This window comes from Candidatus Enterococcus leclercqii, from assembly GCF_009933135.1.
GTDB lineage: Bacteria > Bacillota > Bacilli > Lactobacillales > Enterococcaceae > Enterococcus_C > Enterococcus_C leclercqii.
This window is the reverse complement of record NZ_MAEH01000017.1, coordinates 1-230,686: the sequence shown is the minus strand read 5'-3', so window position 1 is coordinate 230,686 and position 230,686 is coordinate 1. Positions and strand designations below refer to the sequence as shown.

The window sequence follows — 230,686 nt, the reverse complement described above, 5'->3', positions numbered from 1 at the left end:
CGCCAACTGTGTCAGAGCCGCTTCATCCTCCAATTCCGACAAAACTTGCCGGCTATCTTCCTCCGGCACTGTAACCTCTTCAAGCTCCAGTTCAACGACTGGTGTCACTTGGTCTTCGGCAGTAACGTCAGCCACAACCTCTTCTACCGCTTCGCTGATTTCTTCTGCGACGCTGGGCTCAACTGAAACGCGGGCGTTTTTTTTGCCCATCCCCAGAAAACCCTTTTTGGCTTCTTCTACCACTTCAATTACAGCTTCATCTTTGGCAATACTCAGCGCTGACAGCCCTTTTTGGATTGCTTCTTGCACTGTTGCCCCTTCATAAATCGGCATACTTACAACCTCCTATATCTCTTCATGATTTTTCAATGAAAAATCAGATTACTCGATACTCCATGATACCATTTCCCATCGTTTTTGGCTTATTTTCCCTAAGTAAAAATCAGACTTTGCCGGCCATTGCTGCCAAAAAAGGATCAATAAGCGGGAAAATCCGCCATCCTCGCAGATAGCGGATTTTCTGAATCATTGTATTTAGCGTTTTTTGTTGCGTTTTTTCTTCGGGTTCAATGCTTTTTGCAGCGCCCGTTCTTTTTCTCGTTGCTGTCTGGCAACTTCTTCTCTTTCGCGACGAATCTTGAAAGGATTGTTGATCAGCAGAGTTTGTACAACTTGGAAAGCATTGGAGACTACCCAGTACAGTGACAGACCACTGGCTAAGTTGATACCCATCAGCAAAATCATAATCGGCATCGCGAAGTTCATAATCTTCATGCTGGCATTGGATTCCAATTGACTCATACTCGACAGATAGGTGCTGGCAAAGGTGAACAGTGCCGCCAAAACCGGCAAGATGAAAAATGGATCCGGATGTCCCAGTTCCAACCACAGGAATTTTCCGTTGGTCAAGCTTGGAGTCCGTTGAATGGATTGCCACAGTGCCATCAAGATTGGCATCTGAACAAGCATCGGCAGACAGCCGGCGTAAGGATTCACACCATGTTCTGCATATAGTCGTTGTTGTTCGTCCCGCAGACGTTGTTGTGTCTCTGCATCTCGGGAAGCATATTTTTGTTGCAGCTCTTTTAGTTGTGGTTGAAGTTCTTGGGTCTTGCGCATGCTCTTGTTTTGAAAGTGCATCAGCGGCAATAAGATGACCCGGATAATCAACGTAAAGAGGATGATACCGATTCCGGCATTGCCAAACGACAGGGCTTTGATCGCTTGGGCAAAGTTATAAACGATGTACCGATCCCAAAATCCGGTACTGTTTGCATTGACCTCTCCGGTTCCGCAGGCGGACAAAACGAAGACCATAGCCAACATTCCCGCCAGCAAAAGAATGCGTTTTTTGTTTTTCACTGGACAAAAATCCCTTCTACTTATGAATTATCAATAATTTTTGCGAGTTTCAAGACGTGGATCAGATTGCTCATGACTGCTTTTGAGTCGCAATCTTTCACAGACGGTCGCGCAATCACGATAAAGTCGATTTCCGGATCGATCTGATCTTTCAATGCAAACAGGCTGGCCCGCAGCATCCGCTTGACCCGGTTGCGCTCCACAGCGTTTCCTACCTTTTTACCGACAGACAGTCCCACACGAAAATGAGCTTGTCCCGGTTTTGCCAAACGGTAAACCACAAACTTCCGATTGGCGCAGGATTCGCCTTTTTTAAATACTTTTTGAAAATCCCGCTCTGATTTGACGCGATAAGCCTTTCTCATGGTGATCCTTCATTTCTTCTAAAATCGTTTACTCACTTTCCAATAATACCATAGAAGCCCCTCAAACTTCACCTTAAAAATTAAAAATTCCCCGTCCCATCAGTTCCCACCAAAATTAAGTTGCCATTCCTCCAGCTGCCTGCATATTTTTCGATTCAATCACACCCTGCTGGCAAAGAGAGTTGCCAAAAAAGAACTAAAAAATCAGCCGCCACCAAAAACAAGACTTTTAGCAGCAGCTGATTTTTGGGCAAAAAAAAACCACTGGACCCCAGTGGCTTAGGCAGATAAGACTTTACGTCCTTTAAGACGACGTGAAGCTAACACGCGACGTCCGTTTTTAGTGCTCATACGTTTACGGAAACCGTGAACTTTTTGGCGTTTGCGTTTGTTTGGTTGATAAGTTCTTTTCATTATTGTCCACCTCCAAGAGAGTCATTGTTCTATCACTACAGACATACTTTGATAGTATACCGAGTCCACCAGACATTTGTCAATAAATTTTTGGTGGAATGGCCTCGATCATTTTCACTGTCTTTTAGTTTTCCACAGAAATTTCCTGACTGAGGGCTTCTGCCTTCAGTTCCATTTTCAAAAAACTTATCCACATTTCAGAATTTTTTAGTTGTGCATATCTGTGGATAATGATTTTTGTGCGTTTTTAGCTCCCACAGAGTTTTTCCGAGGTTTTCCACAAATCCCCCTCCTGTATAAAAGTTTTCAACAAGGATACATTTTTCCGTGGATAACTCCTATAAACTCCTAGATATCAAGTAGAATTTCTCCCAGCTATCTGTGGATTTCTTTTTTTAGCAGTCGAAATGTCCACAGATTTTTTTATCTTGTTGATAACTTTTTTCCTTGCTGTGTATCTCTTTATCCACAGCTTATTTAACTTGTGGACAATTTACTTCTCACTTTTTCTTCGCCGGTTTTTTAGCTGAATCTGTGGAAAACTTTCGATGAACGTGCTAAATTAGGGGTACACTTAAAAAAGACTTAAGGGACTCGATCCGACGTCTGCAGCCAACCCTGCTTGTCTGTACCTGTCGTATCGTGAGCTTTGGTGTCGCCAAAACTCGCAGTTCCTGTTTTTCTTTTGTAAAAAATGCACTGATCAACCACTAATTCGTTTCGTCTTTGCAGCCGAAGCCATCATTTTTATTTCAATAAAGGAGGACAGCCATGTCGACTCTCGAGACGGTTTGGCCGAAGATACTGGAGGGGTTGCAACATGACCTCAGCGAAACCAGTTATAATACTTGGGTCCATCCGGTGATCCCTCTTTCGTTAAACAACGATCAGCTTCTCATCCAGGTTCCCAGCCCGATTCATAAAAATTACTGGGAACGCAATATCATGACTAAATTTTTGGAAAACAGTTACCGCCTGTTTGAGCGGGAGATTATTCCCAAATTGGTCGTTGAAGGCGATGAGTCGCTGACAGCAGCCCCACAGACACCACCGACTGCTGAAGTGATCGAAGAGGATGCCACAAACTCTGTTTTGAATCCCAAATACACCTTTGACACCTTTGTCATTGGGAAAGGCAACCAGATGGCCCATGCGGCGGCGCTGGTTGTTGCTGAAGAACCCGGATCCATCTACAACCCACTGTTCTTTTACGGGGGTGTTGGTCTAGGGAAAACCCACTTGATGCACGCCATCGGCCATCAACTGCTGACCAACAATCCCAAAGCCAAAATCAAATATGTCAGCAGCGAAAACTTCACCAATGATTTCATTACTTCTATTAAGAACAATGAAATGGACAAGTTTCGCCAAGAATACCGCAGCGTCGATTTACTTTTAGTCGATGATATTCAGTTTTTGGAAAACAAAGTCGAAACACAAAACGAGTTCTTCTATACCTTTGAAGAACTGTACAAAAACAACAAGCAGATCGTGCTCACTAGTGATCGCCTGCCTTCTGAGATCCCAACATTGCCGGAGCGACTGGTTTCGCGCTTTGCCTGGGGGTTATCTGTCGACATCACACCACCGGATCTGGAGACTCGTATCGCTATCTTGCGCAAAAAAGCGGAAGCAGAACGCTTAGAGATCCCAGATGATACCCTCAGCTACATCGCTGGCCAGATTGATTCCAATATTCGGGAACTGGAAGGGGCCTTGGTGCGAGTACAAGCCTTTGCCACCATGAACAATGCCGATATCACTACCAGTTTGGCCGCCGAATCCTTGAAAGCACTAAAGAGCAGCAATGGTTCTGCCCAATTGACAATCTTGCAGATTCAAGAAGAAGTCGCCAAGTATTACCACATTTCTCTGAAAGATCTCAAAGGCAAAAAACGTGTGAAAAGCATCGTTGTTCCTCGACAGATTGCCATGTATCTCTCACGGGAACTAACTGACAATTCATTACCGAAAATCGGCGCTGATTTTGGCGGCAAAGACCATACGACTGTGATCCATGCCCATGAAAAGATCCAACAACTGTTGCAGTCAGATGCTACGACTCAAAATGAAGTCGCAGAGATCAAAAATCTCCTCTTCAACTAAGCAGTCAGCAGCCAAAAACTTGATCAAATCCATTGAAGACAAATTATCACTGATAGTTGCCGTGTGGATAACCTTTTAAAAACCATAAAATTTATCCACAACTTATCCACAGTGGAAAACGGTGAACTAGCACGGCTTAAGCTGAGTTATCCACTGTTTAAACAGAGCCTACTGCTTCTATTACTTTTTCCCTTAAATCAACTAAAATCAGTAAGCAGCTACCCTTCGTTGAATACGAGCAAGTAATAGCCGCTGCGCTCTTCAAAAAGCAATTTGCTAATGATTGAACACCTGTGTATTTCAAACAAACGCAGCTAAAAAAATCCGTTGACCATTACAATTAAAAGGAGTGTTCCCCAACATGAAAGTTACCCTCAACCGATCCGTCTTTATTCAAGAATTGGCAACCGTGCAACGGGCCATTTCAAGCAAAACGACTATTCCCATCTTGACTGGGGTTAAAATCGAACTGAAAGACAGCGGACTGACCATGACCGGCAGCAACGCTGATATCTCCATCGAAACTTTTTTAGAAAGCAGCAATGAAAAAGCCCAGATGCAGATCGAATCAACGGGCGCCATCGTTTTACAAGCCCGTTTCTTCTCAGAAATCGTCCGCAAACTGCCAGAAGATACCTTCACCATGGAAGTCATGGAAAATAACCAAGTGGCTATCACTTCCGGTAAAGCCAACTTCATTGTCAACGGCTTGGATCCTGACAATTATCCTCATCTGCCTATTGTGGAACGACGCAATCAAATGAAATTGTCTGTTCAGATGCTGAACCAGTTGGTTAGTGAAACTGTTTTTGCTGTTTCAGCGCATGAAAGCCGCCCAATTTTGACAGGTGTTCACTTTATTTTAGAAAATCAAAAGCTGTTGGCTGTGGCTACCGACTCCCACCGACTCAGTCAGCGACTCATTCCTATTGAAGCAGAAGCCAGCGAGTTCAATATCGTCATTCCCGGCAAGAGTCTAATCGAGTTGTCTCGTTCTTTTGCCGATGAGGAAGAAGAAGTGGAAATCAGCATTATGGAAAACCAGGTTCTTTTCAAAACTAAGAACATGCTGTTTTACTCTCGCTTGTTAGAAGGCAATTACCCCGATACCAATCGTTTGATCCCGACCAGCTTCAACACCGAAATCGAATTTGGTGTGCGGGACTTTTTGGCAGCCATTGAACGGGCATCTTTGCTATCTCATGAAGGTCGCAACAATATCGTCCGCCTGTCGATTTCCGACGACAGCGTGATGTTGTACGGAAACTCTCCGGAAGTCGGTAAAGTAGAAGAAGCCCTGAATTACGAAAAAGTAACCGGCGAACCGTTGACGATCTCCTTTAATCCGGACTACATGAAAGCGGCACTGCGGGCTTTTGGTGATATGAGTATTACCATCAAGTTCATTTCGCCGATTCGGCCATTTACCTTGGAACCAACAGAAGGCCAAGGTGAATTTATCCAATTGATCACACCTGTGCGAACCAACTAAACAGCCTCAGTTCAGTAAAAAATTGGTTAAATGTCCCACAAACTTAAGAAAGCGGCAGTTCTCTTTTGAGGCTGCCGTTTTTATTTGGCTATAGTGATTTAAGCAGCGAAAAGTTCTTGTAACCTTGGCAAATTGACTTCACATTAACAGTCACAGAAGTATGCCGGCTTCTGCGGGCTATATCACGTTTCTGATCTGTGCCAAGCTGCCTTTGACAGCTGGGAAAAAGCTGAAAATTGCAACAGCCGGAAAAACTGTTGTTCTTTCTGCTGTCCTGACAAGTTTCATGAAAATAAAAATAAGTTGCTGAAAGAGAGAAAAAATTGGAATCTCGCCGAAAAGGTCCTTAAAATCGATTTTCAGCGATTTTTTTGCTGGAGGATATTTTTTATCGAAAATATACAAGTCTTCTGAGAGTGAAAAATATCCGGAGAAATTTGTTTTTCCCCTTAAAAAAAGGTATAATATGGGTATCTGTTTTATGGTGTTTAGAGTGAAACGAGGGCTGAAAATGAAAGAAAAGATCTATCTGGACGAAACCAGCGAATATATGACGCTGGGACAAGTCCTGAAAGAGGTTAATGTCATCTCCAGTGGCGGACAAGCCAAATGGTATTTGGCAGAGACAACTGTGATGGTAGACGGTGAGCCGGAAAATCGCCGTGGCCGCAAGCTGTACCCGGGGATGATGATCGAGATACCTGATGAAGGTACTTTTTTTATGGCGAAAAAGGATCCCGACGATGCGGCTGAATGACCTCTACCTGCGGAATTTCCGCAATTACGAGGAGCTGTCTTTGACCTTCGACAAAAATATCACGATTTTTCTTGGAGAAAATGCGCAGGGAAAGACCAATGTTCTGGAAAGCATCTATGTGTTGGCCATGACCCGCAGCCACCGCACCACCAACGAGCAAGAGCTGATTCGTTTTGATCAAGATCATGCCTATCTCAAAGGGGACCTGACCAAGCGGGGAGCCACTGTGCCGTTGGAGATTACCCTTACTAAAAAAGGCCGCAAGACGAAGGTGAACCACATCGAGCAAAAAAAGCTTTCCAGCTATGTGGGTCAGATGAACGTAATCTTGTTTGCGCCGGAGGATCTTTCTCTGGTGAAGGGTACTCCTCAAATCCGGCGAAAGTTCTTAGACATGGAGATTGGCCAGATTGATCCCATCTATCTGTATGATCTGGTGCAGTACCAAGGGGTTTTAAAGCAGCGCAATCAATACCTCAAGCAGACTGCCGGTGATAAAAAGCCGGATCCTGTTTATCTGGAAATCCTTGATGAGCAGTTGGTGTCCTTTGGAGCCAAGGTTTTGTTTGCCCGTCAGCGTTTTGTAAAACGGCTGGAATACTGGGCCAATGCTCTTCACCAAAAGATTAGCCGGGAAAAGGAACATTTGACGCTGAAATATGTGTCTTCCATTGCCTTTGACGAGGCAGCTGATCTGACGGCCATCAGTGACGCATTCACAGCCGCACTGCTGAAAAGTCGTGAGAAGGAACGTTTTCGGATGAGTACACAGGTGGGGCCGCACCGAGATGACCTCAGTTTTGCTATCAATGGCAAGGATGTTCAGACCTATGGTTCCCAAGGGCAGCAGCGAACCACCGCATTGAGTGTCAAACTGGCAGAGATTGATCTGATGAAAGAAGAGACAGGGGAATTTCCCATTTTGCTTTTAGATGACGTGATGAGCGAATTGGATGATTCTCGTCAGCTTCATCTTTTGGAAACCATCGAAGGTAAAGTTCAGACCTTTTTAACCACTACCACCTTGGAGCATGTCAAAAATAAGATGACGGTAGAACCCGCCATCTATTATGTAACACAAGGACATATCACCAAAGAAGCAGCTTCAACGGATCAGCTATAGATCCCTTTTTATTTAGATAAATCGACTTTAGTGGCAGGCAACAGCCGTTAAAGTTTTCCCTGATCTTGCAGCAAGCTGGCAGTTTTGTAAAAAATGAACGGGATTGCCCGCCGCTGGACCATTTTTGTGTCTCGCCGCTGCGTTTCAGACAGAAAGGAGCTTTTCGTTAATGACAGAAGAAGAAAAGAACAAACAGGAACTTGCCAAGGCTTATGATGCCAGCCAGATCCAGGTCTTAGAAGGCTTGGAAGCGGTGCGTAAACGTCCTGGTATGTATATTGGTTCCACTAGCGGCGAAGGTCTCCATCACTTGGTTTGGGAAATTGTCGACAACTCGATTGATGAAGCGTTGGCCGGCTTTGCTACCAAGATTGAAGTTATTGTGGAGCCAGACAATAGTATCACCGTCGTGGATGACGGCCGAGGAATTCCCGTGGACATCCAAGCCAAAACGGGGCGGCCAGCTGTTGAAACAGTGTTTACCGTTTTACATGCCGGCGGTAAATTTGGCGGTGGCGGATACAAAGTTTCCGGGGGTCTGCATGGGGTGGGTTCATCCGTTGTTAACGCCCTTTCCACTAGTTTGGACGTCAAAGTTTATAAAGATGGCAAAATCTATTACCAAGAATACCGTCGTGGGGCAGTTGTAGATGATTTGAAAGTCGTCGGTGAGACAGAACTTCACGGAACCACCGTTCACTTTATTCCCGATCCGGAAATCTTTACTGAAACCGTGGAATTTAACTTCGATAAATTGTCAACTCGGGTGCGGGAGCTGGCCTTTTTGAATCGCGGGTTGCGCATTTCGATTGAAGATCGGCGCAGCGAAGAACCAGTCCTGAGAGAATATCATTACGAAGGCGGAATCAAGAGCTACGTTGAGCATTTGAATAAAGGCAAAGACGTACTCTTTCCTGAACCAATCTATCTGGAAGATGAGCAGCAAGATATCGCTGTGGAAGTATCCATGCAATACACCAACAGCTACCACACCAATATTTTAAGCTTTGCTAACAATATTCATACCTATGAAGGCGGAACCCATGAATCCGGCTTTAAAACAGCTCTGACCCGGGTAATCAACGACTACGCCCGACGCCAAAAGCTGATGAAAGAAAATGACGAAAACCTCTCCGGTGAAGATGTGCGGGAAGGCCTGACAGCAGTTATTTCAATCAAACACCCAGATCCGCAGTTTGAGGGACAAACGAAGACTAAACTGGGAAATTCGGAAGTCCGGACAGTCGTCGATCGTCTGTTTTCAGAACACTTTATGAAATTCTTGATGGAAAATCCAACAGTCGGTCGTCAAATTATCGACAAAGGAATCATCGCTTCAAAAGCTCGGATGGCCGCAAAACGTGCCCGTGAGATGACTCGGCGTAAGGGAACACTGGAGATCAGCAATCTGCCAGGGAAATTAGCGGACTGTTCTTCAAACGATCCAGAAAAATGCGAATTGTTTATCGTCGAAGGAGATTCAGCCGGTGGTTCTGCTAAGCAAGGACGTAACCGCGAATTTCAAGCAATCCTGCCAATCCGCGGGAAGATTTTGAACGTAGAAAAAGCGAGCATGGACAAGATTTTGGCCAACGAAGAAATCCGTTCCTTGTTTACTGCGATGGGAACGGGCTTCGGTGCTGATTTTGATGTTTCGAAAGCTCGTTATCATAAACTGGTTATCATGACCGATGCCGATGTCGATGGTGCCCATATTCGAACCCTGCTTTTGACCCTGTTTTATCGGTATATGCGTCCTATCGTAGAAGCCGGTTACGTTTACATCGCTCAGCCGCCTTTGTATGGGGTGAAACAAGGGAAAAATATCACTTATGTCCAACCCGGCAAAGATGCAGAAGAACGCCTGCAAGCAACTATTGATGCACTGCCAGCCACACCGAAGCCAAGCATTCAGCGTTATAAAGGGCTGGGGGAAATGGACGATCATCAACTGTGGGAAACAACGATGGATCCAGAAAATCGCCTGATGCTGCGGGTATCTGTTGAAGATGCAATCGAAGCCGACCAGGTTTTTGAAATGTTGATGGGCGACCGAGTGGAACCACGTCGAAACTTTATCGAAGAAAATGCACATTACGTCAAGAATTTAGACATTTAAGGAGGGAGAATGAACTGTGGAAGATCATAAAGAAAATATCCAAAACGTCAACCTGACCAGTGAAATGAAGACCTCCTTCATCGATTATGCGATGAGTGTCATCGTGGCGCGGGCCTTGCCAGATGTGCGTGATGGATTGAAGCCGGTTCACCGCCGGATTTTATACGGAATGAACGAATTGGGTGTAACGCCGGACAAGCCTCATAAAAAATCAGCCCGGATTGTCGGGGATGTCATGGGTAAGTATCACCCCCACGGCGACAGTGCCATCTATGAGTCAATGGTGCGGATGGCGCAACCCTTCAGCTACCGCTATATGCTGGTAGACGGCCATGGGAACTTTGGTTCAGTGGATGGTGACGGAGCTGCTGCGATGCGGTATACCGAAGCCCGTATGAGTAAACTGGCAATGGAAATGTTGCGGGACATCAATAAAAATACGGTTGATTTCATCAGTAACTATGATGATTCCGAAAAAGAACCGGAAGTTTTGCCGGCTCGTTTCCCGAACCTGTTGGTGAACGGAACTACCGGGATCGCCGTCGGTATGGCTACCAATATTCCACCCCATAACTTAAGAGAAGTTACAGCAGCTATTGAATTGCTGATGGATGATCCTGAGGTAACCACCAATGAGTTGATGGAAGTCTTGCCTGGGCCGGACTTTCCTACTGGCGGTTTAGTCATGGGTAAATCTGGTATCCGCCGGGCGTATGAAACTGGTAAGGGATCGATTACTGTTCGGGCAAAAGTGGAAATCACGGAGATGCCTAACGGAAAAGAGCGAATTTTAGTCACCGAACTGCCTTATATGGTGAATAAAGCCAAGTTGATCGAACGCATTTCTGAGCTGCACCGGGACAAGCGGATCGAAGGAATCACTGATTTGCGGGATGAATCATCTCGGGAAGGCATGCGGATTGTTATCGATGTCCGAAGAGACGTTAGTGCTTCTGTTATTTTAAATAACTTGTATAAAATGACTGCACTGCAGACTTCTTTTGGCTTCAACATGTTGGCCATCGAAAAAGGTGTACCGAAGATTCTCAGCTTGAAAGAAATCCTCGTAAACTACGTCGAGCACCAAGAAGAAGTCATCACTCGCCGGACGCAATTTGACAAAGACAAGGCCGAAGCACGGGCCCACATTTTGGAAGGTCTGCGGATTGCTTTGGATCACATTGATGAAATTATCGCCATCATTCGCGGATCCAAAACCGATGACGAAGCTAAAAATACTATGATGGAACGCTTCAAACTCTCCGATCGTCAGGCACAAGCCATTTTGGATATGCGTTTGCGCCGTCTGACCGGTTTGGAACGAGACAAGATTGAAGCGGAATATCAGGAATTACTGAAACTCATTGAAGACTTGAAAGATATTTTGGCTCGTCCAGAACGGGTACGAGAAATCATCATTACTGAACTGAAAGACGTCGCTAATCGCTTTGGTGACAATCGTCGGACAGAACTTCTGGTAGGCGAAGTATTGAGTTTGGAAGATGAAGATTTGATTGAAGAAGACGAAGTAGTTATCACATTGACCAACAACGGCTATATCAAACGCGTAGCCAACAGCGAGTTTCGTGCGCAACGCCGCGGTGGCCGAGGCGTTCAGGGGATGGGGGTCCACGATGAAGACTTCGTGAAGACACTGGTATCTTGCTCGACCCACGATACACTCCTCTTCTTTACCAATATGGGAAAAGTCTACAAAGCAAAAGGTTACGAGATTCCTGAATATGGCCGTGCTGCCAAAGGAATTCCAGTCATTAATTTGCTGGGGATTGATTCCAACGAGAAGATCCAAACGATTATCGCTGTCAATGGCGGCCCAGAATCCGGTCGTTACCTCTTCTTCACCACTCGATTAGGAATTGTCAAACGGACGTCAGTCGATGCCTTTTCTAACATTCGCAGCAACGGTTTGATCGCAATCGGACTTAAAGAGGGCGACGAACTGGTCAGCGTTCTGGAAACAGCTGGTGATTCTACAATCATCATCGGGACCCACAGCGGCTATTCTGTGACCTTTAAAGAAGAAGTTGTTCGAGATATGGGTCGAACAGCAGCCGGTGTGCGAGGAATCCGCCTTCGTGACGAAGATTATGTAGTCGGTGTTGCCACTTTGAGTGACGACAAAGAAGTGTTAGTAATTACCGAAAATGGCTACGGTAAACGTACTTCCGGAGCGGAATATCCGATCAAGGGCCGTGGTGGTAAAGGGATCAAAACTGCCAATATCACTGCTAAAAACGGTCCATTGGCGGGCTTAACGACGGTGGACGGCACGGAAGACATCATGGTCATCACTGACAAAGGTGTCATTATCCGCTTCAACGTGGAAGGTGTCTCACAAACTGGTCGAGCAACGCTGGGTGTTCGCTTAATGCGGATGGAAGACGATGCAAAAGTCGTTACCATGGCAGTTATCGAACCAGAAGAAGCCGAAGATCAAGAAACTGAAGCAATTGAAACACCCGAACAAGACGCATAAGAATCATTACGGGAGCTATGACAAAAGTCTAGTCACCATCTTGTAAAGGAAAAAATAGCAAACGTGAGCTACAAGCAAAAGAGAAGGCATTTCCACTAAAAACGGTGGAAGTGCCTTCTTTTTTCGCTGTTGAAAATTTCAAACACAGACTAACAGGGATGAAATCAAGGGCAGTCTGTGCTTCTCCTATACGCAGGACAATGTTGCCTCTAAAGACTATGGCAACTATTTACTAACATAGATTCTCTTACTTAGTTGTTGAAACCTGCGGCGTTTATCATCTAGAAATGATGGAGGTCACAAGCTCCTTTTTGGGAAGCTGAACAGACCAGCTTGCAGCTAAGCCTAGACAAGATTTGATAGTTTTAGCTGTGGAAAACTTAACGGTAAAGAAACTGGCTGAAGGCGACGATTGACGATTGTTGAAAAGTAAAGAAGGCTGTTCTAAAAGTTTTCCACAGTGGATAAGTTTTAGCAGCGGAAGTCTTTTTCGCCAGCTTGTTCAAATTGGCCCCAGTTGTGTGCTTAGAAGCTGGCGATTTGTTGTTTTACGAGCAGGTATGGAGAGGATTCTTCTGGGGAATGATGGTTGTTTGATTGACAGCTCCGTGTTTTCCGTTGTAGAATAGCTTTAATTTAAGAGGTAGAAGCGATGAGGGAAACGAGTACCTTTGCAGATGTTCTTCAGAGAGTAGCCGGGTGGTGAGAGGCGCGGACACAGCAGATGGGAATACAGTCCTGAGCTGCCGGTGGAATCAAGTAGACCGGATCGGAGTTGCATCCGTTAACAATGCACAAGTATGTTGGTACTTGGTTGAGGAGTCTTTTGCGTAAGCAGGACTCGAAAAAAGGTGGTAACGCGTGTAAACGTCCTTTGGCTATATAGCCAAAGGGCGTTTTTTTTGACGATAACAACAAGAAGAAAGGATGAAGTGAGTTTATGAAGTACACAATTGACCAGCAGCTAGCAATCATTAAAAAAGGTGCCGCTGAAATCGTCTCAGAAGATGAGTTACGAAAAAAATTGTTAAAATCTGCCGCTGAAAATAAGCCGTTGGTGATCAAATTAGGGCTGGATCCCACGGCGCCGGATATTCACTTAGGCCACGCCGTAGTCTTACGCAAAATTAAGCAGATGCAGGATCTCGGACATCAGGCAGTGATCATTATCGGGGATTTTACCGGTAAAATCGGGGATCCCTCTGGTCGCAGCAAAGGGCGGAATCAGCTTTCAGAAGAGCAAGTCAAACAAAATGCCAAGACCTATGTAGCACAGCTAACGCAGATTCTAGATCCTGAAAAAACTGCGGTACGATTCAATAGTGAGTGGCTATCGCAACTGGATTTTAGTGACACGTTGGCCTTGGCACAGACGATTTCCGTAGCTCGAATGCTAGAGCGGGATGATTTTGCCCGCCGCTACCAAAATCAAATCCCCATCGGTCTACATGAATTCTTTTACCCCTTGATGCAAGCGTATGATTCACTAGCTATTGAAGCAGATATCGAGATTGGCGGAACTGATCAGACATTCAATCTCTTAATGGGACGGCACCTACAAAAACATTTTAATAAAGAAAAGCAGGTAACCATTTTTATGCCTTTACTAGAAGGGCTGGATGGTGTTGAAAAGATGAGTAAATCATTGGGAAATTACATCGGGGTAGCTGAGGCGCCGTTTGTCATGTTCAAAAAGGTGATGGAAGTTCCGGATTCATTGCTGCTTAAATACTTTTTGTTAGCTACAGATCTGCTGCCTTCAGAAATAACAGCATTACAAAAACGGCTGGAGACAGGGGAAAATCCACGGGATATCAAGTTGATCTTAGCTACTGAAATCACCGGGCTGTACCACGGAAAAGACGTCGCACTACAAGCAAAGCAGGAGTTCATTACCGTTTTCCAAAGAGACGGGATTCCTGAAACTATGCCGGAAGTAAGTCTTGGGGAAATTAGCAGCCTGACTGGGCTGGCTTCGTTGCTGGTAGAAGCAGGAGAGCTCACCAGCCGGAGTGCGTTTCGTCGACTAGTGGAGCAAGGCGGCGTGCAGTTGAATGGCGCCAAGCTTTCTATAGCACTTTTTGAAGAAACACAAGTTACTCGCGGTGATATCATACGTCTAGGTAAAAAGCGGTTTATTCGTCTGATCTGAGCGCTCTCTTTTTATGTATTGCCTCTGATTAAAGCCAATGACAATTGAAAGCTTTCTCAGCAGAAATTTTACTTTGTTTGCGTAATTGTTGTTGGAGGAGTCGGGATGGTTGACCGCCCTCCTGTCAAATATTTGGAAGCTTTTATTCTAGAAGTAAGCAATAAAAAGCTTGATTTATGGGATGATTTCCTGTATACTTTTACTTTGTGAGTAGTCTGAAAAGACAGCTCTCTCTGCTCTCAGACAAGCTGAGGGCCAAAGTCCATAGGGAGGTGAAAATCAATGGAAAACACGAAATATGAAGTTATGTACATCATTCGTCCAAACATTGATGAGGAAGCAAAAGCTGCTTTGATCGAACGTTTCGATGCAATCTTGAAAGACAACGGTGCTGAAGTCGTTGAATCAAAAGATTGGGAAAAGCGCCGCTTAGCGTATGAAATGAACGGATTCCGTGAAGGTATCTACCACATCGTCAAAGTTACTTCTCCATCAACTGCTGCTGCGATCAATGAATTTGACCGTTTGGCAAAAATCAACGACGATATTCTTCGTCACATGATTATCAAGGAAGAAGCATAATTCATCCGAAATGTTTCACGTGAAACATTTTTGACGATGAGGAGAGGAGCGTGAACCTTTTGATTAACAATGTCGTCTTAGTCGGTCGTCTGACCAAAGATCCTGATTTGCGATTTACTGGTAATGGAGCTGCAGTAGCAACCTTCACATTAGCCGTCAATCGTAATTTCACCAACCAAAACGGTGATCGGGAAGCTGATTTCATCAACTGTGTGATTTGGCGTAAACCCGCAGAAACACTGGCAAATTATGCTAAAAAAGGTACCTTGCTAGGCGTGACTGGGCGGATCCAAACGCGTAATTATGAAAATCAACAAGGTCAACGTGTGTATGTCACTGAAGTAGTAGCCGATAACTTCCAATTGTTGGAGTCTCGTCAACAATCCGAGCAGCGTCAACAACCTGGTAGCGGTTATAATAACAACAGCAGTGCTGGTAACTTTGGTTCTTCCAACAGTTACAATAGCGGACAAAACACTGGCAACTCATTCGAACAAAATCAAAACCAATCTTCTCAACCATTCAACGGGATGCCGAATTTCGATCGGGATACTGCTGATCCATTCAGCAATTCTGGAACGTCTATCGACATTTCCGACGATGATCTACCATTTTAACAGGTAAATTGACAGGAGGGAATTTAAATGGCACAACAACGTAGAGGCGGACGTAAACGTCGTAAAGTTGACTATATCGCAGCTAACCATATCGAATATATCGATTACAAAGATATTGAATTGCTTAAACGCTTTATCAGTGAACGTGGGAAAATTTTACCACGTCGTGTAACTGGTACCGGTGCGAAAAATCAACGTAAATTGACTATCGCTATCAAACGGGCTCGTATCATGGGTCTGTTGCCGTTCGTAGGCGAAGAATAAGATGTAATCAAGCTTTCGATGTTCTGTACTTGCAGTTCATCGAAAGCTTTTTTGTTGTATACTAATTAATAAATGTTTCACGTGAAACACTCACTGGCAGCTAATTTGGAATGTAAGGTAGTCGAAACAGCGCTGTATCGCTAAAATTCAGCTGTTATGATAAAATAAAGTGTCGGACGTATAGCCTGACTGGATGATAATAAAGTGAAGTGAGTATCCGAAAATTTCCGGAGACTTTTTGTTGGGAAAGGAGTATGGGATGAATCAGAAACGTTTTGTTCAAATACTGGTCCTGATGACATTGATCCAGGTCCTGTGTATCCTGTTGATCCCGTGGCGTTGGTTGTTGGTTTTATTAGCAGTGATTGCTGCTTTTTGTATTTATGGTTTATATCGGGAGGTACGACGTTTTTTACAGATGAGCGAGAAAGAGCGAATCAATCAGGCGGCTGATCTGGCAGAGACGAATTCAGAGTATCTTTCAAAACTGGCACCCTATCCACTGTATATGTATGACGAGCAAAATCATATCCGCTGGCTGAATGATAAAGCGATTGCATTACAGGAAAAGTATGGTGATCAGTTGTGGGCTGAGCAGCTACAGCCAGCTATAAAGGCGCAGCGGGAAACCGGCAGTATTACGATGAAGGATTCAAACCTTCGTTATCGTATCGACTTTGATAAACGAATCATCTTTGTGGAGAATATTTCTCAAGAGGTAGCTGCCATCCAAAGGCAACGGGAACAACAGGCGGCGATTGGCTTCATTTCTATTGATAATTATGATGATGTCATTGATCAGATGGATGATAAAGAAGTTTCCTATTTGAATTCCTTTGTGACGACTTTCATCTCTGACTGGGGAGACGAGTACCGCATCTATTATAAACGATTGAATGCTGAACGTTATTTTTTCACGTCTAGGCTGGAAGATATCATCCGAATGGAGCAAGATAACTTTTCTATCGTCGAACGGTTGCGAAAAGCGGCTGAAGATCAGAACTTTGCCTTGACGATTAGCATGGGAATTGCGTACGGCGATGACACGCTTGAGCGTATCGGGGATACTGCGCAGAACAACTTGGATATTGCATTGGTTCGTGGTGGTGATCAGGTAGTCTTGAAGGATGTTGATGAAGCTGCTAAACCAAAATTCTACGGAGGAACCACGACCAGTACCGCGAAGAGAACGCGTGTTCGCTCCAGGGCTATGAGTACAGCGTTGAAAAAAATTTTTCAAGAAGCCGATCAGATCTTTGTCATGGGGCATCGTTTTCCTGATATGGACGCTATTGGCTCGGCTTTCGGTGTTTCCTGTCTGGCCGACTTTCAGGGCAAAGAAAGCTATGTAGTGATCAACGAGCGGGAATTAATACCGGATGTGGAGCGTTGTTTGACAGAAATCCATCAGCATCCTGAAATGGAGAAAAAGCTGATTACTGTTGAGAACGCGATGGCTTTGGTGAAACCCGGCAGTCTGTTGGTAATGGTGGACTACCATAAACCCTCCATGTCTATTTCGCAGGATCTTTATGATAAATTCGAGCAGGTGGCAATCATCGATCATCATCGCCGTGGGGAAGAGTTCCCATCGAAACCACTGCTGACTTATATTGAATCTTCTGCCTCATCAGCGTCAGAGCTTGTGGCGGAATTGATACAATATGAAAGTCATGCCAATAAACAGTTGGATAAGTTTACAGCTACCCTGTTGTTGGCAGGAATTTTTGTCGATACAAAAAATTTCGTGGTTCGCACTAGTCCGCGGACGTTTGATATATCCAGCTATTTGAAATCAAATGGGGCCAATACGGATCTGATTCAGTATCTGCTTAGCTCTGATTTGACCTCTTTTCTGGAAATCAGTGAGCTCGTTGCTAAAAGTGAGTTTATTACTCCTAATATCGTGATTGCTTGCGGGGATCCTGGCAAGGTCTATGACAATGTGACAGCGGCTAAAACGGCGGACACGCTGCTCTCCATGAACGGTGTGGAGGCATCCTTTGTCCTGACGACTCGTGAGGATCAGTTAGTCGCAATCAGTGCTCGCAGCTCTGGAAAAATCAACGTCCAACTGGTAATGGAGGCTCTGGGTGGTGGTGGTCATTTCACGAATGCTGCTACTCAGATCAAGGATAAAACACTACACGAAGTCAAAGAGATGCTTTATAATGAGGTACAGAACGTGTTAAAACAAGAGGGGGCACAATCATGAAAGTCATATTCTTACAAGATGTTAAAGGTAAAGGTAAAAAAGGGGAAGTCAAAGAAGTCCCAACTGGTTATGCACAGAATTTTTTACTAAAAAATAACTTAGCAAAAGAAGCAAATAAAGAAAATGTTGCTGTTTTGAAGGGGCAGAAAAAAGCTCAGGAGAAACACGATGCTGAGATCTTGAAAGAGGCTCAGGAACTAAAAGCAGTCTTGGAAAAAGAAGATACCGTCGTGGAATTAAAAGCCAAAGCCGGTGAAGATGGTCGTTTGTTCGGCTCAATTCCTTCTAAGCAAATTGCTGATGCACTACAAAAACAATACAAGGTGAAGATCGATAAGCGAAAACTAGACTTGCCAAATCCGATTCGCACATTGGGGTATACAAAAGTACCTGCAAAGCTTCATACGGATGTGACAGCAACCTTAAATGTTCATGTAGTAGCGGAATAATACCAGTGACAGTAGTTTACTCGATTTGAGGCGGCGACAATCCTCTTGTCACCCTCCTTTAAAGCGAAGATTTCCAAACGTGAGTCACGAGCAAAAGACAAGTAACTTCCATGAGAACCCGTGGAAGCTGCTTGTCTTTTCGTTGTTAAACCGCTCAAATGGGAATTAAGCTGGAAGGTAAGACGCGTTTTACTGCTATGAAAATCAGCATTGTGCTCTCTGGAATTATTCAGCCTGCTGCTTTGTTTTGGCAGCTTGCTGAAGCTTCTGTGAGACAATGCGGAACTAGCAAGAAAACGACGAATCTACTTTACATAATCTTACACTTTGCCTCTGGGTCCTGCGTTGTATTCAAAGGTGAATTCTTGTAGAATAAAGAGACGAATCAGGAGGAAAAAGACCATGGATGAAGTTTGGCAAGATCGCATGCCCCCTCAAGATATACAAGCAGAACAGGCTGTATTAGGGGCAATCTTTCTCGATCCCGAGGAGATTAACAATGCGATGGAAGTCCTTGAGGCACCGGATTTTTATCAGCGGCGGCATCAGCTGATTTTTTCAGCGATGGTGGCGTTATTTGATCGAGGCGAGGCTATTGATGTGGTCACCCTCAAGGCAGAATTAGAAAAGGCAAATGGCCTGGAAGACGTCGGTGGCATCAGTTATTTGGTAGAGCTTAGCCAGATCACTCCTTATGCGGGCAGTCTGTCTTTTTATGCGAAGATTGTAAAAGATAAATCGGTCTTGCGGGCACTGATTCATGCTGCGAATCAAATCGCGACTAGCGGTTTCCAACAGGATGAAGATGTTTCTTCAATTGTGGAAAATGCCGAGCGGACGATCCTGGAAGTAGCTGAAAATCGTAATAGTGGCGGCTTCCAAGCAATTGAAGATGTGTTGCAGCAGACGTTTAAAAATATTGATTTATTGGCTCAGTCTGATGAAAGCATCACTGGGATCCCTACCGGCTACCCAGCGCTGGACAAGATGACTGCAGGACTGCAAGCCGGTGAGCTGATTATCTTAGCTGCTCGTCCAGCTGTCGGGAAGACGGCGTTTGCACTGAATATCGCTCAAAATATCGGCACGAAGACTGACTCTTCTGTAGCTATTTTCAGTCTGGAAATGGATTCGGAATCACTGGTAAAACGGATGCTGTGTGCAGAAGGCTTGATTGACGCCAGCCATTTGAAGACTGGTCAGCTGACAGACGAGGAGTGGAGTAATCTGGTGATTGCCATGGGCAGTCTTTCCAAAGCCAGCGTCTATATCAATGATACGCCGGGGATCAAAGTTTCTGAGATTCGGGCCCAATGCCGCCGTTTGGCACAGGAAAAACGAAACTTGGGATTAATTTTGATCGATTATCTGCAGCTGATTGAAGGAACTGGTCGGGAAAATCGGCAACAAGAAGTCTCTGAAATCTCCCGTCAGTTGAAAAAACTGGCTAAAGAGCTGAAGGTACCGGTTATCGCATTGTCCCAGCTTTCTCGAGGTGTGGAACAGCGTCAGGACAAACGACCGGTGATGAGTGATATCCGGGAATCTGGATCTATCGAGCAGGATGCCGATATTGTGGCCTTCTTGTATCGTGATGACTATTACCAACGAGAAACCGACGATCCTGATGAAAACCCGGTAGATGCTTCACGAGAAAATATCATAGAAGTTATCATCGAAAAAAACCGAAGTGGTGCCCGAGGAACGGTTGAACTGATGTTTATTAAAGAATACAACAAGTTTACTTCTATTTCGTTACGAGACGATGAGGTACCTCAATTTGGTTAGCAGACAGGTTCTTTCCCTGCTTTTCATAAGTAAAAACAGTGTAAGAGCCATGCTGACTTTCCGCAAAAAGACCACTTTAGCTGTGGTCTTTTTGTATTTATCTCCAATGAAGCAAAAAGGAGGCAAAGATGAAAAGAGACAAGTATGGACAGATAACCGCCAGTCACAAGTCGTATTCAGGGAATAGAGGGCAGCAACGATTGTTAGTGGGCACCTTGCTACTGGCAGTCAGTGGCGGATTGTTGGTGATTTCTCGACAAATAGCCGGCAGTGGGGAATGGTATGCCCAACAACTCTATCCTTATTTTCGCAAAATCATAGGCGGACTAAGCGGCGTAGTCCCTTTTTCAGTCGCGGAAATCGGGCTTTATGTGGGACTTTTTATCTTGATTTGGACGCTTATCAGATGTTTATGGCGGCGTTTCAAAAATAAGGAGAGCAGTGCGATTCTCAACTGGTTGTCAGGCGTGTATCTAGTGGCAGCGCTGCTTTTATTCTTGTATACGTTCGGTTGTGGCATCAATTACCAGCGGGCGTCTTTTCTTACCTTGTCCAAGATGCCACAAAGTCGTTACCAGAAAGAAGATTTGGTTGCCACCGCTCATTGGCTGACAGGTGAGGTCAATCGAACAGCTGCACAGGTGACAAGAGCTGATGGCGGACGGCTGCAACTTTCCAGTGATTACCGCAAAATGGCGTCAAAAACTATGACAGCTGCTGGAAAACGTTATGAAGCTTTGGCGGGTAACTATCCGCCTGCTAAAGGACTACTATTGCCACAATTGTTGTCCTATCAACAGTTATCAGGAATTTATGTTCCTTTCACTGCTGAGGCCAATATCAACAGCGGTATGCCCACGTATGACCAGCCGTTTACAGCTTGTCATGAGCTGGCTCATTTTCAGGGATTTATGTCAGAAGATGAAGCCAATTTTATTGCTTTTCTGGCTTGTCGTGCGTCACCGTATGAGGAATTTGCTTACAGCGGAAATCTGACTGCGTGGCAATACGTCACAAATCGCCTGCGACGAGCAGATCCTGCGGCGTATCAAGCAGAGCAGGCCCGATTGAACAGACAGGCGAAGGTGGATATCAAAGCCGGGGTTGCATTTTGGCAACAGTATGAAGGCGTCATTTCCGATTGGAACCAAAAGGTCAATGATAGCTATCTAAAAGCTCAAGGACAAACTGCCGGAGTGGCTACTTATGGCGGGATAGTGGATCTGGTAGTGAACCATTATCTGCAGACAATCAAAGGCAAGTGAGGGGGCTAATTAGTAGCTGACTGACAGCAGTATTTGAGTCGAAAACAAATTAATGTTCGTGTTTTACTGGTTTAAGCTTTCTTCAAATTTGAATTATTCGATAATTCGTTGAATAAATGGGGCTTGGCTGTTACAATAGTTCTGGATTTAATAAAATTAAATGAGGTGCTGATATGTCATCGGTAGTAGTTGTTGGAACACAATGGGGCGATGAAGGAAAAGGTAAAATCACGGATTTCTTGAGTGAAAATGCTGAAGTAATTGCCCGTTACCAAGGCGGAGACAATGCCGGCCACACCATCAAATTCGACGGCGTGACCTACAAACTGCATTTGATTCCATCCGGTATCTTTTATAAAGAAAAAATTAGCGTGATCGGAAACGGCGTGGTAGTCAATCCGAAATCACTGGTACAAGAATTGGCTTATTTGAAAGAGCACAACGTCAATACTGACAATTTACGGATTTCAGATCGGGCGCACGTCATTTTGCCGTATCATATCAAGTTGGACCAACTGCAAGAAGATGCAAAAGGCGACAACAAAATTGGGACGACTATCAAAGGTATCGGCCCTGCCTATATGGATAAAGCTGCTCGTGTGGGTATCCGGATTGCTGATTTATTGGATAAAGAGATCTTTGAAGAACGCTTGAAGATCAATTTGGAAGAAAAGAACCGTCAATTCGTGAAGATGTTCGATTCTGAAGCTATCGATTTTGATGATATTTTTGAAGAATACTACGCATACGGCCAACAGATTAAACAATATGTAACGGATACTTCTGTTATCTTGAATGACGCATTGGATGCCGGCAAACGGGTCTTATTTGAAGGGGCGCAAGGGGTCATGTTGGATATCGATCAAGGAACTTATCCATTTGTAACCTCTTCGAACCCTGTAGCTGGTGGTGTGACCATCGGATCTGGTGTCGGACCTTCCAAGATTAATAAAGTTGTGGGTGTCTGCAAAGCCTATACTTCTCGTGTAGGGGATGGTCCTTTTCCGACAGAATTGTTTGATGAAGTGGGCAATCAGATTCGTGAAATCGGTCGGGAATACGGTACAACTACGGGACGGCCTCGTCGTGTCGGCTGGTTTGATACGGTAGTAATGCGTCATTCCAAACGCGTTTCCGGGATCACCAATCTGTGTCTGAACTCCATCGACGTTTTGAGCGGATTGGAAACAGTCAAAATCTGTACCGCTTACGAATTGGACGGCGAATTGATTTATCATTACCCGGCTAGCTTGAAGGAATTAAACCGCTGCAAACCGGTGTATGAAGAGCTTCCAGGCTGGTCAGAAGATATCACCCAGTGCAAAACTTTGGCAGAATTGCCGGAAAATGCCCGTAACTATGTCCGTCGTGTCTCTGAATTGGTTGGCGTGCGCATTTCGACGTTTTCAGTAGGACCTGACCGTAACCAAACCAATATTTTGGAAAGTGTTTGGGCACAAATCTAAGAACCAATCACTAGGCAAATGAACGAACCGCTGGCAAGCTGCCAGCGGTTTTTTTTGACAATCGAAGAGCAAGCTATCGTTACATCAAGATTGAATTTAAGAAGTAAGCACGATTTAGACTTATTTTTTACTCTAAATAAAATAGGGAAAACAAGAGATTAGTGATTAATCAACATGTTAATCTAGTAGTTTTTTACTCAAAAGCTACTTTTTTTCGTTGTTCTTCATTTTAGCAACCTTTTTCTTTTTTCTTGTCAAAAAAAGCTATGATAAGAACGTAAACAAAAAGAGAGGATGATAAAAATGGAAAATGCGGTGAACAAAACCAGCCGAAAAGATAAATTCATTCGTGCCTTTGAAATGTTCGGTCGGTCTTTTTTGTTACCGGTTTCAGTGTTGCCGGCTGCCGGTATCTTAAAAGGAATCGGGTCAGCCTTTACTAACGCTAGCACGGTGGAGATGCATCCCTGGATGGGCAATGCAACATTGCAAATCGTGATGGGATTTTTGGAGATGCTGGGAAACGTTGCGTTTAACAACTTACCAGTAATCTTTGCTGTCGGAGTAGCCGTTGGTTTAGCCAAGCAAGAAAAAGGTTCTGCGGCGTTATCTGGTTTGTTGGGTTTTCTGGTGTTGCACAATACATTGAACTTTTTATTGAAAGTCAGTGGAACATTGGTTGATACCAGTGCTGAAAATGCCAGTGAAATGATGGCTCGTCATATGCAGACAACTGTATTAGGGATCCAAACGATGGACTTGAATGTCTTTGGGGGAATTATCACCGGTGTTATTGTCTATCTGGTGCATAAAAAAGCTATCAAGATTCAAGTACCGCAAGTTTTTGGCTTCTTTAGTGGGCCACGATTGGTACCTATTTTGATTATTCCTGTTATGGCGGTAGTTGGGATGGGCTTCTTTTTTATCTGGCCATTTGTCCAAGCTGCTATCACAGCATTATCTGTGGTCATTTTGAAATCTGGTTATGTAGGAACATTTGGTTATGGTGTTATTGAACGCCTGCTGTTACCTTTCGGATTGCATCACGGACTGAACTGGCCCGTTCGAACGACTGAGTTGGGCGGAATTTTCATGATCGACGGAAAAGAATATGCTGGAACAATTAATGCTTATATGGCAGCACTGTCTAGTAAGAGCCCAATTGATCCGATGATTACTCGTTTTTCATCAGGAAAATTTATCTACAATATGTTTGGACTGCCAGGAGCAGCGTTGGCAATGTATGTCACTGCTAAACCAAAAAACAAAAAAACAGTTGGGTCTTTGTTGCTAGCTGCGGCACTGACTTCATTTTTGACAGGGATTACTGAGCCTTTGGAATTTACCTTCCTATTTGTTGCACCCGCATTGTATGGGATTCATGCTGTTTTGGCAGGAACAACGATGTTGATTGCAAACGTCGCTGGGGCAGCTTTTCTGACTCCTACCGGTCATGGCTTGATCAATTTCTTGATTTACGGAGTCTTGCAAGGGGCTCGTACAAAATGGTGGTTGTTGCCGATTATTGGTGTCTTCTGTTTTGCAATGTATTTCCTAGTCTTCACGTATGTTATTAAGAAATTTGACTTCAAGACTCCTGGACGAGAAGATGATCCTTCTACTATCGCTCTGCACGGCAAGGATGAGACTCGTAAAAAAATGGGTGTTAAAACCCTCAAAGACCGAGACAAAGAAGGTCAAGGTGCGGCGGCTCCAGCTCCAAGTGGTGCGGCTATGACATTGCATGATCAAGCAGAAGCATTGATCAGTGCTCACGGTGGTCCGGAAAATATTGAAAATGTTGATGCATGTATTACGCGCCTACGAATTAACGTTAAAGATGATTCAATTGTTGACAGCAGTCATATTACCAGAGACTTGAATGCAATGGGCTTCAACAAGTCAGGTATGCAGATGCAATCTATTTATGGTGGTCGTGCAAATCAGCTAAAGGTAGAGATCAGAGAGATCTTGGGATTGGCGGATTGATGGATATGGAAAAGAATACGATATTCGTAACGGATTTGGATGGAACTTTTGTCAAAGATTCACGGAAAGTGACCCCGCAAGATCGCAAATCATTGTTAAAGTTGAAAGCAGAAATGCCGATTGCCATTGCTACTGGCCGCTCAGTTAAAGAAATTCGCTTTATTGAAAATCAGATTCAGCTGGCTTGTGACATCCGAATCGGCTTCAATGGTGGAATTATCGAAGTAAAAGGCGAAAGAATTTTTGAACAACCCATCGATAGTCAGACATTGCGTGCTGTGTTAGAGTGGATTCAACAACACCAGATTGTGTTCGATGCTTTGGATGGTGAACAGCGAATTGGTACCCATAAGAGCGATGATGCTGCCAAACTATGGAACATGGAGCTAGTTGAACCTCTACATTTATTTGATCTGTTGACAGAAAAAAAGATATTCAAGATTAATATTCGTCCAGACAGTGGCCAAGCAGATGAGCTACTGACTGAGTTACAAGGGCGCTTTCCACAGTTAGCTATTTGTAAGAGTGGCGAAAAGCGGATTGAGATTACGCCTTTAAACATCACGAAAGGACACGCTTTGGAATTGTTGAAAAAAAAGTATGACCTTGAGTTTATTTCGGCTGGTGATTCAGAAAATGATGTCAGTATGTTTAAAGAGTCCAGCCAATCTTTTTGTATGGCTCACGCTGCCCAACCGGTAAAAGAAGAAGCTACGACGATCATCGAAAATTTTTACGAGGTTGCTGATTTGATTGCATGAGGAGCTGATTAAGATGTTTTTTGGAAAGAAAAAAGGAATTTTTGCACCTGTTACGGGAGAATTTGTACCGCTGGAGGAAGTTAGTGATCCGGTTTTTGCTCAAAAGATGATGGGGGACGGGGTAGCGATAATTCCCGAAGCAGATGAGATCTCAAGCCCTGTGACTGGTATTGTAACGACAGTCATCGAACAAAAACATGCGCTAGGGCTGAAGATGGCAGGCGGGCAGGAGATTCTAGTGCACATGGGGATTGATACCGTGGAACTGCAGGGAGAACCTTTTGAGATACTGGTGAACCAAGGAGACAGCGTAGAGGTCGGGACACCCTTAGCTCGGATGAACCGCCAAGAGATTGCAGCGAAAGGAAAAGACACTGTAGTTCTGGTAATTGTTACCGGTCAAGAGTTGGCTTCTCACAAGTTCACTGTTCGAACCCATGTCCAAAAAGGAACCGAATTGGGTAAAGTCTAATTTTTGGAAATACTAAAAAGGTTGTGTATGTCGAAATTTCGAAAGCCTACACAACCTTTTTTGCTTTTCTATTTTACCAACTAGGTTCATTCGATGCTTTTTTATTCAGCAGTAAGATGGTCTCAAAGATCACTTCAGAAGCAACAGTCAGCATTAGCCGCGATCGGAGTTTTTTACGGTTTTGAACGGATTGGTGCGTCATCAGTGAAATATCACTCAGAGAAACGATAGGGTTACTCGAAAAGCCGGTGACAGAGATAATCTGACACCCTTTCACTTTACATTCTGAAATGACTTGGACAATTTGGGATTCAGCACCACTCAGAGAAAAGACGATGACGCTGTCTTGGGATCTGGCAATATCTGGAATATCACGGATTGGAAAAACTTCGGTGTAATCATTGGACCAGAGACCGAGATTCTTTAATTTATGGTTGAAAGCATTAGCGACAGTTGCAGAAGAGCCAATGCCGACACAGAAAATCCTTCTGGCAGAAAGAATGGCAGCAGCAATCTCTTTGACCGTCGCTTCATTCATCATGGCAATGGTTTTATCAAAGTCTTCTCGCATCACAGTCAGGATGGATTGATAGTCGGCTTCTGCAGTCAATTGGGCCTGGCGCTGATTTTCATTCAATAGTGCATATTTGAACTCTGTAAATGACTTAAAATCTAGCTTTTTGACGGCTCGAATAATCGTGGGAGCAGAAATGTGCAACGCTTCTTGGATAACTTTCAATTTCAAGTCGTCTAGCTGTTTATATTTTAAAATAAAGTCGATCGCCAATTGCTCCGTACTAGAAAGTTGGTCATAGTTATTTTGAATATGTGCATAAACGGATTCCATAGGCGCCTCCTTATTTAGTCAATCATCTAATTATAACACAGATGTATTTTGATAACTCACTTAGAAAGCGGTTCACTACGAGTGTGAAAATAAGCTGACATATCATCTAGGCAACCGTCAGTTGATATTCAATTTTATCAATAGGAAAAATGAGCATTAAGGTATAATCGAAGATGAGAAAGAAAAAGAACTGGTTCTGTTATTAATTAACTGATAAAATGAGGCAGAAAAATCACCATTGCCAGATTTAGTGCAATGGATGGCAGGGGATAAAACGCGGAGGATCTGGAAATGCCAAAGAAGTCATTAAAACAAAAAATCATTGCTGAGAGCCGTCGTTTAGGCATCGATAAGATCGGTTTTGCCTCAGCTGAACCCTTTTATGAGTTGGAAAAACCTTTGCAAAAACAGCGGGAAAAGGGGTACAATTCCGGATTTGAACATCAGAACATTCCAGAACGAATCTATCCGGAGCTGACTTTCGAGGGACCAAAGTCGATTATTGCCATTGCTTTGGCTTACCCTACCAAGATTCATGAAGGAGTTCCGAAAGATGAGAAGCGGGGGATGTTTGCCCGAGCATCCTGGGGAACAGATTATCACTTTATTTTGGAAGATCGAATGAATAAACTGATTGAATTTATCAAGAGTGAAGCAGCTCAGCTGGAAGAGGCTTCTGGTTGGCGTTTTGCACCGCAAGTAGATACCGGGGAACTGGTGGACGTAGCGGTTGCACAGCGAGCCGGACTGGGATTCATCGGGCGCAATGGTCTGTTGATTACCGAGGAATATGGTTCTTTTGTTTATTTAGGAGAAATTGTCACCAACATTGATTTTGAGGCGGATCAATCAGTTCCTTTTGGCTGTGGTGAGTGCACTCGTTGTATCAAGGCTTGTCCAACGACGGCACTTTTGGGAGACGGCAGCATGAATGCCAAGCGCTGTCTCTCCTATCAGACGCAGACAAAAGGAATGATGCCGGAAGAATACCGCAAAAAAATTCGGAATGTGATCTATGGCTGTGATATCTGTCAGATGGTGTGTCCATACAATAAAGATAAGGATTTTCACTTTCATCCAGAAATGGAGCCGACAGTTGACGAGGTCTATCCAAAACTACAACCGCTGTTGACGATTACCAATAAAGAGTTTAAGGAAAGTTTCGGCCATTTAGCGGGATCTTGGCGTGGTAAAAAACCACTTCAACGTAATGGAATCATTGCGTTGGCTAATGGTGGTGCTAGAGAGGCCTTGCCCTTGTTGTGGCAGTTGGTGCAACAAGATCCTCGGCCAGAGATTCGAGGAACTGCTGTCTGGAGTATCAGCCGTCTAGGGAGCAAGCAACCGGATCTTTGGGTGACGCGCCTCAGAGAACACCAATCCCATGAAAGTGCGCCAGAAGTTTTGGAAGAACTGACGAAAGCCATTATAAAATTACAAGAAAAGGTAGATAAAAATCAGTTTTAATCGTTTGTCCGGGTGCTTTATGGTACACTTGAACCAGAAAAAGGAGGTTATGGGATGTTTCAGATCGTGACCGATTCGTGTTGTGATATACCTTATCAGCTTTTGGAGGCACACAAGATTGCTTTTATTCCCATGATCGTGGAGATTGACGGTCAGGAATACTATGATGATTTGGGTAAAACCTTCGACTATGAAAAGTTTTTGCAAAACCTCAGAGACAAGCAGCAGCCCAGTACGTCTCAGATCAACGTAGGGCGCTATATCGAATTTTTCAAACCATATTGTGAAAAAAAAGAACCAATCCTGTACTTGTGCTTCACTTCAGGGATGAGCGGCTCTTATAACAGTGCGTTACAGGCAGTCAGCATCTTGAAAGAAGATTATCCTGAAGTTGAAATAACAGTAGTGGATACCTTGAACGCTAGTATTGGCGAAGGTGTTTTAGTATTGGGAGCTGCTAAACAACAGGCGGCAGGCAGTGACTTAGCGCAGGTTCAGCAATGGGTGGAGGACCATAAGTTAAAGGTCCAATCTTGGGTAACTGTGGATGATCTCAGTCATTTGTATCGAGGGGGGCGCCTGTCCCGTTCTCAGGCAGCAATGGGGGGGCTTTTAAATATCAAACCCATCATCCATGTGGATCATAAAGGCACGTTGCAAAATGTTGGTAAAGTTCGTGGGCGTAACAAAGCGCTGCAAAAAATCGTTGACGAGTCATTAGCTAATTTGACGTCTACGCAAGAACAACTGGTCTATGTGGCTTACTCAGAAGACCGGGAAGCTGCTGAAAAAGTTCTGGCGATGATGAAAGAAAAGATTGATGTGACAGAAAGTGCCATCTATCCATTAGGCCCTACAATCGCCAGCCATACAGGCTTGGGTTGTGTAGCTATCTTTACTTTTGGCAAAGAGCGCACCGACTGATTATTGCTTGGAAAAATTGAAACAGTCCCATCAGAGCGCCGAAAAAAGGCATTCTGACAGGACTGTTTTTTGCTTGTTATTTTTACTAGATTCCTAATCTGTCTAATGAGGGGTGATACAGCTAAAACCGGCATCAATAAAAAGGATCAATTGGCGGCTTCGTGGTAAGAGGCATCTCGTTTTGTCGGTTGACCGCTCCAGATTTTTTTGGCACTCCAATCTGCGTCCGGATCAGACCAGAAGGCAGTGGTTTCAGACAAGCCCAGCGGCAGCATCACTTCCAGGCATAAATAACAGCTGCCGACATTGATATAAGGCTCCCCCATCTCAGGCTGAGAACCGTAGACGCCAACTGTCAAAAAGCCATGTTGGTCAAAGGTATTTTCAGCACGCAGCACTCGTTTCATGACTGCCGTCAGCCCACAGCGAACCTGTGCAGGTGTGATATTTTGTGGTAAAAAGCCCTGCAAAGCAGCCTGTGCCAGATGTTGAAAACAACCGAAACGATAGCACATGGAACGGCCATAAACCGGATAAGTCCCGTCTGTATTAATCAATAGCTCTTGAAATTGAGCGAAGCGTTCTGCTCGAGCCATCACTAGATCCAAAAAGGCCAGGTCCTTTGGCTTGGCATTGGTAGCAATCACCGGATAACGTTTCGCCAGATCTACCAGCATCGGTTGAATCACAAAACTGTTGTAGTAGTCGTTGGCAAATTCTCTGCCGTCGCCGTACATCCCATCCCCCACATACCAACTGTTCATCAGCGTGTAGGCATAATCAATGCGCATCAAATCAAAGCTGGGATCACCCAATTGGTGCAAAGCAGCTTCTATCATAGCAGAAAATAAAATCCAATTGTTGTCATGGTGAATGATATCTCGAGACTGAGAAAAGGCGGTGATCAGATTATTTTTGACTGACTCATCCAGTGGACGAAGCAGCTGCTTGGGCGCGCGAAGCAGAGCATGGGCGAGAAAAGCTGCGTCTACCAAGGGCTGATCACCAACGCCATTGATATTGCTGAAATAGAATCTTTGTGGATTTTGCGGATCTACGGCGTGCCGCAAGCCAGCCAAAGCCAATTCGCGAAATTCTTTTTGCAGGCGGCGTTCCTCGTCATTAAAAACTGCCTCCAATTCCAACCAGGGAGCAATTCCCGCCAGACTGCGACCAAAGGCTTCCAAAGCAGCGGCCGGTTTCGGCGAGTAGCGAAGCATTTCATCACGCAGGCGATTGTCGGCCGCGGCTTCTAAGATCGGTCGGGCGATTTTTTCCATATTTTGCAGCCAATAAGTACGGGTATTCATTCAGATAATCTCCTTTGTTTAGTAAGCAACAATTCATAAGGACGTGAAAAGGCTTTCTTTCTTTGCTCTTTTTATAACATAGTTTTAGGAAAAATTCTATCTTATTTTTAGTAAAAAAACATCGCCGGTTTCTCAATAGAAACACGACGATGTTGTCGATCGCTTAAGCAAAAATTTCATTGACTCGTTTTTGGATGTCTTTGTTCTCCAAAAATTCGTCATAGGTGGTTTCAGCCCGATCCACGACGCCTTTGTCGGAAACGGCGATGATCCGGTTAGCCAGTGTTTGGATAAACTGATGGTCATGGCTGGCAAACAACAATGACCCGGTAAATGACATCAAACCATCGTTTAATGCGGTGATGGATTCCAAATCCAAGTGATTGGTAGGATCGTCGAGAACCAGAACATTGGCTTTTGACAGCATCATTTTTGAGAGCATGCAGCGAACTTTTTCGCCACCAGACAAGACGCGGACTGGCTTGAGAACTTCGTCACCAGAAAACAGCATCCGTCCTAAGAAGCTGCGCAAGAAGGTGTTGTCGTCTTCTTCTTTAGAAGCAAATTGCCGCAGCCAATCCAAAATTGTTAAGTCACTGTCGAAATCTTTGGTGGTATCTTTTGGCATGTACGATTGGCTGGTAGTGACACCCCAGCGAACAGTTCCGCTATCAGGCGTGATTTCACCCATGATGACTTTGAACAAAGTCGTGGTCACGATATCGTTGTTGGCGATAAAAGCGACTTTGTCATCTTTATTCAATGTGAAGCTGATCTTATCCAAGATTTTTTTGCCGTCGATAGTCACGCTAACATCCTCAACTTGCAGAAGGTCGTTACCGATTTCTCGTTCTGGTTTGAAGCCGACAAAAGGATAGCGGCGGGAAGAAGGTTGGATATCATCCAATGTGATTTTGTCCAACATTTTTTTACGAGAAGTTGCTTGTTTGGACTTGGAAGCATTGGCTGAAAAGCGAGCGATAAAGTCTTGGAGTTCCTTGATCTGTTCTTCTTTTTTGGCATTTTGTTGAGATTGAAGTTTTTGGGCCAGTTGGGAAGATTCCAACCAGAAATCGTAGTTGCCGACATAGAGCTTGATTTTGCCGAAGTCCAAGTCGGCCATGTGCGTGCAGACTTTGTTTAGGAAATGTCGGTCATGGGATACGACGATAACTGTATTTTCAAACTCAATCAAAAATTCTTCCAACCAGTTAATCGACTGAATATCCAGTCCATTGGTTGGTTCATCCAAAAGAAGTACATCTGGTTTGCCAAACAAGGCTTGCGCCAAGAGTACTTTGACTTTTTGACCAGCTGTTAATTCTTTCATAGGCAAAAAGTGAAGGTCTTCGGAAATATTTAGGCCTTGCAACATGACTGCGGCTTCTGGTTCAGCTTCCCAGCCATTCAGTTCGGCAAATTCCCCTTCCAATTCGGCGGCTTTGATCCCGTCTTCATCGGAGAAATCTTCTTTCATATAGATGGCGTCTTTTTCTTTCATGACATCATAAAGACGCTTGTGACCCATGATAACTGTTTCAATCACAGGGACCTCTTCGTAATCGAAGTGGTTCTGTTTCAAGACAGCCATCCGTTCGTCTGGCCCCAATGAAATGACGCCGGTGGAAGGTTGAATCTCTCCGGAAAGGACTTTAAGAAAAGTTGATTTGCCGGCACCGTTTGCCCCAATCAAGCCGTAACAGTTCCCTGGTGTGAATTTGATATTGACATCGTCAAAAAGCTTACGGTCGGAAAAATGCAAGCTGACATCGCTGACTGTGATCAATTGTTTTCCCTCGTTTCTGTGTATTTTCTAGGTGGGCAGCCAAGTTTTATCGAATGGTCTGGCGAAAAGCGCCGGAAAAAGCGATAAGACTGTCGCTGATAATGAGCTTTGCAACTAGGCCAAGACATGTTTGTTGTCCGCAACTAGTGAGAAGCCTAAAATCGTGGCAAGCAGCTGCCGCAGGTAAGATGCATTTTCTAAAAAAGGCCCCTCCGGTTTCCCGCCGGAAGAACCAATATTTGCAGTTTGCTCAACTCTTTGCATTATAGCCAGTTTGGCGGGGACTTGCAAGACAGTCCGGCGCTTTTAGTGAAATCTAAAAACTTTCACTTACTGTTTTCCGACTAATTCCGGTCAGAAATAGTGAACAATTTGTGAATCTGTGACTTATCTTTTGACGCTTTTTAGAGGGAGGCGTAAGGTTGATATATAAGGCATATAGTTTGTAACAAGTATCAAGCAGCTGTCAAAGGACGATGAATACAGCCGTTTTAGACAGAAATCTTCGTTCATTTGCAGTAGCGGATGCCAAAAGAAAGGAGCATTTTTATGGAAACAAGAAGAGGTTTTGATTGGGGATCGTTGATTTTAGGTATTTTATTTGTGATCACAGCACTTTTTTCATTCAACGATCCAGTAGGTAATTTAGTCGCAATCGTTGTCGTTTTTGCGGTGTTCTCTATTTTAAAGGGGATTTACGAGCTGTTTTTACGGAATCGCCTGAAAGATCTTACCGGCTACAAAGCAACGATGCCAATTATTTTAGGGATCATCGATATTTTAATCGGGGTATTCCTGTTCTTCAATATGAATGCCGGCGTTTTGGCCTTGCCATACATCTTTGCCATTTGGTTCATCATTGACTCGATTTTTGGCTTGTTTGCTTTGGACCTGGCTCGGGCTCACAGTACCGGCTATTACTGGTTCTCATTGATCATTGATCTTCTGGGAATCATCGTAGGGATCGTTCTTTTGTTCAATCCAGTGTCTTCAGCATTGACACTGAGCTTTTTGGTAGGGTTCTACTTTATGATGTTTGGAATTAGCGCCATCGTCTACGCTTTTCGTAACTAAGGTGTGTCTGAAAACTCTGGGGGAATTTAGAGTTTTGCGGACTGTTTGCTGAAATTAAGGAGTAAAGCGCAGCTTATGTGGTGCATAAGTGAGCGTTTAAGAGGAAGCTTGTGGTGAAAAGAACCAATATATCTGCCGCTGAGGTTCTCAGATACGCCTTAATCAAACAAAACTGGCAGCTGGTTAAAATTAGTCTTTTCTTCATCAATGAGATGATGGAAGAGACTTTTTATTTTGGCAAGATTACTGTCTGAAATGGGGTTGGTAGGAGATTCTCTGGTGCCCCGAATTTTTTGATATGGTATAATCAAAACGATTACATGCCTTTAATAATGAGAGCTAAAATGAGTTAAAATAAGTAATGCAGAAGGAGAATGTGTGATGGGTTGGTTCACGGCATTAGCACCTTGGCAGCAGGCTTTGGTAGGGTGTGCATTTACGTATGGAATGACAGCGTTGGGGGCAGGGCTGGTCTTTTTCTTCAAAGAAATCAAAAAAGAAGTTCTGAATCTGATGTTAGGCTTTGCTTCGGGGGTCATGATTGCTGCGAGTTTCTGGTCACTTTTGGATCCGGCTATCGCTTGGGCGGAGCAAAACGGCGATATTCCTTGGCTAGTGGTAAGTATTGGTTTTGGTGCTGGCGGTTTGTTCTTATATATTGCGGATAAGACGATTCCTCATATGCACTTTGGACCGAACCACGAGCAAGAAGGAATGCCCAGCCACTTGAAGCGGACGATTTTGTTGGTTTTTTCGATTACACTGCACAATATTCCCGAGGGTTTGGCAGTTGGTGTGGCTTTTGGTGCTGCAGCTGAAGCCAGCGATCCCGTCACAGCCTCAATTGCTGCGATTTCCGTAGCGCTGGGTATCGGCATCCAAAACTTTCCTGAAGGGGCCGCGGTTTCAATTCCGTTGCGCCAAGAAGGCTTGAGCCGAAGCAAAGCATTCTTATATGGCCAAGCTTCTGGAATTGTGGAGCCTATCGCGGGTGTCTTGGGAGCGCTGCTAGTCACAAAGGTTACCTCCTTGTTGCCCTATGCATTGGCTTTTGCCGCAGGTGCGATGATCTATGTGGTGGTGGAAGAACTGATTCCCGAAGCACAGCAGACAACCTCCAGCAAACGTCATTTTGCAGTATTCGGTACGATGCTGGGTTTCATGATTATGATGATTTTAGATGTAGCGTTGGGTTAAAAAAATACCGCCGGCTGCTGTCGTATCAAAACGGCGAGCAACCGGCGGTATTTTTCCTGTTTATTGAAAAATTAATAACGACGTCGAGGCTGGGAACGATTGGTCAACCAACGGACCAAAAATACGGCAATGAGGATCGGGATTCCAAAACGGAAGATTAGTCCGATCAAACCACCGACCATATTCAAAATAAACCCTGCTACGACTAAAAATCCTACAAAGGCCAGCACTTTGACCAAAGTCGATTGTTTTTCCATAAGCTTTTCCTCCTCGAATAACTGTCAGCTTCATTACAAATCCTACCGGCAGCTGCTGTGTCGGTTATTTGTTTTCTACGTAATCATCATATCAAGGACCCTTCGTGGAAACATCGGTCTTTGGGCGGATTTCCGGATAGGACTTGTTGAATGCGTAGAAAAAATAAGGGAAAAACCTTGTTTTTCTCACGATGATGGGGCAATTCTTAATAAAGAGCGAAAAAGGCGACTTCTGCGTGTCAAGCGTGGGTATATTTGCTAAAATTAAAACAGAAAAATGGAAAGAAAAAGGAAACCTTAGTGAATAAAGTGAACAATAATTACCAAGCGACGATTTATGCGTGCTTTGCTGGTTATATCGTCCAAGCGGTCATCGTCAACTTTGCACCGTTGCTGTTTTTGACTTTTCAAGAGCAATATCAGATTCCGTTGAGCCAGATTACGCTTTTGGTCACCTTCAATTTTTTACTGCAGCTGTTAGTAGATTTTGCCGCAATCTTTTTTGTAGATAAAATTGGCTATCGAGTCAGTATTATCGCCGCTCACTTATTTTCCGCAGTGGGATTAGCAGGTTTAGCCTTGTTTCCGGGATTGTTTGGGGATCCTTTTTACGGGCTGTTGCTGGCAGTATTGATCTATGCCATTGGCGGTGGGCTGTTGGAGGTTTTGGTAAGTCCAATCGTGGAAGCCTGCCCTACAGATAACAAAGAAAAAGCCATGAGTCTGCTCCACTCCTTTTATTGCTGGGGATATGTGGGGGTTGTTTTGGTTTCGACTCTGTTTTTTGCAGTCTTTGGGATTGGAAATTGGCCGATTTTGGCGTTGTTGTGGGCGGTGATTCCATTAGTGAATGCCTTCGTCTTTACCAAAGTTCCCATCAATTCATTGATTGCTGACGGAGAAGAGGGCCTGCCGATTCGCAAGCTTTTGTCATTGAAAAGTTTTTGGCTGTTTTTGGCTATGATGGTCTGTGCCGGCGCCAGTGAACAAAGCGTGGGGCAATGGGCATCAACCTTTGCTGAAGAAGGTCTCGGCGTCGCCAAAGCGGTGGGGGATTTGACTGGTCCGATGTTTTTTGCTTTGATGATGGGCTTGGCTCGAGTCTTTTATGGAAAATATGGCGATCGCATCGATCTTCGACGCTTTATGATGGTGTCAGCCATACTGGCAGTGGGTTCTTATCTGTTGATTGGCTTAACGGGTGTGCCGGTATTGGGTTTACTCGGTTGTGGCTTGAGTGGTTTGGCGGTAGGTATCATGTGGCCCGGCACTTTCAGTTTGGCTACTGGTGTTATCAAAAATGGCGGTACGGCGATGTTTGCCTATATGGCTTTGGCAGGAGACTTAGGCTGTTCTTTAGGGCCGACGGTGGTAGGCTTTATGTCCGCTCGCTTTGACGACCAGCTGCGTCTGGGAATTTTGGGAGCAATCGGCTTTCCGCTGGGATTGGTACTGGGCATCAGATTGTTGAAGACGATGTTTTTACGTCGGCAGCAGGCACCTATTGTTAAGACTTCTGAAGAGCTTTGAAACTGACAGTCAGGTAAAATTGGAAGAGAGCCTGTCAAACAGGAAAAGAAATCGCTGATGACAGCGTGAAACGAGGAATTTCTATGAAAAAAGATAAACACACCCAAGAGAAATCTGCTTGGTTCACTTGGAAAGATTTGATTTGGATTGCCGCCTTGATCTTGTTGGTTGTCGGCTTGCGCCAGTTTATTTTCACCCCTGTGGAAGTCCATGGTGCTTCAATGGATCCCAATTTGCAGGATTCTGAGCGCTTGATTGGCTTGAAGGTGGGAGAAACCAAACGCTTTGATGTGGTAAGTTTCCATGCACCCGATGCAGACAAAGAATACATCAAGCGAGTGATTGCATTCGGTGGTGAAACCGTAGAATACAAGAGCGACAAACTGTATATCGATGGCAAAGAATACCAAGAAGCTTACCTCGACCAGTACAAAAAGCAACTGACAGAAGGAGAACTCTTCACTGCAGATTTCAGCTTCACTGTCCCTAAAGATCGGCTCTTTGTTCTGGGAGACAATCGCCCTGTTTCAAAAGATAGCCGAGTGTTTGGTGCAATCGAAAAAAGCAGCATCACCTCCAACGCTAAATTTATTTTCTGGCCGTTGAACAAATTCGGTACCGTCAATTGATAAAATTACAAGATTAGGAGATTACTAAAGGCGATCTTCTTTTTGTTTGGTTGGGGAGTTTATAATGCGATGAAAAAGACGGTGGTCATTTTGGTGGTTGGGTGGGTAAGTCCTATTTTGTGAAGTGAACTTCATAGTTGATAAAAAAATGGCGAAATGTGAAGTGAACTTCACATTCCGTAAAATGCTAACAAAAACACAAAACAAACTTCATATTTCTTGTAATACACAAAAGCGCCCCTCAATTATTTGAGGAGGCGCTTTTTAGTTAGTGTAGTTATTCTCGAATCTGTCCATCGCCGTAAATGATGTATTTCGAGGAGGTCAATTCTTCTAAGCCCATTGGTCCGCGGGCATGTAATTTTTGGGTAGAAATACCAATCTCTGCGCCAAAGCCAAAGACGAAGCCGTCGGTAAAACGGGTGGAGGCATTGACATAGACGGCAGCTGCATCGACTTCTGCCAAGAATTTCTGGGAGGCAAAGTAATTGTCGGTGATGATGGCTTCTGAGTGTTTGGTGTTGTAGCGGTTAATGTGGGCGATGGCTTCATCGATATCTGCGACCACTTTGACAGCCATGATGTAATCTAGAAACTCGGTAGACCAGTCTTCTTCGACAGCTGGAAGCGCCCCTTCTAAATAAGGCAGTGATTTTTCGTCTGCCCGTAATTGAACGTTGTGTTCAGCTAATTTTGCGGCAATTTTTGGTAAGAAGTCCGCGGCCACATCTTGGTGAATTAGCAGTGTTTCCGCCGCATTGCAGACGGAAGGACGCTGGGTTTTGGCATTGTCTACGATATTGACTGCCATCTCTAGTTGCGCCGCTTGATCGACATAAATATGATTATTGCCGGTTCCAGTTTCAATGACCGGGACAGTGGCAGTTTCTTTGACTCTGCGAATCAGGCCGGCGCCACCCCGGGGAATTAAGACATCCAGATACTCAGTGAGACGCATCATTTGATTGGCAACTTCGTGACTGGTATCTTCTACAAATTGGACGGCATGGGGTGTGAAGTCATTATCGGTCAATGCTTTTTGAAGGACCTCTACCAAAATTTTATTGGAATGGAAGGCTTCTTTTCCTCCTCGTAAAATCACAGCATTGCCGGTCTTGAAACAAAGACTAGCCGCATCGGTGGTGACATTGGGGCGAGATTCATAAATGATACCGATGACGCCCAGGGGCACTTTTTGGCGGCCAATCATCAGTCCATCTGTGTTTTTCCACATTTTTTCAACTTCACCGATAGGATCTGGCAGCTGGACGACTTCCCGGATGCCATTTGCCATTTCGCTAATTCGCGGGCCAGTCAGCCGCAAACGGTCTTGCATGGTTTCAGAAATACCGTTGTCTTGCGCTTTAGCCAAGTCTTTCTGATTGGCAGCCAAGATTGTTGCGGTAGCAGCTTCTAGTGCAGCCGCCATCTGTAGCAGCAGGTGGTTTTTTTTCTGAGTATCCGCCAATGCCAGTTGACGGGCGGCGGTTTGGGCTTGTTGCCCCAGTATGTTCAAATCCATTTATTTCACGCCTTTCTTAGAGATGTCAGTTACAAAACAGAGTACCAATTTCAGCACCAGCGAGGATGTCAAAAATTACTTGTGGCTTTTGCCCATTAGCTAAAACCATCGCGCTGTCGGCCTCCAGGATTCGCTGAGCAGCTTTCAATTTGCTGACCATGCCGCCAGTACCAAAGCGACTGCCTTTATCGCCAGCGCGCTCCATGGTTTCTTCAGAAATTTCGTGGATTGTTGAGTAGAGGATTGCTTCTTGATCGACAGCGGGATTGGCGGAATAAAATCCGTCGATATCCGAAAGCATAATCAACAAGTCAGCTTCTGTGATTTGGGCAACGATAGCCGACAACTGATCATTGTCGCCGAACTTGGTTTGATGGTCCAGTTCTTCCACTGCCACGGCATCATTTTCATTGATAATCGGAATAATCTTCATCGCCAGCAGCTGATTCAAAGTATTGATTACGTTTTTTCGACTTTCTGGAAATTCTACGATGTCCCGGGTTAAGAGTACTTGAGCTGTCTGTTGGCTGTAGGTGAGAAATCGTTGGTTGTAGATATTCATCAATTCTGCTTGACCGACAGCGGCCACGGCCTGTTGCTGCGGGATTGCGGTCGGTCGGGCGGCCAGCCCCAGTTTATTCATTCCCACTCCGATGGCACCGGATGAAACTAGGATGATTTCTTTGCCTTGATTGGCCAGATCAGTCAGTACGAAAGCCAGCTGATCGATTCCCGACAAGTTGATATTGCCGTTGGGATAGATGAGTGAGCTGGTTCCGATTTTGATAACGATCCGTTTGGCATTTTGCAATGATTCCCGCACAACGATCTCCTCCATTTGTTTATTTCCTACCATTGTACAAGGTTTCGACAGGGATTTCATCCGTAAAATAATAATTGTCAGATAATTTTAAGCAGATTTTCCTGAAAATGACGGATGTTTCATGTGAAACATTGGGAAACATTCATTGTGCAGTGCAAGATTTCCTGAAGCAAAAAGGAAATCCGCCAGTTCAAGAGGTGGAAAAAGGTGTGCGGTGCTATAATCACAAAAAATGAATTTTTTTAATGACTGCAACCTTTTAAACAGCTACTGACTCTAATAGATGTCTGATACTAGTGAGGACGAAAAACTAAGAGTGAAGATGGTGAACTTTTCAGAGAGAGTCATTTTACATATCAAAAAGCACTGTTCAAAAACAAGGGGAGTGAAGGAACAGCGGAACAGACCAAGTTGTGAATTTTTCCTGATTTCTTCATGAAATGCGCCGTTTGTCCTGTGACAATATGCTAAAATAGGCTGATAATGTACGAAAGAAGGGAACAAATTCATGAAAAAGCGCGGATTTGAAGTCGTTTCGGCTTATCAAGGAAGCAATATCAACTTACCGGTACGGGCAACACAGCAAGCAGCAGGCTACGATTTCGAGGCGGCGGTGGATGTAGTCGTACCGAGTATTTGGAAATCGGGCATTTTAGATGCGGTTAAAGCATTGATGAGTGAAGATGCTGTAGCGGAGGTCCAAAAGAAGGTGAAACCGGTCTTGGTTCCGACTGGCGTCAAAGCCTACATGGGCGAGGATGAATTTTTGCAGCTGGCCAATCGTTCCAGCAATTCTCATAAGCGCTTTCTGATTTTGGCAAATGGCGTGGGGGTCATCGACAGCGATTATTACGGTAATCCTGACAATGAAGGCCATATCATGTTTCAATTCATCAATTTCGGCCCTTTTGACGTATCTATCAAAAAAGGGGAACGAATCGGGCAAGGTATCTTCCTGCCGTTTTTGAAGGCAGACCAAGATGTCGCATCAGGGGAACGGACTGGCGGCTTCGGATCTACCGGGCAGCAGTGAGGTTATTAAAAAAGGCCCCTTCTATGGTAAAATGAAGCATAACGGAGGTGCCTGAAGAATCATGGCAAAAAAAGCCAAAGTACAATTTGAATGTCAGCATTGCGGTTATATCGCACCGAAATATTTTGGGAAATGTCCGAACTGTGGCAGCTGGAATTCGATGGTGGAAGTGACGATCCAAGATACAAATGATCGCCGCGTTCGTGCATCGCTGACCGGAGAAAAGACCCGGCCAACGAAGATTGCTGAAGTTGTGCCCAAAAAAGAACCTCGTGTGGCAACAAAACTTGCCGAGCTGAATCGAGTTTTGGGAGGCGGAGTTGTTCCGGGCTCATTAGTGCTAATTGGTGGGGACCCTGGTATCGGGAAGTCCACGCTGCTTTTGCAGGTGTCGCAACAACTGGCAGACGTCGGCGGCAAGGTGCTTTATGTCTCCGGAGAAGAAAGCGCCGAGCAAATCAAGATGCGGGCGGAACGTCTAGGCAGCATCGAGACGGAATTTTACCTCTACGCTGAGACGGACATGCATGAAGTGGCACGAGCAATCGAGGACCTGGAACCTGATTATGTCATCATTGATTCCATCCAAACCATGACTCAGCCGGATATAACCAGTGTGGCAGGCTCTGTCAGCCAAGTGCGGGAAACGACAGCTGAACTGCTGAAAATCGCTAAAACCAACGGCATTGCTATTTTTATTGTTGGTCATGTGACGAAAGAAGGGGCAATCGCCGGTCCCCGAATGTTGGAGCATATGGTAGACACGGTGTTGTATTTCGAAGGGGAAAAGCATCACAGCTTCCGCATTCTGCGAGCTGTAAAAAATCGCTTTGGTTCCACTAATGAAATTGGAATCTTCGAAATGCAGGCAGATGGTCTTCATGAAGTGGCGAATCCTTCGCAAGTTTTCTTGGAGGAACGCTTAGCTGGTGCTACCGGTTCAGCAATCGTGGTGGCGATGGAGGGCAGTCGGCCGATTCTCGTGGAGATTCAAGCGTTGGTAACACCCACGATGTTCGGCAATGCCAAGCGGACCACCACCGGTTTAGACTTCAATCGCGTGTCATTGATTATGGCGGTTTTGGAAAAACGGGCGGGCCTGCTGTTGCAAAATCAAGATGCCTACTTGAAGGCTGCCGGCGGGGTCAAGCTGAACGAGCCGGCCATCGACTTAGCAGTGGCGGTGGCGATTGCTTCCAGTTATAAGGAAAAAGGCACGGAACCCACCGAATGCTTCATTGGTGAAATCGGTCTAACGGGCGAGATTCGCCGGGTCAGCAGCATCGAGCAACGCGTCAAAGAGGTCCAAAAATTAGGCTTTACCAAGGTGTACCTGCCGAAAAATAATCTCGGCGGTTGGGAGCCACCTGAAGAAATTGCCATCGTACCTGTCTCTACTATTGCTGAGACGCTGAAAAAAGTTTTCGGCTAATTAACAAAGGCGGGCTACTTTTTAATACGAAGGGCTCGCCGCCAAATAAACGATACACAAATGGGAGGAAAACACATGCAAAAACGCGTCATCACCATCTTACTTGTGGTGGCGGGGGCAAGCCTGGGGGTATCCTTTATGCCGGTCGCTTGGGATGCGATCCAACAAGGGAACAACCAATGGCTCAATAATATGTTCACCAACTTAATTATCGGAGCACTTATTTTCTATTTATTGTCATTATTCCTGGTGAAATATATTTCTGCCGCCCTCAACTACATTGAGAAAAAACTCAGTGAGCTCAGCCTCACCTACTTGCTATTTGGAGCAATCGGCACCATCATCGGTCTTTTGATCGGTGTCATCATTTCACTACCTTTTTACAATTGGGATATTCCTTTTGCAAAAGGCGTCGCACCTTTTTTGATCATGATCTTGCTGGGGTATCTGGGTTTTCAGATTTCTACTACACGGATTGATGAATGGAAGAAGATCTTTACCTCCAATAAGAAAAAAGCAGAAGAAGCAGCGGAATCTCAACAGGAAATGTTGGATCGCAAAGCAGACGATCATTTCCGCAAATACAAGATTCTAGATACTAGCGTCATCATTGATGGCCGCATTTACGACATTGCTAAGACTGGCTTTATCGAAGGTACAATCCTGATTCCTAACTTTGTTCTTTATGAGTTGCAGTATATCGCTGATTCCGGTGACAGTTTGAAACGAGTGCGGGGACGGCGAGGACTGGATATTCTGAATGCTTTGCAAAAAGAGGATGGGATTTCAGTTGAGATGTATGACGGTGATTTCGAGGACATCCAAGAAGTTGACAGCAAACTGCTGAAACTGGCAAAACTGTTGGACGGCACGGTAGTCACCAATGATTACAATCTGAATAAAGTAGCCGAATTTCAAAATGTTCCCGTGCTGAACATCAATCAGTTGGCCAACGCGGTCAAACCGGTAGTGATTCCTGGAGAAGACATGGATGTGCTGGTGGTGAAAGCCGGTACCGAGCGTCAACAAGGGGTAGCTTACTTGGATGATGGCACGATGGTAGTCGTAGAAGACGGGCAGCACTACATGAACGAGCGCATCACTGTTGTCGTCACCAGCGCACTGCAAACCGCTGCTGGACGGATGATTTTTGCCAAGCCAGCTCATTCTGGGCGTGGCATCGACAATAAATCCGACAGCACTTCCGGCAATCACAACAAAGGTGGCAATAAGACCAATCGTAACAGTCGTTGAGGCGATTGCTATTAAAAAATACCGCAATACCTGTTGGTTTCAGGTGTTGCGGTATTTTTACGGCTGTTTTTTTGTGAGTTAAAAATTAGGCCTCACAAAGCTTATCCACGGGTGTCAGTTTTGCTGCAAGAAAAATTTTCTCATAAATTAAAAATGAACCTTCACGGAATTCAGAATACTGCCAGCAGGGATTAATTGGCTGTCACACTTTACTAATGAGGACTTTGATTGTAGAATTACAAGGAATAGGCTTACCAAAATTCCAACCAAAAGGGAAGAGATAAAATGAGTAAAATCCGTGTACGTTACGCACCGAGCCCTACCGGCCATTTGCACATCGGCAATGCCCGGACGGCGTTGTTCAACTATTTATTTGCCCGCCACAATGATGGCGAGTTTATCATCCGCATCGAAGACACCGACCAAAAGCGCAACATCGCTGACGGTGAAAAATCACAATTGGAAAATCTGGCTTGGCTGGGAATTGATTGGGACGAATCCCCGGAAAAACCTGGTGCATACGGTCCTTATCGTCAATCAGAACGCGGCGAAATCTACCAACCTTTGATTGACCAACTGCTGGTTTCCAATCGGGCGTACAAGTGTTACTGTACCGAAGAAGAATTGGAAGCTGAGCGAGAAGCCCAACGTGCCCGTGGGGAAATGCCTCATTACGGCGGCAAATGTGCCCATCTGACACCAAAAGAGCAAGCTGAAAAAGAAGCACAGGGCTTGGAACCGGTGATTCGTTTCCGGGTACCAAAAAATACCGAGTATGCGTTTAAAGATATGGTCAAAGGGGACATTCACTTTGAATCAGACAATGTCGGCGGCGACTTTGTTATCCAAAAACGTGACGGCATGCCGACTTATAACTTTGCAGTAGTTGTGGATGACCACATGATGAAAATCACCCACGTACTGCGGGGGGACGATCATATTGCCAATACACCGAAACAAATGATGATCTATGAAGCATTTGGTTGGACCCCACCACAATTTGGTCACATGACGTTGATCATCAACACTGAAACCGGCAAAAAATTGTCTAAACGGGATGAATCCATTCTGCAGTTTATCGAGCAGTACCGTGAATTGGGTTATCTGCCAGAAGCGATGTTCAACTTTATCGCGCTGTTGGGCTGGTCACCAGTGGGAGAAGACGAGCTCTTCTCACAAGCTGAATTGGTAGAAATGTTCGATCCAAAACGTTTGAGCAAGTCTCCGGCAGCCTTTGATGCTAAGAAATTGGCGTGGGTCAACAACCACTACATCAAAGAAATGAATCTGGATGAATTGACCGACATGTGTCTGCCTTTTCTAGTGAAAGCCGGTCGTGTTGAAGAAAATCCAGCTGCTGACAAGAAAGCCTGGGTAAAAAAAGTTGTGGCTCTTTATCAACCACAAATGAGTTTTGCAGCTGAAATCGTGGAACTTTCTGGTCTGTTTTTCGGTGAACATCCGGAATTAGAAGAAGAAGGCAAAACAATTATGGCACAAGAAACGACACCAGTAGTCTTGCAAGCTTTCAAAGGACAATTGGAAAGTTTGACTGATTTCACACCGGAAAACATCTTGGCTTCTATCAAAGCAGTCCAAAAAGAAACCGGCATTAAAGGCAAAAATTTGTTTATGCCAATCCGAATCGCTACTTCTGGTCAAATGCACGGCCCAGATTTGCCGAATACTATCGAAATCATGGGTCAAGAAGCAACTATTGCTAACTTAGATAAAGCATTAGCATAAACGTAGCTGACAAAGTTGCAATCGCTAGTTTTTGCTGCGGGAAATCATCATTTATCAACAAACACGAAGAACAGACGAAGTACCGTCAGCGCCTTTTTACAGAGAGACTGCTATGTTGCTGAAAGGCAGTCAAAAAGCCGGCGGGAAATGCATCTGGGAGTGGAGCTGGCCAAGACCGGCTACGTAGGATGGACGTTACCCATTTTGAGGCAGAAAGGTGCAAGGCAGCTTCTCTAATCAGTGAGCCGAGAAGAGGATTGTTGCAATCGTTTCTGTAAACAAAAGTGGGACCACGCGGGGGCGTCTTTTGACGTAAGGAAACTTACGGCAAATACGCCTCCGTGTGTTTTTTTCAGCTTACAATGAGAGAAAAGCCAGACTTCAATTCTGACAGGGACACATGACAGATGCTGGCTAAGCAGGTGCTCTCAGGACAGCTTTTGATGACTATTTGTTAAGGGGAAGTCGCAGGTTTTGCGGCTAAAGGAAGTTGCAGTAAAGGGGGAAATAGTATGGGGTGGTTCAAACGAGCAATCGCAACCACAAAAGCCAATGATCCAGCGGCCCGCAGTACGCTGGAAGTCGTTTTGACTTATCCGGGATTTCACGCGCTGTTTTGGCATCGCTGGTCGCATTTTTTATACCGGCATCGCTTGTTTTTATTGGCAAAAATAAATGCCCAATTTTGGCGCTTTTTAACGGGAATCGAGATTCATCCAGGTGCGCAGATTGCAGCTGGCGTCTTCATTGATCACGGCATGGGGGTCGTGATCGGCGAGACGGCAGTGGTGGAGGAAAATGTGGTGTTGTTCCACGGCGTAACGCTGGGTGGCACCGGCAAAGACAAAGGCAAACGCCATCCGACGGTTTTAACCGGTGCAATGATCGCAGCCCATTCCCAGATTTTAGGGCCCATTACTATCGGAAAAAACGCCAAAATCGGTGCTGGCTCTGTTGTTTTACATGATATACCCGATAATGCGACGGCGGTGGGAGCTCCTGCCCGTGTCGTTAGACTGAATGGAGTGAGAGTTAAAAATGATTAAAATTCATAACACGTTGACCCGTGAAAAAGAAGAATTCAAACCATTGGAAGCAGGCCGTGTCAAAATGTACGTCTGCGGACCAACTGTTTATAATTACATCCATATCGGTAATGCCAGAAGCGCGATCGCCTTTGATACGATTCGCCGCTATTTTGAATACCGCGGCTATCAGGTGGACTATGTTTCCAATTTTACCGATGTAGACGATAAAATCATTCGGGCGGCCCAAGAACTTCAAGTAACTGCACCGGAAGTCGCTGATCGCTTTATTGCTGCTTTCAAAGAAGATGCCGGCGCACTGAATATCGAAGCGGCAACGTTGAATCCCCGCGTGATGGATCATATCCCAGATATCATTGAATTTATCCAAGTGCTGATTGACAAAGGCTATGCCTATGCTGTCAATGGCGATGTCTATTACCGGACGCGTAAATTCGCTGATTACGGCAAACTTTCGGATCAATCCATTGATGAACTGGAAGTAGGGGCAAGTCAGCGGACTGGCGGTGAACAAGACATCAAGGAAGACCCATTGGATTTTGCTTTGTGGAAGTCTGCCAAGCCGGGGGAGATTTTTTGGAGTGCTCCTTGGGGTCAAGGACGCCCAGGCTGGCACATCGAATGCTCGGTGATGGCTACCAAACATTTAGGAGAAACCATCGATATTCATGGCGGTGGCCAAGACTTGGAATTTCCTCATCACGAAAATGAAATTGCCCAAAGTGAAGCCAAAACTGGGAAGAAGTTTGCTAATTACTGGATGCACAACGGCTATGTCACCATCGGGGATGACGATGAGAAGATGAGCAAGTCCTTGGGAAATTTTGTGACCGTCCATGACATTGTAAAAGTCGTGGACCCGCAAGTGCTGCGCTTTTTCATGGCAACAACACAATACCGCCGGCCGATTCGTTACAGCGAGAAAACACTGCAAGACGCAGCGAACAACTTGCAGCGACTAAAAACCGCCAAAGAAAATGCCGAATTCCGGTTGGCTCAAGCGGCAGCCGGTTTATCTGATGATGAAAAGCGGCAGGAACAGCTGCAAGAATTAGAAGCGCGATTTGTAGCTGAGATGGATGACGATTTTAACGCAGCTAACGGCATCACAGTGGTTTATGAATTAGCCAAATGGCTGAATAATTACAGCGAACAGCCGGCAGTTTCGGCGGCTGTTTTGGAGTCAGCACTGGTGCAATTTGCCAGTTGGCTCCAAGTCTTCGGGATAAAATTTGCTCAAGAAGATCTGTTGGATGAACAGATTGACGGCTTGATTGCTGAACGCAACCAGGCCCGCAAAGACAAAAATTTTGCCCGCAGTGACGAAATCCGAGACACATTGAAGGCGCAAGGGATCATCTTGGAGGACACACCTCAAGGAACCCGGTGGAGAAGAGACGCATGAGAGATCACAAACAATTGAACGGCTTGGCATTGGCTTATGTCGGAGACGCCGTCTATGAAGTGTATATCCGAGATTTTCTGGTGGAAAGTGGCCAGACCCGACCAAACACACTGCATAAAATGGCGACGCATTATGTTTCAGCCAAAGCCCAAGCCATGCTGATGGAAAAAATGCTGGCAGAAGGCATTCTAAATGAAGAAGAGGAATTGTTTTATCGGCGCGGGCGTAATTCTAAGAGCCACACCAGCGCTAAAAATGCCGATATCACCACGTATCGGGTAGCTACAGGCTTTGAATCACTGATGGGCTATCTCCACCTCACGGACCAAAAAGAACGTCTAGATGAGCTGGTAGCTTGGTGTATCGAGAAGGTAGGTGAAGAAAATGAAGGAAAATAAGCGACGTCCAGTAAAAGCCGGGGAACGCTCCCTCCAAAATGAGCGGAGCAACGGCAACGGCGGCAATAAGAGAAATAATCAGAAGGGTCGCCGTTTTGATGACAAGCGAAAAGTTGACGGCAATAAAGGACCAAAACGAGAGCAGCGACCGGCAGCGACAGAGGGCAATGGAAGTTTTGATCAGACTTCTCCGGAAAATGAGAATTTCGTGTTTGGTCATCACGCGGTGGCTGAAGCTTTGAAACAAGGGCGAGGCAACAAGCTTTTCATGCTGGAAGATGCCCGCGGGGGAAAAGTTGAGGAATTGAAGCAGCTGGCCCAAGAACACAGTGTTCCAGTCAAGTGGGTACCGAAACAAAAACTAGATACCATGAGTGACGATGGTGTCCATCAGGGCATGGTCTTGGCAATCACCCCTTATGAATACTTGTCATTGCCAGAACTATTGGAGAAAACGGAAAAGCCCGAGCCGTTCTTTTTGATCTTGGATAATTTGGAAGATCCCCACAATTTTGGCTCAATTCTGCGGACAGCAGATGCTGCCGGCGTGGACGGGATTATTATTCCAAAACATCGGGCGGTGGGAATCACACCAGTCGTGGTTAAAACCTCTACCGGCGCTGTTGAACACGTACCAGTGGCGCGGGTTACCAATTTGAGTCAGGGCATCAAGCAACTGAAAGAAGCCGGCTTTTGGGTATTTGGCACGGCGATGTCCGGCACCGCTTATACCGACTGGAATGCTTCTGGTAAGATTGCCTTAATCATCGGCAATGAAGGTCGGGGAATGAGTGCCGGTTTAGCGAAAGAAGTCGATGAGCTGTTGACGATTCCGATGGTGGGTCACGTCCAAAGTCTAAATGCCAGTGTGGCGGCAGGTCTGCTGATCTATGAAGCATTTCGGAAGCGTAGTGGTGGCGGCTCATGAAAAAGCAGCTTTTGATCGTGGATGGCTACAACATGATCGGGGCTTGGCCGGAGTTGGTGTTACTGAAAAAGCAAGACAAGATGGAAGATGCCCGTGATGCACTTTTGAACCGCTTGTCCAATTACGCCAAATTTGAAGGAATCGAGATTATCGTCGTTTTTGATGCCCAATTTGTACCTGGGATCACGACTCGTTTCACAAAATATCTGTTAGAAGTCGTTTTTACCGAAGAGGGGGAGACCGCCGACAGCTATATCGAGCGGGTTGCTGGTGAATTGAATAATCGCCTGACCCAGGTGACAGTGGCAACCAGCGATTTGGCAGAGCAATGGGTAATCTTCTCTCAAGGCGCCCTGAGAACTTCTGCCAGAGAGTTATACAAGACGATTGAGAAGACGGAAAAACAGATTGCCGGCCATCAGGAAGACTTGAAGTTTACGGATTTCCGACGCAACTCACCCTGGAGCCCCCAGCAGTTGACGGAGTTGTCGGAAAAACTACAGGAACTTTCTGATAAGAAAAAAAGGTAGCTTAAATGAGAAGTTTCTAAAAAGTGTCATGATACCCTTTCCTCAGAAAGCAGTTTTTGGGGGAGGGGTTTTGTATGTCTTTGATTCGTCAAGCACAAGCAGGGTGCGAAGATTCTTTTGTAGAGTTGTTTGAACGATATCGACCAATCATCTATCGCTTGCAGGGAATTTACTATTTGCGGGATTTTGATGCCGATGACTGGCTACAAGAAGGACGCATCGTTTTTTACGAAACCCTGCAACGCTATGATCCGGCTATGGGGGTGACGATTGGTGCTTTTTTCAAGAAGAATTTTGAAAACGCCATCAAATCCCATCTTCGCAAACAAGCCGCTTACAAACGCCGCTGTCTGGTGGGGGCCGTTTCGTTGGAAGCGAAGATTGCCGAAGAGGGGCCAGATTTTCAAAGCAATGTGGGACAGTGGGCACCACCGGCTGATCAACAGTTGTTGGTGGAGGAGGCACTAAGCACGTTTCGGGGGGATTTGTCGAAGCTTGAACAAGAGGTTTTCGGCGAGTATTTGAAAGGGGCGGAGTTAGAGGCCATCGCAGCCAAACGCTCCCAACCCACCCGGCAGATTCGCTATGCGTATGAACGTTCTCGACGTAAATTGTATCAAAATTTACGATTTATTCAGAAGTGATCGAAAACAAAAGTAAGGGGTTGCTTGCAGAATGTCACGTCAGCAAATTGCTGAGAAAGTCATATTTTGTTATGCAACCTCTTACATTTTGGAGAAGTTTGATTTTTTAGTGAGTGGTAAAAGCCAGAGATGGTCAGTTTTACGCAAAAAAATGTCGCTTCTTCAAAAATATTGAAATTATGGATTGTCAGGAGCTTTTTGTTATGATAAACTTGTAATTTTCCTTAAGATGTGGTAAAATGGCATTCGAGGTGAACGCGATGCCAACAACTTTAGCGTCAATCAAAAAAGATTTGGAATGTCGTATCGGTAGCGAGATCATGTTAGTTGCACAAACAGGCCGCAAGCGTCAGACAGAACGCAAAGGCGTGTTGACAGAGACCTACCCATCTGTTTTTGTGGTAGATCTGGATCCCGAAGAAAATTCTTTCGAACGGGTTTCTTACAGTTATTCTGACGTGTTGACCCGTACTGTCGAGATCGAATTTCTGGGGCAATGAGTACGAAGAAGCGAGAGTTTGGCCGAGTGTGCCGAGCTCTTTTTCTTTTGGCAAAAAACGTAGATAAAGGAGTAGCCGATGGAAGTAAAGAATAAACATTTCAATCAGTTGACGACAACAGAGTTTCTGGAAATTGCCAAGCTGCGGGTGGCCGTTTTCGTTGTGGAACAAAATTGCCCGTATCAAGAAATTGATGAGATTGACCAACAGGCATGGCATGTTTGGCTGACAGATGAAGCAGGCCAGATTGCCGCATACGGTCGGGTCTACGGAAATGAGGAAGTCAGTCATTTGGGCCGGGTTTTGGTACGGCAGGAGCAACGAGCACATCATCTGGGAGAGCGACTGCTTCAAGAATTGTTGCAGGTGGCAATGGCCAAATTTCCTCAGCGGCCGATAGAGATTGGTGCTCAAGCGCACTTGCAGAAATTTTACGGGAAAGCTGGCTTTCACACTGTTTCTGAGGTATATCTGGAAGATGATATTCCTCATGTGAAGATGCTGCGAGAAGCCGTCCCACTTTAAAAACCCAAAAACCCCTGCACAGTCTTGGAACGACCGGTAGATGTCGGTCTTTCCAAGCTAGGCAGGGGTTTTATTATTTCCAGGCAATTATTGTCAGAAAGAATCAAAGGGCGGATTCTCAGTAAGTGCTGTTGTTGTCCAAGTCATCTTTGGCTGAATTGGTGTTGGCTGGTTTTGTAGCAGCTGCTTGTGTTTCCAGCAAATCGCGGATGTCTTTTAAGAGGCTTTCAGTAGTATCTGCAGGTGCTTCTTCTTCCGGCTCGTCTTCTTTGCGGGCAGTCAAATTTTTGGCATGGTTTGCTGCTTTAACCACCAGGAAAAGCACAAAAGCAGTGATTAGAAAAGTAATGATCGCACTGATTACATCACCGAATTTGAATGTTACACCTGGTTCAGGTTTCCAATCCAACACTCCGAGTGCTTCATCAAGTTTTTTACCTTTTGTAAACAGTGAAACAATTAGTCCAACTAACGGTGTAATCAATCCTTCCACCACTTTTGTGACAATAGCGGTAAAGGCAGACCCGATTACGACACCGACGGCTAGATCAAGGACGCTGCCTCGCATAATAAACTCTTTAAATTCTTTAATCATGAAATGATTCCTCCTTTTTGAATAGTAAGTTTTAGCTGCAAACCAGTTCTTCAAAGAAAAGGGGTTTACAAGCAGTTATAATTTCTCTTACAAGTATAGCGGAGAGAAAGCAAAAACTGAAATAATATGACAGCTGCTAAAGGTCTTGGAAAATCAAGAAAAGTTCGGAATATGCTATAATTTAGTGAAAATGCTTTGAAAATTTGGCCTCGTTTTTTTTTCAGTGACAAGTGATTTTTACTTGTTTGTGGTAGAAAAGCGACTGCTGCAAAATAAAAGCAGGAAATCGGTGCTTTTTGAAGAGACAGGCGGCTTTTTGCCAGTGTTTCAAAACGACCTTTTTCAAGAGAGGGGACACAACATGACTAAACAGATCCAACCGGGGATCTTTCTACATACGATCCCGACGGAAAAATTCAAAACGGTGCGGCTATTTATCCGTTTTTCTGCCCGTCATCAAAAACAGACGGCAGCAGCCCGCACATTGTTAACTTCTTTATTGGAGACAAACAGCAAGCGTTATGCTACTCAAACAGCATTGAGCAGCCGTTTGGCAGAATTGTATGGTGCAAGCTTCGGTGTCAGTATGGCTAAAAAGGGTGCCTTGCATCAAATTAATGTGGCTATGACACTAGTCAATGGCAAATACGTGGCAGACGATGAATTGTTGGCACAAGGGCTGGATTTTCTAAAGGAAATTCTCTTTGCACCAAATATCAAGGAAGGGGTCTTTGATCTAGAGACCTTTGCTGTAGAAAAGGAAAATCTGCGGGCTTACATCAAAAGCATCGACGAGGACAAGCAGTCCTATGCTTCGTTGCAGCTGCAGCAGCTTTTCTTCAAGGAAGATGCCGATCAGCAGGTGCCAAGCTTTGGTACTTTGGCGACTTTGGCCGATCTCGAGGCAGCAGACTTGGTGACTACCTATACAGAAATGTTGGCAAACGATCAAGTGGACATTTTTCTCGTAGGCGACTTGAGTGAGAAAGAGGCTGAGGAGCTGGTTTCCGTGTTGCCTTTCCCACAAACTGAGCGAGTTCATCCAGAAATCTATTTTGAAGCGGCTGCTGATAATATAATCACGGAAAAACAAGAACAAGAGCCATTGACCCAATCCAAACTGAATATCGGCTACTGGACCGACATTGCTTATGAAGATTTGCGTCGATTCCCATTGATGGTTTTCAATGGATTGTTTGGCGGGTTCCCACATTCTCGTTTGTTTATGAATGTCCGGGAAAAGGAAAGTATGGCTTACTATGCTTCCTCCAGCTACGATAGCTTCCGGGGCTTTGTCAATGTTCAGACAGGGATTGATGCAGCTAACCGGGACAAGGTACTGCATTTGGTAGCACAACAGTTGGAAAATCTGCAGCAAGGAGCAATTACTGATGAAGAATTGGCTCAGACAAAAGCGATGTTAAAAAATTCCTACCTGCTGTCGTTGGATAATCCACAGGCACTGATTGAAGGGGCGTATTTGGACAATTGGCTGCCCCAAGCGGCTTTGACAGATGACGCTTTTCTGCGGATGATCGACGAAGTCACAGTGGCGCAAGTCCAAGCAGTCGCCCGCTCAATCAAATTAAAAGCTGTCTATTTCCTGGAAGGAGTCGGAGCCAATGCGTAAGATTCAATATGAACAAATCAATGAAACTCTTTATACCGAAGTTCTCCCCAATGGCTTGACGGTCTTTTTGCTACCTAAAGCGGGGTTCCATAAAACATACGGCCTGTTTTCCACCAATTATGGCAGTATCGACAATACCTTTGTGCCACTGGGGGAAACCGAAGCTGTCCAAGTCCCCGATGGTATCGCCCACTTTTTGGAGCACAAAATGTTCGAAAAAGAGGCCGGTGACATCTTTCAAACGTTTGGTAAGCAAGGCGCTAGTGCCAATGCCTTTACCAGCTTTACGAAGACGAGTTATCTCTTTTCTGCGACGGATAATATCCGCTTGAATCTGGAAACACTGCTGGATTTCGTTCAGGAACCATATTTTACAGAAGACAGCGTCAATAAAGAAAAAGGAATCATCGGACAAGAGATTGGTATGTACCAAGACGATCCGTATTTCGTCCAATTTTCCGGTCTCTTGGAAAGTTTGTACCCGGAGCATCCTTTGGCAGTGGATATTTTGGGAACGGTAGCGACAATTGATCAGATTACCGCTGACGATTTGTATTTGTGTTACAACACCTTCTATCATCCTAGCAACATGAAGCTCTTGGTGGTAGGTAATATCGATCCAAAAGAGACCATGGCTTGGATCAAAGAAAACCAATCCGGCAAAGAGTTCCCAGCCGTTGAAGCCGGCGAGATTCAACGGGTATTTCCTGCTGAGTCCTTGGAGCAGATTCGCAAGACTGCTAGCCGGCAATTGCCTTTGACTCGTGGAAAAGGAGCGTTGGGGATTCGGGGGCTAATGGCAGAATTGCCGGAAGATCCTGCCGAGCTGTTGCGTTTTCGCTATGCTATGAATCTGTTATTGGCACTCTTATTGGGAAATACCAGCAGCAATTACTTGCGGCTATACAACGAAGGAATCATCGACGATTCTTTTGGCTTTGAATACAATCTGGATCGCGGCTTCCACTTTGCCGGTCTGTATGGTGACAGTGACCAGCCAGAGGTGATGATTGATGCGGTGCAACAGATTCTTTTGGGCTACGCAGAGGACCCGGAAGTCAACGAAGCCAATCTGGAGCTGTTGAAGAAAAAGCTGTTGGGCAAGTATTTCCAATCCTTAAATTCGTTGGAATATATCGCCAATCAGTTCACACAAAGCCAATTCGGTGAGTTGACGATCTTTGATGTGCCGGAGCTGATCCGCACGATTCGTTTGAAAGATGTGTTGGCAGCTGCCGAAATATTGATCAAAGAAGAAGCCTTTTGTCGGTACTTTTTGTATCCGGAAGAAGGAACAGAGGCATGAAAACGGCACTGGTGATGGGAGCCTCCGGGGATATTGGGGAGGCTGTCTGCCGGCGTCTAGCACAAGCTGGCTGGTCCTTGTATTGTCATTGTTACAGTAATGAAAGAAAAGTCTTAAAATTTGTTAGTGAACTGTCTGAAAGCTATCCTCACCAAGATTTTTTTATGGTATGCTTAGATATGTTGAACTATCGTGAAATACCGGCGTTTCTGGCAGATTTATTCCAAGTAGACGGCGTAGTTTTTGCCGCCGGATTTACCAAGTATGGCTTATTGTCTGAACACAGCCGCACCGATATGGAAAACTTGTGGAAGATTCACATGGAAACTCCGTTATTGTTATTGTCTGAATTACAGCCTAAACTGCGACAAAGCGGACAAGGGCGCGTGGTGTTTATCGGCTCGGTTTACGGCTTGTCCGGTAGTGCCATGGAGACGGTTTACAGCGGTGTCAAAGGGGCACAGCAGAGTTTTGCCAAAGCCTATGCCAAAGAAGTTGCTTCATTGGGAATCACCGTTAATTGTGTGGCTCCGGGGGCAGTGGATACCAAGATGAACCATACGTTCACAGATAGCGAACTTGAAACCTTGACTGATGAGATTCCGCTGGGAAGACTGGCGGCTACTAACGAAATAGCAGCAGCTGTCGCTTACCTTTTCTCAGAGGAGGCCCAGTATACGACAGGTGTCACGATACCGGTGACCGGCGGCTGGCTGTCATGATAAGACTGGAGAAGATGACTACGTGGAAAACGTTGCAACGACTGTCGGCCAGCGACTGCGGCAGGCCCGTTTGAATAAAAACATGTCTCTAGATGAGCTGCAACAGATCACTAAGATCCAACGCCGCTACCTAGAAGCAATTGAAAATGATGATTTTGACTCATTGCCCGGTACATTTTATGTGCGGGCATTTGTGCGCCAATATGCCCAGGCTGTCGGCGAAGATGGCGATCGGCTGGTTGATGTTTTGGACGGCAAAGAAAGTTTGACACCGCCGCCACCAAAACGTCCGCAGCCGGAAACGGTGCAAGGCTCGCGCAAAGCCCTCCATGTCGAGGAGAAAACCGGAAGTCCGGTGGTGCGTCTGTTACCGGTGATTTTTTTCAGCTTGGTGGCAATTACGATCATTGGGGTCGTGGCCTGGCAGACGATTCAAGACCGCAATTCTGATCCAATCTTGACGGATCCGGGGTCTTCGGTAGTGGTGGATAAACCAAAAGAATCCTCCACAACAGAATCAAAAGCTGCGGAAGCGAGTTCTTCTAAGCCTGCTCCACAGGAAAGTACCACTGAATCTTCTAGCGCACCGGCTGAAAAAGTCATGAGCATGGAGATGATCAGCAATACCCAAGAAGTGGCGAATGTCCAGATCAACGATGCAAAAGCACCTTTAAAATTGGATTTTCAAGGTCAGGCAACGGGCCCTTGCTGGGTAGGGGTGATTGTCAATGGCGGGTACGTTTATCAGTACACCTTGCAAGCCAACGAGGCACAATCCACCACCTTACCAGAAGGGACCACCGAAGCCAGCATTATTTTGGGGGCTAGCGCCAATATTGCAATCAAAGTCAACGACCATGACCTGCTCTTTACGGAAGCAGGCATGCAAGCCTTGCGAAAAACCATCAATTTGACGGTGGCGTACCAAGAAGCTGCTGGAAGCAACACCCAACAGTAGGTCTTTTTGAAAAATCAGTAAGTCATTTTTTCTGCACCATAGATACAATAAAAAAGAGAAGAGGTATTTCCCATTGAATCTTCCAAATAAACTGACTGTGATCCGCATCTGTATGATTCCAGTCTTTATCCTAATCCTGGCGCTGCCGCTGGATTGGGGCACATTAACTGTCGGCGACACGAGTCTGGCAGTCACACATCTGGTGGCAGCTGTCATCTTTGCTGTGGCTAGTATCACTGATTGGCTAGACGGAAAAATTGCCCGTTCCCGCGGCCTGGTGACCAATTTCGGTAAGTTTGCCGATCCTTTGGCAGACAAAATGTTGGTGATGACGGCGTTTATCATGCTAGTTGAACTTGGCAAAGCACCGGCTTGGGTCGTAGCAATTATCGTCTGCCGTGAGTTGGCAGTAACCGGCCTGCGCTTGTTACTTGTCGAACACGGGGAAGTGATGGCAGCTGCTTGGCCGGGAAAAGTCAAAACAGCAACTCAGATGGTAGCAATCATCTTATTGTTCATCAACAATATTCCTTTTGGTTTGATGGGCCTGCCACTGGATCAGATTATGCTGTACGCTTGCTTGATCTTTACGATTTACTCAGGGGTCGATTATTTCGCCAAAAATACCGCCGTTTTCAAAGGCTCTATGTAAGAGAAGCGGTAGTCACTTTATCAAATCAAGCGCTGCTCAATTATTATGAGCAGCGCTTTTTGCTGTTTTTAGAGCTGTGAATTTTTTGAAAGAAAAGCGTCTGCAGCGAAGGACCTTCTGCGGGAAAAAAGCGCAGCTATGCTATACTTTAGCTGCGATGTTCTGCTGAGTGTGACAGGCAGAACAGATAAAAAAAGGAGCTGTAGACAAGTGAAAGCAGAAATCATTGCGGTAGGAACCGAGATCTTATTGGGGCAGATTACCAATACCAATGCGACATTTTTATCTGAGGAATTGGCTGGAATGGGTTTTGAAGTGTACCATCACAGTGTGGTGGGGGACAATCGGGAACGGTTAATGCAGCTTTTACAAACTGCCGAGTCGCGCAGTGATCTGGTTGTGTTGTGTGGCGGGTTAGGCCCAACGACGGATGATTTGACCAAAGATGTCACCGCGGAATTTGTCGGCGAAGACTTGGTACAAGATGCGGCGGGTTTGGCCAATTTGGAAGCCTTTTTTGCAAAAGCGCTGCGACCGATGACGCCTAATAATTTGCGGCAGGTACTGGTTTTTGAACACGGCGAAGCATTGCCGAATGAAACCGGCTTAGCTGTGGGAATTTTTTATCAAAAGCCGCAACAAACGGCGTATCTTCTTTTACCGGGACCTCCCAGTGAATTGAAGCCGATGTTTTTACACCATGCCAAGCCGCTTTTAGCCCGTCAATTGCCACAGCATGAACACTTGTTGTCGCGCGTGTTGCGCTTTTACGGTATTGGAGAATCCAAGTTAGTGACCGAGCTGGCTGAATTGATTGACAACCAGTCAAACCCCACTATTGCTCCTTATGCCAAGCCAAATGAAGTGACGGTACGGTTGACAGTCAAAACCAACGATGAGGCAGCAGGCGAACGTCTGCTGGCAGAAACCGAAGCACAAATTATGAACAAAGTCGGGGCTTATTTTTACGGTTACGGGGAGGAAAACAGTCTGGAGAAGGTGGTGGTGGCGTTACTGAAAGAGAAGCACAAAACAGTGACCGCAGCCGAAAGCCTGACTTGTGGGCTGTTTCAGGCAACGTTGGGCAATGTTCCGGGGGTGTCTGAAGTCTTTGCCGGTGGCTTTGTGACCTATGGCGCGGACACGAAGGAACGCTTTTTAGGAATCTCGCCGGAGCTCGTGACAAAATATGGTACTGTCAGCCGCGAATGTGCGGAGGCGATGGCTTTGGCAGCCTGTGAAAAAGCTGGCGCTGATTTTGGCGTGAGTTTTACCGGAGTTGCCGGACCGGAGGAATTAGAGGGACAATCAGCGGGAACCGTGTGGCTGGCATTGGCGCAAGCCGGCGAGGTGGAAAGTCGGTTGTATCACTTCACCCGGGATCGGGCCTATGTCCGTCACAGTGCAGTCATGGCGGGATTGGATCTGTTACGCCGGGCAATGTTGTCTGAAGGCTGAGAATTATCAGCCAAAAAAGTAATTTAAAGAAATGCGAAAATATGTTCGCTTTTTCTTGCAATTTTAGATGGGAAAAGCTATCATAAGAGTACATTAAACGTAATGGTAGATAGAAAACGAAGGCGGCCTGGCGCAGTTTGAGACCGACTTTCGCTTTGAGGATAGACACTTTAAGGAGGATCATCATTTGGCAGACGATCGTAAAGCAGCCTTAGATGCTGCATTGAAAAAAATCGAAAAGAGTTACGGTAAAGGTGCCGTCATGAAACTGGGAGAAAAGGTTGATCAGCGAGTTTCAACCATTCCAAGTGGTTCATTGGCTTTGGACGTAGCTTTAGGTGTTGGCGGCTATCCCCGTGGCCGGATTGTTGAAGTTTACGGCCCGGAAAGCTCTGGTAAAACGACAGTCGCGCTGCACGCGATTGCTTCGGTCCAACAAGAAGGCGGAACGGCAGCTTTTATCGATGCCGAGCATGCGTTGGATCCTTTGTACGCCCAAAAATTGGGTGTGAATATTGACGAATTGCTGTTGTCACAGCCAGACACCGGTGAACAAGGCTTGGAAATCGCTGATGCCTTGGTATCCAGTGGTGCAGTGGACATCGTCGTCATCGACTCAGTAGCCGCCTTGGTTCCACGGGCGGAAATTGATGGTGAGATGGGGGATGCTCACGTAGGGTTGCAGGCACGTCTGATGTCTCAGGCACTGCGCAAGTTGTCCGGTTCCATCAATAAAACCAAAACAATTGCTGTTTTCATCAACCAGATTCGTGAAAAAGTCGGGATCATGTTTGGTAATCCGGAAACGACTCCCGGGGGGCGTGCGTTGAAATTCTACGCAACGATTCGTTTGGAAGTGCGCCGTGCGGAACAACTGAAATCTGGTACCGATATTATCGGGAACCGAACCAAGATCAAAGTTGTAAAAAATAAGGTTGCACCGCCTTTCAAAATTGCTGAAGTCGACATCATGTACGGCTTGGGAATTTCTCAAGAAGGTGAGCTCTTGGATATGGCAGTGGAAAAGGATATCGTGGACAAGAGTGGTGCTTGGTATGCCTACAAAGGCGATCGGATTGGCCAAGGCCGCGACAACGCGAAGAACTACATCAAAGACCATCCTGAGCTCAAAGAAGAACTCAACCAATTGGTTCGAGCAGCCTACGGAATCGGAGAAGCCGCAATCGTTGCCGAAGATCCTGAAGGACAAGAAGAACTGCTATTGGACGAAGAATAATCATAATTTAGTCTCTGTTGACACCGGCCAGCTTATTGTTGGTGGGTGTTTTTTTAATCTCGTGATTGGAGAGTAAAAGGACTGTCAGAAATCATACAATCTGTCAGTAATAGCAAAAATGACAAGGGCTATCTTTTTATAGAATTAAAAAAACGAACTTTTTTAGTTGGATGAAGCGAGGGATTGCACCTTTAAATTTGTCTCTTTAATTCTTTTTTTAAGAAGGAAATCGTGCTGCAATAAGGGTTGTAAACAGGGGTGTTTCTTTTCAGTAAAATATCTGAAATAACAAGGTTTTCCGTGGGTTCAGCCGGCGCCTTTTCCCCTTTAAAAAGTTGACAGTCCCCTTTACAAACATTAGAATAAAGTTGTGCACTTTGCACGCATGCGAATGTAGGCATGTTGATAATGTCATTTAAAAAAGTTTATCAAAAAACTACAAGAATAACTAAATACGATAGTACGGAGGTGGATTTAATGGGACTTTATATTCTCCTCGCTATCATCGGTTTAATTGTTGGTCTTTTAGCAGGATTCGTCGTTGCCAAGAACAAGCATGAAAAAGAACATGCTGAAGAACTGGCCGGCGCGCAAAACTCAGCGCAAGGTATTCTCCAGACTGCGCAAAGAGATGCGGAAACTCTGAAAAAAGAAGCATTGTTGGAAGCTAAGGAAGAAAACCAGAAGTATCGTGCAGAAATCGAAAGTGAGTTGAAGGAAAGCAAGCTCGAAATCAAATCACAAGAGAATCGCTTACTGCAGCGGGAGCAGATGTTGGATCGTAAAGACGATTCCATCGAAAAGCGCGAGCACTCCTTGGAAGATCGTGAGCGAACACTTAGTTCTAAACAGCAATTAATTGACGAGCGAGAAAAAGAAGTCGAAAAACTGATCGGGGATCAACAGCAAGAGTTGGAACGTGTCGCTGGATTATCCCGCGATGATGCAAAAGAGATTATCATGAAATCGACGGAAGAGGAGCTGAACCATGAGCTGACGCTGATGGTGAAAGAATCCGAGCAACGGGCGAAGGAAGAAGCTGACCGCAAGGCGAAAAACCTGCTGTCACTGGCAATCCAGCGCTGTGCTGCTGATTCGGTCTCTGAAAATACGGTATCCGTAGTCTCCTTGCCAAATGATGAAATGAAAGGTCGGATTATCGGTCGTGAAGGCCGCAACATCCGTACTTTGGAAACTTTGACCGGTATCGATTTGATCATCGATGATACCCCGGAAGCAGTCGTCTTGTCAGGCTTTGACCCGATTCGTCGGGAAATTGCTCGTATGACTTTGGAGAAATTGATTCAAGACGGTCGGATTCATCCGGCCCGTATTGAAGAGATGGTGGAAAAATCTCGCAAGGAAATGGATGAACGCATTCGGGAGTATGGCGAACAAGCGGCCTTTGAAGTGGGTGCCCACACGCTGCATCCGGATTTGATCAAGATTTTGGGACGCTTGCGTTTCAGAACCAGTTACGGTCAAAATGTATTGAACCACTCCATCGAAGTTGCAAAATTGACTGGTGTCTTGGCTGCTGAACTGGGTGAAGATATCCAGTTGGCTAAACGAGCAGGTCTTTTGCACGACATCGGGAAAGCATTGGATCATGAGATCGAAGGCTCCCACGTGGAAATCGGCGCCGAATTGGCTGCCAAGTACAAAGAAAATCCGGTGGTAATCAATGCCATCGCTTCTCACCATGGTGACGTAGAAGCAACTTCTGTCATCAGCGTATTGGTGGCAGCTGCAGATGCACTGTCGGCAGCTCGTCCGGGCGCCCGCAGTGAATCCTTGGAAAACTATATCCGTCGTCTGGAAAACTTGGAAAATATTTCCAACAGTTTTGCTGGCGTCGAATCCAGTTTCGCCGTCCAAGCCGGCCGCGAAGTTCGGGTCATGGTCAAACCGGAAGAAATTTCCGATTTGGACGCTGCCCGTCTGGTTCGGGATATCCGCAAAAAGATCGAAGACGATTTGGATTATCCAGGCCACATCAAGGTCACTGTTATCCGGGAAACCCGCGCAGTCGACTACGCCAAATAAAGCAAAGAAAACCACTGACAGCTCCGGTTGTCAGTGGTTTTTTGTTGTAGAAGAGAAACTGGTGACAGCTGCTGTAAAAAGGGCTTTGGTTTATGAGGATTTTTGCTGGCAGTGCATAGTATAATGGCCAGTAAGAGCGACTGATGAGAATGTATCGCAAAAATTCAGATAATCTGAAGACAGCACTGTTTTGATGAAGGAGAGCGTGGCAGGATTTTCTAATCGCAGGGGAATAAGCAGGCGTCCATTCATGGAGGAGAGAGGCAAGATGGGGAGTACCGGAACACAGGATTTTCCGAAGATTCGTAAGCTAGGCGGATTCAGTAATGAAGCGAGAATCCAACAGTTCTCTGATAATATTTTAGACAAAACCTATCAGGTATTTTTGATTGATGAAGCGGGTCACCGGCAAATTTTTAAGCGAGCTGAAGCAAATGAAATTGCCGCTTATCAACAGTTGCAAAAGATGACGCACTTCACAGATCAACAACATTTGGCAGTCCCTGTATTGCAAAGGGTGGTGGCAGATGCGACTGATGAGAAGTGGCTGCTGCTCAGCTTTTTTGAAGGCGAGGACATGCGCAGTGCCTCGGGGCGGATATTTGAAGTCTTTGGTGAAGCTTTGGCCACTATAGTGAATGCGGGAGTTGCAATGAACGAACCTCCTGCAGATCCGATTTCATCAGTTTTTGAACGTTTAGAGCAGAAGCTGCTACCACATTCAATCGCTGCCCGTGGATTGGCTGCATACAAAAAGCGTCGGTGCCAAATGCCACTGACATTCACCAATGATGACTTGTTGCCAATCAATGTTCTGTGGCGAAAAGATGAGGTCTGTTTGATTGATTGGGGCTATGGTCGAAGGGGGACTTATGTAGCTGATCTTGCCCGATTTTTGGCATTTACAGGCTTTTCAAAAGAGGTGACAGGCGGATATCCGATTTCTGAGATAGACGGCAGGCGGGCAATAGCGGCATTTTATCAAGGCTTATCTTCAACGATTAAGTCCCAGCGTCGTTCTGGTGAGTTTTGGATGGATCTGAAAGCGGAATGGCTATTTCAGTATTTGCTGGCATTGTGGCATTTGCCTCAAATCATTGATGATGAGTTGCAGACCCCATTAGAGCAGCAGTGCTACAGAAGACTTTGTAAGTTGGTAGCGGAGTTGGAAGCCTAAGAACTGCAGCAGTCCTTTCTTATCCTATTGGGTGAATGACGCTACTAGCTTTGATGAAATCAAGAGTAGTCAGCATTTGAAATTTTAACGATGAAAAAACAGGTCACTTCCACGGATTTTTAATGGAAGTGACTTGTCTTTTGCTTTGGCGGACAGATCTTGCCGAACAAAGCGGCAGGATTGTTTTCCTTAGTTTATCATAAATGACCCCGGGTAATCCGCTGTGAATTCAAAAACCAATAGTCACGATAGTCTCCGATTAAGGCAGTAAATGGTTGATGCGGGATGTTTGCGGTGTGTAGCTGGTCCAATAAATAGTTGCGCAAGATCCAGGGGTCCTCGATGTGGCGAGCGTTTAGCTGAGCGACAGCTGCGATTGTTTCCGGGGTGGTATGAAGTGCTACAGCAATAGTGGTCAATGGTTGCCCCAAGCGGCGTATGTTTTCGTTAAATTCAGCGATGGTGTCTGTTTGTTGCTGTTTGGTCAATGACATAACGGCTTCCTCCAATCAGATAGTTGTGGCAATGTTCGTTCGAAAAAGCGTTCAAAAAAATTTCTTAATCTTCGGTTGCGCAAGTGCACGTACGCCTTACTTCTAAATTACACTGAGTTTGGACTTGAAGATAAACTCAGCGGCAAGGTGGCTACCTTTGCGACAAAAAGATACTGACGAGGCCAAGTTTTTGCCAACAATCAGCAGCCAAAAACCAGTTGAATTGCTCACAGTTTCAATTGCTACATGGTACACCTTGCCTGCCAAAAAGGCAAAATTTCCGTTTCTTTCCGGTTCAGGGGATTTTAGTTTGGCAAATGCTATAATATCAAGTAACATTTAAATCATAGATACGTACATAATAGTTTCGGAGGGGTCTCCATGAAAACAATGCTTCATACATTCTCAGATTGGATAAAAAAACATAGCCTGCTGTTGAGGTTGTTGTTTTTCGGTTCAATCTTGATCTTTGTCGCTAACCAAGTGATCAATATCGCTCACGGCATGAGTTGGCAGGAAGTCAAGGAAACAATGGATCAACAAGCAAAACCTACCTTGCTGCTAATGGCGATTTTGGGGCTTGTTGGGGTACTGCCAATGCTGGGCTACGACTGGGTAACCGTAAGAACATTGGAGAAAAAGGGCAAGCCTAAAATGCGCTGGAGTGATTTTTTTGTTTCGGCTTGGACCACCAATACCATCAACAATCTAGCCGGGTTTGGTGGAATCGTAGGAGCTAGTTTACGGGCGAATTTTTACGGCAAAGATATCGATCGTAAGCAAGTTTTGGCGACAGTCTCAAAAGTGGCGCTGTTTATGGTGAGCGGCCTCTCAGTTTGGTCATTGATTTTAGCGGTGCAAGTCTATGGTCTCGGGTGGCATCCGGAGTTTCGCAGTTACTGGCTCTGGCTGACGATTGGAAGTGTTTTGGCGCCAGGTCTGTTGGTATTGGCTTATCTACGGCGCAGGCGGTTGTTTGCCGACTTGTTTCCTAAAGGCGTCTTGCAGCTGGTGGCAACTTCTTTTTGTCAATGGAGTGGTGCGCTGGCAGTCTTTTTGGCAATCGGTCGTCTGATGGATCTGCAGTTTGCTGTAACGGATGTTTATCCGATGTTCTTGATTGCGACTTTGATTGGGATGCTGACGATGGTACCTGGTGGGATGGGTACCTTTGATGTCATGATGATTTTAGGAATGAGCAATCTGGGCTTTTCCCAAAACCAGACAGTGGTTTGGCTATTGTATTACCGTCTGTTTTATTATCTGGTACCTTTCGTTTCTGGGCTGGTACTCTTTTTGACCCGCAGCAGTGTGAGGTTGAACCGCTTTTTTGACAATCTGCCTCGTATCATGCTGCAAAAGGCGGCTCATTTTATTGTCATTTTGGCGGTTTACTTTGGTGGAATTATGATGGTGCTGTTGTCGACGGTGCGTAATTTGTCGGCAGTCAGTCAGATTTTCAAGGTGCTATTGCCATTTTCTTTTGATTTTCTGGATCAGACATTGAACTTACTGGTGGGCTTTTTACTGCTGGGTTTGGCACGGGCCCTCTACGCGAAGGTCAAAAGAGCGTATCTGCCCACTATCGCTGTACTGGTATTTGGAATCATGAATACCATCACCAGAACCCGGTCGGCGCGACTATTTGTCGTGTACTGCCTGATTTTATTGGCAGTCTGGTTGGCTCGTAAAGAGTTCTATCGCGAGAAGTTTGTCTACTCTTGGGGAGCCTTGATTTTTGATGGCTGCTTGTTTGGCACCTTGTTGATCGTGTATGCCGTGGCGGGATTTCATCGCGGACAATGGTGGAACAATGAAATGCTGGGCAATTTCATCTTGTTTCCGTCTGAGGATGTCTGGTTCGCCGGCTTGATTGGCTTGGCCCTCTCATTACTGGTGCTTTTCGGGCTGCAACAATATCTTTCACAAACAGATCTGCGGGTGGGTGAAGAGTTTGAGACGCAGCGTTTCAATGAGCTTCTCAACCGCTATGGTGGCACCCGCTCTAGCCACAAGCTGCGGCTGGCAGGCTATCAGATGTATTATTATCAGGAAGATGGCGAGGACAAAGTAGCATTTGGCTTCCAATTCAAAGGCAATCGCTGTTTTGTACTGGGAGATCCCATTGGTGACACAGCCTATTTTCGGCAGGCGACACGAGCCTTTTTGAAGGAAGCGGATTTGTTGGGGTACCAGCTGGCCTTTTATCGGATCAGTGAAGCCTACGTGGTATTGCTTCATGATTTGGGCTTTGAATTTACCAAAATCGGGGAGTCGGGAACTGTCGATTTCACGGGGCCGTTGCCAGATTTCTTGCGGGCAGATAGCTACCGCAAAGCATCGACGCAAGGCTATCACTTCACCTATTATCGGCAGCTGCCAGTCGAGCTGTTGCAGGAATTGGAGCGAGTGAGTGACGAATGGCTGGCAGGGCAACGTGAGAAATTCTTTGCCAGTGGTCGCTTTGACGTGGATTATATTTTGGCTACACCAGTCGGGATCGTACGCAACCAGCAGAACAAAATCGTGGCCTTTGCTACCCAACAGCCGATTTGTAACGAATGGGTTTCCTATGACTTATTGCGTTTGGGAGAAGACATGGATCAGGATGTGGCCAATTATCTGGTACTAAATATGATGCTTCAATGGGAAAAGGACGGCTATCACTATTGCGATATTGGGATGGCGCCATTGGCTCATGTGGGGGACGCGCCGTCATCTTTCTTCCAAGAACGGGTGATGAATGTCATCTACAATTACGGCAACGCGTTTTATGAGTTTCAGGAAAATTTTCGTGGCAAAAAGCCCTTTGCCAGCTATTGGGAAGGATGCTACTTTGCATACGGAAAGGGGTCCAATTTCTACTTAGCTGCCGGACAGCTGTTAGCATTAATAGGACGTGGTCGCAGCAAAGGGCCAACTCTGGTGGAAGAGGCCTTGGAAGAACGTAGCAGCTTGTGAACACGTCATTCATTCGATCCTGAATCTGCTGATTTTTTAGCAAATGAAAAACAAAAACGTCAGGCATCACTGCAGCAAAACTGCGGCAGATCCTGACGTTTTTTTCAAATTAGAGGTAGGTATTTATTTTGTCTTTAACTGGTGATTAATAGGCAGTTCCTTCCAAAAGGTCGCCGGCATTAGGACCAGCATCCAATTTGTAGATGCGTTCTAAGTCAATCACGACAGCAGCCACGGGTTTTGGTACATGATGGCCGGCTGCAAAGGTCACAGCTTCCTCATAAATGGCATCTGCTTGATGGACTTCAGCAAGACCTTCGAAGCGATAGCCTTTGAAAGCAGCGTGATCAACGGTGGCGACAACGACTTTATGGTTGGCTTCAACATTGTGCCAAGCTTGTTTGCCTGTGTGTTCGTTATAAATCAGATGAGTATCATCTAAGACCCGCAGCGTTCCTTTGGGGCCAATCTGAGGATGCCCAGCTTCGTCCACTGTTGCGATAAAGCTCAGTTGGGCAGCAATCATATTTTTCATATCTTCGGTGAGTGTGACAGTCATTGTTACCATTTCCTTTCCATATCCGGCGATTGGCGCTGTACTCCAGTGGAATCGCAAACTAACTTTTCGTAAGTATTATAATCCTATTGCAGAAAAAAGGGTAATGGTTTGTTTCCTTGTGGGAAGATTCGCTTCCCTGTGTTCAAGGAAGGTCGGCATTTGAAATGTTTAGTCAATAAAAGCCGGTCCGCTTCCAATCTTTTTTAATGGAGGCCGGCCAGCTTTTGCTTGATCTTATTTGGTTTGTTTCCTTTGTAGACAGTCTGAAAACAGGCCTGTTACTAGGGAGCTTCCTATCAATCTGCCAGCTGCCGGTCTTCCAAAAAGGCGGCCAATTGCAGCTCTTCATCAGCAGTCAGGTAATTTGCATCCAGCTCCTGTTGTAAGGTCTTTAATAGGTCGCGATCGATTTCCCAGAAGCCGTCCAACTGAGTAAAATGTTCAACCGGATACCGTTGAAATACAGGATACACTGCTAAAAATTCAGCAAAGGTCATCTGAGGCACCTCGGTAAAGTCAGCCACGTAACCGGCGGATAATGCAGCAGCGGTGGGATCACCATTTTCTTTCAAAATCCCTTTAGCCACCAACTCCAAAAAGACTTCCTGTTTGGTGGTCACAATTCCTTGTTGTCGACAGTAGCGATAGCCTTCTTCTACTAGCGGGGGAAAGATAATCTGCATGGGGTGGACCTCCTCTTCTTTTCGGGAGTGGTGACTGGCCAGGGGGGATGAGCTATTATTCAGAGCAATGGCCAAGACCCTGCTTATTTGTCAATGACTTGCCGGCCTTTGTAGTAGCCTTTCAGTGATACCCGATGACTGCGATGGTAATCACCGGTGGTTTCGTCAAAAGTGATGGCTGCTGCCGAAAGAGCGTGGTGTCCTCGGCGCAGGCGTTTTTTAGCTTTAGATGTTTTTCGTGCGGGTACTGCCATGAAGCCGACCTCCTCTCTTATGTTTGATCCTAGTAACGAGACAACTGATTGCGGGTTTTAAGCTGATGAAACAAGGAAGTAGCTGAAAAAATGTTGCTCTTTTCTTTCGCCGCCGCTTAGTTGCCGATAGTTAATTGGGTATAATAAGTTTTTTTACGAGCCCGTTTGTAGTCATGGATGATCTTCAATGCACGTTTGCGTGTTTTGATATTTGGGCTTTTGAGTCGGCGGTAAGCGCTACTCAAGTCTTGCTTTTCCATAGGGATAGGGGCACTCCTTTCTTTGTTTACCGGAGAGCTCCGGTGTCAGTTGGTTACCAACTGGCTTTTTTTACGCCGGGGATTTGCCCTTTGTGGGCCAATTGCCGGAAGTTGATCCGGGACATGCCGAATTTACGCATGTAGCCACGGGGGCGTCCATCAATCAGGTCCCGCTTTTTCAAACGGTTGGGGTTGCTGTCGACGGGCAGTTTTGCCAGACCTTCATAGTCTTTGGCAGCTTTTAATTCGTGCCGCAGCTCCGCATAGTGAGCAATCAGTGCTTCTTGTTTGCGGGCTTTGGCGATTTTAGATTTTTTAGCCATTTATTTCGTCTCCTTAAAAATTACATGTTTGCGAAGCTTGGGCGAATATTTTTTCAGCTCAAGCCGTTCAGGGGTATTGCGTTTATTTTTAGTGGTAAGGTACAGGCGCTCACCAGTAGGGGCGTGTTCCAATGTGATCGTTTGTCTCATAACTGTTCGCTCCTTTTTTGCAGATAGCAACAATCGTCAGGGTGTCAAAAGTCGCAAGTAGTCGAAATGATTTCGATTTACAAGGTGTAAAACGAAATCTTTACGATTTGAACTGAGAAAGTATAACAGGCGCTTGCAGAGACGTCAAGGATTTTTGCTCAAAAAAAATACCAGCCTCAAACTAGCTGATATATCTAGCTAGTTCAAAGCTGGTTAAAATCAGGCTCAGACCCGTCGTCGCCGAGCGAAATCTACAAAGCGGAATTTGTCCAGGCGATGGATGGATTCGCTGTATTGGAAACAACGAGTATCTTCCAAATAGACCAAGCTGCGGACAATCACCACATGCTGGTCTTCCGGCGTCAAGGTCATCAAATCACGGATTTCTTTATTGACTGGTTCGACGGTGATCTCCTTTTGAGCATAGGAAATCTCTAAGCCCAACTCATTTTCAAAATACTGAAAAAGGGAGTCCTGGGCTTTTTTTTCGGGCAATAAGGGAATGATACCGGCATTCAAATAATCTCGATCTAAGATGACTACTTCCCCATCAATCTTTCTTTGGCGGATCAGCTTCCAAGCCTCAGAAGCTACTGGCCAATCGGTGATTTGATGCAGCTTGGGGGAGACGGCAATCTTTTTCAGCTCAGCGACGTGGGTCTCATTGGGAATATGCTGAGCGTTTTGGAGCTCTTTGAAACTCGTCAATCCGCTGATAGGGAAATCAAAACGATTCATATCCAACACGATGGAACCTTTTCCCTGTTTTTTCTGAATATAGCCGGCATTTTTCAATAGATTCAATGCTTTACGAATTGTTTCACGGGAAACACCGTACATCTGAATCAGCTGATTTTCGCTAGGCAGCAGGCTTTGCGGCGGATATTCTTTATTGATGATCTTTTGTTCCAAATCTAAAAAGATCTCACGAAATTTATTCATGAACACAACTCCTTAGGTAATCATGCATCATCAAGCTGCAAAGGACGGGCAGAGGCAAATATGGCGCTGCGAGCTTGGACCAACAGCCAAAAGACAATTTGACTACTGGGCATGTATAAATAGCGGGGACAACTTGTCTAGTCAACTTCCCCCAGTTGTCTTCATTATAGGGATTTTTACTTATAAAAACAATCACGATCCGGCATTTCCAGGGTTTCTTATAAAAAAATGTAAAGGCTTTCTGCTTTTGAAGGAAGTGGAAGGCTGAGAAGTGGGGCGCTGATACGCATCTGGTCATTGTTCTATAAAAGAATAGTAATAAAAGTAGCTGTAGGAAAAAGTGACAAAACGAATAGGAAAAAGGAAATGACGCCAATGCAGCTGGCTAAAAGCAAAATTTCTCAGTGTTTGAAAGGTTTAACGATGAAAAGACAAGCAACCGCCACTAATTTTTAATGGAAGTTACTTGTCTTTTGTGTGTCTGAGATTTGGTTAGGTTCATTTCAGCGGAGGGTGATAGCGCAGTTGTCACCAGCCTCGTTTGTTTTTCTGACTTAAAGACAGCTGCTCTTATTCCACCGTGGCGTGTTAGATCATTTTTGGAGTAGTTGATCCAGATCCAATTCCGTCAATTCGTGGACGGTCTGATCGGCTCCATGCAGTGGTTCCCCGGAGAGGACTCCGACTGCGTACATTCCGCTGGCTTTGATGCCATCCAGTCCAGCTTGTGCATCTTCGAACCCGACGCATTCCTCTGGTGTAAAGCCTAACATTTCCGCAGCTTTGATGAAAATTTCAGGATCCGGTTTGCCTTTGTGGAGTGTCGCCGGGTCCACGATAGCAGCAAACATCGTGATAACGCCCAGTTTTTCCAAAATGAAAGGTGCATTTTTGGAGGCGGAAGCGATGGCACAAGGAACTTTTTTTGCTTGGGCCTCCTCTAAGAAGGTTTTGACTCCAGGCAGCAAGTCTGCCGGTGTCAGATCCTGCAGCAATTCAACATAGTGGGTATTTTTTTTAGCGGCTAAAGCTTCTTTTTCAGCTTGGGTGAAATCGTTTTGGCGCCCACCATGAACTAAGATGCGCTCCAACGAATCCATGCGACTGATTCCTTTCAATTGCTCGTTGAACTTAAGATCAACATCGATGCCAATCTCTTTGCCTAAATCCCGCCAAGCGAGAAAGTGGAATTTTGCAGTATCGGTGATTACACCGTCCAGATCGAATACTAACCCTTTTTTCATGAAATGATTGCTCCTTTTTATAGTTTGGCTTACAGGTTTTGCTTTACTGCCCAGTTACGAGTAGGCAATGGCTGTCTGTTCGTTGGCTTTTAAGGTGATGGTTTCTCCATTGATGATAACACGAGTCGGCTGACTAGCAGTCAAGATAACCTCGTCAGTCGTGACTTTCACGGAATAGTCGATAGTTTTCACGGTAATGTGATAGGCCACTGACTTCCAAGCTTGTGGCAGATGCGGCTCAAAGTGCAGGAGGTCTTCGCGGACATCCATCCCGGCAAAAGTGGTGAGGGGGATGTACAAGGTTGCTGCCATGACACCGGCGTGGATTCCTTCGGCAGTGGTCCCGCCTTGAATATCCCGATAATCAGAATACAGGGCTTCCTGATACAGCTGCCAAGCCAGATCGTTCTCACCCACCATTGCCGCCAGCTGGGCATGGACGACGCGAGACAAAGTAGATCCGTGGGACGTACGAGCCAGGTAATAATGAAGATTGGCGGAGACATAGTCTTGCGGCAGTTGCTCTTTATAGCCCAGGTCTTGCAAAATCTCGTCTACTTGGCCTTTAGAAAAGTTGTAATAAATCATCAGGCTGTCTGCTTGCTTGGCCACTTTATAGTCGTCAGCAGACTGGCCCTCGGCATTTAAGATACGGTCCAATCGGTAAATGTTGCCATACTTTTTCCGATACGCCTCCCAGTCTAGATCTTTAAGTTGGAAGTAGCCGTCAAATTGGGCGATGATACCAGCCTCGTCAATCACTAACCGCAGCTGGTGGCGAATAGTTTCCATAGTTGCAACCACCGCGTCTGTGACTCCGGTCTTTTCTTGGACGGCTGCAAAAGTTTCACTGCCTAATTCAGCTTTTAAAGCGGCAACTTCTTCAAAGAGCCAGACCACCATCATATTGGTGTAGGCATTGTCTTTTAAGCCACCTTCTGCTGCTCCCGGATAGGCTTCGTGGAATTCATCCGGGCCCATAACACCGGCGATGGAGTAGCGTTTCTTTGCTTCATCAAACTGGGCGATGCTCTGCCAAAAATGAGCAATCTCCAAGATCAGTTCGAGACCGTAATTTTCCATGAATTCTCGATCACCGGTGTTGTGCCAATATTGCCAAACATTGTAGGCGATAGCTAAGGAAACGTGGCGCTGACGTCGGCTGTGGTCTTCTTTCCATTCGCCGCTAATCGGATTCAGGTGGAGCTCTTGGGATTGCTCGGTACCTTCAAGCCCTGATTGCCAAGGGAACATCGCCCCTTGATAACCGGCATTGGCGGCATCAATTTTAGCAGCCGGTAAGCGCAAGTAGCGATACAGCAAGAGCTGACGTGCAGTTTCAGGAAAACGCAGGATGTAAAAAGGCAAGATGAAAAGCTCATCCCAGAAGATATGCCCACGATAAGCCTCCCCATGAAGTCCACGGGCAGTGACAGACGCATCCAGCTCTTGATTTCCGTTGGGAGAAGCTGAAGCTAGCAAGTGAAAGGTATGGATATTTAAAAGTTTCTGACTCATGAGATCGCCTTCGACAGTTACCGCCGCTTTTTGCCATAGCTGCTGCCAAGCCGCCGCCGAAGCTTGGGCTAGTTCGGAAAACTTAGGAAATGCTGTTGCAGCTAACTCTAATGGCAGCTGGGGTTCTTCTTTACGAGCTTGAGCTACTCGAACAGTCTTTTCAATTTCATACCAGTGATTCGCCTGGGCTGCAAAGGTTACCGTTTGGAAAACTTTTTCCGCGGTAGCCTCAGTAGTGAGAGTGGCATTTTGCAAAAGCGATCCGGCTAGATAAGACTGTTGCAAAAGAGTAATTTTCGAGTTTTTGGTGCGGACTGCCAGCATTGCCCGCGGGCCATCGACGGCAGTTTTCAAGAGTTCCAGATGGCGGTTTTCCAAGCTGCGGTAACGAGCCACGTTATAATTGTAGACTGTGCCGTCTGCTTCTGTGACTAATTGGATTTCACCGGAAAAACCGATGGGTGACACCCGATAACGCAGACTGTAAAACTCTCGCTGAGCCATGCTGACGATCTTTTCGGTTTCTATTGCCAGTTTACGGCCGTCTGCCAATTGGAGGATTCCTCTAGACGTCATGACTCCTGTGCGCAGATCCAGCGAACGATGCAACGAGGAAACATTTTCTGCTGTGACTGTGATTTTTTCACCATCAATCACGGGATAAATTTTCTGCAAATTAGGGGCATTAACGAAATCCTCATTGGCAATGGTCCGGTCTGCTACTTGGGAATAGGCGGTGTTGTAAAGACTAGCTAGATAGGTCGCGGGATAGGTCGCTTCGCTGATTTCCATCTCCGGAGTCGTTCCCCGCAAGCCCATAAAACCATTACCAACGGTTAAAAGGGATTCAACTGAGTATTCGTCTTTGCCCGGACGCAACCCGTAATAATCCAAGCGCCAGGAAAGCTGTTGGGCAGCGGTGGCAAAGTCTGCTTCTGTGGTATTAGCAACGTAGGGTTGGTTTAGATTTTCTGTCAGCCACTGGGACAATTCCAAGAGTCCTTCAGGAAAATCAATTAAAACCGGTTGGGGGCTGTTTAGGATACCACCGTCAGCGGGATGTCGTTGCAGCCAATTTTTTAGTTCGATTGCGGCTTCTGAAGGGAGTCCAGTGAAGCTGCGCTGTTGACCATCTGGTGTTTCGGCCTGCCAATTGTGGTCATGGATGGTTATCTTGTTTAGTTTCATATTCGGTAGCGGAAGATGATCGCCATCTTCCTGCGCTCCTTTCTATTTGAGAGCCTGCTTCTGCCAACTTGTCTATACATGCAATTTTATTATAGCGAACTTTGTCAGCGATTTCAAATGTTATCCGTTAGATATTAATAATTTCGCAATTAATGGTATGCAATAATTATGCAACAAACAGAAACATTAATAGTAGGGCTTTTTTGTTGACATGGTAGCAGAAAGTCCAACAAGGAAAATATTCAACAAAACTAAGTAAAACGCTTGCATTATTTTGCTGTTCCCGTTATGATTGTTTTGTAGTTGAACTTATATATACAAGTGTTGTTTTTGCTGTCTGATTGGCTAAGGTCAAAGGAGACAGTCGTGTGAAAGAAAGGAGCCTAATCTTATGGGCAAGTATCAAGAAGATGCTGAAAAGCTGTTGCAGGAGATCGGCGGCAAAGAAAATATCTCCGCTGTGACTCACTGTGCCACGCGCATGCGCTTTGTTCTGAATGATCAAAGCAAGGCCAATGAAAAAGCGATTGAGGATATTCCCAGCGTAAAAGGAATGTTCACCAATGCCGGGCAGTTCCAAGTGATTATCGGCAATGACGTCCCCACTTTTTACAATGATTTCAGTGCTGTATCGGGAATTGAAGGCGTATCCAAAGAGCAGAGCAAAGCTGCTGCTAAACAAAATCAGAACCTGATTCAACGAGCAATCGGAACGCTGGCAGAAATCTTTACGCCATTGTTGCCGGCAATCATCATCGGGGGGTTAATTCTCGGGTTCCGCAATTTTTTGGAAGGGGTACCACTAGGGATTTTAAATGACCAGACTATCACAGAAGCCTCGACCTTCTGGAACGGCGTCAACGGGTTCTTATGGCTGCCAGCCGAAGCAATCTTCCACTTCTTACCAGTAGGGATCACTTGGTCCATTACCCGTAAGATGGGGACGACTCAAATTCTGGGGATTGTCTTGGGGATCACGTTGGTGTCACCACAACTCTTGAATGCTTATGCCGTCAATGGAACAAGCGCCGCTGACATTGCAGCCAACTGGACTTGGGATTTCGGTTACTTCACTATCGAAAAAATCGGTTATCAAGCGCAAGTTATTCCGGCGATGCTGGCAGGCTTTTTGTTAGTCTATCTGGAACGCTTCTTCCGTAAACGGATTCCTGAAGCCGTGTCTATGATTTTTGTTCCACTGTTTTCACTGTTGCCAACAATCATCGCGGCTCATGTTATTTTAGGCCCAATCGGTTGGCAGATTGGTTCCGGTATTTCCTTTGTTGTTAATGCGGGTCTGTCTTCTTCATTGAACTGGTTGTTCAGCTTGGTATTTGGCGGGCTATATGCACCGTTAGTAATTACCGGGCTGCACCATACGACATTGGCAATCGACCAACAGTTAGTATCAGATTTTGGTACCACCAACTTATGGCCGATGATTATGCTGTCAAATATTGCACAAGGGACTGCCGTTTTAGCTATTTATTTCCAACACAAAGGCAATAAAAAAGAAGAACAAGTCTCAGTACCATCGACAATTTCTGCTTACTTGGGAGTTACGGAACCGGCGATGTTTGGGATCAACTTGAAATATGTTTATCCTTTTGTAGCTGCTATGATCGGTTCTGCTGTAGGGGCAGTTTTGATTACGGTGACGGGTTCACGAGCGTTGGGAATTGGTGTCGGCGGTCTGCCTGGGTTCTTATCTTTCCCAATCAAGAGTTATCCATGGGTATTTGCTTCGATGCTGTTGACGATGGCAGTTACCTTTGTTATGACCTATGTGCTGCGTAATGTTAAAGCCTTGAATAAAGTAGAACCCGTGCTGGATGAGGGTGGTTTAGCCTTAGCAGGTGCCGGCGCAGCGGGTAGTGGACCGGCTGTGACAGTAGCGGATATGGCAAAAGATGAAGTTGCCGGAGCGACACCTGATACGGTAACAGAAGAAATCATCTATGCACCAGTGGAAGGTCAGATTATCGCCATCGGTCAAGTCAACGATCCAGTCTTTTCACAAAAAATGATGGGGGATGGATTTGCCGTGCGACCAAAAGCGCAGGAAATCTATGCGCCGGTTTACGGGCAAGTAATCAGTGTTTTTGAAACCAAACATGCCATCGGAATCAAGACCGCTGGTGGAGCTGAAGTCTTGGTGCACATGGGGCTGGATACTGTCGAATTGAAGGGGGCGCCTTTTGATGTCAAAGTCAAAGAAGGCGACCGGGTCACACCAGAAACCCTGTTGGCAGAAATGGATCTAGAGGCAGTAAAAGCTGCTGGTAAAGAAACAGATGTGCTGGTAGTCTTTACCAATGGCGAAAAAATTGCCAGTTTGACACTGGATAATTCCGGTGAAGTCGTTGAACAAAGCCGCATCGGGCATGTGGACGTTATCGGCTAAACTTTATTCAAAAAATCGAAGCCGTTGGAATACGCCGAGAAGGGTATTCCAACGGCTTTTTATGCTGCAAAAAACGTTGGCTTTTAAAAGGCAGCTGATCTGATGAGTGGCGGTTGCCTAACATGAAAACCAGCAACGTGATTTTTAGGCTTGCCGAAAAATAATTGATAGGGTATACTGAGCGCAACATCAATATTTTTCGGTTAACCGAAAATAATTAACGAGGTGAAGCAGATGATTCGTTTTGAAAATATTACGGCCGCCTATTCGCCACAGCAGGTTGTCGTAAACCATGTGAGTTTTACCGTAACTGGGCCGCAAATCGTCGGTCTGATTGGACCAAATGGTGCGGGTAAATCGACGTTTATCAAAGCCGCATTGGGACTAATTCCGGCAAAAGGCAGTGTAACCGTCGACGGACAGCCATTAAAGAGTGTTCAGCGGGATATTGCTTATGTAGAGCAAAAAAGTGCCATAGACTATAGTTTTCCCATTACCGTGGCTGAAGTTGTTTCGCTAGGACTATATCCTAACCTGAGGCCTTGGCAATCGTTGCGAAAAGAGTGGCCCAAAGTCATGGCCGCACTGGCAGCTGTTGAAATGGAAGCATTCGCCAAACGCCAGATTGGAGAGCTGTCTGGTGGGCAGTTTCAACGAGTGCTGCTGGCACGAACGCTGGTGCAAGATGCTCAGCTGATCTTTTTAGATGAGCCGTTTGTGGGAATTGATGCTGCCAGTGAGCAGATTATCATGGCATTATTGCGACAGTTGCGAGGGGCTGGACGCCAAATTTTTATCGTGCATCACGATTTAGGAAAAGTCCGTGACTATTTTGATTCTGTTTTGATTTTAAATAAAGAGTTGATTGCATTTGGTAAGACGGCTGACGTTTTTACGCCAAATAATTTGAAAAAAGCTTATGGGGATGCCATTTTGATTGGAGGGGATCTGACATGATTGCACATTTTATTGAAGGTCTGCTGGCGTATCACTTTTTGCAAAATGCCTTGATTACATCGCTGGTTATTGGGATTGTCGCCGGTGCAATTGGTTGTTTTATCATTTTACGGGGGATGTCGTTGATGGGAGATGCCATCTCCCACGCAGTACTGCCGGGAGTTGCATTGTCTTTTATTCTGGGAATCAATTTTTTTGTAGGTGCTGTTGTTTTTGGGATTTTGGCCAGTGTCTTGATTACCTATATCTCAAACAATAGCACGGTTAAGAGCGATACAGCTATCGGGATTACCTTTAGTTCCTTTTTGGCGCTGGGGGTAATCTTGATCGGAGTAGCCAACAGCTCCACTGATTTGTTCCATATTTTATTTGGGAATGTCTTGGCAGTTCAAGACAGTGACAAATGGATTACGATTGCAATCGCCGTTTTGGTGCTCGCGCTATTAGTGATTTTTTATCGCCCCCTGCTCTTGACGTCTTTTGATCCGATGATGGCCAAGGCTTTCGGGATGAAGGTCAATCGCTATCACTACCTGCTGATGTTGATGTTGACGTTGGTTTCAGTGACAGCAATGCAAAGTGTCGGAACAATCTTGGTGGTAGCTATGCTGATTACACCAGCTGCGACTGCGTATCTTTTCACCAAACAGCTGAAACACATGATCCTCTTGTCTTCTGCAATCGGTGGTATTTCTTCCATCATCGGGCTTTTCATTGGCTACAGCTTCAATCTGGCGGCAGGATCCAGTATCGTATTGACCGCCGCCGCAATCTTTTTGGTAGGTTTTCTTTTGTCTCCAAAGCGAAACGAGCAGACACGTACAAGACAATGGAAACTGGCAGCAATTGCAGTGGCAGCTGTCGGACTGGGAATTTTCGGCTATCAACGCTTTTTGGCACCGGCAGCAGCGGAAGAAAAATTACAAGTAGTTGCTACAAACTCGATTGTGGCGGATCTGGTAAAAGAGATTGCCGGCGATCAGGTCCAGCTCCACAGCATCGTACCGGTGGGAAAAAATCCCCATGAATATGAACCCTTAGCTGAAGATGTGCGCAAAACAGTAGAGGCCGACGTAATTTTTTACAATGGCTTAAATTTAGAAACAGGGGGCAATGGTTGGTTCACTAAGCTGATGGATAACGCGGGTAAAAAACCGGAACAGGACTATTTTGCCGTCAGTGATGGTGTCGATGTGATCTATCTAGAAGGCGCGGCGGAGGCTGGCAAGGAAGATCCCCATGCGTGGTTGAATATCGAAAATGGTATCTTGTACGCTGAGAATATTTACCAGACGCTAAAAGAAAAGGACCCAGACAATCAAGCAGTCTATCAGGAACGATTTATGGCATATCGAGACAAATTACAAAAATTAGATGCGACTGCCAAAAAACAATTTGCAGCCATTCCGGAAAAAGAGAAGCTGATTGTGACCAGTGAAGGCTGCTTCAAATACTTCTCTAAAGCCTATCAAATACCTTCAGCGTATATTTGGGAAATCAATACGGAAGAAGAAGGAACACCCGCACAGATTACAAGTTTGGTGGACCAACTGAAGGTCTCCGATGTCAAAGTACTCTTTGTGGAAAGTTCCGTCAACAAAAAACCGATGCAAAGCGTTTCAAAGGATAGCGGCATCCCTATTTACGCAGAGATTTTTACAGATTCCATCGCTGAACCCGGGAACCCTGGTGACAGCTATTACAATATGATGAAGTGGAATCTGGAAAAAATTTATGCCGGATTAGCGGGAGAATAAGTAACAAAATTTTCCTTGAATTGGAATTAAAACGTACAGGGCAGTGACAAGCGTTTAGTCACCGTCCTCCGAAGCAAAAAATACGCAAGGAGAACCCCAAAAGACACGTCACTTCCATTAAAAACAGTGGAAGTGACGTGTCTTTTCATTAGAAAGCAGATTGGAGAAATCAGTCAGTCAAACAAACGACATAGCGGTGGGGTCTATTCCTTTATTATGAAAAGAACCCTAGGATATCACTGGCATCAATTGTTTTCTGCAGTGGCTCGCATTATATAATTCATCAGAATATCTTCTGGATCCACTGCGGATTTGGTCAATGGCGGCGGTGTCGACAGTGGCTTGAGATCAAAGGTTTCCGGTGCCTCCAAGGGCAGCAGCTGAGTGGCTAATAACTGTCCACAGCTGACCAGATAAAGCTTTTTGGTCTTTCCGTCAGCCAGAGGCAGAGAAAAAAGCACCGCTGTTTGTTTCCGAAAAGACGCCCGCTGTTTGAGATAACGATGAAAATGTTGGGCCATTTCTAGCAGATGTTGGAGTTCCGCTGCATTTTCGAAGTTCAGTTGTTGGGCGCTGGCGGCAATCCGTGCTTGCAGGTCATCAAAAAAAGCAGTGGGTTCTCCTTGGAAAAACAGATGGACTTGATAAACCCGGTCTGTCAGTTGTTGTTGCGCCATATCCGGTAGTTGTCGCTTGACAGCTAGTTCTGTCAGATGGTTGATGCCTGGCAACAGGTAGGTATCCTGCAATACTTCCAATAAATGAGGAAGCTGTTTGTACTGCCGAAAAGGGCCTACAATACTCGGTGATTTCGCCTGCGCATCTGACAGCTGAAAAGTGGCAGAGGATACTTCTGAATCAGGAGGTAGCTTTTCTTGGAGAAGCTCGGCCCCATTTTTTGTTAAATGAATATAGGCGTAGTTGCGGTGATGATTCATCACCCGATTGTACAGTGGATGATGCTCTTGGATCAGGCGGCATTCCAGCAAAAGTGCATCCAACTCCGTATCAACGACGCGCCATTCCAAATCAGCGATGTTCCAAACCATTCGCTGCACTTTTTTGGAGTGCTGATTATTGTGCTGAAAATATGAACGAACACGATTTTTCAAATTTTTGGCTTTGCCTACGTAAAAGATTGCCCCGTGAGTATCCTTCATCAAGTAGATGCCCGGGAGTTCTGGCAATCGGCGTAGTTTGTCTTGTATAGTTTCCATGGATGAAAAATAACAGAAATCCACTCGGAAAACAAGCGCCGCCTTTTTGGAAAGAGGCCCCTTTCTGTTAGGAGCTTCAGGAAAAAATGCCGTGTTTACGATTGTTCCTAAATTAGCAAGCTTGACAGTATCAGCCTCTGAAATCTTTAACTGCGAACAGACAGACGGCAATCTTCCAGCCTTTTTAAGGGAAGATTGCCGTCTGTTGCTGGTTGTACATTGACCATTTTTAGTTGTTGCACTTAATTAGCTCACGGTGATACTACCACTTTTGCTAGTAGCAGTCAGGCTGAAGGTGGGGGCAGTGCCGATGGTCCCGGCCAACTGTTTCCGAGAAGAAAAACGATTGTGGATCTCGCCGCTGTGGTGGGTGCTGCCACTGCCAGATTTCAAGTCGAAATCATAGGATTGCTCAGGTGCCATCTGCAGACGAATACTGCCGGATTTCGTACCGATTTCCAGCTCTTCGGTCAGTGTTAACCGGCTGCCATTAATCGATCCGGAAGTTGTTTTTAACGTCCCGGAAGTCTGCAGCTCATCAAAATGCAGAGAGCCGCTGCGAGTGCTGCCGTCTATTTCACCAATTTTACTTTCATGAAGTTTTAAAGAGCCGCTCTTGGTAGCAGCAGTCAAATAGTCGGCGGTGACGGCGGCAATTTTGACGCTGCCGCTAGTCGCCGTTGCAGTCAATTCCTGAGAGCGACCATCAGATAGGCCGAGACTTCCGCTGGCAGTCGTTGCCCGCAGGTATTGTAAAGCAAATTTTTTGATGCGGATTGAACCGGAAGTCGCATTAACCTCAGCTTCTTCGGCCTGTATTTGCCGCAAATCCACACTGCCGCTAGTCGAAGAAACCGTCAGATAGCGGCTGTCTTGCTCTCGTAAAATCAGTGAACCAGCAGTCGTCGCCAGCTGAGTTTCCGCAAGCTCTGACAGACCGCCTAACCAGATGCGACCACTCGTAGTATTGATCTGGAGTGTTCCTGCAAAATGTTGTGGAACGTAAATGGTGAGCCAACTTTTCAGCTGCCAAGAAAAATGTGGTCGCGGGCCTTCCCGCAGAATTAGGTAGCCATCTTCTTGTTCACAATCAGAAAATAGGCTTTCATCTTGCTGATTGATTCGTTCGATAATCTGAAAGTTGTCGTCTTGGCTGGCAAATAGTGCCACGTTGGTTTGCGTAAAATGCTCCAACGACAACTCACTGATGGTGTCTCCTAAAACGTGATAGCGCTTATCAAAAAGGGTTTCTTTTTCCTGCATTTGCCACCAAGCGGCTTCCAGTTGGGCACTGTCCTTGATCCGGCCTTTTGCCAATAAGGGCTCGCCGATCATGTCGTCCACCATACCAAGAAGGTCGTTTTTCAAAGGATCAAAGTTTTCTTTCAGCTGTCGACCCAAGTCCCGCAAGTTACCAGCCAAATATTGCTGAAGGTCTGCATCTTCGGAATCTTCAAGCTGGATCGTTGCATTGCGGGCTTCATCTGTCCTTTCCGAATCCGCCGCTTTTGGTTGCATTGAAGTAGTCTGTTCTGCATGTTCTTCTTTTAATTGGGCCAAGGTGTCTTTTTTCAAAGGAGCCAACTGACTCAAAGGCTCCGTCAAATCACCGGCCTCTTGAAAGGCAGCGGCGACGGCAGCTTCCGGTGTTGCACCAGTCACTAGTCGATCCAAGACAGCCTCCTTCAAATCAGATTGAACTTCCAAATAAAATTCTCTGGTCTCTTCGTTTTCTTCAAAATGCTGGAAGATCTCTTCCAGTCGTGTTTGGATCAATTCTTCTGAGCGACTTGCCATTTTGTTTCCGCCTTTCTCTTTTGAGTGAAAAGTTACTTGTACCTGAACACAGCAGTGATAGCGACAGGGATTTTTTTCGTCTTAGTTGTGGAATAAAGAACCGCTTTCTTCTGATCTTGGTTAAAAATTCTCATAACTGAAGGCTAGCTAGTTTTTCAAATGGAAATTATTCGTCGGTTGTGGCAGCGGTTTGTGGTGCGAGTTTGCCAGTAATCAGCTGATCGAGAATTTGTTTAGCCACTTGCCAGTTGGCGACTTCTGCGGTCAACGTTTCTTGCCCTTGCGCAGTCAGGTGATAATATTTTCGCCGACCGCCTTTGGTCTGATCCCCCCAATAGCTCTCAATAGCCCCTTGTTTTTCTAAACGACGAAAGACGGTGTAAAGGGTGGCTTCATTGAGGTCATAGGCGCCGTCGCTGAGTTGGGTCACGGTTTTGGAAATGGCATAGCCGTAAGAATCTCCTTGACTGAGGATATTCAGCACGATGGTTTCTACGTGGCCGCGAATCATCTCCTTGGAAATTGTTTCGGTCATAGGTTCTCGTCCTTTCTGCTGAGACAGCAATCAGCTTTTGTTTGAATTAATTGTATCACACACTACTTTGTCGTACATAGTACTTTAGTATGAATAATAGTAGTTTTTTTCAAATTGCTTATTTTTGGAGGAGTCAGCTGATTTCTTTTCCCAGCTTGTGAAATTTGTTACCATTAATATGTGAAAACGATTGTATTTCAAGTGAAGGAAGTGCTGTGAAGAAAGCTGCAGCTGCCAGTGAGGAAAAAGGCGCAGAGACGGCGAGAAATGGGGAGAAGAGCGATGAAAATCCAAAAGTTTACCGGCGGCATAGATTTCGCGCCGTCAACATTGAAGCTAAAAGAACTTTTTCGATTGGAACCGGAGCTTTATGTTTATGAACCGATAGAAGTAATGATTCCATTTGACCAACACATCGGGGCACCTAATGAAGTTCAAGTAGCTGTGGGAGACCGTGTGCAGGCAGGGCAGATTATCGCGATGTCTGAAGCAGAAGTTTCTGGTCATGTCCATGCCTCAATCACCGGAGAAGTGACAGCCATTCGTGAAGTCCCTAACTTAGCCGGTGGCACTCAAACAGCAGTGGTCATTCGCCGAGAGCTATCTGCAAATCAAGAAATAGTACAGCAGCTAAGTCGCGAGACGACAATGGCAGAAAGAGTACGGGAAGCTGGTGTTGTAGGGCTGGGTGGGGCGACCTTTCCAACACATGTCAAACTAAAGCCGGCCGATCATGTGGATGTTCGCTTTGTCGTGTTAAATGGAGCGGAGTGTGAGCCATTTATCCATGCCGATGACTATCTCATGCAGCGAGAAGCCCAGAAAATTATCCGCGGAGGAGAGATTGCGCGGGAGCTTTTACATGCGGAAAAGATTCTAGTGGGGATTGAAGCGGATAAACCACTAGCCATTGCCGCTATGCAAAAAGCCAGTGCGAATATTGTAGATTGCGAAGTTCACGTTTTACCGATTCGTTATCCTCAAGGTGGGGAAAAGCAGCTTTTGGAAACTTTAATTGGTGCTGAGTCACCCATGGGAGGTCGGACAGTAGAAACGGGAGCTTATACGATGAATGTTGCCACCTCCAAAGCTTTAGCCGAGGCCGTCGATGATTATCGTCCGTTGACCAGACGCTATGTGACCATTACTGGTGACGTTGGCAGCCGACGAGTAGTGGAATTTCCGCTGGGCACCTGTGCCGGAGAATTGATTGCTTTTTGTGGTGGTTTTATCGGTGGACCGCCGATTCGCATCATTCATGGTGGACCGATGATGGGGCGGACTCTCCATGAGTTAGACACACCGCTAACAAAGGGTTCAAATGGATTGGTGGTTTTGAACCGAAGTCATGATCGCCTATTTACCGAAGAACCGTGTATTCGCTGCAATCGCTGTGTGGCCAGCTGTCCTATCCGTCTGGAGCCACAAAATATCGATCAAGCGATGCGAAGTGGTGAGCTGGTTCGCTGTGAACAACTACAAGCGGAGCAATGCATCAACTGCGGGTGTTGTAGTTATGTTTGTCCGTCTCGTCGACATTTGGCAGCCACAATCAATGAAGCCAAGCAAACCATCGGCAAGCTAAAGAAGGAGGCGGCAGAAAAATGAGTAAACTGGAAAAACAGGCAGTTTCTGAAGAACAGGCAGTGTCTATCCAGCAGTTAGCAGGAGAATGCAGTCAGCTGCAAACCGCGCCGAACCCGCATTTAACCGGAGATGTGTCAAGCCGTCGCATCATGGGAACTGTCACGTTAGCTTTGCTGCCAATCGGATTGTTATCGGGTTTTTGGTTCGGCTGGCGAGTGTATCTACTTTATATTCTGGCGGTGGGAACGGCACAGCTTTCGGAGATAATCTGGTTCAAGGTCCAAGGAAAAAAACTGACCTTTGATCTGAGTGCGGTGGTCACCGGATTGCTGTTGGCTATGAACCTGCCGCCTTCTGCACCTTGGTATTTTCCGGTAATCGGAGCGGCTTTCGCAATCGTCGTTGTCAAAGAGTTTTTTGGCGGCATCGGCTATAATTTTTTGAATCCCGCACTAGGAGGACGTGCCCTGTTAGTAGGTTTGTTCTTTGAAGAAATGTTTCGAATCAGCTGGCCAAATCCGCCTTTTAACAGAATTTCACCGGAAGCTGTGGAGCAGGCCACAATAGATGCCACGACCCATGCCACACCACTAGCTGCTATGAAAGCAGGCGAGCTGCCAACTGCCGAGACACTTTTGGACATGCTGGTGGGCAATACCGGTGGGCGAATCGGAGAAACATCGGCACTTTTGATTTTATTGGCAGCTATTTTTTTGATCTGGCAAAAAATCATCCGGGTTCATATTCCGCTAATAATGATCGCTGTGGTGGCAGTAGGGGCTTGGCTATTTGCTGAACCTGGGAATTTGGCTTCTTGGCAGACAGTAGTTGGCCACATTCTGGGAGGCGGGCTGCTATTGGGAGCTGTCTTTATGGCCACCGACTATTCCTCCAGTCCTTCTACGATAATAGGGGAATGCTTGTATGCCGCCGGTATTGGCCTGCTAGTAGTGATCCTGCGATTTTGGGGCCCTACGAATGAAGGAGTTAGCTATGCGATATTGATCATGAATTGTTGTGTGCCTTTGATTGATCGTCTGTTTCGGCGCCGGGTTCTGGGTGAACCAGGCAATTCTACGCTGAATATAAAGCTGGATAGATAGGGGAGAAACTTATGAATTTAGCGATTCGAATAGTTATGTTTCTTGGCATAGTGGCTATTGTGAATTTGACAGAAGAAAATGGTCGGCAAATTGGGGAACCAAATAAGATTAGTCGACTGTTACAAACCATTCTTTTGACAACAATGATTACTGTTGGTGCTGCTTGCGGGCTGCTGCTGTTTTTGTTACTACCACCGTCGTTTGTTTCCAACGGCAACGAACCAGTTATGGGACCTTTGCTTTTAGGCTTGACTACCGGCTGTTTTAGCTTGGCGACAGCAAAACTGCTGGGACGAACAACTTGGGCCCTTTTGTCGCAACGGCAATTGGTAGTCCTATTACCGATTCTGATTGTTTTGGCTTTGACTAGCGGCTTGCATCTGGCAGATGTGGGAGACAGTCTTTATCAAGGGGGCTTAAGTCTAGGTTTCTTTTGGCTTTGCGGCATTCTGTCTGCTGGTATTCAGGACCGACTGCGGATTGCACCAATTCCAAAACCGTTACAGGGCCTTCCAATTCAGCTGATTTTGCTATTTCTGATTTTTTTGAGTTTGTCCTTTTTCCGTGGCGTTTTCTTCGAGGAAATTTTCTGAAAGAGTCTGGCTGGGTTGCGAAATTTTCGCAGTTCGGCTAGACTTTCTTTGCGTAGAAAGTGAGGCAGCAGGAGATGGAAGAATTATTTTTAGGAATTGATGTGGGGACGACGGCAGTAAAACTGGGTGTTATCGAAGCCGGTCAGTTGCGCCATCACGGGCAGGCAGCGCTGGTCACGTATTCTGATTATGGGATAGATCGCTATCAAAAAGCTGCTGAGGTGTTAGCGGCAGTCAAGGAATTGATTGGTTTAATTCCAGAAACCTTCCGCAGTCGGATTACTGATATTGCCTTCAGTACGGCTATGCACAGCCTGTTGCCGCAGCCTCCGGAGATGCCCCTTACAGCCGGCAAGATTTTTCTCTGGTCGGATCGTCAGGCCGGACCTTTTATGGAAGAGTTTCGTAAAACACAACAAGCACAGGACTTTTACTTAGCTACTGGAACGCCAATTCATGCCATGTCAACTTTTGCTAAGATTGATTTTCTGCAAAAGACTGGTGCTTATCCGCAAGAAACCCGCTGGTTGGGGGTAAAAGAGCTATTGCTGACGACCTTTACTGGTGAAACAGTTATTGATGCCGCCACTGCTTCTGCCACGGGACTATATCAGTTAGCTAGTGGCAGCTGGGATGAAAAAATACTGGCCTATCTGGGAATCAAAAAGCCGCAGCTGGCTCGAATCGTAGACGGTTCAAAGGCGTTTACTATCACAGCGGACTTAGCAACAGAGCTGGGTCTGCCGCTGACAAGTAACGTGTACGCCGGCGCTAGTGATGGCTGTCTAGCAGCTTTTGCCGGCTATCACTACACAGGTATTGCTAATAGCTTAACGATTGGTACCAGTGCAGCAGTGCGAGTTTTGCGCAAAGAGCCAAAGTTGGATCCTGTCCGTCAAAACTTTTGTTATGTTTTGAATAAAGACTGGTTCGTCACTGGGGCGCCCTCCAACAATGGCGGCTGTGTCTTACAGTGGGCCGCTAACGTATTTTTCCCGCAAGCTCCGCAGCGCTTTTATCAGGAATTGCCGGAAATCCTGGCACAAACAGACGTCGGTTCAGACGGGGTCAGATTTGCACCTTTCATTAACGGGGAGCGGGCACCCTATTGGCGTACCGCGGTTACAGCTGGGTTTCAGGGACTGACCGTTGATACTAAACAGGCACAATTAATCAGAAGCGTCGTTGAAGGCCTATTGTTAAATGTCAACATACTGGCGGAAATGGCGGGTGTCACCGATGAGATCACTTTAAGCGGCGGTTTTTTCCAAACAACAGCTCTCACACAGCTGACTTTGGATATATTAGGCTGCCAAGGCGTTCTTTCTGAAGAAAACGAGCCTATTTTCGGCTTGTATGCTTGGCTGAAGGAAAAACCAACGCCACCTAAAAAATCTGGCACAGAACTGTCTTGGAATCCTGAAAACTATCAGAAGTATGCCAAACTCAGCGAGAATTATTTTGATTTTGTGTGAGACTCACCTATTTGGATTGCCGAATACAGCAAACACCCTGCCAGTCGTCTCATTACAGTGATGGCTGGCAGGGTATTTATCAAGAAATAGATGAGTAAAAATGGACCAGTAAGTTTGAAAGCAATGAAGAATTGGGTAATCAGTTAGCGACGGTTCTTAGCATATCAACTCTTTTAGTAATCAAGAAAAGCGGGAATCTTTAAAACTTCATATTGTGAAAATTGGACACCAACTGTTGAAAATAAGCCGGTTTGTAGGTATTCCTTGGCAGTCAAAACAAGAGGGGAAGCATTTTGTTCTGTCAAGCTATCTAGAGACAACCATACATAGCCTAAAGAATCTTGTCCCTCAAAGGAAAGAATTGGGGTAAAAGATGAGACATAGGCCGTGATCCGAAAGAAGACAGCTATGTGATTATTGTAGGTGAATTGTCGATAAATCCAGGGATACAGAAAGTTCTTGACGCCCAATTGCTGGAAGGCAGTTGCGTAGTAGCTGGTTTCTTCTGCAACTTCTCGAACCAGAGTGTCTTCTAACAATTCACCATCTTCCTGACTACCACCAGGAAGATCGTAACGATTGGTATAAGGACCACCTGTTTTTTTTATGACGAGTAACTGGTTGCTGTCATTATACAAAATACCGTAAACACCAAATGCAGTATGATAGATAGGCTTCATGGAAAATCTCCATTCAGGTAAGAATTTAAAAAGAAATGTTTATCGTAAAAGTCAATTGGAGGTCTGCAAAAAAAGCGCCGGTGAAAGTCCGGCGAGATGACCACTGGAGCATAGGAGTAGTGGAGGGAAAAATGAACGAATTCCTCGTTATCCATCAGTCTAGTTGCCGCTCTACAGCCTTCAACCGAGCGCTTTTCAATTTCTAATCAATCGTAATTGTCTTCCCTGGCTGATCAGCTAAGGTTTTTTTAGGTAGTGTCAGGTGCAACACGCCGTTTTTAAATGTTGCAGTGATTTTTTCTTCATCAATATTGCGGATGGTAAAAGTGCGTTGGAAACTGGCTGTAGAACGTTCCCGACGTAGGTAGCGGCCGTTTTCCTCTGAGTCTTCCAGCTCTTTTTTCTGAAAGGCTGCGATAGATAATTGATCATCGGCGTAGTGAACGGTGATATTTTCCTTTTCCACTCCGGGAAGATCAGCCGCGACTTCATAGCGATCGTCGTATTCTTTGATGTCGGTGGATATCTGCCGGTCTTGCCAGAAATTGTTCATGAGTTTGCCCATCAGTTCCTCGCTGTTGCTGCGTAGTGCGTTCAAATCGTCAAAATCTCTTGGAATCAAGTTTGCCATTGTCTATCCCTCGTTTCGTTAGTTTTACTTCAAATTCATTGTAAGGCGGATGGGGCAGGGAAATCAACTGATACGACGAGAAGGACAGCAAGAATCCGTTCATTAAGAGAACTACTAAAGAAAAAGCCAAACTAAAAACTAAGATTTTTTCACGAAAGATGCCAGATGCGGCGGTTTATGATAGAATCGAGGCAACGATTTTTGTTGGAAGAACGATAGCAAAGACAGGAAGTTTTTTGTATTTGCGGCGGTTGTTTCCTTTAGAAAGCAGGTGACAGGTTGGAGATCATAGAAAAAGCACCCGCCAAGATCAATCTGGGGCTAGATGTGCTACATAAGCGAGCCGATGGGTATCATGAGTTGGAGATGGTCATGTCCAGCGTGGATCTTGCAGATCGATTGACCATCACGGAACTTATGGAAGACAAGATTATCTTGGAGACCAATAAGGCTTTTTTGCCGGTAGATCGACGCAACAATGTTTATCAGGCAGTGGCCATGATGAAAAATCGATATGGTATCAAAACCGGTGTCAAAATTGATATCCAGAAAAATATCCCGGTAGCAGCGGGTTTAGGTGGGGGGAGTTCCGATACGGCAGCCGCTTTGCGAGGGCTGAATCGACTTTGGCAATTGGGACTATCAGAAGACGAATTGATTGCTATCGGCGTCGAAATCGGGACCGACGTACCTTATTGTCTTTATGGCCACACCGCTTTTATCGGTGGCAAAGGTGAACGGGTTCAATTGATTGATCCGATGCCGCAGTGTTGGGTGGTTTTGGTGAAACCCAAAATCAGCGTTTCTACTCGTACGGTATTTCCCGAAGTTGATGTGGAGAAGATTAGTCATCCGAATATCGGTGCGTTGCGGGCAGCTATCGAAGCTGACGATTACGAAGAAATGATACGGCAGATGGGCAACAGCTTAGAAGACATCACCATTCAACGACATCCTGTGATTCAGCAGATCAAAGACCGCATGCTAAAATATGGTGCGGATGCGGCTCTGATGAGTGGTAGCGGGCCAACTGTTTTTGCATTGTGTCGGCAGCATTCCCGAGCACAGCGGATCTACAATGCCCTGAAAGGCTTCTGTGAGGAAGTCTATCTAGTGCGGACGTTGAAGTAAATAGGAAGAAAAGACCTTTTCGAAGACGACTTGTTTCTGAGACCGGCAATAGCTGCAGGTTTTGTGAGCGAAGCTTGGTTTCGAAAGGGCTTTTTTTATTTGTGTCTACAAAAGTTAGTGTTGGTAAAAATTCTTCGTAAAACGACAGTTGTGTTATTGTTCATATGAATGGCGAATCCTATTACACCGGGGTTTATTCCGATTTACAATGAAAATTTCGTTTTAAATCGGAAGTTTTACGATTTCGGTTGACGGGTATTTTTTTCTCTGGTAAATTAATCCCTGCAGCAAATCGTAAAATTCCGATTTGTTTTGACGATGAGATGAAGAGATGAGGCGAATATAAATGAAGAAAGTTTTACTAGGAGCAGGGATTGTATTTAGCAGTTTATTATTGGCAGCGTGTGGTGGCGGCAAAACCACTTCAAGCAGCAACCCTGCGACAGGTGACGAAAAGATCAAAGTAGTGGCGACATTTTATCCAATGTACGATTTTGCCAAAGAAGTCGTTGGTGATGAAGGGGAGGTCTCGTTATTGATTCCGGCAGGGACTGAGCCCCATGATTACGAACCAAGCGCCAAAGACATGGCTGCTATCAGCGATGCCGATGTCCTCGTATACAATCTGGACGAATTTGAAACGTGGATGGACAATGTCAAAGATAACTTGAATAAAGACAAGACATTGGTGATTGAAGCCGGGGACGAGATTGATTTGTTGGCAGCTTCCGGTGATGGTCACGATCATGAGGAGGAAGAGGATCACGACCACGAAGCTGAAGAAAGTCACGATCATGAAGACGAACACGACCATGATGGCAAAGATCCCCATGTCTGGACGGACCCAGTGATGGCAATCAAAGAAGTTCAGGAAATTGCTAAAGAACTGGGGGAAAAATACCCTGAGAAAAAAGCAACCTTCGATCAGAATGCTGCCGCTTACGTTGCTAAGCTGGAAAAACTGGATGCTGACTATCAGGCAGCCTTCAAAGATGCTAAAAACAAGACATTTCTGGTACAACATGCGGCATTTGGCTATTTGGCTCACCAATACGGACTGACCCAAGAATCCATTGCGGGTATCTCACCAGATCAGGAGCCAACGCCGGCACGATTAGCTGAATTGAAGCACTTTGTTGAAGATCATGGCGTTTCGGTGATTTATTTTGAAGAAAATGCCAATTCTAAAGTTGCTGAGACCCTTTCCAACGAAACAGGCGTCAAATTGTCAGTCCTCAATCCGCTGGAAAGCTTGACCAACGAGCAGATGAAAGCTGGCGAAAATTATCTTTCGGTTATGGAAGACAATCTGAAAGCTCTAAAAGAAAGTATCAAGTAAGTAATTCTGCTCCAGTGCTTGTCTACGATCCGGACTTTGCACAAACTGAGGGAATAATGATACACTCAAAGAACCACAGCCTAAGAGGGGCTTTGGTTCTTTGCCACGTTTTAAGGAACACTGATGACATAGAAGCAGGCTGTAAAAAAGTACAGCTGATTTGAAAGAAAAGAGGCAATGCATTGCAGTATATCAATGTTTCGGACCTGACTTTTTATTATGATGATGAGCCGGTCTTAGAAGATATTTCATACCAAGTGAATGCCGGTGAATTTGTGATTTTGACCGGGGAAAATGGCGCCGCTAAGTCGACTTTGATCAAAGCGACTCTGGGACTCTTGAAACCCGCCAAAGGAACAGTGACATTGGCAAAAACCAATACAGAAGGCAAAAAAATCAGTATCGGCTATATCCCCCAGCAGGTAGCATCCTTTAATGCCGGCTTTCCCAGCACTGTATTGGAGTTGGTGCAGTCAGGCCGTTACCCGCGGGATCGCTGGTTTAAGCGTCTGTCTACAAAAGACCACGAGCACGTAAAACGAGCATTGGATGCAGTAGGAATGTGGGAAATGCGAAACAAGCGCATCGGTGAACTCTCGGGGGGACAAAAACAACGAATCAGCCTGGCGCGAATCTTTGCGACGGATCCAGACTTGTTTATCTTGGATGAACCAACGACAGGAATGGATGAGGAAAGTCGTAAAAAGTTTTACCGTTTGTTACAGCACAATGCCCATGATCATGGTAAGGGAATCTTAATGATTACCCATGACCACGAAGATATCAAAGAATACGCTGACCGACAAATTCGGTTGGTGCGAAAGGAGGATTCTCCATGGCGTTGTTTTCATATGAATTCATGATTAAAGCTCTTTGGGCGGCAGTTTTTATTGCTGGTATCGCGCCGATGTTGGGCGTCTTTCTGGTGATTCGGCGGCAGTCTTTGATGGCCGATACCTTGTCCCATGTTTCATTGGCAGGGGTGGCTCTGGGCTTTTTCCTGAACCTCAATCCCAGCTTGACGACATTGATTGTTGTGGTAATTGCAGCGATTTTGATGGAATATCTGCGCTCCATGTATCGCACCTACTCAGAAATCTCTATCGCAATCTTGATGGCGGGGGGCTTGGCCTTAGCACTGGTTTTGATGAACCTTTCTAAAGGCAGCTCTGCCACCAGTATTCAGTCTTATCTCTTTGGTTCCATCGTGACGATCACCACTCAGCAGGTTGTAACTTTAGGCGTCTTATTCGCGTTGACAGCTATCTTGTTTGCCTTGTTTAAGCGCCCGATGTATGTACTGACTTTTGATGAAGATACTGCCCATGTAGACGGATTACCGGTACGTTGGATGTCTATGGCATTCAATGTCTTGACCGGTGTCGCTATCGCCGTGATGATTCCAATCGCAGGAGCACTGCTGATTTCAGCAATTATGGTTTTGCCGGCAGCGATCAGTATGCGGATTGGAAAAAGTTTCAACACAGTCATCGTGATCAGTATTATCGTTGGCTTGATTGGCATGATCAGCGGCCTAATTAGTTCCTTTTATCTGAATTCACCACCAGCTGCGACGATTACCCTGGTCTTTATCGCTTTGTTTTTGATAGTGAACCTAGTCAAACGTGTGGTCATTGGAGTTCAGCGAGGACGGCGGTTGAACTGACTTTGTAAAAAATTCTATAGTTCACAAAAGCCTTTCGAAACTTGTCTTTCGAGAGGCTTTTTTGTGTGCTCTCACAAAAAATGAATGTAACAATTAATTAACTAGTGATTTTGTTGTTTTTACCTGCGAATAGTTGTTTTGTGAAGGTGTTTTAATGTTATTTAACGTTATTTGAATTCACTTTTTTAAACAAAAAGAGCTGAGAAAATACAATGATATATAATCTTTTTCTGATTCTCACATAATGTTCATAGAGCAGAGTAAAATTCTACTTTTGTGACGATTTATAAAATTGTGAATCTATATTAACCTTTGATAGTTACTTGGATAATCACTTTTTTAATGGGGATTTATATTTAATAGTCATCAATATACGTATTATTTATTTTCTTTTTTGAATAAAAATATAGGGGTGCGTGATACAATTTAGGGGGAAGCGAGTAGGTGTGAAGAAAAACGTACTCGGCTTTTTTCGTACCGTTGTGAAGTTTTTGGTTTCTAACATGCACTGGGCCTTGGTTGGGCAACTGTCATATTACAAGTATTTTGATTTTGTACAGTGTAGTTATGTAACGTAAATAAGGAGGAAACAAATGAAAAGAAAAGATTATCGCAAAATGATTGAAACTCGTGCAAAACAAAAAAAGCGAGCGAAGATGCTGGTCTGTGGGACGATGTTGGCAGCACCACTTTTGATGACATTACCAAATGGGATTGTCGCTAATGCAGAGATCGCAGCTTATGGTGCAAATGTAGAGGCGGAAGGTTATGTAGTATTGGATGATATTACAATTCCAATCCCGGCTGGTGGGACGGTGACTTTTACTGGGGGTACGGGAAATCGCCAAATTGTAATCAACGGACAGAACTATAGCTTGGAAGCAGCTAAAGTAATCGAAATTAATAATGCATCAATTACTGACATTGCTAGTTTGGACTATCTAGACAATGCCGAGACTATCAAAGTTACCAATTGTACTTTTGCTGCTGAGGCAGATTTCAGCTATAACACGAAGCTAACAACACTGGAAGTTTCCGGCTGTGAGTTCAATCGGATTGTGGATATTGTTGGGAATACCAATCTTTCTGCAGCTAATTTCGATGATTGTGATTTTGTCAATCGTGATAGCATAACTGAATATGCCGTTCACGCGAATTCGAACAAAACGGGTTTTGACTTATATTTGAATGAGTGTCGTTACGCCGGCAGCAACATCCCGGGTAATAATAGTACAATCCATAATATCCAAGGAACAACTCACTTCAGCCAAGACGAAACACCAACAGATGTCGGACCGAGTGCATTTGTTGAAAAAGGGACCATCACAGTGGACGGGGTTGACTATAATGTCTTTGGCAAGAAAATTTGGTCTTCTTTTAGCGGTAATAAATTAATTGTACGGGAAAACAATTCTGTTGGGACGGTTCTAATCAGTGTCGATGCGCCTCAAAGCATTGTGTACGATGGTGTTCGAGGAAATTTGGTAGATGTCAATGGACTGGAATCTTTAACGTCATTAGTGATTAAAGATTCCTATTTTGATAATTATTTGGCCGCGGGATCAGGCTCTTTGGTTGAGTGCGAAGTCTCCAATACTTATTTTGGCCAATATATTCACGTCAGATGGAATCCAGGGTTGAGTAATATCGTTGTCGATCATGTCTTTACCGGACAATATATCACGATTAACGACAATGGGTATGAAGACACATCAATCTCAATCAGCAATACCTATGCTAGTTCTTATATTGATTTGGCCATGGGAAAAGGGAAATTTGCGCTGAAGAATACTTCCACTAACAGTTACTTGGTCTATAACCATAATGGTGATTCAAATGTAATTGATATTCCAGACGGAGATGCGGATGCCGACGCTGACGCGGATGCTGACGCTGATGCCGACGCTGACGCGGATGCTGACGCCGACGCTGACGCGGATGCCGATGCCGATGCGGACGCTGACGCGGATGCCGATGCCGATGCTGACGCGGATGCGGATGCGGATGCCGATGCGGATGCCGATGCGGATGCCGACGCAGATGCTGATGCGGATGCGGATGCGGACGCCGACGCAGATGCGGATGCCGATGCGGACGCCGATGCTGACGCTGATGCTGACGCCGACGCTGATGCCGATGCCGACGCGGATGCGGATGCTGACGCCGATGCGGATGCTGACGCGGATGCGGATGCCGATGCGGATGCCGACGCAGATGCTGATGCGGATGCCGACGCGGATGCTGACGCGGATGCTGACGCGGATGCTGATGCTGATGCCGACGCAGATGCTGATGCTGACGCCGATGCGGATGCAGATGCTGACGCCGATGCGGATGCCGATGCGGATGCCGACGCAGATGCGGATGCGGATGCTGACGCCGATGCTGACGCTGATGCTGACGCCGACGCTGATGCTGACGCCGATTCAGATGCTGATGCCGATGCCGACGCGGATGCAGATTCAGATGCTGATGCTGACGCCGACGCCGATTCAGATTCAGATGCGGATGGGAATACCAATATTACAAATAATATTACGAACAACACGGACAACAGTACGACCATAAATAATACTGACAATAGCACCAACACCAACAATACTGACAACCATTACTACAATAAAGCAGGTGGGGGGGCCCCAACAGCAAGCAAGTCTGCTAGCTTGCCAAAAGCTGGTGCTGTTGCTGATCCAAGTATGGCAGCGATGGGGGTAGGTGCAATTCTGACAAGTCTAGGGCTGTTCAAAAAACGTAATAGAAGAAAATAAGCGGCTTCTATTTTGAGGCACAAGGGTGACTGGGAATATTTTCAGTCACCCTTCAGTCACTACCGGAAAAAAGCAGGGCACACCAAAAATCTAGTTTTTCAAGTTAGTGAAGAATAGTGATTGTCCTTGGAGATTCGGCGGCTCCGCAAACGACTGTCAAATAGGGAGTGAAGAAAGATGGAAAAAAGCAAACGCCGACTATTGGAAGAAATCAAGGAGTTTTTACGAGACAAAGAACTGTCAAATACCAAAGAAACGGTCCTGTTCGTAACTGTATGTAGCCAAAATAAGCGCGGAGATGTCTGGTCTACCAGTGGGCCGGATTTTGAGCGGACTTGGCAAAAGCTGCTGCGCTATTTGGACAGGTATCGGCCGTTGCCCCGGTGGCTAAAAATTGACATCAAAACGGGCAGTGAACGGATTCCAGCCTCAGAAGGAATCCGACGTTTTGCCAGAGTGAAACGTAATAACTATTTTCAATTTGGTGTTTCCTTTAAGAAAGATGGCAGTTGTTGTTTTTTACCAGAAGAAATCAGCGGAAATGCGTTACTAACCCCGGTGAAAGAACATAAAGTCGGCGAAAATCCTGCTCGACTACAGTTGAATGCCATCAATATCCGCGGCTATCTCAAACGGCGATATCAGCGAATCATTCCGAATCCATTAGCCTATTTTGATGATACTTGGGAATTTTTCGAAACGACCGGAGTTTTTATCGAGGCGGGTCACTGGCTACCTTTGGAAACGGATTTCTTTGGCAGAGGGATGCGACAGATTACAAAAGAAAATCAACTGGAACAATTGGCGGTGGCAATTCAGCGAGGTACGGACTATCTTTTTGAGCAGATTCATTCAGAGGGCTCCTTTTGCTATGGTTATTATCCGGCTTATGATAAACAACTGCCCGGTTACAACAGTGTCCGCCATTTTTCTAGCCTTTATGCGTTGTTAGAAGCAACAGAGTACCTGGCATCAGATACTGCGGCGGAACTCGACCTCGAGCAGTTAACCAAAATCGAAAGTGCATTGGATTGGGGTTTAGAACACCTTTGCGTGGAAAAAGAGGGCCATTTGTTTATCGCAGAAAGGGTCAAACAGGAAGTTGAGTTGAAACTGGGGGCACAGGCCATCGCGATTTTAGCTTTGGCTAAATATGAGGCAGTGACAGGCTATGATTTTTACCACCCGATCCTTTTGAATTTACTGGAAGGACTGCAAGTGTTTATCGACGAACAAGGACGAACAACCCACGTTTTGACCGAGAGCCTACAAGTCAAAGAAAAATTTCGAATTGTATATTACGATGGTGAGGCACTCTTTGCGCTGATGCGGGCGTATCCCTTGACGAAAGATTCTCGTTGGTTGAAGCTGGGGGAGCTGCTGATGGATCGTTATGTAAGAGAAGGCTATGAGCGGTATCATGATCATTGGCTCAGTTATTCTGTCAATGAGTTGACTCGTTACGTACCAAAGCAGGAATATTTCCGCTTTGGGGTGAAAAATGCTCTGGAAAATCTGACTTTCATGGAGAACAGAGACACGGCTTATCCGACTTTTTTGGAACTGCTGTGTGCGGCTGAGCGAATGTTTGATCGAATCCAGGAGACAGAGGGGCAAGACGAGTTGTTTTCAAAAGCAGAATACCATCAATTACAAAAAGTGCAGGAAAAGCGGGCGCTGCACGAAATGCGTACAGGTATTATGTGGCCGGAATATGCGATGTATTTCGCCAAACCAGAGACAATTGCGTATGGATTTTATGCTCGACATGATCGAATGCGGATGCGAATTGATGATGCCGAGCACTTTCTTTCCGGCTTGATCAATTACAGCCTATTGCGACGAAAAGCAGCTGTGAAAGAAGCTGGTGGTTCACTTGTCACTGAAGTAAAAACAGGAGAGCCAGCTGGTACGCTACAGCCAGTAACGTCTATCTCGTCAGTAACTGCACCAGTAACCGGGCTAAAAAAGGCCGATTTTCAGCAATTTAATGGCGTGTTTTTTGATGAGGGCCATATGTCTTTCAAAGAGATCACTGATTTTGAATATTTTCCGGCGGATGTGAAGCAGATCAATCTACAACGGGCTTTTCTCGACCTGTCTGATGAACGCATTGAAAAAATTACAGGTAAGGCTGTCAAATGGCAACATCGAGAACAGTTCATCCGCCAAAATCATGAAAAATTTGGCTTATTGGTGACAGAACGACCAATTGAAAGTCTAAGAGATAAATTGCCTCAGTTCATTGTTCCTGATGTCTGGGAATTTATGTACGAGGTAGCTGCTTTTCTAAGAAGCGAGTTTACTGGACCAGTAATCGGTATTACCGGTTCAGTGGGGAAAAGTTCGGTGCGACTGATGCTAGAGCAGTTACTGAAACCAGAATATCGGATTTTGAGCAACAGAGGCAATCATAATACCCGCTTGGCGATTCCGCTGTATCTGTTAAAGTTGGCTCAAAATCCGGAAATAGCGCTGTTGGAAATCTCATTGAATGCATTGAATAGCCGAGATCGCGGGCCGCAGAGTTTGCTTGTTGAACCAACGATTGCTATCTTGACTTCTGTGGATTTTGCTCACGTTCGCGGGGTTCAGGACTTACATGTCATTGCGCAAATCAAAAGTCGAATTTTTGCAGGACTTGTACCAGGGGGCACTGCCATCATAAACGGTGACATTGATTCGACGCTACTGGAATCTATCCTTTTTGAAGCTGGAAAGACAACAGGACAGTTGCTAACTTACAGCATGTCGGGAAAATCTGATGCTGACTTATATCTGGTCCAAAGAAAGACACTAAAGGAATTGACAGAGGTGACTGTGGCATATCGGGGCATCCGTTACACGTATCAATTGTCTCTTGCCAGCGATGGAATGATTGAAAATTCAATGGCGGCTTTTCTCACCTTGTGCAGTCTGGGTCTGGATCCACAACGATACATGGAGCGGTTACAGACTTTCAAAAGCCTGCCAAAAGTTATGGAGAAGCACAGCGGTCGTTTAGCAGGAAAACAAGTGACAATCATTGATGACACCCATAATGCAGCAATTCCTTCAATGGTTAATGGGATTAGGGCCTTTGCCCAACAGACTGTCTATTATAGTGGAAGGAAAATCTTGGTATTGGGACAAGTAGCGGATTTGGGTGAACATACAGAAAAGCTGCATGAAGAATTGGTCCCAATTATTGATACTTCAGGTGCAGATCTACTTTTGGCTTACGGGTCAGCGATGGAAGTGGTGGTCGCCAAAACCAGGATTCCGGCGGATTGGTTTTCGGATATGGACAGTTATGTAGCGAGAGTTTTAGAAGAAGTCACGGATCAGAGTTTACTTTTATTGAAGGGTTCTGTTTCAGGAAGTGATTACCATAAAATCAGTGAAAGGTTGTTGAAGCGCTTAGTCACGGAGCCAGTCGTAGCCCGAGTGTGAGAAAGGAGAGATGGCGGTGTCAGATATCAGTGAAAGGTTATTGTATGTCTTGAGTCATGTAAATCTTCGTCGCGTTGCCTTAATCTTGTTTCTATTGATGACTTCAGCTGCTTTCATCTACCAGCGATTCACCCGCAGAAAAAGGAAACAAGAGGAAAGCTTCCCCGAATACGAGCAAAATGAGGAAGGCTTATATCCTTGGGAAGTAGATACGGATGATTCACCAAAGCGGATCGCCAAAGATGCAAAACGTTACATCAATCAGCATCAACCCCGACGAGGACGATGGTAAAAGGCAAACGTTTGAGTAAAATGAATCTAGACGAAAGATCCGGTAACTAAATGTTGCTGGATCTTTCTTTGGTGAAGCCTGCAACTATTATTTTTCAAGGAATAGTTGTGTAAGGAAATCAAGCAATGCTCAAGGCGAATTACCGAACTATTTCTTATAAAATCTAGAAAATGATAGCTTTTTCACGTACAAACCAGTATAATAAGGCGAGAAAATAACGGGAGGTACACAATTTTGAAAATTCGGCGCAGTGAACGGCTGATTGATATGACCCATTACCTGTTGGAACATCCACATGATCTGATTCCTTTAACTTTTTTCGCTAAACGCTATGAATCCGCAAAGTCTTCAATCTCAGAGGATTTAGCCATCATCAAAAAGACATTCAACATGCGTGGAACGGGCATTCTGGAAACAATACCTGGTGCAGCGGGCGGTGTGCTATTCGTGCCTGAGATCACTAAAGAGGATGCATTGGCATATATTAATGAGCTTTGTGGTGAGATGAGTCAGCAAAACCGACTCTTGCCGGGGGGCTATGTTTATCTTTCTGATTTACTAGGCCAACCAGATTTACTACGTCAGGTGGGACGGATCATCGCCTCTCAGTACCTAGGTGAAAAAATTGATGCGGTCATGACGGTAGCGACTAAAGGTGTCCCAATTGCTCAAGCAGTTTCCTATTATTTAAATGTGCCGTTTGTCATCGTGCGACGGGATTCAAAGATTACAGAAGGCTCCACGGTCAGTGTCAACTACGTGTCAGGATCGTCTGAACGCATCGAAAAAATGGAATTATCCAAGCGCAGTCTGGCTCGCGGATCCCGTGTGCTGGTGGTGGACGACTTCATGAAAGGTGGCGGCACCGTCAACGGGATGAAGAGCTTGATTGAAGAGTTTGAATGCGAACTGGTAGGTGTCACTGTTTTCGCTGAAGCAAAATTCAAAGGCGTGCGGGCAATCAATGAGTATACCTCCCTCTTATTCGTAGAGGATGTTGACACGCGTACCAAGACTATCTCGGTTGTACCTGGGAATTATTTTTCAGAGAAATGAACTGAATGATTGGGAATTGGGGCAAGTCGGGTGACAAGATTTTAAGTGATACGTCATCAAACGAGATTCCTATCCTAAAGCAAAAAGCAAAACGGTAGAACAGACTAGCCATTGTGGTCTGTTCTACCGTTTTTTATTAGACAAAAGACAAAAGAATCACAAAACAATCGAATTTCTTCAAATTTTGTTGCTTTTTCACGTCAATTCGGAGGATTTAGTGAAATGTAATATTAAATTATATTGTAACTGTTTTCTTGATATTTTTTTAAAAAATAACGGTTAGATGTTTTCAAAACGGTTGTTTTATGGCTTAAAAATATAACATTAGAGAGAACAAAACTTAATATTAATTTTATGATTTGCGGTAATAAATCATCTTTAATAAATCGTTTTATAAGCGTTTAATAAGCGATAGCTCAGATATGTTAAAAAATATAAAATATTTGAACTTGACTAAAAAAAACGGGGCGACTAATATTTAAACATAGTTATTCTATATACGTGGTTCTCATAGGAAAAGGCGGTAAATATTTCTTTTTTATAACACATGGTTTTAGCTTTTTTGAATTTGTCCGAATAATCTTGAATCGAAGAATTTTAATTTGATTTAGTCAATATATCACAAGGTTAAGGCATGTGTGAATCACTGGTATGAGTACCCTGAAGTTATTGTAGGATTGGAGGAATAGGAATGAGCCAGGTTTTATTGTTGACCAAAAACTGTTTAGCGGATATGCAGTTTCAGCAGGATCTGCAGACCCTGAATTTTGAGGTATTCTGCTCATGTAGTGTACTGGAATTGTTGAACTATAAGATGGATATCAAAGAGTTAGTCGGTTTTTTTAAAATTGTAATTTTGAGTGAAAGCCTGTCAGAAGCCGAAGTAGCGGTAATTGTTCCTCAGCTCAGCACATATGATGTGGCCATCGTACGAAAAGATCATCAGGCTCCAGATGAAGAAAAGTTGGCAAAATGGGAGCAGCTAGGCATCGATGAATGGCTGGCGGATAGTGATTCTATTGCGGATATTCGCGAAAAGTTAACTACCGCTCAAAAGCGGAATAACAAAAACATCATTGAATTTTCTTCTCTTTCCAGAAATCAAAAAGGCATGCTTAACGGGGTCTATCATCCGGCAGTTAGTTTTGAAACCAAACTGCCGCCAAACTTCCTGGAAGAGCTAAAAAGTGAGTTTAGCGAGCAAGAGCAAACATTGTTTAATGCGTTGCTTATTCGTCAAAATGTTCCACTGACAAGGGAGGAAATCTGCGATATGCTGTGGCCCTCGGCAGATGTTGACCACAAGCTAGCCCAAATCTCGATTATTATTCGAAATATGAAGAAAAAAATAGCTGGTTTAGGTTTCGGTGGGGAAAGTATACGAACGCGCCGTGGCGTCGGTTATGTACTGTGTCAGGGGTTTTATGAACTACTGATGGAGGCTGATGCCGCAAATTATTTTCAGTGCAAAATCCATAGCCGCTGATCAAAAAAATGTTGAATAGTGTAAGTTTAGATCGGTATTTAAAAGCGGTAAGTGCTGCTTTTAAATACCGATCTGTTTTTTTATATATGTATATTTGCTATTTTTAAACGGATATGAACCATCTTTACATCACCTTGCCAGCAAATTATCGGATACAAATTAGAGAAAGTAAAATTTGAAACATGGTGTTTAAGGTTAAGGAAGTGGTGATGACAACAACGAGAAATTTAAGTGTACTACTTTTCCTAAAACTAATAAAGCTGCTAAGAGTCAGAGATAGCTGCGTTTTTCAGCGCGATTTATCCCTCAAATCATTTTTTTGTGGTACCAATTGCATAAATAACGTTTCAGATCTTACACTTGAGAAGTGTGTTTTTTTATATACTTATAGAAGTTATTCAATGTATGTCTTGACAGTGGATAAAAAAATTGCGAAAGTTAAAAGATAGCGGAATAAAAGTACATAATATTGGTGAAAGTGTCAAAGAATAGGGCGGTCAGAATGAGGGCTGTCTAGAAGAAATGAGGGGTTGGTCATGAAGCGAATCTTGCTGATCACAAAAGACTGCGTTCAGGAGAAAAAAAGACAAGCAGAGCTGCAGTCTAGAGGGTATGAGGTATTTTGTTCGGAAAGAGTCTTGAAACAGATTTTGGAGGGAAAAGAATTACCAGGCTTTTTTGATTTTTTTCAGATTATTTTGGTGAGCGAACAGTTAGCAGATAGAGAGGCTCAGGAAGTAGCATGGGCAGTTAGAAAAGGAACCAGTGCCCAGACACTTGTTTATCGTTTCGTCCATGAATTGCCGATGCAGGATACCTGGACGCAGCAAATCACCGCATATTTGGAAGCGGATTCCGACTTGGCGTTGCAACAGTTACCACCGGCTCATTTGCAGACAGGAGCCATTGCTTGTTTCAGTAAAAAATCTCCGACAGACATAGGAAGTACGGCGGTTGCTTTTTATGATGTGCATTGGTTTTTTAAACGGTTAGAAGAAAGTTTGAGTACAGAAGAGCTCCTTTTGCTGGAACAGATTTTTGCCACCAAAGGAAAGCTATTGCCGTTTGAAGAAGTATCCGTGACTTTTTCAAATAATAAGAGAAATAGCGAGCTGCAAGGAGATATTCGTAGTTTAATCTTTAATCTACGAAAAAAAATTACTGTGGCTGGTTATCAAGGTTCCAGCATTTTACTAGAAGGTTCGGCTTGTTATTTGTCACCGGCTTTTTCGCAGTGGTTTGCTGCAGCCAAGCAGGCATTATGAGAGCCTTGGGATTTTGCATTGGTATTAGAGAAAGGCTGACGCGTTAAGCCCTTTACTTTCAGAGCTGGTGCTGGTGTTGGAAGGGAATTGCCTTTGCTAAAGAAATGGGTAAGGCAGCTTATTCTCTTAAAAAAAGTGCCAGTGGTCTGTCATTGGTCTATATTTCCGATGTTGAAAACCACTATCAGGTAGGCTAAACTAAAGCATAGATCATTCAAATAGTCATTTTGGAGAGTGTTTTATCCAGTTCATGGATCAGAATAGAAAAAACACCACGAAGGAATCGACGTAATGCTGGAGGAAAATCATGACAGAACGCTATGCGATCATTTTAGCAGCGGGGAAAGGGACCCGCATGAAATCAAAATTATACAAGGTGCTTCATCCTGTTTGTGGCAAGCCCATGGTGGAGCATATCATCAATCGGGTGGAAGAGACGGAGCCTACTGAAATCATTACAATCGTCGGTCACGGTGCCGATAAGGTGAAAGAGCAGTTGGGAGATCGGACGGAGTATGCACTGCAGGCGGAGCAATTAGGGACAGGTCATGCAGTTTTACAGGCAGAGTCATTTTTGAAAGGTAAAAAGGGGACGACGTTGGTAATCTCTGGAGATACGCCGCTGTTGACTTCAACGACCTTGCAAAACCTATTTGAATACCATCAAGGGAAAAATGCCAGTGCGACAATCTTGACTGCTAAAGCTGATGATCCCACTGGCTATGGCCGAATTTTACGAGACCATGTTGGGATTGTAGAGAAGATTGTGGAGCAAAAAGATGCAACGATAGAAGAAGCCCGCATTCAAGAAATCAATACCGGTACGTATTGCTTTGACAATGAGCTGTTGTTTGATGCTCTGGGTAAGTTGGATACTGACAATGCTCAAGGAGAATATTACCTGACAGATATCATCGAGATTCTCAAAAATGAAGGAAAAAATGTCGCTGCTTACATGACCGAAGACTTCGATGAATCGCTGGGGGTCAACGACCGGGTGGCATTGGCCAAAGCAAACGAAATTATGAGAGGGCGCATCAATCATCAACATATGGTTAATGGTGTCAGCTTTATCGATCCAAAAGCGACCTATGTGGATGACGGCGTACAAATCGGTGCTGAAACAGTTATTGAACCGGGTGTTTATCTGAAAGGGGCAACGGTGATCGGCGAAAACTGTCTGATTACTGCCAATTCTCAACTCGTGGATTCTGTGATAGAAGATGATGTTGTTATTAAATCTTCGGTCATTGAAGAGAGTATCGTGCATAGCGGTGCGGATGTCGGTCCTTATGCTCACCTGCGCCCGCAAGCTGAGATTGGCCCGAAAGCCCATATTGGCAACTTTGTGGAAGTCAAAAAAGCGGTGATCGGTGAAGGTTCCAAAGTCGGTCATCTGACCTATGTCGGGGATGCGACGCTGGGTAAAGATATCAATGTTGGCTGTGGAGTCGTCTTTGTCAATTACGACGGCAAAAACAAGCACCACACCACCGTGGGCGACCACAGTTTTGTGGGTTCAAATGCCAACTTGATTGCTCCGGTAACGATTGCGGCCAATACCGTGATTGCGGCTGGTTCAACGATTAACAAAGATGTTCCGGAAGGCGCGATGGGAATCGCCCGCGCTCGTCAGGAAAATAAAGCAGATTTTGCTAAGAACTTTCCTTTCTTTCAAGGATAGTTTTTAAAAGCTTACTGACAGGGACGAAAGATAAAAATGTAAGTGTTAAAAAACTGAAGGTGCCCAATCGTAGCACTGGCGGCTCACAGATTTTGGTTTGATCTGCGAGCTTGCTGTGCAGGATAGGGACCTTCAGTTTTTTTGCCGATCATCGAATCAAACTCCGCTTTGTGAAGCCGATCTTTTTTGCGACTGTCAGGAGGGCTTTGTTGAAGTCTTACAGATAGCCGCCGCTTTGGAGAAGAGCTGTTGTGACGGGTTCTTTTGTGAAACGTTATCGTATCTGTTCTGGGAAGCGGGCAAAATTGGCGGTCTGGATTTCTTCTAAGCTGTTTCACAGAGTGCACGAAAACACTTGATTTATTTCATGAAAATGACTACTATTTACTAGGAAGCAACACGGATTTTGACAAGTCTTTTTCGGCTGTGACCAACTGCTGATCCCCGAATCTGTCCGCCAATCAGAGGGCTCGCTTCTGTTTTCTTCATTTATTTGCGGAATTTCCAAGAAAACAGACGTCTTGCAAAAAGTGTCCTGGGATTTGGTGGAGAGCGTTATTGGAGTCGAGTCCGATGTCACTGCCCCATCATGCAGGAAAGAAAGCGGAGGAAACCATGTCTAACCATTATTTTGATCCAAGATTGAAGATTTTTGCCTTGAATTCCAATCGTCCCCTTGCCGAAAAAATCGCAGAAGCTGTCGGTGTCGAGCTGGGAAAATGTTCTGTTAACCAGTTTTCTGACGGCGAGATCCAAGTCAACATCGAAGAGAGTATTCGCGGGGCTCACGTCTATGTGATCCAATCCACATCTAGTCCGGTCAATGACAATCTGATGGAATTGCTGATTATGATCGATGCTTTGAAACGCGCCAGTGCGAAAACGATCAATGTGGTGATGCCTTATTATGGCTATGCTCGCCAAGACCGTAAAGCGCGCTCTCGGGAACCAATCACAGCTAAATTGGTAGCCAACATGATTGAAAAAGCCGGGGCTAACCGGTTGGTGTGTCTGGACCTGCATGCGTCCCAGATCCAAGGATTCTTTGATATCCCAGTAGATCATTTGATGGGTGCACCATTGATTGCCAACTATTTCCTCGATAAAGGAATCCAAGGTGACGATGTTGTCGTGGTATCTCCTGACCATGGCGGGGTAACTCGTGCCCGTAAATTGGCAGAATTTTTGAAATCTCCAATCGCCATCATTGACAAACGCCGACCAAAAGCCAACGTGGCTGAAGTGATGAATATCATTGGACACGTTGAAGGCAAGACTTGTGTCCTGATTGATGACATGATTGATACAGCAGGGACCATTACTTTAGCAGCCAATGCCTTGAAACAAGCCGGTGCTAAAAGTGTGTATGCTTCTTGTACGCACCCGGTATTGTCCGGCCCAGCAATGCAGCGGATTCAAGACTCCGCCATCGAACGCTGCGTAGTGACCGACTCTATCAATCTGCCGGAAGACCGCAAGATCGACAAGATTGATGAAATTTCCGTGGGTGCCTTGATGGGTGAAGCAATCAAACGGATTCATGAAAACAAACCGGTCAGCCCTTTGTTTGAAACCAATATGAAATAAGTTTACGCATAAAAAAACCGTCACCTCTGAAAAGTCTGGTGGCGGTTTTTTTCGCAAATAGAGAAGTTGACAAGCGGTCAAAAAAATCTTTTGTTGCGCCGTACTTCTTGATGGCTATCAATTTTTTTTCGGCTGATTTTCGATACACTCGTGTTGAAAAAATCACTCGAGGAGGAAGTAAGATGACAAAGGTACAAGATTTTTTGGAAGACCACAAAGAGGAGCTGACAAGTTATACAACAGCTATTACCAGAGCCCATGGTGCCCACCATCCAGAAGTTTTTGAGGTTAAAAAGCTGTACGATGAATTGGAAGTGCTGAGAAAGTCTAGTGAGCCGGCAGCTTTGCAACCAATTTTTGAAAAATTACGGCAAGTAACCAAAAACTACGAAATACCGGCAGATGTTTGCCCAACATTTAAGGCGACGTATGACTGGTTGGCCCAAGCCGACTACTTGTCACAGGAGTGAGCACTCAATGTTAGGTTGTGCCACCTGAAAAAAAAGACCAAACTCTTTTCTTTTTTTTAAAATGTGCTATGATGAAGCCGTACCAAAATAACTGGATATAGAACACGATCACAAAGGGGAGCCGTTAGCGGCTGAGAATGAGTGAACTCTAAACCCTCTGTACCTGTCTCGATAATGCGAGCGTAGGAATTGTGACGAGTTGGAAGTAGATATTACTTCTCCTTTGTAGATTGTGACTGTTCTGTAATCTATGAAGGAGAGGTTTTTTTATGAACAAAAATTTGCGTGTGTGGGTGGAAGGAACGATTATCGCAGCGATGGCTATGGTGTTGTCGTTTATTCCCCTCGATTTCGGGCCAAGCTTGAGTATCTCGTTGGGGCAAATCCCAATCACCGTCTATGCCTTGAGACGGGGCTGGAAGCCGGGGCTTTTTGCAGCAGCAATCTGGGGACTGCTGCATTTTCCGGTAGGGAAGGTCTATTATTTGGCAGTCAGTCAAGTGTTGATCGAGTATCCGATTGCTTTTGCTTTTGCCGGGTTTGCCGGAGTGACAGCAGTCAAGTTGCATCAGGCCATCCAAGCGGGAAATGACAAGCAGGCGCGGATTGCAGTAATTCAAGGCACATTTGCCGGCGCGGCAGCTCGCTACTTCTGGCATTTTATTGCGGGCGTGATGTTCTGGGGTGCGTATGCCCAGTGGGGGATGTCACCAGTCCTTTATTCGTTGGTGATGAATGGCGCAAGCGGATTGTTAACAGCTGCAGCCACGATGGTAGCTGTATTATTGATTTACCAAATGGCGCCACAACTGTTTCTGCCCAAAGATGCCCGGCTGCAGCAACCGGTAAAATAATCAAGGCGACCTACAACTGAATAAAATAAAAAAATGTTTTCTCGCGTCAGGAGAAAACATTTTTTATTTCGACAAAAACAGGAAATCTTTGTCTTCGTATGCCACCAGCCACTGCCGTTTTTCTTGACTGTAGATCAAGTAGGCCACTAGCAACTCGTCTTTACCTAAAGGATTTTCCTTGCGCAAACCACCGTCTTCCACGAGATAGATGGGAATCTTGTAGTCCCGACCTTCCAAGCGGGAAGATTGAAAGCAGAAAATCACACCCTCTTGAAAAAGAGGTTTCAATTCTCGCAAAAGGGTGACGTCCAGTTTGTCTACCGGAGTTGATTTGCGGAAAAAAGACTTGCGATCGTTGATTTTTTCCAGCACTAGGCGCGTCAATTTGTCAGCTAAGATTCGATAATATTCATCCAAGTAACGATAATAGACACGAGAAAGGTCATCCTTCAGATCAAAATAAACGAAATTGTTTTGCAGTTTGTAAAAAAATGGCGAGTGCAGATGGGTCTTCGTGTGACCGAAGTACAACAATTCACTGATTTCCAACGGAGTCAGTTCCTTAATCATGGCACTGTCGTTGAAGTCAATCCATTTGATGTCCTCGCTGATGCGGTTACGGGCAATCTCGTCAAAATATTGTTTGACGGATTCATTGCCGCGTAAAACTTTCATACCAGTGTGAGCTTCAAACTCGCCATAGTCGGAGGATGGGTCCAAAAGCAACAGATTTTTGGGTTGGTGAACGATGCCATGGTAGAACTCCACAGGACTGATTCCCCGTGACAAAGCAGCGTTGCTGGTAGTATCAATATGTACATAGACCATTTTTGCCATGGCAGAACCCCCCTCTTTTCCCCGATACTACTATCATACAACAAAGCCTGATTTTATGGTGTTTCGTTTACTTTAAAGTTTTATTACAGAACGTGCCGATTTTTGTGATTTGCTGCCACTAATTGTAATGAATAATGAAATTTTCACATTATTTTATCAAGTGCGCCCTCCTTTTTCAAGCAAGCGGTGGCGGACACATTGGCCACTTTGACCAAAATTGATGATTAACCCAACTGGACCAATCTGTGGTAAAATCAATTTAGAAAATGAAGATGGGGACGAGGCTGATGGCAACGAAGAAAAAAAAGCACCGGGTTCGCAATGGACTTATTAATCTGTTCTTGCTGCTGTTGTTGGTGGCGGGCTTGGTTTTGGTGTTTAACAATCAGATTAAAAACTTTTTGATGGATCGCAACACTGAAAAATTTGCTGTCTCGAAGCTTTCAAGAGAAGAGATCGTAGCCAATGAAGAGAAACCGGCTACTTTTGACTTTGATGCGGTGGTTCCGGCCAGTTCGGAGGCTGTTTTCAAAGCGCAATGGCAAAATCGTGAGTTGCCGGTCATCGGCGGAGTGGCATTGCCCGCTGTTGGAATTAATTTGCCAATTTTTAAAGGGTTATCCAATGAAGCGCTGCTGTGGGGAGCCGGGACCATGTTTGAAGAGCAGGTGATGGGGCAGGGAAATTATTCTTTGGCGAGTCATCGAGCGTACGATAAAGGGTATCTGTTTGAACCGTTGGATCAGACTAAGATTGGAGATCCGATTTATCTGACGGATCTGGAAAATATCTATACGTATAAGGCGACATTGAATATCAAAGTAGTGCCGACTGATACGCAATATATCGATGAGGTTCCGGGGAAAAAATTGATTACATTGATCACCTGTGACGCGATTGGTGGTAAAAATCGGATTGTCGTTCAAGGTGAGCTGCAGTCAGTAACGCCGATAAAAGAAGCTTCTAATGAACTCAAGTCCGCTTTTGGGATTGAAGCGAAACATTATTAAAACTGAAAAAATCGTCGCCAGTCTGCCGCAGTGATAGCTCGGATAGACTGACGGCGGTTTTCTGTATTTAACTATAATGATTTGTGAGGTTTGATCGAAATTAACTCAATAATCTAAAGAGACAAGCACAAATTTTTGTTATTCCTTAACATTCCATAACTGAACATTCGTCTGCCTTTAATTATTTCGGTAACTCCGGTATAATTAAGGTCAGTATTAGTCAAAAAGGCTTGCAGGTTTTGCTGCTGCCGATTTATCAAGAATCGGGGAAATGAAGAAAACTAAAAATTGTCTAAATGTCCGTCTGTTTTTAGAGCTTAGAAGTACTTAGAAGTACGGATAACAGCCGCTAAGGACCTGTTGACTATGGCCGCTTCAGCACATTCAATAAAGGGAGGGAAATGGGCGTATGAGTCATCATAATACTTCCGATCTGATCGAGGCCTATCTGAAGAAAATTCTGGAAGATAGTGAGATAATTGAAATTAGAAGGACGGAAATGGCGGAATTGTTTAATTGCGTACCGTCTCAGATTAACTATGTCATCAACACCCGCTTTACCATTCAACGGGGCTATGCAGTTGCCAGCAAACGAGGCGGCGGCGGTTATATCCGAATTGAAAAGGTAAAGATTTCCGACAAGCATCGCTTTCTTGAGCAAGTGGATGAGCTGTTTGCCGATCGCTTAACGGAAAAAGATGCATTGGCGATTGTTCAAAAATTATATGAAGAAAAGCTATTGACCAAAAACGAAGGCAATCTTTTGCTGGCGACGATGGCAAAAACAACATTGGCTGTCTATCCGGATGCCAACAGAATCCGGGCGAGTCTGATGCATGCCTTGTTGGAACGGCTGAGCTATGAGAAGTAGTGTCTGATTGTTTCAGGAATAAGGGTACGACGAATAAGGGGGACGCTTCACTTTTGATGAAGCGGGATAGGAAGTGATTGTATGAACGAATTGTTCACAGAACGAGCCAAAGCAGTATTGGCTATCGCACAAGAAGAAGCAAAAACCTTCAAACACCAGTCAGTGGGATCAGAACATCTGCTGTTGGCATTGATGATTGAACAAAACGGAATTGCCGGTAAAACATTGCGGGAAATGAGCATTACGGAAAACGATATTCGAGAAGAGATTGAACATCTGACCGGTTATGGCACCGTGAAAAGTTATCCGGCAGGCGTCTATCTGCCATACTCACCACGGGCCAAGCAAATCTTTGCTTATGCCGGTGATGAAGCCAAGCGTCTGGGTGCTCCGCAAATCGGCACCGAGCACCTGCTTTTGGGCCTGTTGCGAGATGATGAAATCCTAGCTTCTCGTATCATGATCAATTTGGGTATGAGTTTGGCTAAAATGCGTCAACTATTGAAGAAAAAAATGGGTCTCAATGAACCGAAGACCGGCAACAATAACGGCATGGGTCGGCGGCGACAAAACGCTGCACCGCAACAAGGTCAGCAAGCACAACGGCAGTCTGGTACCCAACAAGGGACACCGACATTGGATAATCTGGCCCGTGACTTGACGAAATTGGCCCGTGAAGATCGGTTAGATCCAGTAGTCGGCCGGACGAAGGAAGTCAAACGCCTGATTCAGATTCTAAGTCGCCGGACCAAGAACAATCCGGTTCTTGTGGGGGAACCCGGTGTAGGTAAAACTGCCATTGCAGAAGGCTTGGCACAGCGAATCGTCAATGGCGAGGTTCCAGAAGACATGTTGGAAAAACGTTTGATGATGTTGGACATGGGAGCATTGGTGGCCGGCACCAAGTATCGTGGGGAATTTGAAGACCGCATGAAAAAAGTCATTGACGAAATTTACAACGACGGTCAAATCATCCTCTTCATCGATGAACTGCATACTCTGATTGGCGCTGGTGGCGCAGAAGGAGCGATTGATGCGTCTAACATTTTGAAACCAGCGCTGGCTCGTGGGGAACTGCAGACCATTGGTGCGACGACATTGGATGAATACCAAAAATATATTGAAAAGGATTCAGCATTGGAACGCCGCTTTGCCCGGGTGCAAGTAGACGAACCAACGGCTGAAGAAGCCATCGAAATCTTGCGGGGATTGCGCCCGCGTTACGAAGACCATCACGGCGTGGAAATCACGGACGATGCATTAAGTGCAGCAGTCCAGCTGTCTGTACGCTATATCAATTCCCGTCAGCTGCCGGATAAAGCCATCGACTTGATGGATGAATCAGCTGCAAAAGTTCGCTTGGATCGAGCCGATGAGCCCACCGAACTGGCGTGCCTACGAGAAGAAATTGCGCAACTGATGCATGAAAAAGAAACTGCGATTCAAGACCAAGATTTTGAGCTGGCAGCCCGACTGCGGCAAAAAGAGAAGAAGCTGAGCCAACGCCTGGCGGAAGTTGCAATCACTGAAACCAAAGAAGCAACCGGTTATGCTAATCAGGTAACCGCAGAAGATGTTGCAACGGTGGTTTCCCAATGGACTGGGGTGCCGCTGCAACAAATGGAGAAAAAAGAATCCGAACGACTGCTGGAATTGGAGAGTCTCTTGCATCAGCGGGTGGTTGGACAGGATGAAGCAGTGACTGCTGTAGCCCGAGCCATCCGCCGTGCCCGCAGTGGATTGAAAGATCCAGACCGTCCGATTGGTTCCTTTATGTTCTTAGGACCAACTGGGGTTGGGAAGACAGAGTTGGCTAAGACATTGGCTGAAGCAATGTTTGGTTCTGAAGATGCTTTGATTCGCGTGGACATGTCCGAGTTCATGGAAAAATACAGCACCAGCCGTTTGATTGGTTCACCTCCGGGTTACGTGGGGTATGAAGAAGGCGGACAACTTACTGAAAAGATTCGCAGCAAGCCTTATTCGGTTATCCTGCTTGATGAAGTGGAAAAAGCCCATCCGGATGTCTTCAATATCCTGTTGCAGGTACTGGATGACGGGCATTTGACGGACTCGAAAGGCCGGAAAGTCGATTTCCGCAACACGATCCTAATTATGACCTCCAATATCGGTGCCACTCAGATTCGGGAAGAAAAAAATGTCGGCTTTAACGTCACTGACATCACTAAAGACCATAATAAAATGCAAAAACGAATCTTAGAAGAGCTGAAAAAAGCCTTCCGACCAGAGTTTTTGAACCGGATCGACGAAACAGTCGTCTTCCGCTCATTGAATGAAAGTGAGATTCATGAAATCGTCAAAATTATGAGTAAAGCCATCATCAAACGTCTGGCAGAACAAGACATTCGCTTGAAAATCACTCCGGCGGCTTATGATGTCATCGGTAAAGCCGGCTTTGATCCTGAGTACGGTGCTCGGCCCATCCGCCGTGCCCTGCAAAAAGAAGTCGAAGATCGCCTGAGTGAAGCGCTGCTCAGCGGCCAAATTCATTTGGGAGATCAAGTGACCATTGGCGCTAAAAAAGGTAAAATCACTCTGAATGTCAAAGAAACCGCGCCTCAGATTCCAGAAAATGGCAACAAAGGCAAGGCATTGACAAAGGTTTAAGACTCGTGTGAGAAATACAGGCTGTCTGTCGAAAATCTTCTCGGCAGGCAGTTTTTTAATTGTGTTATACTAACAAAAAGTAATGGTACAGGAGGAATAATCATGTCTGATTTGGTCTACAAACTGATTCCGCAAGATCCTTTTTTGGAATTGACGGAAGCGCAGACAGCCCAACTCCAACAGGCAGTGGCAGAAGCAGCACCTGATGCCACCTTCACGGAAACTGAGCGGGTCCAATTTGTGGATGCGGGAGCGGAATTTCATACCATCCACTGTCCATTTTGTAACAGTGAGCTTGCGCCGATGTGGTGGCATAAGGAAATGGAGCGCATCTATGCCCGGGCGCAGGGGTTTTATGATTTATCGGTGACGACCCCTTGCTGCGAGCAAAAGACGACGTTGAATGACTTAGTCTATGACTGGCAACAAGGTTTTGCTTCCTTGGTAGTAACTACGGCTTCAGAAACGGCCGTAGCGGCTCTGCAGCAAGCAACGGAAATGACTAGCGGCACCCCGTGGCGACTGATCAAAGCCCGCTACTAAAAACTAACGAGCTTTACAAGGTTGCGATAAAGTCTGGTCATCTCGCTAATTCAAACAAATGAAGTGGCAAGTAATGTTCCGTCAAATTATTTTGGAGTTAGGCCGACAATTACTAGTCATTACCTTTTTCGAACAGCGGGACTTTTGCGACTGCTTGTAAATTGTTTAAAAAACGGCTTCTGCTGCTGACAGCGGAAGCTTTTTTGTGCTATTTTGAGTCACGATGACTACTAGATTCAGAGAACTCCCTGACTGTTTTTTGGCTAGGAGTTGTGATACGATAGTCTGGTTGAAAAAAGCACGTTATCTAATTGTCAGCGGGATGGTGAGTCTCTGCAGACATTGACATAAAGGAGACACGAAATGATCGAGATCATTGCAACATGCGAATCATTGCAACAGGCTAAACAGCTACTCGCTGCCGGGGTGGATACGTTGGTTTTTGGTGAAGAGACTTTTGGGTTGCGGTTGCCGACGGATTTTTCCCGAGAAGAACAGGCGGCACTAACCGCGTTGATTCATCAAGCTGAAAAGACAGCGGCGGTAGCGGTGAACGGCATCATGCATCCAGAAAAAATGAAGCTAGTTCCGGAATACTTGGCATTTTTAAAAGAAATCGGTGTGGATCGAATCATTATCGGTGATCCCGGAATCGTCTATATAATGAAGAAAAATCCAGAATTGGCATTGCCCTATGTTTACGATGCAGAAACGCTGGTGACCAGTGCCCGCCAAATCAATTTCTGGGCGCAAAAAGGAGCAGTGGGGGCTGTCTTGGCCCGGGAAGTTCCCTTTGAAGAGATGAAGGAAATGGCGCCGCAATTGCAGATCCCTACGGAAGTGTTGGTCTATGGTGCAACTTGTATCCATCAATCCAAGCGGCCTCTTTTGGAAAACTATTATCGTTTTACCAAACAAGAAGAAGACGCCGACAAAAAGCGGGGCCTGTTTTTATCCGATCCACAAGATGAGAATACCCACTATTCGATCTACGAAGACAGTCATGGCACCCATATTTTTGCTACTAATGATGTGTGTCTGGTGAAAGAGACGGGGGCTTTGGCGCAGGCTGGTTTTACCACTTGGAAGCTGGATGGCATCTTTGCACCGGGAGAAAATTTCGCAGCGGCAGCGACAGTCTTCGTAAAAGCCCGCAATCTGATTGAAGCAGGAGCGTTTACAGAAACAGCAGCAGTTGATTTGCAAGCGCAACTGGCAGTCTTGCATCCGAAAAAGCGGGGCCTGGATACTGGGTTTTTCTATGTGGATCCTAAAAAAATCCGCTAATGCCCACAAAACTTCGCAGCATAAAAAACTGCGGGAAACTCAGGCGATCACTACAGGTAAAGGCGGCAGTTGAAATAGGGCGCCACGCTATTTGGCAGAAATCCTATGACTTGGTTTCACTGAAATAAAGGAGAAAAAACGATGGCAACCACTAGTACAAAAACGTTGAAACGTCCGGAAATCTTGGCACCGGCAGGAACGTTAGAAAAATTAAAAACCGCGATCCATTACGGAGCGGATGCAGTTTATATCGGCGGAAATGCTTACGGCTTACGTAGCCGCGCCGGCAATTTCAGCTATGAACAAATGGCAGAGGGGGTCGCTTTTGCTAAAGAACATGGAGCAAAAGTTTATGTAGCTGCCAACATGGTTACCCACGAAGGCAATCAAGAAGGGGCCGGCGAATTCTTTCGGGAATTGCGGGATGTCGGCATCTCGGCGGTGATTGTGTCCGATCCCGCCCTGATTGAAATTTGCGTGACAGAAGCACCGGGACTGCCCGTTCACTTATCGACGCAGGCTTCAGCCACGAACTGGCAGACATTGGAATTTTGGAAAGAAGAAGGGCTGGAACGAGTTGTCTTGGCGCGGGAAGTGTCGATGGAGGAAGTAGCTGCAATCCGGGAAAATACCGATGTTGAGATTGAAGCCTTTATCCACGGGGCTATGTGTATTTCTTATTCCGGTCGTTGTGTGTTATCCAATCATATGTCGATGCGGGACGCCAATCGTGGCGGTTGTTCCCAGTCTTGCCGTTGGAAATACGATTTGTTTGATATGCCATTTGGAACAGAAGCTCATCAGAGTTTGTTGGACCAAGGGCAAGTGACTGAACCTTTTAGTATGAGTGCAGTAGATATGTCCATGATCCAACACATTCCTGATTTAATTGAAAACGGGGTGGATAGTTTCAAGATTGAGGGACGAATGAAGTCCATCCATTACGTGTCTACCGTAGCCAATGTCTACAAAGCAGCGGTAGATAGTTATATGGAAGATCCTGAAAATTGGGTCTGCAAACAAGAATGGATCGATGAATTGTGGAAAGTAGCCCAACGAGAGCTGTCTTCCGGCTTTTATTACGGTACTCCATCTGATGAAGATCAGTTGTTTGGTGCCCGCCGCAAGATTCCTCAGTATACATTTATCGGCGAAGTGATGGCTTATGACCCACAGACAAAAATGGCAACTGTCCGTCAGCGTAATCATTTTTCAGTGGGAGATGAGATCGAATTTTATGGTCCCGGCTTCCATCATTTCCACCAAAGCGTATCGGTCATGTACAACGAAGACGGCGAATCTATCGATCGGGCACCTAATCCTATGATGCTCCTAACCATGCCGGTAGCCCAACCAGTAGCTGTCGGTGACATGATTCGTAAAAAGAAGGAATAGTGAAAAACGGTCGGATCAATGATTCGACCGTTTTTTTTGCAGTGTACTTTTGCCCCATAAAAAATTGCAAAGAAAAACGCACATTAGCAGTTGTACGCTTTTAACAGTAAGCTTTAACTGAATTTGGTAATTTTAGTGGTGGATGTCAGAACAAATAGGCTAATCCAAATGAGCAAGGAATTCGACAGGACTTTCATGCTGAAAATTAAATTGGAATGTCGATGACACCTCCGGAAGCCCACTGATTGTATCTAAGAGTGCAGTAACGGATTGATTTTCCAGCTCGGGAAAGATAGGGGCACTTTCCTTGCTAAATCTAAGTGACTGGTTCTTAATTTCAGCGATACCTTGAAAACTACCTGAAGGTAAATAATGTCCCTCTTCGGTGGAGTGGAGAAAGAAAATGTATTCCTTGTTCTCCGCCAGCAACGCCGCTTCTGCAAAGGGAGCGGTAGCTATCGAGTCAAACACCCCTCCAGTTTGCAGCAGTTCAATGGTGGGATTTTCCTTATCAAGGGAGTGCATAACTTTTTTTCCGATTGTAGAAATTCCATAAAATTGTGTAATTTCAATCGTTTGCATAGTAAAAACGACGTCGTGCCGCAACTCAGGTGATGATGCTGTGACATGTCCGCGTACAATTATCTCTGAATCATTTATTAATTCGGCTGAGGACTGATGAACTTTGACCCAATCTGCGGGTAAAGGATCAGCCGGTTGGGATTGTGATGAAGAATTTGAGTCTGTCGACACTTGCTGAGGACTATCGTATTGATGATAAAAAAAGGCAGCTATACTAAAAGCAACAGCAGAAAGAACTAAAAACACTCTTTTTTTCATAAGTGGCGGCTCCTTTTTTGAAGGACAGTTAGGGTCAAATTTGAAGCTCGAGCTGCTAGGTTATTTTGCGAAGCTACATTCACATACAATTATACACTAGAGAGGGCTATTTCCCGTCGAAATAAGAGGGGCAAATTTCGGAACTCAACTGAGGTTTTTTCTGACGAAGCTATCTTTTTAAATGGATCGTTTGTTAACATATATTTTCTTACTTATATGATGAAATATTTGCCAACTATTACTTAAAAATAGTTGCTGTCATAATTCCCAACCATTTGCTTATAGCTCGCATGCTTCGGAGATCGGAAATAAAAAGCACGTCACACCGCCTTTTCACGGTGGTTTACATAAGCAATAGAACTATCACAGAAATATCGCTGGAAGCTATAAGGTATGAGTCTGTAGCTGAGATTTTGGAAGAGTAAGTAGAATATCAGAAAAACTGAACAAGAAATGTCTATTTTGAGAGGTAGAGATGTCTGTTTTGTCAGTCTGATTCAAGTAGCCAATATGCTATTCTGAACTTGGAATAGGAGGCGCTTACATGAAATATCACAATCCTGTATTACCTGGTTTTCATCCTGATCCCAGTATCTGTCAGGGGGAAGATCGCTATTATTTGGTTACTAGTTCCTTTGAGTACTTTCCGGGAATCCCAATTTTTGAAAGCTATGATTTAGTGAATTGGCAGCCCATCGGTCATTGCATAACCAGACAAACCCAGATGACCTTTACAGACCAGGTTCCTAACGCACTGGGAATTTATGCCCCGACGATTCGTCGAATTGATGGACGTTATTATGTTGTTTGTACAAATGTTGGGACAAAAGATCGTGGCGCCGGCAATTTCTTTGTCTGGGCGGAGGATCCTCACGGAAGCTGGTCGGATCCTATCTGGTTGGATTTACCAGGCATCGATCCCAGCTTACTGCAAGATAAGGAGGGACAAGCTTGGTATTGCGGTGCAGACCAGGGAATCTATCTTTGCCAGATAAATCTGTCAGACGGTAGTCATGGTCCACGGATGGATATTTGGCGGGGGACTGGCGGCGCTGATCCGGAGGGGCCCCATATCTATTTTAAAAATAACTGGTACTATTTACTGATTGCTGAGGGCGGGACGGGATACGGACATATGGTTACGATGGCCCGTAGTCGAGAAATCACCGGCCCTTATGAAGCTTGTCCAGATAATCCATTGCTGACAAATCGCAGTTTGCCTCATACAATTCAAGGCATTGGTCATGCAGATTTGCTGAAGGATGAAAATAATAACTGGTGGGCAGTCTGCTTGGGGATTCGGCCGTTACCGGAATTTCCCAAGCGTCATTTATTGGGACGGGAAACATTTTTAGCTCCTGTTGATTGGACAGAAGATTGGCCAAAAATCGGTGCAAATGGGGCTGTTTTACCTGTGATGGAAGGACCATTACCGGGAAATACGGAAATCGAGACTTTTGCAACGGTGCCTTCTGTTTTTTGTGATGATTTTTCAGAAAGTACGCTACGGCCACAATGGAATACCCTGTTTCGGCCACGTACCAAACAACTGGCGCTCACTAAAAAAGGCTTGGCGCTACGCCTCGATGCAGAGGATTCAGCAAAGGATGAAGAAATCTGGCTCGGCCATCGATTACAGCATTTGCCATTTGAAGCAGAAGCGGTTTTTGCTGGTCATGGAGTCAAAATAGGAGGCGCTTTTGGGATAAGCTTATTTTTGAATTCCACACATCGCTATGATTTGAGTGTTTACAAAAAAAGTGACGGCTACCAGATAAGGGGAGAATTTCAGCTAGGACCTTTTTCAAATAATCAGAAGTTTTTTGTAAGTACAAGGAGTGAGCTTTTCTTACGAGTCAGCGGCGATGAGAAGGTCGCGTTTTTTGAAGCACAAGATGATCAAGGTGTTTGGCAGAAGCTGACAGAAATAGCTATTCATTATTTGACAACAGAGACCAGTGGCATTTTCACCGGCCCATATATCGGCTTGTTCGCTCGCAAAAAAGGTTCTGACGTCGGTACCGTCTATTGTAGAAAATTTACGTACCGAAGTCGTTGACAGCAGCATACAAAAACGCAAGATAAGGAGACTGAGTTATGTATCATCAACAATTAGATGGTTTCCCTAAAGACTTTCTCTGGGGAGCGGCATCGGCAGCCTATCAAGTGGAAGGGGCCTGGAATGAAGATGGAAAAGGGCCTTCCATTTGGGATCATTTCGCTAAAATTCCCGGCAAGACCTTTGAAGGGACTAACGGGGATGTTGCAGTGGATCACTACCATCGCTACAAAGAAGATGTCGCTTTGATGAAAGAGATGGGCATGAAAGCTTATCGTTTCAGTGTGGCTTGGAGTCGGGTACTTCCAGATGGAGAAGGAGAAGTTAACGAAGCTGGTTTGGCCTTTTATGAAGCGTTGGTAGACGAATTGCTTGCAAACGGTGTGGAACCAGTTTTGACCTTGTTTCACTGGGATCTACCGCAAGCATTACAAGATCGTTATGGAGGCTGGGAATCACGGAAAACAGCAGATGCATTTGAAACGTATTGTCGGGTTCTCTATGAACGGCTGGGGAAAAAGGTCAAGTACTGGGTGACAATGAACGAACAGAATGTTTTCATTCCGCTAGGTTACCGTTGGGCCGCCCATCCCCCAGCAGTGACTGACCTGAAACGAATGTATGCGGCCAATCATATTGTCAACTTGGCAAATGCCAAGGCGATAAAACTGTTTCATCAGTTGGTTCCCGAGGGTATGATTGGTCCCAGTTTTGGTTATGGTCCGATTTATCCTCTTACGGCTGATCCCAACGATGTATTAGCGGCTGAAAATGCGGAAGCCTTCAACAATGAGTGGTGGCTTTCTGTATACTGCACGGGTAAATATCCGCGCTTTTTAGTCAAGCAGTTGACCGAATTGGGGCTGGCTCCGGAAATTTTACCTGAGGATCGTAGCCTGCTGGAAGATGCAGCGGCCCGACCGGATTTTTTAGGGGTAAATTATTATCATGGGGGAACGGTTAAAACCAATCGTATCGCTGCGCCTTCTGATGAGGAAAAGGAGTTTTCAGAGACGGATCCATACTTGATGCAGCCTAAAGATGACCAAGCCCAGTCACCAGAAGTTCCGATGTTTAATGGTGTTGCGAATCCTTATTTAGAAAAAACGGCATGGGGGTGGGAGATCGATCCAGTAGGGTTTCGTGTCGCACTTCGCAGGTTGCAATCTCGTTATGATTTGCCGCTGTTTATTACAGAAAATGGTCTGGGGGCTGTTGATGAATTGACAGAAGACGGAAAAATCCATGATGCTTATCGCGTTGAATATTTGCGGGCACACCTGTTAGAACTGCAAAAAGCAGTGACAGACGGTGTGGAAATATTGGGCTATTGCGCCTGGTCCTATACGGATTTACTCAGCTGGCTGAATGGTTATAAGAAACGTTATGGCTTTGTATATGTCGATCGAAATGAACAAGAAGAAGGTCAGCTTACCCGTATCAAAAAAGACAGCTTTTATTGGTATCAACAAGTCATTGCGACAAATGGGGTTTCATTGGTAGAGAACGTTTAAGTAGTCAGCACAATGAACGCTCCTAAAAATAAGAAATCGGAAAAATCGAAAGGAAGGCTGTGACAATCGTCGTGTCACCTGCTTTCAAAGTGATTATTACTAAGCATGAGCATGAGTCACAGGCAAAAGACAAGCCACTTCCATTAAAAAGAAGTGACTTGTTTTTTATTTTGAAGATTTCAAACGCTGAAAAATCTTGATTCCATCAAGCTAAGTCAGCGTCATTCACTTTTCTTTATACATAGGGTAACGTTCCTTCAATTGAAAATGTGCTGTCTTACAGACCTGTATTTTCCTTTTTTTAGTTGCAGTATTCTTTGGTGAGTAACCGTGATTGAACACGATTTTTTCTACATGTGAGGGGGTTTCAAAAAAAGTGTGATTGTAGTTCCGACTCCTAGTTCGCTGGTGATTGTCAATCCACAATGTCTGCCGTAATACATTCGGATTCGGTTGTTGACATTTCGCAGACCGATACTGTGGCTGTCTTCCAAATCGTTATCGGCGATTCGCTTTCTTAGTGCATCAAGCTCCTCAGGCGAAATTCCGACACCATTGTCTTCGACCTCAATTCGCAGAATATCATTGTTACGGCTGACAGTTAGAAGAATCAGTCCAGGGCGGGTTAGTTTTTCCAAGCCGTGGGTAATCGCATTTTCTATCAGAGGTTGAATCAAGAGAGGGAGAATTTGCAGATGGTCTGCGTCGATTCCTTCTTCAACGGCTGTTTCTAAATTGACCCGGTCCCCGAAGCGCATTTTTTGAATCCGTGTATAGATTTCGATTGCCTGTAATTCAGCGCCTAAAGTGGTAATCTTACGACCTTCATTGTCCAAGGTATAGCGCATAGATTTTGAAAGTAGCTTGATGGAGTCCGCTGCTTCTCGATCTTGATTTTTCAGGGCAGTCATACGAATCGTCTCTAACGTGTTGAATAAAAAATGCGGATTGATTTGACTGGCCAATACATTGTATTCCATTTGCTGCTGCTGATTTAAAAATTCCTGTTCTTTTAATTGAGCTTGGAAAATTGCCTCTTCGTTTGCTTTGATACGCTGAATAATCGTATGGAAGTCCAATGAAATTTTGGAGATCTCATCTTCACCAGCGATATTGCCAAAGAAATCATAGTCTTCCTGAGAGGCATGGTAAACCGCTTGCTGGAGGCGGCTGACTCGAGCCGCAAAGAAATTAGCAAATAGCATGATTAAAAGCAAAGTGGTCAATAACACCAAAATTAAAACGCTGGACCATTTCAATAAGTTATTTGCCAGGTTTTTTGAGGCGTCATAATCGATGGAATAGATGTAGAGTCGATCAGTATCATTTCCCAGAGACAGCGTAGTAGAGGCGACTAGGACTCGTTTGTGATCATCCGTATCGACGAAAGCAGTATAGTTTTCATTGACGGAACCTTCATAAGGCATGATTGCAGCAGTTCCCAAGTCAGGGAGCGTGTCGCTGTAAAAAAGCGGATCGCCATTTAAGAACAGCTGATCTTCATAGGCAGAATTATTGATTCTATTCCGGAGAAAATTATAGTCCAGCTTCAATTCCAAAATGGCATATTCACTGCTTAAGGGCAAAGGCAGGCGTTTGTACAACGTTAATAAGTTCAATTGGGTCGTATCGCCGTCGACGGGTGCTGTTTGCCAGAAGACATCCGGACGCTTCATAGCGGTTTTGACCCAACTGCTGTCAGATGCCGCCTTATCAATTTTTCGAAAATATTTATAGTCGGGAATTGTCTGGTTGCTGGTATAGACGCGTAATTGATAAATAGACGTATCTTGGGAAAGCGTCCGATCGATGTATTGATAGTTATTGATTGCATTTAACGCTTCGTCTTCATTCTGATAATGGTTTTCCAACAATTTTCTCAAGTCAGTATCTGTCGACATCAGTTGGGCAATATTCGAGAGATTCTTGGTGGCCTCAAAGATGATGGAACGTACCCGCAATGAATCAGTAATGGCTAGATTTTGGTAGCTCTCCCGCAATTGCAATGTGGAGTCGTAGACCAAATTGCCACCAATAAAGAGGGTAGATAGAAAAATGATAGGAATATAAACGATGAAGAGCTGTTTGCGAATCGAAAATCGTGACAGTGTCTTCAATAGAGACCATTTTGCCATAAGACCACCATCCTATTTATGATTTGAGAAGATATTCAACAGTAGAAAGGCACCGCTGTAGGCTGAAAAGGAAAAGCCCAGCAGCAAGAGCAAAAATTTCAATGAAGGTGTCAAGATAGCCAAACACCCGACGGTAACAGGGATTAATAGTATGCACAATGCTTTTAAAGGATGAGCTATTGTCAAAAGCAGGGCATTTTGTAAGGTCTGTTTTGTAGAATTTTCATAACGAGCCACTAGTGCAGATGCAATCATAAAGGTGCTGAGCAACACAGCAATCAGTGCCATGGCAATCATGCCGGCCACTGTTCCGAGGATGTTTTTGAAAGCAAACCAGAAGAAACCGCTAAAGCCCAAAAGTAATATCGGAAGCAAAATTAGTAAGAAAATCCGGGTGCTCTGCCGCCAATTGCGTTTCAAACTGATGAGATAGTCTTTAATCAAGTAGCCTTTTTCACCGTCCGCGTAGTGCATCGTTACATCAAATAAGGCAGTGGTGGCAGCACCGATAGTAATTACTGGCAGACAGGTAATCAGGTATAACAGGTTCAATCCAATGAATTGCGTAGTGACCGTAGTAACTTTATAGATGGTGCCGTTTTCATTAAATCTCATTAAAATCATCTTCCTTCTGAATGTAGGTTTTCACAGGCGTTTTTTTGCGCTGGGGAGCTATCATTTCGTCTAACTCATTGTAGCATCTTTAAGGATAGATCAAAAATTGACAAATTTGTTATCCAATCGTTAGAAATCGCTTACACAACAGGGGTTTCACCTTTTTTTTGCGGGAAAACTTCTCGAAAGATGTCTAGTTTGTGTGGTAACGAGGTGCCTTTTTGTCCGGTGGCAAGATGAAAAAGGGATGCTATTATCAGTGTGTGAAGCGGTTACAAAAAGCGTACCGCAGATTTTGACCAGCAGAGTCCTAACTGAATCTGCCAGGTACAAGGTGCTTTCTTCAGTAAAAAGCCAATGGAAAATATCCCACAGCTTTTTTGCTGCAGCATACTTTTTAGGAGGCGTAATGATGGAGTTAAAGAAAAAAGTTCCACGCGTAGAACCCGGGAAGCGAACGGTTCATGAAGGAAAAATTATGTTTTTGACGATCCTGCCTTTTTTGATTCTGGTTTTTCTATTTTCCTACTTTCCGTTACATGGCTGGATTTATTCTCTGTATGACTACAAACCGGCTTTAGGGCTATCCGGCAGTGAGTTTGTCGGCTTGAAATGGTTCAAGATGCTGGTGAACAGCAAGACACAGGTAGATCAGATTGTTCAAGTCTTGAAAAATACCTTTGCCATGAGTTTTCTGGGAATTGCCACTTCAATTTTACCGGTAGGATTTGCCATTTTTTTGAATGAAATCAAGAGCAAATGGTTCAAAAATATTGTTCAAACGTTGACTACGCTGCCCAACTTTATCAGCTGGGTGCTAGTTTATACCATCGCTTTTAGTCTTTTTTCTAATACCGGTTTGGTGAATACTTTATTGCAGGAATGGGGCTTCATCACAGACCCGTTGAAATTCTTGGATAGTGACAATCATACGTGGTTGATGATGATGCTGTGGAATATCTGGAAAGGATTGGGCTGGGGAGCCATTATGTATCTGGCGGCTATCTCTGGAATTGATCCGGAATTGTATGAATCAGCACGGATTGACGGGGCCAACCGCTTCCAATTGATGCGCAATATTACATTGCCTGCCTTGATGCCTACCTACCTGGTGATGTTAATGCTTTCGGTGGCGAATTTGCTGAACAACGGCATGGACCAATACTTTGTTTTCCAAAATGCTTTCAATAAGGAACACATTCAAGTATTGGACTTATATGTTTACAACATTGGCTTGGGTTCCAACAGTTTGTCGTTGGCAACCGCCATCAGTATGCTGAAGAGTTTGATTAGTGTCGCTCTGTTGGCAGTCGTCAACTTCGTATCCAAACGGGTTCGGGGCACATCCATTATCTAAGGAGGAGGTAACAAAATGGAAATCTCCATGAAAAACATTAAAAAGAAAAAGCATAAAGAAATTCGTACGAGAGAAGATGTTGCTTTCAATATCTTCAACTATCTCTTCTTTTTCATCATCATGCTCTTATGTGCCTACCCATTTTATTATTTAATCATCAATTCCATTAGTAATAACGAGCTCAGTGCGCTAGGAGATATCCGCTTCATTCCTGAAGGACTTCATTTGGAAAATTATCGCCAGGTGTTGCAATTGGACGGATTGAGTTTGGCGGCGGTAGTCTCTGTGGCTCGAACAGTGATTGGGACAGCCGGCACTGTGTTGGCCTCTGCTTTTCTCGGGTTTATGTTCACACAGGAAAAAATGTGGAAACGGAAGTTCTGGTACCGTTTCATCATCATCACGATGTACTTCAATGCCGGGTTGATTCCAATGTTCATCACCATGAAGACATTGGGCTTAACCAATAACTTTTGGGTCTATGTCTTACCGGCTATCGTGCAGCCGTTCAATATTATCTTGGTAAAAACCTATATCGAATCTATTCCTAGATCATTACAAGAAGCAGCTGAAATCGACGGTGCGAATATCCTGCAGGTGTTCTTCAAAGTAATTCTTCCCAACTGTACACCGATTTTGGCAACTGTGGCGATTTTCTCAGCGGTTGCCCAGTGGAATTCTTTCCAAGATACTCTGATTTACATCACCGACCAAAAACTGTATTCGCTGCAATATTTACTTTATACCTATATCAATCAGGCGAACTCTTTGGCACAAATGGTAAAAAATACCACCGGATCAATGGCCGGTGTGGTGAGTGCGGCAACAACCCAAACTCCGACTTCTATCCGAATGACTGTGTCAGTTATCGTTGTCTTGCCAATCATGTTTATTTATCCGTTGTTCCAGCGCTATTTTGTAAAAGGGATCATGCTGGGGGCTGTCAAAGGCTGATCTGCAAACGAGGTTTTTATGACAGCTCTGCTAAGGTAGGTTATGATAAAAATAAAACGGTTGCTGTTTTTATCTTTTCCTGATCCGCTGCAGCAGATCCTGTTGTTGTATCAAAAATACAGGCGAGTTTGGCTGATCTTCCTTCTAGCAAGTGTCAGATTCAGACGACCAGCACAACTGGCCAAATAAAGGAGAAGAAGAGAATGAGTAAAAAATGGATGACAATTGCTGCTGCAGCATTGCTGACGTTAGGATCGTTGACCGGTCTGGCAGCTTGTGGATCAGGCGGTGATTCTAGTAGTAGTACAAAAGACAGTAAGAAGACGGATAAAAGTGAAACATTGACCATCGATGTCTATGATGGTCTGGCCAACTACATGGGAATCCAAAAAGGCTGGTTTGCCAAAGTTATCAAAGATAAATTCAATATCGAAATGAATATCATCGCTCCAAACGTGGCGGGTAATGGGGATGCCCTTTATCAAACCAGAACAGCGGCGGGAGATTTAGGGGACTTGATCATCGCCGATAACGGTCAACAGTACAATGAGCTGGTCAAAGGCGGACTGCTCTATGATGCGTCTGATTTGTATAAAAATATGTCTAATATGAAAAACTTCGACGACGCTGTACAGCACGTCAATGAGGACGAAGAGGGAATTTATGGGTTCCCCACATCGGTTTCCAACTTGAAACCTACTGATGCATCAGAAGGCTTGGATTTGAACTATGGCGCTTATGTCCGTTGGGATCTCTACGGACAAGCTGGATATCCTGAAATTAAAACGCTGGAGGATTTGCTACCGGCACTGAAAGCCATGCAGGATCTGCAACCGCAAACCGAGTCTGGTAAAAAAGTATACAGCTTCTCTTTGTTTGGTGATTGGGACGGAAACATGATGGGAGCCGGCAAACAGTTGGCTGCTTTGTATGGCTACGACGAGTTAGGTTTTGTATTGGCAAAAGCAGATGGTTCCGATTATCAAGGGATTTTGGATGATGATTCTGAATACATGCGGGCGATAAAATTTTATTTTGATGCGAATCAAATGGGGTTAGTTGATCCAGAATCGACGACGCAAAACTATGATACCTTGTTCTCTAAATTCCAAGATGGTCAGGTTCTATTTTCTTGGTGGCCATGGCTGGGTCAGGCAGCTTACAACAATACTGAGAACGTTGATAAAGGTGTAGGATTCATGTTGGCACCAATTCAAGATCAAAAAATCTTCTCATATGGCGCAGAAGTTTATGGTGGCAAACAATTTATCGGTATTGGATCGAAAGCCAAAGATCCTGAACGCATCGCTGAACTCATCGACTGGCTGTATTCTCCTGAGGGGGCATTGGCTAATACCTCCCAAACACAAGGTAGTGCCGGGATCAAAGGTCTGACATGGGATGTCAATGCAGATGGATTGCCAGAATTGAACGATTTCGGTAAAAAAGCTTTGATTGACGGAGATGCAGAAGTGCCGAAAGAATATGGCGGTGGCAGCTACAAAGACGGCGTTTCCGCATTGAATGTCAACACAATTTTGGGTATTGATATCGATCCAGAAACGGGGTACCCATACAACTATACACTTTGGGAAACTTACCAGAAGGAAAATACCAATACCTTGAAAGAAGACTGGTCCAAACACATGGACGGGGCAGAAACTTCAGTTGACTACTTGGAGAAAAACGATCAGATGATTGTGGCACCAGGGGCGAGCTATGTGGCACCGGAAGATTCTTCGGAAATCTCTACACTGCGTAATCAAGTGAAATCGACTGTTGTTGAGTATTCTTGGAAAATGGTCTTTGCAAAAGATGAGGCTGAGTTCAATAAACTGAAAAAAGAATTACAGGACACGGCAAAGGGTCTAGGCTATGATGATGTCTTAACAGTCGATATGCAAAATGTCAAAGATCAAAACAGCCAACGGGAAAAAGTCGTCGCTGAATTCAAATAGAGTAAAACCAGCCGAGTGGGACAACAAGTTTGTTCCACTCTGTTTGGCTGAAAGGAGAAGACCATTCTCTACCAGTACCTTTTTGACAGCATTGACTGCTCACAAATAGAAATCGAGGGTCAAAAAAATGAAAATAGCAAAAAATGACAGAATCCTTTTCGTAGGAGATTCTATCACAGACAGTAACCGAAATTATGAAGCACTTCCTGCTCACTGGTCCTCTTGGGGAGATGGCTATGTCCAAATAATCAACTCATATACAACCGCATTTTATCCTGAGTTAGAGCTGATGGTAATCAATCAAGGAGTCAGCGGCAATCGCGTTCGTGATTTGGCGGCGCGTTGGCAAAAAGATGTTTTAAGTCTGGCTCCCGACTGGGTCGGAATTATGATTGGGGTAAACGATGTTTGTCGCCATTTTGACGGTGTTTTTTATCAGGAGGATCAAGTTTCACCCCAAGAGTTTCAGGAAACATTAAGTCAACTGGTATCACAAACGATGACAAAAGCAAAAGGGGTCTTTTTACTTTCCGCGTTCTTGCTAACAGAAGACAAAAACGAGCCAATGCGAAAAAAACTGGCGCTTTACAATCAAGTAACTGCTGCTGTTGCTGCGGACACCGGGGCGATTTATGTTGATGTACAAAAGGAGATGGATCGATACATGGCGGTTCAGTCCGGCTATTATTTGAGCATTGATCGTGTACATCCCTCTCTAGCCGGGCATTTATTGATTGCCAAAGCTTGGTTAGCTGCTGCTGGACTGGGAGGTGCACTATGACAATTACAATGGAAAAAATCCTGCAAGTCGCCCAGCAAGGACCCTATACACCGGATTGGAACAGCCTCAATGACTTTCAGGTGCCCCGTTGGTTTCGAGAGGCTAAATTTGGGATCTTTATTCATTGGGGATTATATAGCGTTCCGGCGTTCAATAATGAATGGTACTCTCGAAACATGTATATCAATGGCCATCCGGAGTTTGACCATCATGTGGCAACCTATGGCCCTCAAAAAGAATTTGGCTACAAAGATTTCATCCCCCTGTTTACAGCAGAAAAGTTTGATCCCGATGAATGGTTAGCCCTTTTTGAACGTGCTGGTGCCCGCTATTTCTTTCCGGTAGCCGAGCATCACGACGGGTTTCAAATGTATGATAGCGAGCTTTCTCAATTTAACAGTGTAAAAATGGGACCAAAACGAGACATTTTGGGAGAACTGAAAAACGCCGCTGAAAAGACCGCCTTGCATTTTTGCACTTCCTCGCATCGAGCCGAGCATTGGTTCTTTTTCGGCCACGGTCGAAACTTCGATAGTGATGTGATTGAACAACAAGTAAAGGGAGATTTCTATTGGCCCGCTATGCCGGAACCGGACAATCAGGATCTTTACAGTAGCCCATATCCTACCGAAGAATTTTTGGAAGATTGGCTATTGCGGACTTGTGAATTGATCGACCGCTATCAACCGGAAGTCTTGTATTTTGATTGGTGGATCCAGCACCAAGCGTTTAAAGAACCGTTGAAATTACTGGCTGCTTTTTATTACAATCGTGGTGTGGAATGGGGATATTCCACCAGCATCTCCTACAAACACGATGCCATGATGTTTGGTTCCGGGATTGTAGAGATTGAGCGGGGGAAGTTTGCGGAGGCCAAGCCGTTTTATTGGCAATCGGATACCGCCATTGCTCGCAATTCATGGTGTTACACTGAAACACTGGACTATAAAACGGTTAAAGAAATCATTTGGGATTTGATCGAAGTAGTCTCTAAAAATGGCAACCTATTGCTAAATGTTGGCCCCAAAGCGGATGGCAGTATTCCAGAAAAAGATCGGGATATTTTATTGACCATCGGGGACTGGCTACAGATCAATGGTGAAGGAATTTACGAGTCAAAAGTCTGGCGTCAAGCCGGCGAAGGGCCAACCGAAATCGCAGAAGGGCAATTTCAGGAGAACAATAAGACCAGCTATACTTCCGAAGATATCCGCTTTACTGTCAAGGGAGATTCACTGTATGCTTTTATTATGGAGCCCACCTCGCAACAGTTGTTGATCACTTCCTTAGCAATCAGCGAAGATCAAAATGTCCCAGAATTTCATGGAATCATAAAAAAGGTGGCTGTCTTAGGTCAAGAAAAGCCAATCAAGTCGTGGCAACAAACTGCTGCTGGTCTGGAAATTTTGTTGCCTAATCTAGACACCGAATTACCGGTTGTCTGCAAAATCACGATGGAATGAGGAACGCTTATGCTCATTGAAGAAATTACATTGCAAGTTGAAGGAATAGAAGCGGCACAGCTGCATACCTATGTGCGGGAAAATTCACCGGAAATCGATTTGGCTAAAAGACGACCGGCAGTTATTATCTGCCCTGGCGGTGGCTATAGTTTCCTGTCGGACCGAGAAGCGGAGCCCATTGCACTTGAAATGGTTAGTCGCGGATATCAGGCGTTTGTTTTGACTTATAGTGTCGCTCCAGCGGTCTTTCCTACGGCGTTGATACAGCTTGCTGCCGCCGTGGTTCATGTGCGAAAAAACAGTGAAAAATATGCGACTGATCCGGAAAAAATTATTGTAGCCGGCTTTTCAGCAGGCGGACATTTGGCGGCTAGTCTTGGCGTATTCTGGCAGCAGAGCCTCTTGCAGAAATATTTGCCAGGAGCAAACAGCCAATGGCAGCCGAATGCATTGCTTTTAAGTTACCCCGTGATCTCATCGAAGCCTTATGGACATCAGGATTCCTTCAAAAATTTGTTGGGAGCTGCATATACAGCAGAAAAGGCTAAGTTATCCTTGGAAGAGCAGGTGACTGACAAGATGCCGCCAACCTTTATCTGGCACACGATGGCAGATGATCTGGTCACTGTAGAAAATAGTCTTTCATTTGTTAAAGCACTTTTGGCAAAAAATGTTCCAACAGAATTTCATGCTTTTATGCGAGGCGGACATGGACTGAGTCTGGGAACCGCCGAGACCCAGATTGGCAATGGCTATGGCCTGGAAAAGAATATTCAGCTTTGGCCGGAGCTTTTTGATAACTGGCTCACTTGTCTATTTGAAAAAGAGTAAGAGATTTTTTGAAATGACATAGAGAGGGGAGGGGCAAAATGAAAACAGTGCTGATTGTAGATGATGAAGAAGTGATTCGTACCGGGTTAACTTATATTATCGATTGGCAGCAGTACGGCTACGAGCGTATCGAAACAGCTGAAAACGGGGTGGAAGGCTTGCAAAAAATCAGCCAATTGCAACCGGATCTTGTAATTACTGACATTCGTATGCCCGAGATGGATGGCCTAGACATGATTCAAGCGGCTAAAAAGCAGGGCTGCCTGTTTCATGGAATTATTTTATCCGGCTATTCAGATTTTGATTATGCCAGAAAGGCGATCCAGTTGGGATTTATCTCTTATCTTCTAAAACCGGTAGAAGAAGAGGAACTGATGGAGATTTTGGAGAAGCTGGCGGCAAATGATAAACAACGGCATGAAGCTGATTTGCGCAGTTTGCTCTACAACAAGTTATTTGCCAGCGACCACAGTGGGTTAGCGGGTTATCGGAAGATTCTTGTTGCCAGCTTTTCCACTGCGTTAAAGCAGCGCCAGTTGGATCTTCTAAATGAGCAGCAACAGCCCTACGTTTTGTTGGAAAATTTTGGAGCGGCTTATCTTGTTTTACTGGATAAAACGGGAATTGATACCTCTGAGGCTGTAATCAAGACCCTATTTGGTCGTAAGGAAGCGGTTATGACTACTGGCTGGGTGGCGGCAGACCAGGACCTTACAAAGCTGACGATGGAAATTCAACACCTTAGAAAAATGCAGTTTCTATTTCCAAATCAGCTCTTGTCAACCGCAGGACTGTTAGAGAAAAAGCAAGCATTGACTTTTCAAGAAGAACTACCGGAAAAATTGCGGCAAGCAGTCTTGGGCGGCAAAGATTTACAGCTGCTATTACAGGCATATTGTAATAATTTCCTTTTTGATTTGGCCTTTGAAGAAGACATCAAGTGGCAGGTAAATCATGATTACGGGTGGTTGTATGATCAGGCAATGCAAAAAGCAGCCTTTGAAGAAGCGGCACACCGCCCGGATCAAGTGGCGGAGGCTCTATTTGCTGCTGTAGACTTTCCCGAGTTGATGGGAATCTTTGAGACGCATCTCTCAGCTTTTGCAAGTGAAGTTGCCAAGCAGTTGAACAATGTGGATATCATTGCCGACATCGTACGCTATATTCAAAAACACTTTGCTGACGATTTAAATTTGAAAAGCGTCGCAGACCAATTCGGGTACAATAGCGCTTATCTTGGGAAAAAATTTAAAAAGACGACTGGAGAGACTTTTCTAGGCTATCTGGAAAAAGTCCGTATGGAGCGGGCTGGAGATTTACTGAAAAACTCGAATCTGATGGTTTATGAAGTAGCAGAAAAAGTCGGCTATCGAAACGTGGACTATTTCTATAAGAAGTTCAAGCAATTTTTCCAAACCTCGCCAAATGATTACCGCAGCTCCAGTTGATAGTACTCGTCGCTAAATTAGTGAAGCAGATAGGTCCTGCTTTCAAACCGTTTTGTTAAATGCAATAAAGCTCTCGGGGTATAAAATAAACCGCTTTTAGCAATCGCGAACTTCGTGAATGACAAAAGCGGTTTTTGAAATGTCTAAAAGAGACGGTATGATGTCTATTCTGGTGGGGTCAAGCAACAGAGCAAGACAGGTATAATCAATTTATAAAGCGCTATCAAATTTTGTGAGGCCGTTTTACAGAGGAGGGCTATCGTGAGTTGGCTAAGCTTTGATATAGGAGGAACATTCATTAAATATGGCGTGTTTTCCGCTGGAGAACTGATTGAAAAAGGAAAAATTGCGACACCTTATAGCGAGGAAGGATTTTTCGATACAGTGGCAAAAATCACTGTTTCTTGTGATCAAAAGAAACCATTGAGAGGGATTGGACTAAGCTTTCCCGGGTTTATTGACGGCAAAAGAGGAGTAGCAGTTATGGCAGGGGCACTGACACCGCTCCATGGGATCAATATCAAGGAAGCCTTAGCAGCCAAACTTCATCGACCACTCCCGATAGCGATTGCCAATGATGCCAACTGCGCAGCATTGGCCGAATTTTACCAGGGAAATGGTCAGGGAGCAGCGGATCTTTTGCTAGTGACATTGGGGACTGGAATCGGATGCGGCATCATCCTAAACGGAGAAATTCGGGAAGGCCACAGCTTCAAGGCTGGTGAATCAGGTATGATGATCACAGATTTGTCTCACTCAGGCTTTACTACCGCTCACGATTTAGCCTCTACACGAGCACTGGTAACAGGCTACGGGGAGTTATACGGACTTGCGACAGAGCTGGTGACAGGAGAAATGATCTTTGAAGACGAGCGAGCAGCGACTAAACAGCTGCGTCAAGATTGGGGTCAGCGAGTGGCGGCAGTCCTCTTCAACATCGTTGTCACTCTCGATCCGGAAAAAATCTTGATTGGCGGCGGTGTCAGTCAGAATCCAAAACTGCTTCCGTTGGTAGAGGAGGCATTAGCAGCTATTCCCTATTGGCAGGAATTTCATGTACCAGTAGCTACTTGCTATTTTCACAATGACGCCGGCTTGGTTGGCGCTTATCATCTAATTAAAGAATTGGAGGAATCAAAATGAAATACTCAGATGGCGGTTGGCTTGTCAAAGACGGCTTTGAAGTCAAGTATGCCCAACATGTCTACGATACCCGCAGTGGTGAGGACAAGCTGATTTTATATTTGCCATACGCGTATATTGCAAATAAAGGAGCGACTCTGGATGGCGGTTTGATGACCATGGAAGTAATGGCACCTTGTGAAGATGTCATCAGCGTTAAATTAGTCAATTTTAAAGGAATCCAGAAGAAAGCTCCCAACTTTTCAATCCTCACAAAAGAAGTTGTGCCAGAGATTTCTGAGGACGAGGAAAGTTTTATCTTCAAGGCCGGGAAATTAGCAGTTGCTATTACCAAGGGCGAAAGTCTGACCATGTCTTTCAGTTACAAAGGTCGGACTCTGGCAAAAAGCTATCCACGAGGAAAAGCCTACGTGACTGACCCATCTGGAAAGCCTCATATCAGTGAACAACTCTCGATTGGTGTTGGCGAAAAGATTTATGGATTGGGGGAACGCTTTACCAATTTTGTTAAAAACGGCCAATCCGTGGATATTTGGAATGCCGATGGCGGGACTGGCACGGAGCAAGCATACAAGAATATTCCTTTCTATGTCAGCAATCAAGGCTATGGTGTGTTTGTCAATTCCCCAGATAAAGTCAGTTTTGAAGTTGGTAGTGAAAAAGTCTCCCGGGTACAATTCAGTGTACCTGGAGAAGAAATGGAATACTTCTTTATCGCTGGGGATACGTTGAAAGATGTTCTCAAAAATTATACGGATCTCACCGGGAAACCGGCACTGCCGCCAGCTTGGTCTTTTGGCTTGTGGTTAAGCACGTCCTTTTTGACGGAGTATGATGAAAAGACCGTTAATTCTTTTGTTGACGGCATGCTGGAGCGAGATATCCCGTTAGAGGTTTTCCATTTTGATTGTCTGTGGATGCGGGAATACGAGTGGTGCAACTTTACCTGGGATGAACGGACATTTCCTGAACCAGTGGCTATGCTGCGCCGTTTGAAGGAAAAGGGCCTGAAAATTTGCGTCTGGATCAACCCTTATATTGGCCAAAAATCACCCCTGTTCGATGAAGGTATGGCAAACGGCTACTTTTTGAAGCGGGGAAATGGGGATGTTTGGCAATGGGATAAATGGCAGGCGGGCATGGCAATCGTAGACTTTACCAATCCGTCAGCAGTTGCATGGTACAACAGCAAGTTAAAAGCCTTGCTAGATATGGGAGTCGATTGCTTTAAAACCGATTTTGGCGAGCGAATTCCGACAGATGCTGTCTATTTTGATGGCTCTGATCCAGAGAAGATGCATAACTATTATGCTTACCTGTACAATGAAGTCGTCTTTAATTTGTTGAAAGAAGAAAAAGGTGAAGGCGAAGCAGTTCTCTTTGCTCGCTCAGCTTCGGTAGGTTCACAAAAATTCCCTGTCCATTGGGGAGGAGACAGCACATCGGATTATCCATCAATGGCGGAAAGCCTGCGGGCAGGACTTTCCTTTGGACTCGGCGGTTTTGGCTATTGGAGTCACGATATTTCCGGATTTGAAGCCGGTGCTGATCCTGACTTATACAAACGTTGGACGCAATTTGGACTTCTGTCATCCCACAGCCGTTACCATGGCAGTTGGCAATACAAGGTGCCGTGGCTATATGGTGAAGAGGCTGTCGATGTTTCACGGGCATTTACTAAGCTGAAACTGCGCTTGATGCCTTATTTACAAAGTCAATCAGTGGCAACGGCAAACAGTGGTATTCCTATGATGCGGGCAATGGTTCTGGAATTTCCGGAAGATGTCGCCACTCATGAACTCGACCGCCAATATATGCTGGGAGAATCTCTCTTGGTGGCCCCTATCTTTAATCAAGATGGTTTTGGACAATTCTATGTACCGGAGACAGCTGGGCAGTGGTTGGATTATTTAACCGGAAAAGCCTATACCCCAGGAAAATGGTACACTGAAACCTATGATTATTTCCATCTGCCACTTTTGGTGAAACCAAACACAATTCTTGTGGAAGGAAATGAAGCGGGCCGCGCCGAGTATGACTACAGCAAAGAAGTAACCGTTCATTTGTACAATCTACAAGAAGCGTGTCCTGTGACGACTACTATCTGCGACACAGCTGGAAGGACCGTTGCTGCTCTGACGGCAACCAGCTCTCAGGGCGTGATCACGCTTGAGAACCCAGACAATGTGACGGGCAGCGTACAGATTCATACTATTGCCGGCAGCATTGAAAAAGAGCTGACTTTGGGGATAAATGAATTTCGGATTTAATGTGGGGTTTCCCAGCCCTTTAACAATAAAACCACTTATAGCTCCAAGGATAAGGCTCTGTAACAATAGTTGAGTCATCGCCCTGTGAAGTGAACAATACCAAACGTGAGACCCCAAAAGCCGACGATCCTCCATTAAAATCATTGGAAGAGCGTCGGCTTTTCATTACTAAAAATTTAAAACACAGACTTTCTTTGATTTCATCAAGCTAAGTCAGCATAATTCACTTCTTTTTACACGTATGGTCAGGTTCTCTCTTCGGACTAAGACATAAATATGGTCATACAGTTTCCTCATACGTATACTTTTTATTAATTGTGGTTAAACAGCCGTTGTTTAGCACTTGGAAATTACTTATGTCACATTTCCTTTTTGCTATATTCAAGCTACTCGTGACTAGCGGGATTGACCGGAACATTGGCGTCCAATCTGCCGGAACGATTTTTTAATTGGAAAGTATTTAAGCGTTTATCGATGTCCAATGCCAACTGCTCACCCAAAAAAGGCAGCTCATCGGTTGAGGTATAGACGGTGAAATCGGGATTTTCAAGAATTTCAGTGAAAGGTGCAGTGGCTGATTCTATCGGTATGATCTGAAATTTATCGGCGACTGCGCAAGACCCACCGACATTGGAAAAACGATTGGTTCCGTCATTTAATGCTAAAATAAACCCACGGGTCTCAAAACGTTTTTGCAAAGCGGCAACAGCATCAGGTGTAATTGTGATTTTCATAAGATAGACCTCCTCTTGCATGATAGAATAAGTATACGAGGAATGTCGGTTTATGGGAAATTGCTTGCTCAGAGCCGAAAAATTTTGATGGCGGCTGTGGGGATGCCAGATGCAATAATCTATGAACAGGTGGCAGAGTTGTTTTTTTAGAAGGGAAGACGAGATATGAAAGAATATGATTATATTGTGATTGGTGGCGGATCTGGCGGGATCGCATCCGCAAATCGCGCCGGGATGTACGGGAAAAAAGTATTGCTAATTGAAGGCAAGGCACTGGGTGGTACCTGTGTCAATGTGGGCTGCGTGCCGAAAAAAGTGATGTGGCAAGCATCGGAAATGCTGGAGATGATTAACCGAGATACTGCGGGTTATGGTATCCAAGCTCAGGTAACAGCGTTTGATTTCGGTGAATTGGTACGGCGGCGGGAGGATTACATTGAGTTTCTTCACGGAGCTTATCAGCGGGGACTAGACAGCAATAAAGTAGAAGTTTTACGAGGCTTTGCTCGATTTGCAGCTCCTCATGTAGTCGAGGTGGCGGGTGAGCAGTATACTGCGCCACACATTTTAATTGCTACTGGCGGCGTGGCATCGTTGATGAAGATTCCTGGTGGGGAGATGGCGATTGATTCTGACGGTTTCTTTGCTTTGAAGAATAAACCGGAAAGTATCATCATTTTAGGGGCCGGCTATATTGCGGCTGAGTTGGCGGGGATGTGCCAACAATTAGGCATTGCCACGAGCTGGGCATACCGGCGGGATCATCCCTTACGAACTTTTGATAAAATGCTCAGTGACAATTTGGTGGAGATCTATCAGGAAAATGGTGTGGCTCTTTATCCGGAGCACGTCGCAAAAAGTATTCAGCGGGAAGCAGCAGGTTTTTGTGTGACCTTTGAGAATGGGGCGCAATTGCGGGCAGATTTGGTATTGTTTGCCGGTGGTCGCAAGCCACGAACGGAACATTTAGGCTTGGAGGCAGCTGGTGTAGAGCTGGATGAAAAGGGCTTTGTTAAAGTTGACAAATTCCAAAATACGACGGCTGCTGGGATTTACGCAGTGGGAGATGTCATTGGTAAGGTAGATTTGACGCCGGTAGCTATCGCGGCTGGACGTCGTCTTTCAGAGCGTCTTTTCAATGGCAAGACAAATCTCTATCTGGATTATGAATTGATTCCGACAGTCATTTTTACCCACCCACCAATTGCTACTATCGGCTTGTCTGAAGAGGAAGCTATTGAAAAATACGGTAAAGAGCGGATCAAAGTCTATCAATCTCGCTTCACACCGATGTACTTTGCTTTAAATGATTATCGGCAGCGGTGTGTCATGAAGCTGGTATGTCTGGATGATGATGAAAAAATCATCGGTCTGCACGGCATTGGCATTGGTGTCGATGAAATGTTGCAAGGCTTTGCAGTAGCTATTAAGATGGGGGCCACGAAAGCAGATTTTGACAATACCGTAGCGATCCATCCCACTGGCTCAGAAGAATTTGTAACGATGCGTTAAAAAGCTCCTACCTGGAAGCAAGATGTAAGGAAAAAGCAGACCCCACAGTCTGATTTTTCCTTGCGTGTTCCAGATAGGAGCTTTTTGATTGGGCTGAGCTTAACTTAAAGCCAGCATTCGGTCCAAAGCCTTCAGAGCACTGGCAGTAGTGGTTGGATCAACGGTGATACGGTTGACGCTGCGACCAGCTGCGAGTTCTTCTAAACACCAAGCCAGATGAGGCAATTTGATGCGGTTCATAGTGAGGCAGGCGCAGGCAACAGGATTGATGAAATGGATCTCGTGGGTTGGACACAGTTGTTTTGCCATGCGAGCCACTAGGTTGTGATCGGTTCCGACTGCCCATTTGGTGCCTGCCGGTGACGCTTGAACCACCTGTAAAATCTTGTTGGTGGAGCCGTAGTCGTCAGCGGCCTCGACGACCTCATGAGGCGCTTCTGGGTGAACGATGACCGACAAATTTGGAATGCTCTGCCGCAGGGTTTCGATTTGTTTGACGGAAAACTGCTGATGAACTGAGCACCAGCCATTCCACAAAATGACTTTAGTATCTGGGGCTTGTTCGTTTGTCAGTGGCTCTTGGCCCGCGTTAGTCAGCAGTTGGCTGGTCAAAGGGTCCCACAGCGCCATTTCGGCTAAAGGGATGCCCATATGATAGGCGGTATTGCGTCCTAGATGCTGATCCGGCAAAAAGAAGACACGCTTTTTCTGCGTAAAGGCCCAACGTAAAATGGTATCTGCATTACCGGAAGTCACAATAGCCCCACCATGATCTCCAACGAAGGCTTTCACGGCAGCGCTGGAGTTGACGTAGGTGATAGGGATAATTTCAGCTGGCCACTGCTTTTGCAAAACTTCCCAGGCAATGGTTAATTGATGGCGGTTAGCCATATCTGCCATCGAACACCCGGCAGATAAATCTGGCAGCAGAACTTGTTGGTGAGGGTCAGTGAGCATATCAGCTGTTTCGGCCATGAAATGGACACCGCAAAAGACGATGTGCTTGGCTGTTTTATTTTTGGCGGCAATCTGAGCCAGCTGTAAAGAATCACCAGTTTCGTCGGCAAAGGCTACCACCTCGTCTTTTTGGTAATGATGAGCCAGCATTAGGAGATCGGTTCCCAGTGTTTGTTTGGCGCGAGTGATGCGGGCACAAAGCTCCTGCTGGTCAGCTTCCAGATAGGACTGGGGCAAGGTTTGATTTTCAAAAGCGGTCAAGATACTGGTCATGAGAAAGATCCTTTCTGTAGGGCAATTGAAATTAGGGGTCTACTAAAGGGTTACTGCCGGGAAAACTGCGGCGATGAGTGATTTTGTAAAGCGCAAGTTTCAAATTTTTCCATTGCTTTTGGAATTGAAGCTGATATCCAAAGCTGTGACGGAATGGGTCAAGTAGCCTAGGGAAATATAATCTGCTCCGCAACCGGCGTACTGGCGGATGTTTTGCGGAGTGACGCCACCGGAGATTTCTGTTGTAAGCTGCTTTTTATTGTATTTCAGAAACTGTTTGATTTCTGCTGGCGTGCGGTTGTCCAACATGATGATGTCTACACCGCAGTCATGCGCTTCTTTGAATTGGTCCAGCGTCTCGATTTCGACTTCGATTTTAATCATGTGACCCGTGTTGCGGCGGACTTGCTCCACCGCCTGGGTAATTCCGCCGGCGTAGGCAATGTGGTTGTCCTTGAGCATGATGCCGTCGTCTAGTCCAAAGCGATGATTGAAGCCACCGCCTTGAGTAACGGCATATTTGTCCAACTCCCGCAGGCCTGGAACGGTTTTACGGGTGTCGCAAACACGAGTTGTCGGATCAGCTAAAGTATCAATGGCGAGCTTAGTAGCAGTTGCGATGCCGCCCATTCGTTGCCAGAGGTTTAGAATCAGGCGTTCTCCGGTCAGTAATGCCGCAATTGGGCCTCTTACTTCAGCAATCGCAGTACCGGCAGATTGCTGGGTACCCTCTGCGACAAGGGAGGTGAATGTGACGTCGCCTCCTAGCAAGTCGTAGATCATGGGTGCCAACCATAACCCGCAAACAACGCCGGCTTCTTTCAATAAAAAGACGCCCTCGTCACGATCGGTGGGGGCAAAAATAGCTTCAACGCTGCGATCACCACGGCCGATATCTTCAATTAGAAACTGTTTCAATTGTTCTTTTAATTGCAGTTGATTCATACGTTTTTCCTTTCAATTCTGGCGGCTATAATCTGTTGAGCTTGTCAGCACATCCTTTAGAGGGGAACTTTTTCTTGAGTGATGGCATGGGCCCCCAAGCTTTCTTTGCGCAAGAGCGCGGCTTTGGCAGCTGTTTCGGCAATCAAGCAGAGATTGGCGCATTCCAGTTCTTCTTTAGTATAAGTGTCAGGCAACTGCCGGTAGTGAAATTGGCCCAGCCAACTCAAGAGGTGCTGCAAAGAATCCGGAGAGCGGCGAATACCCAGGTGCTGCCAGCATTTTTGCTGCAGTAACCGGCGTTGTGGCAGGACAAATGGTGTTACAACAGAGGTTGCAAATTCAGCTCTGGTCCTCAGGGCACTTGAAGTGTGGAGAATCTGTTTTGCTACACGTTTTCCAAAGACCACACACTCCAAAAGGGAATTTGAAGCAAGGCGATTGGCCCCATGAACGCCGGTACAGGCGGTTTCTCCCACAGCATAAAGACCGGGTAATGCCGTCTGCCCCCAAGAATCTACTGGGATGCCCCCCATCATAAAATGGGCACCGGGACGTACGGGAATTCGCTGTGTCTGGCGAAAAGGAATCTGCTGGCGAAGGAGATTTTCTGTGATTTGAGGAAAGTGATTTTCGAAATCTTTCACCGGCTGAATGTCTAAAAACACCTGATGACCGTTATCGTAAGCCGCAGTCAACTCCCGGGCAACGATATCTCGAGGAGCCAGGTCCGCCAGCGGGTGAACACCCGTCATGATGGCTTTGCCTGTTTCATTTACCAGCCGGGCGCCGGCGCCGCGGACGGCTTCAGAAATCAGACCATAGCAGCGATCATTTTTAGTTAAAAGTGTCGGGTGAAACTGGATGAATTCCATATCCTTCAAGGGCAGGCCCGTTCGTAAAGCCAGTGCCATGCCGTCACCGGTGATGGTGGCATCGTTGGTTGTCAAAGGAAATAAGCCGCCTAATCCGCCAGTAGCTAAAACAACAGCATCGCCATCTAAACGGTGAATCCTACCACTTTTTCCATCCAGATAGCGCAGACCGATGCAACGAGGAAGCTGTTCTTCTGCAGTGTGTGCCGTACCACTTGCGGTGGACCAGCTTGCCGGTTTCTCAGAGGTTGTTTTCTGTTTTGAGCTCACCAGCAATTCGGTGACCATGGCTTGTTCAAGCCATGTGACTTGTGGCCGTTGGGCAAGCTGCTCTTGCAAAAAGCCGGTCATAACTTTTCCGGTCTGATCTCCTAAACAGTGGAGAATGCGAGGAAAACTGTGGGCACCTTCCAGCCCATATTGAAAATCGGTATCGTCAGCGCGGCGATCAAAAAGCAATCCATCTTGGATCAGCTCATTGACGGCAGCAGGACCTTCCTTCACTAAAATCTCCGTGGCTTGTTGTTGATTGTGTTGGACGCCCGCTGCCAGAGTATCGGCAAAGTGGGCTTGCCAATTGTCATTTTTAGCTAAGGCGACGGCGATTCCTCCTTGGGCCAACATGGAATTGCACTGGGTTCTTTGTCCTTTTGACAAAATGGTAATGGCAAGTTGAGGTTGTCTTTTTAACAGCTGGTTGGCGGTTTGACAAGCTGCCAGTCCGCTGCCGATAATCAGGATGTGTCTCATAAATTTTCCTTCAATCTGTATGTACTGGAATAAAAACGATTAGCTACTGTGATGAAAGTCAAAATTTCTTTGTGAATCATTTTTCATTGTTGACACCTAACAGGGATTATTTTACCATAACTGTCAAGACACCTCTAGAGAAGAATGTCACTTTTTAGTGAAACGATGCTAAAAATTTTCAGAAATCACCTATGTTTAAGGGAAAGCAACGGTATCTCTAGAACGAAAAAGCAGTGTCGAATTTGGAAGCCAAGCTGGAACCAGCGAGCAGCGGCCCAAATATTCGACGCCCGACAAAATTCGATACCCGGTAAAGGAGTGCCTTTTATGATCTATTTAGACTATGGAGCAACTGCCCCGATGACCGAAGCCGCGAGACAGACCTATCTCCAAACAGCACAGCAATACTTTGCTAATCCCAGCAGCATTCACACAGCCGGGGTGCAAGCTGCTGGCTTGTTGGCTCATTGTCGGCAACAGTTAGCCCAGCTGTGCGGTTGTCGGAAAGAAGAATTGGTTTTTACCTCAGGGGGCAGCGAAGGCAATCATTTGGCGCTTACTTTGAGCCTGCAAAAATTACGCGGTTTGCGGCAGTCGGTAACAAAACAAGACGGCGATGCAGCTGCTTTATGGGAAAAAGAGTTCCCAACTGTAGCCCGCAAGCAGAAAAATGATCTCAAAAGCCAGAAGCACAGCCATGAAAGCAACGCTTCACTGCTTACAACAGTTGCCGAGTCCAGGGGCTGCCATAACCGGGCAAAGATTCCTGTTTTAGTCAATCCCCTGGAGCACGGGAGTATTTGGCAATGGCTGAAGGGCTACGAAGCCGACCTTATTGTGAAAAAAATTCCGCTGACAGCTGCTGGGCGTGTGGATATCTGTGAAACAGCCCAGCTTTTAGCTCAAACAACTGTGGAAAACGGCAACGGCTTGGTGATTTGTCAACAGGTGAATTCTCTGACAGGAATGATTCAACCTGTGGAAAAGTTAGCAGAGTTGGCGATGACACAAGATTGGCTTTTCCACAGCGACTGTGTCCAAGGCTTTGGCAAGCTTGTTGGAGAGTGGCCTCATGGCATAACCAGCTGGTGTGCCAGCGGTCATAAAATCGGTGGGCCCAAGGGTACAGGTATATTGTATTTAGCAGCAAATGCCGGCTTTACTCCGTTACTTCCCGACATTCATCAGGAATATGGGTTTCGTAGTGGAACTGAAGACCTGCCGGGAATCGCGGCATTTACGCAGGCGGCTGTGGATAGTTTTTCTCAGCGACGAGAGCTGGATAAAAGATTTCAGGATTTTCGGCAGTCTTTTATGTCCTGTCTTCCGGATTGGCAGATTGTTGGTGAAACTTGTGGAAAAGCTGAGCTCACAACCAATCCGATAGGCAACTGCAAAACTGTGGAAAAGTCGGCGTCCTCAACTACCGGTACTTTTGAGAGCTGTTATCCCGGTGTGTGGGGAATTTTATCACCGCGGCTAGCCGGGGAAACGGTAGTCATGCAGTTATCAGCAGCGGGCATTGCCTGTTCAACTACTTCGGCTTGCAACACGCATCGTAAAATCGATCCCGCCCTTTTCCCACTGGGGCTTGATCAATCCGCTGCGCAACGGTTTTTGCGAATATCGTTGGGACCAGCGACTACGAAAGCTGAAATTGAAACCTTGATTCAGGTTCTATCAGAAATAGGCTGAGAGTTAGCCTTATAGGATGTCACCAAAAAAGAGTGCCCCTGGCAAATTAATTTTTGCGAAGGGCGCTCTTTTTTTGTTTTTATTCAGTTTCCTCAAGGACCAAATCCTGGATAGAGGCTACTTTTGATAAGTCAAAGCTGAAAATTGTCTCCAGTTCTCCCCAAGGGGCGAGCTTTTGTAGCAGGGGGGTAAAGCCGTATTTTTCATACAGTCCTTGATGATCGCTCACCAGGTAGATTTGTGAAAAGCCGGCTTCGACAGCGTAAGCGCAGACAGCTTGGCATAGCGCTCCGCTCAAACGGCGGCCTCGGTAGGCTTCATCTACAAAGACAAAGCCGATATAAGGAGAATAGTCTACATCGGGAAGGCAGTCTTTTTCTGTAAAGGTACAGTATCCGCAAATTCTCTCGTGGTCCAGCACTATAAAGACCCGCTCCCCAGGGGCGAAACGTTCTTCACGCATCCGCTGCGCTAAATGTTTTCCTGCTCCCCATGAACAGTTCTCTGCATATTCGGCAGTCGGCCACCATAATGGATCGCTTGCTTCCAATGGGATAATTTTCATTCCATGCTCCTTTTGATTTGTTATTTATAAATTAACTATAGCACAGATAATCATTAGAAAATCAGATTTAAAAAATGGCGATAGTTTTTAAAAGGAAAACCAGCAACTGATATTTTGAAGGCAGCTCTAAAGTTACCCTGCTGCTGGGCAGGGGGCAAAAGGAGTGGAAACTTTCTTTTTAGTGCGCAATGGTAGAGCCTAACCGGTCAAATCCGAATCATTCCGCAATAAGCCAGTGGCCTTCTTTGCAAAAAAAGCCCCGGGAGAGATCTGCCGTGCCCCAAAGTCAGATTAAAAATCTGGCTTGTCGCGGGGAATACAGACTTCCGAAGCTTTGTGGAAGCAATTTTAATGGGATAGGATAGTCGCTTAATTGGTTCGTTGTAAAATCACGCGCGTCAGACGATCCAATTCGCTGCGGGTATCTTTTGGGTCATCAGGCAATTTAGCGATGGCTTTTAAGGCTTTGGTCGTATAATTGGTGGCCATCTGCTGGGCTCGTTGGACACCTTTGAAATGTTGAACCAAACGATAGACTTCTTGGGTATCGGCAGTGGTCATTTGCTCCTTTTTCTCCAGCAGGGGCGCCAGCTGATGGTACCCGTGCTCTAGTGCCAGTAGCAGTGGCAAAGAATAGACCCCTTGGCGCACATCCTCCAAGACGGGCTTGCCAATCTGCTGAGCGGGTTGGCTATAGTCGAGGATGTCATCAATAATCTGAAAGGCAATGCCGATGTTCAGGCCAATCTGGGCGCAGTCCCTGGCGAATTTTTCAGAGGCACCGCTTTCCAGAGGACCAACTGTGCAGCTGAGAGCGAAAAGTTCGGCAGTCTTGCCGGAGATATTGTCCAAATACTGATCAACCGTCATACGCATGTCGTAACGCCGGTCCATTTGGCCCAGCTCGCCATTTAGAATTTTTTCCATGCTGCGGGAGTTCAACTGCAGACTGCGCAGAGAGCCGGCATAATCTGCCAGTAGTTTGAAACAGCAGACAAAGAGATAGTCACCGGCATAAACCGCTACATCGTTACCAAAACTGGCCGCAATGGTGGGCAAGTTGCGGCGCAGATCAGATTCGTCTACGATGTCGTCATGAATCAGGGTAGCTGTGTGAAGCATCTCGATCGAAGCGGCTAATGCCACGGCTTTTTGGCGATCTTGATCGGGGCCGAAGCGAGAAAACAACAGTTGATACGCTGGCCGCAGCAATTTTCCGCCGGCATGGATCATTTCCATCACGGCTTTTTCTACTGGTTTGTTTTTCAATTTGATACTGTCTTCCATCAGAGTCAAGGTTTGAGCCAACTCCGGTGCAAGATCAGGATAATCCTGCCAGAGGGGATGAAGTTTCATGGGAAATCTCCTTTATTGTAAAGAAAGTCGAAGGGCTGCCGCCGTTTTCAGGAAACACCCCGGCAGCTCACGGTGAGAAAAAGTTAATTCAGGTGCCAATGTTCTTTTTTGTCCCGCTGTTCGTAATCCAGCCGGAAGCGACGCAGGGTATCTACCCGTACGAGTAAAAAGTTGGCGGCAATGCCGATGGCGATCCCTGATAGGATGCCTAGAAAACTCAGAATTGGCAAGTATAGCATCACGGTAGCGGAGCCGGCGATCATTGAGGCGGTCACCAATTGTCCCACGTTGTGTAGAAAACCACCGGCTGCACTAATGCCGATAATGCTTACCCGCTTAGGACCCAACGCTTTTATTAGCAGCATCCCGAAGTAGCTGAGCATAGCACCGCTCATACTGTAAAGAAAAGTCGAAACCGTTCCTCCCAGTAAGGTAGTCAGAATTAAACGCAACCAGACCAACAGAAAGCTCTCTTTTTTTGGCATAGTGAACAATGCGATGATGGTGATTAGGTTGGGTAATCCCAGCTTGGCGCCGGGTGCAAAACCAAAAGGATAGGGGATCATATTTTCAATCAGCCCAATGACGACTCCTTGAGCCACCAGTAGTGAAATGAAGATCAAACGTCGATTTTTGTTCATTGTAATCGTTGATGACAATCGCTGATTAGCTGTTTCAAAAAATACAAAAGCCGTTTTTGAGATGAAATAGCAATCAGTAGATTAAATTGTCATCGGCACCTCCCGTCTGATCTTTGATTTCCACCACGAGTTTGTGGGGGAGACAGACGATGGTTTGCCCGTCTTTGTAAATCCAACCTTGACGGACGCAGACCTGGTCGCCACAGCTGGCTTCTTTGATGCGCACGGCACCGTCTTTGAATTCCAATAGATTATAATCTCCATCGGGATCCTCGTAACGATACGTAGTCGATTCTGCTCCTTGTTTTAGCACCCAGCGTTTTTGTTCCACACCGTCTACCCGCAGAATAGCGATTTTTTGTCTTTCAGCGGAAGTGCCGTCATCTTTGACGATAGGATCTGGACGTGTCAGGCCAAATATCACTAGGGGAAGAAAACTCAGCAGTATCAGTAGGAGAATGATGGGAACATCCCAGGGCTTCAGGCGGCTTCTTTTGGCGAACTCTTTGAATTTCATGCCGGCTGACACCTCTCTTATATATAATAGTAAATAAATAATTTTTCTGGTGCAAGATTGAGTAAATTTTGTCAGCAGTACCTAACAAATAGTCATTGCTAATCTCTCATATTCTAGCACAGCCGAGAAAAAAAGTAAGGTTCGTGAAATGAACGAGGGTTGAAAAATGACTAACGTCCATCGGAAAATAAAAGAAAATCCTAGGCGCGGGCCTAGGATTTTAGTATTTAGTTGGCTCAGCTGTTGTCCCGGCCGTAGCGAGCTTTCGGTTTCCCGTACCACCAACCGCCAAGTTTGCGTTGGATCCAAGGAATTACCCAACGGTCAAGACCGATTGCACGACCGGAGCCGTTCATCAAGGCAAAGGCAACTGGAATGAACCACAAGTTAATCCAGTAGAACATCCCTGACATACAGAACATCACTACCAGAATGATTGTTGTCCCACTCATCAACCAAGTGAAAAGACCAGCCATCAGACACAAAGCAATACCGATTTCCACAAAGACCATGAATTTCTGGAAGAACATTGCAACGTCCATGTTTGGCATGAAGACTTTCATGATAGAAGAGAACCAGTTAGGGGCTTTATCCAAGACAGCCATCGGTTCTTCCCCATAAGCATAGCTCAAACCAAAGTGAGCTGCATGAGCTGCCGCTTCGCCTGCTCCGCTTGCCGCTGCTTCACCGGCGCCACTGGCAGCAGAAGCCGCATCGACAGTGGAAGAAGCCACAGTTGCAGAAGCACCGCCGACTGCATCGGCTGCTGAAGAGCCGGTAGTTGCCGCTCCGCTAGCTGCATAATCCCAAGTCCATGGGAAAACGGAATTACCAGTAAACCAAGAACCTTCACCAAACCAAGTGCTTGGTTTCAGGACTTCGCCGTTACCGACGATTTTCTTGAAGGCTTCAATAAACCACACCAAACCGTAGAAGATTCGCAGTGGTACAGACCACAAAACGTTGCCATAACGAGAGGAATGGCCGCGAGTTACGTTACGATCGTCTTTGATGTGGAAGAATTCGTGCATCATGTATTGGAACATGTAGTAACCAGAGCGGATATCAAAGAAGTATTTCAAGTTGACAATGTGTTTCATAATCATTGCCAAGAAACCGCTCAAGTGGATCTTACCGAAGAGTTCTGCAACGCCCCATTTGGAACCAACAGAAACCATGAACCCTTGGTAATTGGATTTGAATTTGTGTTTTTCACCGTCGCCTTTAATAGCAGAAACGATGTTGGCTGCGGCACAGTGACCGGTTTGTTCAGCCGCCTGTACAATTTGTGGTGTTGGTGTATTTGGTTGTTCTTCATAATATACCTGGTCACCAATGATGTAGATGTTTTTGTCTTCATAGCCTTTTGCTTCCATATATTCATTGGCTACCAGACGTTGGCCGCGAGCTGCTTCCAAACCGAAGTCAGCAGCATCGGAAGTCGCTTTGACACCAGCAGTCCAAATCAAAGTGTAAGTCGGAATGACGCTGCCGTCTTTCAATTTGATGTGGTCTTCGTCCACTTCAACGATTGGTGAGTTCAATACCAACTCTACATTTTTCTTTTCCAGGTAACGAACGGCTTTGTCAGCGTCGTTTCGGTTTAACATGTTCAAGATCGTTGGCAATGCTTCAACGACTTTCAATGTGAAATCGGCTGGGTCCAATTTGTAATCAGCTGCTAGGCGGTCTTTCCATTCAATAAGTTCGCCTACCATTTCGATCCCGGTAAAGCCGGAACCACAGACAACAAAAGTCAGCATCGCTTTGCGTTTTGCAGCATCTGGTTCCAGTGCGGCAAGAGCAACTGTCCGCTCGATGTGTTCGCGGATACGAACAGAATCTTCAAATGACCAGAGAGTGAAGCCGTGTTCTTTGACGCCCGGTGTGCCGAAGTCATTTGGTTCGCCACCCATTCCTAATACGAGGTAGTCAAAGTCATAAGTGCCTTGTTTCGTGATGATTTTTTTGCTTTCTTTGTCGATTCCGGTAACGGTGTCTGTTACCAGTTTGACGTTCTTTTTACGAGAAAACAGACGTTGCAAGTCGTATTGGATAGCAGTCGGTTCGACCCGGCCCCCCGCTACTTCGTGCAGTTCTGTCATCATGGTGTGGTAAGAATGACGATCGATTAAAGTGATTTGGACATCTTGGTCCTTTTTCAACTTTTTCGCCATGAACTTGGTAGCCGATACTCCGGCATACCCGGCACCGACAACGACAATGTTCTTTGTTGCCATTGAAAATCGCTCCTTCAAAATAAGTATGGTGAGGGCTCTCGCTTTCAACTCCTCCCTAGCATCCCCGCAACTGACAGGCAAATCACCCTTAAGCGCAGCGGTATTTTGGGGGAAGTGAACACGGTAGACCTCGGAATTGATAATACGGAATAAAAAAACGGATTGATAATGATTACACAATCTACACTATTATATAGAGAAAAGGTGGATTTGTCTAACACTCTGGCCGAGAAAATGAACGGATTTTCAAAGTTTTTTTAATGTAAGGGTAGACCATTATTTTTATAGACGGTAACAGGCTTTTTCTACTACAAAAAGGAGTAAAACTTATTGTAACCGTTATTAATAACGAAATTTGTGAAGCTTTTTAGAGGTGCCGGGGCAATTTGGTCTGTATCTTTTGCCGATTGAGACTTTCCCGCAGAGAAAAAAACAAAGTAAGCAGAACGACTTTTTTGAGGATGATTTCACAATCTATGTCAAAAGTTACTCAAACTATCGGAAATCCTACCAAAAAATACACAAGTTAAGAGGCTGTTGTTTCTTTTGTCACAAACAGAGTTATTTTAATGAGCATATCGAAAAGATAACGACAGCACAGATGATGAAAAAAAACGCAGGTTTGAGAGACAAATGAAAGGGTTTTTCAGCAGATGATAATATAAAAAGCAGTTGATCTGATGATATTTGGCGCTTTTTGCTGAAAAGTGTCGTGAAACAGACAACCAGACCATTTCTCTTCTCCATAAAGTTGTTATCATTGCTGTTGACATCTCGCGAAAAAAAACTAAAATGTTAAGTGTGTCACAAACTGACAAAACATATTTGAAAAGGGGAACCACAAAAATGAAATCAAAAAAATTGGTCGCTGGGTTTACAATGTTGGCTTTTTCTGCCTTGGTTTTAGGAGCTTGTAGCTCAGACAACAAAGATACTGCGAACTCTTCATCTTCTGCAGCAGCTTCCAGCCAAACAACGGCTTCATCTGCAGCGACTTCTGAATCTTCTGCAGCCGAAGTGACTTACACTGCTGGCGAAGCAATGCAAGATGGCACTTACAAATTGGAAGAAAAGAACTACTCTAACGGCTACCGCGTGACTTTTGAAATGACAGTTAAAGACGGTAAAATCACAGAATCTAAATACGACAACATCAACGAAGAGGGCAAATCAAAAGCAGACGACGCCGACTACGAAAAGAACATGAAAGACAAAGCCGGTATCGGACCAAAAGAATACATCGAAAAATTCAATACTGAATTGGTGGCAAAACAAAGCCCAACAGCAATCGATGTTGTCACTGGTGCGACTCACTCTTTTGAATCTTTCCAAAACTATGCACAACAATTGATCCAAGCAGCTCAAGCTGGCAAAACTGACACTATCGAAATCGACAATGGTGCGAAATTGCAAGATGGCACATACTCATTGAAAGAAAAAAATGATTCCAATGGCTACCATGTAACTTTCTCAATCGTTGTTAAAGACGGTAAAATTACTGAATCCAAGTATGACAATGTCAATGCTGATGGCAAATCAAAAGCAGACGACACTGACTACGAAACTAACATGAAAGACAAAGCCGGCATTGGACCAAAAGAATATATCGCACAATTCAACGAAGGTTTTGTTAAAGCAATGGGCGAAGAAGACGGCTCACCTGCTAACATGGACGTTGTCACTGGTGCAACTCACAGCTTCCACAGCTTCGTGATCTACGCTGAACAATTGATCAACGCTGCTGAAAAAGGGGACACTGCTGAAATCACTGTTGACAACTTTGTAGCAGCTAAATAAGCAATCTGCCCTGCTGATTTTAAAAACAATCAGAGTTTACAAAAAGAACCTGATTGTTGTGAAGCAGATCGTTCACAAAAATACTAAAAGCAAAGCTCTGGAGCTTGTCGACAGCAATCGTTGGCAGGCTCTGGCGCTTTTTTTGTTGGACTGTTAACCAGGGGGAAGGCTTCAATGGGTACTGAGGATTCGTAGCCGTTTCACTCTTTTTGTGAAGAGCTGATCACTAATAGAAAATCTTGTCCGGAAAATTGACGAAAAGGCTGCTTTTTGTTTTTTTAAAAGAAGGCCACAAAGGCTGTTTTTCTTGCTAGGTGCTGAGAGAATAAGGATTGTCTAAAGAATGGCAGTGAAAAGTTTTTTGGGGGGTTCGTTATCGTTTTTGTTGACATATTCACAAAACCCACTAAAATAAAAGAATAGTGTCCGAATCAGATGGGAACGCTAGCATATGAATAGTGGAAAAGGGGAAAATCAATATGAAATCGAAGAAATTTGTGACGGCTTTTACGGCACTGGCATTTTCAGCAGTGATCTTGGGTGCCTGCAGTCCTGACAGCAACTCCGGTTCAGGCTCAAGCTCATCAACGGCAGCATCTTCCAGCCAAACAGAAACAACCGCGTCATCTGCAGCAGCAAATGCTGATGTGAAAATCGCAGACGGCAAAACTACAGATGTAACTGTACCAGCTGAAGGAACGATCTACATGCGTCAACTGTACGCTGCACCACACGGCGACAAATCTTTTGCAGTAGTCAACGTAACGATGAATGGCGACAAAATCTTGTCTGCCCGCATCGATGAATTCCAATATGTAGAAAAATCCGCTGACTGGAAAGCTGTTCCAAATGGCGACGGCGCATTCGGTGAATCTTTCCCAAGCGGCACAATCTTGGTGGGCAAAGTTGAAAATAGCGACGCTTACTCTGCAATGATGAAAGAAAACGGTGGCGCAACGCAAACTTGGAGTGAAAACATCAGCGCAATCACTGATTTTGTCAAAGGCAAAACAGCGGCTGATCTGGATACTGAAATCGCTAAAATCGCAGACGATGGCAAAAATGTCGCTGACGTAGTATCTGGCGCAACTTTCAGTGATACTCGTGGCTACCTGCAAGCAATCGCGGATGCCGCTACTTCTGGTCTGGTTTCAGTTGGTGAAAAAACTGAGAACAGCGACTTGAAAGAAGCTATGATCTTGGGCGCACCCCACGGCGACAAATCTTTCGCTGTAGCGACTGTAGCAATGGACGGCGATAAAGTAGCAGCAACCTTTGTAGATGAATTCCAATTCACAGATCCTGCTGACTTTGGTGGCGTTCCAAACTCCAACGGCGCATTTGGCGAAGGCATCAAAGACGGCCAAGTTTTGGCTTCTAAATTGGCTAACAACGAAGCTTACTCTGCAATGATGAAAGACCACGCAAAAGCAACTCAGACATGGGAAGAAAACGTGGATGCCATCGACGCATTTGTTAAGGGCAAAACAGTTGCTGAAATCGAAGAAGCAGCTGGCAAGATTGACTCAGAAGGTAAAAATGTCGCGGATGTTGTATCCGGTGCTACATTCACAGATTCTAAAGGCTACTTGCAATTGATCGTCGATGCTGCCAAAAAAGCAGCTGAATAAGCGCGAGTCAATCACTCATTGAAATAGTGTTCTGCAATCACGCCTTTGTCCTCAGCGACAAAGGCGTTTTGCATTTTTTTTGCAAAAAAGCTAACGGCCAGAAGCAATGGTTTAACAAAAATGATAGAAGAGAGGACAAGCAGAAGGGGTCGCTGTTTTCTCAGACTGGGATTTTGTTTAGAAACTGTCAAAAAAAGCAGTAATCGTACCAAAAAAGCGGCAATCCATGCTATGATAACAACGGTCGCCAGTAGTTTAAGGGAGTCTTTGAAAATGGTAAAAACCACGAATAAGACACGAAGGAAAGTAGCTGCAATTGGCGGTGAACAAAGGCAGTTGTTTAGGAACTGCTGTTTATACAGAAAAGAGGATCTGCATGAGAAGAAACAAAAAACAATGGCTCGGTGGGCTGATGATGGCGCTCTTGCTTCTTTTGGTGGCAACCGGCTGTAGTACCGGTACCAAAGAAGAAACAGTGAAAATGCGAGAGGAACCTTATTATCAGGAAAAATTCCTGATGGGGACGTATGTACGAATCAGAATCTATGATGACGGCAAGGAAGCAGCCATGAAACCGGCGTTTGAACGGATTCAAGAGCTGGCGGATAAAATTACCATCAACCAAAAGGGCTCTGAAATTGATGCTATCAATGCCAAGGCCGGCGTGGAACCAGTGAAAGTGTCCGATGATATTTACTCGTTGTTGAAGACGGCTTATAAATACAGCCAAGAAACCAATGAAGCATTCAATATGACCATCGGAGCAGTTACCCAGTTGTGGCGGATTGGTTTTGATGACGCCAGAAAACCGGCGCAGTCGGAAATTGATGAAGCGCTGAAACACATTGATTACAAAAAAGTAAAATTCGATGATAAGAAAAAAACCGTCTTTTTGGAAGATAAAGATATGATTATCGACCTGGGAGCCATCGCCAAAGGATATATCACTGATGAAGCTGTCAAAGTATTAAAAGCAAATGGTGTGACGACTGCTGTAGTGGATTTGGGGGGGAATGTCTTTGTCGTAGGTCACAGCTTCCGGGGAGAGAAACAGCCATGGAATATCGGCATTCAAGATCCGAATCAATCTCGCGGGACTGTCGTAGGGACGATCAAAGAGACCAATAAAACCGTCGTGACTTCCGGAATCTACGAACGCTTCCTAGAAGTTGACGGAGTGAAGTATCATCACCTGTTCAATTCGAAAACCGGCTATCCTTTTGACAATGACATTGCCGGTGTTTCCATCGTTACCAATAAATCCATCGACGGCGACGCGTTGTCTACCTCGGTGTTTGCAATGGGAACCAAAAAGGGACTGGAATTTGTGGAAGCCATGGATGACGGCACACAAGCAATCTTTGTTAGTAAAGATGACAAAGTATACATCACTAAAGGTTTGGAAGGCAATTTCGTCATCGGGGAAGACTCCGGCTACACCATGGGGGACCGCTCGAAATTGACGGACAAAGATTGAGTCCAGCTTAAGCCGCGAAAAAGAGTTGCCTTAAGTGAAAAAAGGCTCATGGTATCCGGGCCGCCTGTCAGTTTGGCAATCTGGTAGAGCATTTTGGCTAACTGTCGAGAAATTTTTGTTGTAAACACAAGCGTGATGGGGCAGGCCGGCTTTCGGTGCTGCCCTTTTAAATAGACTGGGATTCAGCGGGTTTGAATAGCTGTTGACCGAAAGAAAGGACGTTTTGCATGTCATTATCTGCATTTTGGGAATTGGTGGAAATTCGCACGAAAATTGCCAGCTTGTTTCCCTTCATCATAGGTGTTTTATTTTCTTTGAGCTATTTTGGACAGGTTCATTGGGGGCTGACATTAATCTTTTTTGTGGGGATGTTAATCTTCGACATGACCACCACAGCAATCAATAATTTCATGGACTATCGTAAAGCCAAGTCTGAAACCTATCGTGAAACGGAAAATGTTATCGGGGTAGAGAAATTAAATGTTCGTCATGTCTCTTGGCTAATTATCGGTATGCTGGTGATTGCAGCTTTAATCGGAGGCTACCTCAGCTTTCAAACGGGCTGGCTGTTATTGCTGATGGGCTTGGTCTGCTGTTTTATTGGCGTTTTTTATACGGCAGGACCGATTCCACTGTCTCGAATGCCTTTGGGAGAAATCTTTAGCGGTTTTACGATGGGCTTAGGCATCTTTGCCATGGTGGTCTACATCAATACCTATGATTTGCGTCCCTTTTATTTGACGCTGGATCTTTTAGGTGATGGCGGCTTTGCTTTAACCGGCAACTTGTGGCAGCTGGTGGCGGTCTTTGTAGCTTCTCTACCAATGGTATTTACCATTGCTGATATCATGCTGGCCAATAATCTGCGGGACTTGGAGACAGACATCAAAAACCATCGCTATACGCTGGTTTATTACTTGGGACGAGAACAAGGAATCAAGCTGTTTGGCGGGCTGGTGTACGCGTGCTACGGGATTATTTTGCTGGGATTAGTCGTGGGCATCTACCAGTGGCCAATCCTAATCACTTGGCTGACACTGCCAAAAATTCGGCAAAATCTTGCTAATCACCGCCAAGAATTACCGGCACCCCACAGTTTTGTCTACTCTTTGAAAAATATGGTACTGTTCAACAGCAGCTATGCTTTGGGTTTATTGCTGAGCTTGTTGTGGCAATGGTTTCTGTGAGACAGCTATTAGAAAAGCAGATCATGCTGCCCGCTGTTCCACTGAGCACAAGCTTTTGAAAAGCGGGTTGCCGACACCCTTTCCGTGATAAGCAATGCGATAGTCATAGTGTCTACTTGTTAAAAATTCTAGATAAAAAATATTGCGAACCCCTTCAAGAGCTGTTACGACGGCCGAATCTTGGAGGGGTTTTTGACTGTCTTAAAGCGAGTTGAGACAGCAGCGAGCTGCGATTTTTTTAATGTAGGAAAAGCGAAAATTCAGCATCGCGAAATAGTTAAAATTCATAGGTTTTTTGAAAATATTTTATGAATTTAGATTAAAAAATAACTGTTAGAGTCGATAAATTATCGGAATGTTCGATAACAGCGGTCTTTTAATGGCGAAAAATGAGATAGAAAACCCCGGTAAAATGAAGGCGTAAAATGGTGGAGTAAAGATAAGTAAGCGCTTTTTAGAAAAGTAAAGTTTCGATAAAAAAATCAAAAAATTCGTTTTTTAATCATAAAAATGAATAACTATTGACCGTTATTCTGAATTTGCATATAATTTCCCGTAACATAAATATAAAATAAATTAAATGTTTGTGTATATTTTTGCTTTTTTTAAGAAAAAGGATGGATATCAATAAGCTTAAAACAACGTTTTTCGCTATCTAAGGAGCGCTCGTGTTTTAAGCTGAAAGTCATTGGGGAAATCCGGCTTTTTCGTATAAAAAATTGAGTGGTATCAAAGTCCGGTTGGGGAATCGGCAAATAAGATTCAGGGGTAGGAGAGAGTGCAATGGCAGTAAAGAGACAATTCAATACCGAGAAAGACGTGACGCCGCTTCCGATGCAGCACGAAAAGGCTTCAACGTTCAAAATCACCATGAACCGGATCTTTATCATCATGACAGTCCTTTTTTGGCTACTGTATGTGGCGTCCACGATTTTTGACCAGTGGACTCGGGGAAACGGCAGCTTTCAACAAGTGGTGGAGGCAGCTTTGTATATCGTCATTATGACATTATTGTGTTTTTCGGCATTTGTTTATCTAGTTTCACGAAATGGCGCATTGATTCGTTTTAAAGAGCACAAACGGGTTCCCAGAGAGTTGTTGGAAGAACATTTTGCTGAAGAAAAGTCCGCTATTACCGTGTTGGTACCTTCCTATGATGAAGAAGTCGGGGTGATACGCAAGACGATGCTGTCGGCGATGCTGCAGGAATATCCGCAGATTACAGTTCAGTTGCTGCTGGATGACAAACCGAATCCCACTACTCCTGAAGCGGCGGCCAAGTTGGCAGCTACGCAAGCTTTGCCACGAGAGCTGATGGCACTTTTGGAGGAACCGCGTGCGCGCTTTACAGCGGCTCAGGCTGCGTTTTTGGCTAAAGAAAACAAGGGGACGACAGTGTCATCCGCTGATCTGAGATTGTTAACTCAGGAATATCGCTATGGGCGTGACTGGCTCTTGCAATTGGCAGATGATGAGCCGCAAGAGGACCACGTAGATGCGTTTTTTGCAGATCAAGTCTTGCGAGAGCTGGCAAAAGAGCTGGGTTTGCAGGCACAAGCTTTGAAACAAGCAGCTGCTGCCGGTAGTGGACTGCCGATTAAAAAAGTCAGTGCCATGTACGCGCGTCTGGTTTGGCTGTTTACCGCCAAGGCCGATTATTTCCAACGAAAAGAATACGTATCCTTGTCCCATGAAGCCAATAAAGCGATGAATTTGAACTCCTATATCGATCTGATGGGTGGACGCTATCGCATCGAGCACACAGCTGTGGGGAAAGTGCTGGTAGCAGTGGCAGCGGATCAGCCAGCTGATCTGGAGATTCCCGACAGTGAATTTCTGCTGACGTTGGATGCTGATTCAGTGTTGTTACGGGAATACTGCCTGCGACTGGTTTATCTCCTGCAACAGCCGGGTAATGAACAAGTTGCCGTGACTCAGACACCTTATTCTTCTTTCCGAGGATGTCCGTCACGAATTGAGCGGATTGCCGGTGCCACCACCGACATCCAGCATATCTTGCATCAAGGAACTACTTACTATGGCGCGACTTTTTGGGTAGGGGCCAACGCAGTGATCCGCAAGAGAGCCTTGGCAGATATCGCTGAAACAGAGTCTGTAAATGGTTTTGAAATCCGTCGCTTTATCCAAGACCGGACTGTCATTGAAGATACTGAGTCCTCCGTGGATTTGGAAAAGCACAGCTGGCAGTTGGTGAATTACCCGGAAAGACTCAGTTACAGTGCTACGCCGCCAGACTTCGGTTCTCTGGTGATTCAGCGTCGTCGCTGGGCCAATGGCGGTTTATTGATCTTGCCGAAGCTGTTTGCAACGATGAAAGAACGCCGGAGACAAGGCGAACCATTGAAACTGATGGAAATCTTTTTACGAATGAACTACATGACCTCCATTGCTTGGGCCAGCTTCGGATTAATCTTTTTGTTGGCCTATCCTTTTGACGATCGTTTGTTGAGTGTCTACATCGTCTGCGCGGCACTGCCGTATTTTACAGCAATGGCGTCGGATTTACGGTATTGTCGTTACAAGCGCAAAGATATTTTCCGAATTTATGGCTTTAACTTGTTGCTGTTAGCAGTCAATACAGCCGGTGTCATCAAGAGTTTGCAACAATATCTGACTGGGGAGAAGATTCCTTTTGCCCGAACACCAAAAGTCAATGACCGGACCGCCTGTCAAAGTCTGTATCTATGGGCGCCGTTGGTCATCATCGGTTTTTCTCTTTTCACTATTTGGCGATCGCTTTCAGTCAACAACTGGCAAAATGCAGCCTTCGCCGCCTTTAATGCCATCACTTGTGCCTGGGCGCTGCTGGCTTTTGTCGGTGTCAAAGACTTACTGGTAGATCTGGTGCACAACTTTTATACATGGCTGTTTGTAGAAGTCTCACCTAAAGATAACGGCGCACAAGAAAGTGAAGGGGAAGGTCTGGATTGGCAAACAGTCCTTTATTACGGTGACACACAAGGGGAAGTGCCGTTGAAAGTGTCGCTGTCTGCGGCGTTAGATACCGAAACAGAAGAACAAGGGCAGCGTTGATTTAAGCAGTTGAGACTCTCCTGATTAAAGCAGTCAAGGGCTTGTTGGCAGGAGAGTCGATTTTTTGTCTGACTGGATAACAAAAGAGGCCGCGGCCGTTTCAGTCGAAGCGTGTTTTGCGGTGAATCGAGGAGAGATAATCAGATGATCTTGAAAAATAAAAAACGCCGCTTGTCAGTGCCCCGCTTCCTGCTGGTTCTGGCAATCTTAGTGGCAGGGGTTTTTGGCCTTCGAACATATGGGGCCGATATGGCGGCCGAGCTCGCACCAGGGAAAAAAGAAGCTTCCGATCGCAAGCCGTGGTTTGCTTCCTACGTGGATGCCACCTTGACCCCCCAATATCAGTTTGAGCAATATGAGGACAATGTGGTTTTGAGCTTTGTTGTTGCCAAATCAAATACTAAAGAAGCCAGTTGGGGCAATGCGTATTCTTTAAAACAAGCCTCTGAGGATTTGGATTTGGATCGGCGAATTGCCCGCTTGCGGCAAAATGGCAAAGATGTGATTGTTTCCTTTGGTGGATTGCTCAACGACGAATTGGCACTGGTCTATGACAACGCCGATGATCTGGCCGCCGCTTACCAGCAGGTGATCGATGCCTATCAGCTGAGCACCATTGATCTGGATTTGGAAAATGACGGTTTGACGGATCGTGAAGCTGGCAAGCGGCGAGCAGAAGCGATTGCTAAGCTTCAAAAAGACAACAAAAATCAGTTGGCAGTTTGGCTGACTTTACCAGTGATTCCCCAAGGTTTGACCAAAGACGGCACCGATACAGTGGCGGAAATGCTGGCTGCCGGTGTTGATCTGGCGGGAGTTAATCTGATGACCATGAATTTCGGTCAGGCGCGGGACGATAAAAAATCAATGGCAGAAAACGCCATTGATGCATTGAAGCAGACCCACCGGCAGTTGAAAATCTTGTATCGAGAAGCGGATATTCATTTGAGTGATGGGGCGGTTTGGCAGAAATTGGGGGCGACTCCAATGATTGGGCAAAATGATATTTCACAAGAACTCTTCACATTAGAAGATGCAGCAGTGTTGAACGAATTTGCAGTGGAAGTCGGCTTGGGCCGTGTATCCATGTGGTCAGCCAATCGGGACTTATCCTCGAATAAAAACAATGTCAATACCGGTGTCGTGTCCAATCATGCCAGCGGAGTTAAGCAAGATGGCCAAGCGTTTGCAGCCGCTCTACGTGAGGGCATGGATGGGGATATCGCAGCGAGCGCCAAAGGAAAAACGGTTTCTGATGTTAAAGAAGGCGAGTCAGACGCAGCCGATGACCCTAAGACATCGCCATATGAAATCTGGCAAGAAACAAAATCCTATTTGAAGGATACCAAAGTTGTCTGGCGGCACAATGTCTATCGTGCCAAGTGGTGGACCAAAGGAGATGCGCCCGACAGTCCGGTATTGCAAGAAAGTGAAATTCCTTGGGAGCTGGTAGGACCGGTATTAGAAGGAGAAAAACCGGTGAAACTGGCGACCTTACCTCCTGGTACCTACCCGGAATGGAACCCAGAAGAAGTCTATGACAGCGGCAAACGTATTATGTACAATGGCATAGCTTATGAATCCAAGTGGTGGAACCAAAATGAAAATCCTGAACGTTCCGGGGTTGACGATGACTTGATTCCGTGGCGAGCACTGTCACAACAGGAAATCAAAAAGATTTTGAAGCAAAAGTAAGTGTGGGAAATGAAGCAGTTGGCTGTTTAAGACATGATGTGAGAGCATGCTGGCTAGTCTGTGAAACCAACGTGAGCCTGCGTCTAAAAACAAGTCACTTCTGTTTTTTTACGGAAGTGGCTTGTTTTTTGCGGATTCCGGTTAGTGATGCTAGCAAGTAGTAGTCAATAATCGAAAAAAGCCTGGATTTGTATAAGGTATGCCAAGTGTTTTATTTTTTATGTAAGCGATTGCTTATTGGGCGTGGTGGACGTATGATAGAGACGATATTCAGTCGCTGAAAAATGTCAAAATCCGATAGGCTAAGGAGGGGCAGATGAAAAAAGAGGTTGAGGTAAATTCGCTGATATTGCTTCCGGTGTTGTTTCCTGAAGTACTGTTTCTAATTTTTGCGCTGGGGGATAATGGGTTTTCGACAGACGGCTTTATTCAGCTGTTGCTTTTTGTCTTTTTTAAAGGAGCAACAGTGTTAATCGTGGGGGAACGATTTTGTTATTATGGCAAAAATGGTTGGTCAAAAGCTGTCGGTATTGGGCGAAAAGGCGGCTCAGTCATCCGGATCAGCTGGTGGCAGGTCATTGTTCTGGCACTTCCTTGCGCTGTTTTATTGAGCCTAATTGCTTTTAACTGGGCGGCCTATCAACAGAGGCCGCTACTGTTTTATCAAGGTGAACTTGCCGCAGCTGCACTATTAGTGGCGTTTGTCTGGTATCGTGGATTGAAGAATGGTAAGAAGAACAAGTAATCCTTAAAGAAAAAGCGCCAGTTTGAAGGCACTTCTCCGGTATAGTCATAAACGGAGCTGTAGGAAAAGGGAATGTGGCAATAGTTGAGTTACCGTCCTCTGAAGCGAACAGGACCAAACGTGAGACCCCAAAAGCCGACGATCTTCCATTAAAATCAGTGGAAGATCATCGGCTTTTCATTGCTAAAAATTTCAAACACAGACTTTCCTTGGTTTCAGCAAAGGAAGTCAGCTTCATTCCCTTCGCTTGACACGTATGGGTATGTTCTCTTTTCGGACAAAGACATCAAGAGGGTCACAAATTTTCCTCATCCGGATACTTTTTATTAATTATGGTTAAACATCCGTTGTTTAACACTTGGAAATGACTTAGGTCATATTCCTTTTTTCGGCTCTCGGTTGATGATGCTCGCTGCAAAGGTTAGTGACAGGACAATTGCCACAACCCTGCTTATAGAAGCCAGCTTCGATTCTTCGAAGAATGCTGTTGCAGTTGTTGGATACGTTATGAGGTGGCTGAGAACTCAGCGTAATTTTCGCTCACCGATAGATTCCAGGCTGATTTCACCGGAATTTAGTGAAATCAGGCCTTCTTTGGTACGGACGACTAATTGGCCATCATCAGTGATTGTTTCAGCAATTCCGGAAATAACCAGACCTTGCCGGCGGAAGCTGACAGTTTGTCCCAACACAAAGGAGCGGCTGCGGTAGTCTTCCAGATAAGCTGTATCTTGGGGCAGCCCAGCCAAAAGGGTAAAGAAACGCCGCCAAATTGCCTGAATCAGTTGATTCCGAGTGATGGGCGGCTGCTTGCCATCTGCAAACAAGGAGGTAGCTTTGGCTTGTAGTTCCTGAGGGAAATCTGTTTGCGGTGTGGAAAAATTGATGCCCATGCCGATTGAAATGTGGCTGATGATACCGGATTCAATGTCAGAAGTGGCTTCTGACAAGATACCCACTAGTTTTTTACCCTCAAGATAAATATCGTTGACCCATTTAATCTCACATTCCTTGCCGGTCAAGTCAGCGATGGCATCACAAACTGCCACCGCCGCCAGCAGAGTATATTGAGGCAAATCGTCAAAAGGATGGTTAGGATTCAACAGCAATGTCATGTAGATTCCCTGACCTTTAGGGGAGAAAAAGGGACGCCCGAACCGGCCATGCCCACCAGTTTGGGCCTCGGTGATGAACAATCGTGGGGCGCTGCGACCGTCGGCAACGGCTTTTTTAGCTTCAATCATGGTCGACTCACTGGTATCTGTGATTTCAACTGCCAAATCAGAGGGCAATCCACCGGGAGTCAGCGTAGAAGAACGTGCTCCGGATGTTACGGGTCCTGTTTCATCTGTTTCATCTACTGGCTGGATATCTGCAAGAACATCAACTTCCGCAAGTCGCCCGACAATTTTATCATTTGAGACTGCCAGTGATACAGGTTTCAAATAACCTAGAATCTCGCTGGCATCCAGTACATCAGAAGGAAGATAACGGTAACCGCTGGCGGTATGTTCGAAGCGCCAACCTTCTTTTTCCAGCTCGCGGATGGCTTTCCAGACAGCAGTGCGGGAGACTTGCAGCTCCTGTGCTAGTTTTTCGCCGGAAAAAATGGCGGCGGTGTGCTTCATCAATGCTAAAACTTGATCTTTGACTGCCATGATGTTGCTCCATTCTTGGTAAAGTTTGTGTCCTTAGTGTAGCAAAAAAGCCCGGCAAACGCACCCTGCTGTCATCAGAACAATAGACAAAGGTATTGGTTCTCAGGCATGGTGTATCTGAATTGAGTGAAAAAAGACAGCTCGAACCAATGAGGGCTCAAAGCTGTCCAATAATATTTTCTATTTCTCGTAGCTGCCATTTTCACTAAATACAATATACACGAGTAATCCTACACCGACCAATGCACATGCAGCGCCTAAAAACGGAACGACTTTTCCCATTTCAGAGACGGTCATCAGAATCGCGCCACCAACAAAGAGAAAGCCAGCCGCAAGTAAGTTTTTCATAATAACCTCCTGACATACAAAGCTTATCGTCAGCGAATTTGTTCCTGGCAGTCGTTTCTATGGTAAATTATACAAGAGATGGTTGCTGGCAGACAACCAAACTGCCTTTAGATTAGGCTTTCTTAACGAGTCGCTTCTTTTTAAGGGCTCAGTTGAAGGACATTGCATCCAATGCGTTTAAAATTTTTTCTGATTGGTGTAGAGCAAGTTGTGTGAAATACGGACTACAAGAAAAGGACGACGTGGGGAAAAGAAATGTTGACCGAAGTGCCTGGGAATATTGTAAGAATTGTGACGATTTTTGACAGGAGGTAAAGTGATGCGATATATTCGCGGTTTTCAATTTTCCAATGAAACGACACCCAATCCCAATACGTATCCTTACAATGTGTTTAAAAACAAGACTGGTGAGCTTTTGGTGTTCGATCAGGGAATCACACTGCTTTACGGTGAAAATGGTTCGGGAAAATCGACTTTTTTGAATCTGCTGGCCAATCTACTGCAGTTACCTGGCGCCGAAAAAGTCAAAAGTTTTGATGTCCACAGTGATCGTTGGCAAGACTATCAGCAAGAGGCACTGCTGTTGTATGAAGAGGATGCTGAGGGACGCCATTACAAAATTTCTCCCGACAGTCGCTATATTAAAAGTGAAGACATTTTGTATGAGATTAAAAAAGTTCAACAAGAGGCGGTTTTGCGGGAAGGCTATCGCTATGAGCGGCGGCGTTTAGGAATGACCGCAGAAAAAGCAGCTGAGCACTTGGCGTCTTTTCGTGGTGGTTTGATGATGGAACGTTTGGCATTTGCGCAGGAAAAATACTCCAATGGCGAGACCTCACTGCAAGTGTTTGAAGATTATCTGGTGCCAGACAGCTTGATTTTACTAGACGAGCCGGAGATCTCCTTGTCACCGGAAAATCAGCTGAAACTGGCGGATAAAATCAACCAGTGCGCTTACCGGATGAACAGTCAGTTTGTCATCGCTACGCATTCGCCGCTGCTTTTAGGCAAACTGGAAGGAACCATCTATAACTTCAGTAAGCCTTCACTCGTAGTGGCTCGCTGGCAGGAGCTGCCGGTGGTGCAGTTATACGGAGAATTTTTCCAGAAGCACTATCGGGTAGATGAAGAATAGACGCTGAAAAACCACCTCATTTGCCCGATAGGATGAGGTGGTTTTTCAGTAGCAGAGCTGCCGGGTTCTAAGGCCTATTTCACCGCAGCAGCATTCAAATAGCCAATCCAACTGCCACCGGGAGTGTACAAAGAATAGTACAGGCTACCGTTGAAATGGCGGTACATGGTTTTTGCTACGTAGGTTTTGTTCAAGCGATATTTCGTGTTGCCTTTGACTTTCCAATCGAAGTTTGAGTAGAGGTTGTAATTTTTACTGGTGACTTTAACTTTTTTATTGCAGGAAATGTAGTAACCTTGAGGGCCTTTGCCTTTATAGGTAGCCGCGGCATTGATGTAGCCGAGCCAGTTTTTCTTGTTATCTTGCATGGAATAGTAGGTACTGCCGTTGAAGTGGACGTATTTACCAGTGACTTTGTACGTGCGCTGTTTCAATGCTGCTGCTTTTTTGGAGACGGTCCACTTGTCAAAATTTTTGTAGCTTTGATAGTTTTTCATGACGGTAACGTAGCGGGATTCTGGCTGCCAAGCACCTTGTGCGCCGGTGGTTCGTTTGATAGCGGCAGCATTGATATATCCCATCCAGGTGCCTTTGTTGTTTTGCAGTGAGTAATAGGTGCTCCCGTTGAAATGAAGGTATTTGCCGGTAATTTTGTATGTTTTGCCCAACAATTTGGCACCATCATTTTTCACTTGCCAGTTGAAGCTGCTGTAGAGTTTGTAATTTTTAGATATGGTGGCATAGGCGCTGTCTTTTTGCCAATCTCCCTGTGCAGCAGAATTATATTTAACAGATGCTGCGTCAACGTAGCCCACATGCTGCTTTTTGTTATTTTGCAAGGCGAAGTAGTCGTGACCATTGAAATGCGTATAGCTTTCATAGATTTGTAGTGTTTGTGTTTTCCCTTGGCCCGTTTTCTGAGGGATCAGAGTAGCAACGTTGCTGAGAAGCTTGGTGCCAGCTTTGATGGTGACGTAGCCTTGTTCATCATAAGGAACACCTGCGGGACTGGCGGTTTCGTTTCCGGCAAGGGCATCATCGTTGATATAACCGATAAATTGCTTGTTTGCAGCAGTCAAGCCCCAGTATAACTCGCCTTCATCAATAAAGAAGTCGGTAGCCTTGAATGTTTCTTCTAAAATGTCTTCAGAAAAGCCGTTGAGTGTTTTGAAGGTTTCGTCAGTCCAGATTTCGTAGTCAGTCTCCAAGACGCTGAAGTAAATATTTGCGTTTTTCAATTGATTTCTAGTATACCAAGTCCCATTGATGAAAACGCTAGGTTCTTGTGCTGCTGCGGCCTGAGCGGCTTTAGGTGCTTGGAATGTTGATGGGGAGGATTCAGCGGCGGGGGCGCTTTTGGGTTCCCCTGTAAGCGCTGAACCAGACTCAGAAGAAAGCGTAGTTTCAGCAGATGGTGAAGAGACCGATTCTGTTGTGGTGCTGTCGCCAGTTGTTGCCCAAGGCGCTTCTTGTGTAACCTCACTGCTAGCTTCACCTGGAGCTGCGTCGTTTGTCTGTTCCGACGATACCAACGTCGTTTCTGTCAATTCTCCAGTGTTTGCGGTACTTGCGGAATCATTTGTGTTTGCGCTTACATTAACAGGCGTACTAACGACCAGTGCAAGACCCAATACCAACCCAATTAACCTTTTTTTCATTTTTACACCTCTTTTAATTGATAGTGAAACAAGATAAATCTAGTCTCAGACCTATCCTACCATAGTGGAAACAAAAGTTATATTCCAATTTTGCGCTTTTTTATGGTGGAAATCGACTAGCCATATACAGAAACTGCTGGATTTGATAAGATTAGGCAAATACGTGATGACCATTTGTCAGAGCGTCTGTCTACTTAGTTGACGGATCATTTCGACAGCTGTCATCAGGTCAAAATGAGGGGGTTTTTACCATGGAGAAAAAGCAATATGTCTGTGATAAGTGTGGCAATCAGCATTATGAGCAAGATCAGATTCAAACCACCGGTGGCAATTTTGCCAAGCTTTTCGATGTGCAGAACAAGCGCTTCATTACGATTTCTTGCACGCGCTGTGGTTATACAGAGCTTTACAAGGAGAAAACTTCATCCGGCATGAATGTTCTTGATTTTTTGATGGGTGGTTGACAACTATCGGCTAGTATCCACAGCTGTTGGGATGTAGCTTATTTCAGCCGCGACGACGGTACTGCTGAGCACAAGGAGGATGTCTATGAACCTGCAACAATGCCGCTATGTGGCGGAAATCGCAAAAGCCGGCAGTTTTTCCGAGGCGGCCAAGCGTTTGTATGTGACCCAACCCAGCCTTTCTCAAGCCATCCGCGAGTTGGAAACCGAATTGGATGCGGAGCTGTTTTTGCGTTCCAAAGCCGGCGCCCAATTGACAGAAGCAGGGCGTGATTTTCTGGTTTATGCCAAACAGATTTTGGCGCAGACTGAACAATTGCAGCGGCATTTTCAAAAAGGGATGACCCATGATTTCACAGTTTTAAGCCAGCACTATGATTTTTTGTCGACACCTTTTTTGCAGGTGGTGGCAGATTTCAAAAAAGTTTGTCTGAACTTTCAACTGGTGGAAACCACGACCAGACAGATTTTAAACGGTTTGCAGGAGTTTGAAGGGGACGTGGGAATCATGTACCTCGATGACAACAACCGCAAGATTTTAGAACGACGGTTTCAACAAGATGGCTTTTCTTTTGAAATTCTAGGAAACTTTCCAACGCAGATTTTCTTGCGGAAGGATCATCCATTAGCCGCACAAAAACAGGTCACGCGGCAACAGCTGGCAGCCTATCCACAGGTGCGCTTTCGTCAGGAAGAACAAGGCAGCGGCTATTTTGAAGAAGACCCGCTGGAGATTTCCCAAGGGGTACTGGCACCAACTCGTGAGGAGCAGCCAACCAATCTGGAGTCTATCGAAGACGCTGGCGCTGCGGTGGCTGACCTTGGAGCGAAAAAACTAGGGCCCACAAAGCGGGATTCTGATGAGCCGCTACCAACTCTTTACACCAATGATCGGGGCACATTGATGAATTTGCTGTGCCAGTCGGATGCCTATGCTTCTGGTTTGGGAATCGTGGAAGGATTCGTGAAAGAATATATCTGTTTGCGACCGTTGGCTGGCGGCATGGAACATCAGTTGATTGCTGTGTTTAATGATCGGCGGCAGCGTTCTGCCATGACGAGCGCCTTTTTGGCAGCCGTCAAAGAAAGCCTGGCCACAAATGACAACTAAAATTTTACAGGAGGCAGCCGTCATCATGGGGCTGTCTTTTTGATAACATAAAAGCTGCAAGAAAGGTTAAAGTAGCAGCCGGTCTCCATTTTTATAATGAGCTGTTCTTTTCGGAAAGTGTGGCAGACCGCTTTGTTGAGCTACTTTAATCCGACAGCCAAATGGCAGTGGTTTGGCGGTTTCGTTGTATAATAAAGGCAGCAAGTCTGGTCAAAAAGCGAGGAGGGAGGACACAGTGAAGCTAATAATCGGAAGCATTTGTCTCGTATTATTTGCGGTATTGGCAGTAGGGATTCGGCGACCGGCCATCAAGCAACTAGATGCCCAGGTGACGGAAAAAGTAGTCAGTATCCGACGACCGGCGCTCAATACGCTGATGTTTTTCTTTACTCAGCTGGGACGTTTTTCAGGTGTTTTGGTGGTCATGATTGCATTGGCGCTGATTCCGGGTTTTTGGCGAGGTGTGGTGTGGCCGGCAGCTATTTCGCTGACGGTGAGTTGGTGGGTGGCCTTTGCCTTAAAGCGCCTGTTGAAGCGACCTCGTCCTGAAGGGCAGCGATTGACAGAAGAGGAGGACCACAGTTTTCCAAGCTTTCATGCCACCTGCTCGGCAGCATTGTATCTGAGTGTGGTATTGGGTGGGACTGCGTGTTATCCTCAGCTGACAGGGTGGTTCGTCGTGGCTGCAGTCGGAATCGCGGGGATGATTGGCTTTTCTCGGATTTACTTGGGAATCCATTTTTTGACGGATATTTTGGGTGGTTGGTTGTTTGGGACCGGTATCACCTTGCTGGTTTGGGCAGCTTTTCAGTCAATTGTTAAGTGAAGCAAAACTGAAAGTGAACGGCCGTAGTTTTGCTTTGCGGGAAAAATTTAGGCTATCTGGCAGCCTGTTACGTGGATTCCAATTAAAAGCTGGTTGGTTGTAAAAACTTTTTGTGGATTGAAAAATTTAGAATCAAAACGTATGACATGAACGTGTTTCCGTCTGTTCATGTCATACGTTTTTTTATTTGTTCAATTGGCTGGCTGGTATTTTTGTGGGGTAAGGAGTGAAGCTTTTCTCAGTGTTTCTCAAAGAGCGGCTTAAAAAAATCTTACGAAATTCTTTGAGGGGTGCCAGAGAGAGAGTTAAGAATAACGGTTAATTTTTTAAAAGGAGCAACTGAAACGGCAGCTTTAAAAGCGATAGTGAAAAAGTTGTCAACGGGGGATTGTTTGTGATTAATTGTTCATAAATTTGAAAACCAGTACTATACCTTGAAAAAAGCCTTTAAAGTACACAAACGCCCTGTTATACTGGTAGCGTTTTCTGTACTAACTAAATTATTTTCTGTTATAGATAAGATTATGAGGTTTAACGATTAGATAACAAAGAAAATAATGAGTGAACCCTGCTGAGGGTTGCGTTTTCAATAACGAGCCCTTACAATGAGCAGGTAAACAAATTAGAATGATTTTAAAGGAGAACTGACTGTGCCTACTACAACAATGGAAAAACCTGTAACAGACACACCCATCAACCCATGGGATGGCTTCAAGGGAGAACGTTGGAAAACTGAAGTCAATACCCTGGATTTTATCAAAGCCAACTACACTGAATATACCGGCGATGACAGCTTTTTAGCACCCGCTGCGGCCTCCACTGAAAAATTGTGGGACAAGCTGCAAGAGCTCTTTGAAGTCCAACACAAACAAAACGGCGTTTACGATATGGATAATAATATTCCAGCAGGGATTACTTCCCATGCGCCTGGTTACTTGATTAAAGAAGAAGAAAAAATCGTGGGCTTGCAGACAGATGTGCCATTGAAACAAGCATTTATGCCTTTTGGTGGAATCAATATGGCCAACAATGCCCTGAAATCAAACGGATATGAAATCGATGACGACATGAGCTTCATCTTCAGCAAATGGCGTAAGACCCACAATCAGGGGGTATTTGATGTTTATACCGACGAAATGCGGGCAGCTCGCAAAAACAAGATTATTACTGGTTTGCCAGATGCATACGGTCGTGGCCGCATCATCGGTGACTACCGCCGAATCGCATTGTATGGCATTGATTTTTTGATTGGTGAAAAGAAAAAAGACCTGAAACTTGTCGGCAACAAAGTCATGACCAATGACGTTGTGCAGCTGCGGGAAGAAGTTTCTGAACAAATCCGAGCATTGATGGAAATGAAAGAAATGGCCCAAGGTTACGGCTGCGACATCTCAAAACCGGCTGCCAACGCCCAAGAAGCGATTCAATGGCTGTACTTCGGCTATCTGGCTGCTATTAAATCACAAAATGGGGCGGCTATGTCTATCGGACGGGTTTCAGCATTTTTGGATATCTATATTCAACGGGATCTGCAACTGGGTTTGATTACTGAAACTGATGCACAGGAATTGATTGATCACTTGATTATGAAGTTGCGGATGGTGAAATATGCCCGTACGCCTGAATACAACCAATTGTTCTCCGGCTACCCAATCTGGGCGACCTTGTCCATTGCCGGCATGAACATGGACGGCTCTTCCATGGTGACTAAGAGTGATTTCCGAATTCTCCACACGTTGACCAATATGGGGCCTTCTCCGGAACCAAACTTGACAGTGTTGTACTCTTCACGTTTACCGGAGGGATTTCGTACCTATGCTTCTAAAGTAGCAAAACAGTCTTCTTCTATCCAGTTGGAAAACGACGATCTTTTGCGGAAACATTGGGGATCTGACGATTGCGCTATCGCTTGTTGTGTATCGGCAACTGTAATCGGTAAAGACATGCAGTTCTTCGGTGCCCGCGCGAACTTGGCCAAAGCAGTCTTGTACGCAATCAACGGCGGTGTTGACGAAATGACTAAAGCGCAAGTTGGCCCACGCTTCCGCCCGCTTGAAGGCGAGACCATCGACTTTGATACCTTCATGCAAAGCTACAAAGACGTATTGGATTGGTTGGCAGAGTTATATGTGAACACATTGAACGTGATTCACTACATGCACGACAAATATGCCTACGAAGCCCCACAACTGGCATTGATGGATACGGATTTGAAGCGGACCTTTGCGACTGGGATCGCTGGGATCTCCCATGCGACTGACTCAATCATGGCAATCAAACACGGCAATGTAAAAGTTGTTCGGGACGAAAATGGTCTGGCAGTAGACTACATCCCGCAAAATGAATTCCCAACTTACGGAAACGATAACGATGAAGCGGATGAAATGGCCAACTGGATTTTGGAATACTTCATGGGCCAAATCAAACGTCAGCACACTTACCGTAACTCGACACCAACATTGAGCTTGTTGACAATCACGTCTAACGTGGTTTACGGTAAAAATACCGGGAATACACCAGACGGCCGCCGTGCGGGTAAACCATTGGCTCCAGGTGCAAATCCTTCTTACCAAGACGGTCAATTCTTGGGTGAGAAAAACGGCCTGTTGGCTTCATTGAACTCCACCGCTAAATTGAACTATTCTTGCGCACAAGACGGAATCTCTGACACGCAAACCATCAATCCGGGAGCACTGGGCCGGACAGATGACGAAGAAATGCAAATCAACAACCTGAAAAATGTGTTGGACGGCTACTTCGATCGTGGCGGTTACCACTTGAACGTCAATGTCTTTGGCCGGGAACTGTTGGAAGAAATGGATCGCGACATCGACAATCCAAAATATGCCAACTTTACTATCCGTGTTTCTGGCTATGCCGTGAAATTCCGCGATTTGACGCCGGAACAACGCCGTGACGTAATCAGCCGGACAGACCACTCTTCTTTGTAAGAGACAACAGAACTATCGACTAGCTGAAGACAGCATTGGCTTTCCGCCAGGTTTAGTTAGAATCGGGTAAAAGGTCCGCTGTAACGGACTATTTATTAATCAGAAGATTGTTCCGCCCTCGCTACCCATCGCGAGGGCGGCGTTTTTTATTGCAGCCAGCTTGCTGAACGCGGGCAGACTAACAGAATTCACCAAATAGATAAAAGAAAGGTAGTTGAAAGAGGAAGTCTGGGGAACAAACCTGGGCCGTGATTTTTGCGTTTTTCCTAAATCCGACTCTTTTAATGGGTGAAAGTTTGTTTTTGGCGGCAGAAGGTCGTATCCTCAAGCTAAGTAGGCGGCTGGTAACGGGGCAGTCGCAAAGGAGGGCAAACAGATGGATCTATTTCAAAAAATCGGTGAAGGCACCGGCGCATTGATTGGCGGTGGCATCAGTAGTGTTGTAAACCTGGTGGCAGAAGTGACTGACGCACAGGTGTTGCGGGAAGCAGGCCAAGAAATCTTTGACGGCAACAAGCAAGCCGGCCGGACAGCCGGTCGTGCTGTGGATGGTCTGGCAGAAGCAGCTCACGGCTTTTTCAGTAAAGACGATCGACAGCTGACAGACGGGAAGGACAAGCTGGCAGACGTGGCTCGTACCGCTGTCGATAGCGTGAAAAACACGGTGGATTTTGCGGCTAAACAAGTAAATGAAGCCTATGAAGGCGGCAAAGAAATGGACGGCAAGCGCCTGCTGAAAGTCGCCCGCAATACCGGCAAAGCCCTGGTAGTCTCTGCTGCGGTAGTCAGTGTAATGCAAGTCGGTAAACTGACAAAAATCAAACTGTAAAAAAGTATTGAAGACAGACCTTAGCAAATAGCTGTGACAATCTTTGTGTCAAGTTCCCAGAAACAATGTTGCCCTAGGCGTACAGAGGGGTGAATTATGCTGGATTCCCTTGATGAAATAAAAGTTAGTCTGTGTTTGAGCCGATTTTTAACAATGAAAAGAGAAGTCACTTCCATTAAAAACAGTGGAAGTGACTTCTCTTTTGTTTGTGGCTCACGGTTGGTTCTGGTCGCTTCAAAGGAGGTTGGCTAGGCGATTATCACAGCTGCGCTCCTGTATTTTTCTTAGCAGTCACCTTAGCTTGCCGCAGTTTCAAATGGGTATTTTCTATCAAGTCGCCAAAGCATCAAACGCCGGGGCGACGATTTGCCAGACTTTTTCAAATTCCTCTTGAAAATTTTCATTCCAGCGCTCGGCATAAGCGGGTGCCGAAAAGTACATAAACGCCAACAAAATTCCTTCAGTGAAAGCAGCCGATTTCCCGGTGGCGGCCATGAAACTTTCGCCAAGAGCCAAATTGTGGGCACGATAAAGTTCGGCATCGTTGCCGATATAAGTGGTATACAAAGCAAACATCCGGGGGTCGGCTATTTTTGCGTCCTTTTTGCGGCTTGCCAAAAGCCATAGCCAATCATGAGCCGTCTCTTTTACAGATTGTCCGGCAAGTGCTTGATAGGAAAAAAGATCGCTCAGCTGATTTTCTAACCAGTCGAGGGCCAGCTGGGACCAGAGCGCTTTTTTACTAGGAAAATATTTGTATAAGGCGGCGTGACTGACACCTAATGCCTGGCCGACCTCACTTAGAGAAAGGTTAATCCGTTTTTCAGCTTGGACCATGTCGGCGGCAGTTTGCAATATGAGGTCTTTTGATAAATTTTTCATGGCTTCAGTATAACTTGAGTTACAAAAATTGACAAATGAAACCAAAACTTCTAAGCTGTGAAAAGTTACAAAAACAATGAAATGTAAATGAGGCGGCGCTAGCGATGAAAATGACAAAGAATACTATCTTGATTACCGGCGGGACTTCCGGTATCGGCTTGGCACTGGCACAAAAATTCCAAGAATTGGGTAATCGCGTGATTGTTACCTCGCGTCATCCAGAGGTCATTGCCCAGACCCTAGCCGAGAATCCAGGACTGATTGGCTATGAAGTGGATGTCACCAGTCTTGATAGTGTAAGGCAGCTGTTCAAAAAAGTGACGCGGGCCTATCCAGAGTTGAATATGGTCATTCACTCAGCGGGGATGATGCGAGGAGTGGACTTCTTTGATCCAGATGCGGACCTCACCAACGAGATTGAAACGAACCTTTTGGGAACGATCTACGTAGACAAACTTTTTCTGCCATGGTTGGCACAACAAAAATCAGCAGCATTGGTCAATATCAGCTCCGGCTTGTCCTATCTTGCCAGTAATGCACACCCGATTTATTCGGCAAGTAAAGCCGGAGTCAACGCCTTGACTGAAGCGCTTAGAGGGCAGGCGCGGTTTTGGGGATATAAGAATCTGCATGTAATTCAAGTCGCTCCACCGCTGATTTCAGAAACCAATCTGAATCCCACCATGCATGAAGCCGGTGACCGGAATCCTATGAATATGTCCTTGACTGCTTTTACTGCTGCAGTCATCAAAGGGATTGCCAAAGAAAAAGCAATCATCAATCCCGGTCCCAGCAAGCTGCTCTACGTCTTGAGCAGAATTTTACCGCAATCACTGTGCTCCAAGTTGACAGATAACACGCTGAAAACAGAGTTTTCTGAAAAAGCTGCAGCGGTTAAAAAGGATAACGCGAGATAATCTGTTAGCAAAAGCCAGAGTCCAGCTAAAGCAGGCTAAAAAGGCGCTTTGCTTGGCAAGAAGCCTTGCTACTGCTAACAAGGCTGCTTGGTGGCATTCAGTGTTTCGAGTGACTTTGCAGAAATGTTCGCAAAGTCACTACCAGACCCCAAAGCGAAAAACCAGCTTGCCAAAAACTGGATTTTAAAGAGCTGCACTGATAAACAATGGGAAAAGCAAGGGAAACGCAGGAATAGCTATTGTTTCTGGCAGGAAAGACAGCGTCATTTTTTCCGTTATAACACAGAAGGGCTAACTAAAATTTGTGAAAATTTAATATTTCAAATCAGCAGTGTTTTCTGAAAAGAAATGCTGCTTTTTTGCAAAAAAATACATTGAGAATCATTCTCATCGTATTGAATAATGCCACCTGCTTTTTTGTCAGTGGTGTTGTGACGTAAGGGAAAAACTGTACTACTATCTGTGCCTCAGGGAATTCCCTGATTGTGGTATTTAGGGATTGGCACTATGATAACGCTGTATCAAATGTGAAGTGAAACACAAGTTGACCTGCTGTTTTCCCCAAAACAATTGAAGGTGATGAAAATGCCGCAGCGGCAATGGTCCATGATGGGGACTGTGATCTTATTGAAAGTGCCGGATTTGTCGACTTCTGGGAAAGTAGCCGTAGCTTTGGCAGGAAATGAGGCAACGACCACAAAAGTTGCAAATGAAAGTTCTAAGACAACTTTCAATTGGTCGGAGCACTTATTAGATCAAGCGGGTGCTTTTTTGAAAGAAGCCGAGGAACGCTTTAGTGCAAATGATCCAGCTGCCGAACTAGGTACAGTGAACCAGCTGGCTGGGATTCGTCCGGTAGCGGTGCATCCGCAGCTGTTTGAATTGATTCAAGAAGGGGTTGCCCAGAGCTTGGCGGCTGACAGCAATCTGAATATCGCTATCGGTCCTCTTGTCCAGACCTGGCGCATCGGTTTTACTGATGCTCGGGTTCCCACCAAAGAGGAAATTCAGGACTTGGTAAAGTTGACAGATCCTCGTAAAATTCAATTGCATCCGGCTTCTCATACGGTTTTTTTGGAGGAAGCGGGGATGCGAATTGACCTGGGGGCCCTGGCGAAAGGCTATATTGCAGATGAACTGTTGGCATTGCTAAAAAGGCAAGGTGTCCCTTGGGCACTTTTGAATCTGGGCGGCAATCTGGTGGTTTATGGTCAGACTCCTTCCCAAGAGGATGGTCGTTGGCGAGTAGGCATTCAAGATCCCAATAAACCTCGCAATGAGTACCTGGAAGTGCTGGCGCTGGCGGCTACGGAGGTTCCTTATTCGGTAGTAACTTCAGGAATTTATGAGCGGCACTTGGAGCAAGGCGGCCACAGCTATCATCATATTCTGGATCCGCGGACAGGTTACCCGCAAAAAACAGATGTGGTGAGCTTGACGGTCATCTCCCGGCGCTCGATTGAAGGGGAAATTTGGACGACGCGCTTGTTTGGTAAACCCCAAGAAACGGTACTGTCAGACCTTGAAGCACAGCCAGGCATAGAAGGAATCTTGGTGGATCGTTTTGGCAATGTTCGCCATACCAGCGGCATCGCAGCGCTTTTAGCCTGAAAAAGCAGCTGCTTCCTGCACCCAATGACCAGCTTGGACTAACATAAGTGCTGCAAACCATTTTTTCACCTACAACCATGTGAACTACCTTGCAAATTATCAGAAAGAAGTGGAAGAAATGAAACATTTTATCGGGATCGTTGGGGCCAACTCAGACGAGTCTACCAACCGAAAACTTTTGGAATATATGGAAAAGCACTTTGCTGACCAAGCGGAGATCCAGCTGATGGAGATTCGAGATTTGCCAGTTTTTAACAAACCTGCAGACAAGGTATTGCCAGCAGCGGTGCAAGAAATGGCAGCGAAAATCGAAAAAAGCGATGGCGTCATCATCAGTACTCCTGAATACGACCACAGCGCACCAGCGGCTTTGATGAATGTGCTGAATTGGTTGTCTTACGGTGTGTATCCTTTTGTGGATAAGCCAGTGATGATCACAGGCGCTTCCTATGGGACCTTAGGCAGTTCTCGGGCACAGGCACATCTGCGGCAAATGCTGGATGCGCCGGAATTGAAAGCCCGCATCATGCCCAGCTCTGAATTTCTTTTGGGACATTCCTTGCAGGCTTTCGATGAAGCAGGAGAGTTGCAAGACACTGCTCAAGTTCAGCGCTTAGAAGGCTTATTTGCAGATTTCCTGCAATTTGTAGAAATCACCGGGCAGTTGAACAATACTGTCGCTGCCGACAAAGAAGCAGCGGCTCACTTCAACTGGAAAGTTGGCTGAAGCCGGTCTTTACAAAAAAAGTTGGGGACTTGAATCACTAGCCTTAAATCAGAGGATTTGAGCTGCATTCTAAAAGCCAGAGCTTGCGTTATACTTGTTAGCTGCAAATCTCTGATGATTGCAGTGAGAAAATTGCCCCAAAAAACTTTATCATAATTTGCTATTTTATCAGAAAGAAGATGTCGTTATGAAATTAGTCGGAATCGTCGGCTCCAATGCTGATTTTTCGTACAATCGGATCCTGTTGCAATACATCGCTAGTCAGTTCAATGAGCTGTTTGAACTGGAAATTATGGAAATCCGTGATATCCCGATGTTTAACCAAAGTCTGGATGCCACCAACAGTGTGCCTATCCAAAATTTAGCTAGGAAAATCATGAAAGCCGATGGGGTCATTATCGCCACACCGGAGCATAATCACTCGATTCCTGCGGGTCTGAAAAGTGTTATTGAATGGCTTTCTTTCAAAATTCATCCATTGGAAAATAAACCAGTCTTAATCGTCGGTTCTTCTTATTATGATCAGGGAACCTCCCGGGCGCAATTGCACTTGCGCCAGATTCTCGATTCGCCGGGGGTCAATGCCGTAGTGATGCCGGGCAATGAATTTCTGTTGGGAAAAGCCCCAGAAGCCTTTGACGACATGGGCAATCTAAAATCAGAAGGCACTCGCAATTTTTTAGGCGCTACTTTGGGTAAATTCGTTCAATTCATCAAAATCATGGATGCGATGGAAAAACCTGAGTACAAGATGCCGCCAGAAGATTTACACGCCACTGGCAAAATCGCCACTACAATTGAAGGCGTTGATATGGCCGCTGAAGATTGGTTGGAGCAAGCCTCTGACAAGGTGGGTGCTGTCATCGGCAACACTTATGTCAAATTGGATCGGGGCTTGTTGACAGTAGATCAGCTGAATTGGTTTTTGAATTCAATGCCATTAGAGTTGACTTATGCTGATAGCAACAATCAATTCTTATACTACAATCACAATGCGCCAGCCGAAGAAATGCTGGCCAAACGTCAGCCAGGCCAAGTGGGGAATCCTTTAGCCAACTGTCACCCGCCAAAAGCCTACAAAAATGTGGAATGGGTCATCCAACAGTTGCGTAGCGGCAATCAGGACATCGTGCGGGTACATGTACCTAACCACGGACCTGATAAATTTGTGGTTCACAATTATCAATCAATCCACGATGAAAACGGCGAGTATGCCGGAATCAATGAATACATTTTGGATTTGAAACCATGGGTAGACTGGTACTTGCAGCAAACCCGCCAACAGCTGGTAGCCGCTGATGGAACCGTCGTACCAACACCAACTGCCGGTGGCAATGTGGATGGTGTCTCTGGGGCATCTGAAAAAGCCGCTGCCCCTGCTCCGGCAAGCGCCGCAGTCGATGCCGTCTCCGGCGCATCAGAAAAACCTGCAACTGTTCCCGCTCCAAGTGCAACTGTCGATGGGGTATCGGGTGCATCAGAAAAACCAGCGTCGGTAGCTCCTGTCAGCGTTCCGGCCCCACAAGCCGCAGCCGGCAGTGTGGATGCCGTCTCCGGGGCCTCGGAAAAGGGCTGAAGCCTGCAAAACGTTAAGCACTAAATTTACGAGATGAACAGCAAATCTAAATAATTAAGCACCTCCGAAAATCAGACGTGAAAATCTGGGCTTCAGAGGTGCCTTTTTTTATTGCTATAAACCGACAGCGAGGTAAACATTGCTGATTTGATTTAAGGTATTTAGCGTAATTAGCGGAGTTGATTTTGAAAACTGTCAGTAGCTCCTGACCAGCGCTGTCCCAGCTGGTGAGTCAGGTGCAAGGCATCCAGAAGTTTCATGGTCTGGTGTTCCAACAAGTCTTCAATGCTGCGGGGCTGATTATAAAAGGCGGGCATCGGTGGTAAAATACGGGCGCCCAGCCGGGAAAGCTTAGTGAGGTTCTCCAGATGGATTGTACTCAGTGGTGTTTCCCGTGGAACCAGAATCAGTGGTCGCTGCTCCTTTAAGGCGACATCAGCTGTTCGAGTGATGAGGTTATCGGCAAAGCCACAGGCGATGGCAGCACAAGTTTTCATGCTGGCGGGAACGATGACTGTTGCATCAATGGGATAAGAGCCGCTGGCGACAGCTGCACTTTGCTCGTTTTCATCATAGAGGACATCGCACAAACAGCCGACTTCTTCTGGGGTCAGTTGCGTTTCCAACCGTAGATTTTCTTTGGCCCAATGGCTGAGGATACCGTGGACTTCCACATCTGGCATCGCTTGAAGTGCTTGCAACAAACGCACTCCGTAAAGACTACCGGAAGCACCAGTCATGGCAACTAAAATTCGTTTTTTTGTCATAGTCAACGCCTCATTTCAAGTATTCCTGCCAATCCGAAACTTCCAGAAAGGCAGCTCGGCGAAAATGTTCTTTCAAGTCATAAGGCACAGTGCCATCTAAAATAGTTTTGGCACTCATACCTTTAAAGCGAATCTGGCCGGGATTGTATTCTGGAATCTCAGAGGGATCCAGGGGATGGTTACGCATACCAGGCAGGACTAAAATATCTTTGTCCCCTTGAAAACGGGTGTTTAAGGTCCACATGACATCATTCATATCGAAAATATCCACATCTTCGTCCACCAAAATCACCGTTTTCAGTTCTTTAAATGCTGATAAAGCTAGGATCGCCGCTTGCCGTTGAATTCCTTCATCAGCGGGACCTTCTTTTTTTATCTGCAGGATACTCATGAGCTTTCCACCTCCAGCTGGCGGGTTATAGACGTTTAGAACTTTGCCGGGAATTGCCCGCTCTGTCAGATCTAAAATGCTGGCCTCTGTGGGAATACCAGCCATCGCCACATGCTCTTCACTAGGGCCAATGGTGGTCTGCATGATAGGCCGGTCGCGTCGGTGAGTGACAGCCTTGACCTTTACTACGTTGACGGCTGGGTTGGCTTCGCCAGTGTAGCCGGGAAACTCTGGCATCGCATAGCCGCTATTGGTATTGATGTCTTCTTGGATTGTGGCATGAGGCAGGATTTCGGCTTCGATGATGAATTCGGAACGTGCGATACCGACTTCTGCTACTGTCAGGCTGTCTACTAATTGTACCGGCTGTTGCCGCAGTGCGCCGGCAATCCAAAGCTCGTTGTAACCCAAAGGCGTCGTGGGAGGCTCAAAAGTAGTACCGATGGAGATGGCCGGATCCAAACCAATATTGATAGTGATAGGCATCGGACGATCTAGCGCTTCAAACTGTTTTTGAAAATGTCCGATATGCCGGCCGCCGGGCATCACATACATCCCGATAGTATCGGCATCTTCCAGAACCATCCGGTGAATCGTGACATCAGACATCGTTTTCTCAGGATCAGATCCCAAAACGACGCCCATCGTAATATAAGGCCCGGCGTCTTGGGGAGTATTGGTGGGGGCGGGTAAGATTTTGCGGATATCAAAATCCGAATCTTCAGCCAAATGAACCACCTCTTGAGCAGGAGCGTCTGCGTGGGCGACTTTCATCGGTTTGACCGGATGAGCCACGCAGTCTTTCAATAGATGTCCCAGTGTTTTAGGATCGTGCCCCAAAATGGCCCCTACCCGTTGGCGACTAGCCATCAATCCGATTGCTACCCGCGTTTCAGGAAAGCCCTTGACGTTATTGAAAATAAGAGCGGGACCTTCTTGCGTGGGGCGCATCACTGTTCCGCCGGCGCCGATGTAGCGGTACACGCCCGCCAGCTGAGAATCGGGATCCACTAGCCGATCAGTCTCGTGAAGCGCTCCGGGGAGTTGGGACAATTCCTGCAACACCCGGCGAAGATCATAAGGGGCTTTTGGATCAATAGCAGCGGGTATTTTAGGCCGTGAAGTCTCATTTTTTTGTGACATAAAAATTCCTCCTTGAAATAGTTAAAAACTTGAATTGAGTCAGTGTGCTGTGATGAGAAGAGAAGCTGAGTTAATTTCTCAAGTAGATTGCAGTTAGCGGAAACTGTCTATGCAAATAAACTGAGTCAGGAAAGTTCGGATGAACGTGTAGGAACCTCAGTCAGTGCTTCACCAGAGCTTCCGCAATGACCAGATTGTTTGGCTATCTACTAGAATTGTAGCGGGAAAAAGGTCCTGAAAACAATTCAAAAAAAGCCGAGTTTCATTCCAAAAAGGAATAGAACTCGGCTTGTTGTTATTTTAGGCTGTTCCAGAAACAATTACTGGCTACCGAATGAGATCCCTTGGTCCGCAAAAAGCACAGGTAGCTTTCCAGGCCTGGGGTGATCGGACGTAGCACTAGTTCTGGCGACAATTGATTGACAACGGTTTTTTCCATCAAAAGAGAAATCCCCATATGGCTGGTGACTAATTCAAGGATCATGTCGATTCGAGAACCACCATAATTGTCTCGTGGAATAAAGCCAGCTTTGCGACAGAGGTCGATGATGGGCTGCCGACTGCCAGTCTCAGAACCCAATAGTAAAAAGGACTCCTCCTTCAGTTGCTCTAAATGGACGCCTTTGTCTTTGGCGCGCGGATGGTCTCGAGGCAACAATACCATTAACCGATCGGGTTCCACCAGTCGATAGTCGAAGGCCTTTTGGTTCAAATCAAAGAGACGAGCAAAGTAGATGACTTCTTCCGAAAGGTTGTCCAACTGTCCAATCTGAGGATTTTCCATCTCTTGCAGGCGCCAATCAATTTCTGGGTATTGCCGAGAAAAAGCATTAAGCAGCTTGAGGGCGTGGTATTTATTGATGGTGGGGATGGTCTGGATGACGAGCCGGTGACGGTTTTCCCGTTGTAATTCGAGGGCTTGTTCTTGCAGCAATTCCCACTGAGCTACGATTGTTTGGGCACCAAGCAACAAATTTTTGCCAGCGGTGGTCAAGCTGATTTTACGAGAACTGCGATTGAACAAACGTAAGCCCAGTTCCCGCTCCAGCGCTTGAATTTGTTTAGTAATATTCCCTTGAGTGGTAAACCGCTCCTCGGCTGTCTTCGAGTAGCTCAGCGTTTCAGCCAACGAAGTGAATGCCGCCAGTTTTTGGATGTCCAAGAAGACTACCTCCTTTAAAATTGCTTGTAACTCAATTATAAATCAAAGGGGATGGATTGGATATGTAGCTGAACTCTTGCTGCTTAGAGTGATTGTCTGCGGCCTTTTCGATAGAATTATTTCGAATGCGAAATCAATAGGAACTGATTATTTATAAGTGAGAGGTATCTGTCAGCTAAGGTGAAATTTGGATGTGTCCGTCTACTCTTTATAAACTATTGTACAGCAAGCTGTCAGTAACCGAGGGAAGCGGGACAAGCCGTTCCGGAAACGACCCTTATTTGGGTGTCAAAATGCAGTGAGCTTTCAGTGATGTGCGTTAGTGGAGGCTAACAGCCTTTTAAGGCCATGTCCAAGTTTTTGTAAAGGACTCCTATTGAATGAAATAGGAGTGAAAAATACCAATTTTGGTCCAGTTCTGGTCTATATATTTTTCCATAGTTTTTTAATTCTAAATAGAACGTCTTTTCTCCGCCAAATAAGATAAAATGGCGGAGAAAAGAGGCGGATGGCGGTGAAAGAGTTTGATTACCATGAATTGGATAAGCTCACTCTTAGTCATAATCTGCTGAATATGCTGACCAAGATTCATGAGCACAAGGGAAAGCAAGACTGTATATTGCAACAACAGATGGCTGCTTGAAGCAAATCGTAGCGGAAAAAGTAAAATCTCGTAATCGGGATGTGTTGAAACTGATTCATGATAGCTACTAGTATATTCGCGTAGTGCCGAACGATATTTTAATGTTACATAAGAATCTTTATAATTACTCGGGCAAAAGTTATAAAGGCAAATTCAAGAGTGGTGATAATTATATTACGGAAAAAGATCTGGATGGTATCGAACGAGTTCGTTTTGTGCCAGCTCCAGCCTATTTGACATCAGATTTAATCGAAGAATTGTATTATCAATATAATCAAGCCATTCAAAAAGCTGAGATTGATCCATTATTGTTGATTCCCTGCTTCGCTTTAGATTTTCTCTCAATCCATCCGTTTAGTGAAGGAAATGGGCGGATGTCTCGTGTATTAACATTGCTGTACAAGCAAGTCTGGCTATCTAGTAGTATTGAGATGCTGATTGAAGAATCAAAACAAACTTACTATGAAGCGTTACAGGCAAGTTCTGTGGGATGGCTGGAAAATGAGCAAGACTATACGCCGTTTGTTCGCTATCTTGTGGGAATCATTTCGCGCGCGTATGAAAACTTCTCAGAGCGTTTCGAGATTATTATCAATCGGGAGCTAACACCAGCAGAGCGGGTAGTAGAAGAACTAGAGAAGTCTTTTGAACCTCTAAGCAGAGCTGACCTGGAGAACTTGTTGCCGGATATTAGCCAGCGAACGATCGAACGGGCCTTGGCTGAGTTACAAACAGAGAATAAGATTCAAAAAGTTGGGCAAGGCCGTTCGACTAAGTATCAGCTAATAAATGAATTCAAATCGTAATATGATTCACTACTCCGTACTAGAAGTACAGAATCGATAGTTTGAAAATTAATAAGGCTAATGGAAAGTTGAATAGCTAAAAATATCAGTTTGATGCGCTATTTGAAACTCGTTAGAACCAATGAAAACAAAATGTGAACTTTTTTAAATTAGTTTACACTTGTCAACAAGTGCCTATTTCCTTGGTATAACAGTGTTTGTACGTGGTTTTTCGATTGTTTTTCGTGTTTTTGTACCCCCCGTTAGATAGGGGGGTACAAAAACACTCGCGGGCTAGCGCCCACTCGTGTTTAAGGCGAACTCTTTACGAAGGGGAATTCGCTTGAGGCGAACCCTTCCGAAAAGAGCGCCTAATATTTGGGGAATTCGTTCTTTTATCATTGACTTGGCAACGATAAAAAGCCTACATGGATTTACCATGCAGTTTCTTCAATGGAAAGTTTGAAGGGAGTGTAGTAGATACTGATATGTTCTGAATTTTTCGTAACCAAATTGTGTTACGTTCAAAATTGGTTACGAATCGTGGTTACGAGTGCCTAATATTGACTGAAATCCAGTACGAATCTTGAGGAGAAAAATACTGATAAATCAGCTTTTTTGATATTCATTGATTTAAAATAACACAGTTGAACTGCCAACTAGGTCTTAAGAAAACACGTAAAGATTCACAATTCTCTAAGCGTTAATCAATTTATTGTATTATCAGGCTCAACTGTTACTTTTTGGTGTCAGTTGGTGTTAATGACTACGATAATTCATTTAACAGATTTAAAGCATCGCTGATATTTTTTTTAGAAAGGTAATGAAGCATGAATATCTCTTGAGCCGTAAAATGTTGCTTTATTTGGTCGAGTTTCTTTAGCAATTTTTGAAGTTGTCCGGCCTATCGGAACCGGTTCCAATCAAATACATAGTTTTCTTTCGCCAATTTCTGTAGAGACTCATACACGTCACAGTTAATTGAGATGTCACGTTTTGAAAGTTTTCAATTGTGTATCATTGTTGCTAGGACTGATAGAATGTCTAATATAAAAACCATACTCAAAGAGATGCCCTCTTTAGTCATCCTCAGCAGTTTTCCACGTCAAGCGTCGGTCTCTAAGAAGAGTAATACTAAAATATTAAACTCTTCTTGATGAGGACTTATGTTACAGCCTCCTTATATTCTTATTTGACATCATTTCAGACGCCTTCTTTTTGAGGAAATTTGTGATGGCTAATTTCATTAGCGGGTAGTTGTAGTTGGATCATGTTTGGTGTTTACAGAGAATTCATACTGGTAGAATTACTGTAATTTGCTGTTTCTGAAGTTTGTCCGGGAGCTATACCAGATTATTTTGCTTCTTCGGTAATTTAGTAGTTTTTACTGCAATTGTCGCCATTTCTATTACCAATCTACAAAATTTGAAGTTTGCTACAAAAAAAGGCGATAATCATTTTTTTAAGTGATTGAGCTTTTTGAGTATTTGAGCAATATTGTAAGTGCTTACAAGTTGACTTCGGCCGGGTTTCTTGTGAGGTGGGAGGAACACTAATTTTGAGAAAGATTATGGAGGCTTAGAAAAATGTCAAATCTTAGAATGAAAAAAGTTGCGCTGTTTGCTTCACTGCTGTTGCTTCCTTTAATGGCAGCTGGTTGTGGAAATGATTCGAAAGGTTCGAGTGATGGGGGAAATAAAGAAGGAAAGACCGAAGTTAAAATCACTTGGCGAAATACTGGTGATCATGACAAGATGCAAAAATTCTTAGATGAGGAGTTTATTCCAAAATTTGAAAAAGAGAATCCAGATATCAAAGTAACACCTTCTTCTATAACAGCTAGTGAAGGCGATTATTTTTCAAAGGTTGCGCTGTCTATGCAGTCAGAAAGTACCGCACCAGATATTGTTGCAGAGGATTCATTCATGTTGAATTCTGATGCGAATGCCGGCTACTTGACACCGCTGGATGAGTACGTAGCAAAGTGGGATGAATGGAGCAATTATACTGAAAATCTGAAAGCAGGCTCAATTGCACAAGATGGCAAACTATATGCAATTCCGGGAACATCGGATTCTCGTGGTATTTGGTACAACAAAAATGTTTTCAAAAAGGCTGGACTTCCAGAAGATTGGCAGCCAAAAACATGGGCAGATATTGTGGCTGCCGCTCAAAAAGTAAAAGACAGCCAACCAGATGTAATTCCTTTTGGGATGGGGGTAGCGAAAGCAAATGGAGAATCTGTTTCAATGCAAACTTTTGAGATGCTGCTCTATGGGACTAAGGATCAGTTATTTGATACAGAGACTCGTAAATGGGATGTCGACAGTCAGGGGATTATAGACTCATTGAACTTTATCGATGAAATTTATAACCAGAAAAAATTAGGGCCCTCTCTTTCAGTTGCAATCAATAGTAACTATGGCTCTGTTATGTTTCAAGAAAAATTCCCTAAAGACGAAGTTGCAATGCTGCTAGATGGTTTTTGGAGTCAAGGAAACTGGACGGAATCTGGCGCAACACCGGTTGAGAACATGACTGAACGTTTTGGCTTTGCGGCAATGCCTACTCAAAATGGTGACGAGCCAGGGACGACTACGATGTCTGGTGGTTGGACTTGGGCGATTCCTGCAAAAGCTAAAAATAAGGATGCTTCTTGGAAAGTCATTCAAGCGCTTGGTGGTAAAGAAGAACAGGCGAAGAGAGCAATCGCAGAAGGGAATCTGACGGTTCGTGATGATTCAGCGGAACTCCCTGAGTATAAAGATCAACCATTTATTGAAGAAGCAACAGGCTTTTTGAAAAATGCGCATTTCCGGCCGGCAGATGATAAATATCCGAACGTATCCGTAGAAATCCAAAACATGGTAGAGGCAGTTGCGACAGGGTCTAAATCTCCTGAACAGGCCGCAAAAGATTATGCGACCAATGTGACGCGAATTGTTGGCGAGGACAATATCAAGAAATAGAAAGTGACGAGCATAACGGCCAGCAGAAGTTATCTAAAAGCAGTTATGCTCGTTGTCTTTACTTACTAAGAAGGTGGAAAACATGGAGAATGGAATAGCGGGGCGTCCGCGAGATGAACGTACGAAAAAGCCTTTATCAGATAATATAAAATCGATTTTCTTTTTACTCCCAAGCTGGCTTCTACTACTGGTTTTCTTTGTCGGTCCTATGGTGTTGACGGTGATATTTTCTTTCACTAACCTTGCGCTGACCGGAGCGGAAGCGAGTCAACTGCGCTTTATAGGATTCGAAAATTTTACACGAATGTTCCAAGATCCTGAGTTTCGTACTAGTGTTTGGAACACGATTGTTTTTGTATTTTTCTCTGCTGTATTAGGTCAGTGCTTTTTGGGATTTTTGATTGCCTTTTTGATGCGAGAAAAGAATAAAACGTTTCGGCGTGTAATCGGACTGATTGTGATTGCTGCATGGGTGACACCTGAAGTAGTCGTGTCTTTTTGCTGGGTAGCTTTTTTGGGAGAGAGTGGAACAGCCAACTGGTTACTGGGCTTATTTAATATTGAACCGGTAGCCTGGTTGTTTACATTTCCTATGATCAGTGTAGTCGTTGCTAATATTTGGCGAGGAACAGCATTCTCAATGATGGTTTTTCAGTCAGCGTTGGATGATATTCCTAAAGAAGTTGAAGAGGCAGCTGTTATGGATGGTGCTTCTCGTTGGAAGATAGTGACAAAAATAACGATACCGATGGTTAGAGGAACAATTGCTACCAATCTTATGCTGGTTACTTTACAAACCTTGGGAGTCTTCACGCTAATTTATACGATGACTGGTGGCGGTCCAGGTGTCAGTACAGCAACTTTACCGGTATTTATGTATAAGCAGGCTTTTGTCAGTTATCAACTTGGATATGGGACGGCTATCTCGTTAGTTCTGCTGGTTCTCGGCGCAGCAGCCAGTCTAATTTATATGAAGACGTTGAAAGTGAAAGTGTAGGTGAAAGAGTATGGTGAAAAGAAGTTATCAGATTGAAACGGTAATCCACTACATCATCCTTTCAGTGTTGGGGATCTTGTTTTTGTTACCGTTATTGTGGATGATTTTTGCTTCTGTAGATACAGGAGCCATTCAGGCGTTAAAAATGCCTAAAAGTTTTACTTTGGAAAATTTTGTTTCGATTATAACAGATGGCGGATTGGTTCGTTCTTTCGGAATCGGTTTGTTAATTTCGGGTGGACAATCGCTACTGATAGTTATTTTATGTGTGTTGGCAGCCTATCCGCTTTCTCGCTACAAGTTGCGTTATAAAAAATCTTTTATGATGACGATTTTGTTCATGACTTCATTGCCGATGACCGCTGTGATTGTGCCAGTATTCCAAATGTTTCTCTATTTAAAATTCCAAAATTCATTGATTGCGTTGACGCTCTTTTTGACCGCGTCATCTCTGCCTTACGGAATTTGGATGATGAAAAACTTTATGGACTCGGTTCCATTGGATTTGGAAGAATCGGCTTGGGTTGATGGAGCATCTACGTGGCAGGGAATTCGCAAAGTTGTTGCACCCCTGATGTTGCCAGGGATTTTTACAGTAGGAATTTTTACTTTTACAGGCAGTTGGGGCAATTTCTTTGTGCCCTATATTCTGATTCAATCTCCTGAGAAGATGCCAGCTTCTGTTTCTATTTTTCAGTTTTTTGGAAATTTCGGAATGGTCGATTACGGACGATTGGCGGCATTTTCGGTTCTATATTCCCTGCCGGTTGTAATTTTATATGCAATTTCACAAAACTTTATGTCAAAAGGATTTAGTATGGGAGGGGCTACAAAAGGATGATGAATCTGACGTTTGCAGAAGACAAGCTGCGAGGGCGAATTGATGCTTTAAAAGAATTGCGCTATCGAAATAAGCTGACATTAACAGACTGGTTTGTTAAAGAAGACTCAACAAAAGAAGAGAAGTATCCTCCAACTGATTTTACATCAGGACAAGCATTTAGCTTGGATAGCTATTGGAAAGGGCGAGATTTCTATTTATGGATTCAGCGAGAAGTTGAGATCCCTAATCATGGTGAATTGCTATTTTTATTTGACATCGGTAAAACTGGTGGCGGCTATAATTCAGGTTTTGAATCACTGCTTTTCATCAATGGCAAACCGTATCAAGGGGTAGATAGCAACCATCAAGAAGTCTTTTTAGATCAGGATTTATTGGGGAAAAAACTAGATGTTGCGCTTCGTCTGTGGTCTGGTTTAGAAGGTGGGGGCCCAGAGCAAGTGCAAAAACATGAGTTTCGTCGAGCTGAGTTAGTGGAGCTAGATCGAGAAACGGACGGACTATATTATCTATCGGATGTTGTTTTGAATACGATTCAAGAATTGGACGGAAATGATCCTGTTCGATATCAATTACTGGATATTTTGAATCGCGCCTATTTAGAGATTGACTGGTCTTATCCGGGGAATGAATCTTTCTATGATTCAATTAAAAAGGCTGCCTCCTATTTGTCAGATGCGGTAGATGATATGGAAAAAGACGGCAATGTTGTGATTACGGCTGTTGGCCATACACACATTGATGTAGCTTGGTTATGGCGACTAAAGCACACTCGAGAAAAAGCCGCTCGTAGCTTTTCAACAGTGCTAAAGCTGATGGAACGCTATCCGGAGTATGTTTTTTTGCAAACGCAACCGCAGCTGTATAAATATATTAAAACGGATTATCCGGAAATCTATGCGAAGATCAAGGAACGAGTGGCTCAAGGTCGCTGGGAAGTGGACGGTGCGATGTGGCTCGAATCAGATTGCAATATTCCCAGTGGTGAATCGCTAACTCGTCAAATCCTCCATGGATCAAAATTTATCAAAGAAGAATTTGGCCAAGAGGTGAACTATCTCTGGTTGCCGGATGTATTCGGATATTCTTGGGCCCTGCCGCAGATTTTGAAAAAAAGTGGAATCGATACTTTTATGACTACCAAAATCAGTTGGAACCAGTTTAATCGGATGCCCCACGATACCTTTATCTGGAAAGGAATGGACGGAAGTGAGGTATTGACGCATTTCATTACAACGCCAGAACCCAAGCCCCATGCTAGTTGGGCTTCCGAATGGTTCTATACCTATAATGGGCTGTTGGAACCTCAAACTGTCTTGGGTGCCTATCGTGGCTATCGTGACAAAGATATCAATCATGAATTATTAATTTCATATGGTTATGGTGACGGCGGTGGTGGTGTGACTCGCGATATGCTGGAAAAGCGCCGGCAAATGGATCGGGTACCAGGATTACCGGAAGTCAAGACTGGCCGGGCGAAAGAATTTTTTGAAAAACTGCATGAGACAATAGAAACTACGGACCATTATGTTCATGAGTGGGATGGGGAGCTGTATCTTGAATATCACCGAGGAACGTATACTTCCCAAGGATATGTAAAGAAAATGAACCGTAAAACCGAGCTTGCTTTGCGGGAGTTAGAGATGCTCTATTCTTTTGGCGAACTGCAAGGCATCGAATATCCAAAAGAGCAATTGTTTGAAATGTGGGAAGTGTTGCTGCGTAATCAGTTTCACGATATCATCCCAGGCTCTTCCATCAAAGAAGTCTATCAAGACCACAAGAAGGAATTTCAAGTAGTTACTGAAGAAAAAGAGTGTCTTTTCGAAAAGCTGCAGCAGGAAACAGAAAAACTGCTTGTAGTAAATACTGCGGCTTGGAGTCGCAATACCATTGTTGAACTGCCAAAAACGGAGCATAAGGCTTATCAAGACGATCAAGGAAATGTGTATGAAGTCATCAAAGAGAAAGATGAAAGCTATCTCCGAATTCCTGAAATTAAAGGATTGTCCGACTTGTTGTTGGTACCCACACTAGACAAGCTGAAAGAAGTTGAGGTAACTGCGCAAAAGAGTGGCAATACACTAGAAACGCCATATTACATTTTGCATTGGGATAGCACAGGACACTTTACTAGACTCTTTGATAAAGAGCATCAGAGAGAAGTGCTCAAAGGAAAGGGAAATGTGCTGCAGGTCTTTGAAGATAAACCTAAGGACTACGATGCATGGGATATCGATATTTTTTATCAAGAGAAAATGGTAGAGATTCAGTTGGAGTCCAGTGACTTGACGGCTAACAATTCTCTTTTTGCAGAACTTACGTTTAATGGGAAAATCGGTGAATCACAGCTGACCCAAAAAGTCAGATTCTACAGACACTCCCGGCGAATTGATTTTATTACCGATGTAGATTGGAGGGAACGGCAGCGCCTGCTCAAAGTTGCGTTTGATGTCGATGTGCGGGCAACTGAAGCGACCTATGATATTCAATATGGGAATGTAAAACGTCCAAATCACTGGAACACCAGTTGGGACATGGCTAAATTTGAAACCGTTGGGCATCAATGGGCCGACTTGTCTGAGCGAAATTATGGTGTCTCATTATTAAACGATTGTAAATATGGCTATGATATCAAAGGAACAGTATTACGGCTTTCGCTGCTGAAAGGCGGTATTTATCCGGATCCAACAGCGGACATCGGGCAACATGCCTTTACCTATAGTTTATTACCTCATGATGGTGATTTTTTAGTCGGAAAAACGATTCAAGAAGCATGGGAAATCAATGAACCTTTGACACTTTTAAAACGAGAAGAATGTCTTTTACCTAAGCTTGGAATTGAAATTAGTGGTGGCGTCACTATTGATGCATTTAAAAAGGCTGAAAACAGTGAGGGCTGGATTTTACGATTGCATGATTATTCTGGTGGCCGCAGTTCAGTGAAATTAATTTTGGATAGACCGGTGGACTGGTGTTATACAAACTTGATGGAACGAAATGAAAGCGAATGGGCAACGGCTTCCGCGGGAAAACTCCAACTCGATATCCATCCATATGAAGTGGTAACACTTCGTCTACAATGAGAAAAATAGGAGACAGCCGGTTGCGTGCTGTCTCTTTGTCTTTTATGTAAGCGCTCGCTGTGTCATAATTTGTGTGATGGAGGTGTGAAGATGAAGAATACCATCTACAAAAAAATTTTCTACTCTTTCTCCGTGATCATCATTTTATATACTGCCTTGATTCTTTTCGTTTTTATCTCAAAAGAACTGAGTCGACAGAAGTATGAATCCTCTGTCGAAGTGGAATTTTATCTTGAAAGAGAGGCGGCGCGGATTGACTCGCAGATTGAGACGGCGATTGATTCTACCCAGATGTTGGCTGAAAATGACGTGATTCAAAGGTTGAGTTACGCCAAAAAAACCGATTATGCGCTGTATTCTGAGGTGTTTGATCAGATGAAAGAAAATCTGTTTTCAGGCTATCAATTAGGCTACAATTTGGGAATCACTCAAGGAGCAGGAGAAATGGTCATTGGATTGAACGGCTATTTTGCTTTTGATGATTACTTGTCATTTATCGGAATAACGAAGGACAATCAAGAAGCAGAGGATTTTTTCAGTAGCAATGATCGCTATCAGACAAGAATAATCAGCGTCAATCAGAACCTGTATCTATTGAGAAAAAGTTATCGCATTGGAGATCAAAGCCCGTTATATTTCATTGTGAATTGGGATAAAAATCGCTTGCGAGGTCAAGAAATCTCGAATATTGATGGAAAATTATATTTTCATGATTCTTTGGCAGCAGATGGACAGGATACGGGCGGAGCGGACAATACGGCTCCCTTTTTACCACTGGATAGTACAGTGAAAAATGGCATCGGTCATGGACAAACTAAAAATGAAGCGGGGTTCTGGAAATATTCTGCTATTGTGCCCACTTTAGCCTACCTGTACATTGTTCCGCAAAGCGCATTGGGCTATATTCCGACAGACTCCATTATACTAATTCTTACTGTTCTATTTGGCCTTCTTTTGCTAGGCTCCTTGCTGACGATTTACTTCAGTCGTACAAATTATCGCCCATATCGGAAAATCATAACAGAAATTCAAAGTGGCGATATGGATACCGCTGATATTGAAGAAATAATCAAAAAGATTGAGGATCTGAAGAATAGTAAAGCTGATTTTGGTCGATTTCAGGAAGCAAACCTTGAGGATATTCGAGAAGTTTTTTTCAAAAATGTTCTTGTTGGGAAGTACACTCCAGTAGAAATCAAAAGGATTGTTCCCATTATCGGCTTAGAACCGCTGGAGCAGGGGGGCTTGATTGTCATTTTGACAATAAAAGGACGTTCCGCGGATGAAGAGAATTTGGGGGATCGCGAACTACTGAAAGCTCGACAGAGAATCATTGAATACAGCACAGATACTAAGAATATCCATTTGTACGTTCAACCTATAGATTCTAGCAAATTTGCTTTGACCTATTCTAGTAAAAATCAAGATATTGTTTTAGGAAGAATCGAAAAATTGCGCAATCTATTGGCCAATGACTTACATGTTTCGTCACAATTTGTCTTGTCGGTACCCTTTGAGTCGTTAAATGAGTTTGCCTCTACATTTCGAGATGTGTTCAGCTTGAACTCAGAAAGTATTTTCAAAACGGAACAAATCATTGTCAACCGTTCTTTGGACAAGGGGGTAAATTATGTCTATTCTGTAGAGGCAGAACAACGCCTCGTCCACTTAGTCAAATCGCGAAAAATCGAGGAAGCCACGGCCCTAATTGAAGGTATTCTAAGAACAAATTGCGTTGAAAAGCGCTTAGGCACTCAAGCCGTTGAAGATTTAAAGCAGGCTTTAGTGAATACGCTTAAAAGAATCATTCAAATCGCTGGAGCAGACTACTCTGATTTTTATTTCAACAACCAAGATATTTTTGATCGTCTTGTCAGCACGGACACCAAAGTGCTCTACCGTTTGTTTCTGTCACTGTTTCAAGAGTCCTTCAGTGTTGCAGGGAAAGTGCCAGAAGAAAGCCATGATGTGATGGATCGCGTCTTGGAATACATTGATGGAAATTATAAAGAAGACCTCTCGCTGTCTGATTTGGCCGATCAATTTCGATTGACAGAATCTTATCTGTCACGAATGGTCAAGGAGGGCACAGGAATCACGTTTAAAAACTATCTTAATCAACTGAAGGTCAATCATGCGAAACAATTGCTCGAAGAAGGCAAACTGATGGTGAGTGAGGTTGCCGAAGCTGTGGGCGTCAAAAACGTGAATACATTTATTCGCATGTTCAAACAATATGAGGGAGTGACTCCAGGTCGTTATCAAACCTATGGAAAAGATGGTGGCGGTAAGACGTGATGTCTGCTTTGAATTAGCTAATCTGCCTGTAAACCAAATACCGGTTCAAGCCAAACTGAAATCCCCGCAGGATTGCTTTCCTGCGGGGATTTTTCATACCATCAGATTCAGATTTGCTGCTTGAAGGCGGGGGCCAGAGGGCTATAAGATTCGGATTCATTCCCGCTCCAAGTAGTAGGTGTTTACCAAAATACCCTGATTATGGTTACCGAAGCCTTGACCGAACAGGGTCAGGCCGCCTTTATTGACTGCGTCGGGTTCAACGGCCAAGCGCAAGGTGATGAAAGGGTTGTTCTTCAGGTCCAGGTCGTCGATAGTGACTGGCGAATAGGCTTCGCCGTCAATGCCGGTATCCAGTTTGTTGACCCGCAGATGCTTGAGCAGACCGTATTGGCTGAAATTTTCATTCCACCATTTCGGTGTGTAGCGACCGCGGGTGTCGGAAAAATTGCCGGGAACGGTATAAACTGCCACCAGGACGTCATTGACATAGATGGAGATATCACTAGGCCAGACATTATTTGACAGAGGGAACTCTGAAGCAATCTCAAAGCTGATTTCCAGCATATTAGGCTCTTCATCTTCTGTAATCATATTGGGAATCTTATATTCCACAAAACCTTCGCTGAACCATAGCAGCGAAGCGTTGACACGATCAGCAGCCATGAAGTATTTGGGTTCGTCCGGCTTACCTACTAGTGCTTTGGTTGTAGCCAGTCCACAGGTAGGTGCCGCTTTAAAATCAGTAAAGTGACCGATATGGATCTCGTCATGATGAACTTTGTATCCTTGATAGACCTTTTCTGGGAAATTGATGTGGATATCATCGATTTTCAAAAAGACCATCTTCTTGTTGCGATTGATTCCTACACCTCGTTCAGAATTCAATAAGCCGGCATCCTCCATCTGTTGGACGTGACGAGTGACCATTGCATTGCTCATCTGCAGGTACTCAGCGATCTCGCCAATGGATTTTTTTTGATTGCCGATAAACTTGAGCATCTTCAGCCGCGTCTCACTGGCCAGGCATTCGTAAATAGGCAACGAGTGCAGATCTAAGTCGATTTCCATAAAAAATCATCTCCGTTTTAACTGAAAGGTTAATTTGATATTCGCTGGACCCAGTATACTATGTAATCGATTTAACTGTAAAGTTGTTTTTGATATATATTGTTTTAAAAGCGTTGACAGCGATTACAAGGGCTGTTAATTTATACGTGTAGCAAGCAGGAACAAAACAAAAAATACTTTTAAGTTAATTTTATAGCAGAGAATTTTAAAGTATAAATAACTTAAAAGTAAAATATGGAGGGAACGGAATGAACACCAAGAAATTAGCAGGAGTTGTGTTGTTGGCCGGTGCAAGTTTGATGATGTTGGCAGGTTGTGGCGGTGGAGATTCTTCATCCGGCGGTTCGTCATCCGCAAGCAAAAATGAGATTACTTTCTGGAATCCATTTGTAGGTGCTGATGGGGACAACATGAAGAAGTTGATCGATGACTACAACAAAACCAATCCCGAGTACAAAGTAAAAAACGTCTCTTTGAAAGAAAGCGATATGTATACCAAAATTCCTACTGTTGTCAATTCGGGCAAAAATATCCCTGACTTGAATATTGTCCATGCTGAACGAATCAAGCAATACAAAGACAACGACATGTTGGTGACTTATGATGACGCGCTGAAGGACTATCCTGATATCAAAGGCGAAAACTATGTAGCAGAAGCTTGGAATCTTGGTGAGATTGATGGTGCTCGTTACAGTGTGCCGTTAGATATCCACAGTTGGGGTGTTTATTACAATAAAGAGTTGCTAGACAAATATCTGCCGACTGCATTAGATGACAATATCATTACCTTTGATGAAGTGGAAGAAATTGGTAAAAAAGCAGAAGCTGATGGCATTCGTGGTTTGGGAATCACCTGGGCTAAACCGAACTTCTTGTCACTGTTCGCTCAAGAAGGTGGTCAGTTAACTGAAGATGGCACAGCTCCGACATTGGATACAGAAGCTACCAGAAAAGCAATTCAACGCTATGCAGACATGTACAAGGAAAAAATTACTACTCGTGACGGTGAAGATCCGGCGCAATTGTTCTTGTCAGGTAAGATGGTGCTTTATCCAGAAGGAATTTGGATGCGCAATCAAGTCAAAGAAGCAAAATTTGACTGGGGGCTGACGAATTCACCACAATTGTCGAATGACTTATCTCAAGCTGTTAACTGGGCATCGTCTCACCAATTCGTAATGTTCAAAAACAAAGATCGCTCGGAAGAAAAAACCAAAGGAATCATGGAATTTTTGAACTGGGTACGAACCAATTCCTTGGAATGGGCTAAAGCAGGACAAAACCCGGCAACGCTGGATCTATTGAACAACAAAGAATACACCGATATGGAACAATCTTTGTTCACCAGCACGCCAGAAGAACAAGCAACATTGAAAATTTTCGATTACAAATACAATGGTTATGTAGCAGAATATCTTGATGCTCATGCTTTGGATGTTGTCTTCGGTAAAATGACTGTTGATGATTTTGCGACAGGTATGCAAAAAGAAGTAGCTGACAAAGTTGCAAAAGATAGTTCCAATAAGTAAGCAATCTTAGGAGTATGACATAAGGCAAGACTAGGCTGAATAACTTTCGAACCATATTGAAATAGTGAATCTGGTCATCTTCACGGCTGATGAGTCACCGGCGGAAACAGGCGCAATATTTATATGGTTCGAAAGTTTTCTGTCTTTCGGGGTCAAAGTAAACGGGTACCCCTCTTTACATACTCCTGCGAGGGTGTGTCACGCTGCAGTAATTACTTCTACAGCATTTCGATCAAGAAAGGAAACAGACTATGATGGCGACGAATAGTAAACTGTCTGCTGCTTCAAGCACAGGAAAGCAGGGACATAAAAAGCTGGTACCTTGGTTGTTTGTAGCTCCGCATTTAGTCATTTTTACAATCTTCTTTTTAATTCCAGTAATCTTTGGGATTTATATCTCATTTACTGACTGGGACCTGTTCGGCTCGCCGACTTTTATCGGCTTGGACAACTATAAAGAACTCTTTTTCCAAAAAGATTCAACATTCTATGAACAGTTGCGAATTGGTTTAGCCAATACTTTCAAATTCGTGATTTTCTCCGTTCCTTTTTGTATCGCGGTGCCGTTGTTGTTAGCTGCGGCTCTGAATACCAAACCGAAATTGGGTAAGCTTTTCCAATCGATTTTCTACATGCCGTCTTTGTTCGCTATTTCGGCAGTTGTAATCATCTGGACGCTGATTTTTAACGTGAACTATGGACCGGTAAATACAATGCTGAATTCAGACATTCCTTGGACAGGGACACAGCCTTATGCATGGGTGACTTTAGTCGTGGTGACTGTCTGGTGGACAATCGGTGGGAATATGGTCATTTATCAAGCCGCACTAAACGGAATTTCGAAGGATTTCTATGAAGCTGCGGATATCGATGGTGCCAGCGCTTTTCAAAAATTCACGAAAATTACATTGCCGGCGATTAAAGGGCAAATCTTGTACACCTTGGTAATGACCACCATTGCACAGTTCAATATTTACGGGCAACCTTTGATGCTAACTGGTGGTGGCCCCAACAATTCAACACGGGTGCTTTTGATGTATATCCAACAAAATGCGTTTGGCTCTGGGCAGTCTATTGCCGGTATTGCTTCGGCTATGGCTGTGATTTTAGGGGTTTGTATCATGATCGTATCGGCAATTCAATTCAAGTTGCTGCGTAAAGAAGACTAGGAGGAAATTGTGATGAATAAACATAAAAAATTCTCTGTTTCACGAATCGTCGCCTTCTTGTTTTTATTGGCGATGGCTTGTGTCTGGATTGTACCGTTGGCATACGGCGTCTTGACGTCATTTAAATCCGAGATGGAGCTGATGACTTCAGGATTTAAGATTATGCCTATCGAATGGGTCTTGACCAACTATCAAGAGCTGTTGGTAAATAATACTTCAACGCCATTGGTTCGCTGGTTTTTGAACTCATTGTTGATTTCCGTTTCGCATACATTACTGGTGCTGGTAGTGGTTTCTTTATCTGCCTTTGCTTATAGCCGATTGCAGTTTAAAGGCAAGAACTTTCTATTTTCTTTCTTGTTAGCGACGATGATGTTCCCAAGTGTTGTGAACTTGATTCCGCTATATAAGATTGTGGACATTCTTGGTTGGGTAAATACCCCGTTGGCTATGATCGTACCTGGAGCTGCCGGAGTATTCAATATTTTTCTAGTTAAACAGTTCATGGACAATATTCCAAAAGACTTCGATGAAGCGGCTCAGATTGACGGCGCGAACGAAGGCACAATTTTCTTCAAGATTATTCTGCCATTGATTAAGCCGGTTTTGCTGGTAGTAGCGTTGTTTGCATTCACCGGTTCTTGGAATGACTTTTTGTGGCCGTCTATTGTCTTCAACGATATCGAAAAAATGCCGATCACATCTGGATTGCAGCTTTTACAGGGGATGTATGCAGCTAAACCGACATTGTTGATGGCGGGTGCTCTGATTGCTATCGTACCAACCTTTATCTTGTACTTGTTTGCACAAAAATACTTTTTGGAATCCATGTCACTGTCAGCTGGCGTGAAAGGGTGAGAGAAATGAATCGAAAAGCAGAACGGCGGATGGCGACTTTGATGGGAATTTGGCAGGTTATTGACGGTCTGATTACTATCTTGTATTTCGGATTATACAAGCTTGCCCCTTTGAGTGGAAAGATGGGCGCACAAGCAATTGATCAGGCCAACCAGACAGTCAACAGCAGCATGTTCACGCTGACTTGTACCTTTGGCTCGTTGTTAATTGGCCTGGGGATTTTGAATTTGGTGACAGCTAAGCGATACATGAAAGACAGTCAAAGAGACAAAAAATTTGGTTTATTTTTCTTAGGGCAGGGTCTGTTTTCTTACTTTATTCTGGATATTCCATCCATGGTTTTAGGCATCGCTTGCGGAGTAGTTTACTTTGCTAAAAGCAAAGCTTCACGAAAAGCGGGCTTGGCACCAGTTAAAATCAGTCGTTCTTAAGTGTGTCAGTTACAAATAATTAAAGCGTTCGTAGCCGTCATGGGAGAAGGTTGCGAGCAAAATGGGAGAATCAGCGGTACATCGTGAGTTATGAAATGCATTCAAAATTGCAAAGTATCTCGCTGTACCGAATAGTGATGACGTTCGACTACAAACAGCTATAAGACCAAGACGACACCGGCATTGAAACGAAGGATTGCGGGTGATTGGGTTACTGAAGGTTTAGGTCTTCAAATAGAGTTTGTTTGTCGGTCAATAGGAAGGAAGCGTAAGTTGTGATGAGAAATGAATATCCCCGCCCGCAGTTTGTCAGAAAAGAATGGCAGAACTTAAACGGTGAATGGGCATTTGCCTTTGATGATGAAAATGTTGGGAGAACAGCAGGCTGGTTTAACGGTTCGGCAAGTTTGGATCAAAAAATCCAGGTGCCGTTTGTTTACCAGACAAAATTGAGTGGAATCGATAAGCAAGAGGTTCACGACATTGTCTGGTATGAAAAGAATTTTGACTGGTCGGCAAAAAGTGAACAGCGCTGTTTGCTGCATTTCGGCGCTGTCGATTATCAGGCGGAAATCTATGTAAACGGCAGCTTGGCGGGTAATCATGTGGGAGGACATACGTCATTCACATTGGATATCACTGAATTAGTCCAGCCTGCTGGCAACCGATTGACAGTTCGAGTAGAAGATTTCCACGATAGTGAAGAGATTCCTCGAGGCAAACAATTTTGGCGACCGGAATCTGCGGGGATTTGGTACACCAATACAACGGGGATTTGGCAGACTGTTTGGTTGGAAGCTGTGGCTGAGACCTATATTGATTCGGTGAAGTTCACGCCGGATGTAGATCATGGATTAGTAGAAGCAGCTGTGAAATTGAATCGATTTACCCTAGGACAACGGCTAAAATATACAATTTCCTTCAAAGGCCAACAGTTGGCTGAGGATATTTTGAAGGTGACTTCACGAGATTTGTTACGAAAAATCGATTTGTACAATAATACGATCTTCCGCAGTAATTTTCATGATGATGGTTGGACGTGGTCGCCGCAAAATCCTAACTTATTCGATGTGGAATTGACCTTGTTAGAAGACGAAGATGTTGTATTAGATGAAGTATCTAGCTACTTTGGGATGCGCAAGATTCACACTGAAAAAGGCATGGTCTTTTTGAACAACCATCCGTTTTATCAAAAATTGGTGCTGGATCAAGGGTATTGGCCAGAAGGATTGTTGACGGCGCCGACGGATGAAGACTTCAAGAAAGACATCCAACTAGCCAAAGACATGGGTTTCAATGGTTGCCGTAAGCATCAAAAAGTAGAAGATCCACGCTTTTTGTATTGGGCGGATCAGATGGGCTTCATCGTATGGGGAGAATGTGCTTCTGCCATTTCTTATACTAACGAAGCGGTGACTAATCTGACTAAAGAGTGGTTTGAAATTTTGGAACGAGATTACAACCATCCTTGTATCGTGACTTGGGTGCCGCTAAATGAAAGCTGGGGAATCCCGGAAGTGCATCATGACAGACAACAACAAAGCTTTTCGCAAGGTATCTATCATATACTTCACGCACTGGATCGTACTCGACTCGTGATTTCAAATGATGGCTGGGAAATGACTGAGACAGATATCTGTGCTATCCACAATTATTCTCATGGGCAAAAGAATGAAGTCAGAAAGTATCAGCACTTCAAAGACAGCTTGGCCGACGTGGAAGGGCTAGTGCATATGCCACCAGGTAAGTGGGCGACTTTTGCCGAGGGATATGAGTATAAAGGGCAACCGCTTTTGTTAACAGAATTTGGTGGCATTGGTTATAAAGTTGGCGGTCAAGCGGGCTGGGGCTATACCACAGCTGAAAATGATGAGCAATATTTGGAAGATTATGCTCGGATCATGACGGCAATCTTTGATTCAAAAGCTTTATGGGGATATTGCTATACGCAGCTGACGGATGTAGAACAAGAAATCAACGGTATTTTGACGTATGATCGTCAGCCAAAAGTAGACCTGGCAAAAATTAAAGAAATCAATGACAGCTATTTCCCAGAGCGGATCAATCTGCGGGGACAATGGTAATAAAAGAGTAAACAGATGCAGCTGGCAATGAGCACTTGATTTATAGTTGCTCCCAGAAGAAGGAGAAAACGCATGACAACTGAAAGAAAACTTCATCCCCGACCACAGTTTATCCGGGAAAATTGGCATTCTTTGGAAGGACAGTGGGATTTTAAATTTGATGATGAAAATGAGGGAGTGGCTAAGCAGTGGTGCCAAGGGTTTGAAAAAGACTATGACATCACCGTTCCCTTCACTTATGAAACAAAAATGAGTGGTATCCATCAAGAAGAACATCATCCAGTAGTGTGGTACCAACGGGGGTTTGAAGCTGCTCATGACGGTCAGATGCTGACCTTGTATTTTGAAGGAGTGGATTATGAAACGACCGTTTGGGTGAATGGCAGCGTAGCCGGGACCCACCGTGGCGCTTCCGAACGTTTCTCCTTTGATATTTCTTCGCTAGTCAAAGCTGGAGCAAATCAGATTGTACTACGAGCAGAAGATTCTATGGACTGTGAACAGCCTCGGGGTAAACAGCGATGGAAGCAGGATAATTTCGGCTGCTGGTATGTGCAGAATACCGGTATCTGGAAAACGGTTTGGCTCGAGGAGCGAAAAACGGCGGTAGCTTTGGAACTGGTGAAAATTACGCCGGATTTGGATGCCGATCAAGTTGTTTTTCAACCTGAAATCAATGCGCCAGCAGGGTTTTCTGAGGATTTGGTATTTGAAGCGGTAGTGACATTTGCAGGTGAAGCTGTCAGCGAAGTACGTAGTGGATTGCGCCAAAAAATGCAAAAATTTGTGTTGGAAACTCGCCTGCAAGAAGACCCATGTTGGGGAACCAAGGTCTGGAATCCCCAAGAACCTAATTTGTATGATGTCGTTTTCCGGCTGTATAACGGGGCTGGTGATTTGCTGGATGAAGTGAACAGCTATTTCGGTATGCGGAAGATTCACATTCAAGATGGGCAGATTTTGTTGAACAACACGACGTTGTACCAGCGATTAATTTTGGATCAAGGGTACTGGCCAGAGTCTTCTATCACGCCGCCATCAGTAGCTGCGCTGGAATTGGATATCCAGAGAATCAAAGAGCTGGGCTACAACGGGCTGCGGAAACATCAAAAATTAGAAGATGAACGCTTTTTGTATTTGTGTGATGCAATGGGGATGTTGGTATGGAGCGAAATGCCCTCCACGTATGCTTTCAATGATATTGCCGTGGCAAACTTTATCCCTGAGTGGCAAGCAATCGTCAAACAGTATTACAACCACCCGAGCATCATCACTTGGGTGCCATTCAACGAGTCTTGGGGGATTAAGGATATTGCTCACGACAAAGAACAACAGGCTTTCACTGAGACTGTCTACTATTTGACGAAAGCCTACGATTCAAATCGGCCAGTAATCACAAATGATGGCTGGGTTCACACGATTTCCGATATTTTGACCTTACATGATTATGAAGAATACGGAGAAGCCTTTGCAGCCCGTTATGCTGATAAAGAGGCAATCGTTAATAATGGTATCCAGTTCAATAAAGACTTTTATGCTTTTGCTGATGGCTACGGCTATCGTGGTCAACCAGTGATTATTTCCGAATTTGGCGGAATCGCCTTTTCTACTTCAAAGAAAGACGAATGGGGCTACGGTCACCAAGTGCGCACAGATGAGGAATTCATGGATCGCTTCGATAAAATCCATCAAGCAATTCAAGATTTGCCGTATGTTGTTGGCTATTGCTACACTCAATTGACTGATGTAGAACAAGAGGTCAATGGTTTGTTAGATGTGGACCGCCAACCTAAATTAGCAGTCCCTCCTATTGCTGCTGTCAATGAACGTCGCCTAAAATAATCCGACAGTTCAGCAGGGAGACTGATATATCAAGAGAACCAGTGGCCTGTGCCGCTGGTTCTCTTTGAAAAGGAGAGAGTGGATGAAGCAGTTTCACAAAAAATGGTGGGTATGGGCAATTTGCGTGGTGGGAGTCAGCGCATTAGCTGTTCTGATTGGCATCCAATTTTTGCCTCAAAAATACCACAGTAATTTTCAAGATGAAAAAAATTGGACGGCGTATTCCGGCAGTCAAGCTGCCAAGATGAACACAGTAGAAGGAGGACTGAAAATGGCATCAGGTATGGGAAATAAGTGGATCAATGACAAACAAGAAACAACCGATTTTGAAGGGTCGGTGACGGTGACCTTTGAGGATTGGTCAACGGGCAGAGAAGAAAAATCGCCAGATGCTGGATTGCTTTTTCGAGTAGCTGAAGCTGAATTAAAAGAAAGTGACGATGTCGTGTCCGGCTATTATTTTGGTATCGATCCTTTCAAACAACAAGTCTTTTTGAAGCGAGGAGACACTACCAATGGTGAATGGGTTGAAATTGCTACAAAACGTCTGAAAATCGAGCCAGATACTGATTACCGCCTGACAGTCAAAGCAAGTGGCAATCATATTTTGGGCTATGTAAATGAAACTGCTGACAGCTGGCCGGTGATTGACATTGTAGATGAAGATTTTATGAGTGGTAAAGTCGGCGTTCAGAATCAAGGATTGACGACGAGCTTTTCTAATTTTTCCGTAGCTGATTACCAGGCCCCAACGATTGAAGGGAAGACTTATCTCAATGCTGTTTTGGAAGAGGCTGCTGATCCAGATATTCTCTATTGGGAAGGGACTTATTATCTGTACCCTACAACTCCTGGTCGTAACATCGGGGGTATTAAAGTCTATACTTCAAAGGATTTAGTCAACTGGGAAGATGCTGGTATGGCGATGACAGCTGGTCCTGACAACTGGGGCGACAATGGTTTCTGGGCACCGGATCTCATCGAAAAAGACGGACGTTTTTATATGTATTACACGGCAAATGAGCATCTATGTGTCAGTGTAGCGGAAAATCCGTTAGGGCCATTCAAACAAGAAAAATTCGGCCCGATGCATGAGGATACCCAAGAAATCGATGCCCATGCCTTCAAAGATGACGATGGACAGTATTACCTTTATTTTGTCAGATTTGACAACGGCAACCATATTTGGGGCGCAAAGTTAAATGAAGATATGGAGACTATTGATGAAAGCTCAGTAGTGAAAGTCTTGTCACCCTCTCAGCCGTGGGAGATGGACATGGGTAACATCAACGAAGGGCCGTATATGTTGAAGCACGAAGGAAAGTATTATCTAACGTATTCCGGCTCCCATTTTGAAAGCCCATTGTATGGTGCTGGCTATGCTGTAGCTGACTCGCCTCTGGGACCTTTTGAAAAGTATGAGGAAAATCCTATCATGCAGTCTAATTCTTTGGCTCACGGCACCGGTCATCACGCCGTCGCAGAATCTCCGGACGGCAAAGAGCTGTTTATGATCTATCATCGCCACCAAACTTTGTACAACACAGATCCTCGAGAATTTGCTATTGATCGGATGCGCTTCACCAAGAACGATCAGGGGGAGACAGTATTAGAAGTCTATGGCCCAACTGTGACACCCCAGCCTTATCCATCAGGCGTACAATAACAGTAAAAAAACCGCTGAGCATACACCATCTTAAACGCAAGCTGAGAAAGCCAGCTTTTGGAGATGAGTGTGTACCAGCGATTTTTTTATTGCTGCATAGCAACTCAATATTTCGGTATAATCCAGCCGGTGACTCGGTCTAATGCGATGGCGACTCCGCGGCTGACAATCGGTCGGCTCAAAAGCCAGAGGATGGTCACTGAACCGGCCAATAACCAGAAGAATTGTAGTGCTGGTAGGCCCCACCAGCTGCCCCCGGGTGGATTCATTGCGCCAATTCGATCGCCGATATCCACCAGTGGTGCCACCAAATAGACGTGAAGTAAATAAATGGCTAAGGTGTTTTGGCCCCAAATAGTGTAAAAACGGTGGCGGTTTTTTGCCAGCGTGATGAAGACGAAGATAAAGGCAAAGCTCAGCGCATACAGGTAAATGTCTGCCAATAGGTTTTGCCACAGGGGAATACCGATCAGATCATAAGCGCGATCCCCCCACAAAATTTCCGGTGGCAGATCAGCAGCTAACCACAAGCTGGCTGTTAACAGACCCACTGCGGCAATTAACAGACTCAGCAGGCGACGATAAGGGAAGCGGCGGATGCGAGCGATATGTTCTGGTCGACAGAAGTACCCAGCCAAAAAGAAAGGTAAAAAGCCCAACGTGCGCGCCATTGCCATGTAGGTACCGAATTCGGTCAAAAAACCAGAGAAGATGGCAACGACAAAACTAGCAATCAAGATGTGGCGTACTTTGACTAAATCTGGTAGTAAAAGGCGCCAGATAAACATGCAATAGAGATACCAAAGCGTCCACCCGGGATTTAGAATCAGGATTTCGTCGATTTTTCCTAGCGCCAACATAATCAAACTCAATAACAGGTTCAACAGCAGATATGGCAGCAAAAAATTACGAACAGCTGTCTCACGACCGCGCTGCAGGTTCTTGGAAAAATAGCCGGAAATAAAGATAAAGACCGGCATATGGAAGAAATAGATAAAGACATAAATAAATTCTGCTACATGATCCGTCAGACGAAAATATTCCAACGCATGACCGAAAATCACCAGAAAGATCAAGACGGCGCGGATATTATCGAAGGAATGGTCCCGGGGATTGGTTTGCGTCGTTGGATTTATTGCGAGTGACTCTGCTGTGGAAGACTTACTTGTAGCAGCCTTTGGGATAGCTTGCGGCGAGGACTGAGGTGTGGAAGGCTCAGTCTCTGCAGTGACACTCGGGACAACTGTCGACGATGGCTGCAACGGTGACAGTCTTCTGGCAGTTTCTTGTGAGTTGTCGACGACCTGTCCCCGTCTGGCTTCAGAGGTCTCTTGTTGTCGTCGAAGTCGGCGTTCTTCTTCTCGTTGTTGGATCCATTCCCGCAGATTTTGGTGTTCTCGCACCGGGGGTTCCAAGACGTCTAATGGAATCGCCGGGTCATCGAATTCATTGATGAAAGGAGCGCTATGAGGTATAGAATCTGTCGTAGTTGTCGGAGAATCAGCGGTCTCTGGGGTTGCAAGTGGTGCTGTTGCTTCTTTGCTTTCAGGTGTCGTATTAGGCTCACTAGCTTTCGCTGAGGAATCCTCGGTGGTGGCAATAAGCGGATTACTGGAAGCCGTCGTTTCAGCCGCTGTTACTTTTTCAGTAAGTCTGGCGGTTTGGGTTGCAGCGGCAGTTTCACTTTTTTCGGTGATGGCTGCTGCTTTTTTGTCCGCAGCAGGGATAGCCCTCTGTGGAGCCTCATCGGTAACAGATGGCATTGATTGTGCATCCTCTGCGGGGGAAGTTGTTTTTTTATAGGGAGCGGTAGGTTCTGAAATAATAGACACCTCCTGTAAGAATAAGGTATGCTTAAAAAAACTGTGTCATCTGTCAGTCGAACGGTTCTGTCAAATACAACAAGGCAGTAGGGAAGCGTGCCTGCCTATTTTGGCAAAAAATGACAAGTTTTGTCTCTATGATAGCATGTTTTTTGCAGGTGAGATACACGGCTATTAAGCCATTCGTGAAAAAGGCCGCGATCATCGCTTGTTATCGAAGAAACTGTTCCGGCAGAGATTTGGAGGAGCCCATGAGATTCTCAGCGAAATTCGTCAAACAAGTATTTAAAGTCATCAATATGAAAAAATTGGTAGGCAAAAATATGGTCACTCCGCCGCGCCGCTTGGAATGGAATGCCCAACAGCTGAAGCGCACAGAACTGGCGCAGCGTTCTGAAGATATTGCCGGGTCTGAATTGATTACGCTGTTTCCAGATCACCCTACCAATCGCCATGTTTTTTATCTGCATGGGGGTGGCTATGCGTTGGAAGCTTCGCCATTTCACAAGGAGATTCAGGAGTATTTTGTGAAGACATACGGCTTGAAGGTGAGTGCCTTTGACTATCCGCTGGCTCCGGAGCATACCGCCCAGGTAACGTTGGAACGCACGCTGGCGGCTTATTTACGATTGGCATTTTTGTATCCTGATGATCACTTTTATTTATTTGGCGATTCAGCGGGGGGAGGGCTGGCATTGAGTTTAGCCCAACATTTGCAGGAGAAAAGAGCTGCGGCCAACTCTGAAACAGCGGCTACTGCTGGGCAAAAAGCAACACAATCAACTGACCAACGCTACGAGCAGTTGCCAGTGTCAGTGCCGGAAAAACTGGCGTTGATTTCTCCTTGGCTGGATCTGACCCTGAGTGATCCGCGAATTTCTGCTATCGAGGACAAAGATGTCTTGTTACAACGAGATTTGTTGGCTGAAGCGGCTCGTAATTATGCCGGCGGGCTGCCGCTGGAGGATCCACGAGTTTCACCGCTAAAAGGACCATTGGAAAATCTGGGACAGCTCTTAGTAATTAGTGGCACTGACGATATTTTGAATCCCGATGTTTTGCGACTGCAAGAACGAATCAACGCTTTGGGATCACAAGAAAGTTCAGGTACTTGTCTGCATTTAGAGATTGCACCGGACATGATGCACGATTTTGTAGTTTATCCTTTGAAGGAAGCAACGCCGTATTTGGCACTGATCGGACGATTTTATGTAGATGAGCTGGCAGCGGGTGAATAGCAACCAATAAATAATGATCAATAAAAAACGACTCTCACCGAAGCAGCGCTTGAGTGTGGCTGGATAGCCAACAAAGAGCTTGCCGGCTGAGAGAGCCGTTTTTTGTTTTTTTTTTAAACCAGTTATTCCGCAGCTTTGATTTCACAGCTGTCACTAGTGGCTTCTCCGAGGGTTTCTGAAAGTGATTCAGGAGATTCAGAGTTGGTTGGCAGCTTTCCCATCAGTTCTTTAAAATTAAAGAAGAAATTCAATGTGATGGAGGTCAATGCCCCAGCTAGAATGCCGGAGCCGAAGATGTTTTGCACGAGTTCTGGAAAGTTGGCATAAAAGTTCGGATACACAGAAGGCAACATTGCAACGCCGAGGCTCAGTCCGATAATCAGCATATTTTGATTGCCGCTGAATTCGACACCTTTGAGCATATTGACAGCACTGCCGATGATGACGCCAAAAATCGCAAAGCCCAGGCCTCCCAATACAGGTTGGGGGATCACAGAGATTAAGGCAGAAAATTTTGGGATAAAACCGGCAATTAATAACATTGCGCCAGCACAAGCGGTAGCGTAGCGGCTTTTTTCTTTAGAGAGGTCTAGTATGCCCAAATTTTGCACAAAGGCCGTGGGTTGAACAGCATTAAAGCCTCCGGAAAAGAACGTAGCAATCCCCAGCGTTTTCAGGGTACGGCCAAACTGTTTTTCATCCAGCTCTTTTTCGACGATATTGTGGATACCCATCGAAGTTCCCGAGACTTCAACCATTCCTAAAATCATCACGATTAAGTAACTCGGTAGCATATTGAGATCTAATCGGGGCAAGCCGTAGTGTCCCGGCAGGTTTAAATCAAACCAAGGAGCCGCAGCGACAGGTGTCATATCCACCATTCCCATCAAAGCGGCGACGACAGTTCCCACCAGCAGTGCAATTAAGATGGATAAGTTTCCGAGAAAGCCTTTTAAGTACTTGCTTAAAAAAATGTGGAATAAAAAGATTCCTAAAGCTAGAAAGAAGGGCTTTAGTTCGATTGACTGAGTTAAGTCATAAGCTCGATCCCCCATCATCCAATGAAAGGTGTTGGGCAAAAGGGCGACCCCTAATACCATTAAGTTTGTTCCAACTACAATTGGTGGGAAAAAGCGACGGAGCTTTACCCAAAAGCCTGACAGCAAAAAGCAGAACAGTCCGGCTACCATCGTACAACCAGCCACTGCTGCAAAGCCTGCCTGAATATTGTCGGCGCCTAATAAGGTGCTGGTGACGACTGGGATTACAGCGAAGTTCGCCCCAAGAGCCATGGGAATCAGCGGACTGGTGCGGGGAATGATATTCAAGGCAGCCAATAGCGAGCTGACTCCGGAACAGAAAATAACAGCGCTTACAAAAAAACGTGTTTGACTGGGATCCAAGCCGGCACTGGCAGAAATAATCAAAGGCACGGGAATAGCTGCCAAAATAGCGATAACCGTATGTTGGAAACCCAGTGGTAGTAGTTGGGATAAAGGTAACTTGCGATTGGTACCTTCAGTAGATACCTCCGAGTTAGGTGAGTGTAGCGAGTGGTCTTGAACAGGTCTTTCATCCATAAGTGGAAAAGTCTCCTTTCTTCTCAAAGCAGCCGGGCTTGTGGAATCTGCGAGCAGCCGCTTGATTGTTGAAAAGCCGTGAAGCTTCCTAGTTGGTAGTCATCTTCACGGCTTGAATGTATAGCACTAGTGATAGCAGGTTTTTCAGTTTTTGTCGGTGTTGTTCTGGCGTCGTTTGGCAGTGTTTTCCACGGCGTCAACAATTTTTTGATAGCCAGTGCAGCGGCACATGTTACCGGAAAGGCCTCGCCGAATTTCTTCACGAGTGGGATTTGGAATATCATCTAGCAATTGCTTGCTGGAAACAATCATGCCAGGAATGCAAAAGCCACATTGAACTGCGCCGGCGTCAATGTATTCTTCTTGAATATCACTCAAGGTGCCGTCAGGAGCGGTTACTCCTTCAATCGTAGTGACTGTTTTGCCGTCTGCCCAAGTAGCCAAGTAAAGACAGCTGTCGATGGTTCGTCCATCAATAATCACGGAGCAGGCACCACATTCGCCGACACCACAACCTTCTTTGGTTCCCATCAAGCCGAATACTTCTCGCAAGACTTCCAACAGACTTTTGCGAATATCAATGGTACAAAAAACCGCTTCGTCATTTAAGGTAAAGCGAATAGTTTGAGTCGGGATTTCGGTAACAATCCCGTTTTGCTTCAATTGACTCATCCTTGTTCCTCCTTTTTCGTAGCGGAAACTTTCAGCGCTTCGACGATATTGCGCCCTGGCAGGATGGAGACTAGGTAGTCCCGATATTCTTTGGAAGCTCGCCAGGAATCGCGGGTATTGGTATCTTCTAGACATTTGGCACCGATAGCTTTCAGGTTCTCATCGGTGATTGTTAAGCCACGGGCAAAGGCCTCGGCTGTATACATGCGGATTGGTGTGGGTGCAGCGACCCCAAAACAGATGCGCAGATCTTCAATAATCCCGTCTGTTTGTTTTACCAAGGTGGAACAGCTGAGATTGGCAATATCCAGCGCTTGTCGTTGGGCAAATTTGGTGTAATGGCCGGTATAGCCTTCATAGTCCTGGCGGGAGATTTTGATCTTCACTAGGATTTCTCCTGGGGACAGGTCCACCCAACCGGCACCTTTATAAAAATCAGCAATAGGTACATTCTTGATGCCGGCACTGGAATGGACTTCTAAGACGGCATTGTAGGCAAAGAGCGTGGGGGCGCTGTCAGCAGAGGTGGCACCATTACAGACATTGCCGCCAATCGTTCCGACATTACGAGTTTGTGGACCTCCTACTAATGCGACAGCTTCTCCTAACAAATGAAGGTGTGCTTTAATCAACGGATGGTGCTCAATTTCGCTAAAGGTGTTCATGGCACCAATCACCAAAGTCCCGTCGTCTTCCAAATAAATGTCGTGAAGCTCCGGGATACGGGTGATGCCAATCAAATCGCAGCCAACATAGCCGGACTTCATTTCACGCGCTTTTACCATGACATCCGTTCCGCCAGCAACTAAGCGGGCCGTGGGTTTTTCACCAGTAATGGTAAAAACATCAGCTAAGGTTGCGGCTTCGTGATAGCCGGTGATATCATACATACTCTTTTCTTCCTTTCTATATATGAAAGTGGGGTAGAAAGGCAAGGCTTCAAATCGTCCTCACCTAAAACCCTTCTACCTGAAATTTTTCTAGAACTAATCTTCAATAACGCCGGCTTTTTTCATTGCCTCAAAAACTGCCTGTGTAGCTAACGGAATTTGATTAATGGCTACCCCTGTCGCATTTTTTACCGCATTGCGGATAGCCGGAGCAGGTGAACACAGCGGATTTTCACCGAGGGATTTATTTCCGTACGGCCCTAATGGATCCACAGATTCCACAAATTCATGGTCAAAGTCCGGCAAATCCATCATGGTTGGGATTTTGTAATCCAATAGGTTATTGTTCAATGGCTTGCCGGCAGCGCTGTAACGCAAGCCTTCGCTTAAACCGAAAGCCACTCCCATCGCCATGCCACCTTCCACTTGACCACCTGCTAAAAGAGGATTGATAATCTTACCGGAGTCATGGACATTCATACAGCTCAGTAAAGTTACTCGGCCAGTTTGGACATCGACTTCTACTTCAGCGAAGGTACAGCCGGTAGCGTAGGAGTTGTGGTGAATGTTCACGGAAGATTCTGCCACGATGGCACGACCGTGTTGCATATCATAAAATGAAGCTAGGGCAAAGTCTGCTAAAGACACGATTACTTGGCTATTGTGGGCATAAACAATCTGATTGTTTTCGATATCCATGTACTCGGGGCGGATGTCATACATTTCTGAAGCGCGGGTCAAGATCTGATTTTTCATCTTTTCGGCGCATTCTCGGACCGCAAAACCAGTGATATAGCTTTGACGAGAGGCGTAAGCACCAGTGTCAAAAGGATCGATATCGGTGTCGGTCATAGCATCTCGGATAATTTTGTCATAGCTGACTCCCAATGTTTCAGCAGCCATCTGACTAAAGGTAGTGTCTGAGCCTTGCCCAATTTCAGTGGCTCCCAGCATGAGTTTAAAGGAACCGTCTTGAATCAAAATCAAGCGGGCACCGGAGACCTCCAGACCAAAAGGATAGGTTCCAGAACCGTAAGAAAAGCTGGCAACACCGACACCACGACGTTTAGCGCCGTTTTTGTACTGTAGGCTTTCTTGAAGCTTACGGTCATAGTCAAAGGCAACACGGCCTTTCTGTAAACAGTCGTTGACCTTGAAATTAAACTGCTGGATTTTGCTTAAAGGATTTAAATAACCCTCCGGACGACCGTTTTTGATACGAAATTCGATGGGGTCCATCCCGATTTTTTCTGCACAATCGTCGATTACTGATTCTAAGGCATACATGACTTGCGGGATACCATAACCTCGCATGGCACCAGCTGCGGCGATGTTGGTGTAAATTGTTTTCGCCGCGTAACGGAGGTTTTCGGTAGTATACAGGGAATTGATAAAAGTGCCCCCCTTACCGCCAATCGCATGGCCGTGGGAAGCATAGCCTCCTTGGTTACTCAACACACCGAAATCGATGGCAGTGATGGTTCCGTCACTTTTTAAGCCGATAGCGATATCGTAGTCAATGGCGTGGCGTGTACGGGTATTGGCCAAAGATTCTTCCCGAGTCAAGTTGATTTTCACTGGCCGGCCGCCACAGAGCATACTGAGAGCAACTGTCAGAGGCTCGATCGTTACGTCTTGCTTGTTACCAAAGCCGCCGCCGATAAATGGTTTTTTTACGCGGATTTGAGACCAGGGAATCCCTAAAGCTTGCCCGATAATCCGCCGACAGATATGGGGAATCTGCGTTGAACTGATACAGACCCAGCGCTGATCGTCATTGCGGAAGGCTACCGCAACTTGTTTTTCCATATGGGCATGCTGCTGGATTCCAGTGGAAAATTGCTCTTTCACTACGAAATCAGCTGCCGCTAACCCCGCTTCTACATCGCCGAAACCGACATTGGTATTGGCAATGACGTTGTCTCGCTCTTCGTGGATCCGGCGGGCATCTGGCGCCATTGCTTCTTGCGGTGTTAAGTAGACAGGATATTCTTCGTAGGTTACTTTGATTTTAGCCAGCGCTTTTTCTGCTGCCAACTCGGTTTTAGCCACCACGGCAGCAATCTCTTCCCCGTAGACTCGTACATTGCGATTAAGCATCAAGCGGTCCTCGATATCCCGCTTGGCTTCTAACATGGCATAAGGATGACCAGCTGTCGCATATTGATTTTGGGGGAGGTCTTCTGGCAAGACAATCTTGATGACATCAGGCATTTGCGCAGCTTCTGTTATGTCATAAGTCACCACTCGCCCGTGAGCAATGGTGGAGCGCAAAATCTTGGCGTGAAGACAGTTCAGGATTGGGAAGTCATCGGTGAAGTTGGCCTTGCCTTTGACCTTGGCCGCGGCATCCCAGCGGCGTTCTTTTTCCCCGACAGTAGCGTTTTTCATGGTAGTTCTCCTTTCTAATCACGAAACATTGAATAAAATTTTAAAATAAAAATGAAAATTATTTAGTTGATAGCTTAAAAAAACACGCGCGCAACCTCACGCGATTTTGCAAACGTTTTATTTACATAGAGATTCTAGCATTGTCAAAAATAGAATACAATCTGCTTTAAAATTTAATAACGAGAGAATATTAATTTCGAGAATGCACAATGTTTTGGCAATGCCTGGACCTTGTGCTTACAATAATAGAAAACTGATCTAGACCGAATTAAACATTTAAAATAACGATGAGAAGAGTTCTCAATGTTCGTGTTTTTCTTTTTTGTATTTTGCGAATGCTTTTGTATTAGTAATTAGAATTTGTTTAGCATCCGCTATTTTTTTGAAAATATAACGGTTTAAAAAATATGGTGGAGTAAGTCGAAGCAGGCTTATGGCAACTAATAAAGTTCTCCCGGCAATTCCTGCTTAGGGTCGTGGTATACTTGAAAAAAGCTTTTTAGCAGATAACAGGCCCTTAGTGGTGCGCTGTTTATCCGCTGCGAAAGGAGGCAGTATGCAACTAGAAAAACTTTACCCCGGTGATTTTTTGCAGCTGGATCCGATATTTGAGAGCGGCCGTTTGATCCTGCCGTTTTATGGCAGTCATTCCCGTGGCAAAGAGCAGTTCTTAGCCGCAGTAAAAGCCGGAACCGCTTATCAGACAGAAGCATACGGCTATCGTTTTTATCTAACAGTAAATGAAGAGGTGCGCCACTGTCTGACAGTCACGAATCTGTTGGTGGCTCCCATTGATGACGCTCTTTTGCGACTGGGAACTAATGGACAGTGGGAGCTGACTTGGCGGCGATTACTTGAAGTGTTGGAAACGACGGCCCGCAGTCGCTTTGTGGCAAAGTTGGTCTTGGCTTTTACCACGACCGCCAGCAATCAGGAGTGGTTGACCGCACAAGGCTATCAAGCAGCTGCGGAGGGCTTTGAAAAGTCCCTGACGTATCGCACTGGTCTAGTCTTAGGGGGCGGTGGTGCTCGAGGCGCCTATCAAATCGGTGTTTGGGAGGCATTACAGGAATTGCAGATTCCGCTGCAAGTAGTGACTGGTGCTTCTGTTGGGGCGCTGAATGGTGGTTTAATCTTGGTGGGGGATGTGGCGGCTGCCAAAGAACTGTGGCTAGCTATCAGTACAGATCAGGTTTTGCAGTTTCCCCGCGCCGCCTCTGACAATCACAGTCTAACGCGGCTTTTACAGCAGGTCCAATCGCTGACAATTACCGCGCTTAGAGAAAATGGTGCCAGTACAGAACCTTTGGAACAGCTGATTTATGACGCTTTAGATGAGAAGAAAATGCAGGCCAGTCCAGCAGAACTCTATGTCTGCACCACCCATCTACCGGATTTTACGGAGAAAGTGGTTCACTTTGATAAAAACGACTGTGCCGGCAATCTGCAGTGGTTAATTGCTTCTGCTTCTTTTTATCCCGCGATGAAAGCCAAAGAAATCTCTGGCAATTATTACATTGACGGCGGCTATCGCAACAATTTACCGGTGGACGTGGCCTTGGCACAAGAAGTCAGTGAGTTGATTGTAGTGGACGTTAATGGTCCCGGATTTATTAAACGAACCCCAATCCCTGAAACCGTGGCGACGGTGCCCTTTGATTCTCCTTGGACCTTAGGAAGTTTTCTAGTCTTCGATCGGGAGCGTTCTCGAATCAATTACCAGCTGGGCTATCTGGAAACCATGAAGCATTTTGGACGCGGCAAGGGCTACTGGTACACCTTTAGTGAGGAAGAAGAAGCTGCGTTGAACAAAGTTTGGCGCCGGTTCTGCCGCCGATTGCAGCAAACCGATGATCCCCTCTGGCAACTCATCAAAGGGCGACCATTTTGGAGTCGTTTGAATAAAGCCTACCAAAGCAAGGTTGTGTTCGAAACAGCGGGTTCTGCTTTAGCGGAGTTGTGTGGTGGGCTATTGAATGTCCCACCAGAAAAATGCTATGAAGCGGCTGAATTTCTGCCGGTTCTAAAAAAGGCCTGCAATGCGCAGGCAGAGCCGATTGAAGGCGTTTTGTCAGTAGCAGAATGGCTGCGTCAATATCGGGAACGACTGCTGGCAATTTCTGACACTCGTCAACTGCTGTATTGGCAGCGAAGTTTTACAGCCAAAACCCCTATCACGGCAGCATTGAGGCAACTGCTTGAGTTGACGCCTGTTACGGCAGTGGCCGGTGCATTTTTGGCAGAATTGCTTGCCACATCCACAAAAAGCGATGAGGTAACGCATAGTTAATTAAGACAGAGCAGGTTCACCTGCTTTTGAAACAGAAACGGAGGAAGACAGATGGCACAGGAATTTTCATTTGAGATTGTAGAAGAGATTGCTGTTCTTTCGGAAAATCCGAAGGGCTGGCGCAAAGAGTTTAATTTGGTAAGCTGGAACGGACGACCACCGAAGTTCGATATTCGTGATTGGGCACCAGAGCATGAGAAAATGGGCAAAGGTGTGACCTTGAGTAACGAGGAATTTGCTGCCTTGAAAGAGGCCATCCAAAAGATGTAGCAACCTGGCTGACTATTTTTTGGATTGAGCATGATGGTTATAGAAAAACAAAGTGAGGGAAAATCGATGATCAAAAGCATGACCGGATTTGGCAAAAGTCGAGAGGAAAATGACCGCTATACGGTAGAAGTCGAAGTCAAAAGCGTCAACCATCGTTTTTTGGATGTTCAAATTCGCAGTCCCAAACAGGTAAATCCATACGAAGGAACCATCCGCCAACTTATCAAAGAGCGGCTTCCTCGAGGGCGGGTAGAAGTCTTCGTTACAGTTAAAGAAACCGGCGATGATACCAAAGCCGTAACAGTTCACTGGGGCTTAGTGGATCAACTGGTGAAAGAGCTGAAAGCAGAAGCTGCCGCTCGCTATGGTGAAACAGATCTGGAAGTGGCCGCTATTTTGCAGCAGTTGGTGACCTTGCCGGATTTTGTAGAAATCAAAGAAGACAAGTCTGATGATACTGGTCTGGAGGAGCTTTTAGTAGCTGCCGTCAGTCAAGCTGCGGCACAAAATGCCAGCAGTCGCGAGCAAGAAGGTGCCGGCCTGGCAACCGTCATGCAGGAAAATCGCCAGACTATTGCCGATGCGCTTTCTCGCCTGCAGGAATTCGTGGCTATCTATGAAGAAGAATACCGGACACGGTTTGAGAAAAAGCTGCAGGATTATCTGGGTGAGACAGTGGATCAAGACCGCCTCCTTACTGAATTGGCATTGCTTTTGGAACGTGGAGACATCCATGAAGAACTGGACCGTTTGACAATCCACCTGCGAAAATTCGATGATTTGCTTGCTGCGACTGAACCCGTCGGTCGAGAATTGGACTTTTTGATTCAAGAAATGAACCGAGAAATCAACACAATCGGCTCCAAATCCGGTGCCATCGAGATCAAAGAACTGGTGGTACAAATGAAAACCACCGTTGAGAAGATCAGAGAACAAGTGCAAAATGTAGAGTAGCAGCTGATAAACAGACTGTGGACTGTATTTTTTTAAAAACAACTTCTTCGCATATCCTTCGCCAGATTCGCAGACTATCGATATAATATAGAAGAAGGTTGTTGCTGGCTGCACTCCGGACAGTTTCTGGGAGCACTCCGGCATAAGAGAAAGGCGGAAACAAGATGAAGTATTATGATGTGACTTTTCACGGTGTCAGTGGGCGTTCTGTGGTGAAGCGGACGGTTCCTTCCGAGCGGGATCCTTATGAAGCGTGGCAGGATGCTTGTGCTTTAGTAACAGACGATGAGATCCGCTTGTTGGTCAATGAAACCTATGTGACTATGCGACGGGAATTGATTTCCCGCATTGATGTGGAAGCGGTGACGGATCCGATTGATGAAGCCGAAACCCGCAAAGACGAGCTGCGCAATGTAATCAACACACTTTCTAACATGGGGCTGTAAAAAGCAATTGATTTTACCGGGAGAGGGCAACCTGTCCCGGTGATTTTTTGACTGCAGCTCATCTGCATAAACTGAAGGATCCGGCTGTTTTAAAAAAGGAAATTGGGTAGGCTATCAATAAAAAAAGAAAGTACCTTTTGAGGCCTGCTCAATTCAGATGAAGCAAAATCCTAAAGTTTTCACCAGTCTATGCAAGTCCCTCTTGAAACTTTTGCGAAAAAAGTGCAAAATAGACGAAAAGATAGACTGGCACAGTGTGGCGATTTTTTCCGCGGAAGCAGCGGCTTTTTTTTATTGAAAAGCACCAGTCAAACAGAAAGGACGAAACCATGTCAGATCGTGGGTTGTTGATCGTATTGTCCGGACCATCCGGAGTGGGCAAAGGCACTGTTAGAAGAGCGATTTTCGAAAGTGAAGATAATGATTTTCAATATTCCGTTTCCATGACTACTCGCCCGATGCGGGCAGGCGAAGTGGAGGGTGTGGATTACTATTTCCGGACCCGGGAGGAATTCGAGGCGCTGATTGCTGCCGGTGAGATGTTGGAGTATGCTGAGTATGTAGGCAATTATTACGGTACGCCACTGTCTTATGTACAAAAAACACTGGATGAAGGCAAAGATGTTTTCTTGGAGATTGAAGTTCAAGGCGCTCGTCAAGTGAAAGAAAAAGCTCCAGACGGCGTGTTTATCTTCTTGACCCCGCCGGATCTGCATGAATTGAAAAACCGGATTGTCAACCGAGGAACCGATGCGATGGAGATTATCGAAGAACGCATGCGGGTTGCCCGGGAAGAAATTGAAATGATGGCCCTGTATGACTATGCTGTTGTGAACGATGAAGTGCCTAAAGCGGTGGAACGTATCAAAGACATTATCGCCAGTGAACACTTTCGCGTCGACCGTGTGATCGGAAAATATATCAAAATGCTAGAGGAGATGTAATACGTTATGATGTTAAAACCTTCAATCGACAAATTGCTAGACCGTGTCAATTCTAAATATTCCTTGGTGATTCTGGCGTCAAAACGCGCCCACGAACTAGATGCCGGTGCTAAACCGACTGTAGATTCTTTTGAATCGGTAAAATCTGTGGGACAAGCTTTGGAAGAAATCGAATCTAAAACAGTAATCAATGATCCGCATCCAGAGATCAAACGTGCGCGTATCAAAATGGAAGAACAAGAACGTAAAGCACAACAAGAACAAGAAAAGAAAGAACTGGAGAAAAAAATCCGGGACGAACAAAAAATGTAAATCAGACCACCAGCTTCTAATTGTAACAATCAAAAAGCCCCATCCCTTCGATGCTAATTTGCCAAGAGGGATAGGGCTTTTTGTTTTGGATGAGAAAATAGCGTTCGATGTGTTAGTTAATTTTATCAGATTGATCGTCATCTTATAAAAGTATCAAGCAAAAAGTACTGTTTGAAAGTAATAATCATTATTAAACAAGATTATAAGCTGCTTTCTTTTTAATTAGTGACGAATGTCCTTAGAAAAGATACAATTAAAAAAACGGTTTCTTTAGGGGGCGGATAGCTATGATTTCAAAAAAAGATAGTGGCAATGCAAGGCTGCTATTACTGGTATCTATTATAAGTTTTGCTCTGTTGCTAATAATTTACTTTGTGAATTTTCGTGAACTCACACAACAACACTTAGCTATTTGCTTAGGGCTAATCCTCGTATCAGTCGTAAGCAGTGGCATAGCTTTTAAGAAAGGCGGAAATAGATATCTTGCAATTGGAATTGTTCTTCTGAATATCGCGTTAGTGTTGTTTGCCATATTGGCAACTATCATGTCGTTGCGAAATAACGGAAATTAATCAAGAAAACAGCTATTTCAGTCTACCGAGATTGGTGAAAAAGTTGATTCAAGAAAAGCGGTAGGACTTGGATAAGCTTTTACTCGATGTCCGCCAACAGCGATAAATCAATGAGGCCCGTTCATTCATTTACTGCTTTTACGGTAAGTTTCCTGTTGAGTTTTTGTTGCAAGAGGTGCAGATGTTCTGGGCTGAGGCCGGCTTGGCGAAAATAAGTGCCGGCATTTCCGTAATGGTGGGCCAGATGGTTCAAAAAGCGGCTCATGTTCTGGGCATCTGAGCGTAACAGTGTTGGGTCGATAGTGGTTTGAACCGATTGGAAGCGGCTGTCGGCAGCAAGAAAAGTATGGGTGACTTGGTAATCCGCGATGATGTCAGGGTAAGCTGCTTCTGCCAATTCTAAAAGCAGGGCAGCAACCACGCCGGTACGATCTTTGCCGGCGGCGCAGTGAAAGAGGGTAGCGCCGCTATTTTCAGCCAACAACTCAAAAATCAAACGCAACTGTGAGGAACGTTCTTCCAGCAGTCCGATATAGAAGTCGCCTAGATCAAAGCTGTGGCTTGACAGGTTTTGAGTCGCATCAGCCACGTCGCCAATCATCAGGGGGATATTGAAATATTGAATGGTTTCAGTCACAGGGTCAGGTTGCTGCAACAATTCTTCTGCTGAACGCAAATCAATGATGCGAGTGACGCCATAGTTTTGTAAAAATTGGATGTCAGGGATGCTTATGTTTTGGAGACCGTCACTTCTAAGAAATGTTTGCCAAGGGGTAGGGCCTGATGGTGTAGGAATACCACCTAAGTCGCGGGTGTTGAGGGTACCTGTCAAAGGCAGTCGAGTATAATGTTCCATGTGAAACTCCTCCAATTCTATTTTTGTAGTTTTTACCGTAGGGTCGGAAGCAAAATCGCAGCCGACCGTAACCTTCATTAACTTAAACTCATTTTTGTAGGGCAGTCTTTAGCGGCTGCTCTTTTTGAGACGTCCTATTAGAAGCTCCATTGTGACCATCGTCAAAAAGATGACTAAAATGATTGTGGAGATGCGGCCGTAATCGTATTTGCCGATAGCTTTGGTGAGCAGGGCGCCGATTCCGCCGGCTCCCACCATTCCAAGAGAGATGGACTCGGCGATGTTGCTTTCCAGTCGGATTGCCGTCCAAGAGAGGAACGGGTTCTTTAACCCTGGCAAAAGACCATGCCAGATAATCTGTCCCCAAGAGGCACCAGCGGCTTGCAAGGTTTCGATGATGGCTGGCTCTTGCTCTTCGATCGAGGCGATAAAAGATTTGGTGAGATAGCCGGTGGTAGGGAAAATCATTCCGATGACAGCAGCGGTATTGCCAAAGCCCAAGCTGGCGACGACGATCAAGATCCAGATTAAAGAGGGTACCGCCCGCACGAGGCTGACTAATCCTTTGATTACACCGGAAAATAGTGGCAGCGGGGCAGTGTTGGCAGCACCTAAAAAAGCCAGAAATAAAGATAAAATCCAGCCGATGGTCAGACCGGCAACTGCCAAAGCCAGCGAAACTCCTAACTGCGGGAGAATCTCCGGTAATGCGGCAATATCCAATACCATGAATTTACGGAGAATACGGCCGGCGAGTTTTCCCCGTTGCAAAAAAGTGGCTAAATCCATATTTAAAGCTGCGGTGCTGGTGAAAAATAAAACACTCAGCAACGCAATCAGTCCACTGCGAAACCATTGTTGGCGCTTTGGGGAAAGAGGAATAGTAGTAGAAGACATAGGTGATTTCCTTTCTGAAATGAGATTCGATAGCTGTCTAGAGGATTTTTTTCCGCAAACGGCTCACAGTGAATTCGGTCAATAAGACCATCACCACCAACATGACAATTAGAAACAAAGCTTCATGGTAGCGAAACAGTCGGATATTGGTCTGAATCATGATCCCAATCCCACCAGCGCCTACCATCCCCAAAATCGCCGAGGCTCGAATGTTGATCTCAAAGGAAAATAACGTCCAGTTCAGCCAAGCAGGAACGAACTCTGGCAACAAGCCGTGAAAGAGCACCTGTAGATAACTAGCCCCGCCAGCTCGCAAAGCCTCTAGCTTGGTGGCCCCAATCTCATCAATAGATTCAGCGTAGGAGCGAGCCAAAAAGCCCAGTGTTGCCAAGATCAATGCCAAAAGTCCAACGAGATTTCCAATCCCGAAAATATAAACCAACAAACTGGCCCAGACTAAAACGGGGATGTTTCGCAAAAAACTGATGAAAATCCGGACCAGCAGACGTAGCCCGCGAACAGGATTGGTTTGTTCGGACATCAAGAGTCCAAAAAACAGCGCTAAAAAGGCGGAGCAATAGGTTCCTACTACAGCAAACAAAACAGTTTCCAGCACCAGGGGAAGATAGCTGTTCAAGTTGGCGATTTTCATGGGCCAAAAATTCTCCCAAAAGAAGCGCAGAAAATCCGGAAAACCCGCCAGTGCAGTGAAAGGATTAACTTTTAGATAGGCAAAACTTGCGACAATCACTGCTAACACCAAGGAAATACCAGTAGTTTTCTTCAGCGCAGCTTCCTCTGACAAAGAAAGCGTTTGTGACTTTGCGACAGGAGTTTCTGGGTTATTCATAGTGCCAGGCCTCCTGTTTCTTTTGTCGCTGTGCTTAAAGCAGTTTCACTGGCGACAACCACGGTGCTATTGTCTAATGGGGCATGAAGCTCGGTAGCGTTGGGAATCGTTGCTTCATTCGGAGCAGTGGGGGTGATTTCCTTGATTGCTGCTTTATTGTCTTTGTTTTCAGTACCAGCAAGGGACATCTGCTCTTCTTTACCGGCGTAGATGGCAGCCGTAATCTTTGTACTCAGCGCTTCTGGAGGTCCGTCAAATACGATTTTCCCCTCTTTAACTCCCAGAATACGAGTGGCATATTGCTTGGCATAATCAACTTGATGCAAGTTGACGATGCAAGTGATCTGACGGCGGGTAGTGATGGTTTTCAGTTGATCCATGACGATGTCGGCGGATTTTGGATCCAAAGAAGCGATGGGCTCGTCTGCCAAAATCAGCTTAGGCTCTTGCATGAGGGCCCGACAGATACCGACTCGTTGCATCTGTCCGCCAGAAAGGTCACTGGCTCGTTGATAAATCTGATCTTCCAACCCCACTGTTTTCAGCAAATTCAGCGCTTGACTTCGTTCAATTTCCGGGTATAGGCCCAATAAAGACTTATAAAAAGGCATTCGGCTGAGCCGTCCATGGAGGACATTTTTGATGACGTTGGTGCGGCCAATAAGATTGTAATGCTGGAAAATCATGCCAATGTCGCCTCGTTTTTTTCGTAGCGCGCGGCCTTTCAAGCTGGTTAGCTCGCAACCGTCAAAATACACGGTGCCGCTAGTCGGTCGTACCAACTGGTTAATGGTCCGGATCAGGGTGGATTTTCCGGCTCCTGATGGACCAATCACCACGATAAATTCTCCTGACTGGACAGAGAGATTGATGCCGTCGAGGGCCAGCTTTTTACCATCGTAACTTTTCTTTAGATCGGTCAAACGCAGCAATTCCGTCATGCTTATTCCTCCTCAATTCCCAGTGTATCCACCATTTCTTTCACCACCGCGTAGTCGCTGTCATGTGCTTCAGTGAAGCGTACCTCGCCAGCACCATAAAAGGATTTGAAATAGTCGGCGTTGTCATAGCTTAGATAAAAGTCTTTCAGCTTCTTTTTGATGTTTTCGTCGAGATCTTTACGGACGACAAAGAGCGCATTGGGGATCACTTCAGTTTCACCGATAATTTTCAAGTCATTTTTTTTGATTAAGCCGGCGTTTGCCAGCATTGGGATTGTCTGGCCAGCCACGGCTGCCGCATCATAGTCTCCTTTGACGACTCCCAAAATGCTGGCATCGTGTTTGCCGGAATACGCAACGGTTTTGAAAAAGTAGCCAGGTGTTTCCAGTTTGCCCGTGTCTAGAGCCAAGTCTTTGACCAATGTAGCTTTTGGATACATGTAGCCGGAAGATGAGGCAGGGTCTACGAAAGCAAAATTTTTATCTTTCAGATCTTTCAATTCGTTGATGCTGCTGTTGTCTTCTCGAGTGATAAAAACTGTGCGGTAAGGTTCAGCTCCCATCGATGTAGTGGTCACCAGCGGCTCGGCGCCAGCAATCTTTTTGGCTTGGTAATAACTCATGGGGCTTACTAGAAGCACGTCTAACTTACCGGCTTTCAAAGCTTCGATTCCTACAGAATAATCAGCTCCCTCCATCTCTTCCACGGGTAAGCCGATTGCTTTTTCCATATCTTTGCGGAATCCTTCGTGCTTGGTTCCGGCATCAGGGTTATTTTCATCCGGCATCTGCACGATCGTAATTTTTTCTGGTGCGGCTGCCTGTGCCGTCTCAGATTGACCTTTACAGCCGGTTAACAGCAACAACCCCGCAGTCATAGCTAAACTTGCAACAAACATTTTCTTTTTCATTTTTGCACTTCTCCTTTTGATTGGTTGGGACGACAGCTGCTTGAAGCAGGTGTGTTAGCGAGCTGTGAACGATTGTAGTTTATAATGCTTCGAGGGCGGTTTCATCAATTTTCAGTTATGTTTGCGTAAAGAATGACGCCTTTTCTGTAAACGAACAGTAAAGGTTACTGTTGGATCGTTTTATGTAGCTTGCCAACGTGGTATTCTGGTAAGGCAACTAGCAATTAGCAAAGTAAGTAAATCAAAAGAAAAATAACTATCAAAATGTCTCGAATTATCGAATAGGTTTTCTGGCAGATGCCAAAAAAGTAAGGCAGCAAGGAATAAAAGCCTCTTTGGTCGTTTCAAGCAGCCGCTTTTTTTCGACTATCTATTCTCTAAGCTTCGCTAAAACCACAGGGGCAGATTTTCCCCTTTACAGACAAAAGCGTTTTTTTCCGTTATAATATGGAAGGATTTCTGCCGACAGTTTGAAGTTATGGTCTAAAAAAGGGCCGCTAAATGCTGTGACATACAAAATCATCAGAAAGGATGTGACCGTCAAATGCAGGAGTTTGCCAAAGTGATTGTAGATGTGCCGGCGATGCAGACGGACCAGCCTTTTACATACCATATCCCGGAAGAGCTGGCGACGCTGGTGCAAGTAGGTATGCGAGTGGAAGTGCCTTTTGGTAACGGAAATCGCCACATCCAGGGATTTGTGATCGACATCGTGGCTGATTCCATGACAGATGCGCCGTTAAAAGATATTGTCGGGGTGCTGGATTTGGCACCAGTAGTGAACACGGAACTGCTGGAGCTGGCGGATTACATGAAAGAGCAGACCTTTGCCTTCAAGATTACTTGTTTGCAGACGATGCTGCCAGCGGTAATGAAAGCTGAATACCAGAAGTTTGTGCGGGTCACGGATTTGGCCGCTGCCCAAAGTGCCGGACTGCCTTTGGATCTGCTGGATCAAGAAACCGGCGAATTGGAATGGAGCCAAGCTGAAACTGCCGGTGTATTGCCGGCACTTTTGCGGCTGCGGCAAGCTGGGGCAGCGGAGATTCGCTACCAGGTGAATAAAAAAAATAAGGTCAAGATGATGCGACTGGTGAAGCCTTTGATTGCAGGTGCAGAACAAGCGCAGGTCATCAAAAGCCAACTGCGAGCCGGCGCCAAACGTAAAGAACAGCTATTGGATTTGCTGGTGCAAGCAGCCGGAACCGAGCTGCCGGTGAAGCATTATACAGATGCGGGAATCAGCAATGTCAATTTGAATCAAGGCGCACAAGCGGGCTGGTTACGTTATGCAGAAGTCGAAACCTATCGAGATCCCTTTGCTCATCGGGAGTTTGCGACGACTACAGCGTTGTCTTTAAATGCCCAACAGCAAGCTGCCGCTGAGGCGATTCTAGCTGCCGCAGCTAAAGATGAGCCCCAGACTTTTTTGCTGGAAGGTATCACCGGGTCGGGCAAGACAGAAGTGTATCTGCAGACCATTGCAGAAGTGATGGCGAATGGCCGCACTGCCATCATGCTGGTACCAGAGATTGCCTTGACGCCCCAGATGGTGGAGCGCTTCAAGAGTCGCTTAGGGGATGCGGTGGCCGTTTTACACAGCGGGTTGTCCCAAGGAGAAAAATACGACGAATGGCGCAAGATTGAACGAGGAGAAGCTCAAGTTGTCGTGGGGGCGCGCTCTGCTATTTTTGCACCACTGGAAAATATCGGCTTAATCATCGTGGACGAAGAACATGAGGCCACTTATAAACAAGAGGAAACACCCCGGTATCACGCGCGCGATTTGGCTATCTGGCGCAGTCGCTATCATGGCTGCCCCGTAGTGTTGGGCAGTGCGACACCATCACTGGAATCGCGGGCCCGGGCGCAAAAAAACGTCTATACCCTGTTGCCTTTGAGCCACCGTGCGAATCCTGATGCGGCACTTCCCACGGTTGAAATCGTAGACATGAAAGACGAATACGCCAAAAAAAATCCCGGCAACTTTTCCCAAGTGCTAAAAGATAAGATTGCCCACCGGTTGGCTAACGATGAACAAATCGTGTTGCTTTTAAATCGTCGCGGCTATTCCAGCTTTGTGATGTGCCGAGATTGCGGGCATGTGGTGGATTGTCCTAATTGTGACATTTCATTGACGCTGCATATGGATGTCAAACGCTTGCGTTGTCATTATTGTGGTCATGAAGAACGGATTCCTGATGTCTGTCCCAGCTGTGGCAGCCGCAAGATTCGCTACTACGGCACCGGGACTCAAAAAGTTGAAGAAGAACTTCAGGGTATCTTCCCCGAAGCCAAAATTTTGCGGATGGACGTGGATACCACTCGTAAAAAAGGGGCCCACGAACGGATTTTAAAAGCGTTTGGAGAAAAACGTGCCCAGATTCTTTTGGGGACACAAATGATCGCCAAAGGATTGGATTTTCCCGACATCACTTTGGTAGGCGTATTGAATGCTGATACCGCCTTGAATCTGCCGGACTTTCGTTCCAGTGAGCGGACTTTTCAACTGTTGACACAGGTGAGCGGGCGAGCCGGACGAGCCCAAAAAGCCGGCGAAGTCGTGATTCAGACGTTTAACCCTGGTCATTATGCGATTCAATTGGCACAACAGCAGGACTATGAAGCTTTTTACCGCCAAGAGATGGGGATGCGTCACCGCAGCGGCTACCCGCCTTATTATTTTACGGTGAAGATTACTGTCAGCCATGAAGAAGAACAGGAAGCGGCGCGGGAAATCTTTGCCATCACGCGGGATTTGTCCAGTGAGCTCAGTCCGCAAGCGGTGTTGCTTGGCCCGACGCCGGGAACTGTGGCACGGGTGAAAAATCGTTATTATTACCAATTAATTATCAAATATAAAAAAGAGCCCCATTTACAAGCGGCGCTCAAACGACTGCTGGCTGACAGTCAGCAAGCACAGCGACGAGGGCTGTTGATTGCCATTGACAACGAACCGTTGAATTTCATTTAGAGTAAGTGACAAGGACCCGCCAGCCAAATTTGCAGCTGAGGCCTTGCTAAAAAAACGCCCGCTTGTCATTAGAGAATAATTTGACAAAGAGCGGGGACAGATTGGAGTACGAAGCACCTATGATATTACCTTTAGTGTTACATCCTGATGACCATCTGCGGCGGGAAAACGCCGAGATTACTGAAATTACCGAAGAGCTGTGGGACTTGTTGGACGACCTTCACGACACCATGATCGCCCATGACGGGGTTGGTTTGGCGGCGCCGCAAGTTGGACGCAATGTCCGTGTGGCAGTGGTGGAAGCCGAAGAAGGCGACCTGATTGAGCTGATTGATCCGGTGATTATTGATAAAAAAGGCAGTGATGTGGATGTGGAAGGCTGTTTGAGTATTCCGCATGTCTATGGCACTGTAGCGCGAGCCGATGAAATCACTGTTCGCTACTACGACAGAGACGGCGACGAGTTGGAAATGACCTGCTACGACTTTCTGGCGCGGGCAGTTCAACATGAAATCGACCACTTGGATGGCGTGCTGTTCATCGACAAAATGATTGAACGCATCCCAGAAGATCAGTTGGAAAGCTATATGGAAGATCAAATAACAGAAGAAATTGTCGAAGAATTGGCGCAAGACTTAACAGAAAGCACCGCAAATGGCGAGACAGCCAAATTCACTGACAATGACGAAATGCCAGATACCAACATTTTGAAAATGACGGACGTTGATGAGAGTAACCACAATCAGCGCCGTAACTCTGATGGCAATAACGATACGTTTCAAAAGGAGGATGACTGAGATGACGAAAATCGTATTTATGGGAACGCCGGCCTTTTCAGTGCCGATTTTGGAAGGCTTGGTGCAAGAAGAGTATGAAGTCTTGGCCGTGGTGACCCAACCTGATCGTCCAGTGGGGCGCAAACGGGTTCTGACGCCACCGCCAGTCAAAGAAGCTGCGGTTCGATTGGGCTTGGAAGTCCTCCAACCGGAAAAAATCAGTGGCTCTCCCGAAATGGCACGCATCAAAGAGTTGGCCCCTGACTTGATCGTGACAGCAGCCTTCGGTCAATTTTTACCGGAAAAACTGCTGCAGGTGCCGCGCTTTGGTGCCGTCAATGTCCATGCCTCCTTGCTGCCGAAATACCGCGGGGGTGCGCCAGTGCATTATGCCATCATCAATGGTGACGATCGGACCGGCGTTACCATTATGGAAATGATTAAGAAGATGGATGCCGGGGCTATTTACAGCCAGGCGGAACTTCCCATCACCAAAACCGACGATGTAGGAACAATGTTTGATAAATTGAGCCTATTGGGACGGGAGCTGCTGTTGGAAACCTTGCCGAAATTATTGCAAGGAACCCTCACCAAAATCCCTCAAGACGAAGAAAAAGTAACCTTTTCACCAAATATTACTCGTGAACAAGAAGAACTTGATTGGCAGAAAACAGCTGTGGAAGTGGACTGTCAGGTACGGGGGATGCGGCCGTGGCCCATCGCCTTCACCACGTATGAAGGAAGTCGCTGGAAACTTTGGGCAGTGACGCCGCTTGCAGAAGAAACCACGTCAGCCACTCCAGGTACAGTCATTAAAAAAGACAAGCAAGACCTGTGGATAGCTTGTGGTCAAGGAACTGTCTTGAGTATTACGGAGTTACAACCTGCTGGTAAAGGCCGCCAACAGATCCGGGAATTTTTGAACGGCGTCGGCCAGCAAGTGGCTGTCGGCCAAAAAGTGGGAGGCTGAGGATTCATAATGGATGATGTAAAACAACCCCAGCGCAAGCCGCGTTCTCGTGCAGCTGCTAAACGCCCGCCTCAAGCACTGCGGCATTCTGCTCGATTGGCAGCATTGACTGCTTTAGAACGCGTAGCCAAAGGTGGCGCCTATTCCAATCTGCTCGTCAGTGAAGTCGCCAAAAGCGGACAGTTGGCCGACAAGGATCAGCGGCTGATGACCGAGATCGTTTACGGGACAATCGCCCGCCAGCAGCTTTTGGATTACTACTTGTCCCCTTACTTGAAACACGCAAAAAAAGTCGAGGACTGGGTGCGCTTATTGTTGCGCTTATCAGTCTTTCAAATGCTGTATCTGGACAAAGTGCCGGATCACGGAATTTTAAACGAGGCTGTCGAGATCGCCAAATTTCGCGGCAATCCCGGCACAGCAAAATTCGTCAACGGGGTCTTGCGTAACTTGCAGCGGCAGGGAATCCCTGAGTTGGCTGCTATCAAAGATCCGACTGAACGTCTGGCAACGGAAATTGCCATGCCTATTTGGTTGACCGAAAAATTGATCCAGCAAATCGGTATCGAAGCCACCCGTAAACTGGGACTGTCTTTATTTGAGCCAAGCCATGTTTCTGCTCGAGTAGATACTCGTTTTGTATCGCGAGAAGACGCCATTGATTCCTTGAAAGAAGACGGTATTGAAGCTCGAGAATCCGTGGTTTCGCCCTATGGACTCGTGGCGGAAAAAGGCTTTTTAGCAGGCAGCTTACTCTTTAAAATTGGGCGCCTTACCGTCCAAGACGAAAGTTCCATGTTAGTGGCACCGATTTTGAACCCGGCACCTGACAGCCAAGTGCTGGATGCTTGCGCAGCACCCGGGGGGAAAACAACCCATATCGCTACGTTTTTGGATAAGAACCAAGGGGGCAAAGTCGTCGCCTTAGACATTCACCAACAAAAAGTGGCGTTAATTGATGAAAATGCTGCTCGACTACAGGTTTCCGATGTGGTGGAAGCTCGGCAGATGGATGCACGTCAAGTACACGAAAATTTTGCACCGGAAAGTTTTGATCGAATCTTGATCGATGCGCCCTGTTCCGGACTGGGACTGATGCGTCGCAAACCAGATATCAAATACGGCAAGACAGCGGCAGATTTTGCCCGCCTTCCTCTGATTCAGCGGGAAATTTTAGAAAGTTGTGCGCCTGCTCTGAAAAAACAAGGTATACTGGTTTACAGCACGTGTACGATTGCAGAAGAAGAAAATCAACAGGTAGTGGCGGCATTTTTGGCAGAACATCCGGAGTTTGAACTAGCGGAGCTGCCTGTTGCTGCGCCACTGGCAGAAGCTGTCAAAGATGGGATGCTGACCTTGTATCCAGACCGCTTCATGACCGACGGCTTTTTCATCAGCTGTCTGAAAAAAAGAGGCTAGTAAGCAGCAATGTAGAGCTGCCGGTAATTAGGCAGTTCATGGGCTATACCTGACAGCCGGTCTGTGGCTCACCAGCCCGCCTGTTTTCAAGGCTCGATGAAGGTCAAACTAGTTGTATACTACGTGATTCAGGCGTTCCCACAGGGCGGCGCTACCGATTTGTTTTAGGAGGTACTGTTATTCATGGAAATCGCATTTCGTTCCGATATCGGACAACGACGCACCAGTAATCAAGACTACGCTGATGCTTTTACTAACCAACAAGACGTCACATTGGCGCTCTTGGCAGACGGAATGGGGGGCCATCAAGCGGGAGATCTCGCCAGCCGCTCGACAGTTGAAGATTTGGGTACTCTTTGGGAAGCCGGTCAGCTGACAGATCCCGAGAAAGCTTCTTCTTGGATGGTAAAACACATTCAAGAAGAAAACCATGTCATTTATGAAAAAGGCCAAGAGCAAGCAGAGACCACTGGCATGGGCACCACTATTGTCGCCGCGGCTTTGTTTAGCGATTGTTACGTCATCGGCCATGTCGGTGACAGCCGTGCCTATTTGTTTCGAGATGGTCAGTTAAAACAGCTGACCGAAGACCACTCACTGGTCAATGAGCTGGTGCGTTCCGGTGAAATCACGAAAGAAATGGCCGCTACTCACCCGCGACGCAATGTCTTAACTCGTTCAGTCGGTATGCCCGGCGATGTGGAAGTCGACGTCACTGAAATCACCGCCCAAGCCGACGACATTTTGCTGTTGTGTTCCGACGGCCTCACCAATATGGTGTCAGAAGCCGATATCCAGACGGTGCTCCATGTGGATGCTCCACTGGCGGAAAAAGCCGATACTCTGATTGCCGCAGCCAATGAAGCCGGCGGAGTGGACAATATCACGGTCTTCTTGATCGCTAAAGGAGGCAGTCTGTCATGATTGAAATTGGCAAGAAAATCAACGGCCGTTACAAAATCATCGGCAATATCGGCTCCGGCGGTATGGCCAATGTTTACCTGGCCCAGGATTTGATTTTGGATCGGGAAGTCGCCGTCAAAGTCTTGCGTTTTGACTTCCAAAACGATCAAGCCGCTATTCGCCGCTTTCAACGAGAAGCACTGGCCTCTACCGAACTGGTGCATCCCAACATCGTTTCTGTCTATGATGTCGGTGAAGAAGACGGCATGCAATACTTAGTGATGGAATACGTGAAGGGCATGGATTTGAAACGCTACATCCAGACCCATTATCCAATTCCTTACTTAACAGTAGTAGAGATCATGCAACAGATCTTGTCAGCTATCTCATTGGCGCATCAGCACCGCATCATTCATCGGGACTTGAAACCGCAGAATATCCTGATCAATGAAGACGGCGTAGTAAAGATCGCTGATTTTGGTATCGCCATCGCTTTGAGTGAGACCTCTATCACCCAGACCAACACCATGTTGGGATCGGTTCATTACCTGTCACCGGAACAAGCCCGTGGTAGTATGGCTACCAATCAGTCAGACATTTATGCTATCGGGATTATCTTGTACGAGATGCTCTGCGGGAAAGTGCCGTTTGACGGGGAATCAGCTGTGACCATTGCCTTGAAGCATTTTCAAGAAGAAATCCCTTCAGTGCGCATCTATGATCCCAACGTCCCGCAATCGCTGGAAAATATCGTCCTGCATGCCACAGCCAAGGATCCCGCTGATCGCTACAAAAACGCTGATGAAATGTACAATGATCTTTCGACTGCACTGCAACCAAATCGCTTGAACGAGCCTCGTTGGCAGCCCCACTCGATGTTGGATGAGACCCGGCAGCTGACACCAATCAGCGGAGACACCGGAACTTACACTTCGGATGGAGCGACTACCGTCGGCCAACTCACCGGCAAGATTCCAACTGCCGCAGCGAGTAATTCGATTGGCAATACTCAGCCGCTTTCACCAGTACCGCCAACAGAGAATGCCACTGGCGACGAACCGAAAAAGAAACGTCGCAAATGGTGGCTGATCCCGCTTTTACTGGTAATCTTAGCCGGCGGTGGGTTAGCCTATGCCGTCTTTGGTGGCGGTAGTGGCGAAATTACCGTTCCCGATGTGGAAAATCTGACAGAAGCCGATGCCCGCAGTAAGTTGACTGAGGCAGGGTTGAAAGTTGCCGATAAGAGCATGGAGCTGTCCAGCGACACCATTGAGACTGGTCGAATAGTGAAAACCGATCCCGCCAGCGGAGACAGCGTCAAGAAATCTGCCGAGGTGACCCTTTACGTATCCATCGGTGCCAAAAAGATGACCATGGCCGATTACACCGGTGAAACCAAAGAGGACGCCGTCGAAAAACTAAAGCAGGTGGGCTTTAAAGAAAGTGCCATCAGCTTTAAAGAAGAGTATAGCGACGAAGTCAAAGCCGGAAAAGTCATTGACCAAGACCCAGCTGCCGACACCGAAGTCTCCCCAAAAGACGACACAGTAGAACTGACTATCTCGCTAGGTGTGAAACCAATTATCATGCCAGACTTCATCGGCCTGTCAGAAGATCGCGTAGTCGCTGATTTGACCTCCAACGGCGTCCGCAGCGAAGACATCGACGTGCAATATGAATACGACGACAATATCAATAAAGGCGGTGTCATTCGTCACACCCCTTCCAAAGGCCAAGAAGTCATCCCGGGACAAACCAAAGTCACACTGGTCGTCTCCAATGGCAGCAGCCGCTTGACCTTAGAAAACCTGGCAGGATTAAGCGAGACAGAAGCCGATAACAAGCTGAAACAACTCCAACTGGAAGCTGTCACCGGTAACGCCGAATACTCCGATACCGTGGCAGAAGGCAAAGTTATCCGTACCGAACCCAGTGCCGGCAGTCCTGTCAATATCGGTGACAAGGTCAGCCTGATTCTCTCTAAAGGCAAAGAGCCGGAACCGGAAGAAGAATCCTTTACCGTGAAATATACCGCTAGTTTCACCGGTAACAGCACGCAACAGACCGATACCAGCTCTGGTGGCGAAACGTCAGCCGCCGCAACCCAGGACATCACCATTTGGTTGAAAGACAAAGAACACGACAAAGAAGAAGTCGCCAACTTCACCGTCACAGAAGGCGGCCGCGAACAAACCGGCAGCTTTACCGTCACCATCAAGAAAGGTGAATCCGCCACCGTCTACTACCAAAGAGCAGACGGCAAAGAAGGCAGCCAAAAAGTCAGCGGCGAAACGACGATTGCGGTGCCTTAATAGAAAATGATTATATAGAAGAAAACAAGCCTCAGATATTGGATCTGGGGCTTGTTTTGCGTTTTGAATAGCTTGCAACTGTGAAAAGTCATCCTACCCCATGAGTTAGACAGATAGTAAGGCAGAAAAGAAAAATGAAACGGCTATATTAAAAAATACAAAGATTTTTAAAATCCCAGGGTCTGTCACTAGGTTCTTATAAAAATAAAATTTAATATCGTTCCGTTTTTTTAAAATAGTACAATCTTTCGGTTAATAAATCAGTCGATTTTTCCTATTAATAGCAAAATAGAGAGGATTTTT

The 230,686-nt window shown here is 45.3% G+C and carries 186 protein-coding genes, 3 pseudogenes and 1 riboswitch (1 of these 190 cut by a window edge); of the genes and pseudogenes, 131 read left to right on the top strand and 58 right to left on the bottom strand.

What is annotated here, in order from left to right:
* The 4 genes from jag to rpmH all read right to left on the bottom strand — a co-directional run.
* Positions 1 to 333: the start of an RNA-binding cell elongation regulator Jag/EloR gene (gene jag, locus BAU14_RS12240; RefSeq protein ID WP_161900394.1), read on the bottom strand. It extends 435 nt beyond the left edge of the window; the window shows 333 of its 768 coding nt (coding positions 1-333); its start codon is at positions 331 to 333; its stop codon lies off the left edge, out of view.
* A gap of 201 nt (positions 334 to 534) precedes the next feature.
* Positions 535 to 1,362 carry a YidC/Oxa1 family membrane protein insertase gene (locus tag BAU14_RS12235; RefSeq protein ID WP_161900393.1) on the bottom strand — a complete coding sequence of 276 codons (828 nt, stop codon included), beginning with the start codon at positions 1,360 to 1,362 and terminating at the stop codon, positions 535 to 537.
* Positions 1,363 to 1,382: 20 nt separating this feature from the next.
* Positions 1,383 to 1,727 carry a ribonuclease P protein component gene (rnpA, locus tag BAU14_RS12230; protein ID WP_161900392.1) on the bottom strand — a complete coding sequence of 115 codons (345 nt, stop codon included), beginning with the start codon at positions 1,725 to 1,727 and terminating at the stop codon, positions 1,383 to 1,385.
* Positions 1,728 to 2,006: 279 nt separating this feature from the next.
* Positions 2,007 to 2,141, bottom strand: coding sequence for a 50S ribosomal protein L34 (gene rpmH, locus BAU14_RS12225; protein ID WP_010766794.1), 135 nt, complete (start codon positions 2,139 to 2,141; stop codon positions 2,007 to 2,009).
* 771 nt (positions 2,142 to 2,912) lie between these two features.
* Between rpmH and dnaA the strand changes: the two genes are divergently transcribed.
* The 18 genes from dnaA (at position 2,913) to BAU14_RS12135 (ending at position 26,255) form a co-directional block, all read left to right on the top strand.
* Positions 2,913 to 4,247, top strand: a complete 1,335-nt coding sequence (dnaA, locus tag BAU14_RS12220) for a chromosomal replication initiator protein DnaA (RefSeq protein WP_161900391.1) — start codon at positions 2,913 to 2,915, stop codon at positions 4,245 to 4,247.
* Between the two features lie 361 nt (positions 4,248 to 4,608).
* The gene (gene dnaN / locus BAU14_RS12215; RefSeq protein ID WP_161900390.1) at positions 4,609 to 5,739 is read left to right on the top strand and encodes a DNA polymerase III subunit beta; all 1,131 of its coding nucleotides are present in this window, start codon (positions 4,609 to 4,611) and stop codon (positions 5,737 to 5,739) included.
* Positions 5,740 to 6,250: 511 nt separating this feature from the next.
* Complete coding sequence (yaaA, locus tag BAU14_RS12210; protein WP_161900389.1) at positions 6,251 to 6,496, top strand: S4 domain-containing protein YaaA; 246 nt, start codon at positions 6,251 to 6,253, stop codon at positions 6,494 to 6,496.
* Positions 6,483 to 7,619: a DNA replication/repair protein RecF gene (recF, locus tag BAU14_RS12205; protein WP_161900388.1), complete on the top strand. Its 1,137-nt coding sequence runs from the start codon at positions 6,483 to 6,485 to the stop codon at positions 7,617 to 7,619. The genes yaaA and recF overlap by 14 nt, the downstream gene beginning before the upstream one ends.
* A gap of 169 nt (positions 7,620 to 7,788) precedes the next feature.
* Positions 7,789 to 9,738 (top strand): DNA topoisomerase (ATP-hydrolyzing) subunit B, encoded by a 1,950-nt coding sequence (gene gyrB / locus BAU14_RS12200; protein WP_161900387.1) that lies wholly within the window; start codon positions 7,789 to 7,791, stop codon positions 9,736 to 9,738.
* Between the two features lie 16 nt (positions 9,739 to 9,754).
* Positions 9,755 to 12,235 (top strand): DNA gyrase subunit A, encoded by a 2,481-nt coding sequence (gyrA, locus tag BAU14_RS12195; RefSeq protein ID WP_161900386.1) that lies wholly within the window; start codon positions 9,755 to 9,757, stop codon positions 12,233 to 12,235.
* A 940-nt stretch (positions 12,236 to 13,175) separates the two neighbouring features.
* Positions 13,176 to 14,387: a tyrosine--tRNA ligase gene (gene tyrS / locus BAU14_RS12190; protein WP_161900385.1), complete on the top strand. Its 1,212-nt coding sequence runs from the start codon at positions 13,176 to 13,178 to the stop codon at positions 14,385 to 14,387.
* A gap of 282 nt (positions 14,388 to 14,669) precedes the next feature.
* On the top strand, positions 14,670 to 14,969 hold the full coding sequence (gene rpsF, locus BAU14_RS12185) for a 30S ribosomal protein S6 (RefSeq protein ID WP_161900384.1): 300 nt from the start codon (positions 14,670 to 14,672) through the stop codon (positions 14,967 to 14,969).
* Positions 14,970 to 15,028: 59 nt separating this feature from the next.
* Entirely contained in the window at positions 15,029 to 15,586 is a 558-nt protein-coding gene (gene ssb, locus BAU14_RS12180; protein ID WP_161900434.1) for a single-stranded DNA-binding protein, read from the top strand.
* Positions 15,587 to 15,613: 27 nt separating this feature from the next.
* Positions 15,614 to 15,850, top strand: coding sequence for a 30S ribosomal protein S18 (gene rpsR / locus BAU14_RS12175; protein WP_161900383.1), 237 nt, complete (start codon positions 15,614 to 15,616; stop codon positions 15,848 to 15,850).
* Positions 15,851 to 16,109: 259 nt separating this feature from the next.
* Positions 16,110 to 18,065: a DHH family phosphoesterase gene (locus tag BAU14_RS12170; protein ID WP_161900382.1), complete on the top strand. Its 1,956-nt coding sequence runs from the start codon at positions 16,110 to 16,112 to the stop codon at positions 18,063 to 18,065.
* Entirely contained in the window at positions 18,062 to 18,514 is a 453-nt protein-coding gene (gene rplI / locus BAU14_RS12165; RefSeq protein ID WP_161900381.1) for a 50S ribosomal protein L9, read from the top strand. Before BAU14_RS12170 ends, rplI begins: the two co-directional genes overlap by 4 nt.
* A gap of 402 nt (positions 18,515 to 18,916) precedes the next feature.
* Positions 18,917 to 20,302, top strand: coding sequence for a replicative DNA helicase (gene dnaB / locus BAU14_RS12160; RefSeq protein ID WP_161900380.1), 1,386 nt, complete (start codon positions 18,917 to 18,919; stop codon positions 20,300 to 20,302).
* 128 nt (positions 20,303 to 20,430) lie between these two features.
* The gene (locus BAU14_RS12155) at positions 20,431 to 21,567 is read left to right on the top strand and encodes a DUF3810 domain-containing protein (RefSeq protein ID WP_161900379.1); all 1,137 of its coding nucleotides are present in this window, start codon (positions 20,431 to 20,433) and stop codon (positions 21,565 to 21,567) included.
* A gap of 173 nt (positions 21,568 to 21,740) precedes the next feature.
* The gene (locus BAU14_RS12150; protein WP_161900378.1) at positions 21,741 to 23,033 is read left to right on the top strand and encodes an adenylosuccinate synthase; all 1,293 of its coding nucleotides are present in this window, start codon (positions 21,741 to 21,743) and stop codon (positions 23,031 to 23,033) included.
* 303 nt (positions 23,034 to 23,336) lie between these two features.
* Positions 23,337 to 25,022 carry a PTS transporter subunit EIIC gene (locus tag BAU14_RS12145; protein WP_161900377.1) on the top strand — a complete coding sequence of 562 codons (1,686 nt, stop codon included), beginning with the start codon at positions 23,337 to 23,339 and terminating at the stop codon, positions 25,020 to 25,022.
* A gap of 5 nt (positions 25,023 to 25,027) precedes the next feature.
* Positions 25,028 to 25,783 (top strand): Cof-type HAD-IIB family hydrolase, encoded by a 756-nt coding sequence (locus tag BAU14_RS12140; RefSeq protein WP_161900376.1) that lies wholly within the window; start codon positions 25,028 to 25,030, stop codon positions 25,781 to 25,783.
* A 13-nt stretch (positions 25,784 to 25,796) separates the two neighbouring features.
* Positions 25,797 to 26,255 (top strand): PTS sugar transporter subunit IIA, encoded by a 459-nt coding sequence (locus tag BAU14_RS12135; RefSeq protein WP_161900375.1) that lies wholly within the window; start codon positions 25,797 to 25,799, stop codon positions 26,253 to 26,255.
* Between the two features lie 73 nt (positions 26,256 to 26,328).
* Here the strand turns inward: BAU14_RS12135 and BAU14_RS12130 are convergent, their stop codons facing one another.
* A complete protein-coding gene (locus BAU14_RS12130) occupies positions 26,329 to 27,102 on the bottom strand; it encodes a MurR/RpiR family transcriptional regulator (RefSeq protein ID WP_161900374.1) in 774 nt (257 codons plus the stop codon).
* Positions 27,103 to 27,393: 291 nt separating this feature from the next.
* Here BAU14_RS12130 and queG point away from each other — a divergent pair, with 291 nt between their 5' ends.
* Positions 27,394 to 28,569: a tRNA epoxyqueuosine(34) reductase QueG gene (gene queG / locus BAU14_RS12125; protein WP_161900373.1), complete on the top strand. Its 1,176-nt coding sequence runs from the start codon at positions 27,394 to 27,396 to the stop codon at positions 28,567 to 28,569.
* Between the two features lie 54 nt (positions 28,570 to 28,623).
* Positions 28,624 to 29,493: a DegV family protein gene (locus BAU14_RS12120; RefSeq protein WP_161900372.1), complete on the top strand. Its 870-nt coding sequence runs from the start codon at positions 28,624 to 28,626 to the stop codon at positions 29,491 to 29,493.
* Positions 29,494 to 29,639: 146 nt separating this feature from the next.
* Here BAU14_RS12120 and BAU14_RS12115 read toward each other — a convergent pair whose 3' ends face one another.
* Together BAU14_RS12115 and BAU14_RS12110 are read right to left on the bottom strand one after the other, a co-directional pair.
* Positions 29,640 to 30,803 (bottom strand): DUF2264 domain-containing protein, encoded by a 1,164-nt coding sequence (locus BAU14_RS12115; RefSeq protein ID WP_161900371.1) that lies wholly within the window; start codon positions 30,801 to 30,803, stop codon positions 29,640 to 29,642.
* Positions 30,804 to 30,966: 163 nt separating this feature from the next.
* On the bottom strand, positions 30,967 to 32,589 hold the full coding sequence (locus BAU14_RS12110; RefSeq protein ID WP_161900370.1) for an ABC-F family ATP-binding cassette domain-containing protein: 1,623 nt from the start codon (positions 32,587 to 32,589) through the stop codon (positions 30,967 to 30,969).
* Positions 32,590 to 33,138: 549 nt separating this feature from the next.
* Here BAU14_RS12110 and BAU14_RS12105 point away from each other — a divergent pair.
* The 3 genes from BAU14_RS12105 to BAU14_RS12095 all read left to right on the top strand — a co-directional run bounded on the left by BAU14_RS12105 (position 33,139) and on the right by BAU14_RS12095 (position 34,860).
* Positions 33,139 to 33,663 (top strand): HdeD family acid-resistance protein, encoded by a 525-nt coding sequence (locus BAU14_RS12105; RefSeq protein ID WP_161900369.1) that lies wholly within the window; start codon positions 33,139 to 33,141, stop codon positions 33,661 to 33,663.
* 113 nt (positions 33,664 to 33,776) lie between these two features.
* Positions 33,777 to 33,917, top strand: a complete 141-nt coding sequence (locus tag BAU14_RS12100; RefSeq protein ID WP_161900368.1) for a hypothetical protein — start codon at positions 33,777 to 33,779, stop codon at positions 33,915 to 33,917.
* A gap of 127 nt (positions 33,918 to 34,044) precedes the next feature.
* Positions 34,045 to 34,860: a ZIP family metal transporter gene (locus BAU14_RS12095; RefSeq protein ID WP_161900367.1), complete on the top strand. Its 816-nt coding sequence runs from the start codon at positions 34,045 to 34,047 to the stop codon at positions 34,858 to 34,860.
* Positions 34,861 to 34,931: 71 nt separating this feature from the next.
* On the opposite strand, the gene BAU14_RS12090 is transcribed toward BAU14_RS12095, so the two are convergent.
* Positions 34,932 to 35,117, bottom strand: coding sequence for a hypothetical protein (locus tag BAU14_RS12090; RefSeq protein WP_161900366.1), 186 nt, complete (start codon positions 35,115 to 35,117; stop codon positions 34,932 to 34,934).
* 300 nt (positions 35,118 to 35,417) lie between these two features.
* Here BAU14_RS12090 and BAU14_RS12085 point away from each other — a divergent pair, with 300 nt between their 5' ends.
* Both BAU14_RS12085 and lepB read left to right on the top strand, forming a co-directional pair.
* Positions 35,418 to 36,647: an MFS transporter gene (locus BAU14_RS12085; RefSeq protein ID WP_237580465.1), complete on the top strand. Its 1,230-nt coding sequence runs from the start codon at positions 35,418 to 35,420 to the stop codon at positions 36,645 to 36,647.
* Positions 36,648 to 36,730: 83 nt separating this feature from the next.
* Positions 36,731 to 37,276 (top strand): signal peptidase I, encoded by a 546-nt coding sequence (gene lepB, locus BAU14_RS12080; RefSeq protein WP_161900365.1) that lies wholly within the window; start codon positions 36,731 to 36,733, stop codon positions 37,274 to 37,276.
* A gap of 277 nt (positions 37,277 to 37,553) precedes the next feature.
* Here lepB and BAU14_RS12075 read toward each other — a convergent pair whose 3' ends face one another.
* Both BAU14_RS12075 and proB read right to left on the bottom strand, forming a co-directional pair.
* Entirely contained in the window at positions 37,554 to 38,798 is a 1,245-nt protein-coding gene (locus BAU14_RS12075) for a glutamate-5-semialdehyde dehydrogenase (RefSeq protein ID WP_161900364.1), read from the bottom strand.
* A 25-nt stretch (positions 38,799 to 38,823) separates the two neighbouring features.
* A complete protein-coding gene (gene proB, locus BAU14_RS12070) occupies positions 38,824 to 39,636 on the bottom strand; it encodes a glutamate 5-kinase (RefSeq protein ID WP_161900363.1) in 813 nt (270 codons plus the stop codon).
* A gap of 493 nt (positions 39,637 to 40,129) precedes the next feature.
* Here proB and BAU14_RS12065 point away from each other — a divergent pair, with 493 nt between their 5' ends.
* From BAU14_RS12065 to BAU14_RS12010, 12 genes are all read left to right on the top strand, one after another.
* Positions 40,130 to 40,654: a dUTP diphosphatase gene (locus BAU14_RS12065; protein WP_161900362.1), complete on the top strand. Its 525-nt coding sequence runs from the start codon at positions 40,130 to 40,132 to the stop codon at positions 40,652 to 40,654.
* Positions 40,655 to 40,715: 61 nt separating this feature from the next.
* Positions 40,716 to 42,086: a DNA repair protein RadA gene (gene radA / locus BAU14_RS12060; RefSeq protein WP_161900361.1), complete on the top strand. Its 1,371-nt coding sequence runs from the start codon at positions 40,716 to 40,718 to the stop codon at positions 42,084 to 42,086.
* Positions 42,087 to 42,161: 75 nt separating this feature from the next.
* Positions 42,162 to 43,340, top strand: coding sequence for a PIN/TRAM domain-containing protein (locus BAU14_RS12055; protein WP_161900360.1), 1,179 nt, complete (start codon positions 42,162 to 42,164; stop codon positions 43,338 to 43,340).
* Positions 43,341 to 43,625: 285 nt separating this feature from the next.
* On the top strand, positions 43,626 to 45,086 hold the full coding sequence (gene gltX / locus BAU14_RS12050; protein ID WP_161900359.1) for a glutamate--tRNA ligase: 1,461 nt from the start codon (positions 43,626 to 43,628) through the stop codon (positions 45,084 to 45,086).
* Between the two features lie 512 nt (positions 45,087 to 45,598).
* Entirely contained in the window at positions 45,599 to 46,132 is a 534-nt protein-coding gene (epsC, locus tag BAU14_RS12045; RefSeq protein WP_161900358.1) for a serine O-acetyltransferase EpsC, read from the top strand.
* Complete coding sequence (gene cysS, locus BAU14_RS12040; RefSeq protein ID WP_161900357.1) at positions 46,125 to 47,537, top strand: cysteine--tRNA ligase; 1,413 nt, start codon at positions 46,125 to 46,127, stop codon at positions 47,535 to 47,537. Before epsC ends, cysS begins: the two co-directional genes overlap by 8 nt.
* Positions 47,534 to 47,935: a Mini-ribonuclease 3 gene (locus BAU14_RS12035; RefSeq protein ID WP_161900356.1), complete on the top strand. Its 402-nt coding sequence runs from the start codon at positions 47,534 to 47,536 to the stop codon at positions 47,933 to 47,935. Before cysS ends, BAU14_RS12035 begins: the two co-directional genes overlap by 4 nt.
* Positions 47,922 to 48,863, top strand: coding sequence for a 23S rRNA (guanosine(2251)-2'-O)-methyltransferase RlmB (gene rlmB, locus BAU14_RS12030; protein ID WP_202622225.1), 942 nt, complete (start codon positions 47,922 to 47,924; stop codon positions 48,861 to 48,863). The genes BAU14_RS12035 and rlmB overlap by 14 nt, the downstream gene beginning before the upstream one ends.
* Positions 48,860 to 49,393 carry an NYN domain-containing protein gene (locus BAU14_RS12025; RefSeq protein WP_161900355.1) on the top strand — a complete coding sequence of 178 codons (534 nt, stop codon included), beginning with the start codon at positions 48,860 to 48,862 and terminating at the stop codon, positions 49,391 to 49,393. The genes rlmB and BAU14_RS12025 overlap by 4 nt, the downstream gene beginning before the upstream one ends.
* Positions 49,394 to 49,467: 74 nt before the next feature.
* A complete protein-coding gene (locus BAU14_RS12020; RefSeq protein WP_161900354.1) occupies positions 49,468 to 50,037 on the top strand; it encodes a sigma-70 family RNA polymerase sigma factor in 570 nt (189 codons plus the stop codon).
* Between the two features lie 260 nt (positions 50,038 to 50,297).
* Positions 50,298 to 50,537 carry a Veg family protein gene (locus BAU14_RS12015; RefSeq protein WP_161900431.1) on the top strand — a complete coding sequence of 80 codons (240 nt, stop codon included), beginning with the start codon at positions 50,298 to 50,300 and terminating at the stop codon, positions 50,535 to 50,537.
* A gap of 78 nt (positions 50,538 to 50,615) precedes the next feature.
* Positions 50,616 to 51,062: a GNAT family N-acetyltransferase gene (locus BAU14_RS12010; protein ID WP_161900353.1), complete on the top strand. Its 447-nt coding sequence runs from the start codon at positions 50,616 to 50,618 to the stop codon at positions 51,060 to 51,062.
* A 118-nt stretch (positions 51,063 to 51,180) separates the two neighbouring features.
* Here BAU14_RS12010 and mscL read toward each other — a convergent pair whose 3' ends face one another.
* A complete protein-coding gene (mscL, locus tag BAU14_RS12005) occupies positions 51,181 to 51,657 on the bottom strand; it encodes a large conductance mechanosensitive channel protein MscL (protein WP_161900352.1) in 477 nt (158 codons plus the stop codon).
* Between the two features lie 361 nt (positions 51,658 to 52,018).
* Here mscL and yfmF point away from each other — a divergent pair, with 361 nt between their 5' ends.
* From yfmF to BAU14_RS11960, 9 genes are all read left to right on the top strand, one after another.
* Complete coding sequence (gene yfmF, locus BAU14_RS12000; RefSeq protein WP_161900351.1) at positions 52,019 to 53,287, top strand: EF-P 5-aminopentanol modification-associated protein YfmF; 1,269 nt, start codon at positions 52,019 to 52,021, stop codon at positions 53,285 to 53,287.
* Positions 53,280 to 54,593, top strand: a complete 1,314-nt coding sequence (gene yfmH, locus BAU14_RS11995) for an EF-P 5-aminopentanol modification-associated protein YfmH (protein ID WP_161900350.1) — start codon at positions 53,280 to 53,282, stop codon at positions 54,591 to 54,593. Before yfmF ends, yfmH begins: the two co-directional genes overlap by 8 nt.
* Positions 54,590 to 55,315 (top strand): elongation factor P 5-aminopentanone reductase, encoded by a 726-nt coding sequence (gene ymfI / locus BAU14_RS11990; RefSeq protein ID WP_161900349.1) that lies wholly within the window; start codon positions 54,590 to 54,592, stop codon positions 55,313 to 55,315. The genes yfmH and ymfI overlap by 4 nt, the downstream gene beginning before the upstream one ends.
* A 22-nt stretch (positions 55,316 to 55,337) precedes the next feature.
* A complete protein-coding gene (locus BAU14_RS11985) occupies positions 55,338 to 56,273 on the top strand; it encodes a helix-turn-helix domain-containing protein (RefSeq protein ID WP_161900348.1) in 936 nt (311 codons plus the stop codon).
* Positions 56,274 to 56,346: 73 nt separating this feature from the next.
* Positions 56,347 to 56,925 (top strand): CDP-diacylglycerol--glycerol-3-phosphate 3-phosphatidyltransferase, encoded by a 579-nt coding sequence (gene pgsA / locus BAU14_RS11980; RefSeq protein WP_161900347.1) that lies wholly within the window; start codon positions 56,347 to 56,349, stop codon positions 56,923 to 56,925.
* A 210-nt stretch (positions 56,926 to 57,135) separates the two neighbouring features.
* On the top strand, positions 57,136 to 58,383 hold the full coding sequence (locus tag BAU14_RS11975) for a competence/damage-inducible protein A (protein ID WP_161900346.1): 1,248 nt from the start codon (positions 57,136 to 57,138) through the stop codon (positions 58,381 to 58,383).
* 187 nt (positions 58,384 to 58,570) lie between these two features.
* On the top strand, positions 58,571 to 59,620 hold the full coding sequence (gene recA / locus BAU14_RS11970; RefSeq protein ID WP_161900345.1) for a recombinase RecA: 1,050 nt from the start codon (positions 58,571 to 58,573) through the stop codon (positions 59,618 to 59,620).
* Positions 59,621 to 60,097: 477 nt separating this feature from the next.
* A complete protein-coding gene (gene rny, locus BAU14_RS11965) occupies positions 60,098 to 61,666 on the top strand; it encodes a ribonuclease Y (protein WP_161900344.1) in 1,569 nt (522 codons plus the stop codon).
* A gap of 250 nt (positions 61,667 to 61,916) precedes the next feature.
* Positions 61,917 to 62,843: a phosphotransferase gene (locus BAU14_RS11960; RefSeq protein WP_161900343.1), complete on the top strand. Its 927-nt coding sequence runs from the start codon at positions 61,917 to 61,919 to the stop codon at positions 62,841 to 62,843.
* Between the two features lie 197 nt (positions 62,844 to 63,040).
* On the opposite strand, the gene BAU14_RS11955 is transcribed toward BAU14_RS11960, so the two are convergent.
* Positions 63,041 to 63,337, bottom strand: a complete 297-nt coding sequence (locus BAU14_RS11955) for a DUF2316 family protein (protein ID WP_161900342.1) — start codon at positions 63,335 to 63,337, stop codon at positions 63,041 to 63,043.
* 157 nt (positions 63,338 to 63,494) lie between these two features.
* Here BAU14_RS11955 and BAU14_RS11950 point away from each other — a divergent pair, with 157 nt between their 5' ends.
* The gene (locus BAU14_RS11950; RefSeq protein ID WP_161900341.1) at positions 63,495 to 63,680 is read left to right on the top strand and encodes a hypothetical protein; all 186 of its coding nucleotides are present in this window, start codon (positions 63,495 to 63,497) and stop codon (positions 63,678 to 63,680) included.
* Positions 63,681 to 63,718: 38 nt separating this feature from the next.
* Positions 63,719 to 66,298, top strand: a complete 2,580-nt coding sequence (gene mprF, locus BAU14_RS11945) for a bifunctional lysylphosphatidylglycerol flippase/synthetase MprF (RefSeq protein ID WP_161900340.1) — start codon at positions 63,719 to 63,721, stop codon at positions 66,296 to 66,298.
* Between the two features lie 145 nt (positions 66,299 to 66,443).
* On the opposite strand, the gene BAU14_RS11940 is transcribed toward mprF, so the two are convergent.
* The 9 genes from BAU14_RS11940 to BAU14_RS11900 form a co-directional block, all read right to left on the bottom strand.
* Entirely contained in the window at positions 66,444 to 66,857 is a 414-nt protein-coding gene (locus BAU14_RS11940) for a pyridoxamine 5'-phosphate oxidase family protein (protein WP_161900339.1), read from the bottom strand.
* Between the two features lie 296 nt (positions 66,858 to 67,153).
* A complete protein-coding gene (locus BAU14_RS11935; protein WP_161900338.1) occupies positions 67,154 to 67,540 on the bottom strand; it encodes a hypothetical protein in 387 nt (128 codons plus the stop codon).
* A gap of 83 nt (positions 67,541 to 67,623) precedes the next feature.
* The gene (rpmF, locus tag BAU14_RS11930; RefSeq protein ID WP_161900337.1) at positions 67,624 to 67,794 is read right to left on the bottom strand and encodes a 50S ribosomal protein L32; all 171 of its coding nucleotides are present in this window, start codon (positions 67,792 to 67,794) and stop codon (positions 67,624 to 67,626) included.
* A gap of 116 nt (positions 67,795 to 67,910) precedes the next feature.
* Positions 67,911 to 68,054, bottom strand: a complete 144-nt coding sequence (locus BAU14_RS11925) for a putative metal homeostasis protein (protein WP_161900336.1) — start codon at positions 68,052 to 68,054, stop codon at positions 67,911 to 67,913.
* 53 nt (positions 68,055 to 68,107) lie between these two features.
* Positions 68,108 to 68,377, bottom strand: coding sequence for a 30S ribosomal protein S14 (gene rpsN / locus BAU14_RS11920; protein ID WP_161900335.1), 270 nt, complete (start codon positions 68,375 to 68,377; stop codon positions 68,108 to 68,110).
* The gene (rpmG, locus tag BAU14_RS11915) at positions 68,378 to 68,527 is read right to left on the bottom strand and encodes a 50S ribosomal protein L33 (RefSeq protein WP_161900334.1); all 150 of its coding nucleotides are present in this window, start codon (positions 68,525 to 68,527) and stop codon (positions 68,378 to 68,380) included.
* Between the two features lie 225 nt (positions 68,528 to 68,752).
* Complete coding sequence (treR, locus tag BAU14_RS11910) at positions 68,753 to 69,469, bottom strand: trehalose operon repressor (RefSeq protein WP_161900333.1); 717 nt, start codon at positions 69,467 to 69,469, stop codon at positions 68,753 to 68,755.
* A 593-nt stretch (positions 69,470 to 70,062) separates the two neighbouring features.
* A complete protein-coding gene (gene pgmB / locus BAU14_RS11905) occupies positions 70,063 to 70,713 on the bottom strand; it encodes a beta-phosphoglucomutase (protein WP_161900332.1) in 651 nt (216 codons plus the stop codon).
* A gap of 54 nt (positions 70,714 to 70,767) precedes the next feature.
* Complete coding sequence (locus BAU14_RS11900; RefSeq protein WP_161900331.1) at positions 70,768 to 73,419, bottom strand: glycoside hydrolase family 65 protein; 2,652 nt, start codon at positions 73,417 to 73,419, stop codon at positions 70,768 to 70,770.
* Between the two features lie 391 nt (positions 73,420 to 73,810).
* Between BAU14_RS11900 and treP the strand changes: the two genes are divergently transcribed.
* From treP to BAU14_RS14450, 3 genes are all read left to right on the top strand, one after another.
* Positions 73,811 to 75,823 carry a PTS system trehalose-specific EIIBC component gene (gene treP, locus BAU14_RS11895; RefSeq protein ID WP_161900330.1) on the top strand — a complete coding sequence of 671 codons (2,013 nt, stop codon included), beginning with the start codon at positions 73,811 to 73,813 and terminating at the stop codon, positions 75,821 to 75,823.
* A gap of 234 nt (positions 75,824 to 76,057) precedes the next feature.
* Positions 76,058 to 76,780, top strand: a complete 723-nt coding sequence (locus BAU14_RS11890) for a metal ABC transporter ATP-binding protein (RefSeq protein ID WP_161900329.1) — start codon at positions 76,058 to 76,060, stop codon at positions 76,778 to 76,780.
* Positions 76,777 to 78,537, top strand: coding sequence for a metal ABC transporter permease subunit (locus BAU14_RS14450; RefSeq protein WP_161900328.1), 1,761 nt, complete (start codon positions 76,777 to 76,779; stop codon positions 78,535 to 78,537). The genes BAU14_RS11890 and BAU14_RS14450 overlap by 4 nt, the downstream gene beginning before the upstream one ends.
* Positions 78,538 to 78,782: 245 nt before the next feature.
* On the opposite strand, the gene BAU14_RS11880 is transcribed toward BAU14_RS14450, so the two are convergent.
* The 3 genes from BAU14_RS11880 to BAU14_RS11870 all read right to left on the bottom strand — a co-directional run bounded on the left by BAU14_RS11880 (position 78,783) and on the right by BAU14_RS11870 (position 82,086).
* Positions 78,783 to 79,754: a GIY-YIG nuclease family protein gene (locus BAU14_RS11880; RefSeq protein WP_161900327.1), complete on the bottom strand. Its 972-nt coding sequence runs from the start codon at positions 79,752 to 79,754 to the stop codon at positions 78,783 to 78,785.
* Between the two features lie 246 nt (positions 79,755 to 80,000).
* On the bottom strand, positions 80,001 to 81,551 hold the full coding sequence (locus tag BAU14_RS11875; protein ID WP_161900326.1) for a DUF4097 family beta strand repeat-containing protein: 1,551 nt from the start codon (positions 81,549 to 81,551) through the stop codon (positions 80,001 to 80,003).
* Positions 81,552 to 81,717: 166 nt separating this feature from the next.
* Complete coding sequence (locus tag BAU14_RS11870; RefSeq protein WP_161900325.1) at positions 81,718 to 82,086, bottom strand: PadR family transcriptional regulator; 369 nt, start codon at positions 82,084 to 82,086, stop codon at positions 81,718 to 81,720.
* 282 nt (positions 82,087 to 82,368) lie between these two features.
* On the opposite strand from BAU14_RS11870, the gene rsxC reads away from it, so the two are divergent.
* From rsxC to BAU14_RS11850, 4 genes are all read left to right on the top strand, one after another.
* A complete protein-coding gene (gene rsxC / locus BAU14_RS11865) occupies positions 82,369 to 83,694 on the top strand; it encodes an electron transport complex subunit RsxC (protein ID WP_161900324.1) in 1,326 nt (441 codons plus the stop codon).
* Positions 83,691 to 84,776, top strand: a complete 1,086-nt coding sequence (locus BAU14_RS11860; RefSeq protein WP_161900323.1) for an RnfABCDGE type electron transport complex subunit D — start codon at positions 83,691 to 83,693, stop codon at positions 84,774 to 84,776. Before rsxC ends, BAU14_RS11860 begins: the two co-directional genes overlap by 4 nt.
* Positions 84,777 to 84,787: 11 nt before the next feature.
* Positions 84,788 to 85,369 carry a hypothetical protein gene (locus BAU14_RS11855; RefSeq protein WP_161900322.1) on the top strand — a complete coding sequence of 194 codons (582 nt, stop codon included), beginning with the start codon at positions 84,788 to 84,790 and terminating at the stop codon, positions 85,367 to 85,369.
* 74 nt (positions 85,370 to 85,443) lie between these two features.
* The gene (locus BAU14_RS11850; RefSeq protein ID WP_161900321.1) at positions 85,444 to 86,844 is read left to right on the top strand and encodes a gluconokinase; all 1,401 of its coding nucleotides are present in this window, start codon (positions 85,444 to 85,446) and stop codon (positions 86,842 to 86,844) included.
* Positions 86,845 to 87,017: 173 nt separating this feature from the next.
* Here BAU14_RS11850 and BAU14_RS11845 read toward each other — a convergent pair whose 3' ends face one another.
* Both BAU14_RS11845 and BAU14_RS11840 read right to left on the bottom strand, forming a co-directional pair.
* Positions 87,018 to 87,524 carry an NUDIX hydrolase gene (locus BAU14_RS11845; RefSeq protein ID WP_202622224.1) on the bottom strand — a complete coding sequence of 169 codons (507 nt, stop codon included), beginning with the start codon at positions 87,522 to 87,524 and terminating at the stop codon, positions 87,018 to 87,020.
* A 202-nt stretch (positions 87,525 to 87,726) separates the two neighbouring features.
* Positions 87,727 to 88,155 (bottom strand): Hsp20/alpha crystallin family protein, encoded by a 429-nt coding sequence (locus tag BAU14_RS11840; protein ID WP_161900320.1) that lies wholly within the window; start codon positions 88,153 to 88,155, stop codon positions 87,727 to 87,729.
* Between the two features lie 279 nt (positions 88,156 to 88,434).
* Between BAU14_RS11840 and ispE the strand changes: the two genes are divergently transcribed.
* The 14 genes from ispE (at position 88,435) to thiT (ending at position 107,185) form a co-directional block, all read left to right on the top strand.
* Positions 88,435 to 89,286, top strand: coding sequence for a 4-(cytidine 5'-diphospho)-2-C-methyl-D-erythritol kinase (gene ispE / locus BAU14_RS11835; protein WP_161900319.1), 852 nt, complete (start codon positions 88,435 to 88,437; stop codon positions 89,284 to 89,286).
* A gap of 346 nt (positions 89,287 to 89,632) precedes the next feature.
* Complete coding sequence (locus BAU14_RS11830) at positions 89,633 to 90,625, top strand: metal ABC transporter substrate-binding protein (RefSeq protein ID WP_161900318.1); 993 nt, start codon at positions 89,633 to 89,635, stop codon at positions 90,623 to 90,625.
* Positions 90,626 to 90,807: 182 nt separating this feature from the next.
* Positions 90,808 to 91,488, top strand: a complete 681-nt coding sequence (locus BAU14_RS11825) for a metal ABC transporter ATP-binding protein (RefSeq protein WP_161900317.1) — start codon at positions 90,808 to 90,810, stop codon at positions 91,486 to 91,488.
* Positions 91,461 to 92,291 carry a metal ABC transporter permease gene (locus BAU14_RS11820; protein ID WP_161900316.1) on the top strand — a complete coding sequence of 277 codons (831 nt, stop codon included), beginning with the start codon at positions 91,461 to 91,463 and terminating at the stop codon, positions 92,289 to 92,291. The genes BAU14_RS11825 and BAU14_RS11820 overlap by 28 nt, the downstream gene beginning before the upstream one ends.
* A gap of 593 nt (positions 92,292 to 92,884) precedes the next feature.
* Entirely contained in the window at positions 92,885 to 95,059 is a 2,175-nt protein-coding gene (locus BAU14_RS14280; protein ID WP_202622223.1) for an LPXTG cell wall anchor domain-containing protein, read from the top strand.
* Positions 95,060 to 95,236: 177 nt separating this feature from the next.
* Complete coding sequence (locus BAU14_RS11810; RefSeq protein WP_161900315.1) at positions 95,237 to 98,491, top strand: Mur ligase family protein; 3,255 nt, start codon at positions 95,237 to 95,239, stop codon at positions 98,489 to 98,491.
* A 16-nt stretch (positions 98,492 to 98,507) separates the two neighbouring features.
* A complete protein-coding gene (locus tag BAU14_RS11805) occupies positions 98,508 to 98,783 on the top strand; it encodes a hypothetical protein (RefSeq protein ID WP_237580464.1) in 276 nt (91 codons plus the stop codon).
* Positions 98,784 to 99,017: 234 nt separating this feature from the next.
* A complete protein-coding gene (gene purR, locus BAU14_RS11800; protein WP_161900314.1) occupies positions 99,018 to 99,839 on the top strand; it encodes a pur operon repressor in 822 nt (273 codons plus the stop codon).
* Between the two features lie 706 nt (positions 99,840 to 100,545).
* Positions 100,546 to 101,325: a helix-turn-helix domain-containing protein gene (locus BAU14_RS11795; protein ID WP_161900313.1), complete on the top strand. Its 780-nt coding sequence runs from the start codon at positions 100,546 to 100,548 to the stop codon at positions 101,323 to 101,325.
* A 536-nt stretch (positions 101,326 to 101,861) separates the two neighbouring features.
* A complete protein-coding gene (locus BAU14_RS11790) occupies positions 101,862 to 102,590 on the top strand; it encodes a hypothetical protein (protein ID WP_161900312.1) in 729 nt (242 codons plus the stop codon).
* Between the two features lie 307 nt (positions 102,591 to 102,897).
* Positions 102,898 to 104,274 (top strand): bifunctional UDP-N-acetylglucosamine diphosphorylase/glucosamine-1-phosphate N-acetyltransferase GlmU, encoded by a 1,377-nt coding sequence (gene glmU / locus BAU14_RS11785; protein WP_161900311.1) that lies wholly within the window; start codon positions 102,898 to 102,900, stop codon positions 104,272 to 104,274.
* Positions 104,275 to 104,889: 615 nt separating this feature from the next.
* Entirely contained in the window at positions 104,890 to 105,861 is a 972-nt protein-coding gene (locus BAU14_RS11780) for a ribose-phosphate diphosphokinase (protein WP_161900310.1), read from the top strand.
* Between the two features lie 182 nt (positions 105,862 to 106,043).
* Positions 106,044 to 106,331, top strand: a complete 288-nt coding sequence (locus BAU14_RS11775; protein WP_161900309.1) for an iron-sulfur cluster repair di-iron protein, ric — start codon at positions 106,044 to 106,046, stop codon at positions 106,329 to 106,331.
* Between the two features lie 104 nt (positions 106,332 to 106,435).
* Positions 106,436 to 106,537: riboswitch (TPP riboswitch) on the top strand.
* A gap of 63 nt (positions 106,538 to 106,600) precedes the next feature.
* Positions 106,601 to 107,185 (top strand): energy-coupled thiamine transporter ThiT, encoded by a 585-nt coding sequence (gene thiT, locus BAU14_RS11770; RefSeq protein ID WP_161900308.1) that lies wholly within the window; start codon positions 106,601 to 106,603, stop codon positions 107,183 to 107,185.
* 63 nt (positions 107,186 to 107,248) lie between these two features.
* On the opposite strand, the gene BAU14_RS11765 is transcribed toward thiT, so the two are convergent.
* The gene (locus BAU14_RS11765) at positions 107,249 to 108,022 is read right to left on the bottom strand and encodes a hypothetical protein (protein WP_161900307.1); all 774 of its coding nucleotides are present in this window, start codon (positions 108,020 to 108,022) and stop codon (positions 107,249 to 107,251) included.
* Positions 108,023 to 108,309: 287 nt separating this feature from the next.
* Between BAU14_RS11765 and BAU14_RS11760 the strand changes: the two genes are divergently transcribed.
* The 6 genes from BAU14_RS11760 to BAU14_RS11735 all read left to right on the top strand — a co-directional run bounded on the left by BAU14_RS11760 (position 108,310) and on the right by BAU14_RS11735 (position 115,756).
* Entirely contained in the window at positions 108,310 to 109,032 is a 723-nt protein-coding gene (locus BAU14_RS11760; protein ID WP_161900306.1) for a class A sortase, read from the top strand.
* A 409-nt stretch (positions 109,033 to 109,441) separates the two neighbouring features.
* A complete protein-coding gene (locus BAU14_RS11755) occupies positions 109,442 to 109,903 on the top strand; it encodes a CtsR family transcriptional regulator (protein ID WP_161900305.1) in 462 nt (153 codons plus the stop codon).
* Positions 109,904 to 109,984: 81 nt separating this feature from the next.
* Positions 109,985 to 112,531, top strand: coding sequence for an ATP-dependent Clp protease ATP-binding subunit (locus BAU14_RS11750; protein WP_161900304.1), 2,547 nt, complete (start codon positions 109,985 to 109,987; stop codon positions 112,529 to 112,531).
* A 102-nt stretch (positions 112,532 to 112,633) separates the two neighbouring features.
* Entirely contained in the window at positions 112,634 to 113,074 is a 441-nt protein-coding gene (locus BAU14_RS11745) for a hypothetical protein (RefSeq protein ID WP_161900303.1), read from the top strand.
* A gap of 363 nt (positions 113,075 to 113,437) precedes the next feature.
* The gene (locus BAU14_RS11740; protein WP_161900302.1) at positions 113,438 to 114,361 is read left to right on the top strand and encodes a peptidase U32 family protein; all 924 of its coding nucleotides are present in this window, start codon (positions 113,438 to 113,440) and stop codon (positions 114,359 to 114,361) included.
* Positions 114,362 to 114,502: 141 nt separating this feature from the next.
* The gene (locus tag BAU14_RS11735) at positions 114,503 to 115,756 is read left to right on the top strand and encodes a peptidase U32 family protein (RefSeq protein WP_161900301.1); all 1,254 of its coding nucleotides are present in this window, start codon (positions 114,503 to 114,505) and stop codon (positions 115,754 to 115,756) included.
* 159 nt (positions 115,757 to 115,915) lie between these two features.
* Here the strand turns inward: BAU14_RS11735 and BAU14_RS11730 are convergent, their stop codons facing one another.
* Complete coding sequence (locus BAU14_RS11730; protein WP_161900300.1) at positions 115,916 to 116,596, bottom strand: hypothetical protein; 681 nt, start codon at positions 116,594 to 116,596, stop codon at positions 115,916 to 115,918.
* Positions 116,597 to 117,140: 544 nt separating this feature from the next.
* On the opposite strand from BAU14_RS11730, the gene BAU14_RS11725 reads away from it, so the two are divergent.
* A complete protein-coding gene (locus tag BAU14_RS11725; RefSeq protein ID WP_161900299.1) occupies positions 117,141 to 118,655 on the top strand; it encodes a glycoside hydrolase family 43 protein in 1,515 nt (504 codons plus the stop codon).
* 38 nt (positions 118,656 to 118,693) lie between these two features.
* Entirely contained in the window at positions 118,694 to 120,169 is a 1,476-nt protein-coding gene (locus tag BAU14_RS11720; RefSeq protein ID WP_161900298.1) for a glycoside hydrolase family 1 protein, read from the top strand.
* A gap of 350 nt (positions 120,170 to 120,519) precedes the next feature.
* On the opposite strand, the gene BAU14_RS11715 is transcribed toward BAU14_RS11720, so the two are convergent.
* The gene (locus tag BAU14_RS11715; RefSeq protein WP_161900297.1) at positions 120,520 to 122,304 is read right to left on the bottom strand and encodes a sensor histidine kinase; all 1,785 of its coding nucleotides are present in this window, start codon (positions 122,302 to 122,304) and stop codon (positions 120,520 to 120,522) included.
* A 12-nt stretch (positions 122,305 to 122,316) separates the two neighbouring features.
* Positions 122,317 to 122,919 (bottom strand): YesL family protein, encoded by a 603-nt coding sequence (locus BAU14_RS11710; protein ID WP_161900296.1) that lies wholly within the window; start codon positions 122,917 to 122,919, stop codon positions 122,317 to 122,319.
* Positions 122,920 to 123,331: 412 nt separating this feature from the next.
* Here BAU14_RS11710 and BAU14_RS11705 point away from each other — a divergent pair, with 412 nt between their 5' ends.
* From BAU14_RS11705 to yicI, 9 genes are all read left to right on the top strand, one after another.
* Positions 123,332 to 124,276, top strand: a complete 945-nt coding sequence (locus BAU14_RS11705; RefSeq protein WP_161900295.1) for an ABC transporter permease — start codon at positions 123,332 to 123,334, stop codon at positions 124,274 to 124,276.
* Positions 124,277 to 124,291: 15 nt separating this feature from the next.
* Positions 124,292 to 125,230, top strand: a complete 939-nt coding sequence (locus BAU14_RS11700) for a carbohydrate ABC transporter permease (protein WP_161900294.1) — start codon at positions 124,292 to 124,294, stop codon at positions 125,228 to 125,230.
* Between the two features lie 203 nt (positions 125,231 to 125,433).
* Positions 125,434 to 127,188, top strand: a complete 1,755-nt coding sequence (locus tag BAU14_RS11695; RefSeq protein ID WP_161900293.1) for an ABC transporter substrate-binding protein — start codon at positions 125,434 to 125,436, stop codon at positions 127,186 to 127,188.
* Between the two features lie 127 nt (positions 127,189 to 127,315).
* Positions 127,316 to 127,969, top strand: a complete 654-nt coding sequence (locus BAU14_RS11690) for an SGNH/GDSL hydrolase family protein (RefSeq protein ID WP_161900292.1) — start codon at positions 127,316 to 127,318, stop codon at positions 127,967 to 127,969.
* Positions 127,966 to 129,432 carry an alpha-L-fucosidase gene (locus BAU14_RS11685; protein WP_161900291.1) on the top strand — a complete coding sequence of 489 codons (1,467 nt, stop codon included), beginning with the start codon at positions 127,966 to 127,968 and terminating at the stop codon, positions 129,430 to 129,432. Before BAU14_RS11690 ends, BAU14_RS11685 begins: the two co-directional genes overlap by 4 nt.
* A 9-nt stretch (positions 129,433 to 129,441) precedes the next feature.
* Entirely contained in the window at positions 129,442 to 130,263 is an 822-nt protein-coding gene (locus tag BAU14_RS11680; RefSeq protein ID WP_161900290.1) for an alpha/beta hydrolase, read from the top strand.
* Positions 130,264 to 130,301: 38 nt separating this feature from the next.
* The gene (locus BAU14_RS11675) at positions 130,302 to 131,711 is read left to right on the top strand and encodes a response regulator (protein ID WP_161900289.1); all 1,410 of its coding nucleotides are present in this window, start codon (positions 130,302 to 130,304) and stop codon (positions 131,709 to 131,711) included.
* Positions 131,712 to 131,972: 261 nt separating this feature from the next.
* Complete coding sequence (locus tag BAU14_RS11670) at positions 131,973 to 132,854, top strand: ROK family protein (protein ID WP_161900288.1); 882 nt, start codon at positions 131,973 to 131,975, stop codon at positions 132,852 to 132,854.
* Entirely contained in the window at positions 132,851 to 135,124 is a 2,274-nt protein-coding gene (gene yicI / locus BAU14_RS11665) for an alpha-xylosidase (protein WP_161900287.1), read from the top strand. Before BAU14_RS11670 ends, yicI begins: the two co-directional genes overlap by 4 nt.
* A 386-nt stretch (positions 135,125 to 135,510) precedes the next feature.
* On the opposite strand, the gene BAU14_RS11660 is transcribed toward yicI, so the two are convergent.
* Positions 135,511 to 135,858, bottom strand: coding sequence for an iron-sulfur cluster biosynthesis family protein (locus tag BAU14_RS11660; protein ID WP_161900286.1), 348 nt, complete (start codon positions 135,856 to 135,858; stop codon positions 135,511 to 135,513).
* Positions 135,859 to 136,023: 165 nt separating this feature from the next.
* On the opposite strand from BAU14_RS11660, the gene gor reads away from it, so the two are divergent.
* Positions 136,024 to 137,370, top strand: coding sequence for a glutathione-disulfide reductase (gene gor, locus BAU14_RS11655; RefSeq protein ID WP_161900285.1), 1,347 nt, complete (start codon positions 136,024 to 136,026; stop codon positions 137,368 to 137,370).
* Between the two features lie 99 nt (positions 137,371 to 137,469).
* On the opposite strand, the gene nadA is transcribed toward gor, so the two are convergent.
* The 3 genes from nadA to nadB all read right to left on the bottom strand — a co-directional run bounded on the left by nadA (position 137,470) and on the right by nadB (position 141,167).
* Positions 137,470 to 138,600, bottom strand: coding sequence for a quinolinate synthase NadA (gene nadA / locus BAU14_RS11650; protein WP_161900284.1), 1,131 nt, complete (start codon positions 138,598 to 138,600; stop codon positions 137,470 to 137,472).
* Between the two features lie 99 nt (positions 138,601 to 138,699).
* Entirely contained in the window at positions 138,700 to 139,545 is an 846-nt protein-coding gene (gene nadC / locus BAU14_RS11645) for a carboxylating nicotinate-nucleotide diphosphorylase (RefSeq protein ID WP_161900283.1), read from the bottom strand.
* Positions 139,546 to 139,601: 56 nt separating this feature from the next.
* Positions 139,602 to 141,167 carry an L-aspartate oxidase gene (gene nadB / locus BAU14_RS11640; protein WP_161900282.1) on the bottom strand — a complete coding sequence of 522 codons (1,566 nt, stop codon included), beginning with the start codon at positions 141,165 to 141,167 and terminating at the stop codon, positions 139,602 to 139,604.
* 327 nt (positions 141,168 to 141,494) lie between these two features.
* On the opposite strand from nadB, the gene BAU14_RS11635 reads away from it, so the two are divergent.
* Positions 141,495 to 142,862, top strand: a complete 1,368-nt coding sequence (locus BAU14_RS11635) for a cysteine desulfurase family protein (RefSeq protein ID WP_161900281.1) — start codon at positions 141,495 to 141,497, stop codon at positions 142,860 to 142,862.
* A gap of 79 nt (positions 142,863 to 142,941) precedes the next feature.
* On the opposite strand, the gene BAU14_RS11630 is transcribed toward BAU14_RS11635, so the two are convergent.
* The 5 genes from BAU14_RS11630 to BAU14_RS11610 all read right to left on the bottom strand — a co-directional run bounded on the left by BAU14_RS11630 (position 142,942) and on the right by BAU14_RS11610 (position 148,181).
* Complete coding sequence (locus tag BAU14_RS11630) at positions 142,942 to 143,427, bottom strand: GNAT family N-acetyltransferase (protein WP_161900280.1); 486 nt, start codon at positions 143,425 to 143,427, stop codon at positions 142,942 to 142,944.
* Positions 143,428 to 143,796: 369 nt separating this feature from the next.
* Positions 143,797 to 144,783: a polyprenyl synthetase family protein gene (locus BAU14_RS11625; RefSeq protein ID WP_161900279.1), complete on the bottom strand. Its 987-nt coding sequence runs from the start codon at positions 144,781 to 144,783 to the stop codon at positions 143,797 to 143,799.
* A gap of 83 nt (positions 144,784 to 144,866) precedes the next feature.
* Positions 144,867 to 145,424, bottom strand: coding sequence for a Gx transporter family protein (locus tag BAU14_RS11620; protein ID WP_161900278.1), 558 nt, complete (start codon positions 145,422 to 145,424; stop codon positions 144,867 to 144,869).
* Positions 145,425 to 145,497: 73 nt separating this feature from the next.
* A complete protein-coding gene (locus tag BAU14_RS11615; RefSeq protein ID WP_161900277.1) occupies positions 145,498 to 145,941 on the bottom strand; it encodes a NusG domain II-containing protein in 444 nt (147 codons plus the stop codon).
* Between the two features lie 236 nt (positions 145,942 to 146,177).
* Entirely contained in the window at positions 146,178 to 148,181 is a 2,004-nt protein-coding gene (locus BAU14_RS11610; RefSeq protein WP_161900276.1) for an NAD(P)/FAD-dependent oxidoreductase, read from the bottom strand.
* Between the two features lie 846 nt (positions 148,182 to 149,027).
* Between BAU14_RS11610 and pplA the strand changes: the two genes are divergently transcribed.
* The 7 genes from pplA to BAU14_RS11575 all read left to right on the top strand — a co-directional run bounded on the left by pplA (position 149,028) and on the right by BAU14_RS11575 (position 159,767).
* Positions 149,028 to 149,978, top strand: a complete 951-nt coding sequence (gene pplA / locus BAU14_RS11605) for an extracellular electron transfer flavoprotein PplA (RefSeq protein WP_161900275.1) — start codon at positions 149,028 to 149,030, stop codon at positions 149,976 to 149,978.
* A gap of 479 nt (positions 149,979 to 150,457) precedes the next feature.
* Positions 150,458 to 151,609 (top strand): peptidoglycan-binding protein, encoded by a 1,152-nt coding sequence (locus tag BAU14_RS11600; protein WP_161900274.1) that lies wholly within the window; start codon positions 150,458 to 150,460, stop codon positions 151,607 to 151,609.
* A 412-nt stretch (positions 151,610 to 152,021) separates the two neighbouring features.
* A complete protein-coding gene (locus tag BAU14_RS11595) occupies positions 152,022 to 153,086 on the top strand; it encodes an FAD:protein FMN transferase (RefSeq protein ID WP_337248037.1) in 1,065 nt (354 codons plus the stop codon).
* Between the two features lie 227 nt (positions 153,087 to 153,313).
* Positions 153,314 to 154,273, top strand: coding sequence for a 1,4-dihydroxy-2-naphthoate polyprenyltransferase (gene menA, locus BAU14_RS11590; protein WP_161900273.1), 960 nt, complete (start codon positions 153,314 to 153,316; stop codon positions 154,271 to 154,273).
* Between the two features lie 783 nt (positions 154,274 to 155,056).
* A complete protein-coding gene (locus BAU14_RS11585) occupies positions 155,057 to 157,327 on the top strand; it encodes a glycosyltransferase family 2 protein (protein WP_202622222.1) in 2,271 nt (756 codons plus the stop codon).
* A 144-nt stretch (positions 157,328 to 157,471) separates the two neighbouring features.
* Entirely contained in the window at positions 157,472 to 159,022 is a 1,551-nt protein-coding gene (locus BAU14_RS14390) for a chitinase (protein WP_161900272.1), read from the top strand.
* Between the two features lie 316 nt (positions 159,023 to 159,338).
* Positions 159,339 to 159,767, top strand: a complete 429-nt coding sequence (locus BAU14_RS11575; protein ID WP_161900271.1) for a hypothetical protein — start codon at positions 159,339 to 159,341, stop codon at positions 159,765 to 159,767.
* A gap of 524 nt (positions 159,768 to 160,291) precedes the next feature.
* Here the strand turns inward: BAU14_RS11575 and BAU14_RS14385 are convergent.
* Together BAU14_RS14385 and BAU14_RS14270 are read right to left on the bottom strand one after the other, a co-directional pair.
* Complete coding sequence (locus BAU14_RS14385; protein WP_237580462.1) at positions 160,292 to 161,425, bottom strand: biotin--[acetyl-CoA-carboxylase] ligase; 1,134 nt, start codon at positions 161,423 to 161,425, stop codon at positions 160,292 to 160,294.
* Positions 161,426 to 161,605: 180 nt separating this feature from the next.
* Entirely contained in the window at positions 161,606 to 161,773 is a 168-nt protein-coding gene (locus BAU14_RS14270; protein WP_202622221.1) for a hypothetical protein, read from the bottom strand.
* Positions 161,774 to 162,092: 319 nt separating this feature from the next.
* On the opposite strand from BAU14_RS14270, the gene BAU14_RS11560 reads away from it, so the two are divergent.
* Complete coding sequence (locus BAU14_RS11560) at positions 162,093 to 162,908, top strand: AAA family ATPase (RefSeq protein WP_161900270.1); 816 nt, start codon at positions 162,093 to 162,095, stop codon at positions 162,906 to 162,908.
* A 74-nt stretch (positions 162,909 to 162,982) separates the two neighbouring features.
* On the opposite strand, the gene BAU14_RS11555 is transcribed toward BAU14_RS11560, so the two are convergent.
* Positions 162,983 to 164,566 (bottom strand): hypothetical protein, encoded by a 1,584-nt coding sequence (locus BAU14_RS11555; RefSeq protein WP_161900269.1) that lies wholly within the window; start codon positions 164,564 to 164,566, stop codon positions 162,983 to 162,985.
* A 251-nt stretch (positions 164,567 to 164,817) separates the two neighbouring features.
* Between BAU14_RS11555 and BAU14_RS11550 the strand changes: the two genes are divergently transcribed.
* The 5 genes from BAU14_RS11550 to BAU14_RS11530 all read left to right on the top strand — a co-directional run bounded on the left by BAU14_RS11550 (position 164,818) and on the right by BAU14_RS11530 (position 170,747).
* Positions 164,818 to 165,030 carry a zinc ribbon domain-containing protein gene (locus tag BAU14_RS11550; RefSeq protein ID WP_161900268.1) on the top strand — a complete coding sequence of 71 codons (213 nt, stop codon included), beginning with the start codon at positions 164,818 to 164,820 and terminating at the stop codon, positions 165,028 to 165,030.
* A gap of 85 nt (positions 165,031 to 165,115) precedes the next feature.
* Positions 165,116 to 166,141: a LysR family transcriptional regulator gene (locus BAU14_RS11545; protein WP_161900267.1), complete on the top strand. Its 1,026-nt coding sequence runs from the start codon at positions 165,116 to 165,118 to the stop codon at positions 166,139 to 166,141.
* Positions 166,142 to 166,376: 235 nt separating this feature from the next.
* The gene (locus BAU14_RS11540; protein ID WP_161900266.1) at positions 166,377 to 166,967 is read left to right on the top strand and encodes a phosphatase PAP2 family protein; all 591 of its coding nucleotides are present in this window, start codon (positions 166,377 to 166,379) and stop codon (positions 166,965 to 166,967) included.
* Between the two features lie 692 nt (positions 166,968 to 167,659).
* Positions 167,660 to 169,918, top strand: coding sequence for a formate C-acetyltransferase (gene pflB / locus BAU14_RS11535; protein WP_202622230.1), 2,259 nt, complete (start codon positions 167,660 to 167,662; stop codon positions 169,916 to 169,918).
* A 376-nt stretch (positions 169,919 to 170,294) separates the two neighbouring features.
* A complete protein-coding gene (locus BAU14_RS11530; RefSeq protein WP_161900265.1) occupies positions 170,295 to 170,747 on the top strand; it encodes a hypothetical protein in 453 nt (150 codons plus the stop codon).
* 330 nt (positions 170,748 to 171,077) lie between these two features.
* Here BAU14_RS11530 and BAU14_RS11525 read toward each other — a convergent pair whose 3' ends face one another.
* Positions 171,078 to 171,629, bottom strand: a complete 552-nt coding sequence (locus tag BAU14_RS11525) for a TetR/AcrR family transcriptional regulator (protein ID WP_161900264.1) — start codon at positions 171,627 to 171,629, stop codon at positions 171,078 to 171,080.
* 104 nt (positions 171,630 to 171,733) lie between these two features.
* Here BAU14_RS11525 and BAU14_RS11520 point away from each other — a divergent pair, with 104 nt between their 5' ends.
* From BAU14_RS11520 to BAU14_RS11505, 4 genes are all read left to right on the top strand, one after another.
* Positions 171,734 to 172,546 carry an SDR family oxidoreductase gene (locus tag BAU14_RS11520; protein ID WP_161900263.1) on the top strand — a complete coding sequence of 271 codons (813 nt, stop codon included), beginning with the start codon at positions 171,734 to 171,736 and terminating at the stop codon, positions 172,544 to 172,546.
* Between the two features lie 585 nt (positions 172,547 to 173,131).
* Positions 173,132 to 174,157 (top strand): FAD:protein FMN transferase, encoded by a 1,026-nt coding sequence (locus tag BAU14_RS11515; RefSeq protein ID WP_237580461.1) that lies wholly within the window; start codon positions 173,132 to 173,134, stop codon positions 174,155 to 174,157.
* Between the two features lie 118 nt (positions 174,158 to 174,275).
* Positions 174,276 to 174,884 carry an NADPH-dependent FMN reductase gene (locus tag BAU14_RS11510; protein ID WP_161900262.1) on the top strand — a complete coding sequence of 203 codons (609 nt, stop codon included), beginning with the start codon at positions 174,276 to 174,278 and terminating at the stop codon, positions 174,882 to 174,884.
* A gap of 187 nt (positions 174,885 to 175,071) precedes the next feature.
* Positions 175,072 to 176,460, top strand: a complete 1,389-nt coding sequence (locus BAU14_RS11505) for an NAD(P)H-dependent oxidoreductase (RefSeq protein ID WP_161900261.1) — start codon at positions 175,072 to 175,074, stop codon at positions 176,458 to 176,460.
* Between the two features lie 170 nt (positions 176,461 to 176,630).
* On the opposite strand, the gene BAU14_RS11500 is transcribed toward BAU14_RS11505, so the two are convergent.
* The 3 genes from BAU14_RS11500 to BAU14_RS11490 all read right to left on the bottom strand — a co-directional run bounded on the left by BAU14_RS11500 (position 176,631) and on the right by BAU14_RS11490 (position 179,923).
* Positions 176,631 to 177,227: a UbiX family flavin prenyltransferase gene (locus BAU14_RS11500; RefSeq protein WP_161900260.1), complete on the bottom strand. Its 597-nt coding sequence runs from the start codon at positions 177,225 to 177,227 to the stop codon at positions 176,631 to 176,633.
* 10 nt (positions 177,228 to 177,237) lie between these two features.
* Positions 177,238 to 178,761: a UbiD family decarboxylase gene (locus tag BAU14_RS11495; RefSeq protein ID WP_161900259.1), complete on the bottom strand. Its 1,524-nt coding sequence runs from the start codon at positions 178,759 to 178,761 to the stop codon at positions 177,238 to 177,240.
* A 295-nt stretch (positions 178,762 to 179,056) separates the two neighbouring features.
* A complete protein-coding gene (locus tag BAU14_RS11490) occupies positions 179,057 to 179,923 on the bottom strand; it encodes a LysR family transcriptional regulator (protein WP_161900258.1) in 867 nt (288 codons plus the stop codon).
* 508 nt (positions 179,924 to 180,431) lie between these two features.
* Here BAU14_RS11490 and BAU14_RS11485 point away from each other — a divergent pair.
* Positions 180,432 to 181,372: pseudogene (locus BAU14_RS11485) on the top strand (Fic family protein).
* Positions 181,373 to 182,163: 791 nt separating this feature from the next.
* Here the strand turns inward: BAU14_RS11485 and BAU14_RS14540 are convergent.
* Positions 182,164 to 182,507: pseudogene (locus BAU14_RS14540) on the bottom strand (site-specific integrase); the annotation flags it as partial.
* Between the two features lie 430 nt (positions 182,508 to 182,937).
* On the opposite strand from BAU14_RS14540, the gene BAU14_RS11480 reads away from it, so the two are divergent.
* From BAU14_RS11480 to BAU14_RS11460, 5 genes are all read left to right on the top strand, one after another.
* A complete protein-coding gene (locus BAU14_RS11480) occupies positions 182,938 to 184,320 on the top strand; it encodes an extracellular solute-binding protein (RefSeq protein ID WP_161900257.1) in 1,383 nt (460 codons plus the stop codon).
* Between the two features lie 82 nt (positions 184,321 to 184,402).
* Positions 184,403 to 185,317, top strand: a complete 915-nt coding sequence (locus BAU14_RS11475; protein ID WP_161900256.1) for a carbohydrate ABC transporter permease — start codon at positions 184,403 to 184,405, stop codon at positions 185,315 to 185,317.
* 10 nt (positions 185,318 to 185,327) lie between these two features.
* Complete coding sequence (locus BAU14_RS11470) at positions 185,328 to 186,158, top strand: carbohydrate ABC transporter permease (RefSeq protein ID WP_161900255.1); 831 nt, start codon at positions 185,328 to 185,330, stop codon at positions 186,156 to 186,158.
* Complete coding sequence (locus tag BAU14_RS11465; RefSeq protein WP_202622229.1) at positions 186,158 to 189,244, top strand: alpha-mannosidase; 3,087 nt, start codon at positions 186,158 to 186,160, stop codon at positions 189,242 to 189,244. The genes BAU14_RS11470 and BAU14_RS11465 overlap by 1 nt, the downstream gene beginning before the upstream one ends.
* 90 nt (positions 189,245 to 189,334) lie before the next feature.
* Positions 189,335 to 191,542, top strand: a complete 2,208-nt coding sequence (locus BAU14_RS11460) for a helix-turn-helix transcriptional regulator (protein WP_161900254.1) — start codon at positions 189,335 to 189,337, stop codon at positions 191,540 to 191,542.
* Between the two features lie 156 nt (positions 191,543 to 191,698).
* Here BAU14_RS11460 and BAU14_RS11455 read toward each other — a convergent pair whose 3' ends face one another.
* A complete protein-coding gene (locus BAU14_RS11455; RefSeq protein WP_161900253.1) occupies positions 191,699 to 192,613 on the bottom strand; it encodes an ArsR/SmtB family transcription factor in 915 nt (304 codons plus the stop codon).
* 248 nt (positions 192,614 to 192,861) lie between these two features.
* Here BAU14_RS11455 and BAU14_RS11450 point away from each other — a divergent pair, with 248 nt between their 5' ends.
* The 7 genes from BAU14_RS11450 to BAU14_RS11420 all read left to right on the top strand — a co-directional run bounded on the left by BAU14_RS11450 (position 192,862) and on the right by BAU14_RS11420 (position 202,192).
* Entirely contained in the window at positions 192,862 to 194,142 is a 1,281-nt protein-coding gene (locus BAU14_RS11450) for an extracellular solute-binding protein (RefSeq protein ID WP_161900252.1), read from the top strand.
* Between the two features lie 254 nt (positions 194,143 to 194,396).
* Positions 194,397 to 195,311, top strand: coding sequence for a carbohydrate ABC transporter permease (locus tag BAU14_RS11445; RefSeq protein WP_202622228.1), 915 nt, complete (start codon positions 194,397 to 194,399; stop codon positions 195,309 to 195,311).
* A gap of 12 nt (positions 195,312 to 195,323) precedes the next feature.
* A complete protein-coding gene (locus BAU14_RS11440) occupies positions 195,324 to 196,169 on the top strand; it encodes a carbohydrate ABC transporter permease (RefSeq protein WP_161900250.1) in 846 nt (281 codons plus the stop codon).
* Positions 196,170 to 196,174: 5 nt separating this feature from the next.
* A complete protein-coding gene (locus tag BAU14_RS11435) occupies positions 196,175 to 196,600 on the top strand; it encodes a hypothetical protein (protein WP_161900249.1) in 426 nt (141 codons plus the stop codon).
* A 275-nt stretch (positions 196,601 to 196,875) separates the two neighbouring features.
* Positions 196,876 to 198,684, top strand: a complete 1,809-nt coding sequence (locus BAU14_RS11430) for a glycoside hydrolase family 2 protein (RefSeq protein WP_161900248.1) — start codon at positions 196,876 to 196,878, stop codon at positions 198,682 to 198,684.
* 72 nt (positions 198,685 to 198,756) lie between these two features.
* On the top strand, positions 198,757 to 200,526 hold the full coding sequence (locus BAU14_RS11425) for a glycoside hydrolase family 2 protein (RefSeq protein WP_161900247.1): 1,770 nt from the start codon (positions 198,757 to 198,759) through the stop codon (positions 200,524 to 200,526).
* An 82-nt stretch (positions 200,527 to 200,608) separates the two neighbouring features.
* On the top strand, positions 200,609 to 202,192 hold the full coding sequence (locus tag BAU14_RS11420) for a family 43 glycosylhydrolase (RefSeq protein WP_161900246.1): 1,584 nt from the start codon (positions 200,609 to 200,611) through the stop codon (positions 202,190 to 202,192).
* Positions 202,193 to 202,296: 104 nt separating this feature from the next.
* Here BAU14_RS11420 and BAU14_RS11415 read toward each other — a convergent pair whose 3' ends face one another.
* Complete coding sequence (locus BAU14_RS11415) at positions 202,297 to 203,955, bottom strand: acyltransferase family protein (protein ID WP_161900245.1); 1,659 nt, start codon at positions 203,953 to 203,955, stop codon at positions 202,297 to 202,299.
* 311 nt (positions 203,956 to 204,266) lie between these two features.
* On the opposite strand from BAU14_RS11415, the gene BAU14_RS11410 reads away from it, so the two are divergent.
* Complete coding sequence (locus BAU14_RS11410) at positions 204,267 to 205,253, top strand: alpha/beta hydrolase fold domain-containing protein (protein WP_161900244.1); 987 nt, start codon at positions 204,267 to 204,269, stop codon at positions 205,251 to 205,253.
* A 122-nt stretch (positions 205,254 to 205,375) separates the two neighbouring features.
* Here BAU14_RS11410 and BAU14_RS11405 read toward each other — a convergent pair whose 3' ends face one another.
* From BAU14_RS11405 to xdhA, 4 genes are all read right to left on the bottom strand, one after another.
* Complete coding sequence (locus BAU14_RS11405) at positions 205,376 to 206,833, bottom strand: uracil-xanthine permease family protein (protein ID WP_161900243.1); 1,458 nt, start codon at positions 206,831 to 206,833, stop codon at positions 205,376 to 205,378.
* A 144-nt stretch (positions 206,834 to 206,977) separates the two neighbouring features.
* Positions 206,978 to 207,505 carry a xanthine dehydrogenase subunit XdhC gene (gene xdhC, locus BAU14_RS11400; protein WP_161900242.1) on the bottom strand — a complete coding sequence of 176 codons (528 nt, stop codon included), beginning with the start codon at positions 207,503 to 207,505 and terminating at the stop codon, positions 206,978 to 206,980.
* Complete coding sequence (gene xdhB, locus BAU14_RS11395) at positions 207,502 to 208,395, bottom strand: xanthine dehydrogenase subunit XdhB (protein WP_161900241.1); 894 nt, start codon at positions 208,393 to 208,395, stop codon at positions 207,502 to 207,504. The genes xdhC and xdhB overlap by 4 nt, the downstream gene beginning before the upstream one ends.
* A gap of 96 nt (positions 208,396 to 208,491) precedes the next feature.
* A complete protein-coding gene (xdhA, locus tag BAU14_RS11390; RefSeq protein WP_161900240.1) occupies positions 208,492 to 210,786 on the bottom strand; it encodes a xanthine dehydrogenase subunit XdhA in 2,295 nt (764 codons plus the stop codon).
* A 556-nt stretch (positions 210,787 to 211,342) separates the two neighbouring features.
* Here xdhA and BAU14_RS11385 point away from each other — a divergent pair.
* The 6 genes from BAU14_RS11385 (at position 211,343) to rpoZ (ending at position 216,002) form a co-directional block, all read left to right on the top strand.
* Positions 211,343 to 213,076, top strand: coding sequence for a patatin-like phospholipase family protein (locus tag BAU14_RS11385; protein WP_161900239.1), 1,734 nt, complete (start codon positions 211,343 to 211,345; stop codon positions 213,074 to 213,076).
* A gap of 51 nt (positions 213,077 to 213,127) precedes the next feature.
* Positions 213,128 to 213,346 carry a YdbC family protein gene (locus BAU14_RS11380; RefSeq protein ID WP_161900238.1) on the top strand — a complete coding sequence of 73 codons (219 nt, stop codon included), beginning with the start codon at positions 213,128 to 213,130 and terminating at the stop codon, positions 213,344 to 213,346.
* Positions 213,347 to 213,415: 69 nt separating this feature from the next.
* Complete coding sequence (locus BAU14_RS11375; RefSeq protein WP_161900422.1) at positions 213,416 to 214,300, top strand: YicC/YloC family endoribonuclease; 885 nt, start codon at positions 213,416 to 213,418, stop codon at positions 214,298 to 214,300.
* 164 nt (positions 214,301 to 214,464) lie between these two features.
* Positions 214,465 to 214,746, top strand: a complete 282-nt coding sequence (locus BAU14_RS11370) for a hypothetical protein (protein WP_161900237.1) — start codon at positions 214,465 to 214,467, stop codon at positions 214,744 to 214,746.
* 329 nt (positions 214,747 to 215,075) lie between these two features.
* Positions 215,076 to 215,690, top strand: coding sequence for a guanylate kinase (gene gmk, locus BAU14_RS11365; RefSeq protein ID WP_161900236.1), 615 nt, complete (start codon positions 215,076 to 215,078; stop codon positions 215,688 to 215,690).
* A gap of 6 nt (positions 215,691 to 215,696) precedes the next feature.
* Positions 215,697 to 216,002 carry a DNA-directed RNA polymerase subunit omega gene (gene rpoZ, locus BAU14_RS11360; RefSeq protein ID WP_161900235.1) on the top strand — a complete coding sequence of 102 codons (306 nt, stop codon included), beginning with the start codon at positions 215,697 to 215,699 and terminating at the stop codon, positions 216,000 to 216,002.
* A gap of 693 nt (positions 216,003 to 216,695) precedes the next feature.
* Here the strand turns inward: rpoZ and BAU14_RS11355 are convergent.
* The 5 genes from BAU14_RS11355 to BAU14_RS11335 all read right to left on the bottom strand — a co-directional run bounded on the left by BAU14_RS11355 (position 216,696) and on the right by BAU14_RS11335 (position 221,029).
* Complete coding sequence (locus BAU14_RS11355) at positions 216,696 to 217,430, bottom strand: tyrosine-protein phosphatase (RefSeq protein WP_161900234.1); 735 nt, start codon at positions 217,428 to 217,430, stop codon at positions 216,696 to 216,698.
* A 108-nt stretch (positions 217,431 to 217,538) separates the two neighbouring features.
* Positions 217,539 to 218,327: a PhnE/PtxC family ABC transporter permease gene (locus tag BAU14_RS11350; RefSeq protein ID WP_161900233.1), complete on the bottom strand. Its 789-nt coding sequence runs from the start codon at positions 218,325 to 218,327 to the stop codon at positions 217,539 to 217,541.
* Positions 218,328 to 218,364: 37 nt separating this feature from the next.
* A complete protein-coding gene (phnE, locus tag BAU14_RS11345) occupies positions 218,365 to 219,177 on the bottom strand; it encodes a phosphonate ABC transporter, permease protein PhnE (RefSeq protein ID WP_161900232.1) in 813 nt (270 codons plus the stop codon).
* Positions 219,174 to 220,118 (bottom strand): phosphonate ABC transporter ATP-binding protein, encoded by a 945-nt coding sequence (phnC, locus tag BAU14_RS11340; RefSeq protein ID WP_161900231.1) that lies wholly within the window; start codon positions 220,116 to 220,118, stop codon positions 219,174 to 219,176. Before phnC ends, phnE begins: the two co-directional genes overlap by 4 nt.
* A gap of 2 nt (positions 220,119 to 220,120) precedes the next feature.
* The gene (locus BAU14_RS11335) at positions 220,121 to 221,029 is read right to left on the bottom strand and encodes a phosphate/phosphite/phosphonate ABC transporter substrate-binding protein (RefSeq protein ID WP_161900230.1); all 909 of its coding nucleotides are present in this window, start codon (positions 221,027 to 221,029) and stop codon (positions 220,121 to 220,123) included.
* A 544-nt stretch (positions 221,030 to 221,573) separates the two neighbouring features.
* On the opposite strand from BAU14_RS11335, the gene priA reads away from it, so the two are divergent.
* From priA to pknB, 6 genes and pseudogenes are all read left to right on the top strand, one after another.
* Positions 221,574 to 224,003 (top strand): primosomal protein N', encoded by a 2,430-nt coding sequence (gene priA, locus BAU14_RS11330; RefSeq protein WP_161900229.1) that lies wholly within the window; start codon positions 221,574 to 221,576, stop codon positions 224,001 to 224,003.
* A gap of 119 nt (positions 224,004 to 224,122) precedes the next feature.
* A pseudogene (gene def, locus BAU14_RS11325) lies at positions 224,123 to 224,611 on the top strand (peptide deformylase); the annotation flags it as partial.
* A 190-nt stretch (positions 224,612 to 224,801) separates the two neighbouring features.
* Positions 224,802 to 225,749: a methionyl-tRNA formyltransferase gene (fmt, locus tag BAU14_RS11320; RefSeq protein ID WP_161900227.1), complete on the top strand. Its 948-nt coding sequence runs from the start codon at positions 224,802 to 224,804 to the stop codon at positions 225,747 to 225,749.
* Between the two features lie 9 nt (positions 225,750 to 225,758).
* Positions 225,759 to 227,168, top strand: coding sequence for a 16S rRNA (cytosine(967)-C(5))-methyltransferase RsmB (gene rsmB / locus BAU14_RS11315; protein ID WP_161900226.1), 1,410 nt, complete (start codon positions 225,759 to 225,761; stop codon positions 227,166 to 227,168).
* Between the two features lie 183 nt (positions 227,169 to 227,351).
* A complete protein-coding gene (locus BAU14_RS11310; protein ID WP_161900225.1) occupies positions 227,352 to 228,092 on the top strand; it encodes a Stp1/IreP family PP2C-type Ser/Thr phosphatase in 741 nt (246 codons plus the stop codon).
* On the top strand, positions 228,089 to 230,383 hold the full coding sequence (gene pknB, locus BAU14_RS11305) for a Stk1 family PASTA domain-containing Ser/Thr kinase (RefSeq protein ID WP_161900224.1): 2,295 nt from the start codon (positions 228,089 to 228,091) through the stop codon (positions 230,381 to 230,383). Before BAU14_RS11310 ends, pknB begins: the two co-directional genes overlap by 4 nt.
* The last annotated feature ends 303 nt before the right edge of the window (positions 230,384 to 230,686 follow it).

Excerpts from the sequence above, each read along its gene's own strand:
- BAU14_RS12120 (WP_161900372.1), top strand. The coding sequence starts at position 28,624 with ATGTTTCAGATCGTGACCGATTCGTGTTGTGATATACCTTATCAGCTT.
- BAU14_RS11310 (WP_161900225.1), top strand. The coding sequence starts at position 227,352 with ATGGAAATCGCATTTCGTTCCGATATCGGACAACGACGCACCAGTAAT.
- BAU14_RS11615 (WP_161900277.1), bottom strand. The coding sequence starts at position 145,941 with ATGAAATTCAAAGAGTTCGCCAAAAGAAGCCGCCTGAAGCCCTGGGAT.
- BAU14_RS11600 (WP_161900274.1), top strand. The coding sequence starts at position 150,458 with ATGAAATCGAAGAAATTTGTGACGGCTTTTACGGCACTGGCATTTTCA.
- BAU14_RS11405 (WP_161900243.1), bottom strand. The coding sequence starts at position 206,833 with ATGGATGAAAGACCTGTTCAAGACCACTCGCTACACTCACCTAACTCG.
- queG (WP_161900373.1), top strand. The coding sequence starts at position 27,394 with ATGCCAAAGAAGTCATTAAAACAAAAAATCATTGCTGAGAGCCGTCGT.
- mscL (WP_161900352.1), bottom strand. The coding sequence starts at position 51,657 with ATGATTAAAGAATTTAAAGAGTTTATTATGCGAGGCAGCGTCCTTGAT.
- BAU14_RS11695 (WP_161900293.1), top strand. The coding sequence starts at position 125,434 with ATGAGTAAAAAATGGATGACAATTGCTGCTGCAGCATTGCTGACGTTA.
- BAU14_RS12025 (WP_161900355.1), top strand. The coding sequence starts at position 48,860 with ATGAAAAAGCAGCTTTTGATCGTGGATGGCTACAACATGATCGGGGCT.
- thiT (WP_161900308.1), top strand. The coding sequence starts at position 106,601 with ATGAACAAAAATTTGCGTGTGTGGGTGGAAGGAACGATTATCGCAGCG.
- BAU14_RS11335 (WP_161900230.1), bottom strand. The coding sequence starts at position 221,029 with ATGAAAAAGAAAATGTTTGTTGCAAGTTTAGCTATGACTGCGGGGTTG.
- BAU14_RS14270 (WP_202622221.1), bottom strand. The coding sequence starts at position 161,773 with ATGAAAAACTTACTTGCGGCTGGCTTTCTCTTTGTTGGTGGCGCGATT.
- BAU14_RS11445 (WP_202622228.1), top strand. The coding sequence starts at position 194,397 with ATGGCGACGAATAGTAAACTGTCTGCTGCTTCAAGCACAGGAAAGCAG.
- BAU14_RS11525 (WP_161900264.1), bottom strand. The coding sequence starts at position 171,629 with ATGAAAAATTTATCAAAAGACCTCATATTGCAAACTGCCGCCGACATG.
- BAU14_RS11680 (WP_161900290.1), top strand. The coding sequence starts at position 129,442 with ATGCTCATTGAAGAAATTACATTGCAAGTTGAAGGAATAGAAGCGGCA.
- yaaA (WP_161900389.1), top strand. The coding sequence starts at position 6,251 with ATGAAAGAAAAGATCTATCTGGACGAAACCAGCGAATATATGACGCTG.
- lepB (WP_161900365.1), top strand. The coding sequence starts at position 36,731 with ATGAAAAAAGATAAACACACCCAAGAGAAATCTGCTTGGTTCACTTGG.
- BAU14_RS11520 (WP_161900263.1), top strand. The coding sequence starts at position 171,734 with ATGAAAATGACAAAGAATACTATCTTGATTACCGGCGGGACTTCCGGT.
- yicI (WP_161900287.1), top strand. The coding sequence starts at position 132,851 with ATGAAATACTCAGATGGCGGTTGGCTTGTCAAAGACGGCTTTGAAGTC.
- dnaN (WP_161900390.1), top strand. The coding sequence starts at position 4,609 with ATGAAAGTTACCCTCAACCGATCCGTCTTTATTCAAGAATTGGCAACC.
- rpsF (WP_161900384.1), top strand. The coding sequence starts at position 14,670 with ATGGAAAACACGAAATATGAAGTTATGTACATCATTCGTCCAAACATT.
- BAU14_RS11660 (WP_161900286.1), bottom strand. The coding sequence starts at position 135,858 with ATGAAAATCACAATTACACCTGATGCTGTTGCCGCTTTGCAAAAACGT.
- BAU14_RS12135 (WP_161900375.1), top strand. The coding sequence starts at position 25,797 with ATGTTTTTTGGAAAGAAAAAAGGAATTTTTGCACCTGTTACGGGAGAA.
- BAU14_RS11550 (WP_161900268.1), top strand. The coding sequence starts at position 164,818 with ATGGAGAAAAAGCAATATGTCTGTGATAAGTGTGGCAATCAGCATTAT.
- BAU14_RS11935 (WP_161900338.1), bottom strand. The coding sequence starts at position 67,540 with ATGCAGATTATCTTTCCCCCGCTAGTAGAAGAAGGCTATCGCTACTGT.
- treP (WP_161900330.1), top strand. The coding sequence starts at position 73,811 with ATGGGCAAGTATCAAGAAGATGCTGAAAAGCTGTTGCAGGAGATCGGC.
- BAU14_RS11610 (WP_161900276.1), bottom strand. The coding sequence starts at position 148,181 with ATGGCAACAAAGAACATTGTCGTTGTCGGTGCCGGGTATGCCGGAGTA.
- BAU14_RS11465 (WP_202622229.1), top strand. The coding sequence starts at position 186,158 with ATGAATCTGACGTTTGCAGAAGACAAGCTGCGAGGGCGAATTGATGCT.
- BAU14_RS12020 (WP_161900354.1), top strand. The coding sequence starts at position 49,468 with ATGTCTTTGATTCGTCAAGCACAAGCAGGGTGCGAAGATTCTTTTGTA.
- BAU14_RS11820 (WP_161900316.1), top strand. The coding sequence starts at position 91,461 with ATGGCGTTGTTTTCATATGAATTCATGATTAAAGCTCTTTGGGCGGCA.
- BAU14_RS11955 (WP_161900342.1), bottom strand. The coding sequence starts at position 63,337 with ATGTCATTGACCAAACAGCAACAAACAGACACCATCGCTGAATTTAAC.
- BAU14_RS11780 (WP_161900310.1), top strand. The coding sequence starts at position 104,890 with ATGTCTAACCATTATTTTGATCCAAGATTGAAGATTTTTGCCTTGAAT.
- BAU14_RS12170 (WP_161900382.1), top strand. The coding sequence starts at position 16,110 with ATGAATCAGAAACGTTTTGTTCAAATACTGGTCCTGATGACATTGATC.
- BAU14_RS11765 (WP_161900307.1), bottom strand. The coding sequence starts at position 108,022 with ATGGCAAAAATGGTCTATGTACATATTGATACTACCAGCAACGCTGCT.
- pgmB (WP_161900332.1), bottom strand. The coding sequence starts at position 70,713 with ATGAAAAAAGGGTTAGTATTCGATCTGGACGGTGTAATCACCGATACT.
- BAU14_RS12015 (WP_161900431.1), top strand. The coding sequence starts at position 50,298 with ATGCCAACAACTTTAGCGTCAATCAAAAAAGATTTGGAATGTCGTATC.
- nadA (WP_161900284.1), bottom strand. The coding sequence starts at position 138,600 with ATGACCAGTATCTTGACCGCTTTTGAAAATCAAACCTTGCCCCAGTCC.
- pplA (WP_161900275.1), top strand. The coding sequence starts at position 149,028 with ATGAAATCAAAAAAATTGGTCGCTGGGTTTACAATGTTGGCTTTTTCT.
- BAU14_RS11710 (WP_161900296.1), bottom strand. The coding sequence starts at position 122,919 with ATGAGATTTAATGAAAACGGCACCATCTATAAAGTTACTACGGTCACT.
- BAU14_RS11620 (WP_161900278.1), bottom strand. The coding sequence starts at position 145,424 with ATGAACAAAAATCGACGTTTGATCTTCATTTCACTACTGGTGGCTCAA.
- xdhA (WP_161900240.1), bottom strand. The coding sequence starts at position 210,786 with ATGAAAAACGCTACTGTCGGGGAAAAAGAACGCCGCTGGGATGCCGCG.
- BAU14_RS11415 (WP_161900245.1), bottom strand. The coding sequence starts at position 203,955 with ATGCCATCTGTTACCGATGAGGCTCCACAGAGGGCTATCCCTGCTGCG.
- recF (WP_161900388.1), top strand. The coding sequence starts at position 6,483 with ATGCGGCTGAATGACCTCTACCTGCGGAATTTCCGCAATTACGAGGAG.
- BAU14_RS11790 (WP_161900312.1), top strand. The coding sequence starts at position 101,862 with ATGAAGCGAATCTTGCTGATCACAAAAGACTGCGTTCAGGAGAAAAAA.
- gor (WP_161900285.1), top strand. The coding sequence starts at position 136,024 with ATGAAAGAATATGATTATATTGTGATTGGTGGCGGATCTGGCGGGATC.
- BAU14_RS12010 (WP_161900353.1), top strand. The coding sequence starts at position 50,616 with ATGGAAGTAAAGAATAAACATTTCAATCAGTTGACGACAACAGAGTTT.
- BAU14_RS11760 (WP_161900306.1), top strand. The coding sequence starts at position 108,310 with ATGGCAACGAAGAAAAAAAAGCACCGGGTTCGCAATGGACTTATTAAT.
- BAU14_RS11595 (WP_337248037.1), top strand. The coding sequence starts at position 152,022 with ATGATGGCGCTCTTGCTTCTTTTGGTGGCAACCGGCTGTAGTACCGGT.
- BAU14_RS11925 (WP_161900336.1), bottom strand. The coding sequence starts at position 68,054 with ATGGAAAAGCAAGACTTGAGTAGCGCTTACCGCCGACTCAAAAGCCCA.
- gmk (WP_161900236.1), top strand. The coding sequence starts at position 215,076 with ATGTCAGATCGTGGGTTGTTGATCGTATTGTCCGGACCATCCGGAGTG.
- BAU14_RS11560 (WP_161900270.1), top strand. The coding sequence starts at position 162,093 with ATGCGATATATTCGCGGTTTTCAATTTTCCAATGAAACGACACCCAAT.
- proB (WP_161900363.1), bottom strand. The coding sequence starts at position 39,636 with ATGGAGGAGATCGTTGTGCGGGAATCATTGCAAAATGCCAAACGGATC.
- rplI (WP_161900381.1), top strand. The coding sequence starts at position 18,062 with ATGAAAGTCATATTCTTACAAGATGTTAAAGGTAAAGGTAAAAAAGGG.
- BAU14_RS11750 (WP_161900304.1), top strand. The coding sequence starts at position 109,985 with ATGAACGAATTGTTCACAGAACGAGCCAAAGCAGTATTGGCTATCGCA.
- BAU14_RS11700 (WP_161900294.1), top strand. The coding sequence starts at position 124,292 with ATGGAAATCTCCATGAAAAACATTAAAAAGAAAAAGCATAAAGAAATT.
- cysS (WP_161900357.1), top strand. The coding sequence starts at position 46,125 with ATGATTAAAATTCATAACACGTTGACCCGTGAAAAAGAAGAATTCAAA.
- rpsR (WP_161900383.1), top strand. The coding sequence starts at position 15,614 with ATGGCACAACAACGTAGAGGCGGACGTAAACGTCGTAAAGTTGACTAT.
- BAU14_RS14385 (WP_237580462.1), bottom strand. The coding sequence starts at position 161,425 with ATGGCAGTCAAAGATCAAGTTTTAGCATTGATGAAGCACACCGCCGCC.
- BAU14_RS11860 (WP_161900323.1), top strand. The coding sequence starts at position 83,691 with ATGAGTAAACTGGAAAAACAGGCAGTTTCTGAAGAACAGGCAGTGTCT.
- BAU14_RS11890 (WP_161900329.1), top strand. The coding sequence starts at position 76,058 with ATGATTCGTTTTGAAAATATTACGGCCGCCTATTCGCCACAGCAGGTT.
- BAU14_RS11505 (WP_161900261.1), top strand. The coding sequence starts at position 175,072 with ATGAAATTAGTCGGAATCGTCGGCTCCAATGCTGATTTTTCGTACAAT.
- BAU14_RS11830 (WP_161900318.1), top strand. The coding sequence starts at position 89,633 with ATGAAGAAAGTTTTACTAGGAGCAGGGATTGTATTTAGCAGTTTATTA.
- gltX (WP_161900359.1), top strand. The coding sequence starts at position 43,626 with ATGAGTAAAATCCGTGTACGTTACGCACCGAGCCCTACCGGCCATTTG.
- rsmB (WP_161900226.1), top strand. The coding sequence starts at position 225,759 with ATGGATGATGTAAAACAACCCCAGCGCAAGCCGCGTTCTCGTGCAGCT.
- BAU14_RS11845 (WP_202622224.1), bottom strand. The coding sequence starts at position 87,524 with ATGAAGCCTATCTATCATACTGCATTTGGTGTTTACGGTATTTTGTAT.
- BAU14_RS11735 (WP_161900301.1), top strand. The coding sequence starts at position 114,503 with ATGGCAACCACTAGTACAAAAACGTTGAAACGTCCGGAAATCTTGGCA.
- BAU14_RS11625 (WP_161900279.1), bottom strand. The coding sequence starts at position 144,783 with ATGAAACTTCATCCCCTCTGGCAGGATTATCCTGATCTTGCACCGGAG.
- BAU14_RS12090 (WP_161900366.1), bottom strand. The coding sequence starts at position 35,117 with ATGGAAAAACAATCGACTTTGGTCAAAGTGCTGGCCTTTGTAGGATTT.
- BAU14_RS11370 (WP_161900237.1), top strand. The coding sequence starts at position 214,465 with ATGAAGTATTATGATGTGACTTTTCACGGTGTCAGTGGGCGTTCTGTG.
- BAU14_RS11715 (WP_161900297.1), bottom strand. The coding sequence starts at position 122,304 with ATGGCAAAATGGTCTCTATTGAAGACACTGTCACGATTTTCGATTCGC.
- rnpA (WP_161900392.1), bottom strand. The coding sequence starts at position 1,727 with ATGAGAAAGGCTTATCGCGTCAAATCAGAGCGGGATTTTCAAAAAGTA.
- rlmB (WP_202622225.1), top strand. The coding sequence starts at position 47,922 with ATGAAGGAAAATAAGCGACGTCCAGTAAAAGCCGGGGAACGCTCCCTC.
- BAU14_RS11635 (WP_161900281.1), top strand. The coding sequence starts at position 141,495 with ATGATCTATTTAGACTATGGAGCAACTGCCCCGATGACCGAAGCCGCG.
- BAU14_RS12115 (WP_161900371.1), bottom strand. The coding sequence starts at position 30,803 with ATGAATACCCGTACTTATTGGCTGCAAAATATGGAAAAAATCGCCCGA.
- BAU14_RS11495 (WP_161900259.1), bottom strand. The coding sequence starts at position 178,761 with ATGTCACAAAAAAATGAGACTTCACGGCCTAAAATACCCGCTGCTATT.
- tyrS (WP_161900385.1), top strand. The coding sequence starts at position 13,176 with ATGAAGTACACAATTGACCAGCAGCTAGCAATCATTAAAAAAGGTGCC.
- rsxC (WP_161900324.1), top strand. The coding sequence starts at position 82,369 with ATGAAAATCCAAAAGTTTACCGGCGGCATAGATTTCGCGCCGTCAACA.
- BAU14_RS11350 (WP_161900233.1), bottom strand. The coding sequence starts at position 218,327 with ATGTCTTCTACTACTATTCCTCTTTCCCCAAAGCGCCAACAATGGTTT.
- BAU14_RS11425 (WP_161900247.1), top strand. The coding sequence starts at position 198,757 with ATGACAACTGAAAGAAAACTTCATCCCCGACCACAGTTTATCCGGGAA.
- BAU14_RS11410 (WP_161900244.1), top strand. The coding sequence starts at position 204,267 with ATGAGATTCTCAGCGAAATTCGTCAAACAAGTATTTAAAGTCATCAAT.
- fmt (WP_161900227.1), top strand. The coding sequence starts at position 224,802 with ATGACGAAAATCGTATTTATGGGAACGCCGGCCTTTTCAGTGCCGATT.
- epsC (WP_161900358.1), top strand. The coding sequence starts at position 45,599 with ATGGGGTGGTTCAAACGAGCAATCGCAACCACAAAAGCCAATGATCCA.
- BAU14_RS11850 (WP_161900321.1), top strand. The coding sequence starts at position 85,444 with ATGGAAGAATTATTTTTAGGAATTGATGTGGGGACGACGGCAGTAAAA.
- BAU14_RS11855 (WP_161900322.1), top strand. The coding sequence starts at position 84,788 with ATGAATTTAGCGATTCGAATAGTTATGTTTCTTGGCATAGTGGCTATT.
- BAU14_RS11450 (WP_161900252.1), top strand. The coding sequence starts at position 192,862 with ATGAACACCAAGAAATTAGCAGGAGTTGTGTTGTTGGCCGGTGCAAGT.
- BAU14_RS12140 (WP_161900376.1), top strand. The coding sequence starts at position 25,028 with ATGGAAAAGAATACGATATTCGTAACGGATTTGGATGGAACTTTTGTC.
- BAU14_RS11530 (WP_161900265.1), top strand. The coding sequence starts at position 170,295 with ATGGATCTATTTCAAAAAATCGGTGAAGGCACCGGCGCATTGATTGGC.
- ymfI (WP_161900349.1), top strand. The coding sequence starts at position 54,590 with ATGAAAACGGCACTGGTGATGGGAGCCTCCGGGGATATTGGGGAGGCT.
- BAU14_RS11420 (WP_161900246.1), top strand. The coding sequence starts at position 200,609 with ATGAAGCAGTTTCACAAAAAATGGTGGGTATGGGCAATTTGCGTGGTG.
- BAU14_RS11460 (WP_161900254.1), top strand. The coding sequence starts at position 189,335 with ATGAAGAATACCATCTACAAAAAAATTTTCTACTCTTTCTCCGTGATC.
- BAU14_RS14390 (WP_161900272.1), top strand. The coding sequence starts at position 157,472 with ATGATCTTGAAAAATAAAAAACGCCGCTTGTCAGTGCCCCGCTTCCTG.
- BAU14_RS11545 (WP_161900267.1), top strand. The coding sequence starts at position 165,116 with ATGAACCTGCAACAATGCCGCTATGTGGCGGAAATCGCAAAAGCCGGC.
- BAU14_RS11730 (WP_161900300.1), bottom strand. The coding sequence starts at position 116,596 with ATGAAAAAAAGAGTGTTTTTAGTTCTTTCTGCTGTTGCTTTTAGTATA.
- dnaB (WP_161900380.1), top strand. The coding sequence starts at position 18,917 with ATGGATGAAGTTTGGCAAGATCGCATGCCCCCTCAAGATATACAAGCA.
- dnaA (WP_161900391.1), top strand. The coding sequence starts at position 2,913 with ATGTCGACTCTCGAGACGGTTTGGCCGAAGATACTGGAGGGGTTGCAA.
- priA (WP_161900229.1), top strand. The coding sequence starts at position 221,574 with ATGCAGGAGTTTGCCAAAGTGATTGTAGATGTGCCGGCGATGCAGACG.
- BAU14_RS14280 (WP_202622223.1), top strand. The coding sequence starts at position 92,885 with ATGAAAAGAAAAGATTATCGCAAAATGATTGAAACTCGTGCAAAACAA.
- BAU14_RS11555 (WP_161900269.1), bottom strand. The coding sequence starts at position 164,566 with ATGAAAAAAAGGTTAATTGGGTTGGTATTGGGTCTTGCACTGGTCGTT.
- BAU14_RS11685 (WP_161900291.1), top strand. The coding sequence starts at position 127,966 with ATGACAATTACAATGGAAAAAATCCTGCAAGTCGCCCAGCAAGGACCC.
- BAU14_RS11355 (WP_161900234.1), bottom strand. The coding sequence starts at position 217,430 with ATGGAACATTATACTCGACTGCCTTTGACAGGTACCCTCAACACCCGC.
- glmU (WP_161900311.1), top strand. The coding sequence starts at position 102,898 with ATGACAGAACGCTATGCGATCATTTTAGCAGCGGGGAAAGGGACCCGC.
- mprF (WP_161900340.1), top strand. The coding sequence starts at position 63,719 with ATGAAAACAATGCTTCATACATTCTCAGATTGGATAAAAAAACATAGC.
- BAU14_RS12075 (WP_161900364.1), bottom strand. The coding sequence starts at position 38,798 with ATGGATTTGAACATACTGGGGCAACAAGCCCAAACCGCCGCCCGTCAA.
- menA (WP_161900273.1), top strand. The coding sequence starts at position 153,314 with ATGTCATTATCTGCATTTTGGGAATTGGTGGAAATTCGCACGAAAATT.
- BAU14_RS11740 (WP_161900302.1), top strand. The coding sequence starts at position 113,438 with ATGATCGAGATCATTGCAACATGCGAATCATTGCAACAGGCTAAACAG.
- BAU14_RS11455 (WP_161900253.1), bottom strand. The coding sequence starts at position 192,613 with ATGGAAATCGACTTAGATCTGCACTCGTTGCCTATTTACGAATGCCTG.
- rpmH (WP_010766794.1), bottom strand. The coding sequence starts at position 2,141 with ATGAAAAGAACTTATCAACCAAACAAACGCAAACGCCAAAAAGTTCAC.
- xdhB (WP_161900241.1), bottom strand. The coding sequence starts at position 208,395 with ATGTATGATATCACCGGCTATCACGAAGCCGCAACCTTAGCTGATGTT.
- BAU14_RS11880 (WP_161900327.1), bottom strand. The coding sequence starts at position 79,754 with ATGGAAACTATACAAGACAAACTACGCCGATTGCCAGAACTCCCGGGC.
- treR (WP_161900333.1), bottom strand. The coding sequence starts at position 69,469 with ATGAATAAATTTCGTGAGATCTTTTTAGATTTGGAACAAAAGATCATC.
- BAU14_RS11690 (WP_161900292.1), top strand. The coding sequence starts at position 127,316 with ATGAAAATAGCAAAAAATGACAGAATCCTTTTCGTAGGAGATTCTATC.
- BAU14_RS11575 (WP_161900271.1), top strand. The coding sequence starts at position 159,339 with ATGAAAAAAGAGGTTGAGGTAAATTCGCTGATATTGCTTCCGGTGTTG.
- BAU14_RS12150 (WP_161900378.1), top strand. The coding sequence starts at position 21,741 with ATGTCATCGGTAGTAGTTGTTGGAACACAATGGGGCGATGAAGGAAAA.
- BAU14_RS11755 (WP_161900305.1), top strand. The coding sequence starts at position 109,442 with ATGAGTCATCATAATACTTCCGATCTGATCGAGGCCTATCTGAAGAAA.
- gyrB (WP_161900387.1), top strand. The coding sequence starts at position 7,789 with ATGACAGAAGAAGAAAAGAACAAACAGGAACTTGCCAAGGCTTATGAT.
- rpmF (WP_161900337.1), bottom strand. The coding sequence starts at position 67,794 with ATGGCAGTACCCGCACGAAAAACATCTAAAGCTAAAAAACGCCTGCGC.
- BAU14_RS11515 (WP_237580461.1), top strand. The coding sequence starts at position 173,132 with ATGCCGCAGCGGCAATGGTCCATGATGGGGACTGTGATCTTATTGAAA.
- BAU14_RS11960 (WP_161900343.1), top strand. The coding sequence starts at position 61,917 with ATGGAGGAGAGAGGCAAGATGGGGAGTACCGGAACACAGGATTTTCCG.
- BAU14_RS11870 (WP_161900325.1), bottom strand. The coding sequence starts at position 82,086 with ATGACCGAAACAATTTCCAAGGAGATGATTCGCGGCCACGTAGAAACC.
- xdhC (WP_161900242.1), bottom strand. The coding sequence starts at position 207,505 with ATGAGTCAATTGAAGCAAAACGGGATTGTTACCGAAATCCCGACTCAA.
- BAU14_RS11875 (WP_161900326.1), bottom strand. The coding sequence starts at position 81,551 with ATGGCAAGTCGCTCAGAAGAATTGATCCAAACACGACTGGAAGAGATC.
- BAU14_RS14450 (WP_161900328.1), top strand. The coding sequence starts at position 76,777 with ATGATTGCACATTTTATTGAAGGTCTGCTGGCGTATCACTTTTTGCAA.
- BAU14_RS11705 (WP_161900295.1), top strand. The coding sequence starts at position 123,332 with ATGGAGTTAAAGAAAAAAGTTCCACGCGTAGAACCCGGGAAGCGAACG.
- phnC (WP_161900231.1), bottom strand. The coding sequence starts at position 220,118 with ATGACGGAATTGCTGCGTTTGACCGATCTAAAGAAAAGTTACGATGGT.
- BAU14_RS11440 (WP_161900250.1), top strand. The coding sequence starts at position 195,324 with ATGAATAAACATAAAAAATTCTCTGTTTCACGAATCGTCGCCTTCTTG.
- rny (WP_161900344.1), top strand. The coding sequence starts at position 60,098 with ATGGGACTTTATATTCTCCTCGCTATCATCGGTTTAATTGTTGGTCTT.
- BAU14_RS11385 (WP_161900239.1), top strand. The coding sequence starts at position 211,343 with ATGCAACTAGAAAAACTTTACCCCGGTGATTTTTTGCAGCTGGATCCG.
- BAU14_RS11720 (WP_161900298.1), top strand. The coding sequence starts at position 118,694 with ATGTATCATCAACAATTAGATGGTTTCCCTAAAGACTTTCTCTGGGGA.
- BAU14_RS11380 (WP_161900238.1), top strand. The coding sequence starts at position 213,128 with ATGGCACAGGAATTTTCATTTGAGATTGTAGAAGAGATTGCTGTTCTT.
- BAU14_RS12055 (WP_161900360.1), top strand. The coding sequence starts at position 42,162 with ATGCAAAAACGCGTCATCACCATCTTACTTGTGGTGGCGGGGGCAAGC.
- BAU14_RS11475 (WP_161900256.1), top strand. The coding sequence starts at position 184,403 with ATGGAGAATGGAATAGCGGGGCGTCCGCGAGATGAACGTACGAAAAAG.
- BAU14_RS11810 (WP_161900315.1), top strand. The coding sequence starts at position 95,237 with ATGGAAAAAAGCAAACGCCGACTATTGGAAGAAATCAAGGAGTTTTTA.
- phnE (WP_161900232.1), bottom strand. The coding sequence starts at position 219,177 with ATGAATAACCCAGAAACTCCTGTCGCAAAGTCACAAACGCTTTCTTTG.
- BAU14_RS11840 (WP_161900320.1), bottom strand. The coding sequence starts at position 88,155 with ATGGCAAACTTGATTCCAAGAGATTTTGACGATTTGAACGCACTACGC.
- nadB (WP_161900282.1), bottom strand. The coding sequence starts at position 141,167 with ATGAGACACATCCTGATTATCGGCAGCGGACTGGCAGCTTGTCAAACC.
- BAU14_RS11745 (WP_161900303.1), top strand. The coding sequence starts at position 112,634 with ATGTCTGATTTGGTCTACAAACTGATTCCGCAAGATCCTTTTTTGGAA.
- rpmG (WP_161900334.1), bottom strand. The coding sequence starts at position 68,527 with ATGAGACAAACGATCACATTGGAACACGCCCCTACTGGTGAGCGCCTG.
- BAU14_RS12065 (WP_161900362.1), top strand. The coding sequence starts at position 40,130 with ATGAAAAAGCGCGGATTTGAAGTCGTTTCGGCTTATCAAGGAAGCAAT.
- yfmH (WP_161900350.1), top strand. The coding sequence starts at position 53,280 with ATGCGTAAGATTCAATATGAACAAATCAATGAAACTCTTTATACCGAA.
- BAU14_RS11585 (WP_202622222.1), top strand. The coding sequence starts at position 155,057 with ATGGCAGTAAAGAGACAATTCAATACCGAGAAAGACGTGACGCCGCTT.
- nadC (WP_161900283.1), bottom strand. The coding sequence starts at position 139,545 with ATGAATCAACTGCAATTAAAAGAACAATTGAAACAGTTTCTAATTGAA.
- BAU14_RS11470 (WP_161900255.1), top strand. The coding sequence starts at position 185,328 with ATGGTGAAAAGAAGTTATCAGATTGAAACGGTAATCCACTACATCATC.
- BAU14_RS11510 (WP_161900262.1), top strand. The coding sequence starts at position 174,276 with ATGAAACATTTTATCGGGATCGTTGGGGCCAACTCAGACGAGTCTACC.
- BAU14_RS12155 (WP_161900379.1), top strand. The coding sequence starts at position 20,431 with ATGAAAAGAGACAAGTATGGACAGATAACCGCCAGTCACAAGTCGTAT.
- BAU14_RS11725 (WP_161900299.1), top strand. The coding sequence starts at position 117,141 with ATGAAATATCACAATCCTGTATTACCTGGTTTTCATCCTGATCCCAGT.
- radA (WP_161900361.1), top strand. The coding sequence starts at position 40,716 with ATGGCAAAAAAAGCCAAAGTACAATTTGAATGTCAGCATTGCGGTTAT.
- rpsN (WP_161900335.1), bottom strand. The coding sequence starts at position 68,377 with ATGGCTAAAAAATCTAAAATCGCCAAAGCCCGCAAACAAGAAGCACTG.
- BAU14_RS11940 (WP_161900339.1), bottom strand. The coding sequence starts at position 66,857 with ATGACTGTCACACTCACCGAAGATATGAAAAATATGATTGCTGCCCAA.
- pknB (WP_161900224.1), top strand. The coding sequence starts at position 228,089 with ATGATTGAAATTGGCAAGAAAATCAACGGCCGTTACAAAATCATCGGC.
- BAU14_RS11480 (WP_161900257.1), top strand. The coding sequence starts at position 182,938 with ATGTCAAATCTTAGAATGAAAAAAGTTGCGCTGTTTGCTTCACTGCTG.
- BAU14_RS11775 (WP_161900309.1), top strand. The coding sequence starts at position 106,044 with ATGACAAAGGTACAAGATTTTTTGGAAGACCACAAAGAGGAGCTGACA.
- rpoZ (WP_161900235.1), top strand. The coding sequence starts at position 215,697 with ATGATGTTAAAACCTTCAATCGACAAATTGCTAGACCGTGTCAATTCT.
- BAU14_RS11900 (WP_161900331.1), bottom strand. The coding sequence starts at position 73,419 with ATGAAACTAAACAAGATAACCATCCATGACCACAATTGGCAGGCCGAA.
- BAU14_RS11500 (WP_161900260.1), bottom strand. The coding sequence starts at position 177,227 with ATGACAAAAAAACGAATTTTAGTTGCCATGACTGGTGCTTCCGGTAGT.
- BAU14_RS11675 (WP_161900289.1), top strand. The coding sequence starts at position 130,302 with ATGAAAACAGTGCTGATTGTAGATGATGAAGAAGTGATTCGTACCGGG.
- BAU14_RS11630 (WP_161900280.1), bottom strand. The coding sequence starts at position 143,427 with ATGAAAATTATCCCATTGGAAGCAAGCGATCCATTATGGTGGCCGACT.
- yfmF (WP_161900351.1), top strand. The coding sequence starts at position 52,019 with ATGACTAAACAGATCCAACCGGGGATCTTTCTACATACGATCCCGACG.
- BAU14_RS11435 (WP_161900249.1), top strand. The coding sequence starts at position 196,175 with ATGAATCGAAAAGCAGAACGGCGGATGGCGACTTTGATGGGAATTTGG.
- BAU14_RS12035 (WP_161900356.1), top strand. The coding sequence starts at position 47,534 with ATGAGAGATCACAAACAATTGAACGGCTTGGCATTGGCTTATGTCGGA.
- BAU14_RS12095 (WP_161900367.1), top strand. The coding sequence starts at position 34,045 with ATGGGTTGGTTCACGGCATTAGCACCTTGGCAGCAGGCTTTGGTAGGG.
- BAU14_RS12145 (WP_161900377.1), top strand. The coding sequence starts at position 23,337 with ATGGAAAATGCGGTGAACAAAACCAGCCGAAAAGATAAATTCATTCGT.
- BAU14_RS12130 (WP_161900374.1), bottom strand. The coding sequence starts at position 27,102 with ATGGAATCCGTTTATGCACATATTCAAAATAACTATGACCAACTTTCT.
- BAU14_RS12105 (WP_161900369.1), top strand. The coding sequence starts at position 33,139 with ATGGAAACAAGAAGAGGTTTTGATTGGGGATCGTTGATTTTAGGTATT.